This window comes from Arthrobacter sp. KBS0702 (assembly GCF_005937985.2).
In the GTDB taxonomy this organism is placed as follows: Bacteria; Actinomycetota; Actinomycetes; order Actinomycetales; family Micrococcaceae; genus Arthrobacter.
This window is the reverse complement of sequence record NZ_CP042172.1, coordinates 2,789,241-3,016,602: the sequence shown is the minus strand read 5'-3', so window position 1 is coordinate 3,016,602 and position 227,362 is coordinate 2,789,241. Positions and strand designations below refer to the sequence as shown.

At 67.3% G+C, this 227,362-nt stretch carries 216 protein-coding genes, 4 tRNA genes and 1 pseudogene (1 of these 221 running past the window's edge); 154 read left to right on the top strand and 67 right to left on the bottom strand.

The features are described from left to right. Window positions 1-578: the end of an amino acid permease gene (locus tag FFF93_RS13905; protein ID WP_138768391.1), read on the top strand. It extends 883 nt beyond the left edge of the window; only the last 578 of its 1,461 coding nucleotides appear in the window; its start codon lies beyond the left edge, outside the window; its stop codon occupies window positions 576-578. Window positions 579-738: 160 nt separating this feature from the next. Here FFF93_RS13905 and FFF93_RS13900 read toward each other — a convergent pair whose 3' ends face one another. Both FFF93_RS13900 and FFF93_RS13895 read right to left on the bottom strand, forming a co-directional pair. Further along, complete coding sequence (locus FFF93_RS13900) at window positions 739-1,509, bottom strand: dienelactone hydrolase family protein (RefSeq protein ID WP_138768392.1); 771 nt, start codon at window positions 1,507-1,509, stop codon at window positions 739-741. A 117-nt stretch (window positions 1,510-1,626) separates the two neighbouring features. Next, window positions 1,627-1,803 (bottom strand): CsbD family protein, encoded by a 177-nt coding sequence (locus tag FFF93_RS13895; protein ID WP_138768393.1) that lies wholly within the window; start codon window positions 1,801-1,803, stop codon window positions 1,627-1,629. A gap of 224 nt (window positions 1,804-2,027) precedes the next feature. Here FFF93_RS13895 and FFF93_RS13890 point away from each other — a divergent pair, with 224 nt between their 5' ends. From FFF93_RS13890 to FFF93_RS13865, 6 genes are all read left to right on the top strand, one after another. Then, the gene (locus FFF93_RS13890) at window positions 2,028-2,696 is read left to right on the top strand and encodes a pentapeptide repeat-containing protein (protein ID WP_138768394.1); all 669 of its coding nucleotides are present in this window, start codon (window positions 2,028-2,030) and stop codon (window positions 2,694-2,696) included. Between the two features lie 123 nt (window positions 2,697-2,819). Then, window positions 2,820-4,031 carry an acetyl-CoA C-acyltransferase gene (locus tag FFF93_RS13885; protein WP_138768395.1) on the top strand — a complete coding sequence of 404 codons (1,212 nt, stop codon included), beginning with the start codon at window positions 2,820-2,822 and terminating at the stop codon, window positions 4,029-4,031. Then, window positions 4,031-4,852, top strand: coding sequence for an enoyl-CoA hydratase/isomerase family protein (locus FFF93_RS13880; protein WP_138768396.1), 822 nt, complete (start codon window positions 4,031-4,033; stop codon window positions 4,850-4,852). Before FFF93_RS13885 ends, FFF93_RS13880 begins: the two co-directional genes overlap by 1 nt. 2 nt (window positions 4,853-4,854) lie before the next feature. Continuing rightward, on the top strand, window positions 4,855-5,727 hold the full coding sequence (locus FFF93_RS13875; protein WP_138768397.1) for a 3-hydroxyacyl-CoA dehydrogenase family protein: 873 nt from the start codon (window positions 4,855-4,857) through the stop codon (window positions 5,725-5,727). A gap of 100 nt (window positions 5,728-5,827) precedes the next feature. Then, a complete protein-coding gene (locus FFF93_RS13870) occupies window positions 5,828-6,448 on the top strand; it encodes a GNAT family N-acetyltransferase (protein WP_138768398.1) in 621 nt (206 codons plus the stop codon). A gap of 119 nt (window positions 6,449-6,567) precedes the next feature. Beyond that, entirely contained in the window at window positions 6,568-7,206 is a 639-nt protein-coding gene (locus FFF93_RS13865) for a tyrosine-protein phosphatase (protein ID WP_138768399.1), read from the top strand. A gap of 9 nt (window positions 7,207-7,215) precedes the next feature. Here FFF93_RS13865 and FFF93_RS13860 read toward each other — a convergent pair whose 3' ends face one another. Then, window positions 7,216-7,632 (bottom strand): PaaI family thioesterase, encoded by a 417-nt coding sequence (locus FFF93_RS13860; RefSeq protein ID WP_138768400.1) that lies wholly within the window; start codon window positions 7,630-7,632, stop codon window positions 7,216-7,218. A gap of 160 nt (window positions 7,633-7,792) precedes the next feature. Between FFF93_RS13860 and paaZ the strand changes: the two genes are divergently transcribed. Next, complete coding sequence (gene paaZ, locus FFF93_RS13855; RefSeq protein WP_138768401.1) at window positions 7,793-9,904, top strand: phenylacetic acid degradation bifunctional protein PaaZ; 2,112 nt, start codon at window positions 7,793-7,795, stop codon at window positions 9,902-9,904. 15 nt (window positions 9,905-9,919) lie between these two features. Here the strand turns inward: paaZ and FFF93_RS13850 are convergent, their stop codons facing one another. Continuing rightward, window positions 9,920-11,182 carry a heparan-alpha-glucosaminide N-acetyltransferase domain-containing protein gene (locus FFF93_RS13850; protein ID WP_138768402.1) on the bottom strand — a complete coding sequence of 421 codons (1,263 nt, stop codon included), beginning with the start codon at window positions 11,180-11,182 and terminating at the stop codon, window positions 9,920-9,922. 560 nt (window positions 11,183-11,742) lie between these two features. Here FFF93_RS13850 and FFF93_RS13845 point away from each other — a divergent pair. After that, window positions 11,743-12,150, top strand: coding sequence for a VOC family protein (locus tag FFF93_RS13845; protein ID WP_138768403.1), 408 nt, complete (start codon window positions 11,743-11,745; stop codon window positions 12,148-12,150). A 75-nt stretch (window positions 12,151-12,225) separates the two neighbouring features. Next, a complete protein-coding gene (locus FFF93_RS13840; RefSeq protein ID WP_138768404.1) occupies window positions 12,226-12,567 on the top strand; it encodes a hypothetical protein in 342 nt (113 codons plus the stop codon). Window positions 12,568-12,596: 29 nt separating this feature from the next. On the opposite strand, the gene FFF93_RS13835 is transcribed toward FFF93_RS13840, so the two are convergent. Genes FFF93_RS13835 through FFF93_RS13825 form a run of 3 tightly spaced genes read right to left on the bottom strand, consistent with a single transcriptional unit; the run spans window position 12,597 to window position 15,131 of the window. Continuing rightward, on the bottom strand, window positions 12,597-13,202 hold the full coding sequence (locus FFF93_RS13835; protein ID WP_138768405.1) for a TetR/AcrR family transcriptional regulator: 606 nt from the start codon (window positions 13,200-13,202) through the stop codon (window positions 12,597-12,599). A 32-nt stretch (window positions 13,203-13,234) separates the two neighbouring features. Continuing rightward, window positions 13,235-14,572: a phenylacetate--CoA ligase PaaK gene (paaK, locus tag FFF93_RS13830; protein WP_138768406.1), complete on the bottom strand. Its 1,338-nt coding sequence runs from the start codon at window positions 14,570-14,572 to the stop codon at window positions 13,235-13,237. 16 nt (window positions 14,573-14,588) lie between these two features. Then, entirely contained in the window at window positions 14,589-15,131 is a 543-nt protein-coding gene (locus FFF93_RS13825) for a hotdog fold thioesterase (RefSeq protein ID WP_138768407.1), read from the bottom strand. Window positions 15,132-15,222: 91 nt separating this feature from the next. Here FFF93_RS13825 and pta point away from each other — a divergent pair, with 91 nt between their 5' ends. The 3 genes from pta to FFF93_RS13810 all read left to right on the top strand — a co-directional run bounded on the left by pta (window position 15,223) and on the right by FFF93_RS13810 (window position 19,180). Further along, entirely contained in the window at window positions 15,223-17,361 is a 2,139-nt protein-coding gene (pta, locus tag FFF93_RS13820; protein WP_261375145.1) for a phosphate acetyltransferase, read from the top strand. A gap of 9 nt (window positions 17,362-17,370) precedes the next feature. Further along, on the top strand, window positions 17,371-18,540 hold the full coding sequence (locus tag FFF93_RS13815) for an acetate kinase (RefSeq protein WP_138768409.1): 1,170 nt from the start codon (window positions 17,371-17,373) through the stop codon (window positions 18,538-18,540). 67 nt (window positions 18,541-18,607) lie between these two features. After that, window positions 18,608-19,180 carry a GNAT family N-acetyltransferase gene (locus FFF93_RS13810; protein ID WP_138768410.1) on the top strand — a complete coding sequence of 191 codons (573 nt, stop codon included), beginning with the start codon at window positions 18,608-18,610 and terminating at the stop codon, window positions 19,178-19,180. 304 nt (window positions 19,181-19,484) lie between these two features. On the opposite strand, the gene FFF93_RS13805 is transcribed toward FFF93_RS13810, so the two are convergent. The 5 genes from FFF93_RS13805 to FFF93_RS13785 all read right to left on the bottom strand — a co-directional run bounded on the left by FFF93_RS13805 (window position 19,485) and on the right by FFF93_RS13785 (window position 27,275). Continuing rightward, on the bottom strand, window positions 19,485-21,875 hold the full coding sequence (locus tag FFF93_RS13805) for a hypothetical protein (protein ID WP_138768411.1): 2,391 nt from the start codon (window positions 21,873-21,875) through the stop codon (window positions 19,485-19,487). 6 nt (window positions 21,876-21,881) lie between these two features. After that, window positions 21,882-22,631 (bottom strand): peptidoglycan-binding protein, encoded by a 750-nt coding sequence (locus FFF93_RS13800; protein ID WP_138768412.1) that lies wholly within the window; start codon window positions 22,629-22,631, stop codon window positions 21,882-21,884. A gap of 143 nt (window positions 22,632-22,774) precedes the next feature. Continuing rightward, a complete protein-coding gene (locus FFF93_RS13795) occupies window positions 22,775-24,991 on the bottom strand; it encodes a S9 family peptidase (protein WP_138768413.1) in 2,217 nt (738 codons plus the stop codon). A gap of 61 nt (window positions 24,992-25,052) precedes the next feature. After that, complete coding sequence (locus FFF93_RS13790) at window positions 25,053-26,144, bottom strand: LCP family protein (protein ID WP_138768414.1); 1,092 nt, start codon at window positions 26,142-26,144, stop codon at window positions 25,053-25,055. Between the two features lie 9 nt (window positions 26,145-26,153). Continuing rightward, window positions 26,154-27,275 (bottom strand): LCP family protein, encoded by a 1,122-nt coding sequence (locus tag FFF93_RS13785; RefSeq protein ID WP_138768415.1) that lies wholly within the window; start codon window positions 27,273-27,275, stop codon window positions 26,154-26,156. Between the two features lie 204 nt (window positions 27,276-27,479). On the opposite strand from FFF93_RS13785, the gene paaA reads away from it, so the two are divergent. The 7 genes from paaA (at window position 27,480) to galU (ending at window position 33,350) form a co-directional block, all read left to right on the top strand. Beyond that, a complete protein-coding gene (gene paaA, locus FFF93_RS13780; protein ID WP_138768416.1) occupies window positions 27,480-28,511 on the top strand; it encodes a 1,2-phenylacetyl-CoA epoxidase subunit PaaA in 1,032 nt (343 codons plus the stop codon). Next, window positions 28,508-28,813 (top strand): 1,2-phenylacetyl-CoA epoxidase subunit PaaB, encoded by a 306-nt coding sequence (paaB, locus tag FFF93_RS13775; RefSeq protein WP_091251167.1) that lies wholly within the window; start codon window positions 28,508-28,510, stop codon window positions 28,811-28,813. The genes paaA and paaB overlap by 4 nt, the downstream gene beginning before the upstream one ends. Window positions 28,814-28,869: 56 nt before the next feature. After that, window positions 28,870-29,769 (top strand): 1,2-phenylacetyl-CoA epoxidase subunit PaaC, encoded by a 900-nt coding sequence (paaC, locus tag FFF93_RS13770; protein ID WP_138770369.1) that lies wholly within the window; start codon window positions 28,870-28,872, stop codon window positions 29,767-29,769. 2 nt (window positions 29,770-29,771) lie between these two features. Then, window positions 29,772-30,296, top strand: coding sequence for a 1,2-phenylacetyl-CoA epoxidase subunit PaaD (gene paaD, locus FFF93_RS13765; RefSeq protein ID WP_138768417.1), 525 nt, complete (start codon window positions 29,772-29,774; stop codon window positions 30,294-30,296). A gap of 15 nt (window positions 30,297-30,311) precedes the next feature. Beyond that, window positions 30,312-31,544 carry a 1,2-phenylacetyl-CoA epoxidase subunit PaaE gene (paaE, locus tag FFF93_RS13760; RefSeq protein ID WP_138768418.1) on the top strand — a complete coding sequence of 411 codons (1,233 nt, stop codon included), beginning with the start codon at window positions 30,312-30,314 and terminating at the stop codon, window positions 31,542-31,544. Window positions 31,545-31,582: 38 nt separating this feature from the next. Further along, window positions 31,583-32,362 (top strand): enoyl-CoA hydratase/isomerase family protein, encoded by a 780-nt coding sequence (locus FFF93_RS13755; protein WP_138768419.1) that lies wholly within the window; start codon window positions 31,583-31,585, stop codon window positions 32,360-32,362. Window positions 32,363-32,459: 97 nt separating this feature from the next. Next, window positions 32,460-33,350: a UTP--glucose-1-phosphate uridylyltransferase GalU gene (gene galU, locus FFF93_RS13750; protein WP_138768420.1), complete on the top strand. Its 891-nt coding sequence runs from the start codon at window positions 32,460-32,462 to the stop codon at window positions 33,348-33,350. On the opposite strand, the gene FFF93_RS13745 is transcribed toward galU, so the two are convergent. Together FFF93_RS13745 and FFF93_RS13740 are read right to left on the bottom strand one after the other, a co-directional pair. Further along, window positions 33,343-34,500: an acyltransferase family protein gene (locus FFF93_RS13745; RefSeq protein WP_138768421.1), complete on the bottom strand. Its 1,158-nt coding sequence runs from the start codon at window positions 34,498-34,500 to the stop codon at window positions 33,343-33,345. The genes galU and FFF93_RS13745 overlap by 8 nt on opposite strands. A gap of 128 nt (window positions 34,501-34,628) precedes the next feature. Continuing rightward, entirely contained in the window at window positions 34,629-35,090 is a 462-nt protein-coding gene (locus FFF93_RS13740; RefSeq protein ID WP_138768422.1) for an Lrp/AsnC family transcriptional regulator, read from the bottom strand. 159 nt (window positions 35,091-35,249) lie between these two features. On the opposite strand from FFF93_RS13740, the gene pdhA reads away from it, so the two are divergent. From pdhA to FFF93_RS13705, 7 genes are all read left to right on the top strand, one after another. Next, entirely contained in the window at window positions 35,250-36,467 is a 1,218-nt protein-coding gene (gene pdhA, locus FFF93_RS13735) for a pyruvate dehydrogenase (acetyl-transferring) E1 component subunit alpha (RefSeq protein WP_138768423.1), read from the top strand. Next, complete coding sequence (locus FFF93_RS13730; protein ID WP_138768424.1) at window positions 36,464-37,576, top strand: alpha-ketoacid dehydrogenase subunit beta; 1,113 nt, start codon at window positions 36,464-36,466, stop codon at window positions 37,574-37,576. Before pdhA ends, FFF93_RS13730 begins: the two co-directional genes overlap by 4 nt. A 2-nt stretch (window positions 37,577-37,578) precedes the next feature. Further along, the gene (locus FFF93_RS13725) at window positions 37,579-39,180 is read left to right on the top strand and encodes a dihydrolipoamide acetyltransferase family protein (RefSeq protein ID WP_138768425.1); all 1,602 of its coding nucleotides are present in this window, start codon (window positions 37,579-37,581) and stop codon (window positions 39,178-39,180) included. Between the two features lie 73 nt (window positions 39,181-39,253). After that, window positions 39,254-40,069, top strand: coding sequence for an MBL fold metallo-hydrolase (locus FFF93_RS13720; RefSeq protein WP_138768426.1), 816 nt, complete (start codon window positions 39,254-39,256; stop codon window positions 40,067-40,069). Window positions 40,070-40,240: 171 nt separating this feature from the next. After that, complete coding sequence (locus FFF93_RS13715) at window positions 40,241-41,629, top strand: MinD/ParA family protein (RefSeq protein WP_138768427.1); 1,389 nt, start codon at window positions 40,241-40,243, stop codon at window positions 41,627-41,629. 16 nt (window positions 41,630-41,645) lie between these two features. Continuing rightward, window positions 41,646-42,392: a GAF and ANTAR domain-containing protein gene (locus FFF93_RS13710; protein WP_138768428.1), complete on the top strand. Its 747-nt coding sequence runs from the start codon at window positions 41,646-41,648 to the stop codon at window positions 42,390-42,392. 41 nt (window positions 42,393-42,433) lie between these two features. Further along, complete coding sequence (locus tag FFF93_RS13705; protein WP_138768429.1) at window positions 42,434-43,648, top strand: MFS transporter; 1,215 nt, start codon at window positions 42,434-42,436, stop codon at window positions 43,646-43,648. 51 nt (window positions 43,649-43,699) lie between these two features. Here the strand turns inward: FFF93_RS13705 and FFF93_RS13700 are convergent, their stop codons facing one another. After that, entirely contained in the window at window positions 43,700-44,653 is a 954-nt protein-coding gene (locus FFF93_RS13700; protein ID WP_138768430.1) for a phosphatase PAP2 family protein, read from the bottom strand. A 97-nt stretch (window positions 44,654-44,750) separates the two neighbouring features. Between FFF93_RS13700 and FFF93_RS13695 the strand changes: the two genes are divergently transcribed. The 6 genes from FFF93_RS13695 (at window position 44,751) to FFF93_RS13670 (ending at window position 53,867) form a co-directional block, all read left to right on the top strand. Then, entirely contained in the window at window positions 44,751-46,145 is a 1,395-nt protein-coding gene (locus FFF93_RS13695; protein WP_138768431.1) for a glycoside hydrolase family 32 protein, read from the top strand. A 217-nt stretch (window positions 46,146-46,362) separates the two neighbouring features. Further along, window positions 46,363-47,409, top strand: a complete 1,047-nt coding sequence (locus tag FFF93_RS13690) for an o-succinylbenzoate synthase (protein ID WP_138768432.1) — start codon at window positions 46,363-46,365, stop codon at window positions 47,407-47,409. A gap of 92 nt (window positions 47,410-47,501) precedes the next feature. Then, window positions 47,502-49,592, top strand: coding sequence for a PhoX family phosphatase (locus FFF93_RS13685; protein ID WP_138768433.1), 2,091 nt, complete (start codon window positions 47,502-47,504; stop codon window positions 49,590-49,592). 138 nt (window positions 49,593-49,730) lie between these two features. After that, window positions 49,731-51,494: an arginine--tRNA ligase gene (gene argS, locus FFF93_RS13680; protein ID WP_222424623.1), complete on the top strand. Its 1,764-nt coding sequence runs from the start codon at window positions 49,731-49,733 to the stop codon at window positions 51,492-51,494. A gap of 65 nt (window positions 51,495-51,559) precedes the next feature. Further along, the gene (gene menD / locus FFF93_RS13675) at window positions 51,560-53,221 is read left to right on the top strand and encodes a 2-succinyl-5-enolpyruvyl-6-hydroxy-3-cyclohexene-1-carboxylic-acid synthase (RefSeq protein ID WP_138768435.1); all 1,662 of its coding nucleotides are present in this window, start codon (window positions 51,560-51,562) and stop codon (window positions 53,219-53,221) included. Window positions 53,222-53,261: 40 nt separating this feature from the next. After that, entirely contained in the window at window positions 53,262-53,867 is a 606-nt protein-coding gene (locus FFF93_RS13670) for a cation transporter (RefSeq protein ID WP_138768436.1), read from the top strand. 87 nt (window positions 53,868-53,954) lie between these two features. Here the strand turns inward: FFF93_RS13670 and FFF93_RS13665 are convergent, their stop codons facing one another. From FFF93_RS13665 to FFF93_RS13650, 4 genes are all read right to left on the bottom strand, one after another. Next, window positions 53,955-54,731 carry an amino acid ABC transporter ATP-binding protein gene (locus FFF93_RS13665; RefSeq protein WP_138768437.1) on the bottom strand — a complete coding sequence of 259 codons (777 nt, stop codon included), beginning with the start codon at window positions 54,729-54,731 and terminating at the stop codon, window positions 53,955-53,957. Beyond that, window positions 54,728-55,693: an amino acid ABC transporter permease gene (locus FFF93_RS13660; protein WP_138768438.1), complete on the bottom strand. Its 966-nt coding sequence runs from the start codon at window positions 55,691-55,693 to the stop codon at window positions 54,728-54,730. The genes FFF93_RS13665 and FFF93_RS13660 overlap by 4 nt, the downstream gene beginning before the upstream one ends. 35 nt (window positions 55,694-55,728) lie before the next feature. Next, the gene (locus tag FFF93_RS13655; RefSeq protein WP_138768439.1) at window positions 55,729-56,682 is read right to left on the bottom strand and encodes an ABC transporter substrate-binding protein; all 954 of its coding nucleotides are present in this window, start codon (window positions 56,680-56,682) and stop codon (window positions 55,729-55,731) included. Between the two features lie 202 nt (window positions 56,683-56,884). Beyond that, the gene (locus tag FFF93_RS13650; protein WP_138768440.1) at window positions 56,885-58,264 is read right to left on the bottom strand and encodes an isochorismate synthase MenF; all 1,380 of its coding nucleotides are present in this window, start codon (window positions 58,262-58,264) and stop codon (window positions 56,885-56,887) included. Between the two features lie 87 nt (window positions 58,265-58,351). Here FFF93_RS13650 and FFF93_RS13645 point away from each other — a divergent pair, with 87 nt between their 5' ends. The 4 genes from FFF93_RS13645 (at window position 58,352) to FFF93_RS17205 (ending at window position 62,868) form a co-directional block, all read left to right on the top strand. Further along, a complete protein-coding gene (locus FFF93_RS13645; protein ID WP_138768441.1) occupies window positions 58,352-59,143 on the top strand; it encodes a demethylmenaquinone methyltransferase in 792 nt (263 codons plus the stop codon). Window positions 59,144-59,155: 12 nt separating this feature from the next. Next, window positions 59,156-60,496, top strand: coding sequence for a geranylgeranyl reductase family protein (locus FFF93_RS13640; RefSeq protein WP_138768442.1), 1,341 nt, complete (start codon window positions 59,156-59,158; stop codon window positions 60,494-60,496). Beyond that, the gene (locus FFF93_RS13635) at window positions 60,493-61,593 is read left to right on the top strand and encodes a polyprenyl synthetase family protein (protein WP_138768443.1); all 1,101 of its coding nucleotides are present in this window, start codon (window positions 60,493-60,495) and stop codon (window positions 61,591-61,593) included. Before FFF93_RS13640 ends, FFF93_RS13635 begins: the two co-directional genes overlap by 4 nt. 843 nt (window positions 61,594-62,436) lie before the next feature. After that, entirely contained in the window at window positions 62,437-62,868 is a 432-nt protein-coding gene (locus FFF93_RS17205; protein WP_315851477.1) for a DUF559 domain-containing protein, read from the top strand. A 129-nt stretch (window positions 62,869-62,997) separates the two neighbouring features. On the opposite strand, the gene FFF93_RS13625 is transcribed toward FFF93_RS17205, so the two are convergent. Beyond that, window positions 62,998-63,426: a hypothetical protein gene (locus FFF93_RS13625; protein ID WP_138768445.1), complete on the bottom strand. Its 429-nt coding sequence runs from the start codon at window positions 63,424-63,426 to the stop codon at window positions 62,998-63,000. Window positions 63,427-63,436: 10 nt separating this feature from the next. Next, complete coding sequence (locus tag FFF93_RS13620; protein ID WP_138768446.1) at window positions 63,437-64,111, bottom strand: trimeric intracellular cation channel family protein; 675 nt, start codon at window positions 64,109-64,111, stop codon at window positions 63,437-63,439. A gap of 61 nt (window positions 64,112-64,172) precedes the next feature. On the opposite strand from FFF93_RS13620, the gene FFF93_RS13615 reads away from it, so the two are divergent. From FFF93_RS13615 to FFF93_RS13550, 14 genes are all read left to right on the top strand, one after another. Further along, window positions 64,173-64,910, top strand: a complete 738-nt coding sequence (locus tag FFF93_RS13615) for a sirohydrochlorin chelatase (protein ID WP_138768447.1) — start codon at window positions 64,173-64,175, stop codon at window positions 64,908-64,910. Between the two features lie 74 nt (window positions 64,911-64,984). After that, window positions 64,985-66,730, top strand: a complete 1,746-nt coding sequence (locus tag FFF93_RS13610) for a nitrite/sulfite reductase (protein WP_138768448.1) — start codon at window positions 64,985-64,987, stop codon at window positions 66,728-66,730. Beyond that, window positions 66,727-67,437, top strand: coding sequence for a phosphoadenylyl-sulfate reductase (locus tag FFF93_RS13605; RefSeq protein ID WP_138768449.1), 711 nt, complete (start codon window positions 66,727-66,729; stop codon window positions 67,435-67,437). The genes FFF93_RS13610 and FFF93_RS13605 overlap by 4 nt, the downstream gene beginning before the upstream one ends. Before the next feature lie 86 nt (window positions 67,438-67,523). Next, on the top strand, window positions 67,524-68,570 hold the full coding sequence (gene cysD, locus FFF93_RS13600; protein ID WP_395858439.1) for a sulfate adenylyltransferase subunit CysD: 1,047 nt from the start codon (window positions 67,524-67,526) through the stop codon (window positions 68,568-68,570). Continuing rightward, on the top strand, window positions 68,570-70,021 hold the full coding sequence (locus tag FFF93_RS13595; protein ID WP_138768450.1) for a sulfate adenylyltransferase subunit 1: 1,452 nt from the start codon (window positions 68,570-68,572) through the stop codon (window positions 70,019-70,021). The genes cysD and FFF93_RS13595 overlap by 1 nt, the downstream gene beginning before the upstream one ends. Before the next feature lie 86 nt (window positions 70,022-70,107). Then, the gene (locus tag FFF93_RS13590) at window positions 70,108-71,274 is read left to right on the top strand and encodes an RtcB family protein (RefSeq protein ID WP_138768451.1); all 1,167 of its coding nucleotides are present in this window, start codon (window positions 70,108-70,110) and stop codon (window positions 71,272-71,274) included. 225 nt (window positions 71,275-71,499) lie between these two features. Beyond that, window positions 71,500-72,666 carry an ABC transporter substrate-binding protein gene (locus FFF93_RS13585; RefSeq protein WP_138768452.1) on the top strand — a complete coding sequence of 389 codons (1,167 nt, stop codon included), beginning with the start codon at window positions 71,500-71,502 and terminating at the stop codon, window positions 72,664-72,666. A gap of 52 nt (window positions 72,667-72,718) precedes the next feature. Beyond that, a complete protein-coding gene (locus FFF93_RS13580) occupies window positions 72,719-73,444 on the top strand; it encodes an ABC transporter ATP-binding protein (RefSeq protein ID WP_138768453.1) in 726 nt (241 codons plus the stop codon). Further along, window positions 73,434-74,525, top strand: a complete 1,092-nt coding sequence (locus FFF93_RS13575; protein WP_261375143.1) for an ABC transporter permease — start codon at window positions 73,434-73,436, stop codon at window positions 74,523-74,525. Before FFF93_RS13580 ends, FFF93_RS13575 begins: the two co-directional genes overlap by 11 nt. Before the next feature lie 125 nt (window positions 74,526-74,650). Further along, on the top strand, window positions 74,651-75,130 hold the full coding sequence (locus FFF93_RS13570) for an SRPBCC family protein (protein WP_138768454.1): 480 nt from the start codon (window positions 74,651-74,653) through the stop codon (window positions 75,128-75,130). 42 nt (window positions 75,131-75,172) lie between these two features. Continuing rightward, complete coding sequence (locus tag FFF93_RS13565; protein ID WP_138768455.1) at window positions 75,173-75,469, top strand: putative quinol monooxygenase; 297 nt, start codon at window positions 75,173-75,175, stop codon at window positions 75,467-75,469. Between the two features lie 234 nt (window positions 75,470-75,703). Next, entirely contained in the window at window positions 75,704-76,972 is a 1,269-nt protein-coding gene (cobA, locus tag FFF93_RS13560; protein WP_138768456.1) for a uroporphyrinogen-III C-methyltransferase, read from the top strand. 41 nt (window positions 76,973-77,013) lie between these two features. Further along, the gene (locus FFF93_RS13555) at window positions 77,014-78,477 is read left to right on the top strand and encodes an FAD-dependent oxidoreductase (protein WP_138768457.1); all 1,464 of its coding nucleotides are present in this window, start codon (window positions 77,014-77,016) and stop codon (window positions 78,475-78,477) included. Window positions 78,478-78,648: 171 nt separating this feature from the next. After that, window positions 78,649-79,638, top strand: coding sequence for a DNA topoisomerase IB (locus FFF93_RS13550; protein WP_138768458.1), 990 nt, complete (start codon window positions 78,649-78,651; stop codon window positions 79,636-79,638). 37 nt (window positions 79,639-79,675) lie between these two features. Here the strand turns inward: FFF93_RS13550 and FFF93_RS13545 are convergent, their stop codons facing one another. Continuing rightward, window positions 79,676-80,257 carry a hypothetical protein gene (locus FFF93_RS13545; RefSeq protein ID WP_138768459.1) on the bottom strand — a complete coding sequence of 194 codons (582 nt, stop codon included), beginning with the start codon at window positions 80,255-80,257 and terminating at the stop codon, window positions 79,676-79,678. Window positions 80,258-80,371: 114 nt separating this feature from the next. Then, window positions 80,372-81,229 (bottom strand): DUF1206 domain-containing protein, encoded by an 858-nt coding sequence (locus FFF93_RS13540; RefSeq protein ID WP_261375142.1) that lies wholly within the window; start codon window positions 81,227-81,229, stop codon window positions 80,372-80,374. A gap of 163 nt (window positions 81,230-81,392) precedes the next feature. Between FFF93_RS13540 and FFF93_RS13535 the strand changes: the two genes are divergently transcribed. Next, the gene (locus FFF93_RS13535; RefSeq protein WP_138768460.1) at window positions 81,393-81,929 is read left to right on the top strand and encodes a hypothetical protein; all 537 of its coding nucleotides are present in this window, start codon (window positions 81,393-81,395) and stop codon (window positions 81,927-81,929) included. A 114-nt stretch (window positions 81,930-82,043) separates the two neighbouring features. Here the strand turns inward: FFF93_RS13535 and FFF93_RS13530 are convergent, their stop codons facing one another. Then, complete coding sequence (locus FFF93_RS13530) at window positions 82,044-83,486, bottom strand: PucR family transcriptional regulator (RefSeq protein ID WP_138768461.1); 1,443 nt, start codon at window positions 83,484-83,486, stop codon at window positions 82,044-82,046. 159 nt (window positions 83,487-83,645) lie between these two features. Between FFF93_RS13530 and FFF93_RS13525 the strand changes: the two genes are divergently transcribed. From FFF93_RS13525 to FFF93_RS13515, 3 genes are all read left to right on the top strand, one after another. Further along, window positions 83,646-85,076 carry an aminobutyraldehyde dehydrogenase gene (locus FFF93_RS13525; RefSeq protein ID WP_138768462.1) on the top strand — a complete coding sequence of 477 codons (1,431 nt, stop codon included), beginning with the start codon at window positions 83,646-83,648 and terminating at the stop codon, window positions 85,074-85,076. Window positions 85,077-85,158: 82 nt separating this feature from the next. Beyond that, window positions 85,159-86,514 carry a 4-aminobutyrate--2-oxoglutarate transaminase gene (gabT, locus tag FFF93_RS13520; protein ID WP_138768463.1) on the top strand — a complete coding sequence of 452 codons (1,356 nt, stop codon included), beginning with the start codon at window positions 85,159-85,161 and terminating at the stop codon, window positions 86,512-86,514. A 216-nt stretch (window positions 86,515-86,730) separates the two neighbouring features. Next, window positions 86,731-87,603: a universal stress protein gene (locus tag FFF93_RS13515; protein WP_138768464.1), complete on the top strand. Its 873-nt coding sequence runs from the start codon at window positions 86,731-86,733 to the stop codon at window positions 87,601-87,603. Window positions 87,604-87,712: 109 nt separating this feature from the next. Here FFF93_RS13515 and rarD read toward each other — a convergent pair whose 3' ends face one another. After that, on the bottom strand, window positions 87,713-88,750 hold the full coding sequence (gene rarD, locus FFF93_RS13510; protein WP_395858393.1) for an EamA family transporter RarD: 1,038 nt from the start codon (window positions 88,748-88,750) through the stop codon (window positions 87,713-87,715). Window positions 88,751-88,925: 175 nt separating this feature from the next. On the opposite strand from rarD, the gene FFF93_RS13505 reads away from it, so the two are divergent. The 11 genes from FFF93_RS13505 (at window position 88,926) to FFF93_RS13455 (ending at window position 101,620) form a co-directional block, all read left to right on the top strand. Then, the gene (locus tag FFF93_RS13505) at window positions 88,926-90,362 is read left to right on the top strand and encodes an FAD-dependent oxidoreductase (protein WP_138768465.1); all 1,437 of its coding nucleotides are present in this window, start codon (window positions 88,926-88,928) and stop codon (window positions 90,360-90,362) included. Between the two features lie 175 nt (window positions 90,363-90,537). Then, the gene (locus FFF93_RS13500; RefSeq protein ID WP_222424622.1) at window positions 90,538-91,998 is read left to right on the top strand and encodes an amidase; all 1,461 of its coding nucleotides are present in this window, start codon (window positions 90,538-90,540) and stop codon (window positions 91,996-91,998) included. Between the two features lie 88 nt (window positions 91,999-92,086). Continuing rightward, window positions 92,087-92,362, top strand: coding sequence for a hypothetical protein (locus FFF93_RS13495; protein ID WP_138768466.1), 276 nt, complete (start codon window positions 92,087-92,089; stop codon window positions 92,360-92,362). Between the two features lie 123 nt (window positions 92,363-92,485). Then, window positions 92,486-93,898 carry a GAF domain-containing protein gene (locus FFF93_RS13490; RefSeq protein ID WP_138768467.1) on the top strand — a complete coding sequence of 471 codons (1,413 nt, stop codon included), beginning with the start codon at window positions 92,486-92,488 and terminating at the stop codon, window positions 93,896-93,898. A gap of 177 nt (window positions 93,899-94,075) precedes the next feature. After that, window positions 94,076-95,599 (top strand): aldehyde dehydrogenase family protein, encoded by a 1,524-nt coding sequence (locus tag FFF93_RS13485; RefSeq protein ID WP_138768468.1) that lies wholly within the window; start codon window positions 94,076-94,078, stop codon window positions 95,597-95,599. Between the two features lie 97 nt (window positions 95,600-95,696). Then, window positions 95,697-96,104, top strand: coding sequence for a DUF779 domain-containing protein (locus FFF93_RS13480; RefSeq protein WP_138768469.1), 408 nt, complete (start codon window positions 95,697-95,699; stop codon window positions 96,102-96,104). A 173-nt stretch (window positions 96,105-96,277) separates the two neighbouring features. Continuing rightward, complete coding sequence (locus FFF93_RS13475; RefSeq protein ID WP_261375141.1) at window positions 96,278-97,900, top strand: amino acid permease; 1,623 nt, start codon at window positions 96,278-96,280, stop codon at window positions 97,898-97,900. A 253-nt stretch (window positions 97,901-98,153) separates the two neighbouring features. Further along, a complete protein-coding gene (locus tag FFF93_RS13470; RefSeq protein WP_138768470.1) occupies window positions 98,154-99,140 on the top strand; it encodes an ABC transporter substrate-binding protein in 987 nt (328 codons plus the stop codon). After that, a complete protein-coding gene (locus FFF93_RS13465; protein ID WP_138768471.1) occupies window positions 99,137-99,979 on the top strand; it encodes an ABC transporter permease in 843 nt (280 codons plus the stop codon). Before FFF93_RS13470 ends, FFF93_RS13465 begins: the two co-directional genes overlap by 4 nt. Next, window positions 99,976-100,749 carry an ABC transporter permease gene (locus FFF93_RS13460; protein ID WP_138768472.1) on the top strand — a complete coding sequence of 258 codons (774 nt, stop codon included), beginning with the start codon at window positions 99,976-99,978 and terminating at the stop codon, window positions 100,747-100,749. Before FFF93_RS13465 ends, FFF93_RS13460 begins: the two co-directional genes overlap by 4 nt. Continuing rightward, window positions 100,739-101,620: an ABC transporter ATP-binding protein gene (locus tag FFF93_RS13455; RefSeq protein ID WP_138768473.1), complete on the top strand. Its 882-nt coding sequence runs from the start codon at window positions 100,739-100,741 to the stop codon at window positions 101,618-101,620. The genes FFF93_RS13460 and FFF93_RS13455 overlap by 11 nt, the downstream gene beginning before the upstream one ends. Here the strand turns inward: FFF93_RS13455 and FFF93_RS13450 are convergent. The 3 genes from FFF93_RS13450 to FFF93_RS13440 form a co-directional block, all read right to left on the bottom strand. Continuing rightward, window positions 101,617-102,810 carry a polysaccharide pyruvyl transferase family protein gene (locus tag FFF93_RS13450; RefSeq protein ID WP_138768474.1) on the bottom strand — a complete coding sequence of 398 codons (1,194 nt, stop codon included), beginning with the start codon at window positions 102,808-102,810 and terminating at the stop codon, window positions 101,617-101,619. The two genes, FFF93_RS13455 and FFF93_RS13450, sit on opposite strands and share 4 nt — an antisense overlap. Window positions 102,811-102,938: 128 nt before the next feature. Further along, entirely contained in the window at window positions 102,939-104,450 is a 1,512-nt protein-coding gene (locus FFF93_RS13445; protein ID WP_138768475.1) for a catalase, read from the bottom strand. 24 nt (window positions 104,451-104,474) lie between these two features. Beyond that, complete coding sequence (locus FFF93_RS13440; RefSeq protein ID WP_138768476.1) at window positions 104,475-104,942, bottom strand: Fur family transcriptional regulator; 468 nt, start codon at window positions 104,940-104,942, stop codon at window positions 104,475-104,477. Between the two features lie 81 nt (window positions 104,943-105,023). Here FFF93_RS13440 and FFF93_RS13435 point away from each other — a divergent pair, with 81 nt between their 5' ends. Next, entirely contained in the window at window positions 105,024-106,295 is a 1,272-nt protein-coding gene (locus FFF93_RS13435) for an MFS transporter (protein WP_138768477.1), read from the top strand. A gap of 59 nt (window positions 106,296-106,354) precedes the next feature. Further along, the gene (htpX, locus tag FFF93_RS13430) at window positions 106,355-107,227 is read left to right on the top strand and encodes a zinc metalloprotease HtpX (RefSeq protein ID WP_138768478.1); all 873 of its coding nucleotides are present in this window, start codon (window positions 106,355-106,357) and stop codon (window positions 107,225-107,227) included. 39 nt (window positions 107,228-107,266) lie between these two features. Here the strand turns inward: htpX and FFF93_RS13425 are convergent, their stop codons facing one another. After that, window positions 107,267-107,758: a YajQ family cyclic di-GMP-binding protein gene (locus tag FFF93_RS13425; RefSeq protein ID WP_138768479.1), complete on the bottom strand. Its 492-nt coding sequence runs from the start codon at window positions 107,756-107,758 to the stop codon at window positions 107,267-107,269. Between the two features lie 200 nt (window positions 107,759-107,958). Here FFF93_RS13425 and FFF93_RS13420 point away from each other — a divergent pair, with 200 nt between their 5' ends. The 3 genes from FFF93_RS13420 (at window position 107,959) to FFF93_RS13410 (ending at window position 109,064) form a co-directional block, all read left to right on the top strand. Next, complete coding sequence (locus tag FFF93_RS13420; RefSeq protein WP_138768480.1) at window positions 107,959-108,213, top strand: hypothetical protein; 255 nt, start codon at window positions 107,959-107,961, stop codon at window positions 108,211-108,213. A gap of 150 nt (window positions 108,214-108,363) precedes the next feature. Further along, a tRNA-Tyr gene (locus FFF93_RS13415) sits at window positions 108,364-108,445 on the top strand. 223 nt (window positions 108,446-108,668) lie between these two features. Then, the gene (locus FFF93_RS13410; protein WP_138768481.1) at window positions 108,669-109,064 is read left to right on the top strand and encodes an STAS/SEC14 domain-containing protein; all 396 of its coding nucleotides are present in this window, start codon (window positions 108,669-108,671) and stop codon (window positions 109,062-109,064) included. A 107-nt stretch (window positions 109,065-109,171) separates the two neighbouring features. Here the strand turns inward: FFF93_RS13410 and FFF93_RS13405 are convergent, their stop codons facing one another. Further along, window positions 109,172-109,636: a hypothetical protein gene (locus FFF93_RS13405; protein ID WP_138768482.1), complete on the bottom strand. Its 465-nt coding sequence runs from the start codon at window positions 109,634-109,636 to the stop codon at window positions 109,172-109,174. 533 nt (window positions 109,637-110,169) lie between these two features. Between FFF93_RS13405 and FFF93_RS13400 the strand changes: the two genes are divergently transcribed. Beyond that, window positions 110,170-110,346, top strand: a complete 177-nt coding sequence (locus FFF93_RS13400; RefSeq protein WP_138768483.1) for a DUF1059 domain-containing protein — start codon at window positions 110,170-110,172, stop codon at window positions 110,344-110,346. 92 nt (window positions 110,347-110,438) lie between these two features. Next, window positions 110,439-111,530 carry an EAL domain-containing protein gene (locus FFF93_RS13395; RefSeq protein WP_261375138.1) on the top strand — a complete coding sequence of 364 codons (1,092 nt, stop codon included), beginning with the start codon at window positions 110,439-110,441 and terminating at the stop codon, window positions 111,528-111,530. On the opposite strand, the gene FFF93_RS13390 is transcribed toward FFF93_RS13395, so the two are convergent. Beyond that, window positions 111,527-112,345, bottom strand: coding sequence for a hypothetical protein (locus tag FFF93_RS13390; protein ID WP_138768484.1), 819 nt, complete (start codon window positions 112,343-112,345; stop codon window positions 111,527-111,529). The genes FFF93_RS13395 and FFF93_RS13390 overlap by 4 nt on opposite strands. A gap of 181 nt (window positions 112,346-112,526) precedes the next feature. On the opposite strand from FFF93_RS13390, the gene FFF93_RS13385 reads away from it, so the two are divergent. The 4 genes from FFF93_RS13385 to FFF93_RS13370 all read left to right on the top strand — a co-directional run bounded on the left by FFF93_RS13385 (window position 112,527) and on the right by FFF93_RS13370 (window position 114,791). After that, window positions 112,527-112,931, top strand: coding sequence for a VOC family protein (locus FFF93_RS13385; RefSeq protein ID WP_138768485.1), 405 nt, complete (start codon window positions 112,527-112,529; stop codon window positions 112,929-112,931). Window positions 112,932-112,963: 32 nt separating this feature from the next. Beyond that, window positions 112,964-113,692 (top strand): Type 1 glutamine amidotransferase-like domain-containing protein, encoded by a 729-nt coding sequence (locus tag FFF93_RS13380; protein WP_138768486.1) that lies wholly within the window; start codon window positions 112,964-112,966, stop codon window positions 113,690-113,692. Between the two features lie 53 nt (window positions 113,693-113,745). Next, window positions 113,746-114,291, top strand: a complete 546-nt coding sequence (locus tag FFF93_RS13375) for a thioesterase family protein (protein ID WP_138768487.1) — start codon at window positions 113,746-113,748, stop codon at window positions 114,289-114,291. Between the two features lie 95 nt (window positions 114,292-114,386). Then, window positions 114,387-114,791: a co-chaperone YbbN gene (locus FFF93_RS13370; protein WP_138768488.1), complete on the top strand. Its 405-nt coding sequence runs from the start codon at window positions 114,387-114,389 to the stop codon at window positions 114,789-114,791. Window positions 114,792-114,901: 110 nt separating this feature from the next. On the opposite strand, the gene FFF93_RS13365 is transcribed toward FFF93_RS13370, so the two are convergent. Next, window positions 114,902-115,180, bottom strand: coding sequence for a putative quinol monooxygenase (locus FFF93_RS13365; protein WP_138768489.1), 279 nt, complete (start codon window positions 115,178-115,180; stop codon window positions 114,902-114,904). Window positions 115,181-115,291: 111 nt separating this feature from the next. On the opposite strand from FFF93_RS13365, the gene FFF93_RS13360 reads away from it, so the two are divergent. Next, window positions 115,292-116,968, top strand: coding sequence for an AMP-binding protein (locus FFF93_RS13360; RefSeq protein ID WP_138768490.1), 1,677 nt, complete (start codon window positions 115,292-115,294; stop codon window positions 116,966-116,968). A 158-nt stretch (window positions 116,969-117,126) separates the two neighbouring features. On the opposite strand, the gene FFF93_RS13355 is transcribed toward FFF93_RS13360, so the two are convergent. Next, window positions 117,127-118,104, bottom strand: a complete 978-nt coding sequence (locus tag FFF93_RS13355; RefSeq protein ID WP_138768491.1) for a DNA-3-methyladenine glycosylase — start codon at window positions 118,102-118,104, stop codon at window positions 117,127-117,129. 194 nt (window positions 118,105-118,298) lie between these two features. On the opposite strand from FFF93_RS13355, the gene FFF93_RS13350 reads away from it, so the two are divergent. Further along, window positions 118,299-118,724 carry a VOC family protein gene (locus tag FFF93_RS13350; protein WP_138768492.1) on the top strand — a complete coding sequence of 142 codons (426 nt, stop codon included), beginning with the start codon at window positions 118,299-118,301 and terminating at the stop codon, window positions 118,722-118,724. Window positions 118,725-118,733: 9 nt separating this feature from the next. Here FFF93_RS13350 and FFF93_RS13345 read toward each other — a convergent pair whose 3' ends face one another. After that, window positions 118,734-119,867 (bottom strand): SLC13 family permease, encoded by a 1,134-nt coding sequence (locus FFF93_RS13345; RefSeq protein ID WP_138770376.1) that lies wholly within the window; start codon window positions 119,865-119,867, stop codon window positions 118,734-118,736. A 141-nt stretch (window positions 119,868-120,008) separates the two neighbouring features. Between FFF93_RS13345 and FFF93_RS13340 the strand changes: the two genes are divergently transcribed. From FFF93_RS13340 to FFF93_RS13310, 7 genes are all read left to right on the top strand, one after another. Next, complete coding sequence (locus FFF93_RS13340) at window positions 120,009-121,394, top strand: cystathionine beta-synthase (RefSeq protein ID WP_138768493.1); 1,386 nt, start codon at window positions 120,009-120,011, stop codon at window positions 121,392-121,394. Between the two features lie 17 nt (window positions 121,395-121,411). After that, window positions 121,412-122,626, top strand: a complete 1,215-nt coding sequence (locus FFF93_RS13335) for a cystathionine gamma-synthase (RefSeq protein WP_138768494.1) — start codon at window positions 121,412-121,414, stop codon at window positions 122,624-122,626. Between the two features lie 6 nt (window positions 122,627-122,632). After that, window positions 122,633-123,910 carry a glycosyltransferase 87 family protein gene (locus tag FFF93_RS13330; protein ID WP_138768495.1) on the top strand — a complete coding sequence of 426 codons (1,278 nt, stop codon included), beginning with the start codon at window positions 122,633-122,635 and terminating at the stop codon, window positions 123,908-123,910. A 187-nt stretch (window positions 123,911-124,097) separates the two neighbouring features. Beyond that, entirely contained in the window at window positions 124,098-124,625 is a 528-nt protein-coding gene (locus FFF93_RS13325) for a helix-turn-helix domain-containing protein (RefSeq protein ID WP_138768496.1), read from the top strand. Further along, complete coding sequence (locus tag FFF93_RS13320) at window positions 124,622-125,974, top strand: MFS transporter (protein WP_138768497.1); 1,353 nt, start codon at window positions 124,622-124,624, stop codon at window positions 125,972-125,974. The genes FFF93_RS13325 and FFF93_RS13320 overlap by 4 nt, the downstream gene beginning before the upstream one ends. Window positions 125,975-126,066: 92 nt before the next feature. Further along, window positions 126,067-127,497 (top strand): glycosyltransferase 87 family protein, encoded by a 1,431-nt coding sequence (locus tag FFF93_RS13315; protein ID WP_138768498.1) that lies wholly within the window; start codon window positions 126,067-126,069, stop codon window positions 127,495-127,497. Between the two features lie 5 nt (window positions 127,498-127,502). Next, entirely contained in the window at window positions 127,503-128,288 is a 786-nt protein-coding gene (locus FFF93_RS13310; RefSeq protein ID WP_138768499.1) for an SDR family oxidoreductase, read from the top strand. A gap of 27 nt (window positions 128,289-128,315) precedes the next feature. Here FFF93_RS13310 and FFF93_RS13305 read toward each other — a convergent pair whose 3' ends face one another. Further along, window positions 128,316-129,503: an acyl-CoA dehydrogenase family protein gene (locus FFF93_RS13305; protein WP_138768500.1), complete on the bottom strand. Its 1,188-nt coding sequence runs from the start codon at window positions 129,501-129,503 to the stop codon at window positions 128,316-128,318. A 172-nt stretch (window positions 129,504-129,675) separates the two neighbouring features. On the opposite strand from FFF93_RS13305, the gene FFF93_RS13300 reads away from it, so the two are divergent. The 4 genes from FFF93_RS13300 (at window position 129,676) to FFF93_RS13285 (ending at window position 133,229) form a co-directional block, all read left to right on the top strand. Next, window positions 129,676-130,329, top strand: coding sequence for an MOSC domain-containing protein (locus tag FFF93_RS13300; protein ID WP_138768501.1), 654 nt, complete (start codon window positions 129,676-129,678; stop codon window positions 130,327-130,329). Between the two features lie 391 nt (window positions 130,330-130,720). Then, window positions 130,721-132,754 (top strand): DEAD/DEAH box helicase, encoded by a 2,034-nt coding sequence (locus tag FFF93_RS13295; RefSeq protein ID WP_138768502.1) that lies wholly within the window; start codon window positions 130,721-130,723, stop codon window positions 132,752-132,754. A 268-nt stretch (window positions 132,755-133,022) separates the two neighbouring features. Further along, window positions 133,023-133,094, top strand: a tRNA-Thr gene (locus tag FFF93_RS13290). A gap of 61 nt (window positions 133,095-133,155) precedes the next feature. Further along, window positions 133,156-133,229: transfer RNA gene (locus FFF93_RS13285), tRNA-Met, on the top strand. Window positions 133,230-133,721: 492 nt separating this feature from the next. On the opposite strand, the gene FFF93_RS13280 is transcribed toward FFF93_RS13285, so the two are convergent. Together FFF93_RS13280 and FFF93_RS13275 are read right to left on the bottom strand one after the other, a co-directional pair. Next, window positions 133,722-134,666 (bottom strand): hypothetical protein, encoded by a 945-nt coding sequence (locus tag FFF93_RS13280; protein WP_138768503.1) that lies wholly within the window; start codon window positions 134,664-134,666, stop codon window positions 133,722-133,724. Then, on the bottom strand, window positions 134,663-135,643 hold the full coding sequence (locus FFF93_RS13275; RefSeq protein ID WP_138768504.1) for a Gfo/Idh/MocA family protein: 981 nt from the start codon (window positions 135,641-135,643) through the stop codon (window positions 134,663-134,665). The genes FFF93_RS13280 and FFF93_RS13275 overlap by 4 nt, the downstream gene beginning before the upstream one ends. A 137-nt stretch (window positions 135,644-135,780) precedes the next feature. On the opposite strand from FFF93_RS13275, the gene FFF93_RS13270 reads away from it, so the two are divergent. From FFF93_RS13270 to FFF93_RS13245, 6 genes are all read left to right on the top strand, one after another. Beyond that, window positions 135,781-136,596 (top strand): IclR family transcriptional regulator, encoded by an 816-nt coding sequence (locus tag FFF93_RS13270; protein WP_138768505.1) that lies wholly within the window; start codon window positions 135,781-135,783, stop codon window positions 136,594-136,596. Window positions 136,597-136,845: 249 nt separating this feature from the next. Then, window positions 136,846-138,480, top strand: coding sequence for an ABC transporter substrate-binding protein (locus FFF93_RS13265; RefSeq protein WP_138768506.1), 1,635 nt, complete (start codon window positions 136,846-136,848; stop codon window positions 138,478-138,480). A gap of 114 nt (window positions 138,481-138,594) precedes the next feature. Then, window positions 138,595-139,548: an ABC transporter permease gene (locus tag FFF93_RS13260; protein ID WP_138768507.1), complete on the top strand. Its 954-nt coding sequence runs from the start codon at window positions 138,595-138,597 to the stop codon at window positions 139,546-139,548. Continuing rightward, entirely contained in the window at window positions 139,545-140,477 is a 933-nt protein-coding gene (locus tag FFF93_RS13255) for an ABC transporter permease (RefSeq protein WP_138768508.1), read from the top strand. Before FFF93_RS13260 ends, FFF93_RS13255 begins: the two co-directional genes overlap by 4 nt. Then, window positions 140,474-141,496: an ABC transporter ATP-binding protein gene (locus tag FFF93_RS13250; protein ID WP_138768509.1), complete on the top strand. Its 1,023-nt coding sequence runs from the start codon at window positions 140,474-140,476 to the stop codon at window positions 141,494-141,496. The genes FFF93_RS13255 and FFF93_RS13250 overlap by 4 nt, the downstream gene beginning before the upstream one ends. Window positions 141,497-141,555: 59 nt before the next feature. After that, window positions 141,556-142,494, top strand: a complete 939-nt coding sequence (locus tag FFF93_RS13245) for an ABC transporter ATP-binding protein (protein ID WP_261375133.1) — start codon at window positions 141,556-141,558, stop codon at window positions 142,492-142,494. An 857-nt stretch (window positions 142,495-143,351) separates the two neighbouring features. On the opposite strand, the gene FFF93_RS13240 is transcribed toward FFF93_RS13245, so the two are convergent. From FFF93_RS13240 to FFF93_RS13230, 3 genes are read right to left on the bottom strand one after another with little or no spacing between them, the layout of a single operon-like run. Beyond that, window positions 143,352-144,221: a fumarylacetoacetate hydrolase family protein gene (locus FFF93_RS13240; protein WP_138768511.1), complete on the bottom strand. Its 870-nt coding sequence runs from the start codon at window positions 144,219-144,221 to the stop codon at window positions 143,352-143,354. 44 nt (window positions 144,222-144,265) lie between these two features. Beyond that, complete coding sequence (locus FFF93_RS13235; RefSeq protein WP_138768512.1) at window positions 144,266-145,588, bottom strand: aspartate aminotransferase family protein; 1,323 nt, start codon at window positions 145,586-145,588, stop codon at window positions 144,266-144,268. Continuing rightward, window positions 145,585-145,974: a RidA family protein gene (locus tag FFF93_RS13230; RefSeq protein ID WP_138768513.1), complete on the bottom strand. Its 390-nt coding sequence runs from the start codon at window positions 145,972-145,974 to the stop codon at window positions 145,585-145,587. The genes FFF93_RS13235 and FFF93_RS13230 overlap by 4 nt, the downstream gene beginning before the upstream one ends. 184 nt (window positions 145,975-146,158) lie before the next feature. Between FFF93_RS13230 and FFF93_RS13225 the strand changes: the two genes are divergently transcribed. The 4 genes and pseudogenes from FFF93_RS13225 (at window position 146,159) to FFF93_RS13215 (ending at window position 149,703) form a co-directional block, all read left to right on the top strand. Continuing rightward, window positions 146,159-146,971 carry an amidohydrolase family protein gene (locus FFF93_RS13225; protein WP_261375446.1) on the top strand — a complete coding sequence of 271 codons (813 nt, stop codon included), beginning with the start codon at window positions 146,159-146,161 and terminating at the stop codon, window positions 146,969-146,971. 14 nt (window positions 146,972-146,985) lie between these two features. Then, window positions 146,986-147,630 (top strand): annotated as a pseudogene (locus FFF93_RS17260) (alanine racemase); the annotation flags it as partial. A gap of 48 nt (window positions 147,631-147,678) precedes the next feature. Further along, complete coding sequence (locus FFF93_RS17160) at window positions 147,679-148,065, top strand: hypothetical protein (RefSeq protein ID WP_261375131.1); 387 nt, start codon at window positions 147,679-147,681, stop codon at window positions 148,063-148,065. 54 nt (window positions 148,066-148,119) lie between these two features. After that, on the top strand, window positions 148,120-149,703 hold the full coding sequence (locus FFF93_RS13215; RefSeq protein WP_138768516.1) for an amidohydrolase family protein: 1,584 nt from the start codon (window positions 148,120-148,122) through the stop codon (window positions 149,701-149,703). 161 nt (window positions 149,704-149,864) lie between these two features. Here the strand turns inward: FFF93_RS13215 and FFF93_RS17255 are convergent, their stop codons facing one another. From FFF93_RS17255 to FFF93_RS13200, 3 genes are read right to left on the bottom strand one after another with little or no spacing between them, the layout of a single operon-like run. Then, entirely contained in the window at window positions 149,865-151,082 is a 1,218-nt protein-coding gene (locus FFF93_RS17255) for an FAD-dependent oxidoreductase (RefSeq protein WP_186372164.1), read from the bottom strand. Then, window positions 151,079-151,282 (bottom strand): ferredoxin, encoded by a 204-nt coding sequence (locus FFF93_RS13205; protein WP_186372163.1) that lies wholly within the window; start codon window positions 151,280-151,282, stop codon window positions 151,079-151,081. Before FFF93_RS13205 ends, FFF93_RS17255 begins: the two co-directional genes overlap by 4 nt. A 19-nt stretch (window positions 151,283-151,301) precedes the next feature. Then, window positions 151,302-152,501 carry a cytochrome P450 gene (locus FFF93_RS13200; RefSeq protein WP_186372162.1) on the bottom strand — a complete coding sequence of 400 codons (1,200 nt, stop codon included), beginning with the start codon at window positions 152,499-152,501 and terminating at the stop codon, window positions 151,302-151,304. Between the two features lie 340 nt (window positions 152,502-152,841). On the opposite strand from FFF93_RS13200, the gene FFF93_RS13195 reads away from it, so the two are divergent. Beyond that, window positions 152,842-153,501, top strand: a complete 660-nt coding sequence (locus tag FFF93_RS13195) for an SDR family oxidoreductase (protein ID WP_138768519.1) — start codon at window positions 152,842-152,844, stop codon at window positions 153,499-153,501. A 29-nt stretch (window positions 153,502-153,530) separates the two neighbouring features. On the opposite strand, the gene FFF93_RS13190 is transcribed toward FFF93_RS13195, so the two are convergent. Beyond that, complete coding sequence (locus tag FFF93_RS13190; RefSeq protein ID WP_138770378.1) at window positions 153,531-154,742, bottom strand: ROK family protein; 1,212 nt, start codon at window positions 154,740-154,742, stop codon at window positions 153,531-153,533. Window positions 154,743-154,872: 130 nt separating this feature from the next. Here FFF93_RS13190 and FFF93_RS13185 point away from each other — a divergent pair, with 130 nt between their 5' ends. The 5 genes from FFF93_RS13185 (at window position 154,873) to FFF93_RS13165 (ending at window position 159,845) form a co-directional block, all read left to right on the top strand. After that, a complete protein-coding gene (locus FFF93_RS13185; protein WP_138768520.1) occupies window positions 154,873-156,579 on the top strand; it encodes an alpha-amylase family glycosyl hydrolase in 1,707 nt (568 codons plus the stop codon). Window positions 156,580-156,653: 74 nt separating this feature from the next. Beyond that, the gene (locus FFF93_RS13180; RefSeq protein WP_261375445.1) at window positions 156,654-157,571 is read left to right on the top strand and encodes an aldo/keto reductase family oxidoreductase; all 918 of its coding nucleotides are present in this window, start codon (window positions 156,654-156,656) and stop codon (window positions 157,569-157,571) included. A 164-nt stretch (window positions 157,572-157,735) separates the two neighbouring features. Continuing rightward, entirely contained in the window at window positions 157,736-158,599 is an 864-nt protein-coding gene (locus FFF93_RS13175; protein ID WP_138768521.1) for a CoA ester lyase, read from the top strand. A 27-nt stretch (window positions 158,600-158,626) separates the two neighbouring features. Further along, a complete protein-coding gene (locus tag FFF93_RS13170) occupies window positions 158,627-159,574 on the top strand; it encodes a DUF2797 domain-containing protein (RefSeq protein ID WP_138768522.1) in 948 nt (315 codons plus the stop codon). Window positions 159,575-159,620: 46 nt separating this feature from the next. Continuing rightward, window positions 159,621-159,845, top strand: a complete 225-nt coding sequence (locus tag FFF93_RS13165) for a DUF3188 domain-containing protein (protein ID WP_138768523.1) — start codon at window positions 159,621-159,623, stop codon at window positions 159,843-159,845. Here FFF93_RS13165 and FFF93_RS13160 read toward each other — a convergent pair. After that, complete coding sequence (locus FFF93_RS13160; protein ID WP_138768524.1) at window positions 159,835-161,514, bottom strand: SulP family inorganic anion transporter; 1,680 nt, start codon at window positions 161,512-161,514, stop codon at window positions 159,835-159,837. The genes FFF93_RS13165 and FFF93_RS13160 overlap by 11 nt on opposite strands. Then, window positions 161,511-161,888, bottom strand: coding sequence for a metalloregulator ArsR/SmtB family transcription factor (locus tag FFF93_RS13155; protein WP_138768525.1), 378 nt, complete (start codon window positions 161,886-161,888; stop codon window positions 161,511-161,513). Before FFF93_RS13155 ends, FFF93_RS13160 begins: the two co-directional genes overlap by 4 nt. 144 nt (window positions 161,889-162,032) lie before the next feature. Here FFF93_RS13155 and FFF93_RS13150 point away from each other — a divergent pair, with 144 nt between their 5' ends. From FFF93_RS13150 to FFF93_RS13135, 4 genes are read left to right on the top strand one after another with little or no spacing between them, the layout of a single operon-like run. Beyond that, on the top strand, window positions 162,033-162,515 hold the full coding sequence (locus tag FFF93_RS13150) for a MaoC family dehydratase N-terminal domain-containing protein (RefSeq protein ID WP_138768526.1): 483 nt from the start codon (window positions 162,033-162,035) through the stop codon (window positions 162,513-162,515). A 3-nt stretch (window positions 162,516-162,518) separates the two neighbouring features. Further along, window positions 162,519-162,956, top strand: a complete 438-nt coding sequence (locus FFF93_RS13145) for a MaoC family dehydratase (protein WP_138768527.1) — start codon at window positions 162,519-162,521, stop codon at window positions 162,954-162,956. An 18-nt stretch (window positions 162,957-162,974) separates the two neighbouring features. Further along, on the top strand, window positions 162,975-164,246 hold the full coding sequence (locus tag FFF93_RS13140) for a sugar MFS transporter (RefSeq protein ID WP_138768528.1): 1,272 nt from the start codon (window positions 162,975-162,977) through the stop codon (window positions 164,244-164,246). A 53-nt stretch (window positions 164,247-164,299) separates the two neighbouring features. After that, window positions 164,300-165,367, top strand: coding sequence for a UDP-N-acetylmuramate dehydrogenase (locus FFF93_RS13135; protein WP_138768529.1), 1,068 nt, complete (start codon window positions 164,300-164,302; stop codon window positions 165,365-165,367). A gap of 16 nt (window positions 165,368-165,383) precedes the next feature. On the opposite strand, the gene FFF93_RS13130 is transcribed toward FFF93_RS13135, so the two are convergent. Beyond that, window positions 165,384-165,869, bottom strand: coding sequence for a hypothetical protein (locus FFF93_RS13130; RefSeq protein ID WP_138768530.1), 486 nt, complete (start codon window positions 165,867-165,869; stop codon window positions 165,384-165,386). Between the two features lie 121 nt (window positions 165,870-165,990). Here FFF93_RS13130 and FFF93_RS13125 point away from each other — a divergent pair, with 121 nt between their 5' ends. Beyond that, window positions 165,991-167,103, top strand: a complete 1,113-nt coding sequence (locus FFF93_RS13125; protein ID WP_138768531.1) for a winged helix DNA-binding domain-containing protein — start codon at window positions 165,991-165,993, stop codon at window positions 167,101-167,103. Here the strand turns inward: FFF93_RS13125 and asd are convergent. The 11 genes from asd to FFF93_RS13070 all read right to left on the bottom strand — a co-directional run bounded on the left by asd (window position 167,100) and on the right by FFF93_RS13070 (window position 177,611). Further along, window positions 167,100-168,242, bottom strand: coding sequence for an aspartate-semialdehyde dehydrogenase (asd, locus tag FFF93_RS13120; RefSeq protein ID WP_138768532.1), 1,143 nt, complete (start codon window positions 168,240-168,242; stop codon window positions 167,100-167,102). The genes FFF93_RS13125 and asd overlap by 4 nt on opposite strands. Before the next feature lie 82 nt (window positions 168,243-168,324). Continuing rightward, complete coding sequence (locus FFF93_RS13115) at window positions 168,325-168,741, bottom strand: hypothetical protein (protein ID WP_261375129.1); 417 nt, start codon at window positions 168,739-168,741, stop codon at window positions 168,325-168,327. 5 nt (window positions 168,742-168,746) lie between these two features. Further along, complete coding sequence (locus FFF93_RS13110; protein ID WP_138768534.1) at window positions 168,747-169,403, bottom strand: hypothetical protein; 657 nt, start codon at window positions 169,401-169,403, stop codon at window positions 168,747-168,749. A gap of 19 nt (window positions 169,404-169,422) precedes the next feature. Then, a complete protein-coding gene (locus tag FFF93_RS13105; protein WP_138768535.1) occupies window positions 169,423-170,376 on the bottom strand; it encodes a WXG100 family type VII secretion target in 954 nt (317 codons plus the stop codon). Window positions 170,377-170,548: 172 nt separating this feature from the next. Beyond that, a complete protein-coding gene (locus FFF93_RS13100) occupies window positions 170,549-170,767 on the bottom strand; it encodes an NF038396 family protein (protein WP_138768536.1) in 219 nt (72 codons plus the stop codon). Then, on the bottom strand, window positions 170,767-171,360 hold the full coding sequence (locus FFF93_RS13095; RefSeq protein ID WP_138768537.1) for a dihydrofolate reductase: 594 nt from the start codon (window positions 171,358-171,360) through the stop codon (window positions 170,767-170,769). Before FFF93_RS13095 ends, FFF93_RS13100 begins: the two co-directional genes overlap by 1 nt. Further along, window positions 171,357-172,160, bottom strand: coding sequence for a thymidylate synthase (locus FFF93_RS13090; protein WP_138768538.1), 804 nt, complete (start codon window positions 172,158-172,160; stop codon window positions 171,357-171,359). The genes FFF93_RS13095 and FFF93_RS13090 overlap by 4 nt, the downstream gene beginning before the upstream one ends. A 140-nt stretch (window positions 172,161-172,300) precedes the next feature. After that, complete coding sequence (locus FFF93_RS13085) at window positions 172,301-173,269, bottom strand: NUDIX hydrolase (protein ID WP_315851453.1); 969 nt, start codon at window positions 173,267-173,269, stop codon at window positions 172,301-172,303. A gap of 8 nt (window positions 173,270-173,277) precedes the next feature. Then, window positions 173,278-175,542: an RNA degradosome polyphosphate kinase gene (locus FFF93_RS13080; protein ID WP_261375128.1), complete on the bottom strand. Its 2,265-nt coding sequence runs from the start codon at window positions 175,540-175,542 to the stop codon at window positions 173,278-173,280. Window positions 175,543-175,644: 102 nt separating this feature from the next. Then, window positions 175,645-176,640: a mycothiol synthase gene (mshD, locus tag FFF93_RS13075; RefSeq protein ID WP_138768540.1), complete on the bottom strand. Its 996-nt coding sequence runs from the start codon at window positions 176,638-176,640 to the stop codon at window positions 175,645-175,647. Between the two features lie 272 nt (window positions 176,641-176,912). After that, window positions 176,913-177,611, bottom strand: a complete 699-nt coding sequence (locus FFF93_RS13070) for a response regulator transcription factor (RefSeq protein WP_138768541.1) — start codon at window positions 177,609-177,611, stop codon at window positions 176,913-176,915. Window positions 177,612-177,906: 295 nt separating this feature from the next. Between FFF93_RS13070 and FFF93_RS13065 the strand changes: the two genes are divergently transcribed. The 6 genes from FFF93_RS13065 (at window position 177,907) to FFF93_RS13040 (ending at window position 183,407) form a co-directional block, all read left to right on the top strand. Beyond that, window positions 177,907-178,641: a permease gene (locus FFF93_RS13065; RefSeq protein ID WP_138768542.1), complete on the top strand. Its 735-nt coding sequence runs from the start codon at window positions 177,907-177,909 to the stop codon at window positions 178,639-178,641. 183 nt (window positions 178,642-178,824) lie between these two features. Then, window positions 178,825-179,439, top strand: a complete 615-nt coding sequence (locus FFF93_RS13060; protein WP_138768543.1) for an FABP family protein — start codon at window positions 178,825-178,827, stop codon at window positions 179,437-179,439. Between the two features lie 85 nt (window positions 179,440-179,524). Then, complete coding sequence (locus FFF93_RS13055) at window positions 179,525-180,247, top strand: flavodoxin family protein (RefSeq protein ID WP_395858390.1); 723 nt, start codon at window positions 179,525-179,527, stop codon at window positions 180,245-180,247. Window positions 180,248-180,269: 22 nt separating this feature from the next. Then, window positions 180,270-181,352 carry a folate-binding protein YgfZ gene (locus FFF93_RS13050; RefSeq protein WP_138768544.1) on the top strand — a complete coding sequence of 361 codons (1,083 nt, stop codon included), beginning with the start codon at window positions 180,270-180,272 and terminating at the stop codon, window positions 181,350-181,352. Continuing rightward, window positions 181,349-181,810, top strand: coding sequence for an ankyrin repeat domain-containing protein (locus FFF93_RS13045; RefSeq protein ID WP_138768545.1), 462 nt, complete (start codon window positions 181,349-181,351; stop codon window positions 181,808-181,810). The genes FFF93_RS13050 and FFF93_RS13045 overlap by 4 nt, the downstream gene beginning before the upstream one ends. A gap of 61 nt (window positions 181,811-181,871) precedes the next feature. Beyond that, window positions 181,872-183,407: a DHA2 family efflux MFS transporter permease subunit gene (locus FFF93_RS13040; RefSeq protein ID WP_138768546.1), complete on the top strand. Its 1,536-nt coding sequence runs from the start codon at window positions 181,872-181,874 to the stop codon at window positions 183,405-183,407. 37 nt (window positions 183,408-183,444) lie between these two features. On the opposite strand, the gene FFF93_RS13035 is transcribed toward FFF93_RS13040, so the two are convergent. The 5 genes from FFF93_RS13035 to FFF93_RS13015 all read right to left on the bottom strand — a co-directional run bounded on the left by FFF93_RS13035 (window position 183,445) and on the right by FFF93_RS13015 (window position 187,536). Beyond that, window positions 183,445-184,155, bottom strand: coding sequence for a GNAT family N-acetyltransferase (locus FFF93_RS13035; RefSeq protein ID WP_138768547.1), 711 nt, complete (start codon window positions 184,153-184,155; stop codon window positions 183,445-183,447). Between the two features lie 33 nt (window positions 184,156-184,188). Beyond that, the gene (locus tag FFF93_RS13030) at window positions 184,189-185,214 is read right to left on the bottom strand and encodes a 6-phosphofructokinase (protein WP_138768548.1); all 1,026 of its coding nucleotides are present in this window, start codon (window positions 185,212-185,214) and stop codon (window positions 184,189-184,191) included. A 233-nt stretch (window positions 185,215-185,447) separates the two neighbouring features. Further along, window positions 185,448-185,702, bottom strand: coding sequence for a PspC domain-containing protein (locus tag FFF93_RS13025; protein WP_138768549.1), 255 nt, complete (start codon window positions 185,700-185,702; stop codon window positions 185,448-185,450). Window positions 185,703-185,705: 3 nt separating this feature from the next. Further along, the gene (locus FFF93_RS13020; protein ID WP_138768550.1) at window positions 185,706-185,960 is read right to left on the bottom strand and encodes a hypothetical protein; all 255 of its coding nucleotides are present in this window, start codon (window positions 185,958-185,960) and stop codon (window positions 185,706-185,708) included. A 1-nt stretch (window position 185,961) separates the two neighbouring features. Then, window positions 185,962-187,536 (bottom strand): PspC domain-containing protein, encoded by a 1,575-nt coding sequence (locus FFF93_RS13015; RefSeq protein ID WP_138768551.1) that lies wholly within the window; start codon window positions 187,534-187,536, stop codon window positions 185,962-185,964. A 125-nt stretch (window positions 187,537-187,661) separates the two neighbouring features. Between FFF93_RS13015 and FFF93_RS13010 the strand changes: the two genes are divergently transcribed. Both FFF93_RS13010 and FFF93_RS13005 read left to right on the top strand, forming a co-directional pair. Further along, entirely contained in the window at window positions 187,662-189,020 is a 1,359-nt protein-coding gene (locus FFF93_RS13010; protein WP_138768552.1) for an ATP-binding protein, read from the top strand. Next, window positions 189,017-189,706, top strand: coding sequence for a response regulator transcription factor (locus FFF93_RS13005; RefSeq protein ID WP_261375127.1), 690 nt, complete (start codon window positions 189,017-189,019; stop codon window positions 189,704-189,706). Before FFF93_RS13010 ends, FFF93_RS13005 begins: the two co-directional genes overlap by 4 nt. An 82-nt stretch (window positions 189,707-189,788) precedes the next feature. On the opposite strand, the gene FFF93_RS13000 is transcribed toward FFF93_RS13005, so the two are convergent. Next, on the bottom strand, window positions 189,789-191,006 hold the full coding sequence (locus FFF93_RS13000; protein WP_138768553.1) for a pyridoxal phosphate-dependent aminotransferase: 1,218 nt from the start codon (window positions 191,004-191,006) through the stop codon (window positions 189,789-189,791). Between the two features lie 286 nt (window positions 191,007-191,292). On the opposite strand from FFF93_RS13000, the gene FFF93_RS12995 reads away from it, so the two are divergent. The 10 genes from FFF93_RS12995 (at window position 191,293) to FFF93_RS12950 (ending at window position 199,872) form a co-directional block, all read left to right on the top strand. Further along, window positions 191,293-191,365, top strand: a tRNA-Trp gene (locus FFF93_RS12995). Between the two features lie 79 nt (window positions 191,366-191,444). Then, the gene (gene secE, locus FFF93_RS12990; protein ID WP_138768554.1) at window positions 191,445-191,729 is read left to right on the top strand and encodes a preprotein translocase subunit SecE; all 285 of its coding nucleotides are present in this window, start codon (window positions 191,445-191,447) and stop codon (window positions 191,727-191,729) included. Window positions 191,730-191,840: 111 nt separating this feature from the next. Further along, entirely contained in the window at window positions 191,841-192,647 is an 807-nt protein-coding gene (gene nusG, locus FFF93_RS12985; protein ID WP_138768555.1) for a transcription termination/antitermination protein NusG, read from the top strand. 130 nt (window positions 192,648-192,777) lie between these two features. Further along, entirely contained in the window at window positions 192,778-193,209 is a 432-nt protein-coding gene (gene rplK, locus FFF93_RS12980) for a 50S ribosomal protein L11 (RefSeq protein WP_003803853.1), read from the top strand. A 140-nt stretch (window positions 193,210-193,349) separates the two neighbouring features. Then, window positions 193,350-194,057: a 50S ribosomal protein L1 gene (rplA, locus tag FFF93_RS12975; protein WP_138768556.1), complete on the top strand. Its 708-nt coding sequence runs from the start codon at window positions 193,350-193,352 to the stop codon at window positions 194,055-194,057. A gap of 95 nt (window positions 194,058-194,152) precedes the next feature. Next, complete coding sequence (locus tag FFF93_RS12970; RefSeq protein ID WP_138768557.1) at window positions 194,153-195,265, top strand: GNAT family N-acetyltransferase; 1,113 nt, start codon at window positions 194,153-194,155, stop codon at window positions 195,263-195,265. A gap of 118 nt (window positions 195,266-195,383) precedes the next feature. Beyond that, window positions 195,384-196,493: a GNAT family N-acetyltransferase gene (locus tag FFF93_RS12965; RefSeq protein ID WP_138768558.1), complete on the top strand. Its 1,110-nt coding sequence runs from the start codon at window positions 195,384-195,386 to the stop codon at window positions 196,491-196,493. 296 nt (window positions 196,494-196,789) lie between these two features. Then, window positions 196,790-197,380: a 50S ribosomal protein L10 gene (gene rplJ, locus FFF93_RS12960; protein ID WP_138768559.1), complete on the top strand. Its 591-nt coding sequence runs from the start codon at window positions 196,790-196,792 to the stop codon at window positions 197,378-197,380. A gap of 80 nt (window positions 197,381-197,460) precedes the next feature. Then, on the top strand, window positions 197,461-197,835 hold the full coding sequence (rplL, locus tag FFF93_RS12955; protein WP_138768560.1) for a 50S ribosomal protein L7/L12: 375 nt from the start codon (window positions 197,461-197,463) through the stop codon (window positions 197,833-197,835). Window positions 197,836-198,039: 204 nt separating this feature from the next. Continuing rightward, window positions 198,040-199,872, top strand: a complete 1,833-nt coding sequence (locus tag FFF93_RS12950; protein WP_138768561.1) for a bifunctional UDP-sugar hydrolase/5'-nucleotidase — start codon at window positions 198,040-198,042, stop codon at window positions 199,870-199,872. A gap of 52 nt (window positions 199,873-199,924) precedes the next feature. On the opposite strand, the gene FFF93_RS12945 is transcribed toward FFF93_RS12950, so the two are convergent. Next, a complete protein-coding gene (locus FFF93_RS12945) occupies window positions 199,925-200,458 on the bottom strand; it encodes an aminoacyl-tRNA deacylase (RefSeq protein ID WP_138768562.1) in 534 nt (177 codons plus the stop codon). After that, window positions 200,458-201,657: an acetyl-CoA C-acetyltransferase gene (locus FFF93_RS12940; RefSeq protein ID WP_138768563.1), complete on the bottom strand. Its 1,200-nt coding sequence runs from the start codon at window positions 201,655-201,657 to the stop codon at window positions 200,458-200,460. Before FFF93_RS12940 ends, FFF93_RS12945 begins: the two co-directional genes overlap by 1 nt. 367 nt (window positions 201,658-202,024) lie before the next feature. Here FFF93_RS12940 and rpoB point away from each other — a divergent pair, with 367 nt between their 5' ends. From rpoB to FFF93_RS17155, 7 genes are all read left to right on the top strand, one after another. Further along, window positions 202,025-205,540 carry a DNA-directed RNA polymerase subunit beta gene (gene rpoB, locus FFF93_RS12935; protein ID WP_138768564.1) on the top strand — a complete coding sequence of 1,172 codons (3,516 nt, stop codon included), beginning with the start codon at window positions 202,025-202,027 and terminating at the stop codon, window positions 205,538-205,540. A 104-nt stretch (window positions 205,541-205,644) separates the two neighbouring features. Beyond that, window positions 205,645-209,544 (top strand): DNA-directed RNA polymerase subunit beta', encoded by a 3,900-nt coding sequence (locus tag FFF93_RS12930; RefSeq protein WP_138768565.1) that lies wholly within the window; start codon window positions 205,645-205,647, stop codon window positions 209,542-209,544. A gap of 418 nt (window positions 209,545-209,962) precedes the next feature. Continuing rightward, the gene (gene rpsL / locus FFF93_RS12925) at window positions 209,963-210,337 is read left to right on the top strand and encodes a 30S ribosomal protein S12 (protein ID WP_011692814.1); all 375 of its coding nucleotides are present in this window, start codon (window positions 209,963-209,965) and stop codon (window positions 210,335-210,337) included. 1 nt (window position 210,338) lies between these two features. Then, the gene (rpsG, locus tag FFF93_RS12920; RefSeq protein ID WP_026531948.1) at window positions 210,339-210,809 is read left to right on the top strand and encodes a 30S ribosomal protein S7; all 471 of its coding nucleotides are present in this window, start codon (window positions 210,339-210,341) and stop codon (window positions 210,807-210,809) included. A gap of 69 nt (window positions 210,810-210,878) precedes the next feature. Continuing rightward, window positions 210,879-212,993: an elongation factor G gene (gene fusA, locus FFF93_RS12915; protein ID WP_138768566.1), complete on the top strand. Its 2,115-nt coding sequence runs from the start codon at window positions 210,879-210,881 to the stop codon at window positions 212,991-212,993. A gap of 270 nt (window positions 212,994-213,263) precedes the next feature. Next, the gene (tuf, locus tag FFF93_RS12910) at window positions 213,264-214,454 is read left to right on the top strand and encodes an elongation factor Tu (protein ID WP_138768567.1); all 1,191 of its coding nucleotides are present in this window, start codon (window positions 213,264-213,266) and stop codon (window positions 214,452-214,454) included. A 154-nt stretch (window positions 214,455-214,608) separates the two neighbouring features. Beyond that, window positions 214,609-214,734 carry a hypothetical protein gene (locus FFF93_RS17155; protein WP_261375126.1) on the top strand — a complete coding sequence of 42 codons (126 nt, stop codon included), beginning with the start codon at window positions 214,609-214,611 and terminating at the stop codon, window positions 214,732-214,734. Window positions 214,735-214,754: 20 nt separating this feature from the next. Here the strand turns inward: FFF93_RS17155 and FFF93_RS12905 are convergent, their stop codons facing one another. Beyond that, window positions 214,755-216,182, bottom strand: a complete 1,428-nt coding sequence (locus tag FFF93_RS12905) for a GH1 family beta-glucosidase (protein ID WP_138768568.1) — start codon at window positions 216,180-216,182, stop codon at window positions 214,755-214,757. A 412-nt stretch (window positions 216,183-216,594) separates the two neighbouring features. Here FFF93_RS12905 and rpsJ point away from each other — a divergent pair, with 412 nt between their 5' ends. The 18 genes from rpsJ (at window position 216,595) to rplF (ending at window position 227,360) form a co-directional block, all read left to right on the top strand. Continuing rightward, window positions 216,595-216,903, top strand: coding sequence for a 30S ribosomal protein S10 (gene rpsJ, locus FFF93_RS12900; protein WP_003803825.1), 309 nt, complete (start codon window positions 216,595-216,597; stop codon window positions 216,901-216,903). Window positions 216,904-216,920: 17 nt separating this feature from the next. Continuing rightward, window positions 216,921-217,571, top strand: a complete 651-nt coding sequence (gene rplC, locus FFF93_RS12895; RefSeq protein ID WP_003803812.1) for a 50S ribosomal protein L3 — start codon at window positions 216,921-216,923, stop codon at window positions 217,569-217,571. 4 nt (window positions 217,572-217,575) lie between these two features. Then, window positions 217,576-218,196, top strand: coding sequence for a 50S ribosomal protein L4 (gene rplD / locus FFF93_RS12890; RefSeq protein WP_138768569.1), 621 nt, complete (start codon window positions 217,576-217,578; stop codon window positions 218,194-218,196). Next, a complete protein-coding gene (rplW, locus tag FFF93_RS12885) occupies window positions 218,193-218,498 on the top strand; it encodes a 50S ribosomal protein L23 (RefSeq protein ID WP_018773664.1) in 306 nt (101 codons plus the stop codon). Before rplD ends, rplW begins: the two co-directional genes overlap by 4 nt. Before the next feature lie 29 nt (window positions 218,499-218,527). Next, complete coding sequence (gene rplB, locus FFF93_RS12880) at window positions 218,528-219,367, top strand: 50S ribosomal protein L2 (protein ID WP_024366131.1); 840 nt, start codon at window positions 218,528-218,530, stop codon at window positions 219,365-219,367. A gap of 12 nt (window positions 219,368-219,379) precedes the next feature. Beyond that, window positions 219,380-219,661 carry a 30S ribosomal protein S19 gene (rpsS, locus tag FFF93_RS12875; RefSeq protein WP_018773666.1) on the top strand — a complete coding sequence of 94 codons (282 nt, stop codon included), beginning with the start codon at window positions 219,380-219,382 and terminating at the stop codon, window positions 219,659-219,661. Window positions 219,662-219,699: 38 nt separating this feature from the next. After that, the gene (gene rplV, locus FFF93_RS12870; protein ID WP_003803798.1) at window positions 219,700-220,065 is read left to right on the top strand and encodes a 50S ribosomal protein L22; all 366 of its coding nucleotides are present in this window, start codon (window positions 219,700-219,702) and stop codon (window positions 220,063-220,065) included. Then, window positions 220,066-220,899, top strand: coding sequence for a 30S ribosomal protein S3 (rpsC, locus tag FFF93_RS12865; RefSeq protein WP_138768570.1), 834 nt, complete (start codon window positions 220,066-220,068; stop codon window positions 220,897-220,899). Further along, entirely contained in the window at window positions 220,900-221,316 is a 417-nt protein-coding gene (gene rplP / locus FFF93_RS12860) for a 50S ribosomal protein L16 (RefSeq protein WP_138768571.1), read from the top strand. A 2-nt stretch (window positions 221,317-221,318) separates the two neighbouring features. Then, a complete protein-coding gene (gene rpmC / locus FFF93_RS17200; RefSeq protein WP_138768572.1) occupies window positions 221,319-221,648 on the top strand; it encodes a 50S ribosomal protein L29 in 330 nt (109 codons plus the stop codon). After that, entirely contained in the window at window positions 221,645-221,953 is a 309-nt protein-coding gene (gene rpsQ / locus FFF93_RS12850; protein ID WP_056737811.1) for a 30S ribosomal protein S17, read from the top strand. Before rpmC ends, rpsQ begins: the two co-directional genes overlap by 4 nt. A 338-nt stretch (window positions 221,954-222,291) precedes the next feature. Next, entirely contained in the window at window positions 222,292-223,509 is a 1,218-nt protein-coding gene (istA, locus tag FFF93_RS12845; protein ID WP_138768573.1) for an IS21 family transposase, read from the top strand. After that, window positions 223,509-224,297, top strand: coding sequence for an IS21-like element helper ATPase IstB (istB, locus tag FFF93_RS12840; protein ID WP_138768574.1), 789 nt, complete (start codon window positions 223,509-223,511; stop codon window positions 224,295-224,297). Before istA ends, istB begins: the two co-directional genes overlap by 1 nt. 716 nt (window positions 224,298-225,013) lie before the next feature. Next, entirely contained in the window at window positions 225,014-225,382 is a 369-nt protein-coding gene (gene rplN, locus FFF93_RS12835) for a 50S ribosomal protein L14 (RefSeq protein WP_003803789.1), read from the top strand. Window positions 225,383-225,385: 3 nt separating this feature from the next. Next, window positions 225,386-225,745 (top strand): 50S ribosomal protein L24, encoded by a 360-nt coding sequence (gene rplX, locus FFF93_RS12830; protein ID WP_066436866.1) that lies wholly within the window; start codon window positions 225,386-225,388, stop codon window positions 225,743-225,745. Continuing rightward, window positions 225,745-226,326, top strand: coding sequence for a 50S ribosomal protein L5 (gene rplE, locus FFF93_RS12825; RefSeq protein WP_056737813.1), 582 nt, complete (start codon window positions 225,745-225,747; stop codon window positions 226,324-226,326). The genes rplX and rplE overlap by 1 nt, the downstream gene beginning before the upstream one ends. 80 nt (window positions 226,327-226,406) lie before the next feature. Continuing rightward, the gene (gene rpsH / locus FFF93_RS12820) at window positions 226,407-226,805 is read left to right on the top strand and encodes a 30S ribosomal protein S8 (RefSeq protein ID WP_056737814.1); all 399 of its coding nucleotides are present in this window, start codon (window positions 226,407-226,409) and stop codon (window positions 226,803-226,805) included. An 18-nt stretch (window positions 226,806-226,823) separates the two neighbouring features. After that, entirely contained in the window at window positions 226,824-227,360 is a 537-nt protein-coding gene (gene rplF / locus FFF93_RS12815; RefSeq protein ID WP_138768575.1) for a 50S ribosomal protein L6, read from the top strand. Window positions 227,361-227,362 lie beyond the last annotated feature (2 nt).

Sequence of the window (227,362 nt, the reverse complement as noted above, 5' to 3'; positions counted from 1 at the left end):
TCTTTGGCCAAATGGGCCTGCCGTGGATGGGCGACGTGATGAACATGATCGTTATCACCGCGGCCCTGTCCTCCAGTAACTCGGGCCTGTACTCGATCGGCCGGATCTTCCGCACCATGGCCAACAACGGCCACGCCCCGCAGTGGCTGACCCGGATGTCCAAGAGCCACGTGCCCTACGCCGCCATCCTGGCGATCGGTGCGGTGTACCTCGTGGGCATCCTGCTGAACATCTGGCTGGGCGGCTCGCACGCGTTCGACCTGGCGCTGAATACGGCCTCGATCGGCGTGATCTTCACCTGGGGCTCCATCTTCGCCAGCCAGATCGCCCTGCGGAAGACCAAGGGCAAGGCCTCGTCCCTGCCCATGCCGGGCTCCCCGTGGACCAGCTGGGCCGGCCTGGTGGCGCTGCTGGCGATCACCGTGCTGATCGGGTTCGACACCATGACCAGCAAGTCCGGCGAGGTCTTCCCGCTGGGCCTGTGGACCCTGGCGACCATTCCGTTCTTCGCGGTGGTGCTCTGGCTCGGCTGGCAGAAGGTCAAGAACAACGAGCCCAAGAGCGAGCTCTTCAGCTAGCACAACCGTCCTGAATCACCACGGTCGGCTTTCCACCCCCCTGGTGGCGCGAACGTACACTTGAGGCCCCGAATCCGCAGCGATTCGGGGCCTCAAGTGTACGTTCGCGCGGGACCTGGGCAGGGAGGTGACCGTCGCCGCCGTGGCCGGTTTGCGGGAGTCAGTCCTTCAAGTACCGGGCGAAATGGTCTTCGATCCGGCGCCAGGCCTCGGGGGCGGACTGCGGGTCGGGCCCGATGCCTAGCACCCGGAACAGCGGGCGCAGTGGCCTGGGCCCGGCCTCCGCGTCGTTGAGGAACGCGTGCCCCGCCGTTTCGAATTCCTTGATGTCGTGCTCGACGCCGAGGGACTCGAGCGCGGCGGTCAGCCGTGCCGCAGCCCCAGGAAGGGTCCGGTCCCTCGCTCCGAAGTTGGCCACGATGGGGCAGGCACCGGCGAGCTCCGTTTCCGGGTCCTTCGGCAGCCTTCCGTAATTCACCGCCGCGGCGTCGAAGCCGTCGTTGGCCATCAGCAGGGCAAAGCTGCCGCCCATGCAAAAACCGATTACCCCGATCTTTCCCGTCGTGCGGCCTGAGTCCAGCAGCCACTGCCGGGCGGTCGCCAGGTCGGTAAACGCACGCCCCTGCCCGGCCGCGAGGGAGCGCATGGTCGACACGAGGCACCGGCGCGCGCCGCCGTCACTGTACAGATCCACTGCAAGGACCAGATATCCCGCGGCTGCCAGCCGCTCAGCGTGCCGGACGGTGATGTCGTCGAGGCCGAAGGCTTCATGGACCATCAGCACGGCCGGGAATGGTCCCTCCCCTTCCGGCTCCGCCAGGTAGCCGCGGAGTTGGGGCGATCCGCCGGCCGCGCTGCTGGCCGCACTGAGATCGAGGTTGTGTAGATGCATGTCCGGCGCTTGGGGCCGGTCGGCGGGATTCCTGGCCATGTGCACTCCTGTGTCGTGCTGGAGACGGATGTTCCGTTGGGACAGTCTTGCATCCGGGCACAAAAAACGGCGCCGGACATCCCCCAAAGGAATGTCCGACGCCGTCGACTCTAAGGACTAGTCCCGCTTGACCGCGTCCTTGACGTTTTCGCCGACCTTCTTCGCGTCAGCTACGACCTGGTCCTTCTGGCCTTCGGCCTTCAGGCGGTCATTGTCCGTGGCGTTACCGGTAGCTTCCTTGGCCTTGCCGCCGAGGTGCTCCGCTTCGTTCTGAATCTTGTCTCCGATACCCATGGTGTGTTTCACCTTTCGTTTCCGGTTGAAATTCAACGCACTTTCACCATAACACGAAGCATGCTTACTAATTCAAGTGGCTTCGCCGATTCAATTCATTCGCCCTGCACCGCGGGCCTGCTATGCGGGTTTCCGGCGCCCCGGGCTAGGCTCGAACCCATGAACTTCAAGACCACCCCCGCTCCAGACGCCGCCGAGACCGCGGCCAGGGCGGAGTCCCGCTGATGGCGCGGGCTTCGGACGGGCACAGGGTGGCCGCACCGCGCCTCACGCCGGTCCAACTGGCGGACCTCGTGCGGGACCCTGCCCCCGCGTTCCGCCGCGGCGAGCGCTACGACGGCGTCCAGTACAGCCGGGCGGCTGCGGACGGGCTGGAACTCAGCGGCACGGAGTTTGCCGAATGCGAGTTCGACGGCGTCTCGTTCAACGAGACCCAGCTGCGCGGCGCCAGCTTCCGCGACTGCGTCCTGGCCGAGGTCTACGCTCCGGTGTTCATGGCCGCACGCTCGAGCCTGCGCGACGTCGAAATCCGCAATCCCCGCTGGGGGTCGGCGGAACTGTATGAAAGCGGCTGGCAGTCCGTGCGGATCGACGGCGGCAAGCTGGACTACCTCAACCTCCGCGGTTCCAAGCTCGTGGACGTCCAGATCAGTGACTGCATCATCAACGAACTGGACCTGGGCTCCTGCACGGCCACCCGGATGGCACTGAAGAACTGCACGGTCGGAAGCCTGGACTTCACTGGCGCCCAGCTCAAGGACTTCGACCTGCGCGGCACCGACTTCCGCTCGCTCAGCGGCCTCGGCAGCCTTGCGGGTCTCGTCGTCGACGACTACCAGCTGACCCTGCTGGCGCCCCTGCTGGCGGGCCACCTGGGCATCACGGTGGCCTGAGCCGCCGCGCGTCATCCGGGCGCCTCCGGTTGACCCCCTTGCCCCGCCGTGTAATCTTTATAGAACGAACGGTCGGTAATTTACCCTGCTGCCGGCCCTGCTCCCTTGGTGAAGGATGTTCTCATGGTCGAGGCTTTTCTTGTTGGCGGTGCCCGCACTCCCGTGGGACGGTACGGTGGGGCCCTCTCCGCTGTCCGTCCCGACGACCTGGCGGCGCTGGTGGTCCGTGAAGCCGTGGCCCGCGCCGGAGTCGACCCGGACGCCATCGACGAGGTCATCCTCGGCAACGCTAACGGCGCCGGCGAGGAAAACCGCAACGTCGCCCGGATGGCCACCATCCTGGCCGGCCTCCCGCTCCACATCCCCGGTATCACGGTCAACCGGCTCTGCGCCTCCGGCCTGAGCGCCATCATCATGGCCAGCCAGATGATCAAATCCGGCGCCGCGGACATCGTGATCGCCGGCGGCGTCGAATCCATGAGCCGCGCCCCCTGGGTGCAGGAAAAGCCGCAAACCGCCTTCGCCAAGCCGGGCCAGATCTTCGATACCTCCATCGGTTGGCGCTTCGCCAACCCGCTGTTCCAGAAGGGCGAACTCTCCCGCGACGGCAAAATGACCTACTCCATGCCGGAGACGGCCGAGGAAGTCGCCCGCGTGGACGGCATTTCCCGCGAGGACGCCGACGCGTTCGCCGTCCGCTCACACGAGCGTTCCCTCGCCGCGATTGCCGCCGGCCGCTTCGCCGAGGAAATCGTTCCCGTGGCCGTCAAGACCCGCAAGGGCGAGACGGTCGTGGACACCGACGAGGGCCCCCGTGCCGGCACCACCATGGACGTGCTCGCGGGCCTCCGCCCCGTAGTCGCCGGCGGCTCGGTGGTCACCGCCGGCAACTCCTCCACCCTCAACGACGGCGCTTCGGCGATCATCGTCGCCTCCGAAGCAGCCATCCAGAAGCTCGGCCTCACCCCGCGGGCCCGCATCATCGACGGTGCCTCCGCCGGGTGTGAACCCGAGATCATGGGCATTGGCCCGGTCCCCGCCACACAAAAGGTGCTCGCCCGGACCGGGCTCAACGTGGGGGATCTTGGCGCCGTCGAACTCAACGAGGCATTCGCCACCCAGTCGCTGGCCTCCATGCGCCGGCTTGGTCTCGACCCGGAGATTGTGAACCGCGACGGCGGGGCGATCTCCCTGGGGCATCCGCTCGGCTCGTCCGGATCCCGGATCGCCATCACCCTGCTGGGCCGGATGGAACGCGAAGACGCCAAGATCGGACTCGCCACGATGTGCATCGGCGTGGGCCAGGGCACGGCCATGCTGCTGGAGCGCGTCTAATGGCGGCCCCGGTCCTGGACCCGGCAGGGTTCGCGACGCTCCGGGTCGAGGAACGCGAGGACCGGGTGGTGGTACTGCTCAACCGCCCCGAGGTCCGCAACGCCATCGACCAGCAGATGGTCGACGAGCTCCACCGGGTCTGCGCGTACCTGGAGCAGACCCCCAAGCTGCTGATAATGGCGGGCACGGAGGGCGTGTTCGCCTCCGGCGCGGACATCGCCCAGCTGCGCGAACGCCGCCGCGACGACGCACTGCAGGGCATCAACTCGACCATCTTCGTCCGGGTCGCCAAACTGCCGATGCCCGTCATCGCGGCCATCGACGGCTTCTGCCTGGGCGGCGGCGCCGAGCTCGCCTACGCGGCCGACTTCCGGATCGGCACGCCCGGGGTCCGGATTGGCAACCCAGAGACGGGCCTCGGCATCCTGGCGGCCGCCGGGGCCAGCTGGCGCCTCAAGGAACTGGTAGGGGAGCCCGTCGCCAAGGAAATCCTGCTGGCCGGAGCAGTGTTCCGCGCCGACCGGGCGCTCGCGGTTGGCCTCATCACCGAGATCCACGACCCCGCGCAGCTGATGGACGCCGCCCATGCGCTGGCGGACCGGATCGCGCAGCAGGATCCGCTCGCGGTGCGGATCACCAAATCGGTGTTCCACGCCCCGGCGGAGGCGCACCCGCTGATCGACCAGCTGGCGCAGGGCATCCTGTTTGAATCGCAGGCGAAGTTCGACCGTATGCAGGCCTTCCTGGACAAGAAGGCTGCCAAAAAGTCTGCCAAAAAGGCCGCCACAGAACCAGACCACACCACGGACCGGAAGAAGTAGATATGAGCAACTCGGTACTCCCCGCGAACCTGCCTGCCACCATTGGAGTTCTCGGTGGCGGCCGCATGGGCGCGGGCATCGCCCACGCGTTCCTGATCAACGGCGCCAATGTCCTCGTCGTCGAGCGGGACGAGGAGTCCGCTGAGGCGGCCCGCGAGCGCGTGGAGTCCGCTGCAGCCAAGAGCATCGAGCGCGGCGCCATTGACGGGAACCTCGACGAAATGGTCTCCCGGCTCTCCGTGACCGTGGACTACGACGACTTCAAGGACCGGCAGCTCGTCGTCGAGGCCGTGCCCGAGGACTGGGACCTGAAGGTGGCCTCGCTGCGCGGGATCGAGGAACGGCTCGCAGCGGACGCGTACCTCGCCTCCAACACCTCCTCGCTCTCCGTCAACGGCCTGGCCCGCGAGCTGAAGCGTCCGCAGAATTTCCTGGGCCTGCACTTCTTCAACCCCGTCCCGGCGTCCACCCTGATCGAAGTGGTCCTCGGCGAGCAGACCTCGGAGACCCTCGCCCGGGCCGCCCGCGGCTGGGTGGAAGCGCTGGGGAAGACCGCCGTCGTCGTCAACGACGCCCCCGGCTTCGCGTCCTCGAGGCTGGGCGTCGCGATTGCCCTCGAAGCGATGCGCATGGTGGAAGAAGGCGTTGCCTCGGCCGAGGACATCGACAACGCCATGGTCCTGGGATACAAGCACCCCACCGGCCCGCTGCGCACCACCGACATTGTGGGCCTGGACGTCCGGCTCGGCATCGCCGAATACCTGGCCTCCACGCTGGGTGAGCGCTTCGCCCCGCCGCAGATCCTGCGGGACAAGGTGGCCCGCGGCGAACTCGGGCGCAAGACCGGCAAGGGCTTCTTCGACTGGAACGCCTGAGCCGAAGCCGGGCGGAGGTCCATTGGGGGATCCGCCCGGCTCGGTTGACACCCGTGACGGCAGGCACCTGGCCGCTTGCCGGCATGCCTAGGATGGTGCGGTGACTACCGCCCCGCGCCACATCGAACCGATCACCCTCACCGGCCGGTACGTGGCCCTAGAACCCTTGAGCCACGCTCACCATGACGGCCTGGTGGAAGCGGTCCGGGACGGCGAACTCTGGAAGCTCTGGTACACCTCGGTCCCTGCGCCCGAGGCGATGGGCGCCGAGATCGACCGACGCCTGGCATTGCAGGAGAGCGGCTCGATGCTGCCGTTCGCCACCCGGCTGCTCGACCCGGACTCCGGCGCCCCGGGCAAGGTGATCGGGATGACCACGTACATGAACATCGACGCCGCCACGCCCCGGGTGGAGATCGGTTCCACCTGGAACGCCGCCTCCGCGCACGGCAGCGGCAGCAACCCTGACTCCAAGCTGCTGCTGCTCCGGCACGCCTTCGAAACCCTGGGCTGCCCCGCCGTCGAATTCCGCACGCACTGGCTCAACCACCAGTCCCGCGAGGCGATCGCCCGGCTGGGCGCCAAACAGGACGGCGTGCTGCGCAGTCACACCCGGACAGCCGACGGCGTCCTGCGCGATACCGTGGTGTTTTCAATCCTCGAACACGAGTGGCCGATGGTCCGCAGCGGACTCGAAGCGCGGCTGGCGAAGCGGCGCTAGGGCGGAGACGGCGTGTGTGCTTGACTTTCAGGATGACGTCTTCTGCCGCGGCCCCGCCCGTCGCCATTGCCTGAGACGGAGCCGTCAACGCCTGGCACATTGCCGGCAGCGTCTACCGGATGGGGCGCCGGGAGTGGCTCACCGAGACCGGCTGGCGGCAGGCGTACGACGGCGGGATCCGTACCGTGATCGACCTCCGCAACCCGGAGGAGATCCGCCGCCGCGACACCGATCCGCGGGTCGGCGCCGCTACCCTTGCGGCGTTCGACGTCGTGCATGCCCCCACCGAGGATCCCGGCAACAGCGAGTTCCGTGCGCTGTGCGTTCCCTACTTGAACGACCCGGCGTCCTATCCCGACAACGCCAGGATCTTCCCCGGCAAGCTAGCTGCGGTGTTCAAGGCCGTGGCAGCTGCGCCAGGCGGCGTCGTGCTCCATTGCTCGGCCGGCCGGGACCGCAGCGGCATGGTCGCGGCCATGCTCCAGGACCTCGCTGGAGCCGGGGATGACGCCATTGCCGGAGCCTACGAGCGCGCCATGCGGGGCATCAATGAACACCACCGGGTGTCCGCCACCCCGCATCCGTACGAGCGGTACCTGCCCGAGGACGTCCTCGCGACGCTGATCACCCGCCGCCGGGAAAGCCTCCTGCACTTCGTGCGGCAGGTGAAAACCGAGGAGTTCCTGGGCCGCAACGGGGTGAGCGTCGCGGAGCTCGCCGCCCTCCGGGACAAGCTGGGCGCCCGGGCCGACGGGTAAGGGCCAGCGTCAGCCCTTGCGGTCCAGCAGCAGGTTCGTGATCCGCAGCGTGCACAGCCGCTCGCCGGCCTCGTTGGTGATCAACACCTCGTGCGTGGTGACCGTGCCGCCCAAGTGGATGGGGGTCGCCGTGATCGTGATCAGCCCCTCACGCGCCGATTTGTGATGCGTGGCCGAGACATCCACGCCCACCGCCGTCTTGCCCAGCGTGCTGGCGTGAATGACGGCGGCCCAGGATCCCACGGCCTCGCCTACGGCGAGCGAGGCGCCGCCGTGCAGGAGCCCGAAAGACTGCCGGTTGCCCTCCACCGGCATGGTGGCAACGACGCGGTCCACCGACTGCTCCACGATCTTGACCCCCATTTTCTCGTCAAGTTCGCCAAGCGTGATCTTCCACGGCTCAGCGGCTCGGGAATCGGTTGTCATAGCGTCTCCTCGGGGCTCGGGCCCCTCACGGGCCGGTCGGTGCTGCCGCAACTAGTGTGCCGCAGGGCTCATTCATGTACTGTAGACATATTACCGAACGGACGGTCAGTAATGCGCTGGCCGTGTTGATCTTGCCCCGCGTTGGAAGGACCCGTCAACGATGACCACCACTGCAACAGCTCCGGAACCCTCAGTCGACACCGTCGAGATTGTCCCGAGCTTCATCCGGAACTCGTGGTGGACCCCGGACGTAGCCTCCGCCGCCGGAGCCGCCTCCGTGCTGGACGCCAGCACCGGTGAACTCCTGGCCAGGGTGAGCACCGAGGGCCTGGACCTCGCCGCCGTCGTGGACTACGGCCGCACCACCGGCCAGGCGGAACTGGGCAAGCTGACCTTCCACCAGCGCGCCCTCAAGCTCAAGGAACTCGCGCAGTACCTCAACGGCCGCCGCGAGGAGTTCTACGCACTCTCCGCGCAGACCGGCGCCACCAAGGTCGACTCGATGATCGACATCGACGGCGGCATCGGCGTGCTCTTCACCTTCGGCTCCAAGGGCCGCCGCGAACTGCCCAACGCCCAGGTGGTGGTGGACGGGCCCATGGAGGTGCTGTCCAAGGACGGTTCCTTCGCCGGCGAACACATCTACACCCGGATCCCCGGCGTCGCCGTGCAGATCAACGCCTTCAACTTCCCGGTCTGGGGCATGCTCGAAAAGCTCGCCCCGGCCTTCATCGCCGGCGTCCCCACCATCGTCAAGCCCGCCACCCCTACCGGCTACGTCGCCGCGGCCGTGGTGAAGGCGATCGACGAATCCGGCATCCTGCCCAAGGGCTCGCTGCAGCTGGTCTCCGGCTCGGTCCGCACCCTGTTGGACCACCTCGACTACCGCGACCTCGTCGCCTTCACCGGCTCGGCCTCCACCGCCAACACGCTGAAGTCCCACCCCAACGTGGTCAAGGGCGGCGTCCGCTTCACCTCCGAAACCGACTCCCTCAACGCCGCCATCCTGGGCCCGGACGCCGTCAAGGGCACCCCGGAATTCGATGCCTTCATCAAGTCGCTCGTCACCGAGATGACGGCCAAGGCCGGCCAGAAATGCACCTCGATCCGCCGCGCGATCGTGCCGCAGGACCTGGTGTCCGACGTCGTGGCCGCAGTGGGGGAGCGGATCACCGAACGCGTCGTGCTGGGTGACCCGCGTGCCGAAGGTGTCACGATGGGCGCCCTCGCCTCGCTGGAGCAGCTCGCTGACGTGCGCGCAGCCGTCCAGTCCATGCTCGACGCCGGCGGCGAGCTCGCCTACGGCACCCTCGATTCGCCGAAGGTCACCAGCGCGGACGGGAGCGTCGGCGTCGTCGACGGCGGCGCGTTCATGTCGCCGGTGCTACTGAGCTGGGCCGACCCGGAAGCCGAGGAGGTCCACTCGCTGGAGGCCTTCGGCCCGGTCTCCTCGGTGATCGGCTACACAGACCTCGCCGACGCCGTCCGCCTCGCCGCCCGCGGGGGCGGCTCGCTGGTCGCCTCGGTCTGCACCAACGATCCGGAGGTGGCCCGCGAACTCGTCACCGGCATCGCAGCGCACCACGGACGCGTGCTCATGCTCAACCGGGAGGACGCCCGCAGCTCCACCGGGCACGGGTCTCCGGTCCCGCACCTGGTCCACGGCGGCCCGGGCCGCGCCGGCGGCGGCGAGGAACTGGGCGGCATCCGCTCGGTCATGCACCACATGCAGCGCACCGCCATCCAGGGCTCGCCGAACATGCTGACCGCCGTCACCGGCGTCTGGCACACCGGAGCGGACCGCAACTTCACCTTGGACACCGAGGGCCAGCACCCGTTCCGGAAGTCCCTGGCCACGCTGCACATCGGCGACGCCATCCGGTCGGAGCTGCGCGAGGTCTCGCTGGAGGAGATCACCAAGTTCGCCAATTCCACCGGCGACACCTTCTACGCCCACACCAACCAGGAGGCCGCGGAGGCCAACCCGTTCTTCCCGGGCATCGTCGCCCACGGCTACCTGCTCCTGGCCTGGGGCGCCGGCTTGTTCGTGGAGCCCGCGCCGGGCCCGGTACTGGCCAACTACGGCCTGGAGAACCTGCGCTTCATCACACCCGTTGCGGCCGGCGACTCCATCCGGGTCACCCTGACAGCCAAGAAGATCACCCCGCGTGAGACGGACGAGTACGGCGAGGTGGCCTGGGACGCCGTCCTGACCAACCAGAACGATGAAATCGTGGCCACCTACGATGTGCTCACCCTCGTCGAGAAGTAACCCTCCGACACTCCCTTAGGCGGGTTGTGGCCGCGAGGCCAAGACATGGTCGCGGGTTCTTTGGGTGGCGGCTGCAATGACGCGTTCCAGCGGTCCCCGGCCCAGTGACCTCTTCCAGAGGAAGGCGAAAACGACGGCGACCGCCACTTGGATGCCCCAGGAAACGTAGGGCAGGTCCGCGAGGAACCCGGTGGCAAGGACCAAGAGGTGGGCGGAATACAAGGTCAGGGTCATGCTGCCGGCGGCGGCCAGGGGCGTGAGGACGCCGCGGATGACGTTGGCGGCCAGCAGCGCGGCGCCGATGGCGGCCAGGGATGTTCCGATCGTGAGAAGGATGTCCAGGGGTGTGCTGGAATGCGGCGCCGCGATCGTCAGCCACCACCAGGACGTCGTCGGCAGGCTGGAATCCGGCCCCCAGATTAGCGCGTCGTTGACGGCGTCGGCGGACAGCGCGGGGGTTGCATCCTGGATCGCTTTCAGGCCGCCCAGGGGACCCAGCGCAAGGACTGAGGCCAGCCACGCGCCCACGGCCAGCGCCGCCCCTCCGGTCAGCAGCCGGAGCTGGATCCCCGCATCCGTGAGGTTCAGGCGCCCCACCGCCAGTCCGGCGCAGATATAGGCCATCCACGGCAGCGCAGGGTAGACGCCGGTGAACAGCAGCTGGCTGAAGAACACGCCCGGGTCGGCCAACGCCGTGGCGAACGTGGGGTCGTAGCCCGGCTCGGGAAGCCCGTCCCGCACGGCCTGCATGATGACGGGTCCGGCGAGTGCCAAGGCCAGGGCCGCGAACGCCACCGGGCGGACGGAGAGCCCCAGCAGGGGGATCGCCAGAATGAACATCGCCCCGTAGTAGGCCAGGATGATGTAGGCGGGCATATCGACGTACGCGATGGCCAGGCCGAGTCCCAGGATCAGCAGCCCGCGGACGGCGAGGGATGCCCGGGCCGCGGTGAGGGTGCGGCCACGCATAGGCCTCCGCCCGCCGGAATTGAAGGCCAGCGCGACGCCGGCCAGCACCGCAAACAGTGCCGCGGATTTGCCGGCGAAGAGCAGCCAGCTTGCGGTGGGTTCGAAGTTGTCCGTCCAGGCAGGAAGCAGATGCACGCCCATCATTCCGACCAGGGCGAAACCACGCACGGCGTCCAGGCCCATGAGGCGTCGCTTGGGTTGGTTTCGGCCGGGTGCCCGGGGCGCGGAGCCTGATCCCTCCGGCAGGACGGGCCGGGGACCGGGCCCGGAAAACTCTTCGCCAATGCCGGAATGATCGGTTGCATCCATAGAGCTACTCCCAAAAAGGTGTAGTCAAAACCTGCGCATCGTGTCCGCTACCCGATGCAGGGGCCAAGCTCACCAACCCCTCCTGTGCCTGCCCCCGGGTAAAGCTGTGAATCTGCTGTGAATGTGGGCCGACCCGTGCCGTGCCCGGGCCGCCCGCCGGCTCACCCGAGCTCAGCAGCGTGGCCCCGCCATCTGTCCTTGACCTGTTCAGACAGGTCTTCCCATGGAGGAGCCGGGGGCATGCAGAGGCCCGCCAGGTACCGTGACCGTTGCGCATAGAGGTCCCGCCCGGGATCGCTTTGGCCGGCCGCGGACGGGCGGACGTCCACCGCCGTCGCGGTCTCCAGCCGATCGCAGGCGACGGCGGGACGGTGTTCCAAGGTGCGCACTGTCAATCCCTCGATTCGGTCCGGCGGCATCTGATGGTCACTATCCTCCGGCGGCCGGCTGTGACGTAGCCGTTGCCTTCCTGTGGCCGGGCTGTGCAAAGCCGCGGTCTCCATGAGCCGGCTCTTTCGGTTCCGCGGCGGCGTAAAATTCTCCTCGTAGGAGGTGGCGAAATGACCCTCGTTTTAAGCAAAGCCACAACGGTCCTGCCAGTCGATGATGCAGAGCGTGCCCACCGCTTCTATGCGGACACCCTGGGCCTGCCTCACCGTGGAATGACAGACGATGGAAGCGAGCTCTTTGGCTCAGCCGGCGGCCCGATGCTGCAGCTGATGCCAGTCCGGGATGGAAAGCATTCAGAGCACACCACCCTGAGTTTCGAAGTCAGCGGGATCGAACGCACGGTCAAGGAAATGGAAGCCAAGGGCGTCATGTTCCAGGACTACGATCTGCCCGGCCTCAAGACCGAGAACCATATTTGCACCACGGATTCGGAGAAGTGCGCCTGGTTTATGGACACCGAGCACAACATTCTCTGCGTGCACGAGAACATCACCACGGCGGCCGACTACCAGCTCTGAGCGGCGGCCCGCTGGCGTCCCGCCTCAGGGTGTAGCTTGGGACCAGATTCCCGGCCGCCGGAGGGAGACGCCAGCATGAGCCATTCCCCGTCCGGACCGGCGCCCAAAGCTGGGAGCCGCGGCGTTGCCTGGTTCCCGATCACCCGAATGGGCAAGGTGGCTCTGACGATGGCCTATGTCACCGTCCTGTCGCCCGCCTGGGTGCTCCTAGTCCTGGGCCAGGCCGTATTCCAGGCAGGAGCCTCCGACGACATCGTGGTGATCCTGCTGGTGGCCACCGTGGTGATGCTGTGGGCAGCCCTGCTGTGGGCGAGGGATCGTTCCCTCCTGGTCGCGGCGTTCACCCTGATCCTGTCCGCGGCCTTGATGTATTTCCTCGGGTGGGTCATGACGGCCCAGGGCGGAACAGCGGGGTGACGACGTCCGCGGCCTAATCCCGAGGCCGGCTAGTCCGGGACGTGCAGGCCTTGGAACGCCATGGTGATGACGTCGTCGGCCAGCTTCTTCGGGGACAGCGAGCCGCCGGGTTTGTACCATTCGACGATCGAGTTGATGGTGCCGAACAGCAGCCGGGTGACCGTGCGGGGGTCGATGTCCTGGCGGAGCGAGCCCTCGTCGCGGGCCGCGGAGATCAGGGCAGCGACCTTGTGGTCGAAGGTGCGCCGCCGTGCCAGGGCGTCCCGTTCGATCTCGGTGTTGCCGCGCAGCCTGAGCAGCAGCGTGACGAACGGCAGCCGCTCCACCAGCACCGAGATGGTCTCCCGGACCACGAATTCCAGCCGGGCGTCGGCGGTGCCGGTCTGGGCTTGCGGCTGGTCCAGGATGGCTTCGAGACCGCCCAGGGCGTGGTCGAGGGCGAGCTTCAGGAGGTCGCCCTTGGACGGCACATGGTGGTAGATCGCGGACTTGGAGATGCCCAGGTTCTCGGCGAGGATGCCCATCGACGTGGCGTCATAGCCGTGGCGGTTGAAGACGTCCACGGCGATCAGCAGGACCGACTGCTGGTCATAGCCGGGGCGGCCGCGCTTGGTGCTGCTTACTGTGCTGGGCATACTCGTTAGTTTCTCATGAACGGTCGGTCGGGTCAGGCCTTGGGGCGCAGGTCGTAGATCCGGCGCAGCTTGCCGTTGGAACGTTCCAGCGAACCCGGTTCGACGACGTCGACGGTGCAGGAGGAGCCGACGTGGATCTTGATCTGCTGCTGCAGCACCTTCGCCGCCGTCGTGCTGCCCTCGACCGTGACCGACTCGCGGCGTTCGATCTTGACGGTCAGCTGGTCCATCCGCTGGCCCTCCGGGCGGGTCAGTTCCAGCTGGAAGTGCGGGCTCAGTTCCGGGATCCGCAACGCGATCTCCTCGATCTGCGAGGGGAACAGGTTCACGCCGCGCAGGATGATCATGTCGTCGCTGCGCCCGGTGATGCGGCCCATGCGGCGGTGCGCGGGGCGCGCGGTGCCGGGCAGCAGCCGGGTGAGGTCCTTGGTGCGGTAGCGAATGATCGGCAGCGCTTCCTTGGTGAGCGAGGTGAAGACCAGCTCGCCGGGTTCACCGTCGCCCAGGACCACCGAGGGATCAAAGGCGTCGATGATTTCGGGGCGGAAGTGGTCCTCCCAGATGTGGCTGCCGTCCTGGGTTTCCACGGCCTCGCCGGCAACGCCCGGGCCCATGACCTCGGAAAGCCCGTAGATATCGCAGGCCTTGATGTTCATGGTGACTTCGAGCTCGTGCCGCATTTCCTCGGTCCAGGGCTCGGCGCCGAGGACGGCGTACTTGAGCGAGGTGGAGGCCGGGTCGATGCCCTGCTTCATCATCGCGTCGGCGATGGTCAGGAGGTAGGTCGGGGTGGCCAGGATCGCGTCCGGCTTGAAGTCCTGGATCAGGGTGATCTGGCGTTCGGTCTGCCCGCCGGAGATCGGGATGACCGTGCAGCCGAGGGCCTCGGCTCCGGCGTGGGCGCCCATGCCACCGGTGAACAGGCCATAGCCGTACGCGTTGTGGACCTTCATCCCGGGCCGGACGCCGGAGGCGCGCAGCGAGCGGGCCACGAGCTTGGCCCAGTCTGCGAGGTCCTTCTTGGTGTAGCCGACCACGGTGGCGCGGCCCGTGGTGCCGGAGCTGGCATGGATCCGGGCCACCTCGTGCTGCGGCACGGCGAACATGCCGAAGGGGTACTCCAGGCGCAGGTCCTCCTTGGTGGTGAAGGGGAACTTGCCCAGGTCCGAGAGCTCGCGGAGGTCCGTGGGGTGCACGCCGGCCTCGTCGAACTTCCGCTTGTACAGGGGAACGCGGTCGTAGGCGTACGCCACGGTGTGCTGCAGGCGGCTGAGCTGCAAGGCTTCGAGCTCGTCGCGGGAGATGGTTTCTTCGCGGTCCAGGACGGCGTCACTGGCGGCGAGGGCAGATTCAGCGGTGGGGGTGGTCATCTGGGGTTCCCTGTTTCTATTTCTTGGAGATGGTGCGGCTGCGGCCGCGGAACTCGGCGACGAGTTCCCACGCTGCGGCGTTGGTGGCGACGTCGGCGGGCAGTTCACCGGGGGCCGTGGGGACGGAAGCCGAGCCGGCTGGCGCCGTCGTCGGAGTGCCTGTGCCCGGGTCCGCGGCGTAAATCTGGATGTCGTACAGGCCGCTGCGGCCGGTGCTGGCGCGGCGGTTGGCGACGGCGGTCAGGATCTGGCCGCGGAAGGCAGGCTTGATGAAGTTGATGTCGACGCCCGAAGCGACGGTGATGGTGCCTGTGTCGATCCCGGTTTCGCCGGGTCCCGGCGTCACCGGGTTGCAGGCGAGGGCGAAGGCAGTGTCGCCGAAGGCGAAGATCATTCCGCCGTGGGCCATGCCGAAGCCGTTGAGCATTTCCTGGCGGAGCGGCATCCGGATGGTGGCGTGGCCGTCGCTGAGCGCCAGGACCTCAATGCCCATCCACTCGGAGGCGTAGTCGTCTTTCAGGATGGGGTGTGTGAGCCCGGAAATCGTCAGTTCAGCCATGCGTCGTTGCCTCCAGCTTTATTTACCGAATGTTCATTAGGTAATCCCATTCGGGTGCCCGCTGTCAAGAGGGGTAAGTATGCTGGGACACATGGCCAAAGGAATCTACGTCAGTGCGACCACGCCGGGATCCGGGAAGTCGCTCATTGCCCTGGGCCTGGCGGATACCCTGCACCGGCACGCGGACCGCATCGGTTTCTTCAAGCCCGTGGTCCACGGCCGCGCCGACGCGGACCCGATGGTCGCGCTGATGAAGTCCCGCTTCGCCCTGGACGACGACCGTTGCCGCAGCGGCCTGACGTTCGCCGAGGTCCGCGGATTGCTCGCGGAGGGGAAGCGCGAGGAAATCGACTCCCGCTGCGTCGAGATCTTCGCGGAGATGGCCCGGCACTGCGACGTCGTGATCATCGAGGGCACGGACCTGACCGGCCAGGACGCCGCCGTCGAATTCGACCTGAACGCCCGGCTCGCCAACAACCTCGCGGCGCCGATGGTCGCCGTCGTCGGGGCGAAGGGCCGGACCGTGGCGGAAACCGCGGACGCCGTCGAGGTGGCCCGGAAGGAACTCCTCGCCGAGCGCTGTTCCCTGCTGGCGATCATGGTCAACCGCGCCGATCCGGGGGACCTGGAGGCCATCGCCGCGGCGGTCCGCCCGGGCGCCTCGGGACGCCCGGTGTACGTTTTCCCCGAGCTTGAGGACATTGCCCGGCCCACCACGGGCGAGGTTGCCGCCGCGCTCGGCATCGGCCAGGTGGCCGGGCTGCCTGACCTGGAACGCGACGTGCACTCGGTCAAGGTGGCCGCCATGAACGTGGCCAACTTCCTGCACGTGCTCGACGACGGGGCGTTGGTGATCGTTCCCGGTGACCGGGCGGACGTGCTGGTGGCCTGCCTGGCCTCCTCGTTCTCGCCGGAATTCCCGGTCCCGTCGGCGCTGATCCTGACCGGCGGCCTGGCCCCGGACCCCACCATCTACTCGTTGCTGGCGCAGGCCCCGTTCCCGATCTTCGCGGCCCCGGACGACACCTACGTGACCGCCAAACGGGTCTCCGAGGTCCGGAGCGAAATCTGGTCCGGCCACCGCCGCAAGGTGGCCTCCGCGCTGGGTCTGTGGGCTAAGCGGGTGGACGAGGCCGAACTGCTGGAGCGGCTGCATCTGCCGCGGCCGGAGCGGATGACGCCGCTGCGGTTCCTGCATGACCTGATCGAACGGGCCCGTTCGCAGCGCCGCCACATCGTCCTGCCGGAGGGCACTGACGTCCGGATCCTGCGGGCCGCGGAGATCCTGCACCGCCGTGACGTCTGTGAGCTCACCGTGCTGGGCCGCGAGGCCGAGGTCCGCGAGCTGGCCGCCACGCAGGGGATCGACCTCGCCGGCATCCACATCGTGGACCCGGCCACGTCCGAGCTGCGCCAGAGTTTCGCGCAGAAGTACGCGGAGCTCCGGGCGCACAAGGGCGTGGACCTGGCGAAGGCGCTCGAGGTCATGCAGGACGAGAGCTACTTCGGCACCATGATGGTCCAGCTGGGCGTGGTGGACGGCATGGTTTCCGGCGCCGCGCACACCACGGCGCACACCATCCGGCCGGCGCTGGAATTCGTGAAGACCCGCGAGGGCGTGAAAATCGTTTCCTCGGTGTTCCTGATGCTGATGCCGGACCGGGTGCTGGTCTACGGCGACTGCGCCGTCAACCCGGAGCCCAATGTCGAACAGCTCGCGGACATCGCGCTGGCCTCGGCGGAAACCGCCGCCCAGTTCGGCGTCGAGCCGCGTGTTGCCATGCTGTCGTATTCCACCGGCGGTTCCGGCGCCGGCGAGGCAGTGGAAGCGGTCCGGCAGGCCACCGAACTGGTCCGCCAGCGGCGCCCGGACCTCGCGGTGGAGGGCCCCATCCAGTACGACGCCGCGGTCGACGCCGCTATCGCCGAGTCCAAGATGCCCGGCTCGTCCGTGGCCGGCCAGGCGACGGTGTTCATCTTCCCGGACCTGAACACCGGCAACAACACCTACAAGGCGGTCCAGCAGTCCTCCGGTGCGGTCGCCGTCGGGCCCGTGCTCCAGGGGCTCCGCAAACCGGTCAACGACCTGTCCCGCGGCTGCACGGTGGATGACATCCTGAACACGGTGGCCATCACAGCGATCCAGGCCCAGTCGTTCCAGCAGTCCGCCAAACCGGCTGCCGCGCCTGCTGGGCAGGCCGCGGTGCAGCCCGTCGACTCCAAGGCTTAGGAGGCCCCCATGCTCGTGCTCGTCATCAACTCCGGCTCGTCCTCGCTCAAGTACCAGGTCCGCGACGTCGAGGCGGGCAGCGTCCTCGCCGAGGGCCTGGTCGAGAAGATCGGGATGGGCAACGGCGGGGACGGCGACGGCGAGATCGAGGGCCCGCGCGACCACGCGGAGGCGCTGGAACAGGTGGACGGGGAGATCCACGGGGCCCTCGGCGACCGCCCGCTGGACGCCGTGGGCCACCGTGTGGTGCATGGTGGCGAGCGGTTTTCCGAACCGGTGCTGGTCAACAACGAGATCACCCGCGCCATCGAACGGCTGAACCCGCTGGCGCCGCTGCATAACCCTGCCAACGTGCTCGGTATCCGCGCCATCGCGAAGAAGTGGCCGGAGCTGCCGCAGGTGGCCGTCTTCGACACCGCTTTCCACCGCACCCTCCCCGAGCACGCCTGGCGCTATGCGGTGCCGGATGAGCTGTACACCAACCACGGCATCCGGCGCTACGGCTTCCACGGCACCTCGCACGAATACGTGGCGCACCGGGCCGCGGCGCTGCTGGACCTGCCGGTGGAGGAATTCGACGCCGTGATCGCCCACCTGGGCAACGGCGCCTCCGTCACGGCCATCCGCGGTGGCAAGTCGATCGACACCTCGATGGGCTTCACCCCGCTCGAAGGCCTGGTGATGGGCACCCGCTCCGGCGACCTGGACCCCTCGATCCTGGTGTTCCTCGGCCGGGCCGGCTGGTCCGCCGAGGACATCGATTCCATGCTTAACCGCCAGTCCGGGCTCAAGGGCCTTGCGGGCAACAACGACATGCGGTCGGTCGTGGAGGCCGCCGAAGCCGGGGATGCCAGGTCCGCGATGGCCCTCGCCGTGGCCTCCTACCGGCTGTCGAAGTACATCGGCGGCTACCACGTGGCCGTCGGCGGGGCGAAGGCGCTCGTGTTCACCGCGGGGATCGGCGAGAACTCGCACCAGTTCCGCAGCCTGGTCGCGGAACGGCTGGGGGCGCTCGGCGTGGAGCTCGACGCCGGGCTGAACCGCGAACGCTCCAAGGAGCCCCGGGTCATCTCGACGCCGGACTCCGCCCTGCCGGTGTTGGTGGTGCCGACCGACGAGGAGCGCGCGATCGCGGAGGCGACGGCGGCCGTCGTCGCCCAGTCATCGGTTGCGCTGTAACAGCCCTCTTGGCGGCGCATAGCGGCACCTACGGAGTCGACGGCGGTGTGAGTCCTAGGCTGGGGACATGACCGAACTCAACCTGCCAATCCTGCTGCCCGTCCGCACGCAGCGGCTGGTGCTGCGCCGCTTCGAGGCCGCTGACCTGGATGCCTACCACGCCTACCACTCGCTGCCCGAAACCGCCCGGTTCCTGCCCGGGGAGGCGAAGAGCTACACGAAGTCCATGGAGTCCGTGGGAAAGTACGCCAACTTCGTCTTCGAAAAGGAGGGCGACTGGATCTGCCTGGCCATCGAAGCCGCGGACTCACCCGGGCTGCTCGGCGAAGTAGTGCTCAAGTGGCTGCCCGGCTGCGGCCAGGCCGAGATTGGCTGGAGCCTCGCGCCGGAAGCACGCGGCAGGGGGATCGCATCCGAGGCCGCTGCGGCGCTGCTGAAGCTGGGCTTCGAGGACCTCGGATTCCACCGGATCGACGCCAAGCTGGACGCCCTCAACACGGCCTCCGCGGCCCTGTGTGAACGTTTGGGCATGCGCCTGGAATCGACCCAGGTGGACAAGTGGCACTACAAGGGCCAGTGGGCGACCGAGGTCGTCTACGCCATGCTCGCGGAGGAATGGCGGGCCCGGCAGCCGGACTGACGCTCCCGCCCAGTTGCTCCCATCCACGCTGAGTCCGGCCTTCTGCAGCCCCTGTGATCCCGCGGCTCGTCTGGACCCGGCCAGGGTTCGGGCTTCCATGAACTGGGATGGAGCGTTGGCGTTCGGGAGGAGTTGGCTACCCGCGGTGGGCGCCACGGGGGTCACCGCTTCGCCAAGAATGGCCGCCATGGGGGTACCCGTGGCGGCCATTCTTGGCGAACCCTCGTGCTTCCGCGGCCCACGCACCTGCGCCCGGCCTGTGGTGCCGACAAGCAGTCGGCGGCCGCCAGCTCCCGACGACGACCTACGGGGCGGGCGGGGCAGTGCTCGCCGGAGGCGGCGGCGGGGCCGTCTCCCCGCCAGTACTCGGCGCGGGGGCCGGGGCTGTGGGGGCAGCAGACTGGCTGGGGTCCGGCGCCGTCGTGGGATCCGGCGCCAGGGTGGGGTTCGGCGCGGGGGCCATGGTTTCACCGGGCGACGGCGGCACCGTGGCATCCGGCGACGGGGACTGAGTGGCTCCCGGTGAGGCAGCCGGCGGCGTGGTCGGCGTCGCGGTGCCACCAGGGGACGCGCTGGGGTCGGTCCGGACGAGCTCCATGATCTGTTCCTTGAACCCCTCCAGTTTCCCCTGGATCTCCGAGAGGGGGACGTTCCGCAGGGTCCGTCCGTACTCCGCGATCTGCTGCCATAGCGCCTGGAGCTTGGTCATGCCGTCCGGGCTCAGGGGGCCATCCAGGGTGAGTACCAGCTGGCTGGCCAGGGCGTAGGTGAGGCACCTGAGGCAGTTGTAGTTGGCCGCGGCCGAGAGGTTCTCCGGCACGACCACGTCCGCCTGCCCGACAATCAGCACCACCTGGAAACCGACCGCGACGGCGGCGCAGTCCTTGCAGCTGGCGAAGGCGTAAGCCTCGTTGGTGTTGCGCACGTCGTCCCCGTCCTCTGCCCAGACCAAGGCGAAGGCGACGTCGTAGACCACCGAGCCGTCTTTGGTGTTGACAGCCAGCGACTGGTTACCGCCTTCTTCGGGTGCGGCCGGTTTGTCGAAGGGGAACACCCACGACGGCGCAGCGCTCGTGGGTGTGCCGGTTCCGGTGGCCGGGGCTGGCGCCGAACGGGGGACCAGCACCATGCTCAATTGCGGTTCCTCGCGGGTGGGCTTCTTCGTGCCGGCAGGCCAGAGCGCCACGGTCCGGCCGGCCTGCCCCTGCTTCATTCCCTTGGCCGCGGCGGCGGGGAAGATGGCGGTGGTGACGTCGGCCAGGGTGCCGCGTTCGTAGGGTTGGACCGGGCGGTAGCTCTCCGCGCCGGGCCACCAGGCCCACGCCAGTCCCGCGGTGAGGGCGGCAATCGCGGCGATCGCCGTCCCGCGCTGCAGCGCCTTGCCGCGGGTCCGCTGCCAGAGGCCGGTGACGAGCTGCCGGATCAGGCGCAGCAGGATGTAGAAGATGCCCAGGATGGGCAGGGCGATGCAGATGATGGCCAGCGCGCGCACGGCGGCGTCGGCAACGTCGCCGGCGGCCACGCTGTGCGACAGCATGGCCTGCTGCTTCCATCCGTTGTCCCAGGCGGTACCAAGAACCCGCGGCAGGGTGAGGACCATGGTGACGAGGCTGAAGACCAGCAGCGGAACTGTGACGAGTACCCAGGCGGTGACGACGGCCCGGGCCCATGGCTTGAGGAGCTGGGCTTCGGGATCGGTCTTGCGCCAGGGGATCAACGCCAGCAGGGTCGGTTTGATCCGCTGGAACAGGTCCGGCACACCGGTGGCGTCGGCGAGGATATGGTAGCCGTCGAAGCGGACCATCGGCAGCAGCTGCCGGACCATCTGAAGGATCTGGGTGACCACCACCAGCAGCAGAGCGTCGAAACCGGTGGCCCACCAGACACCCATGATGGCCACGGCGACGATCGCGTTGAAGTAGAGGCCGCCCAGGTCGGTGCGGATCCGGCCGGCGCGGCCCAGCCGGTAGGAATCGGTGACGTCGGTGTAGAACGCGGGCCACATCAGATACAGGCCGGTGCCCATGGCCCCCGGCGTGGCGCCCCCGCGCCGGGCAGCGGCGGCATGGCCGAATTCGTGGAAGCCGGCGGAAAGCACAGTGACCAGGAGGATTAGCAGCACCAGGCCCGGGTTGGCGAAGGCCTCATGGGTGGCCGAGGCCAGTCCCTTGACCATCAGCACCCACCAGCAGGTGGCGAGGAAGGCGGCTGTCACGGCGACGACAATCAGCGGGTTGAACAGCGTGGCGAACGGCGCGGTGAGTTTTCGTGTGCGCTCCGGGTCCGTGACGGAGTAGCGGAACCGCATGCCCAGGAGCGGGTTGGACTTCTTGACTTCCGGCTGCGTGCCGTCAGCCAGCCGCAGCAGACCGAGGGGGAGAAGTTGGGTGTCGATCAGGGTACGGACATTTTCTGCAGTGACCGGTTTCCCGGATTGGCTGCCCGCGTGCTGCGCTATCTCGTCAAGGCTGCGCCGCCCGTCCACGGCCTCCAACACCAGGTAGAGCAGGCGTGTTAGCTGGATCGTTTGACCGTCGGCCCGACGGACCAGCGAGGGCGCCTGCTTGTAGCCGGAGCCTTTCGTCTGGCCAAGAAGCTGGATACCGTCGGCCAAAGCCGGTGGCGGCAGGGTGCCGTGGTGGGCAGCGGCCGGCGGGCCGTCCGGTGCGGACGGCCCGCCCTGCAAGGTAGTCATCTGGTCTTACTGCTGGATGTTCGACTGCTGATCGGCCGACGCCGTCGCCTCGCCCTGGATGTTCTGGGTGATGATGGCGTCCTGCTGAGACACGGCGTACGAGGTGCTGTCGATAGAACCGATGTTGGCTGCGACGGCTGCGTCGATCGGGGCCGCAACGTTGGCATTGGCCGCCACCGCGCCGTTGATCGGCGCGGTGATGCCGGCGTTGGCGTCGAGGTTGACATTGACGTTGAGCAGGTTGCCGTTGAGGGCGCCCGCGGCGCCGGCGGTCGCCGCGCCGAGGTCCGGGGCGGTGCCGTCCGGAAGGACGCCGGTCGTGCCGTCCACAGCGCTGCCCAAGCTGCCGTCGGGAAGCACGCCGCCGGCGTCGACGGTCCCGGCAGTGCCGGCGTCGGTGGCCGTTCCCGTGGGGACCGGCTCGGCGGTGGTGCCCGCGGCGGGGTCGGTGGCCTGGTCGATGCCGCTGTCCTGGACGGATGTGGCGTTGGCATCGGCGGTGATGCCCTGGTTGATGATGACACCCTGGTCCGACAGCGCCTGCGACTCCGAGCCCAAGGACAGGATGTTCGCCGAAGCGGCGGCGTCGATCGGGGCCGCGACGTTGGCATTGGCCGCGACAGCAAGGTCGATCGGCGCTGCGGCCTCGATGCCAAGATTCAGGTCGGCATTCAGGTCCAGCACGGACGCGACTTCCTTGTCCGGCAGGGCGGTGGCGCCCTCGGCCATCAGTTCCTCGTCAGACAGGCCGCTCATTGCTCGTTCAGTACTCACCATTGACTCCTGTTTCCGGCACCGTTTCTGCTGCCCCCAGTGAGCAGTTTCTCTTCCGACGTGCCAACGTGACGCTCAATAGTAAGCATGATGATCAAATATTGACACCACCCGGCCGGTTCGGGCTATTTCAGCCCGGCGCCCGGCAGCAGCTCCGTGGCGCCGAGGGAGTCCGCGACGAAGGCGTAGTCCCAGGCGCGCTCCTTCCACTGCACGTAGCGGCCGGAAGCGCCGCCGTGGCCGCCCTCCATTTCGATCTTCATCACGATCGGCTCGCTGCCGGTGTTCACCTCGCGCAGCCGCTGCACCCACTTGGCTGGCTCCACATAGAGCACCCGGGTGTCGTTGAACGAGGTGACGGCCGCGATCTTGGGGTACGCCGCCGCACGGACGTTCTCGTACGGCGTGTAGGACTTCATGTAGGCGTACACCTCCGGGTCCGTGATCGGGTTGCCCCATTCCTCCCATTCCAGCGCGGAGAGCGGCAGGTCCGGGTCAAGGATGGTAGTCAGGGCGTCCACGAACGGCACGGCCGCGACAATCGCCGCGTACTTCTCCGGTGCCAGGTTGGCCACAGCGCCCATCAGCAGGCCGCCGGCGGAGCCGCCCATCGCGGCGATCCGGGCCGGGTCCACCCAGCCGGATCCCGCGAGCCAGTCGGTGGCCGCAATGAAGTCGGTGAAGGTGTTCTTCTTGTGCAGCTTCTTGCCGTCGTCGTACCAGTGCCGGCCGAGTTCGCCGCCGCCGCGGACGTGGGCGATCACAAACACGATGCCGCGGTCCAGCAGCGAGAGCCGCGGAATGCCGAAGCCCGGATCCATGCTCAGCTCGTAGGAGCCGTAGCCGTACACCAGGCCGGCGGCAGTCGAATCGCGCGCCACCGAGGCGTGCCGGAGCACCGAGAGCGGGATCCGGGTGCCGTCGGAAGCGACCGCCCACTCCCGGGTCGCGACATAGTCGGCGGCCGAGTAGCCGCCCAGCACCGGGCTCTCCTTGCGCAGCAGCAGCTCACCGGCGGGCTGCTCCGCCGTCGGGAGCACGAAGTCGTAGACGCGCGACGGCGTGAAGTAGGAGGTGTAGCCCATCCGGATCACGGGAGCCTCGTAATCGGAGCCGGCCACCCCGGCCGTGTACAGCTCCTCGTCGAAGGCCGGCTCCACCGGGGCGCCCTGGTCCGCGGTGCCGAGTCCGGCCAGCGGCAGGACCTGCACGCGTTCGATCGTGTCCTTGCGGATGGACAGCACCAGGTGGGTGGACGTGACCCCGGCGCCGTTGACCCGTACCTGGTCGGAGTGCGCGACGACGGTCCGCCAGTGCTGCTCGGCAGCCGGCTTGGCGAGCTCCGCAGGGTCCACGAGTGAGACCATCGAGTTGATGGCGTCCTTGTTGTGGGTCAGCAGGATGGTTTCGGCCGCGACCCCGTCCGGGCCGGCCAGCAGGAACGGTTCGGCCTCGTAGAGGATGCGCTCGTCGCGGGAAACCACAGTAGTCAGCCCGGCGTCGGGAGCGTCGAAGCGCAGCAGCCGGGTCTCGCTGAACTCGGAGCAGCCGATGCCCAGGACCAGGTGCCGCCGGTCCGCGGAGAGCTCGAAGCCCAGCCACATGGCGACGTCGTCCTCCTGGTAGATCACCTCGTCCTCGCTGACGGGGGTGCCCAGGACGTGGGCCTTCACCTGGTACGGGCGCCAGGACGCGTCCACCACGGTGTAGAAGATCCGGCCGCCGTCGGGGGAGAAGGAGATGCCGTAGAAGACATTCTCGATCACATCCGGGAGCAGCTCGCCGGTGCGGAGGTCCTTGATGCGCAGGGTGAACCGTTCGTCGCCGGCATTGTCCACCGCATAGGCATACAGGTTCCCGTCGATGGTCACCGCGGAGCCGCCGACGGCGAAGAAGGGCTTGCCCTCGGCTTCCACATTGCCGTCCAGGAGGACTTCCTCGCCGGGAATGTCGACGCCGACCTCGACGGCGGGCGGCGTCCAGTCCGCCACCCGGTCGCCGCTGTCCTGCGCGCGGACGCGGCACTGGATGCCATACTCCTTCCCCTCGACGGAGCGGGTGTAGTACCACCAGCCGTCCTTGCGGTTCGGCACGGAGAGATCAGTCTCCTGGGTGCGTCCCTTGATTTCCTGGAAGATGGCCTCGCGCAGCGGTTCCTGATGGGCGGTGACTGCCTCCTGGTAGGCGTTTTCGGCCTTCAGCAGGTCCACAACCTCGGCGGATTCCTTGTCCCGCAGCCACTCGTAGTTGTCCTCAAAGACGTCACCGTGGTGGGTCCGCGGGGCGGGGACCTTTTTGGCGACGGGGGGCTGCGGGGAGGGCTGCACGGGAGTCTGCGTCATGGACCCAATCTACCGCCGGGCAGGGGCGGAACCGGACCCGCAGGCCGGGCCGGGCGTGCCTTTAGTTTCCGTTCTGCAGGTGGTGGGATCCCACGTAGTTGCCGAGCCCGCCGGATGCCAGCGCCGCGGCCACCTCGGCGGTGGCGGCACGATCCTGCAGCACAATCGACTGGCCGTCCGCGCTGGTGCCGATGCCCGCCGTCGGAAGCGTGAAAAACACCCCGTTGCCGGCCGGCACGCTGCGCAGGCTGAAGGCGAGGCGTTCCAGGGTTTCCGGGGTCAGCCCCGGAGTCACCGAAACGTGCGGCAGCACGCCGGTGACGAACGCATGCGCGGTCGCACGGTCGACCAGGACGCCGCTGCCCACGGCCTTGGCGAGTACGGCCTTGAGGAAGGTCTGCTGGTTCCGGACCCGCTGGTAGTCGCCGTCGGAGAACGCCTTGCGCTCACGGACGAAATCCAGCGCCTGGGCGCCGTTGAGTTTGTTCACGCCCGGCGCGAAATAGTGGCCGGACTCCAGCGTGGAGGTAAACGGTACTTTGACATCGACGTCGATGCCGTTGACGGCGTCGGTCAGGCCGGCGAAACCCTCGAAGTCGAGCATGACCGCGTGCTGGATCGGCTGACCCAGCAGGGTTCCCACCGTGGTGGTCATCAGGGGTATTCCGCCAAGCTCCAGGGCGGAGTTGATTTTCCCGGCGCCGAAGCCGGGGATGTCCACCCACAGATCGCGCATGATCGAGATGCCGTAGACGCTCTGCCGGTCGGCCGGGAGATGGATGAAGATCAGGGCGTCACCGCGCTGGTCGGAGGCGTTGCCGGCGGCGGCCTCGCCCCGCGCGTTGACGCGGCTGTCACTGCCCACCAGCAGGATGTTCAGGTCCGTCGGCGCCGGTTCGGGCGTGGGCGTCGGCGTGGGCGTCGGCGTCGGGGTCGGTGTTGGCGTGGGGGCGGGGGCCGCGGGAGTCGCCGCCGGGGACGGGGCCGCAGACTCGGGCTTGGGCAGCGACAGGACGACGGCCGTGATGACGACGGCGAGGACTGCCACGGCGGCGGCCGCGGCCGTCGCCAGCTTGCGCCGCCGGGTCCACCCCGCCGCAGCCGGGAGGGGCTGTTCCTCGGGCCCCTGCGGGGCCGGCGGTACCTGAGTCATGGAGTCCCCCTAGTTGCCGTTGCCGAATTTCTTGGCGGCCGCGTAGTCGCGGAGTTTGTCCGCGGTCAGTGCGGCCTTGATCTCCTCGATGGCGCCGAGGTCCGGGACGACAATCGACTGCCCGTCCGCGGAGGTGCCGACGCCGGCCGTGGGCAGCGTGAAGAAGACGGCGTCCTCGCCCCGGACATTGCGGAGGCTGAACGCCAGGCGCGCCACCTCGACGGAGTCCAATCCGGGAGCCACGCTGAGGTACGGGGACACGGCGCTAAGCACATTGTGCAGGGTGACCGGGTTCCCGAGCGTGCCGCCGTTGAACGTCTTCGCGATAACGGCACGCAGGAACGTCTGCTGGTTGCGCACCCGCTGGTAGTCGCCGTCGGCGAAGGCGTAACGCTCGCGGACGAAGGCCAGGGCTTGGGCGCCGTTGAGCGTGTTCTTGCCCGCGGTGAAGACGTAGTTGCGGTCGCGGTCCGCGGTGAAGGGCACCTTCACGTCCACTTCGACGCCGCCGAGGGCGTCGGTGAGGCCCTTGAATCCCTCGAAATCGATGCTCACCACGTGGTCTATCCGCTGCTGGAGCAGGTCTTCGACGGTCCGGACCATCAGCGGAACCCCGCCGAAGGCCAGCGCGGCGTTGATCTTGGCCTTCCCGTGGTCCGGGATATCCACCCAGAGATCGCGCATCAGCGAGATGCTGTAGACCTGGCTGCGGTCCGAGGGGACGTGCAACAGCATCAGCGTGTCGGACCGCTGATTGGACGCCATGCCGGCGGCCGCCTTGGCCGAGGCCCCTCCCTGGGACTTATCGCGGCTGTCGCTTCCCATCAGCAGGATGTTCATCGGCCGTTCCGCGCCGGCGGGGACGGCCGGGGGAGCGACGCGGAGGGAGTCCGGGGGGAAGGCGTTTTCGATCTTGATGGTCTGGGTGTCGTATATCTGCGCCAGGGAATAGAGGTAGGCCCCGACAGCGCCGGAGCCCAGTAGCAGGAGGACCAGGACGGCGACGAGCACCTTGCGCCGGCGGCGCTTCCTGCGGGGCGCAGGCCCGGGATGTTCCGGCCGATCAGCCAGCGCCTGCCGCGTTGCGCGTGCCGGCCCCGGATCACTGTCAACTTCGAAACGATTCGGCATGCGTTTCCTTGTGGTCTGTGCAGCTTCCGGCACATACCCCCGGGGCGGTTGCGCTGCAGGCGGCGGCGTGATCCAGAGAATACCACCCGGCATCGGCGAATCGAGGGAATCCCGGGCGTTCCCGGTGCTTGACTCCTTTCCCGCCTTCCGCATATCCTGAACGAACGGTCGGTAATTATTTATCGGAAACGCATAGGAGCAACCATGGCATCGCAGACCCTGCAGTCAGTGCCCGTCGGGCCATCGTCGGCACGGCATGAAATGAGCCCCGAGGACGCGGCGCGGCGTGATGCCGAGGGCCAGGCGTATTTCGACAAGGTCATGGCGGAGGATTCGCGGATCGAACCCCGTGACTGGATGCCGCCGGCGTACCGCAAGACCCTGCTGCGCCAGATCTCGCAGCACGCCCACTCGGAGATCATCGGCATGCAGCCCGAAGCCAACTGGATCTCCCGCGCCCCGAGCCTCAAGCGCAAGGCCATCCTGATGGCCAAGGTCCAGGATGAGGCAGGCCACGGACTGTACCTGTACTCCGCCGCCGAAACCCTCGGCCAGCCGCGCGATGCGATGATGCAGGACCTGATGGACGGCAAGGCCAAGTACTCCTCCATCTTCAACTACCCCGCCCGCACCTGGGCAGACATGGGTGCCATCGGTTGGATGGTCGACGGCGCCGCGATCGCCAACCAGGTGCCGCTCTGCCGCGCCTCCTTCGGCCCCTACGGCCGCGCCATGGTCCGCGTCTGCAAAGAAGAATCCTTCCACCAGCGCCAGGGCTTCGAGATCCTGCTCGAACTCTCGCACGGCACGCCGGAGCAGAAGCAGATGGCCCAGGACGCCGTGAACCGGTGGTATGCCCCGGCCCTGATGATGTTCGGCCCACCGGATGACGATTCGCCCAACTCCAAGCAGTCCATGGCGTGGAACATCAAGCGCTTCAGCAATGACGAGCTCCGCAACCGCTTCGTCGGAATGATGATGGAGCAGGTCAAGGTCTTGGAACTGACGCTGCCGGACAAGGACATCCGCTTCAACGAGGAAACCCGCAAGTGGGAGCACGGACCGCTGGACTGGGATGAGTTTCACGAAGTCCTCGCCGGCCGCGGCCCCTGCAACGCCCAGCGCCTGGAACGGCGCCGCGAAGCCCACAACAACGGCGCCTGGGTGCGCGAAGCCGCTGCGGCCTACGCGGAAAAGCAGGCCAAAAAGCAAGCAGAGAAGGAATCCGCAGCATGACAACCCCCGAACCGCACGCAGGCAACGTCTGGCCCATCTGGGAGGTCTTTGTCCGCTCCAGCCGAGGCCTTTCCCACGTCCACGCCGGCTCCCTGCACGCGCCCGACGCGGCCATGGCCTTGCGCAACGCCCGCGACCTCTACACCCGCCGCAACGAGGGGGTGTCCATCTGGGTCGTCCCCGCGGACGCCATCGCCTCGTCCGACCCGGACGCCAAGGGTGCCTTCTTCGAGTCGCCGCAGGGCAAGGACTACCGGCACGCGACGTACTACACCAAGAGCGAGGGTGTGAAGCACCTGTGAGCGCCCCCGAAGCAGCCACCCAGACCACCGCACCCGCGGAAGAAACAGCCGGCCACGTGGAAGAAACGGGCGGCCACGGTGACATCTCCGTCGGCGTACAGGGCACGAGCGGGAGCGGCGAGGCCACGGCCAGCGCCACCCGAATCACCCCGGGCAACGCCCTCCGGCCGGAGGACATCGCCTTGGCCGTCAGCCGCGGCACCGCCAAGCCCAGCGAGGACGTCGCCGAGTTCGCGCTGCGCCTGGGCGACGACGCCCTGGTCCTCGCGCAGCGCCTTGGACACTGGATCTCCCGTGCCCCGGAGCTTGAAGAGGACATCGCCCTCGGCAACATCGCGCTGGACCAGCTGGGCCATGCCCGGTCCTTCCTCAGTTACGCCGGGGGCCTGGACGGACGCAGCGAGGATGACCTCGCCTATTTCCGCCGGGAGCACGAGTTCCGGTCCGTCGAGATCTTCGAGATCCCCAACGGCGACTTTGCGGTCACCATCGCCCGCCAGTTCGTGGTGAGCTACTACCAGTTCGAGCTGTACCGCCGGCTCACCGAATCCACGGACACCACCCTTGCCGGCATCGCCGCCAAGGCCGTCAAGGAAGTGGATTACCACCGCGACCACAGCGCGCAGTGGGTGCAGCGCCTGGCGCTCGGCACGGATGAGTCCCGCGAGAAAATGATCCACGGGCTCCAGGTCATCTGGCCCTACGTCGAGGAACTGTTCCGCGACGACGAGCTCACCGGCCGCCTCAGCGAGTCCGGCGCCGCGGTCCAGCCCTCCAGCCTGCGCGCCGATTTCGACCGGCTTACCGGCGAGGTCCTCGCCGCGGCAGAACTCGACGTTCCGCACGTCCAGCCCGCCCCGGGCGGCGGACGCCGCGGACTCCACTCGGAGCACCTTGGCTACCTGCTGGCCGAGATGCAGGTGCTGGCGCGCGAGTTCCCCGGAGCGAGCTGGTAACCATGCCGGAGATGGACACCAAAACGGCCGAGCAGATGGCCTGGGACATCGCGGCCACGGTCTGCGATCCGGAAATCCCCGTCCTCACAGTTGCGGACCTGGGGATTCTCCGGAACGTCCAGTTGTTCGACGACGGCGGCCCGGTGCCCGCCGTGCAGGTCACCATCACGCCGACCTACTCCGGCTGCCCGGCCATGGACGCCATCCGCGACGACCTCACCACGGCCTTCCATGAAGCTGGCTACCCGCACGTCCGCGTCGAACTGGTGCTGTCCCCGGCCTGGACCACGGACTGGATGAGCGAGTCCGGTAAGGCGAAGTTGCAGGAATACGGCATCGCGCCGCCCTCCGGCCATTCCAACGCGATGCGGCACGCCGGTCCGGTCCGGCTGTCCCTCGCCGTCAAGTGCCCCCAGTGTTCGTCGCTGAACACCAAGGAACTCACCCGCTTTGGTTCCACCTCCTGCAAGGCGCTCTACGTCTGCCAGGAGTGCAAGGAACCGTTCGACTACTTCAAAGTTTTGTAAGGAACAGGTGCTCCCATGACTGTTGTCCGCCAGACCGCCGCTGAAACGGCTGCAGCCACCGGCCGCCGTCGCGCGTCCTTCCACGCACTGGCGGTGGACGAGGTCCGCCGCCTCACCGACGACGCGATCGAGGTCACCTTCGGCGTCCCGGCCGAGCTGGCGGGACAGTTCGACTACCTGCCGGGCCAGTACGTCGCGCTACGCACCACCTTGCCGGATGAGTCGGGCGAGCCGAAGGAAGTCCGCCGCAGCTACTCGATCTGCGCGGAGCCGCGCAGCTTCGCCGACGGCAGCAGCGAAATCCGTGTCGCCATCAAAAAGGACCTGGGCGGCGTGTTCTCGACCTGGGCGAACGCTGAACTCAAGGCCGGCGACGTCCTGGACGTGATGAGCCCGATGGGCGCCTTCGTGTCCAAGCACGGCCGGGACGGCAAAGAGCAGAACCTGATGAACTCGATGAACCACCCGGAGGAGATGGCCAACGCAATGGCGGGGGAGCCCGGCTCCTTCGTCGCGATCGCGGCCGGCTCCGGCATCACCCCGGTCATCGCGATTGCCCGCACCCTGCTCGCGGCGCATCCGGACACCCGCTTCGACCTGATCTACGCCAACAAGGCCGCCATGGATGTCATGTTCCTCGAGGAGCTTGCCGACCTGAAGGACAAGTACCCGTCCCGGCTCGCCCTGCACCATGTGCTTTCCCGCGAACAGCGCATCGCGCCGCTGCTCAGCGGCCGGATCGACGCGGAGAAGCTGCAGTCCCTGCTGGGGACCGCCATCCACGCCGACGACGTCGACGAGTGGTTCCTGTGCGGCCCGTTCGAACTGGTCCAGCTGTGCCGTGACACCCTGGCGGCGCGCGGCGTCGATCCGGACCACATCCGCTTCGAACTGTTCACCACCGGCAAGCCGGACCGCCCCGAGGGCAACGCCGGCCGTCCGGTGGTGGTGGACGAGTCTCAGGCCACGTACAAGATCACCTTCAAGCTCGACGGCCTCCAGGGTGAGGTCGCCAGCCCCACGCACGCCCGCGAATCGATCCTGAACGCGGCGCTGCGGGTCCGCCCGGACGTTCCGTTCGCCTGTGCCGGCGGGGTCTGCGGCACCTGCCGCGCCAAGGTGGTCACCGGCTCGGTCACGATGGACGAGAACTACGCCCTGGAGCAGGATGAACTGGACAAGGGCTACGTGCTGACCTGCCAGTCCCATCCCACCACTCCCGAAGTCACCGTCGACTTCGACGTCTAAGTTTTTTCGACGCCCGCCCCACGAAGCCAAGGAGCCGCATGATTTCCCTGACCATCGCCGACGCCGTCGCCGAGATCGTCCTGGACGCACCGCAGAAGCTGAACTCGCTGGACGAACAGGCGCTGCAGGAGTTGGCGCTGGCGTATGACGACGCCGCCGAAGCCGCCACGCGCGGCGAGGTGCGGGCGCTGCTGCTCCGCGGCGAAGGCCGGGCCTTTTGCGCCGGCAGGGACATCGCAGGCGTGACTCCGGAGAGCGACGACGCGCAGGCCTACCTGGGCGGGCTGGTCCAGCCGCTGCTGAAGAAGATGAGCGCCTTCCCGGCCCCCACCTTCGCCGCCGCGCAGGGCGCCTGCCTCGGCGTGGGGCTCGGTCTGCTGCTGGCCACGGACGTGGTGTACGTCGCCGAGAATGCCAAGTTCGGCTCCCCCTTCGCCAAGCTGGGCGCCACGCTGGACTCCGGCGGGCACTGGTACTTCAACGAGCGGCTCGGCATGCACCGCACCCTGGACCTGATCTACACCGCTGAGCTCATGAGTGGCGCCGAGGCCGTGGCGCAGGGCCTGTTCAGCCGGGCCATGCCCGCGGACGAACTGCTGGAGACCACCCGCGGGATCGTCGCTAAGGTGGCTACCGGCGCTACCGGCGCGTTCAACGCCAGCAAGGAGTTGGTGGCGCACCTCCGGGACCAGCGTCTCGGCCTCTGGGAAGCCATGGAAGAGGAGAACGCCGAGCAGGCCCGTCTCTGCAAGAGCGATGACTATGCCGAGGGGTTCCGGGCCTTCCAGGAGAAGCGCACCCCGGTTTTCAAGGGCTGACCATCCTCCCGGAGGCGCCAGGACGGACCCGGCCGCCCCGGTACCTGTCTTTTTTCCAACCATTTTCATTTCCAGAACGCGCTTGTACAGTGCGGATATGACTTTGGGGAAACCGGTTCGAAAAGCTGTCATACCCGCGGCCGGTCTGGGGACACGCTTCCTGCCGGCTACGAAGGCGATGCCCAAGGAAATGCTGCCGGTGGTGGACCAGCCGGCCATCCAGTACGTCGTCGAAGAGGCGATGAGGGCCGGCCTGAGCGATTTGCTGATGATCACCGGCCGGCAGAAGCGTGCCCTGGAGGACCATTTCGACCGGGAGCCCACCCTCGAACGGACACTTGAGGAGAAGGGCGACCTGGACCGGCTCGAAGCGGTCAGGTACGCCTCCAGCCTCGGTCCGCTCCACTACCTCCGGCAGGGCGACCCGAAGGGGCTCGGGCACGCCGTCCTTTGCGCCCGCCAGCACGTGGGCGATGAGCCTTTTGCGGTACTGCTGGGCGATGACCTGATCGACGAACGCGATGAGCTGCTCACCGCCATGATGGACGTGCAGCAGAAGACCGGCGGGTCCGTGATCGCCCTGATCGAGGTGGACCCGTCGCAGATCAGCGCTTACGGCTGCGCGGATATTTCGCCGGTGCCGGGCGAGGACCACTTCAGGGTCAACCGCCTGGTCGAGAAGCCTTCCCCGGGGGAAGCGCCGTCGAACCTGGCCGTCATCGGCCGCTATGTGCTGCACCCGGCCGTTTTTGATGTCCTGGAGGACACCGGGCCCGGCCGCGGCGGGGAAATCCAGCTCACCGACGCCCTGCAGGTGCTCGCCACCTCCGACGCCGAGGGCGGCGGGGTCCACGGCGTCATCTTCCGCGGGCGCCGCTACGACACCGGCGACAAGCTCAGCTACCTCAAGGCCGTCATCTCGATCGCCTCCGAGCGCGTCGAGTTCGGCGAGGAGCTCAAGACCTGGCTCAAGGCCTTCATCAACTGACGGGCCCCGCCTGCGCCGGGCCGGCCGCCTCGGCCGCCACCGCCGTCCGGGCCGGCCTGCGTCCCAGCAGTGCCGGCGGCGCCTGGAGCAGCCACCAGAGCGGACCGGACCGGATCAGCTTCCCGAGCCACACCGTGACCACCACGATCGGGACCGTCAGCAGGGGCGGAAGCAACGCGTTCGAGAGCTGCAGGTTCGACTGCAACAGGGACAGCAGGCCGCTGACTTTGACCAGGGCGCTGATCACCGAGATCAGGAAGATGTGGAAGATGTAGACCGGCAGCGTCTGGCTGCCGAGATTCTGCAGCCAGCGGGGGACCCGCGCGTCCATCCGCACCAGGGCAACCACCTGGGCCATGCCGAACAGCGCCAGGCAGGACAGCGGCACCTTCAGTCCAAGCTTCAGGTCGAAAAGCATCATGGGGGCCACGAGCGCGGCATACGCGGCGCCGGCGAGGGCCAGCCGGCCGTACGAGGCCGACGCCATCAGCCGGTCCCAGAGGCTCCTGCCGTGCACCCCGAGGTAGAACCAGACGAAATGGGTTGCCAGCGAGGGGACCTTCAGGGCGTCCAGCGGAGCCGTGATGACCGACTGCGTCAGCGGCTCCAGCAGCGGCGAGAGGGCGCTCAGGATCGCCAAGGGGATCAGGGCGTAGGCGCTGAAGCGGCCCAGCGCCCGGGTCAGGAGCCAGGAGGCCAGGAAGAAGACCGGCAGCGCATACAGATACCAGAACGACGTCGGGAGCAGCAGGCTCAGGACCAGGTCGCCGGCGGACGGGGCCGGGGCGCCGTTGCGCGAGAGCGGCAGCCAGAGCCGCATCAGGAACAGGAACGTCCAGATGAGGTAGACGTAGTAGAGGCCGATCGTGCGCTGCCGGGACTCGCCCACCCTCTTGCCCAAGGCGCTCACACTGAGCAGACCGGAGATGAAAAAGAAGAGCGGCATCCGGATCGGGCTCAACGCTTCGCTGACCGGCCACCAGAAGCCCACCACGTCGCCGTTGACCTGTGTTTCCATGAAAAGGGCCGAGTGGAACAACACCACCAGCACCATGCAGAGACCCTTGGCGAAATCCACCCACGGCAGCTTCACCCGGCGCGTTTCATTCGTGCGCAGACCATGCTCGACGGACAGGTTAATCCCCCCCATACATGCGGCCTCTCACCCTGCTGCCGCCTGAGCCGCCAGCCTACGGGATGGCCGTTTCTCCGTCCATAGTTCGGGATGCAGCCGCCCGGCCGCCCGGCGCGGCGCGGGAGGGGCGGGTGCCCGTGCGCCTACCGGGTATCCAGATCCTCGAAGACCAGGAACGTCTGGGTGTCCAGAACGCCGGGCATGGACTGCAACTGGTCGAAAATAACCCGGCGCAGGTCAACGTTGTCCACCGCGCGGACCAGCAGGATCACGTCGAAGTCCCCGCCGACGAGGGCGATGTGGTGGACCTCGGGGATCGCCCGGAGCAGTTCCCGCAGTTCGCGCCAGGAATGCTGGCGAACCTTGAGAGTCACGTAGGCGGAGGACTTCAGGCCGGCCTTGATCGGGTCCACGAGGGCGGTGAACTTGGTCAGGACCCCTTCGCCGGTCAGCCGGGCAATCCGGGTATAAGCGTGGGCGCGGGAAATGTGGACGTTTTCGGCTACCTGGGTCACGGACATCCGCCCGTCCCGGGTCAGTTCCGCAATGATGTTCCGGTCCACGTCGTCCAGCGGTACCGCCTGCTCCGGATCCGTGCCTGCCATTTGTCTACAACCTCCGCCGGTAATCCAGCTCACACTTACATTCTGTCTTCAAGATTAGGGCAATATTCGGGACTTCTCCACGATTTTGCCCGGAGGTGGATACGAAACGGCCACCGGGACCATACTGAATGCGAATAGTGGCTACAGAAGGACGGACCAATGACGATCTCCGCAGACCACACTGCGCAGCAGCCCGCGACCGAGCCGACGCCCGCTGCCCCGGCGGAAAACGCCGCCAGCGAGGCCGTGCGCAAGTTCGGCATCACGGTCGAGGACTACATGCTCCCGGCCCGGCACCCAATCCAGATCGTTGGCCCGGACGGCGCGCTGAACGCGGACACCGAGCAGGGCGCCCAGCCCGGCCACGAGTACAGCCTCCCTGGGGACGCGGAGTTGCTGGCCGCCTACGAGCAGCTCGTCGTCGGACGCCGCGTCAACGACCAGAACTCCGCCCTGGTGCGGCAGGGCCGGATGGCTGTCTATCCCTCCAGCCACGGCCAGGAAGCATGCCAGGTTGCGGCGGCGCTGTGCCTGTCCGAAGGCGACTGGATGTTCCCCACCTACCGCGACTCGGTGGCCGTCATGGCCCGCGGCGTCGATCCGGTCCAGACCATGACGCTGTTCCGCGGCGACTGGCACGGCGGCTACGACCCGGCCAAGCACAAGGTCGGCATCCAGTGCACCCCGCTGACCACCCAGCTGCTGCACGCCGTCGGCGTCGCCCACGCGGCCAAGCTCCGCGGCGAGGACACCGTGGTCCTGGCCATGTGCGGCGACGGCGCGACCAGTGAGGGGGACTTCCACGAGGCGCTGAACTTCGCCGCGGTGTTCCACCTGCCCGTGGTCTTCTTCGTCCAGAACAACCAGTACGCCATCTCCGTGCCCCTCGCGCACCAGTCGGTGGCGCCGTCGCTGGCGCACAAGGCCGTCGGTTACGGCATGGCCGGCGAACGCGTGGACGGCAACGACGTTGTGGCCCTGCTCGCCGTGCTCGGCCGGGCCGTGAGGCTTGCCCGCGAGGGCTCCGGCCCGCTACTGGTGGAGGCCCACACCTACCGGATGCAGGCCCACACCAACGCCGACGACGCCACCCGCTACCGCCAGGACAGCGAAGTGGCCGAATGGGTGGCCAAGGACCCGCTGAGCCGGATGAAGACCTATCTCACCGACCGCGGCCTGCTCGACGACGACGGCGCAGCGCGGATCGCCGACAAGGCCGAAACGGTCGCCACCCAGCTGCGCGACGGCCTGAGCGAAGACGTCCCGGTGGAACCCCTGGACCTCTTCAAATACGTCTTCTCCACGCCCACGCCCCAGTTGAAGGAACAGTCCGCCATGCTCGCCGATGAGCTCTCCCGGGAAGAGGCAGCGAAATGAGCCCCACCGTCACCACCTCCTCCGAGGCGAACGGCAACGTCAGCGCCGCAACCGCCCGCGCCGCCGCCAAGGCCGCGGTGGAAGCCGAAAAGACCGGCCCGCAGACCATCACCCTTGCCAAGGCGCTCAACACCGCCATGGCCGACGCCATGCACGCCGACGAGTCCGTCCTGGTCTTCGGCGAGGACGTCGGCATGCTCGGCGGTGTCTTCCGCATCACCGACGGCCTCACCAAGACGTTCGGGACGAGCCGCTGCTTCGACACCCCGCTGGCCGAGTCCGGCATCGTGGGCATGGCCGTGGGCATGGCGATGAACGGCATGCGCCCGGTGATTGAGATGCAGTTCGACGCCTTCGCCTACCCGGCCTTCGAACAAATCGTCAGCCACGTAGCCAAGATGCACAACCGCACCAAGGGCACCGTCAAGCTGCCCATCGTCATCCGCGTCCCGTACGCCGGCGGCATCGGGGGAGTGGAGCACCACTGCGACTCCTCCGAGGCCTACTACGCCCACACTGCCGGGCTCAAGGTGTTCACTCCGGCCACGGTCGCGGACGGCTACCGGATGCTGCGCGAGGCCATCGACTCCGATGACCCGGTGATGTTCATGGAGCCCAAGAAGCTCTACTGGTCCAAGGACCAGGTGGAGCTGGACGCACTCCGCGCCGAGCACGCCGAGAACACCGAACGCGGGACCTCCTCCGAGGGCCGCGCCGCCGTCGCCCGTCCCGGCACCGACGCGACGCTGATCGCCTACGGGCCCTCCGTCCCGACGGCGCTCGCCGCCGCTGCCGCGGCCGCCGAGGAAGGCCGCTCGCTGGAGGTGATCGACGTTCGCTCGATCGTGCCGTTCGACGACGAGACGGTCTGCGCCTCGGTCCGCAAGACCGGCCGCGCGGTGGTCATCGCCGAGGCGCACGGCTTCGCGTCCGTGGCCTCGGAAATCGTGGCCCGGGTCCAGGAACGCTGTTTCCACCACCTGGCCGCCCCGATCCGGCGGGTCACCGGCTTCGACGTGCCGTATCCGGCGCCGAAACTTGAGCACTACTACCTGCCCGGTGTGGACCGCATCCTCGACGCCGTAGACGATCTCCAGTGGGAAGACTGACCATGAGCGAACCGAAAGTATTCCTCCTGCCTGACCTGGGCGAGGGCCTCACCGAAGCCGAACTCGTCAGCTGGCTCGTGGCCGTGGGTGACGAGATCCGCGTGGACCAGCCGATCGCCGAGGTGGAGACCGCCAAGTCCATGGTCGAGGTCCCTTCGCCGTACGCCGGGACCGTGGCCGTGCTGCACGGCGAGCCCGGGCAGACGCTCGACGTCGGGAAGCCGCTGATCTCGGTGACTCCGGTTGGGGCTTCCAATGCTTCCATTGCGGCCCGGGGGGCCGCCGCGGATGATGCCGCCCCCGCCCCTTCGCCGGACGGCATTGCTGCAAGCAGCATGCCGTCCGGCTCCGGAAGGCCCGATGCCACTCCCGGGGCGGCATCATCCGCGCCGGCCGGGAACGCTGTCGACTCACCTGCCGGTGTTGCCGGTTCGCCTGCTGCTGATTTGTCGCCTGATTCGCCTGTTGGTGCTCCCTCTCCTGCCGCCGAGGTGTATCGCGAGGAGGAGAAGGCTGGGTCCGGGAATGTCCTGATCGGGTACGGCACTCCGGGCGGGCATGGGGTTGCGCGGCGGACTCGGGCTCCGAAGCGGGGGGCGGTCCAGGTGTCGGCGGCCGAGAAGGCTGCTGACGACCTTTTGCTGATGCGGACCCGGGTTCCCGGGAAGCTGGGGGCTGTGATTTCGCCGCTGGTCCGGCGGATGGCGCGGGACCACGGGGTTGATTTGGGGGAACTGCAGGGCTCGGGCACCAGCGGGCTGATCATGCGGCGCGACGTCGAGGCCGCCATCAAGCCGGCTCCGGTGGTTGAGCGCCCGGAGGCGCCGGCCGGAACCCCCGTTGCCGCTCCGGTCCAGGCTGGCGGCACGGACGCGCGGACCGGCCTAGGCATTGCCGGCCGGACCCCGGTGCGCGGTGTGCGCAAGGCCGTCGCGGCGAACATGGCGCGCAGCCGGTCCGAGATCCCGGAGGCCACCGTCTGGGTGGACGTGGACGCCACGGCGCTCGTCGACATGCGGGCCGCGCTGAAGAAGGCCGACCCGCACAACACACCCGGGCTGCTGGCGTTCATCGCCCGGTTCGTGACCGCCGGACTCAAGAAGTTCCCGGAGCTGAACACCCGGATCGTCACCACCGAGGACACCACCGGCGGGGCATCGCAGGAGATTGTGGCCTTCGACGGCGTCAACCTCGGCTTCGCCGCCCAGACGGACCGCGGCCTGATGGTCCCCTCGGTGCGCAACGCGGACAAACTCAGCGCCCGGGAACTGGACGCGGAGATCCGGCGCCTCACCGCCGTCGTCCGCGACGGCAAGGCCACGCCCGCGGAACTGGGCAGCGGCACGTTCACGCTAAACAACTACGGCGTCTTCGGCGTCGACGGCTCGGCGGCGATCATCAACCACCCGGAGGTGGGAATCCTCGGCGTCGGGCGGATCATCGACAAGCCCTGGGTGGTCAACGGTGAGCTCGCCGTCCGGAAGGTCACCGAGCTGACGCTTACCTTCGACCACCGCGTCTGCGACGGCGGGACCGCCGGCGGCTTCCTGCGCTACGTGGCCGACGCGATCGAAAACCCGGGGTCGGTGCTGGCCGATCTCTGAGGCCCGTTGGGTAGAATCGACACCTGAACATCGCACCAACCATGCCGGCGGAGCGCCGGACTACGGAGATTTCATGTCACGATGGCTCGAGGTCGGCCAGGACAACTATGTGCTGACCACCCAAGGATCCCTGCTCAACACCGGGCTGATCGTAGGCACTGAGCGTGCCATGGTGATCGATACCGGCGGCGGGCCCCGGCAGGGCCGCGAAATCCTGGACGCCGTCCGGGAAAAGACGCAGCTGCCGCTGGTGGTGGTCAACACGCACGCCCACTACGACCACTTCTTCGGCAACGCCGTATTCGCCGACGGCGGCGTGACCGAGTTCTGGGGGCATGAAAACTGCGCCGCGGAGATCGAGGAAAACGGAGACGCCCAGCGGCACCTCGTCGAAGCCGCTGAACCGGAAATGGCTGCCGGCGAGGGTGCCTCCGTGGAACTCGTGGTTCCGAACGCGATCGTCAAGGACCAGCCCGTCCTGGTGGACCTGGGCGGCCAGACCGCAACCCTGTTCTACCTGGGACGCGGCCACACGGACGGGGACCTCCTGGTTGGCACGGGCACCACGCTGTACGCAGGCGACCTGGTGGAGCAGGGCGCGCACCCGTCCTTCGAGGATTCCTTCCCGGAGGAATGGGCCGATGCCCTCCGTCACGTGTCTGCCTTGCGGCACCGCTACGAATTCCTGATCCCGGGCCACGGCGAACCCTGCAGCGACCAGTTCGTCAAGACCATGGCGAACACCATGAGCACGGCGGTGCGGCAGGCCACCCAGGCCACCCGCGAGACGCCGAACGACGCCACCAAGGCGATCCCGATCCTGCCCTATGGCCCGGAGCAGTCCCGGTGGTTCATCAAGCGCCTTCAGGAGACCCGCGCCCACCACTGAGCCAGCCCCGGCGACGGGCTGCTTTTCCGGGCCCAGACCGGGCCGGGGATCGGTCCAGGGGCCGGAAAAAGATAAGGGTGCTCACGACTGCGCCTAGACTGGTTCTTTGAAAGAAGTCACAACAAGCGCCGCTGCGTGCTCCGCGGTGAGTCCTGGGGGAGAAACCAAGAGATGCCCGAACCGGTGGAAGACAACTCAGCTACCACTGCTGAAAACTCAGGACAGCCTGAACTCCGCCGCCGCCGCGACCTGCGTCGCGCCGACGGTGAGAACCCGGCTGCCCGGACAGGAACCATGCCGGTCGTCAATCCCCGCAGTGTCCCCGCGGAAGCCACGGAACCCCCCACCCGCCCGGCTCCACCGCGCAGCAGCTCCTGGGCCCAGGCCGCGGAGGCTGCAGATGAGCGCTTTGGCTACCCGGCCACCGGCGCCACTCCGGTGATCAGCCAGGTTCCCGCTGCACCGCGTCCTCCCGCCAGCGCGCCGACGTCGGCGGCCCCGCAGGCAGCGGACGAGCCGCACACCACCGAAACGGCCCCCGCGACCGGCTCTGCACCCGGCTCCGTGCCCCCGCAGCCCACCCGTGCCACCCGCTCCGCGAGCCGGGCCGCCGCTCTGGCCGATGCGCCGATGCCGGACTTCATCAGCTCGCCGGGCCTCTTTGTCCGGGAACAGAAGCCGCGGCCGGTCGGCGGACTGCGCGGCGCGCTCTACAACCTGACGGGCGGCAGCCTGAACCTGGGCCCGAGCGCCCGGCAGCGCGAAGAAGACGAGCTCGCGCGGCGGATTTCCCGCCAACTCCAGGGCAGCTACAACACCGCGGTGCTGAGCCTTAAGGGCGGCATCGGCAAGACCTCCACCACGGTCGGCGTCGGACTCACCCTGGCTGAATACCGCGGCGACCCGCCCTGTGCCATCGACGCCAACCCGGACTCCGGCGACCTCGTCGAACGCGCGCTCGGCGAAGGCATCTACCAGCAGCAGGCCCCGCGCACCATCAGCGACCTGCTCCGCAACGTCGAGTCGATCGATTCGCTCACGGCGCTGGCCCGGTACATGCACCATGCGGGCCGGCTGCACCTCATCGCCGGGGAACAGGACCCGGAGGTCTCCGATTCGCTCACGGCGGAGGAGTACCTGCGGATCCGCAAACTGATCTCCGGCTACTACTCCGTGGCCCTCACCGACTGCGGCACCGGTGTGACCCACAACGCCATGAGCGGGATCCTGCAGTCCGCGGACAACCTCATCATCGCGGCGGGCTACGCCGTCAGCGGCGCCAAGCGGGCCAGGAGCACCCTGCACTGGCTCGCCAGCCACGGTTACGAGGACCTGGCGCGGAACGCCGTCGTGGTCATCACGGACAAGGACGAGGTGTCCTCGCGGGTGGACAAGGACGCCATCGAGGACCACCTCTCGGGCATCTGCCGCCAGCTGATCGCGGTCCCGCATGACCGCGGCGTGGCCGACGGCGACCTCGTCACCCTCGACGCGCTCCGGCCGGAGACCCGGCGGGCGTACCGCGAGATCGCCGCGGCGATCGTCGACGGCTACGTTTAACCGCTACATTTAGGCCATGAGCAAGTACGCCGGAAACGACGCCGGGAAAGATGCGGCACTCCAGCTGCAGGACCTCATTGTGGGCACCGAAAACGTCGAGGATTTCCTGGACCGCCTCGCGGAGTTTTCCGCGTCCAACCTAAGCCACTCCGCCGGCGTGGACATCGAGTGCGGCGTGACCCTCCAGCGCCGGAAAAAAACCATGACGGTGGCCGGCAGCAGCCAGACCGCCGTCGTCCTGGACCGGATCGAGCAAAGCCTGGGCGACGGGCCCTGCATTGAGGCGCTGCGCACCCGCGGCATCGTTCTCCTCGCCAACGTCGACACCGACCCGCGCTGGCCCGAATACCAGGAGCAGCTCGCCGCCCACGGCTGCCGCAGCACCCTCGGCGTCCCGCTGGAGATCGGCGAGGACTCGGCCGCAGCGCTGAACTTCTTCGCCTCTTCCACCGGCGTCTTCACCGCGGACATCGTGGCCGAAGCGGCCGGGTTCGCGGACCTCGCCGGCCGGGCGTTGCGTCTTGCCGTCCGGATCGGTTCCGCGCAGACCCGCGCCGAGGACCTGCAGGCGGCCATGGAGCACCGCACCTCCATCGACCTGGCCTGCGGCGTTGTGATGGCGCAGAACCGGTGCTCGCAGGAGGAAGCGATGGCCATCCTGACCCGGGTCTCCAGCAACCGGAACCAGAAGCTCCGCGACGTCGCCGCCGAGGTGCTCGGGAACGTCACGGGTGAGGAAATCCACACCCATTTCGACAGCTGACCCTGCGGCCGGGTTGAACGTCCGGCCCTAGGATGAAGGGGATGACCACCACACGCCCCGCCGCCTTCAGCCTCCGCAGCATCGCCGTCCCCGCCTTTGGCCCGGCCCTGCTCTTCAGCATCGGCGAAGGCGCGATCCTGCCCGTGGTGGCTCTGTCCGCCCGCGACCTCGGCGCCTCGGTGGCCGTCGCTGCGCTGATCGTGACACTGATCGGGCTGGGCTCCTGGTTCTTCAACCTGCCTGCGTCGCTCATCACCTTGAAATTCGGCGAGCGCTGGGCGATCGTCGGCGCGGCCGCCGCGAGCGCCGTCGCCCTCGCTGCCGCCGCCCTGGCACCTATGGTGCCGGACGGGATCTGGCTGCTGGCCGCGGCGATGGTGGTGGTCGGGATGGCCGCCAGCGTGTTCAGCCTGGCCCGGCAGAAGTACCTGACCGAGGCGGTCCCCGTGATCCTCCGGGCCCGGGCGCTGTCCACCTTGGGCGGGGTCAACCGGATCGGCATCTTCATCGGGCCCTTCATCGGCGCGGCGGTGATGCAGTTCGGCGGCATCAGCGCGGCCTACTGGGCCGGCGTGGTGGCCATGGCCGCGGCGGCGGGCCTGTCCGTGACCATCCCGGACCTCGTCGCGGCGCCCGCCCCGGCCGACGGCACCCCGGTCCGGCAGCCCACGCTGCGCAGTGTCGCGGCCTCCCACGCCGGGGTGTTCCTGAGTGTGGGCATGGGGGTGCTGCTGCTCAGCGCGCTGCGGGCGTCCCGCCAGGTGGTGATCCCGCTCTGGGCCGATCATCTGGGGATGGACGCGACCCAGGCCTCGCTGATCTACGGCATCTCCGGGGCCATCGACATGCTGGTGTTCTACCCGGCCGGCAAGCTGATGGACCGCAAGGGCCGCCAGTGGGTGGCGGTGCCGTCCACGCTCATCATGGGCACGGCCATGCTGCTGATCCCGCTCAGCACCGGGTTTGTGGGCCTTCTGCTCGCGGCGCTCCTGATCGGCTTCGGCAACGGCATCAGCTCCGGGCTGAACATGACCCTCGGCGCTGACTTCTCGCCGGACAACGGCCGCGGCCAGTTCCTCGGGATCTGGCGGTTCATGGCCGACGCCGGCGCCACCGGCGGCCCCGTGCTGCTCTCCGGCGTCACGGCCGCGGCCTCGCTAGGCGCCGGCGTGGGCGCCACCGGAGTGCTTGGCTTCGCCGCTGCCACCGTCTTCGCGATCACCATTCCGCGGCTCAGGCACCGCCGCAACTACTGAGGGCTGCGGCGCCAGTTGCCGGAAAGGCACGCCCACGAAGTACAGCCTGGCTCAGACCGCGGGGGACCGCCGCTGTGCCGCATGGCCGAACAACCACACCAAGGCGACGGTGGCGAGGTAGCCGGTGATGACAATGAGCGACGTGCCCGCCCAGAAGTAGTTCGTGGTGCTGCCCTCCTGGGCCGGGCCCGGGGCTATTTTCAGCAGCGAGTACGCGGCCACCGCGGCGGAGGCGAGCCCGGCCAGCACCGGGACGGCGACCCACAGCCGGGCGGACGCCCAGTGGCCGTTGTAGCCCTCCCAGACATTCCAGCCGCGCCCGGTGCGCACGATCAGCCAGCCCGCGGGAAGCGTGAAGGCCCCCACCACAAGGAAGGCCGCCACCACGTCGGCGGGCCGGTGCCACTGGTTGATGAGCGTCGACACCCCGGTGGCGACGGCGAAGCTGCCGCCCAGGAAGCCGGCCAGCGGCCGCCAGCGCGGCGAAACCATCAGGAATACTGCCGCCGCGGCTGAGGCAGCCAGCGTGGTGTGGCCGGACGGGAGGGAATTGAACTCGAGGGTTTCGATGCCGCGGAACGGCCGGACCGGGACGAGGTCCTTGAGCAACTGGGTGGCGACGTTAGCCCCCGTGGCGGCCGCAACGGCGATGCCGGCAGCCGCCCAGCGGCGGCGGGCCACCGTCACGAACAGGACCACCACCGACGCGATCAGCACGGACAGGGCGGGCAGCCAGTCCAGGAGCTTGTTGCTGGCCTTGCCGGCGGCACCGTGGATTTCGACCGCCTCGACCAGCGCGGATTCGTCAATGAACTGGCCTGTTGTGGTCCGGACGAAGAAGTAATACGTGGCGGCGAGGGCGGCAGCGCAGCCAAGGGTGGCCAGCAGGAAGAGGAACCCGGTGGCCCGGCCCGGCGCAGGGCGCGACGGCGCACGGTCGGGGAAGCGGACCTCCCGGGTCCCGGGAGACGCCTGCCCGCTGCTGGGTTCCTGCCGAAATCTCATCGTTATACAGGTTCCCACAGAACACTAGGAGCCGCCTGACGGCCCGGCGGGAACCCGCAGGATTGACCGGCGCAGCGAACCGGACCAGAGTCATCCCATGAGCAACCTGGAGCGCGGCGCCGACTCGGCGGCCGTGGCGGCACGGCACCCGGACCCGGCCTTCCCCCGCTTCCACCCGCGGCCGGCTCACGGCTGGATCAACGACCCCAACGGCCTGTGCTACTACGGCGGCAGGTACCACGTGTTCTTCCAGTACAACCCCGACTCGGCACGACATGACCGGATCTGCTGGGGGCACCTGAGCTCCCCGGACCTGCTCCGCTGGGAGGAACACCCCGTCGCGCTCCGGCCCCAGCCCGGCGGCCCGGACGCACTGGGCTGCTGGACCGGCGTCGTCACGGACGACGGCGGCGTCCCCACCGCGGCGTACTCGGGCGTCAGCACCGCGGGCGGGCATGCCCAGGTGGTGCTGGCCCGGGGTTCCCGGGGACTGACGGAGTGGCGGCAGGACGGGCAGGTGGCGGCGCCGGTGCCGGCGGACCCCCGCATCACGGCGGTGCGCGACCCGTTTATCTTCACCTTCCACGGCCGGCGCTATGCACTTCAGGGGGCGGGCCTGGCGTCGGGGCACGCGGCCGTGCTGCTCTACCGCGCGGACGAACTGCGCGACTGGCGCTACGAAGGCATCTGGTTCAGCACCGAGAACGCACTGGCGGCCCGGCACCTTCCGGCCGAGATCTGGGAGTGCCCGCAGCTGGTCCGCGTGCCGGACTCCTCCGGGGCGGAAACCTGGCTGCTGATGGCCTCCCTCTGGCTCGCCTCGGACTACCACCACCATCCCAATGGTGTGGGCTACCTGCTGGGGTCACTCGCCGAGGACGCCGTCACCGGCCTGCCGGTCTTCACCCCGGCGAAAGGCGGCAAGGCGGACGTGGGCCCGGACTTCTATGCGCCGCAGATCCTGTCCCTGCCGGACCGCACCCTGCTGTGGGGCTGGTCCAACGAGCTGTCGGGCCTGGACGGCCGTGCCGGCCGGGGCCAGGAGCAGACGGACGCCGCCGGCTGGGCCGGACTGCTGACCTTCCCGCGGCAGCTTGCGGTGCACGGCGGGGTGCTCGCGGTCGAGCCGGCACCGGAGCTGCGAGGGTACCGGGGTGCTCGCCGTGCCAAGGGAGCCGCGGGAACCCTGAGCCTGCCGGCCCAGGCCGAAGCGGTGGTCAGCGGCGGGGAAGGCCGGATCCGGCTGGTCCTGGCGTCCGCGGCGCAGGTCCGTCCGGTTTTCGCGGACACCGTGGCCGGCGGCGACGAGCTGCGGATCTTCGTGGACGGCTCGATCGTGGAGGTCTACCGCCACGGTTCGGTGCCGGCGACGGTGCGCGCCTACCCCGCGGCCGGCGAGGAGTGGCGCCTGGAACTGCCGCACGGCGCCGCGGCCGATGTCTGGGAGCTGCGACAGCCCGGCCCACGTAGCGCCGTCTCACAAGACAGGTAGCCACTACTCGTGTCCGCCCCGAGGCCGCGTCCCTAGACTCGCAGGACCGGTGCGGCTGATCCCGCCGGTGTGCTCCTTGGGCGGGGCCGATCCAGACGAGTGTCCTAAACCAGGAGCTCACCCCCAGTCGACGTCGGCCCGCCCAAGGCCTTGCGCCCGCCTGCAACCAGACCGCCGCCCGCGGGCCCACGCTGCGTGCCGCCGGTAGAGTACATCCATGCCCACCAGTGCCGATATTCCTCCCGCTTCCGGTCTCAACCCCGGGGGAGTGGACGAACTCCTGGACGCAGCCCGGGTGGTCAGCCTGCCGATGCGGGTGAAGTTCCGCGGCATCACCCAGCGCGAGGCCCTGCTCCTGCCCGGCCCCCTCGGCTGGGGCGAGTTCTGCCCCTTCCCCGAATACGGCGACGCCGAGGCTTCCCGCTGGCTGGCCGCCGCCGTCGAGGCCGGCTGGCAAGGGTTCCCGGAACCCCGGCGGACCAGCATCCCGGTCAACGCCACCGTCCCGGCGGTCGCCGCGGAACGGGTACCGGAGATCCTTGCCCGCTTCGGCCGGGTGGACGCCGTCAAGGTCAAGGTCGCCGAGCCTGGCCAGACGCTCGACGACGATGCCGCCCGGGTGGGTGCCGTCCGCGCCGCACTGCCGGACGCCGCCATCCGGGTCGACGCGAACGGCGGTTGGGACGTGCCGGCCGCCGTCGAAGCACTGACCCGGCTGGCCGCCGTCGGGCTTGAATACGCCGAGCAGCCGGTCCCGGACATCGCGGGCCTCGCCGAAGTGCGGCGCCGGCTCCGTGCCGCCGGGGTGTCGGTGCTGATCGCCGCGGATGAAAGCGTCCGCAAGGAGGATGATCCGCTGAAGGTGGCGCGTGCCGGCGCCGCGGACCTGATAGTGGTGAAGGTGGCGCCGCTCGGGGGAGTGCGGCGGGCACTGGACATCGTGGCGCAGGCCGGCCTGCCCGCCGTCGTCAGCTCCGCCCTGGACACCTCCGTGGGGATCCGCGCGGGGCTGGCGCTCGCCGCTGCCCTGCCCGAACTGCCCTACGCCTGCGGGCTCGGGACGGTGTCGCTGCTCGCCGCCGACGTCACCAGGGATTCCCTGGTCCCCGACGACGGCGCCATCCGGCTCCGGGACGTCGCCGTCGACGACGGACTGCTGGCCGAATATGCGGCCGCGCCCGAGCGCAGGGACTGGTGGCTCGACCGGCTCCGGCGTGTGTACGCCCTTCTCGCAGCAGACGCTCCTGCAACACCAGCCCCGTGAGTTAACCGGACTTTCACCGTGAGGACCGCTCCGCGTTGTCGGACGCTGGCAGGGTGGCGGGGACGCATCCCCTGCCTTGGAAGGTTTCACCCATGACTGTCTCCTCCGGACGAAAGTTTTCCCTGCTGCCCATGCTGGGCCATACCAAGGGCAAGCGCAGCCCCGTAACCTGTGCGCTTAAGTGTGACAACGCCTGCGCCGGCGAGGTCTGCAACAGCAGTTCGAACGACTATTTCCGCGACATTGCCTCGGCCACCATGTCCCGACGCTCCGCCCTCGGCTTCGGCGCGGCCGGCGCCCTCGCCGTCGTCTTCGGCAACGCCGTGACCTCTGCGGAGCCGGCAACCGCCGGCGGCCCTGGCCTGGCCGCCGCCGCCAAGGACGGCTTTGGCAAGTCCAAGCTGCAGTTCACGGCGATCGCGCCGGTTGACGCCGCCGTCGACGCGTTCACCGTCCCGGCGGGGTTCACCTGGCAGCCGGTCATCCGCTGGGGTGACCCGCTCTTCAACGACTCGCCGGCCTTCGACGCGGACCGCCAGAGCGCCGCGGCGCAGGCCCGCCAGTTCGGCTACAACAACGACTACACGGACATCCTGCCGCTGGATGCCAAGGGCCGCCGGTCCGTGCTCTTCACCAACCACGAGTACACGAACGAGAGCATCATGGTCCCGGCCGGCTTCGACGCCGCGGAAACCCGGGCCATCGGCCGCGCCGCGCACGGCCTCACCGTCGTCGAACTCGTGCGCCAGAACAAGAACCAGCCGTGGCGTTACGTCCAGGGCGCGGCGCTGAACCGCCGCTTCCTAACCGACACCGCCTACGAACTGACCGGCCCGGTCGCCGGCTCCGCCCTGGTCAGCACCGTTGCGGACCCGGGCGGCCGGACCATCAAGGGCACGCTGGGCAACTGCTCCGGCGGCACCACCCCGTGGGGCACCATTCTCTCCGGCGAGGAGAACTTCAACGGCTACTTCGTTTCCCCGGGAACGTCCGCCTCGGACAAGCGCTACGGACTCACCGCCAAGACGACCGCCCGGCAGTGGGAGCTCGACGACCCCCGGTTCGATACCCGCAACGAGGGCTACGCCAACGAAAGCAACCGGTTCGGCTGGATCGTCGAGGTGGACCCCCTCGATCCGAACTCGACGCCCCGGAAGCATTCCGCGATGGGACGTTTCAAGCACGAGGGTGCCAACGTCATCGTGGCCGCCTCCGGGCACGTCGTCGCCTACATGGGGGACGACGAGCGGTTCGACTACCTCTACAAGTTCGTGTCCAAGGGCACGTACCAGGCCGGCGACTCCAAGGACGCCCGCGCCAGCAACCTGAACCTGCTCTCCGAAGGCGACCTTTACGTAGCAAAGTTCACCGGTGACTCCCCGGCGGCCGAGATCGACGGCTCCGGCAAGCTCCCCGCCGACGGCGCCTTCGACGGCACCGGCGAGTGGCTCCCGCTGGTGGTGGGAGGCAAGTCCATGGTGCCCGGGATGTCCGTCGAGGAAGTCCTGGTCTACACCCGCCTCGCCGCGGACAAAGTCGGCCCCACCAAGATGGACCGCTGCGAGGACGTCCAGCCCAGCCTGCACACCGGCAAGGTCTACGTGGTCTGCACCAACAACTCGGACCGCGGCAAGACCGGCAAGGAGGGTGCCACCGAGGTCAACCCGCGCACGCTGAACCGGGACGGCCACATCGTGGAAATTACCGAAGCCGGGGACCAGACGTCCACCAAGTTCGCCTGGAACCTGCTCATGGTCTGCGGCGATCCGGCCAAGAACACCTCCACATACTTCGCCGGCTTCCCGGCCGACCGGGTCTCGCCAATCTCCTGCCCGGACAACGTGGCGTTCGACTCGGTCGGCAACATGTGGATCGCCACGGACGGCGCCCCCTCGAGCATCGGTCACGCGGACGGCCTGTTCAAGGTCACGCTGGACGGGCCGGAGCGCGGACGCGTGGAGCAGTTCCTCGCCGTGCCGCGCGACGCCGAGACCTGTGGGCCGATCGTGCACGACGAGGAGCGCCATGTGTTTGTCGCCGTGCAGCACCCGGGCGAGGAAGGCACATTCGAGGCCCAGCACTCCGCCTTCCCGGACTACGTGGCTCCCGGTGTGACGCCGAAGCCGGGCCAGGCGCGGATCCCGCGCCCGTCCGTGGTCCAGGTCTTCCGCACCGACGACTAGCCTCCCGCAGCAACGCGGGGTCACTTCGCGCCCATCCGGACCCTCGACCTGGGCGCGAAGTGACCCCGCGTTGCTCTGAGCGAGCGTCCGGGGGCGGCGGGAACTGATAATTTGAACAGTGTGAATAATCCGGCCGAAATGGTTGTCCCCAGAGTCCAGGCAGCTATTGCCCATGCCTTCGGCGAGGAGTTCCGCGAGACGGATCCGGTCATCAGGCCCTCGCAGTTCGCGGACATCCAGATCAACGCCGCCATGGCGCTTGCCAAGAAAGTCGGCCTGCCGCCGCGCGACGCCGCGGCCAGGATCGTGGAGGCCTTGGACCTCGACGGCGTCTGCAGCCTGGTGGAGATTTCGGGTCCGGGCTTCATCAACCTCACGTTCGATGGCACCTGGATCGAGGAGCTGTTGAACGCACCGGCGCCCGCCGGCGAAGGTGCGCGGCCCGAGCCGCTGCACCGCGTCGTCGTCGACTATTCCTCCCCGAACGTGGCCAAGGAAATGCACGTCGGCCACCTGCGGACCACCGTAGTGGGGGACAGCATCGTGCGCGTCCTCGAGGCGCTGGGCCACACCGTGATCCGGCAAAACCACATCGGCGACTGGGGCACCCCGTTCGGCATGCTGATCGAACACTGGCTCGAGGTGGGGGAGGACTCGCCCGAGGCCGCCCTGCTGGTTGACGACCCGAGCGCCTTCTACCAGGCCGCGCGTGCGAAATTCGATGCCTCCGCCGCGGACCCCGACGGGTTCGCCACCCGTGCCCGGCTGCGCGTGGTGGCGCTGCAGGGCGGAGACCCGGAGACCTTCGCCGTCTGGCAGCGGCTCGTGGCGCAGTCCAAGCGCTACTTCAACGCCATCTACGCGATGCTCGGGATCAGCCTCACCGATGACCACATCGCCGGCGAAAGCTCCTACGACGCGCATCTGGCACAGCTGTGCCAGGAACTCGAGGAACGCGGCATCGCCCGGATCAGTGAGGGCGCGCTCTGCACCTTCCCGGCCGGCTTCACCGGGCGCGACGGCGACCCGCTGCCCCTCATCATCCGCAAGTCCGACGGCGGCTACGGGTACGGCACCACGGACCTCGCCACGATCCGCTACCGGGTCCGCGAACTCGAGGCTGACCGTGTGCTCTACGTGGTGGGCGCCCCGCAGAACGTGCACCTGCGGATGGTGATGGCCACCGCCCGCGACGCCGGCTGGCTGCCGGACACGGTGGAGGCCACCCACGTCCAGATCGGCAACGTGCTCGGCGAGGACGGCAAGATCCTCAAGTCCCGCGCCGGCAACCCGGTCAAGCTGATGGCGCTGCTGCAGGAGGCGGTGGACCGGGCCCGTGCCGTCATCGACGCCAGCCGGCCCGAGCTCAGCGAGGAGGAGCGGGCGGTCACCGCCCGTCAGGTCGGCATCGGCGCGGTCAAGTATGCGGACCTCTCCACCGGCCACGACACGGAGTACGTCTTCGATTTCGACCGGATGCTGGCGCTGACCGGCAACACCGGCCCCTATGTCCAGTACGCCGCCGCCCGGATCCGGTCGATCCTGCGAAAGGCCGGCGCGCTGGAGCAGCACCTCGGCGCAGCGGGAGCTGGGGCTGCGGGCGCAGCGGCCGCGCCCGCGGCGACCATCGCCGTCGTCGAACCGGCCGAACGCGCGCTGGCCCTGCACCTGCTCGAATACGACGCCACGCTGCAAAAAGTCGGCGAGGTGCTTGAGCCGCACCGGCTGTGCGCGTACCTGTTTGAACTGGCGCAGCTGTTCACCTCGTTCTACGACCAGTGCCCGGTACTCAAGGCCGAGGATACGGTTCGGGAATCGCGGCTTGCCTTCTGCGGACTCGTGCTGCGGCGGCTCTCCGACGGCCTGGACCTGCTCGGCATCGAGACGCCGGAGAACATGTGAGCCCGGACGTTCCTCCCGCCGACCCTCCAGCCGCAGGCGGGTTGGCGTCGGTCGAGGCCGCGCGGATGGCCGTTGCGGCCCTGATCGGCTCCGGCGTGCGGTATGTGGTGGTGGCCCCGGGATCCCGCTCCGCGCCGATGGCCTACGCGCTGGCCGAGGCCGACGCCGCGGGCCGGGTCGAGCTGCTGGTCCGGATCGACGAACGCGACGCCGGCTTCACCGCCCTGGGCCTGGCCCTGGCCACCGGTGCCCCCGCGGCCGTGCTGACCACCTCGGGCACCGCCGTCGGGAACCTGCTGCCTGCCGTGATGGAGGCCAACCACGCCGCAGTTCCGCTCGTGGTCCTCTCGGCCGACCGGCCCGAGGAACTCCGCGGCACCGGGGCCAACCAGACCACCGTGCAGCCGGACCTGTTCGGCGAGCATGTCCGCTTCGCCGCCGACGTGCCCGCCGGCGACAACCCGCTCCGGGCCGTCGAAACGGCACTGAGCGCGGCCACCGGCGCCTTTGAGGACATCCCGCCCGGCCCGGTACAGCTGAACCTCGCCTTCCGCGACCCGCTGGTCCCGGCCGCGCGCGACGGCCTGGGCGAGGCCTCCGGCCGCCGGATCCACCAGGCCGCGCGGCATCCGCTGGCGCTGGACTTCCCGGCAGCCTCCCCGGCGCTGCCCGAACGGCGCACCGTTGTCCTCGCCGGACACGACGCCGGCCCGGTCGCCGAGGCGTTCGCCCGCGCCCACGGCCTGCCGCTGCTCGCCGAACCGTCCTCGAACGCCCGCTTCGGCCCGAATGCGGTGGGTCCGTACCGGCTGCTGCTGGAGCACTTCGGTCCGGAATCCGGCCAGCCGATCGAGCGCGTTGTGCTGTTCGGCCGGCCCACGCTGTCACGGCCGGTCTCGGCGCTGCTCGCCCGCGCCGACGTCCCGTCCGCCCTCTACCAGCCCGTTCCGGTAGCCTGGTACGAGCCCGGCCGGCGCACCGAACTGCCGCTCGAGACTCTCGCTGACCTGGCCGACTTCGCCGGCCGGGGAAGCCCTGCCTGGCTCGATGCCTGGCTGCTGGCCGGGGCCGCCGCCCAGCACGCGCTGGACCTGGTGCTCGCGGGTTCGGCCGCCTCCGGGCCCGCCGTGGGCGCGCTGGTCTGGGGCCAGACGCGCGGGCAGCTGGTTCTGGGCTCCTCCAACGGGATCCGCGACGTCGACCTCGCCGGCGCCCCGCCCCAGGAACCACAGGCCACCGTCTTCGCCAACCGGGGACTGGCCGGGATCGACGGCACCCTTGCCACCGCCACCGGCATCGCCGTCGGGGGCCGACAGGAAACCACCGTGCTGCTGGGCGACGTCACCTTCCTGCACGACGCCGGCGGACTGCTGCTCGGCGCGGGCGAGGCCGTTCCGGCGTTGCGGATCGTGGTCCTCAACGACGCCGGCGGGGCCATCTTCGGCTTGCTGGAGCACGGCGCCGTCGAGCAGTTAGGCCGCTACGGTACCGCCGTCGAACGCCTCTTCGGCACCCCGCACACGGTGGATTTCGCCGCCCTCGCCGCCGCATACGGCGTCTCCCACCGCGCGGTGAGCACGACGGCGGAGCTCGCCGCGGCCCTGGCAGAGCCGCTCGAGGGCCGCAGCATCATCGAAGTGCGGACCGGGCGGCACGGGCTCCGCGAACTGCACGGGCGCATCCGCGACGCGGTGTCCGCCGCCGTGGCCGGGGTCCTCGGGCGTTAGGCCGGACCACCCACCGCATACTCCGGGAAAGGCAAGATCGATGCTGTCTGAAACGTCGAAGCGCACGGACGAGGCCCGCTTGAGACGGCGTGGTTTCCTCCTCGAAGGAATCACACTGGGCTGGAACGTCATTGGCGTTGTCGTTCTGGCCGTTGCCTCGATCGCGGCCGGCTCGGTGGCGTTGGCTGGCTTCGGCCTGGACAGCCTGATCGAAATCGGCGCCAGCACTGTGGTCATCTGGGAGCTCTCCGGCGCCGGGGAACGACGCCAGCGTATAGCGCTGACGTTGATCGCCGGGGCGTTCGTGGCACTGGCTCTGCACCTCACCATCCAGTCCGGCGTCGCCCTGGCGGCCGGGCACCACGCGCAGCCCAGCACGGCCGGGATGATCTGGACGGCGGTGACGGCTGTGGTCATGTTTGTCCTCGCCGCGGGGAAGGCGCGTACGGGCAAAGCCCTGGGCAACCCCGTCCTGATCGCAGAGGGCAGGGTGACGTTTATCGATGGGCTCCTGGCCTCCGCCGTGCTGGCCGGGATCCTGCTGGATGCCCTCGCCGGGTGGTGGTGGGCCGACCCGGTGGCCGGTTTTGTGATCGTCTACTACGCGATCCGCGAAGCCGTTGCCATCTTCCGCCACGCACACTGACCATCCGCCGGAAAGGGCTACGAAAACGGACAGCCGCTACGTGGTTCCACGTAGCGGCTGTCCGAAATCGTTGCAGAAAGTTGCTCCCTAGAGCACCCGGCTCAGGAACTCCTTGGTCCGGGCGTGCTGCGGGTTCGCGAGCACCTCTCGCGGGTCGCCGGATTCGACGACGATGCCGCCGTCCATGAAGGTCAGCCGGTCGCCGACCTCCCGGGCGAAACCAATCTCGTGCGTCACAACGATCATGGTCATGCCGGACTTGGCAAGATCCTTCATGACGTTCAGCACGTCACCCACAAGCTCCGGGTCCAGGGCGGACGTCGGCTCATCGAAGAGCATCAGTTCCGGGTCCATGGCCAGGGCCCGGGCGATGGCCACGCGCTGCTGCTGCCCGCCGGACAGCTGCGAGGGATAGTGGCCGGCCCGGTCCGCGAGTCCTACCCGGTCCAGCAGCTCCAGTGCCCGCTTCCGGGCGATGTCCTTCGGCTGGCCCTTGACCTGGACCGGAGCCTCCATGACGTTCTGCAGCGCCGTCTTGTGCGGGAACAGGTTGAAGCGCTGGAAGACCATGCCGATCTCGCGGCGCTGGGCCGCGATCTCCTTGGTCTTCAGATCATGCAGGCGGCCGTTGACCTCGCGGTAGCCAATCAGCTCACCGCCGACGGAAATCCGGCCGGCGCTGATGGTTTCGAGCAGGTTGACACAGCGCAGCATGGTGGACTTGCCGGAACCGGATGGGCCGATCACCACCGACACCTCGCCCTGGTTGACGGTCAGGTCAATGCCGCGCAGCACGTGATGCTGCCCGTAAAACTTGTGGAGGCCTTCGATTTTGACCAGCGGGTTCTCAGTGGTGATCGTCATTTCGCCTCCTCCTCGGGATCCATCTTCAGTGCCGGCTCGGCCTCGGCGCTTGGCGCCACCGCCGCGGATGCCCTGGCGGCCGCCGGGTTGATTGCGGCCGGGGCCAGGTTGTCGACGCCCTTGCCGTAGTACGCCTCGATGAAGTGCTGGCCCACCATCAGGATGCTGGTGACCAGCAGGTACCAGAAGGCGGCCACGATCAGAAGGGGAATGGGCAGGTAGATGCGGTTCGCCAGCGCGTTGGTGGCGAAGGTCAGGTCCAGGGTGAACGGCACGGCCAGGACCAGGGAAGTGGTCTTGAGCATGCCGATGGTCTCGTTGCCTGTCGGCGGAACGATGATCCGCATGGCCTGCGGCAGGATGATCCGCCACATGATCTTGCCTTTGGACATGCCGAGCGCCTCTGCTGCCTCCGTCTGGCCCTTGTCCACCGACTTCAGTCCGGCCCGGAAGATTTCGGCCAGATACGCCGACTCGTTGAGTCCCAGACCGAGAATCGCCGGGATCAGACCCTTGCTGGGGTCCGAAAGGGCATAGCTGAACAGCTCTGGCCCGAACGGGATACCGACAGTAATGGCCGGGTAGAGCACCGTTACGAGGCCCCAGAACAGCAACTGGGTGTACACGGGAGTGCCGCGGAAGAACCAGACCCACAGCCAGCTGGTGTAGCGCAGAACAGGGTTGTCCGACTGCCGCATAACGGCCAGCAAGATGGCCAGCACGATGGCCAAAAACATTGACGTGGCCGTCAGGACCAACGTCCAGCCAACACCCTGGACTACTTTGACGTCCAGGATGTAGGTTGCGACGACGTCCCAGCGGAAGTTGGGGTTCGTGAAGGCGCTCTGCACCATCAGCAGCAGGGCACCGCCAATGATCACGGCGCTGATCCAGCGGCCCGGGTGCCGCACGGGCACGGGCTTGTTCAGGACCGGTGCTGCGTGGTTGTGCTGACTTTCCATCCCTACCCCTGATGAGTGGTCGGTGGCGGGAAGACTCAAGACGCGGCCGCCGGGTTGACCTCGGACTTGGTGATGGCACCTTCAGCGTTGCCCCAGCCTTCGAGGATCTTCTTGTAGGAGCCGTCCTGGATGAGCTTGGTCATCGTCTTCTGGATGACGTCGGCGAGCGCAGTGTCCGACTTGGCAACGGCGATGCCCTGCGGGGCGGCGTCGTAGACGTCGCCGAGCTTCTCCAGCTGTCCGTTGGTCTGGGTCAGGGCGTAGCCGATGATGGGGGAGTCAGCCGCCATGGCGTCGATGCTGCCGTTGACCAGACGCGTGGTCACGTCGGTCTGGTTCTTGAGCGTGACGATATCGATCGGCTTCTTGCCTTCGGCCGTGCACTTCTTGTTCCGGCCGGACAGGTCCGGGTCCTCCTGCACGGTGCCGGTCTGGACGCCGATTGCCTTGCCGCAGACGTCATCGAGGGAGAAGTTCTTCGGGTTGCCCTTCTTCACAGCCCAGGCGGTGCCGGCGTTGAAGTAGCTGACCATGTTGACTGCGCCGAGGCGCTCCTTGTTGATGGTGAAGGAGGAAATGCCAAGGTCGTACTTCGGGCCCAGTGCGGGAAGGATCCCGGTGAATTCTGCGGTCTGCACCTGGACCTTGAGCCCCAGGGTGGCGCCGATTGCCTTCGCAATGTCGACGTCGTAACCCACCGGGGTCTGGCCGTCGGTGCCGAGGAACTCAGCCGGAGCGTAGCTCGTGTCAGCGCCAATGGTGAGGGTGCCCTTGGACTTGATGGCCGCCGGAACCATGGCCGCCAGCGCATCGTCTTTCTGGACCGTCGTGGGGTCGAAGCTTGCCTTTGCGCTGCCGGACGGCGTCGCCGCCCCGCCCGTGCCGGTCTCGGAGGCGTTGGTGCAGGCCGAGAGGGCCAGGGCGCCGATAGCAAGCACGGCTGCGGCCTTGACCTTGGAATTGGTCAGGAGCGAACGGGAGATCTGCATTTTTTACCTTTTGTTGCAGGGGCATGCGAAAACTAAGTCGGGGTATATTGTATCGCCGAAGAAGAGATGTACGTCACAGGAAACTTAGTTTCACTATTGGATAACTAAATCGAGACGGTTTTCAAGGGGCCACACCAGGCCGCTGTCTGTAATGACGGATTCGTCGCGCGCCGCAGGCCGCCGCTGCCGGAGGGGCGCCGGCTCAGCTGTCGATGCCCAGAGATTCCAGCATCGGCCTGAACTTCGCCCAGGTCTCGGCCAGCTCCGCCGCGGGGACGGAGCCCTCGACGACGCCGCAGCCGGCGTAGAGCCGAACCGTGTCCGGCCCCTCGATGACCGCGCCGCGCAGCGCGATGCCCCACTCGCCGTTGCCGGCGGCGTCGAGCCAGCCGACCGGGCCGGCATATGGGCCGCGGTCCAGGTGCTCGAGTTTCCGGATCAGCGCGCCGGCCACGGTGGTCGGGGTGCCGCAGACCGCAGCCGTGGGGTGCAGGGCGTTGATCAGGGCCAGGCAGGTGGGCACGTGGCCCTCCACCTCGGTCAGTTCGGCCTTGACGTCGGAGGCCAGATGCCAGACGTTCGGCAGTTCCAAGATGAACGGCTCGCTGTGGGCGTTCATGGCCTCGGAGAAGGGGGCCAGCTGGGTGGTGAGCGACTGGATTGCGATGTCGTGTTCATGCCGCTGCTTCTCGGAACCGGCGAGGACGCGTTCGGCGAATTCCAGCGGCGAGCCGGCCATGCCCTCGGCGTCGCGGCGGTCCAGCGTGCCGGCCAGGACGCGGGCCTGCGCCGTGCGGCCTTCCACCTGGATCAGCATTTCGGGGGTGGAACCCACAAGGCCGTCGACACCGTAGGTCCAGCATTCGCGGTAGCGGACCGCGAGCTGGCGCAGGATCTCGGCGGCGTTCACGCCGTCGGGCACGGTGGCGACAATGTCCCGCGCCAGCACGAGCTTCTCGAGCGCCCCGGTGCGGATTTCGGCGACGCCCTCGGCGACGGCGGCCATCCAGTCCGCCTCGCTGAGTGAGCCGGTGCTGAGCTTGGCCTCCCGCCCGGGCTGCGGTTCCGACGTCGCCTGCGGTTCAGCCTGCGCCCGCGGTTGCGACGGCGCCGGGTCGCCGGAAGCCTGGGAGCCGAGTGCCTCCAGCCAGCGCCGCAGGGCGGCGCGGGCGCCGGCCTCGGTGAGCTCGCCGTCGTCGAACGTGAGCTGGGTGAGCCAGGCGTTGCCGTCGCGCAGGCCCACCACGATCTCGGGAACAATCAGGCGGGACTCGTGCGCGGACACCTTGGAGAAGGCGAAGGAGCCGAAGGCCACAGGGCCGGTCCCGGGGCAGCCGACGGCGTCGGTGACATCCGCTTCGAGGACCAGGTGCCGCCACCAGATGTCCGCCTCGAGGAACCGCTCCGGGCCGGTGGCGGTGAACCGCGCCACCTCGCCGAAACCGACCAGGCCGGCCTCGCGGCGGGTCCAGCACAGCACGTCATCACGGACCAGAAACGACGGCAGCCCCCCGGGGAATGAATCGGCATCGAGGGGGACTGTCAGTGTCCTGATAATTCTGGTACGGAACGCGCTCGTCATGATGAGACAACACTACTCCCGCCGCACGCCGCGCCCCGGACCGGCCGGTGGTTAGGGGGTGCGTCGAAGATTTGAGACAATAACGGGGTGAACCGAGCATCCTTGGATAAGCGTCCGGACGAAGTAGCCACGATGTTTGACGACGTCGCCCCGAAATACGACGTCGTCAACGACGTCCTGTCGATGGGACAGACGCGCCGCTGGCGCCGGATCGTCGTCGAAGCCATGGACGTGAAGACCGGCCAGCGCGTGCTTGACCTCGCCGCCGGAACCGGCACCTCCAGTGAACCGTACGCCGACGCCGGGATCGACGTCGTCGCCTGCGATTTCTCCCTGGGCATGCTCAAGGTTGGCAAGCGGCGCCGCCCTGACATCAACTTCGTCGCCGGTGACGCAACCCGCCTGCCCTTCGCGGACAACACCTTCGACGCCAGCACCATCTCCTTCGGCCTGCGCAACGTCAACGAGCCCAAGAAGGCCCTCGCCGAGATGCTGCGGGTCACCAAACCCGGCGGACGCCTGGTCATCGCCGAGTTCTCCCAGCCGGTGGTGCCGCTCTGGCGCACCATGTACACCGAATACCTGATGCGCGCCCTGCCCGCCATCGCCGTCAAGGTCTCCTCCAACCCGGACGCCTACGTCTACCTCGCCGAATCCATCCGCGCCTGGCCGGACCAGGACCACCTCGCCGCCTGGCTGCAGGAAGCCGGCTGGGAGTCCGTCACCTACCGCAATCTCAGCGGCGGCATCGTGGCCGTCCACCGCGCCCAGAAGCCGGCCGGACCGGCATCCGGACCCGCCGCCGGCGCGGCGGCGCTGGCCAACCACACCGGCCCCGTGGCCAAGCTGCGCCGCAACATCACCCGGCCCGAGCGGTAGCTGGCAGCTGCCGTGAAAGTACTGATCGTCGGGGCGGGGCCGGCCGGATCCACCGCCGCGTTCTACCTTGCCCAGGCCGGTATCGACGTCACGGTGCTGGAAAAGACCAGCTTTCCCCGCGAGAAGGTCTGCGGCGACGGGCTCACCCCGCGCGCGGTCCGGGAAATCCAGAGACTCGGACTGCCGCACCCGGAGGCCGAGGGCTGGCGCCGGAACAAGGGCCTGCGCCTCATTGCCGGCGGCCGCACCATCGAACTGCCCTGGCCCGAGGTCTCCGACTTCCCGCAGTACGGACTGATCCGCACCCGGCTGGGCTTCGACGAGGAGCTGGCCCGGCACGCCCAGTCCGCCGGCGCCGTCGTGCTGGAACGCCACAGCGTCACCGAGGCGCTGCGCTCCGAGGACGGCCGCGTCACCGGCGTCCGCGCCGCGCTGCTCGATGAAGCCGGCCGGAAGACCGGCGAAACCCGGGACTTCACCGCCGACGTCGTGCTCGCCGCCGACGGGAACTCCACCCGCACCGCCGTCTCGCTGGGCATCCAGAAACGCGACGACCGTCCGCTGGGCGTGGCCGTGCGGACCTACTTCACCAGCCCGCGGCACGACGACGAGTGGATGGAAGGCTGGCTGGAGCTCCCCGGTAAGGACGGCAAGCTGCTGCCCGGCTACGGCTGGGTGTTCGGCGTCGGCGACGGCACCTCCAACGTGGGCCTGGGCATCCTGAACTCCTCCAAGGAATTCGGCAAGCTGGACTACAAGCAGGTCCTGCGCGAATGGACCGCCGGCATGCCCGCGGAATGGGGCTTCACCCCGGAAAACCAGGCCGGGGAGATCCGCGGCGCGGCGCTGCCGATGGGCTTCAACCGCACCCCGCACTACTCGCCCGGGCTGTTGCTGCTCGGCGACGCCGGCGGCATGGTCTCCCCGTTCAACGGCGAGGGCATCTCCTATGCCATGGAGTCCGCCCGTTTCGCGGCGGAGTTCATCATCGACGCCTCGTCCCGGGCCGCTTCGGCAGGCTGGAGCACGGCCGACGCCGACGCCCGGCTGGCGGGGTACGCGGACTATGTGCGCGGGCAGTGGGGCTCGCACTTCACCCTGGGTCGCGCGTTCGCCGCCGTCATCGGCAAGCCGGCCGTGATGAAGCTGGCACTCCGGACGGGCATGCCCATCCCGCTGCTGATGAAGTTCGTCGTCCGGTTGCTGGCCAACCTGACCGACCCCTCGGCCAAGGGCATCGAGGACCGCTTGATCCGCGTCCTCGAAGCACTCGTCCCGGCTACCTCGAACACCCGGCCCGTTCCAGACTCAACCCCGCGGATTCCGCAACAAAAAGTTAGGGTTAACCCGTGACCAACTCTGCAGACCAAAGCTGGACGCACGCCGGACACGGCCTGCCGAGCGCTGAACCGGACCTGAACACCACCGCCATTGCCACCGGGCTCCAGCTGCCGGCCGGCTTCGCGGCGATCGCGGGGGACCCCGAACTCGGCCCGGCCATCACTACCAACCTGGCCCGCGTGGAGAAGAAGCTGCGCGAGGCCATCGCCAACTCGGACCCGCTGGCCGACGCCACGTCGCGCCACCTGGTCGAAGCCGGCGGCAAGCGCATCCGGCCGCTGCTGACCCTGCTCTGCGCCCACCTCGGCGACGCGTCGCTGCCGGCGGTGGTGCAGGCCGCCGTCGTCGTCGAACTGACGCACCTGGCCACGCTGTACCACGACGACGTGATGGACTCCGCTCCGTTCCGCCGCGGCGCCCCCACCGCGCACGAGGTCTGGGGCAACTCCGTTGCCGTCCTGACCGGTGACCTCATCTTCGCCCGGGCCTCCATCCTGGTCTCCGAGCTGGGGTCCCGCGCGCTCGGCATCCAGGCCCGCACCTTCGAGCGGCTCTGCCTCGGCCAGCTGCACGAGACCGTGGGGCCGCGCCCGGACGAGGATCCGGTGGAGCACTACCTCTCCGTGATCGCGGACAAGACCGGCTCGCTCGTGGCCGCGTCCGGCCAGCTCGGCGCGATCTTCGCCAATGCCGATCCGGCCTACGAGACGCTGCTGGTCGAGTACGGCGAGAAGGTCGGCGTCGCCTTCCAGCTTGCCGACGACGTCATTGACGTCACCGGCGTCAAGGTCAAATCCGGCAAGTCGCCAGGCACCGACCTGCGCGAGGGCGTGCCCACGCTGCCCGTGCTGCTGCTGCGCAAAGCGGCGGACGACGGCGACCAGTCCGCCGTCGACCTCCTGCAGCTGATCGACGGCGACCTCAGCTCGGACGAGGCCCTCGCGGCCGCCGTCGCCGGGCTGCGCGAACACCCCGTTACCGCGGAGTCCTGGACGGTGGCCCGAGCCTGGGCCGACGAAGCCATCGCCGCCCTCGCCCCGCTCCCGGAGGGCGTGGTCAAGGATTCGCTGACCAGCTTCGCGCACGCCGTCGTGGACCGCAGCAGCTAGCGGTTCCCGGAGCCGCCGGGCGTACCGGCCGGCAACCCGGCGCCGGCGGGCCCGGGCCTGAATTTAAAGCGGAATGGCCCCGGTTCCTCACAACGTTACGAGTCGTCCGTTGTGCGGAACCGGGGCCATTTCTCCGTTCGCATCAGATTCACCGGAGGCATTTGGTGAACCCATGAATAAGCTTATGACAGTTGTGTCACGTTGTCTAGCGATTCTGTAAATTGATTGTCACGGATTTGCGGGGGCTGCGGCGCGGGGCGGCGTGATGCACCGCCGGTCGACCTCATGCCTCACGCTGGGGGCACATTGGGGAGCGGTGTTGTGGCTCCGGAGCGTCGCGACGGCGAGTCCGTGTCAAAGTGCCCCCGGTGCGGTTTCTGGATATCCACATAGGGCCGCCGGCTCACCACACAAGCCCGCCGCGCCGCGCAAGGTTAGGGAATGGATCTTCTTGGCTTCCTTGCCAGCCGCGGAGGAACGGCCGCCGCGGACGACCTTCGCGTGGCGGGATTCAGTCGCCACCGAATCACTCGGGCCGTTGCCGACGGCGCGGTGCTCAGAGTCCGCCGCGGACAGTACTCGCTGGCGGAATTCACCGCCTACAGGGCCGCCCGGGAGGCCGGCGGACTTCTCAGTTGCGTCTCAGCTGCGCCCAGCTACGGGCTGTGGACCTTGGTTCCGGCACGGAAGCTGCACCTGTGTGTCGGGCACCGCGCTGCCCCGCCGGGGGCCGTGGCACATGGCCGTCGTCGGCATCCCCGGCACCCGTGGCTCCCTGTGGCCGGGTTGGCCGATGTCCTGATCCACGCCCTTCGCTGCCTGCCAGAAACTGAGGCCTTGGTCATGGTCCAGTGTGCTGTGGGCCGCGGGGACATTTCTCTGGCCTTCCTCCGAAGCAAACTGCCGGGCAACCGCAATGCCCGCGCCCGGGCGGTGCTGGACCTGGTCATCCCGCGGGCCGATTCCCTCTTGGAAGTACTCACCAATAGGTCCTTCCGCCGGGCCGGACTTCAGGTGTCAAGGCATGTCGAGATCCCTGACGTGGGCGAAGTGGATTTTTTGGTGGAGGGCTGCCTCGTCGTGGAAACCGACGGCGCTGCGCATCTGGAGTCCCGGCAGGTCAAGAAAGACCGCAGGCGCAACAACGCGACCGTCGTCGGAGGCTATCTCGTGCTCAGGTTTGGCTACGACGACGTCGTGCATCATCCGGAGAGGATGGTGGCCGAAGTCCTCACGGTGCTGGCGCTGTGGCGCGGGGGCGCCTTCCGGCCGTGATGACCGGATCACGGCGGCGTGTCCGTGGCAAAGTGCCCCCGGACGGCCGGTGCCCCCACGTGCGGAGGAGCTGCGGCAGACCCGGCCAAAGGTGGGGAAAGTCAGCGGCCGACGTAGCCCGGAGCGGCCTTAGTCCTCGTCCTCGTCGGTGAATGCCCACTCGAACATGTCGAAGACGAACTCGGAGAAGGTGCCTTCCTCGCTCTTCCACTGGCCTCGGGCGTTGTTGCGGCGGTACACGATCGGGTCCGGGACGCTGAGGTCGCCTACACGGAAGCCCCAGGTGAACTGTTCTTCCTCGTCCTCAAGGAACATCAGGAAGCCTTCGTCGTCGACTTCGAGTTCTTCGGGGTCCCAGAAGTAGTGGTAGGCCTCCATCAGGTCCTCGCAGCCGCCGAGGGCCAGGTAGAACTCGCGCAGGACCAGCGGGACCTGGAACTGGTGCTCGGCGAGGGCCGCGTCCAGCTCGTCCTCCGGCAGCCCGTCCTCTTCCTGCCATTCGTCCTCGAGATACTTCGGAACAAGCGCGCGGAACTTCTCGAGGAACATGTCAGTCATGCTTCTTATCCTAGCTAATCCCGGGGCCCTTTTCGGCCTTGTCCAGACCCAGGCGGTGCCAGCCTCGGACGGCCAGCGGCACGTACCAGTGGCGCCGCCAGGCGGTGACGCGGAAGGCGAAGACCACGGCGGCCACGGCGCTTGCCGTCAGGGCGGTAAACACCCCGGTGACGGACAGCGTCACGGTCAGCGCGGCCCCCGCAAACGCCGGCAGGGCGTAGATGTCCTTGGGGTCGAAGAGTTGCGGGACCTCGTTCGCGGTGATGTCCCTCAGCAGCCCGCCGCCCACCGCCGTCGTGACCCCCAGGAGCACCGCTGCCACCGGGTGCATGCCCGCGGCGAGGGCTTTCAGGCTGCCCGTGATGCAGAACAAGGCCAGACCGCCGGCGTCGAACAGGATCAGCAGGGACGTGAAGCGCTGGACGCTGGAAAACAGGAAGTACACCAGGACCATGGCCAGCAGCGGGGGAGCGAGGTACGCCGGGTTGGTAAAGGCTGCCGGCGGCCCCGTGTTGATGATGATGTCGCGGATGACACCGCCGCCCAGGCTCACCACCGAGGCCAGCAGGAGGGAACCGACAATGTCGAACTGCTTGCGCGCCGCGAGCAGCGAACCGGAGACGGCGAAGAAGAAGACGCCCGCCAGGTCCAGCCAGACCATCACGAGGCTAAAGGAGAAAGTCATGGGGCGTCCCGGTTGGTAGCAGGGCGGCGGATAGGGCGGCTCCAAGGTTACGCTAACGGCTATGAATAGCCCCATCCTGATCGCCTGCGCCCACGGCACCTCCAGCCCCGACGGCGCGGCGGAGGTCAACGCCCTGCGGGCCGGGATCGCCGCGCTGCGTCCCGGGCTCGACGTCCGCGAGGCCTACGTCGACGTGCAGGACCCCGACCTGCCCGCTGTCGTGGCGGGGCTGCCGGCCGGGGAATCCGCCGTCGTCGTTCCGCTGCTGCTGAGCGTGGGCTACCACGTCAAGGTGGACATCGCCCGGGCCGTGAAGAGCCGGCCGGACACCCTTGCCGCCGCGCCGCTGGGCCCGGACCCGCGGCTCGCGGCCCTGCTGGACCAGCGGCTGCGCGAGGCCGGGGTGACCGACAACGACGCCGTCATCCTCGCCGCCGCCGGCTCCTCGGACCCCACCGCGGCGGACAACGTGGAGGAGCTCGCCGGGCAGCTGAGGGCCCTCCGCTCGAACCGGATCGTGGCCGCCTACGGCGCCTCGGCGTCGCCCTCGGTGCCCGAGGCGGTGGCCATGCTGCGTGAGGAGGCCGCCGGGGGTGCCGGCGCGGGCCTCTCGGCCGGGGCCGTGGACCTCGGCGGCCGGGTGGTGATCGCGTCCTACCTGCTGGCACCTGGCTTCTTCCACGACCAGCTCGCCAAGGCCGGTGCGGACCTGGTCACCGCGCCCCTGCTGCCTTCCCCGGTGCTTGCCGAGATCGCTTTGGCGCGCTTTGACGCGGCCGTCGCCGGCAGCGGTTCATGACGAATTGTTGCCCTAGGTGACCCCGCGTTTCTGAACCATTGTGACGCCGTTACGGGCGCTCCTACAGTCGATCCATGACTGATACAGCTCTAGCCGGAGCGTCCCCGGACCAGGCTGCCGCAGGCCGCGCCAAACGACCCGCCCGCCCCGCGGCCAAGCCGCACGGGCAGTGGAAGGTGGACGGCACCGCCCCGCTGAACGCCAACGAAACCTGGAAACAGGAAGACAACGGCCTGAACGTGCGCGAGCGTATCGAATCGGTCTACTCCAAGCACGGCTTCGACTCGATCGACGGCACCGACCTGCACGGCCGCTTCCGCTGGTGGGGCCTGTACACCCAGCGCAAGCCCGGGATCGACGGCGGCAAGACCGCCACCCTGGAGCCGCACGAGCTCGAAGACAAATACTTCATGCTCCGGGTCCGGATCGACGGCGGCGCCCTCAGCACCGAGCAGCTGCGCGTCATCGGGCAGATCTCCGTGGACTTCGCCCGCGACTCAGCCGACCTCACCGACCGGCAGAACATCCAGCTGCACTGGATCCGGGTCGAGGACGTGCCCGAAATCTGGCGCCGCCTCGAAGCCGTGGACCTGTCCACCACCGAGGCCTGCGGCGACGTGCCCCGCGTCATCCTCGGCTCCCCGGTCGCCGGCATCGCCAAGGACGAGATCATCGACCCCACACCACTGATCCATGAGCTCGCCGAACGCTTCATCGGCGACCCGGAACTGGCCAACCTGCCGCGCAAATTCAAGACCGCCATCACCGGCCACCCCAGCCAGGATGTGGTCCACGAGATCAACGACGTCGCCCTGGTGGGCCTGGTCCATCCCGAGCTCGGCGCCGGCTACGACCTCTGGGTCGGCGGCGCGCTCTCCACCAACCCGATGCTGGGCAAGCGCCTCGGCGCCTTTGTCCGTCCGGACCAGGCCGCCGACGTCTGGCTCGGCGTCACCAGCATCTTCCGCGACTACGGCTACCGGCGCATGCGCACGAAGGCCCGGCTGAAGTTCCTGCTGGCCGATTGGGGGCCGGAGAAGTTCCGCCGGGTCCTTGAGGACGAATACCTCGGCTACCAGCTCGACGACGGCCCCGCGGCGCCCAAGCCCGCCACCCCTGGCGACCACATTGGCGTGCACGAACAGAAGGACGGAAAGTTCTTCATCGGTGCCACCCCGCTGGCCGGCCGGCTCTCCGGCAGCCAGCTGGTCAAGCTCGCGGACACTCTGGAGGCCCGGGGCTCGCGGCGGCTGCGCACCACCCCGCACCAGAAGCTCGTGGTCCTCGACGTGCCCAAGGACGAGGTGGAACCGCTCGTCGCAGAACTCGACGCCCTGGGCCTGTCCGCCCGGCCGTCCGTGTTCCGCCGCGGCACCATCGCTTGCACCGGCATCGAATTCTGCAAGCTGGCGATCGTGGAAACCAAGGTCACGGCCGCCACGGCCGTCGCCGAGCTGGAACGCCGCCTCGCCGACCTGGTCGAGTCCCGCCAGCTCCCGCAGGCGCTCTCGCTGCACATCAACGGCTGCCCCAACTCCTGCGCCCGGATCCAGACCGCGGACATCGGCCTCAAGGGCATGATGCTGCCCACGCCCGACGGCGACCCCACGCCGGGTTTCCAGGTGCACCTTGGCGGCGGGCTGGCATCCGAGAGCCGCGAGGAGGCAGGCCTCGGCCGCACCGTCCGCGGCCTCAAGGTCACGGCCGAGGAGCTGCCCGACTACGTGGAGCGGGTGGTGCGGAAATACGTGGCGGACCACACCGAGGACCAGAGCTTCGCCGAATGGGCCTTCGCCGCCGATGAGGGGGACCTGCAGTGAGCGTTGCACTCCGCACCCGCGACGAGCTTCAGGCAATCGCCGAGGCCGGCGCGGCCGAGCTCGGCTGGGACGCCCCGGCGCGCGAGGTCATCGCCTGGGTGGCGCGCAACTTCGAGCTCCCCGCCGTCGCCGTGGCCTGCTCCATGGCCGACGCGGTCCTGCCCGCACTCGTCGCCGACCAACTCCCCGGCGTCGACGTGCTCTTCCTCGAAACCGGCTACCACTTCCCGGAAACCCACGCCACGCGCACCGAGGTCGCGGCCAGCCTCCGGGTCAACGTCGTCGACGTGCTGCCGGAGAATACCGTGGAACAGCAGGATCGGCTTCTGGGCAAGGACCTCTTCGCCCGCGACCCCGGGCAGTGCTGCGCCCTGCGCAAGGTCGCCCCGCTGCGCCGCACCCTCGCCGGCTACGAGCTCTGGTTCACCGGCGTCCGCCGCGACGAGGCGCCCACCCGCACCAACACGCCGCTGGTCACCTGGGACGAAGCCAACGGCCTGGTCAAGGTGAACCCGGTGGCGGCCTGGAGCTTCGACCAGCTGGTCCAGTACTCCGACGACAACCTCCTGCCCGTCAACCCGCTGCTTTCACAGGGCTACCCGTCCATAGGCTGCCAGCCCTGCACCCGCAAGGTCGCGCCCGGCGACGACCCTCGCGCCGGACGCTGGGCAGGAACCGACAAGACAGAATGCGGACTACACCTATGAGCAACTTCCTGACTTCCGTGGCAGGCTACGCCTCCACAGCAGATGCCGCCCCCGCCCCTTCGCTGGACGGCAATGCTGCAAGCAGCATGCCGTCCAGCTCCGGAAGCGGCAGCGGCCTTCCCAACGCTCGCAAGCTCGCGTCGGGTCCCTCGGCCGATGCCTTAGATGCCACTCCCGGGGCGGCATATGCTGCTCCGGCTCTGCTGTCGGGTCGCCTGAGTTCTGCGGCTCCGCGTGCGGCCCGCCTGTCGTCTTTGGACACTTTGGAATCGGAAGCGATTCATATCATCCGCGAGGTGGTTGCCGAGTTCGAGAAGCCGGCGCTGCTGTTCTCCGGCGGCAAGGACTCCGTGGTGATGCTGCATCTGGCCACGAAGGCGTTTTGGCCGGGGAAGGTCCCGTTCCCGGTGCTGCACGTGGACACCGGGCACAACTTCCCGGAGGTGATCGAGTTCCGTGACCGGACCGTGGAGCGGCTGGGCCTGAGGCTCGTCGTCGGCTCCGTGCAGGAGTTCATTGATTCAGGCGAGCTGGCCGAGCGTGCCGACGGCACCCGCAACCCGCTGCAGACCGTGCCCCTGCTGGACGCGATCCAGCGCAACAAGTTCGACGCAGTCTTTGGCGGCGGCCGCCGCGACGAGGACAAGGCCCGCGCGAAGGAACGCATCCTGAGCCTGCGCGACGAGTTCGGCCAGTGGGATCCGCGCAACCAGCGGCCCGAGCTGTGGAACCTCTACAACGGCCGCCACACCGTGGGCCAGCACGTCCGGGCGTTCCCGATCAGCAACTGGACCGAGCTGGACGTCTGGCGCTACATCGAGCGGGAGAACATCGACCTGCCGGGCCTCTACTACGCCCACGAGCGTGAGGTCTTCGCCCGCGACGGCATGTGGCGCGCGGTCGGGGAGGTCTCCCAGCCGCGCGAGGACGAGCAGGTCATCACCAAAACCGTCCGCTACCGGACCGTCGGCGACATGTCCTGCACCGGCGCCGTGGAATCGGACGCCGCGACCGTGGGCGACGTCGTGATCGAAGTTGCCGCCTCAACCATCACCGAACGTGGCGCCACCCGGGCCGATGACCGCATCTCCGAGGCCGCCATGGAAGACCGCAAAAAGGACGGCTATTTCTAATGAGCACCACCGCAACCTCGACCGAGTCCGCCCCCGGAAGCCTGCAGCTCTCGTCCGCATCACTGTTCAGATTCGCCACCGCCGGATCAGTCGACGACGGCAAATCCACCCTGGTGGGCCGACTGCTGCACGATTCCAAGGCGATCCTCGCCGACCAGCTCGACGCCGTCGCCCGCACCTCGGCGGACCGCGGCTTCGGCGGCGCGGGGGACACGGACGCCCACGGCAAACAGCGGATCGACCTGGCCCTGCTGACCGACGGCCTGCGCGCCGAGCGGGAACAGGGCATCACCATCGACGTCGCCTACCGCTACTTCGCCACGGCCCGGCGCAGCTTCATCCTCGCGGACTGCCCCGGGCACGTGCAGTACACCAAGAACACCGTCACCGGCGCGTCCACCGCGGACGCCGTCGTCGTGCTCATCGACGCCCGCAAGGGTGTCCTGGAACAGACCCGCCGGCACCTCTCGGTGCTGCAGCTGCTGCGCGTCGCGCACGTGATCGTCGCCGTGAACAAGATCGACCTCGTGGACTTCAGCGAAGACGTCTTCCGCGGGATCGAAGCCGATGTGCAGCAGGTGGGCCGCGAACTCGGGCTTGGCCGCGACGACTCACAGCCAGGCAGCGTCGCCGACCTTTTCGTGATCCCGGTGTCAGCGCTCGACGGCGACAACGTCGTCGACCGCTCCGACCGCACCCCCTGGTACCGGGGGCCGGCCCTGCTCGAAGTCCTTGAGGCACTGCCCGCCGCGGACGAACTGGAAAGCCACCTGGAGAGTTTCCGCTTCCCCGTCCAGCTCGTCGTCCGGCCGCAGGGCGCGCTGGCGCCCGACGCCGTCGCCGCCGGCCTCGACGTCGCCGGCTACCGCGACTACCGTGCCTATGCCGGGCAGATCACGGAGGGCTCGGTGAAGCTGGGGGACAGGGTCAGTATCCTCACCCCGGGCCAGGCACCCCGCACCACCACGGTGGCCGGCATCGACTTCGCCGGGCATTCGCTCACCGAGGCCGTGGCGCCGCAATCGGTGGCGCTGCGCCTCGCTGACGAGTTCGACGTCGCCCGCGGGGACACCATCGCCGCGGCCGGGACCATACCCGAAGCTTCGGCTGACCTGTACGCCGCCCTGTGCTGGCTCTCGCCCAAACCGCTCCGGGAGGGGGCCAAGGTGCTCATCAAGCACGGCACCCGGACGGTCCAGGCCCTGGTCCGGAACGTCACCGGCAAGCTGGACCTCGCTACCTTCCAGCTGGAGCCCACCACCACCCTGGAGCTCAACGACATCGGCCACGCCCAGCTCCGGCTCGCCGCCCCGCTGCCGCTGGAGAACTACCTGCACCACCGGCGGACCGGCGCGTTCCTGGTCATCGACCCCCAGGACGGGAACACCCTCGCCGCGGGCCTGGTCAAGGACCATCCCGGCGACCACGAGGACGAGCGCTACTCCATCTGAGGCGGCTCGCGCCGCCGGGACCCGCCGCTCGGCGCCCTTGCCACCGTGCCGCCGGCCCGCGATCATCGTCGTGGGAGGGCAGATCCGTGGAAGCCATCAACAGCAGGCTCATCAGCTGGGCATCCATCCTGGACGATGAGACCCGCAGGCAGGCACTGGCGACAGCGACGCTGCCGATCATCTACCCGCATCTCGCGCTGATGCCCGACGCCCACCTGGGCAAGGGGGCAACGGTGGGATCCGTCATCCCCACGGTGGGCGCCATCATCCCGGCGGCTGTGGGCGTGGACATCGGCTGCGGCATGATCGCCGTACGCACCCAGTTCCTGCGGACGGACCTGCCCAGGGACCTGTTGCGGCTGCGCGAGGGAATCGAACGTGCCATTCCCTTATCGGCCGGCCATTTCAACCGCAGGATCTCAGCCACCGCCGGGCCCCGGCTGGCCGAGCTGCGCAGGATGGCGGCCAAGGCCGGCTTCGACCCGGCCCGGTACGCGGCGAATTGGGAGCTGCAACTCGGGTCGCTCGGCTCGGGCAACCACTTTATAGAGGTCTGCGTGGATGAGGGGTCCGCCGTGTGGCTGTTCCTGCATTCGGGCTCGCGTGGGGTGGGCAACAAGATTGCGCAGCGCCACATCGCCGAGGCCCGGAGCGTGTGCCTGCGCCGGAACATCGCCCTGCCGGACCGGGACCTTGCCTACCTGCTGGAAGGCACTCCCGAATTCGAGCGCTACATCAGGGAACTCCGGTGGGCGCAGCACTTTGCCCTGCTGAACCGGGAAGAAATGATGGACCGGGTGGTCCAGCAATTCGAAGCCTGGATCGGCGGCCGGGTCCGGGAACTCGAACGGATCAACTGCCACCACAACTTCACCGCACAGGAAACGCACTATGGCAAGTCCGTCTGGGTCTCGCGGAAAGGCGCCATCAGGGCCCAGAAGGGGGACCCGGGCCTGATTCCCGGTTCCATGGGCACCGCGTCCTACGTAGTCGTCGGACTCGGGAACACCCTCGCGCTGAACTCCTCCCCGCACGGCGCCGGCCGGGAGTATTCCCGCACCGCCGCCCGGAAGGCCTTCTCGCTGGCGCAGCTGAAGACGGCCATGCAGGGCATCGAATTCCGGCCCCGGGAGGCCTTCATCGACGAGATCCCCGCGGCCTACAAGCCCATCGACACCGTGATGCGCGACTCGGCGGACCTCGTCAGGGTGCGGCACAAGCTCCGCCAGCTCGTCAACGTCAAAGGCGACTGATCCGCTGGCCGGCGCCGAAGCAGCCACCCGCATGTGACGCCGCATGAACTAGCGTGACCCCGGGTTTCTGCACCATTGAACCCGCTTCCTGACCCTCCCTAGGGTGAAGCCATGACTACGCCAGATTGGTTCGACAGCCCCTCCCGCGGGGCACCCAGGGGGCGATGTCGCCGGCGCTGACCACCCGCCCGGCCCCGCTCACCCTCCAAGAACCAGGACCCCGCCATGTCATCCACACCTGTTTACCCCACCCCCGGCACCACCCGGATCGTCGCCGGCGAATCGGCCAGGCCGAAGCGCAAGCGCACCACCGAAATCGCCGTCGCCGTCGGACTGGCGCTGCTGATCGGTGCCGGCGCCGCCGTCGCCTCCACGACGTCCCGCAACAACGACGGCGCCGCCGCGCCGGCCGCCGGGACCTCCCCGGCCACGGAACTCCGGCTCGGCTACTTCGGCAACATCACCCACGGCCCGGCCCTGGTCGGCGTCAGCAAGGGGTTCATCGCCAAGGAACTGGGCCAGACCAAGCTCAGCACCCAGGTCTTCAACGCCGGCCCCGCCGCAATCGAAGCCCTCAACGCCGGCGCCATCGACGCCACCTACATCGGCCCCAACCCGGCGATCAACTCCTTCGTCAAGAGCAAGGGCGAATCCGTCAGCATCGTCGCCGGTGCGGCATCCGGCGGCGCGCAGCTTGTGGTCCGGCCGGACATCACCTCGCCGGCCGAACTCAGGGGCAAGAAGCTCGCGACGCCCCAGCTCGGCGGCACCCAGGACGTGGCCCTCCGCGCCTGGCTGGGCAAGCAGGGCTACCGGACCTCCCCGGACGGCGGCGGCGACGTCACCATCAACCCCACCGACAATGCCCAGACCCTGAAGCTGTTCCAGGACGGCAAGCTCGACGGCGCCTGGCTTCCGGAGCCGTGGGCGTCGCGGCTGGTACTCCAGGCAGGAGCCAAGGTCCTGGTCGACGAAAAGGATCTCTGGGATGGTTCACTCTCCGGCAAGCCCGGCGAGTTCCCCACCACCGTGCTGATCGTCAACAAGAAATTCGCCGCTGAACATCCGGACACCGTCAAGTCGCTGCTGAAGGGCCACGTCGAGTCCGTGGACTGGCTGGCCAAGGCCCCGGCAGGCGAGAAGGCAGGCGTCCTCAACGCCGCGCTGAAGGAGTCCGGCGGCGCCTCGCTGGCCGCCGACGTCGTCGACCGGTCCCTGAAGAACATCGTCTTTACGGTGGACCCGCTCGCCGGGACGTACCAGAAACTGCTGCAGGACGGCGTCGACGCCGGCACCACCAAGCAGGCGGACATCAACGGCATCTTCGACCTGACCGCCCTGAACGCGGTGGTCCCGGCGAAGACGTCGGCGCACGGACTGGGCAAGGACTAACCGGTTCCGCCACCCACCGCCTCACCCCGCCACCACAACCAAGGACGTGACCATGCCAGTCGTACTGGAAAACCTGGGCAAGCGCTTCGGCGACGGCGCCCCGGTGCTGGACGGCGTCAACGCCAGCATCGGACAGGGCGAATTCGTCGCCCTGCTCGGCGCCTCCGGCTGCGGCAAGTCGACCCTGCTGAACATCATGGCGGGGCTGGAGGCCCCGACGTCGGGCGCCCTCGAGGTACCCAGCGACGGCGCCGCCTTTATGTTCCAGGACGCGGCACTGTTCCCGTGGCTCACCGCCCGGGAAAACGTGGAGCTTGCCCTCAAGCTGCGCGGTGTGGCCAAGGCCGAGCGCCGGGTGCAGGCCGGGGAACTCCTGGACCTGGTGCACCTGGGCGGGGCCGGGGACAAGCGGCCGCACGAGTTATCCGGCGGCATGCGCCAGCGCGTGGCCCTGGCCCGGTCGCTGGCCCAGGACCGGCAACTACTCCTGATGGACGAGCCGTTCGCCGCGCTGGACGCGATCACCCGAGACCTGCTCCATGACGAGCTGGAGCGGATCTGGAAGGAGACCGGCCGCACCATCGTCTTTGTCACGCACAACGTCCGGGAAGCCGTCCGGCTGGGCCAGCGGGTACTGCTGCTCTCCTCCCGGCCCGGCCGCGTGGTCCAGGAATGGAACGTCTCCGAGGACCACCGCACCGACGCCGGCCTGGCAGGCCAGCTGACCGGTATCATCACCGCCCGGCTACGCGAGGAGATCCGCCGCCATGCCCAATAAGTCTCTATGGGGCTCCACGCCCGTTGCCGCCTCCGCCCCTTCGCCGGACCGCGTTCGTCCTGCGGACGAAGCGGCCGGCTCCGGCAGCGTCACCGGCCTTCCCAACACTCGCACGCTCGCGTCGGGTCCCTCAGCGGATGCCTTAGATGCCACTCCCGGGGCGGCAACGGGCGCGAAGCCCGGAACCGCGTCAGTCCACGCCGCCCTGACCCGTTCCTCGACCGGGGCCGAGGACCTGCGGCAACTCGAAGCCGGACTCGATTCGCTTCAGTCCGATGCCGTCCGCCGGGCGCGGATCGACTGGAGCCGGGTGCTCCTGCCGGTGGCCGCGCTCGCCGTGCTCCTCGTTGCCTGGCAGGTGTACGTCTCGCTCGGCATCAAACGCCGCGACCTGGTGCCCGGCCCGCTGGATGTCATCGGCCAGCTCGGCACACTGTGGGGCGAGGCCAGGCTGCAGGAGGCCGTCTGGACCTCGCTGCAGCGCGGCATCGCCGGCTTCCTGGTCAGCGTTGCCATCGCGACGCCGGTGGGCCTGCTGCTGGCCCAGGTCGCACCGCTCCGCCGTGCCTTCGGGCCGCTGATTTCCGGGCTGCAGGTGCTGCCCTCCGTAGCGTGGGTGCCGGCCGCCATCATCTGGTTCGGCCTGAGCGACGCCACCGTGTACTTCGTCGTGCTGATGGGCGCTATCCCCTCGATCATCAACGGGCTGATCTCCGGCGTCGACCAGATCCCGCCGCAATACCGCCGCGTCGGCGCGGTCCTGGGCGCCTCCCGCCTCCAGCTTGCGCTGCAGATCGTCCTTCCGGCCGCCCTGCCGGGCTACCTGAGCGGCCTCAAACAAGGCTGGGCCTTCTCCTGGCGCTCCCTCATGGCCGCGGAAATCATCACGGTGGGCGGCAGCATGGGCTTCGGCCTCGGCTCGATGCTGAACCAGGGCCGCGATCTGGCCGACATGACCATTGTGCTGGCCGCCATCCTGCTGATCCTCGGCGTCGGCATCCTGATCGAACTGCTGGTCTTCGCGCCGATCGAGAAGCGCCTGCTGCGCCGCCGCGGCCTCCTCGCCGGCAGCACCCGCTAGGCACCGACCGCTAACCCCGGCACGCGCCCCCGAAGGCGACTACCGCCGTCGGCACCGGCCCCAAGTACCCGCCCAATTCCGGGGAGGCAGCCAGCGGGGCCCGCCGTGTCTGGCAGACTGACGGCATGACCGTGAGCTTCGTCTGCCGCACCGAATCCGTCCTGCCCGCGGAACAGCTGTTCGACCGGGCGCGCAGCATCGACGCCCATGTGGAGACGATGGCGGCCTCGGGAGAGCGTGCCGTTGCCGGGGTGACCGCAGGACTCATCGGTGCCGGCGAGGAAGTGACCTGGCGGGCACGGCACTTCGGTGTCCCCCTGACCATGACCAGCCGAGTGACCCGCCTCGACTATCCGGTCTCCTTCGTGGACGAACAAGTACAGGGCCCCTTCAAAGCGTTCCGCCATGTCCACGAGTTCGAGGCAACCGACGCTGGCTCCGTGATGACAGACAAGATTGAGTTCACGGCACCCTTTGGACCCGTGGGCTGGTTGGTCGAGCGAGTCGTCCTGCGCCGCTATCTGGAACGTCTTATTGCCGGACGAGGGGCCATCCTCGCGACGCCTTGTCCGGGCCCCGGGACGGGCCTACACTCGCGGCTATAGGCCGGTTTCCGGCCGATCCAGTCCAAATCTGAGGAGACAGCCGTGGCGCCAAAATACGGAGTGCTGGCACTGGTCGAAGCCAAACTGGGGAAGGAACAGGAGGTCTGGGACTTCCTCAACGGGGGCCGGGAGATCGTGCTTAAAGAACCCGGGACCCGGACCTGGTATGCCTTCCGGATCAACGATTACACGTTCGGCATCTTCGACACCTTTGATAGCGAGGAAGACCGCCAGACCCACCTGAACGGCGCCATCCCCGCGGCGCTCGGCGAACACGGGCCCACGTTGCTGTCCAAGGACCCCGACATCAAACTGATCGAGCTCATTGCCGTGAAGTAGGCGCGTGGCCGCCCAGCCGCCCGGCAACTCGCCCGCCGAACGGGGGCACATTGGCACACACACGCCGTCATGTGAGCGCGAATCGGCTGCTCCGGCCGTCAAAGTGCCCCTGGACCGCTGACAGGTTGGCCGGTGTGCCCCTGAAACCCCGGCTTTGTGACTCAGCGTTACCCCGCGTGAACGGGTGTTTCCGCACCGTTGTTGCCCTTTCGGCCCCCGCCCTATCGTCGATGCATGGCAATTCAGGACATTTACCCCACGGCGCTGCGCCTCCTCGGCCGTCCCGTGCTCGTGGTCGGCGGCGGCCCCGTCGCCGCACGCCGCGCCAAGGGACTGCTCGACGCCGGTGCCCGCGTCACCGTCGTCGCCCCGTACGCCTGCCCCGCCCTGAACGACCTCGCCGCCGCCGGGCTCCTCGACTGGCAGCCCCGCCCGTACCGCAGCACCGACGTCGACGGCGCCTGGTTCGTCCAGACCGCCACCGGCAATCCGGCTGTGGATGCCCAGGTTGCGGCCGACGCCGAGGCGCAGCGCATCTGGTGCGTCAACGCCTCTGACCACGAAGCCTCCGCCGCCTGGACGCCCGCCGTCGCCGTGGTGGACGACATCAAAATCGCCGTCAACGCCGGGGGAGACCCCCGCCGAGCCATGGTTCTGCGCGACGCACTCGCCACCGCCCTGGAGACGGGCGACCTGCCGCTGCGCCGTCGCCGGGCCCGGGCCGATGCAGCTGCCGGCGCCGTCGCACTCGTGGGCGGCGGCCCGGGCGACGCCGGGCTCATCACCGTGCGCGGCCGGCGGCTCCTGGGCCAGGCCGACGTCGTCGTCGCGGACCGGCTCGGCCCGCGCGAACTCCTCGCCGAACTGGCCCCCGACGTGCGTGTGATCGAGGTCGGCAAGACCCCCGGCCACCATCCCGCCCCGCAAGCCGAGATCAACCGGATCCTCGTCGACGAGGCCCTCGCCGGCCACCGGGTGGTCCGGCTCAAGGGCGGCGACCCGTACGTGCTGGGCCGCGGCGGCGAGGAGGCCGAGTTCTGCCGGCAGCGCGGCGTCGAGGTCGAAGTGGTGCCCGGCGTGACCTCGGCGATCTCCGTCCCGGCTGCGGCCGGCATCCCGGTCACGCACCGCGGCCTGGCCAAGGGCTTCAGTGTCGTCACCGGCCACGAGGAGCTCTCCGAGGTGCCCGCCCGCTCCGACCACACCGTGATTCTGCTCATGGGCGTAGCACAACTGCGCGATTCCGCGGCCTCCCTGGCCCGCGCCGGTTTGCCAGCGGCGACGCCGGTTGGCATCGTAGAGAATGGATACCTGCCCAACCAGCGGGTGACCATCGGAACGCTCGAAACCATCGCGGACCAGGCGGAGGCAGCGTCCGTCGCGAATCCCGCGGTGATCGTGATCGGCGACGTGGTCCGCGTCAGCCCGTTCGCGCCGTCGCACTTTAAGACCGCGGACTACAGCACCACCTCCCCGAACGCCCCGCGCGTCGCCGCCCGCTAGTTTCACCCGCAGCACCCGGATCGAACCAAAGGAACACAGCCGTGTCAACGAACACCCCTGTAGGAACCGCCGCCCGCCCGCTGCGCGTCGCCGTCGTCGGCTCCGGCCCCGCCGGCGTCTACGCCGCGGACATCCTGACCAAAAGCGAGGCCGTCAAGAGCGGCGAGCTCACCGTCAGCATCGACCTCTTCGACCGCTACCCGGCGCCCTACGGGCTCATCCGCTACGGCGTGGCCCCGGACCACCCGCGGATCAAGGGCATCGTCAATGCGCTGCACAAGGTCCTGGACCGCGGCGACATCCGCTTCTTCGGCAACGTGGACTACGGCACGGACCTGACCCTGGAGGACCTCCGCGCGCACTACGACGCCGTCATCTTCGCCACCGGCGCCATCAAGGACGCGGACCTGAACATCCCCGGCATCGAACTCGAGGGATCCTACGGCGGCGCCGACTTCGTCTCCTGGTACGACGGCCACCCGGACGTGCCGCGCGACTGGCCGCTGGAGGCCAAGGAAATCGCCGTGATCGGCAACGGCAACGTGGCCCTGGACGTCGCCCGGATGCTCTCCAAGCACGCCGACGACCTGCTGGTCTCCGAAATCCCGGACAACGTCCACCGAGCGCTCAAGGACTCCCCGGTCACCGACGTGCACGTCTTCGGCCGCCGCGGGCCGGCCCAGGTCAAGTTCACCCCGCTGGAGCTGCGCGAACTCTCCCACTCCAAGGACGTGGACATCATCCTCTACCCCGAGGACTTCGAGTTCGACGCCGAATCTGACCGCCAGATCCAAAGCAACAACCAGACCAAGACCATGGTGGGCACGCTCACCAACTGGATCGCCGAGCAGCCCGAGGACCTCTCCGAGCTCACGGCCTCGCGCCGCCTGCACCTGCACTTCCTGCACAGCCCGGTCGAGATCTTCGACGACGCCGCCGCCCCCGGCCGCGTCGCCGGCATCAAGTTCGAGCGCACCGAACTGGACGGCACCGGCAACGCCCGCGGCACCGGCGAGTACGTCGACTACCCGGTCCAGGCCGTCTACCGCGCCATCGGCTACTTCGGTTCCGCGCTGCCGGAGGTCGAGTTCGACCACAGCAAGGGCGTTGTCCCGAACGACGGCGGCCGCGTCCTCGATGCCGCCGGCACCCACGTGCCGGGGATCTACGCCACCGGCTGGATCAAGCGCGGCCCGGTCGGCCTGATCGGCCACACCAAGGGCGACGCCCTCGAAACCGTGACCTACCTGCTGGAGGACCGCGACAAGCTGCCCCTGGCCTCGGCACCCGCCCCGGAGGCGATCGTCGAATTGCTGGAGACCCGCGGCGTGCGGTACACCAGCTGGGAAGGCTGGCTCGCCCTGGACGCGCATGAACGTGCCCTCGGCGATCAGGCCAGCGCGGCCGGCGAGTCGCACGGCGTCGCCGTCCAGCGCGAACGCATCAAGGTGGTCCCCCGCGAGGACATGGTGGAGATCTCCCGCGGCGCCGCCGTCGAGGTCTAGAAAGCCCGCCTCAGACTGCAACGCGGGGTCACATCGCGCCCATCCCGGAGGGGATTATGGGCGCGAAGTGACCCCGCGTTGCTGCATATGGGGGCATTCCCGGCGGGTAGTCAGTAGGCTTACCGTTATGGATGAGCAGCGCAGGCAAACCCCCGGCCCGGGAAACGGCCGATGAGGCTCCGTCACAGCAACGCGTCCGGCCGCGGTTACCGCCGGGTCGCGGCAGGGACCGGCTTCAGCTACAAGGATCTGGACGGGTCAACCCTTCCGGCCGGCCCGGTGCGGGACCGGCTGGAAAGCATCGGGATCCCGCCGGCCTGGACGGATGTCTGGATCGCCCCCTACGAGAACGGCCACATCCAGGCCACCGGAGTCGACGCCGTCGGACGTCGCCAGTACATCTACCACCCCAGCTGGCGGGAGCGGAAGGACCGGCTGAAGTTCGACCGCTCGCTGCAGCTCGCCGAGACCCTGCCCTCCGCGCGCCGGCTCGTGACGCTGGACCTGCGCTCCGAGGGGCTCACCCGGGAGCGCGTGCTGGCGGCCGGATTCCGCATGCTGGACAGCGGATCGCTGCGGGTGGGCTCCGAGCGGTACACCAACGAGAACGGCAGCCACGGCCTGGCCACGCTGCTCTGTGCGCACGTTAAGGTGCGCAAGGACGAGCTCCGGCTCAGCTTCCCGGCCAAGAGCGGCAAGACGTGGGAGTCCCGGATCGACGACGCCGACCTGGCCGACGTCGTCCGTTCGCTCAAGCGCCGCGGCGGCAACGCCCGCCTGCTCGCCTACAAGAACGGCCGCAGCTGGCACCCGGTCACCAGCGCCGAGATCAACGACTACGTCAAGGAACGCACCGGCGGTGACTTCACCGCCAAGGACTTCCGCACCCTGCGCGGGACCGTCGCCGCGGCAGTGAGCCTGGCCCGGAGCGGACCGCAGGCGAAAATCTCGGCCCGGAAACGCGCCGTGAGCCGCGCCATGGTGGACGCCGCGGCGGTCCTGGGGAACACGCCGTCGATCGCCCGGAAGAGCTACGTGGATCCCCGGCTGCTGGACCACTTCGAAGCGGGGGAGACCATCGATCCGCAGCGGCTGGACTCGGCCGAGTCGGAAATCCGGGCGCTCCTCTACCAGGAGGGTTCGGTCGTTCCGCTGCGCTGACCGGAGCGGGGCGGACTGCAGTCCGGGACTGGGCCGGTCAGAACTGGGCGTTGATAAACCCGATGATGATCGCCGTCCACCAGCAGGCCTGCGAAATGACCAGGCACAGGAGCAGGTGCACGCGCTGCCCGACGGTTAGGTCCTGGAAGGCGGCGCCCGGCGCCAGGTGGGCCAGCCGCCGCATGAGCGGGATGAGCATGATGCCGTTCAGGCTGAGCACCAGGACGGCGGCCAATTTGACGTCCGTCATGGTGTTGTTCAAGTGCGGGTTCAGGAAGACCCCGGTGCCCAGCATGCCCGCGAGGCCGCCCCAGATCAGCGGGGTGGGGGCGCCGTCGAGCCGGATGATCTCGGCGAGCCGGCGGCGCCCGATGAGCCACAAGAAGCCATGCCAGTCCACCAGGATGATGGCGCCGAAGGCCACCACGAGGGAGAGCACGTGGATGACGACGGCGAGGTTGTAGGCGTAGCCGCTGACGTGGACCGCCGTGGACATCGTGACCGAGAGCAGCCAGGCCGCCGCCGCGGCGGCAGACAGGCCGATCACGAGGCGCCTGGTGGACCGCTCCGATTCACGGTGCCGCCTGATCGTGCGCCTGCTGACTGGGACGTAGCTCATGGCATTACCTCAAAGGGCCGACCGCCGGTGGGCGGCACCACCCGGAGGGGTGTGAAGCGTGGTTCCGGGACTAGCTAAAACGATAGACCGGCGCCGGTCAGGCAACAAGGGAGACTACATCCGCCCGAACCTGGCGCGGATCAGGGCGAACACGCCGTAGGCAACGAAGCCGGCGCCGATCGCCAGGAGCAGGTAGGGCCCGAACGGGTGGTGCTGCAGCGCCTTGAGGCTGCCGTCCAGCCCGGTGGACGAGCCCGGGTCGTCGGTGGCCGCGGCGATCACGAACAGCAGCCCGGTCAGGACCAGCGCCGCCCCCTTGGCGACATGGCCGGCAACGCCCAGACCGCTGACGAGGTGGCCGCGGTGGGTCCCTTCGAAGTGCCGCAACTCTTCCTTGAATTTCTTGCCCAGGCCCTTCACCACAAAGTAGACGCCGATCCCACTCACGGTCAGGCCGAGGCCGATCAGCAGCGGCGCGCCCAGTGGCCGGTTCATCAGGGCCTGGCTGAAGGCGGCGGTGGAATCGCCCGAGTCACTACGGACCCCCACGGCGAAACTCGCGAAGGTGAAGCCGACGCTGCCGTAGGCGATGGCCAGGAATCCCGAGGAAACCAGCTTGCCGAGCCGCTTGCCGCGGGGCAGGTGCCGGGCCCGCAGCGTCGCCTCGCTCAGCTGCCACAGGGCGAGCCCGGCGCAGCCGATGAAGCCGGACCACATCACCGCGGGACCCCACGGGTTGGCGGCGAGCTGCTCGATGGCGCCGGTGGGCTCGGCCTGGCCCGGTGCGCCCAGGACCAGCGCGACGGCGATCGCTCCGATCACAATGTGAAGCAGGGCCATCACGGCGAATCCCCAGCGCGCGACGACGTCGAGCACCCTGCTGTTGGACGCGGCCTCCGCGGCATCCGCGGCGTCGCCGAGGACAGCTCGGCTGTCCGGCTTCGCCGGCCAGCCCGGCAGTCTTCTGCTCAACCGTCCTCTTCCATGGCTACGAGCTTACGTGCTGCGGCCGTAGTGCCGCCGCGAAGCCGGGACTACCAACTTGTTGGTAAGTGTGCTTACTATATGCGAGGCGGGGCCTCGGCATTTGGCCGCGCCGTTTCCGGATTCGACTTCACACGATAGGACGCTCACCATGGCAGGTAATCTCGTTGCCCGATCCATCCACGATCTGACCGCCGGCGCGTGGTTCGGCGGTTCGCTGATGGGCGCCATCGGGCTGAACGGCGCAACGGCAGAGGCCAAGGATCCCGCCGAGCGCACCCGGCTGTCCAGCCTCGGCTGGAAAAAGTGGGCCCCGTACCAGACGGCCGCTTTCGGCGCGCACTTCCTCTCCGGCCTCGCCATCATGTGGGAGAACAAGGGCCGGATGGCCAAGCAGGACGGCGTGACGCGACTGAGCGTCTACAAGTCCATCGTCACCCTGGCCGGTGCCGCCGTCACCCTGTACGCCGGACTGCAGGGGGCGAAAGTGGACAAGCTCGCCGCCGAAGGTGCCAAGGGCGCCACGGAGCCCAAGGCCGGGGCTTCGGACGAACTCCGCTCCGCCCAGCAGCAGCTGAAAATCCTGCAGTGGGCCATTCCGGTCTTCGCCGGCTGGGTTATCGTCCTGGGCGCCAAGCACGGTGAAATGCAGCGGCCGAAGAACGTCTTCAAGGGCCTCGCCCGCTAGGACAAGGCAACGCTGGGGCAAAGCAAACGCGGGGTCACGTCGCGCCCATGCCGGAGCTCCGGATGGGCCGTAGGTGACCCCGCGTTTCCTGTGTCTGCAGGCGCCGACTTTGCGTCAGCGCGGGTGGCGGGCGCTGAGCCGCTGCACGGCCAACGCCAGCCACAGCTGCACCCGGTCCGCGGTCTGGGCCGGGTCGTAGCCGGTCAACTCGGTGATCTGGGCCAGCCGGTAGCGGACCGTGTTCCGGTGCAGGGTGAGCTCCTCGGCGACGGCGGCAACCGAGCCGTTGTTGGACAGGTAGCTCTCCAGCGTTGTCATCAGTTCGGCGCCATGGGCGGCGTCAAACGTCCGCAGCGGGTTGAGGGACTCATTCGCCATGTCCGCCAGCGGAACATCCTCGCTGGCCAGCAGCAATGAGGTCAGGCTCAGCCGCTCCGGTTCGTTGACCGGCAGGCCATGGCTCGCCGCGTCGCGCGCCTCGAAGAAGCTCCAGCGCAGCCCGTTGGGCTTGGTATAGGCCCCGCCGATGCCGATGGTGGCATGGATTCCCGCCTCCGCCAGGTGGTCGCTGAGGCTCCGGGCCAGTGCGCTGGCGCCGCTGCCGTCGTCGTGTACCAGCACCACCAGGTCCTTGCCGACGACGGCGGACACCGCCGCCGCCAGCGGCTGCGGCAGCGAGGAGCTCCCCAGCTGTTTGGCATGGGCGGCCGATTCGGCCAGCAGCACCACGTTCTTGCGGGTGCTGTTGACGCCGATGCCGGCCAGGCGCCGCGTGGCCTCGGTGGGATCCAGCGTCCCGTGGATGACGTCCTCCAGCACCTGCCCGGCCAGGGCGCGCTGCGACTGGCGCTGCTTGACCATGTTGTTGAGTTCGACGCTGATCAGGTTCTGCGCGTAGCCGACGATCCCCGAGTCCTCGAACGGGTGCCGCACCCACAGCGTGCAGGCATCGCGGCGTCCGGTCGGGATCGGGTAGGACGCCCAGCCGTCCGCCGTGGGGGACGGGCCGCCGGCGGCGCCGTTGTAGAGCTGCGCAGTGAACTGCGTGAGAACGATGTCGGTGCGCAGCATGGAACCCAGGTGCTTGAGTAGTTCGGCCAGGCCGCCGCCCGTCAGCAGGGCGCGGGCCAGGACCTGGTGCCCTGCGATCAAGCGCTCCAGCTTGGCGTAGTGGTCCGCGGACTGGGCATCCGCGACGAGCTTGCCGATCGCAATGAAGGGTGTTTCGTAGGGCACTTCCACCACCGGAAGGCCCCAGCGGTTGGCCTCCGCGACCAGGGCCGGCGGCACCACCTCGTGGGTGAGCCCGACGCCGAAGCCGATCCCGACCGCGCCGGCGCGCTGGACCTGGCGGACGAAACGGCGCTGCTCGGGCGCGCTCCGGAGCCGCATCCCGGTGGTGAGGACCAGCTCGCCGCCGTTGAGGAAGCGTTGCGGGTCCTCCTGCTCGGTCACTGCGACCCAGTGGATGTCCTGGTGCCAGGTGGTCTCCGCGAGGCCCGATTTGGTCAGCTTGAGGGACGGAACCCCCAGCAGGACCGCGAGCGAAATTGCCATGGAATCAGGATAGCCGGGCGCTGGTCAACCGCACTAAATCACTGCGGCTTCGGTGTGCAGCTGCCTATTCCCCGGCTTGCCCGCCTGGCATAGGCTCGGAGCAGTCGCAGATCCCTTCTCCCTGCCTTCGCCAGGCCAGCTCGAAAGAGGTTGTACACCGTGGTTCAAACCTTGCAGAACTTCATCAACGGCGAGTTCGTCACCCCCGCCGGCACCGCCCTGCTGGACATCGTCAACCCCACCAACGGCGAGGTCGTGGCCAAGTCGCCGGTTTCGGTGCAGGCCGACGTCGACGCCGCCATGGCCGCCGCGAAGGCCGCCTTCACGACCTGGAAGCATGTCACCCCGGGCCAGCGCCAGCTGATGCTGCTCAAGCTCGCCGACGCCGTCGAAGCCAACAGCGACGAACTCGTCGAGGCGCAGCACCGCAACACCGGCCAGGTGCGTTCCCTGATCGCTGCGGAGGAAGTCGCAGCGGGCGCGGACCAGTTGCGCTTCTTCGCCGGCGCCGCCCGCATCCTGGAAGGCAAGTCCGCCGGCGAGTATCTCGACGGCCACACCTCCTACGTGCGGCGCGAACCGATCGGCGTCGTCGCGCAGGTCGCCCCCTGGAACTACCCCTTCCTGATGGCGATCTGGAAGATCGGCCCCGCCCTGGCGGCCGGCAATACCGTGGTGCTCAAGCCCTCCGACACCACGCCGGAATCCACCCTGGTCCTGGCCCGCCTCGCCGGCGAGATCCTCCCGGCCGGGGTCCTCAACGTCGTCCTCGGCACCGGTGAGACCGGTTCCCTCATGGTCGAACACAAGGTACCCGGCCTTGTCTCCATTACCGGATCCGTGCGGGCCGGCATCGCCGTTGCCTCCGGAGCCGCCAAGGGACTCAAGCGCGCCCACCTGGAACTCGGCGGCAAAGCCCCCGCGATCGTGTTCAAAGACGCGGACATCAAGAAGAGCGCCGCGGCCATCGCCGAGTTCGCCTTCTTCAACGCCGGCCAGGACTGCACCGCGATTGCCCGGGTGCTCGTCGAGGACGCCGCCTACGACGACCTGCTCGCCGCCATGGTGGAGCACACCAAGACCCTGCGCACCGGTTCGCAGAACGATGAGGACAACTACTTCGGGCCGCTGAACAACGTCAACCACTTCAACACGGTCAAGGCCCTGGTGGAGTCGCTGCCGGAGAACTGCAGGATCGAGACCGGCGGCCACCAGGCAGGGGACAAGGGCTTCTTCTTTGAGCCCACGATCGTCACCGGCGCCAAGCAGAGCGACGACATTGTGCAGAAGGAAGCCTTCGGCCCGGTCATCACGGTGCAGAAGTTCAGCACCGAGGCAGAGGCGATCGAGCTGGCCAACGATGTCGACTACGCGCTGGCCTCCAGCGTCTGGACCACGGACCACGGCACCGCCATGCGGGTCAGCCGCGACCTGGATTTCGGCGCCGTCTGGATCAACACCCACATCCTGCTGACCGCCGAGATGCCGCACGGCGGCTTCAAGCAGTCCGGCTACGGCAAGGACCTCTCGATGTACGGCGTCGAGGACTACACCCGGATCAAGCACGTCATGAGTGCCTTAGATGCATAACGCCGTCGCATAATCCGCCACCCGCGCCCCGACTTAATGACCGGCTTCGCCGCCCACCCCGCACGCTTAGAAAGGCGTACCCATGACCACCACCGTCCATGACATCACCTACCGCCTGGAGCAGAAGCGCCGCGTCCAGGCCGACTTCCCGGGTCCCAAGTCCGTCGCCCTGACCGAGCGCCGCAAGGCCGTCGTCGCGTCCGGCGTCGCCTCCAGCGTCCCGGTCTACGTCGCCGACGCCGACGGCGGCATCATCCACGACGTCGACGGCAACTCCTTCATCGACCTTGGCTCCGGCATCGCCGTGACGAGCGTCGGCGCCTCGGACCCCGCCGTCGTCGGCGCCGTCAAGGAAGCCGTGGAGCACTTCACCCACACCTGCTTCATGGTCACGCCCTACGAGGGCTACGTGGCCGTCGCCGAGCAACTGAACCGCCTCACCCCGGGCGACCACGAGAAGCGCACTGTGCTCTTCAACTCCGGCGCCGAAGCCGTGGAAAACGCCGTCAAGGTGGCCCGCCTCGCCACCGGCCGGGACGCCGTCGTCGCCTTCGACCACGCCTACCACGGCCGCACCAACCTCACCATGGCGCTGACCGCCAAGGCCATGCCGTACAAAACCAACTTCGGCCCGTTCGCGCCCGAGGTCTACCGGATGCCGATGAGCTACCCGTACCGCGAGGAAAACCCGGAGATCACCGGTGCCGAGGCCGCCAAGCGCGCCATCACCATGATCGAGAAGCAGATCGGCGGCGAGCAGGTTGCCGCCATCATCATCGAACCCATCCAGGGCGAGGGCGGTTTCATCGTCCCGGCCGAGGGTTTCCTGCCGGCCCTCGCGGCCTGGGCCAAGGACAAGGGCATCGTCTTCATCGCCGACGAGGTCCAGTCCGGCTTCTGCCGCACCGGTGAGTGGTTCGCCGTGAACCACGAAGGCGTCGTCCCGGACATCATCACCATGGCCAAGGGCATCGCCGGCGGCATGCCGCTCTCCGCCATCACCGGCCGTGCGGAGCTGCTCGACGCCGTGCACCCGGGCGGCCTCGGCGGCACCTACGGCGGCAACCCGGTGGCCTGCGCCGCCGCGCTGGCCGCCATCGGCTCGATGGAGCAGTACGACCTCAACGCCCGCGCCCGCCACATCGAGGAACTGGCCCTCGGCAAGCTGCGCGAACTCGCCACCGAGCTCCCCGTGGTCGGGGACGTCCGGGGCCGCGGCGCGATGCTCGCCGTCGAACTTGTCCAGGCCGGCTCCAAGGAGCCGAACCCGGAGCTGACCAAGGCCGTCGCCGCAGCCTGCCTCAAGGAGGGCGTCATCATCCTCACCTGCGGCACCTACGGCAACGTGATCCGGCTGCTGCCGCCGCTGGTCATCAGCGACGAACTTCTGCTCGATGGCCTCGAGGTCCTGGCCGCGGCGGTCCGGGCCAACGCCTAGCAGCGCGCCTCCCAGGCACCGGCCGCACAGAGGAGCCGCGGACCCCAGGGTCCGCGGCTCCTCTGTGCCTGAGCGGCGTACCCGCAAAATCCGCACTAATCCCGGCGTCGCTGGGCTAGAGTCGTTCCTACCACTGCAGGAACGCAGACCGGCCGACGTCGCCCGGAGTCCCGGAGCCAAGCTGGATTCTGCCCCAGACCCATAAGAGGTTCTTAGATGCGATACGTAGTTGGCTACACACCCAACGACCGCGGCGCCGACGCTGTCGCGCTCGCTTCGGCCATGGCCAGGGCACAGGGCGCCCATCTGGACCTGGTTCATGTCGTGGACCGGAGCACCCCCTACGTCGCGCTGAACCCGCAGGGGAACCGCGTCAGCGCGGCGGAGCAGGCGGTCCTGACCGCCGAACGGCAGGGTCTTTCCCTGGTCCCGGAGGGCCTCGAAGCCCGCTTCCACGTACGCCAGGCGGACTCCTTCGCCGCGGGCCTGATCGACGCCGCACTGGAATACCGCGCCGGCCTGATTGTGGTGGGCGCCGCGAGCAACGGCCTGTTCAAGCGCTACAGCGTCGGCAGCGTGGCCAACGCACTGCTGCACGCCTCCCCGGTCCCGGTGGCCCTGGCGCCCCGCGGCTACCGGCGCACAGAGCCGATCACCCGGCTGACGCTCGCCGTCGGCCGGCGCACCGGGGCCGAAGCCGCTATCGACGTCGCGATCGAATCCGCCGAGCGCCGCGGCGTGCCGCTGCGGCTGGTCTCCCTCGTCGAACTGGATGCCGAGGGCGACGGCGGCGAAAACGTCAACGCCGCGCACGTCCACGCCAACACCGTGCTCAAGGCCGCGGCGGAACGCCTGCCTGCTGGTCACCACGTGAGCGTGGAGGTCGCGCATGGCCGGACGATCGAGGAGGCCATCGACGACCTCGAGTGGGACGACGCGGAAATCATGATCGTCGGATCGTCCCGGCTGGCGGAAAAGAACAAGCTGTTCATCGGGAGCACGGCCAACAAGGTGCTCCGCGCTTTGCCGGTTCCCATGGTCGTGGTGCCGCGCGACTACGTGCGCATCGACACCAGCCCCGAGGACTGACGCCACCTGGGCGCGAACGTACACTTTGGGCCCCGTTTTGCGGGGAAACGTGGGCCCAAAGTGTACGTTCGCGCTGTGGCTGGGTCCGGGTAGCTCAGAGCGGGGGGACTCAGGCGGCGGCGCGGGCCCGCCGGCGGGTCACGACGTTCTTCCGGGTGGTGCGCAGCATGTCGGCCGTCAACACCAGCAGGGCGAGCCAGACAACGCCGAAGCCGATCCAGCGGTCGGTCGTCATGGGTTCGTGGAACACGGCCAGCGCCACGATGAACTGCAGCACCGGCGCGAAGTACTGCAGCAGCCCGATCATCGTCATCGGAAGCCGCCGCGCGGAAGCACCGAAGAACAGCAGCGGGACGGCGGTGATGACACCCGAAGCGGCCAGCAGCCAGAAGTGCCCGGCACCGTTGCCGGTCAGCGTTGCGGCCCCGGTCATGGCCAGGACGATCATGGTCACCCCGGCGATCGGTGCCAGCACAATCGTCTCCACCGAGAGGCTGGTGATGGCGTCCACCCGCGGGCCAACCCGTTTCTTGACGAAACCGTAGAGGCCGAAACTGAAGGCCAGGGTCAGGGCGATCCATGGCAGTTTGCCGTAGGACACCGTGAGGACGCCAACGGCAATGAAGCCGATTCCGACGGCGGCCCACTGCAGCGGCCGCAGCTTCTCCTTCAGCACCACCACGCCCAGCAGGACCGAGACGAGCGGGTTGATGAAGTAGCCCAGGGAGGCCTCCACGGCCTGCCCGGTGGTCACACCGAAGACGTAGGTCAGCCAGTTCACGGCGATCAGGACCGCGGCGATCATCAGCGGGACGATCAGCGTGCGGTTCCGGAAGGCAGCGCCCAGAACCCGCCAGGAGCGGGTGGCGGTGATCAGCAGGACGCAGAAAATGAGCGACCAGAGGACCCGGTTGGCCACAATTTCGACGGCGCCGGCCGGTTGCAGCAGGAAGAAGTAGAGGGGCATCAACCCCCAAAGCCCGTAGGCGCCGACGCCGAAGAGGATCCCCGCCGTCGTGTCCTTGTCCACCGCCTTAAGCTCTCCCGCCTTCAGAGCAGGGGTTCCGACGGCGGCCCCTGCGGCGGGGGCCGCAGCACCCGGCGGGGTCACGGTGGCGGGGGCAGCGGGTCGGTCGGAGATAGGCACAAGACCAATAACACCACCCCGGGTGCTCCTATTCCTGCCCGAAGGCGCGGCGGAGCGCGTCCGGGGCCTGCGATTTCGGTCACGCCGGGCGCCACCAAGCCGCGGGGGACATTTAGAATGGGGGATTGTGCGCTGTATTTTGCCGGCGCACCCGCCAAGACTCAGAAGGGCTCCCGTGTCCAACTCGGCCGAATCTTCGTCCAAACGTCCCCTCCGCGTTGCGATCGTCGGCGCCGGGCCGGCCGGTGTCTACGCCGCGGATATCCTGACCAAGTCCAACGAGGTCAAGGACGGCGACTTCGAGGTCAGCATCGACCTCTTCGAGGCCTATCCGGCGCCTTACGGCCTGATCCGCTACGGCGTGGCCCCGGACCACCCGCGGATCAAGGGCATCGTCAATGCCCTGCACAAGGTCCTGGACCGCGGGGACATCCGCTTCCTCGGCAACGTCACCTACGGCCGGGACCTCACACTTCACGATTTCCGGGCGTTCTACGACGCAGTGATCTTCTCCACGGGCGCGATCAAGGACGCGGACCTGGACATTCCCGGCGTCGAACTCGAGGGCTCGTTCGGCGGCGCCGACTTCGTGTCCTGGTACGACGGCCATCCGGATGTGCCGCGCGACTGGCCGCTGGAGGCCAAGGAAATCGCGGTGATCGGCAACGGCAACGTGGCCCTGGACGTGGCCCGGATGTTGGTCAAGCACGCCGATGACCTGCTCGTTACGGAGATCCCGGACAACGTCTACCGGGCGCTCAAGGACTCCCCGGTCACGGACGTGCACGTCTTCGGCCGCCGCGGCCCGGCCCAGGTGAAATTCACCCCGCTGGAGCTTCGGGAGCTCAGCCACGCCCGGGACGTGGACATCGTGCTCTACCCCGAGGACTTCGAGTTCGACGAAGCCTCCGACGAGGCCATCCGCACGAACAACCAGATTAAGACCATGGTTAACACCCTCGGGAACTGGCTCGTCGAGGAGCATGCCGAGGCGGAGGAGCCGTCCTCCCGCCGGCTTCACCTGCACTTCCTGCACAACCCGGTCGAAATTCACGACGACGCCGCGCACCCCGGCAAGGTGGCCGGCATCAAGTTCGAGCGGATGCGGCTGGACGGTACCGGAAACGTCAAGGGCACGGGGGAGTTTGTCGACTACCCGGTCCAGGCCGTCTACCGCGCCATCGGCTACCACGGCTCACCCCTGGATGAGCTGGAATACGACGCCCGCCGCGGCGTCATCCCCAACGAAGGCGGCCGGGTGCTCGACGCCGAGGGCAACCCGGTACCGGGAATCTACGCCACCGGCTGGATCAAGCGCGGCCCGGTCGGCCTGATCGGCCACACGAAGGGCGACGCGCTGGAGACCATCGGCTTCCTGCTCGAGGACCGTCTGACCCTCCCGCCGGCACAGAACCCCGATCCACAGGCCATCATCGACCTGCTCGAAGAGCGCGGCATCGAATACACCACGTGGGAAGGCTGGAACAAGCTCGACGCCCACGAACTGGCTCTCGGCGCGGAATGGTCCGCCTCCGGCGGGGCCGACGGCGTCGTGCGTGAACGCATCAAGGTTGTGCCCCGCGAAGAGATGGTCAAGATTTCCCGCGGCTAGCCTTTCCGCGCGGCTCGCCTCTTCCGGGGCGGTCGCCTGAGGGCCGGAGGCCAGGCCCCGGTCCTCGCCCTGTCCCGGCGCCGCTTCCCGACGTAAAATTTCACGCACAGAGACTGCCGTAGCGACCGGCGCATCGCGGGGCCATCCGGTCTCTGGTCCCGTCGGGGAGACAGCCGTGGATGAACAACTCCGCTGGATGGATGCCACCGGGCAGGCCGATCTGGTCCGCTCCGGCCAGATCAGCCCTGCCGAATTGCTCGCTGAGGCGCGGGACCGCATCAGGGAAATCAATCCGGCGGTGAACGCAGTGATCGCCGAGCTGGACGGCACCTCAATGGACAACGCCTCTCCGGACAGCGACGGCGCACGCGCCGAAGAACGGCCCGGTGACGTTCCCTTTCCCGGAGTGCCGTTCCTCGTCAAGGACCTCGCGCTGGAGATTGCCGGGACTCCGTTCTCCGAGGGCTCGCGCTGGCTTGCGGGAAATATCTCGCGCCACGACCAGGAACTCGCGCGGCGCTTCCGCCGGGCCGGGCTGAAAATCCTCGGCAAGACCAACACGTGCGAGTTCGGCCTGAGTCCCCACTGTGAACCGGTGCTGCACGGTGCCACGCACAACCCGTGGGACCTGGCCCTGTCCACGAGCGGGTCCAGCGGCGGCTCGGCGGCCGCCGTGGCGGCCGGAATCATCCCGATGGCACACGGCAACGATCTCGGCGCTTCGCTGCGCTATCCGGCAGCATGGTGCGGAGTCTTCGGCCTCAAACCTACCCGGGGGCGGGTGCCGCTGGGCCCGGAATACGGTGACGTCGCGGGCGGCCTCGCTGCCGAATTCGCCCTGACCCGCACGGTGCGCGACGCCGCAACGCTGCTGGACGCCGTCGCCGGCCCGGCTCCCGGTGACCCGTACTGGGCTCCCCCGCAGCCTCGGCCCTACGCGGCCGAAGCTCTGACACCGCCGGGGCGGCTGCGCATAGCCGCCACAGCCACCCCCAACCGTGGCCAGACGGTCCACCCTGAGTACCTGCGGGCCTTCAACGCCACCGTGGACCTGCTGGGCAGACTGGGCCACGACGTCGAGGAGGGCCGTCCCGAACCACTGGACCGGGCAGGGCACCGTGCCATCCGGGCCGTGTACGCGTCCGCAGCCGCCTGGATTGAGGGGTACTGGACGCGGCGGACGGGCCGGGGGCCGGAAGCGGGGGAGCTGGAACCCTATACCGACGTCCTGTTCGGGCGCGGCCGGAAAGTCAGCGCCGGAGACTACCTGCAGGGCATGGAAGAACTCCAACGATTCAGCCGCCGGATGGCAGGGTTCTTCCAGACCTACGACCTCTGGCTGACCCCGACAGTCGGCTGGCCACCGCTGCAGTTGGGGACGCTGACGGCGACGCCGGAGGACCCCCTCCACGGGGAGCGGGAGGCCGGGACCTTCCTCATGTTCGATGCCGAATACGCAAACATCACGGGTAATCCGGCCATGTCTGTTCCCCTGTACGCCGATTCCGCAGGGCTTCCCGTCGGGATGTCCTTCCTCGCCGGGTTCGGCGCCGAAGCCACCCTCTTCCGGCTGGCGGCCCAGCTGGAACAGGCGAGCCCCTGGGCCGGGCGGCGGCCTGCCGTCGCCGAGCGGTGAACCCGATCAGTGCACAGGCCCCGTATGCCCGATCCACCGCAACCGAACACCGCAATCCACACGAAGGAGACAGCAAATGTATTTGGGAATGTACAGCTTCCGCGGTGATCCGGCAGAACTTCTCGCCGGCCACGACCGAATGCTGGCCCTCCTGCCTGCGGGGCAGCTGGAACTGCATCTGTGTGTGCAGACCGAGGACGGCATTGCCGTTCTGGACACCTGCCCAAACCGGCAAGTCTTTGACCGTTTTAGCAGCGGCCCGGAATTCCAGGAGTTGGTTGCGGCCGCAGGACTGCCCAAGCCCGAGATTCGACGTCTGGGCGAGATCACAAGCTACGTCCTGCCGCCGGGAACCACCACCTGATTCCGCGGCCGGCGCAACGAGATGCGTTTCAAAACGCCCCGCCCGGAACTAGACTTGGCCGGACGTGGCGCCTTCCAGGACGCCGACGCGCACCAACGAAGGTGCCAGCCAGGTGGGAGTTCAATGAGGAATCCGGTCCAGCAGGCCGTCCCGCGCGGCTCCGGCCTGAGCCCTGAGCTTCGCCAGCAGTCCGCCCGTGCGGGGCACGAGCAGCTTGGGTCCCTGGTCCCCGGGGCCGAGCAGCTGCCCGGGCTGCGCAGCCTGATCCGCGAGTCCTGGCAGCGTTCCGCCCAATTGCACGCGAATCCGGACAACCCCGAAGCCCCGCTGGCAATGGACCGCGAGGAGCTCGAGGAATACCGCCGACAGCACCCGTTGGCCGCGATCATGCCCGTGATCCACAAACTCCTGGTCCTGCCCAGCCACGACAGCGGCATGCTGGTGGCCGTGGGAGACGAGGTGGGCCGGCTGCTGTGGGTCGAGGGTGACCCCGCCATGCAGCGCCGCGCCGAGGGCATGATGTTCGTCCCCGGCGCCGACTGGTCCGAGGCGACCGTGGGCACCAGCGCGCCCGGCACCGCGCTCGCGCTGGGCCGCGGGATCCAGATCTCCGGCGCCGAACACTACAAGCGTTCGGTGCACCCCTGGAGCTGCACCGCCGTCCCGTTCCACGATCCGGATTCCGGCGCCTTGCTGGGTGTCGTGGACATCACCGGCACCGAATCCGCCGTCGCGCCGCATACCCTGTCCCTTGTCGAGGCGACGGTGGCCGCCGCGCAGGCGCACCTGCGGGTCGAACGGCTCCAGCTTGCCGCCGCCCGGCAGGGCCCGCCGGCCCGGCGCCGGGCAGCAGCTGCCGTGTCCGGCACTGCGTCAGCCGCCGTGACCGGCGGCCAGGCGCGGACCGCCGGAACGCGTACCTGGGCGTCCGGCAGCCTCTACCGCAACAGCCTGCAGCTGCTCGGCCGCGATCAGGCCGTGCTGAGCCTCGACGGCCGCACCGTCACGCTTTCGGCCAGGCACAGCGAAATCCTCGCCCTGCTCAGCACGCATCCGGAGGGGTTGAACGCTGAGGAACTGAGTGCGCTGCTCTACCCTCGCGGCGGCTCCACCATGACACTGCGGGCCGAAATGGTGCGCCTGCGCAAGGTCCTGCAGCAGCTCAATCCCGACGCCGTCCCTGAGTCCCGGCCCTACCGGTTGCCCGTGGACCTCCTGCCGGACTCCGGCCAGGTCCTCAGCTGCCTGCAGCGGGGCGCGCACCGGATCGCACTGGAAATCTACCGCGGCGCGGTCCTGCCCCGCTCCGAGGCGCCGGGGATCAGCGAACTCCGCAACCGCGTCTCCGCCCTGCTGCGCGAGGCCGTCCTGACCGACGGCAGCGCGGAGTCGCTGCTGAAGTACGCGGAGCTGCCGGAGGCGCAGGACGACGTCGGGGTCCGCACGGCGGCGCTGAAGCTGCTGCCGCCGCGCTCGCCAAAGCGGGCCGCCGTCGTTGCGGACCTGGAACGGCTGGAAGCGGAGTTGAGCGCCTGAGCCTGGCCGTTGCCGTGCGCCGCGTGCCCCGTCATAGGCCTGCCCTGGAGTGGGCGTGATCCGGCTCACATGGTTGCAACCTGCTTGCAACCTCCGCGCTCCTAAGCTGATGCCAGCGGCGGCCGCAGGAATCCTGGCCGCCTCCGCCCACCATCTTGCACAGCAAAGGAGCTAGCAATGACTGTCTACGCACAGCCCGGTACCGAGGGCTCGAAGGTCACCTTCAAGGACCGGTACGAGAACTGGATCGGTGGGGAGTGGGTTGCCCCGGTCAAGGGCCAGTACTTCGAGAACATCACCCCGGTGACCGGCAAGGCGTTTTGCGAGGTCGCCCGCGGCACCGCCGAGGACATTGAACTCGCCCTGGACGCCGCACACAAGGTCGCGCCGTCCTGGGGCAAGACCTCCGTCGCCGAGCGCGCCGCCATCCTGAACAAGATCGCCGACCGGATCGACGAGAACACCGAGATGCTCGCCGTCGCCGAGTCCTGGGACAACGGCAAGCCGATCCGTGAGACCCTCAACGCCGACATTCCGCTCGCCGCGGACCACTTCCGCTACTTCGCGTCGGCCGTCCGCGCCCAGGAGGGCCGGCTGTCCCAGCTCGACGACGACACCACCGCCTACCACTACCACGAGCCGCTCGGCGTCGTCGGCCAGATCATCCCCTGGAACTTCCCGATCCTGATGGCCGTCTGGAAGCTGGCCCCCGCGCTCGCCGCCGGCAACGCCGTCGTCCTCAAGCCGGCCGAGCAGACCCCGTCCTCGATCCTGGTGCTGATGGAACTGATCAGCGACCTGCTGCCGGCGGGCGTCATCAACGTCGTGAACGGCTTCGGCGTGGAGGCAGGCAAGCCGCTGGCCTCCAGCCCGCGGATCCGCAAGATCGCCTTCACCGGCGAAACCACCACCGGCCGCCTGATCAGCCAGTACGCGTCCCAGAACCTGATCCCGGTCACCCTGGAACTCGGCGGCAAGAGCCCCAACATCTTCTTCAACGACGTCGCCGACAGCAACGACGCCTTCTACGACAAGGCCCTCGAAGGCTTCACCCTCTTCGCTTTCAACCAGGGCGAAGTCTGCACCTGCCCGTCCCGCGCCCTGGTCCAGGAGGGTATTTACGACTCCTTCATGGCCGACGCGCTGGCCCGCACCCAGAAGATCATCCAGGGCAACCCGCTGGACACCGACACCCAGCTTGGCGCCCAGGCCTCCAACGACCAGCTCGAGAAGATCCTGTCCTACATCGACATCGGAAAGCAGGAGGGCGCCAAGGCACTCACCGGCGGCGCCCGCGCGGAGCTGTCCGGCGACCTCGCCGGCGGCTACTACGTCCAGCCCACCATCTTCGAGGGCCACAACAAGATGCGAATCTTCCAGGAGGAGATCTTCGGCCCGGTGGTGTCGGTGACCCGCTTCAGCGACTACAGCGACGCCATGGGCATCGCGAACGACACCCTCTACGGCCTCGGCGCCGGCGTCTGGTCCCGCAACGGCAACGTCGCCTACCGCGCCGGCCGTGAGATCCAGGCCGGCCGGGTGTGGGTCAACAACTACCACGCCTACCCGGCCGGTGCCGCGTTCGGCGGGTACAAGTCCTCCGGCATCGGCCGCGAGAACCACGCCATGATGTTGGACCACTACCAGCAGACCAAGAACCTGCTGGTCAGCTACAACGAGAACAAGCTCGGCTTCTTCTAGGCCGACGCGGCGGGGCGGACCTTACCGGTCCGCCCCCTGTTTCCGGCGCCGGGACCCACGGCGCCCCCCGACCCCACCCCTGCCAGGAGAAGCCAAGATGACCCAGACCAGGCTCGACGCCGCCGTGACGATGGCCGGCGAAGACTTCTCCCGCGTGGCCCTCACCCCCGAGGCCGTGCAGCTGCTGCGCAAACTCTGGCTCCAGCACGGGCCCCTGATGTTCCACCAGTCCGGCGGCTGCTGCGACGGGTCCTCACCCATGTGCTATCCGGCGGGGGAGTTCCTCACCGGCGACTCGGACGTGCTGCTGGGGCTGTTCGATATTTCGGACGGCCTGCAGCCGCAGCCGCTGGAGTTCTGGATGTCGCGGGAGCAGTTCAACTACTGGAGCCATACGCACCTGACGGTCGACGTCGTATCCGGCCGGGGAAGCGGCTTCTCGGTGGAAGCGCCCGAGGGGAAGCGATTCCTGATCCGCTCGACACTGATGGACTGGCCGGTCTGAGCCGCTGACTTCTGAGCGCGAACGTACACTTGGGGCCCTCGCGGGAGGGGCCCCAAGTGTACGTTCGCGCTCTTTTGCGTCTCACAATGTGGGATAAAGGCGGCCGTCCAGTGGATGGACACTACTCTTAATAGGTCCGTTTCCACCCAGCTACCGAGATTTTGGACTTTGCTATGAACCTTTTCCGGACCAAATCCATTGAGCAGTCGATTGCCGACGCCGATGAGCCCGGACGCAAGCTGAAGCGCTCGCTCAGCACCTGGGACCTGATGATCATGGGTGTCGCCGTTGCCGTCGGCGCCGGAATCTTCTCGGTCGGAGCCAAGGCTGCCGCAAACTTTGCCGGCCCCGCCGTCACCATCTCCTTCGCGATCGCCGCCGTCACCTGCGCCCTCGCCATCATGTGCTACGCCGAATTCGCCACGGCCATTCCGGTGGCAGGCTCCGCCTATGTCTTCACCTACGCCACCATGGGCGAGGTGCTCGCCTGGATTATCGGCTGGAACCTCATCCTCGAGCTGTTCACCGCGGCCGCCGTGATCGCGAAGTACTGGGGCATCTACCTCAGCAAGGTCTTCGCGCTGATGGGACTGGACATTCCGCCGTCGATCTCCGTGGCAGGCGTCGACCTCTTCTGGGGCGCCTTCCTGATTGTCGCCGTCTTCACGGTCCTGCTGGTCCTGGGGACCAAGCTCTCGGCCCGCGTCGGCAACGTCTTCACGCTGATCAAGATCGCGGTCGTGCTCTTCGTGATTGTGGTCGGCTTCAGCTACGTGAAGTTCGAGAACTACGCTCCGTTCGTCCCGGCCTCCCAGCCCACCGGCGGCACCGGCGCCACGGACGTGCTCAAGCAGTCCTTCTTCGGCTTCCTGACCGGCGCGGCCCCCGCGCAGTACGGCACGCTGGGTATCTTCGCCGGCGCCGCACTGGTCTTCTTCGCCTTCATCGGCTTCGACGTCGTCGCCACCTCCGCCGAGGAGGTCAAGAACCCGCAGAAGACGCTGCCCCGCGGCATCTTCGGCGGCCTCGCGATCGTCACCGTGCTCTACATCCTGGTCTCGCTCGCGCTGACCGGCATGGTTTCCTACACCAAGCTGGCCGAGGCAAAGAATCCCACGCTGACCACTGCCTTCGAGGCCGTCGGCAACACCGACGCCGCCAAGGTGATCGCTTTCGGCTCGCTCGTGGGCCTGACCACGGTGATTATGGTCCTGTTGATGGGCCTCTCCCGCGTGGTCATGGCGATGAGCCGCGACGGCCTGCTGCCGCGCTCGCTGTCCAAGACCGGCACCATCCGTGCGACGCCGGCCCGCCTGCAGATCATCTGCGGCACCGCCGTGGCGCTCGTGGCCGGGCTGACCAACGTGGACCTGCTGGAGGAAATGATCAACATCGGCACGCTCTCCGCGTTCGTGATGGTCAGCCTCGGCATCCTGGTACTGCGCAAGAAGCGCCCCGACCTCAAGCCGGCATTCCGCGTGCCGTTCGGGAGGGTGCTGCCGGTCGTGTCGGCCGTGCTGTGCCTGTACCTGATGACGAACCTTGCTGTGGAGACCTGGATCTTCTTCGCCATCTGGCTGGTCATCGGCATTGCGATCTACTTCGCCTACGGCCAGCGCCATTCCCGCCTCAACGAGAAGTTCGCCGAGGCCAGGGCCGCTGTCAACAGCCCCGGCGTCAAGGCCGCCGGCACGCCGGCTGCGCCCATGAACGACGGCGCCAACGCCGACGACAACGCCGACGACAACGCAGCCGCGGACCAGTCAGAAAAGGCGGAGTCGCTTACCCGCTCCTAGCCGCACCGCGGAAATCCAGCGCGGGGTCACCTGCGGCCCGTCCGGCCTGTCCGGATGGGCCGCAGGTGGCCCCGCGTTTGTCATCCGTGCGCAGCCTCTTCCGCAGTCGTCTCAGAGGTGTAACAATGCGCCCAATGTGGTTGACCTCACAGTAGCCTTGGGACAGACTTATTTTTGAACGATTGTTCGGGAAGCGAACACATGGGGCTTGGGGGCTAGTCACTCTCACGCCAATGCGCACACAGGAGTGAACATGAAACGTCGTATTATCACCGTGCTGGCTGCCGCATCGGTCCTCGCACTCTCGGCCTGCAGCAGCGGATCGCCGAGTTCGACGGGCGGCGGCACCGCGTCCGGGGGCGCCTCGGGCGGCGGCGAGTTGACCAAGATCAGCGTCGGTGTGATCCCGATTGTCGACTGCGCCCCCATCTACCTGGGCAACAAGCAGGGCTTCTTCAAGGACGAAGGACTCCAGCTGGACATCCAGACGGCCACCGGCGGCGCGGCGATCGTGCCCGGTGTGGTCAGCGGCAGTTTCGACTTCGCCTTCTCCAACCTGATCTCGGTCATGGTGGCCAAGGACAAGGGCCTTGACCTGAAGTTCGTGGCCAACGGCGCCTCGACCACGGGGGAGAAGGGCAAGGACATCGGCGGCGTCGTTGTCCCGGCCGGTTCCAGCATCAAGTCCCCGAAGGACCTCGCGGGCAAGACCGTCTCGGTGAACAACCTCTCCAACATCGGTGACACCACCATCAAGTCCGTTATCGAAAAGGACGGCGGCAGCACCGCTGAAGTGAAGTTCGTTGAGGTGGCCTTCCCGGATGCCCCCGCTGCCCTTGCCAACAAGCAGGTCGACGCGGCCTGGATCCTGGAGCCCTTCCTGTCCAAGGCGGTGGCCGACGGCGGCAAGATCATCTCCTCGAACTTCGCGGACATGAGCCCCGAGCTGGACATTGCCGGCTACTTCACGAAGTCGGACACCATCAAGGGCAAGGCTGACCTGACCCAGAAGTTCACCCGGGCCATGAACAAGTCCCTCGAATACGCCCAGGCGCACCCGCAGGAGGTCCGCGACATCGTGGGCACCTACACCAAGATTGACGAAGCCACCCGCGCCAAGATGATCCTGCCGCGCTACCGGGTGGAGTTCAACAAGGACGCCTTCAAGACCCTCGGCGACGCCGCCGCCCGGTACGGCACGCTGTCCAAGGCCCCGAGCGCCGGCGACCTGCTCCCGTGAGTCAAGCGGCTCCACTCGCCGGCGGTTCCGCCCCCATTGCGGGGCGGGACCGGCGGTCCGCGCGCAGACTTCCGGTAAAACAGCTCCTCGGCGTCGCCGGGATCGTGGGATTCCTGGCCACCTGGGAGCTCATTCCCCGGCTGGGCATCATCGACGCACGGTACCTGCCGCCGGCCAGCGAGGTCATTGCGGCGCTGCTCCGTGACTTCAGCCTGACCGCGTTCTGGGTCTCGGTCGGCGAAACGATGAAGGCCTGGTTCCTTGGCCTCATCATCGCCGTCGCCCTCGCGGTGCTGCTGGGCTTTATCATCGGCTCCAGCACCTTCCTGCGCAAAGCCACCAATTCCACCGTCGAGTTCCTGCGCCCCATCCCGTCCGTGGCGTTGATTCCGCTGGCCGTGCTGCTCTTCGGCGTGAAGATTGAGTCCTCCCTCATGCTGATCACCTACGCAGCCTTCTGGCAGGTACTGATCCAGGTCCTCTACGGAGTGGCCGACGTCGACATGGTCGCCAACAACACCGCCAAGACCTACGGGCTGGGCGCGATGGCCCGGATTCGCTACGTTGTGTTCCCCACCGCCCTGCCGTACCTGATGACCGGCGTCCGGCTCGCCGCCACGGTTGCCCTGGTGCTGGCCATCACGGCGGAGCTCGTCATCGGCTCGCCGGGCCTCGGCCGTGAAATTGCGCTCGCGCAGTCCGGCGGCGCCATCTCCGGCATGTACGCCCTAGTCCTCGCGACGGGCCTGATCGGCGTCCTGATCAACGTCCTGATGCGGTTCATCGAGAAGAAGACCCTGTCCTGGCACTCCTCCGTCCGTTCCGAGGCGATCGTATGAAAGCACTGAAAACCGCGGGCTACGTGCTGGCCCTGCCGGTCCTGCTGGTCCTGGCCTGGTGGGCGGCCACCCTGGGCTCAGTCAACTTCTTCGTCCCCACTCCCGCCGCCCTGGTCAGCAAGTTCGGCCAGGTGTGGTTCGGCCCGCGCTTCTTCTCGGACGTGCTGCCCAGCATCGGCAGGCTCCTGGTCGGCGTTGTTGCGGCGATCGCGATCGGCGTCGTCGGCGGTGTGTTGATCGGCTCGGTCAAATGGCTCCGTGCGCTGCTGGAACCCACGCTGGAATTCTTCCGCGCCATTCCGCCGCCCGTGCTGGTCCCCGTGCTGATGCTGCTGCTGGGCATCACGGATTCCATGAAGGTCGTTGTCATCATCTCCGGCTGTGTCTGGCCCGTCCTCCTGAACACGATCGAAGGCGTCCGGGCCGTGGACTCCGTCCTCTCCGACTCCAGCCACACCTATGGCATCGATGGCTGGGCCCGGGTCCGGTATCTCGTCCTGCCGTCGGCCAGCCCGCAGATCATGGCCGGCGTTCGCCAGTCGCTGTCCCTGGGGCTGATCCTGATGGTCATTTCCGAAATGTTCGCCTCGTCCTCCGGGCTGGGCTTCACCATTGTCCAGTTCCAGCGCTCGTTCGCCATCCCGGAAATGTGGTCCGGCATTGTGGTGCTCGGGCTCCTGGGTGTGGCCATGTCATTCATCTTCCAGTGGGCCGAGCGGAACATCCTGCGCTGGTACCACGGCCAGAAAGAGGTAGAAAATGCAGCCTAGTGCAGCCCCGGCGGCCCCGGAAGCGATGCTTTCGGTCCGCGGCTTGAAGAAGGTCTACCAGACCGACGGCGGCGACGTCGAGGCGGTGCGGAACCTCACCTTCGATCTCCGCGCCGGGGAACTGGCCTGCCTCGTGGGCCCCTCGGGATCCGGCAAGACCACCCTGCTCAAGTGCATCTCGGGCCTGATGGCGCCCACCGAGGGCGAAGTGCTCCTGGACGGCAAGCGGGTGTCCGGTCCGCCGAAGAAGATGGCCGTGGTGTTCCAGGAGTACGGCCGGTCGTTGTTTCCCTGGATGCGCGTCCGGGACAACGTGGAGCTGCCGCTGAAGAACCAGGGCGTGCCCAAGGCCGAACGTGACCGGCTCGTCGACGAGGCCCTCGAGGCGGTGGGCCTGGCGCACGTGCCGCGCTCCTACCCGTGGCAGCTCTCCGGCGGCATGCAGCAGCGCGTGGCGATCGCCCGCGCCATTGCGTACCAGCCCGAGGTCCTGTTGATGGACGAACCGTTCGCGGCCGTGGACGCCCAGACCCGCGCGGACCTTGAGGACCTGATCCGGGTGGTGTGGAAGAAGCTCGGCGTGACGGTGCTTTTCGTCACCCACGACATCGATGAGTCCGTGTACCTGGGCGAGCGGGTCATCATCCTCTCCAGCTCCCCGACCGTGGTGCAGGAGGACATCGTGATCGACCTTCCGGCCGAACGCGACCAGTTGGAGACCCGGTCACTGCCCCGCTTCACGGAGCTCCGCCACCACGTCTACGAGCAGATCCAGCTGGCCAAGAAGGGCCACCGGCCGGCGGCAGCCGGCGCGTCCACGCCGGGCGCGGCAGGCTCGTCAGCGGCCGGCGCGGCGGCCGGCCTGGCCTAGCCCCTGCCCCGCCGTGATACCCCGCTCCGTGCGAGGTTGAACAGCTTGGCGGCACTGGAAGCCGGCTGGGCCGGAACGCCGGGTTCCGCCGGATAGAGGGTCTCGGCTTCGGCGCGCTTGCGGGCCAGCAGCGCGGGCAGCTTCGCCGCCAGCGGCCCTGCCTGCGCCGGCATGGCCGGGCTACCCTCGTCCAGGGCGAGCGGCCAGCCGCTTCCCAGGGCGGTCACCGATTCGTGTTTGACGTCGTAGTAGCCCTTTTTCATCCCGACGGCGATGCCGCGCGCCCCGGCGGCAGCCGCCAGCAGGTGGAGGTGGAAACGGCTGGTGACCCAGGTCTGCTGGTCGGAGAGCGGGAGTCCGTGGTTCCAGACGTGGACGAACGGCACGAACCGCTCCTCGGGGATGAGATCCGCCAGCCGCTCGTAGGCTGCCCGGTCGAAGCCGGGGATGGCTTCGACGTAGTACGCAGCGATGCCCTGGCGGGCAGCCCGCTCGATTTCGGCGCGGGCGAGTTCCACGGCGGATTCGAGCCGGCCGGGATCCGCCATGTCGCTCTGGATGCAGACGTAGAGGCCGGGGGCTGCTTCGGTCCGGGAGAGTTCCTCTTCGATCCCGAGGAAGGCGTCGTCCAGGCCCATCTCCAGCCCGTGCGCGGCCGCGCTCGCCTCGTCGCGCGCACGGGCGTAGGTGAACCCGCGGAACAGCGGCGTTTCCCCGGGGGCCGGTGACAGCACCGGCATGAGCCCTTGTCCGGTGGCGAAGAGCTTGGCGCCGGTCATTTCACCGACCGCGCGCATGCCGACGACCAGCCCGGCGTGGTGCGGCCAGGTTTCATTGACGTAGCCGCCGCCGATCAGGTGGAGCGATTCGGCTTCCCGCATCTTCAGGAGGCCCAGATCGTACGCCGGGGTACCCAGGCCGGTGACGCGTTCGCGGATGTTCTTCGCGGCCTCGTCGGCGGGAAGGTCGGCGTTTTCATGCACCAGGCGCCAGAGGGTGTTGGTGACCCGGAGCCGCGGATGCAGGCCCTCGAAGAGCACCTGCGCCATCCCAGGTTGGGGGCTGTCCAGCCAGACATCGGCGTCTGGCCGGGCCACGGCGAGGTATTTGAGCCAGGCGGCGGCAATGAACTCATCGCCGAAGTTGGGGTGGCCGGACGTGCCGACAAGGTAAATAATTCCCGGATTCATTTACCCGACTATAGTCGGCGCGCCGCCGCGGGTTGGTCGGAACGGCGGGAAATTCCGGGAAGTGCCGGGGAAAGCGGAACACCCCGCCGCGGGTCTCCGCGGCGGGGTGTTCTTCGGTGCTGGGGCAGTTAGCCGACCTTGTTGGCGGCCTCGGCGTCCGAGGTTGCAGCGCCGGCAGCGGCGGCGCCGAGGTTGGCGCGCAGCTTCGCGCCGAGCTCGGCGTCGACGTTGGTCCAGTACTGGATGGCGCGTTCCTTGATGGCCGGGCTCTTCACGCCGCCCACGGCGCCGGTGATGGTGTCCAGCAGGCGGGCCTTGGCGCCGTCGTCGTACACCTCGCGGTACAGCGTGCCGGCCTGGCCGAAGTCGCCGTCCTCAGCGTGCAGGGAGTGCGCGGAGAGCGTCAGCTCGCCGTCGTTCTCCCAGCCGCCGGCCGGGCTCTGCGGTTCCACGGCAGCCGGGCCGCCGACGGAGTTCGGGGCGTACACCGGAACCGAGGGCGCGTTGAAGTGGTAGCGCCCCTGGCCGTCCTGGCTGTAGTTGTTGACCTGGCTCTTGGGCAGGTTGACCGGCAGCTGGGCGTGGTTGGTGCCCACGCGGTAACGGTGTGCGTCGGCATAGGAGAAGATGCGGGCCTGCAGCATCTTGTCCGGTGAAGCGGCGATGCCCGGCACGAAGTTCGACGGCGCGAAGGTGGCCTGCTCGATCTGCGCGAAGTAGTTCTCCGGGTTCTTGTTCAGCTCCATGGTGCCGACCTTGACCAGCGGGTAGTCGCTGTGCGGCCACACCTTGGTGAGGTCGAACGGGTTGAAGCGGTAGGTCTTGGCGTCCTCGTAGGGCATGACCTGCACGTGCAGGTCCCAGGACGGGAAGTTGCCCGCGGCAATGTTCTCCTGCAGGTCGCGGATGTAGAAGTCCGCGTCCGAGCCGGCCAGCGACTCGGCCTCATCGCCCGTCAGGGACTTGACGCCCTGGTTGGACTTGAAGTGGTACTTGACCCAGAAGCGCTCGCCCGCGGCGTTGATCCACTGGTAGGTGTGCGAGCCGTAGCCCTGCATTTCGCGCCAGGAGGCCGGCAGTCCGCGGTCGCCCATGAGCCAGGTGACCTGGTGCGCGGACTCGGGGGAGAGGGTCCAGAAGTCCCACTGCATGTCGGCGTCGCGCAGGTGGGTGCCCGGGAGGCGCTTCTGCGAGTGGATGAAGTCCGGGAACTTGATGCCGTCGCGGATGAAGAACACCGGGGTGTTGTTGCCGACCAGGTCGTAGTTGCCCTCGGTGGTGTAGAACTTCACGGCGAAGCCGCGCGGGTCACGCCAGGTGTCGGGGGAGCCGTTTTCGCCGGCGACGGAGGAGAAGCGGATGAGCATGTCCGTCTCGGTGCCCGGCTGGAACAGTGCGGCCTTGGTGTACTGGGACACGTCGCCGGTGGTCTTGAAGGTACCGAACGCGCCGCCGCCCTTGGCGTGCACGACGCGCTCCGGCACGCGTTCGCGGTTGAACTGGGCCAGCTTCTCGATCAGGTAGTGATCGGTGAGGATGATCGCGCCGTCGGCACCGACGGACTGCGAGTGGGCGTCGGACGTGACGGGGGCTCCGGACTGTGTCGTGGACACTGCGGGCGCAGAGATGTTCTGAGTCATCGTTCTCCTATTTCTGTTTCTAACTTAGTTACGGTCGGCGGGAAGTTTTTGGGTGCGCTGGCAGTCCTCGCAGATGCCCTGGTACAGGACGTCCGCGATCTGGATGGTCATGGGCTTGGAGCCCGCCTCCCAGTGCGGGGTCAGGCACGGCGCGTGGCCGACGGCGCATTCGACGTCCTCGACGCGGCCGCAGCTGATGCAGACTGCGTGGTGGTGGTTGTCGCCCACCCGGGTCTCATACAGCGCAGGGGAGTGGGGAGGTTCGAACCGGCGCAGCATCTGCATCTCGGTCAGGTCGCCGAGGACCACATAGACGGATTGTGCCGTCAGGTCCGGCAGTTCCTCGCGGGCGGCGGCAAGGATGCCCTCCGCCGGCGAATGCGGATGGCGTGCGACGGCGGCCAGCACGGCCAACCGCTGCTTGGTCACCCGGCGTCCGTGGGCGCGCAGGGCGGCAGCCCATGCCTCGCTGCTGCCCGCGGTATCCGTCATGGCCCCATTCAAACACTTATTTTTAGCAGCTCACAATAAGGTTCGGCTTATTTCGCCATTGTGTCCCACTAGAGTTGCCGGGTGGGGAAATTCCTGGCGGACATCACGCCTTTGCGCGAGAGCCCGGCGTTCCGCCGCCTGTGGCTGGGTTCCGCCGCCTCGGCGCTCGGTAGCCAACTCACCCTGGTGGCCGTCAGCCTCGAGGTCTACCGGCTCACCCAGGACAGCCTCTACGTGGGCCTGCTGAGCATTTTCGCCCTGGTCCCGCTCGTATTTGGCGGCCTGCTCGGCGGATCCATCGCGGACGCCCATGACCGCCGCCAGGTCGCGCTCCTCGCCTCCGCGGTGCTCTGGCTGACCACCGGTGCGCTGGCGCTGCAGGCCTGGCTGCAGCTGGGAAATGTCTGGCTGCTGTACCTCCTGGTCGCCGTGCAGAGCGGTGCGCAGGCCATCAACCAGCCAGCCCGCAGCGCCATCATCCCGGTGCTCGTGCGCAAGGAGCTCCTGCCGGCGGCCAACGCCCTGAGCATGATGATCTTCGGCCTGACCATGACCGCCGGGCCGTTGCTGGCCGGCGTGCTGGTCGCCACGGTCGGCTTCGCCTGGACCTACACGGTCGACGTGGCCAGCTTCGCCTTTGTGGTCTGGGCCCTGCTCAAGCTCCCGCCGATGCCGCCGGGGCAGGCCTCGCACCGGGCGGGACTGCGCTCCGTCGTCGAGGGCTTCCGTTTCCTCGGCACGCGGCCCAATCTGCGCATGACCTTCGTCATCGACCTGGTGGCCATGATCCTGGCCCAGCCGCGGGCCCTGCTGCCTGCCATCGGCGCGCTGATGATCGGCGGCGGCGAGGCCACGGTCGGTGTGCTCCTCGCCTCGACCGCCGTGGGCGCTTTCCTGGCCGGACTCTTTTCCGGGCCCCTCGGCGCGGTCCGTGCCCAAGGCGCCGCGGTGGTCTGGTCCGTCATGGGCTGGGGCGCCTCGATCGCGGGGCTGGGCCTGGTTGTCGTGCTCGCCGGCCGCGCCGGTGCCGGCGGTGTGACCCTGTGGCTGGTGCCGGCCGCCGTGTGCTGCGCGCTCGCCGGCATCGCCGACTCTGTCAGCGCAGTCTTCCGCACCACGATCCTGCAGTCGGCCGCCCCGGACCACCTGCGCGGCCGGCTGCAGGGGGTCTTCGTGGTGGTCGTCGCGGGCGGGCCCCGGGTCGGGGACATGCTGGCGGGCGGCGCGACTAAGCTGCTCAGTGAGGGCTGGGTCCTGCTCGCGGGCGGCGTGCTGTGCGCGGTGGTGGCCTGGCTCGTGGCCCGCCGGCAGTCCGGCTTCCTGGCGTACGACGCGCGGAACCCGGTCCCGTAGCGGTTCGTTTCTCAAGTGGGTGATCCTTTGGGGACACCCGGGGCATAACGGGAGGACCAGTGCACAACCATCACAACGGCCTGAAGACGGCGGCCCTGTTCGGGGTGCTCTGGGCGGTGCTGCTGGGCCTCGGCGCGCTGATCGGATCGGGCACGCGCAGCGCGGCACCGATCTGGATCATGGCGCTGATCGGCGTCGGCACCACGGCCTACGGATACTGGAACAGCGACAAGATCGCGATCCGGTCCATGCAGGCCTACCCGGTGACGGAAGCCGAGGCGCCCCAGCTGTACCAGATTGTCCGGGAGCTCTCAGCCCGCGCCAACCAGCCGATGCCCCGGATCTACGTCTCGCCGACGCTGGCGCCGAACGCCTTCGCCACCGGCCGGAATCCGCAAAACGCTGCGGTCTGCTGCACGCAGGGCATCCTGCAGCTGCTCGACGCCCGTGAACTCCGTGGCGTGCTGGGCCACGAGCTGATGCACGTCTACAACCGGGATATCCTCACGTCCTCGGTGGCTGCCGCCGTCGCCGGCGTGATCACCTCGGTGGGTCAGATGCTGCTCTTCTTCGGGGGTGGCGGCGACCGGCGCAACGGCAACCCGCTGGCGCTGCTCGCGATGGCGCTGCTGGCGCCGTTCGCCGCCTCGCTGATCCAGATGGCCATCTCCCGGACCCGCGAGTACGACGCCGACGAAGACGGCTCGTCGCTCACCGGGGACCCGCTGGCGCTGGCCTCCGCCCTGCGCAAGATCGAGCAGGGCGTGCAGCTCGCGCCGTTGCCGCAGGACCAGCGGCTGGTGAACGCCTCGCACCTGATGATCGCGAACCCGTTCCGCGGCGGCGGCATGGCGCGGATGTTCTCCACGCACCCGCCGATGAGCGAGCGGATCGGGCGGCTCGAGCGGATGGCGGGCCGGCAGCTGGGGTAGACGCGAAAAAGCCGGGCCCCGGCGTCGGTGATGGCGCTCCTAGCTGCGGAAGTTCACGAACTGCAGGTCGGCCTCGTCGAAGCCCTTCAGCAGGTTCATGGTCTCCTGCAGGTCGTCGCGGGACTTGGAGGTCACGCGGAGCTCGTCGCCCTGGATCTGCGACTTGACCGACTTGGGCCCCTCATCGCGGATCAGCTTGTTGATCTTCTTCGCCAGGTCCTGGGCAATGCCTTCCTTGATGGTGGCCTCGAGCCGGAACTCCTTGCCGGAAGGGTAGGGCTCGCCCGTGTCGAGGGACTTCAGCGAGATACCGCGGCGGATGAGCTTGGACTGCAACACGTCCAAGACGGCCAGCACCCGCTCCTCCGAGTTGGCCTTCATGAGGATCTTCTCGCCGCTGAAGTCGACCTCGGCGCCAACGCCCTTGAAGTCGTAACGCTGCGCCAGTTCCTTCTGCGCCTGGTTCAGCGCGTTGGCGACCTCCTGCTTGTCGACCTTGCTGACGACGTCGAATGTGGATTCGCCTGCCATGACTGTCCTCCTGATGGTTGTCCGGGCGCCCTGCTGAGGGCGGTGTTTTCTGCATTCCAGCCTAGTACGGATGCTCCGGTTGTGAAGGTGCCGCGGGAGGACCGGTCCTCACAGTTGGCTCAAAGCTGAACCACGGGGGGAACGAAGCCTGCCCCGGCAGAGTTGTATCCGTTGGAAGAGCCGCTTGAAAGGCAAGGCACATGAACCGCAAGGCCGTCCGTTACGTCACCAGCAGCACCGCCGCAGCCGCGAGCTCCCTCACGACGGCGGCGACCTCGATAGCGGCCGCGGCGCTCGCGGCCTCGATCATCCTCAGCCCCGCGGCCGAAGCTTCCGCCCGCCTGGACGGGGTGCAGGCAGACCTGGCCCGGGCAGTGCAGCTCAACCAGGTCACGGCGGAGCAGGCGGCGAAGTTCGAGGCCAAAATTGCCGGCCGCATCCTCGGAGAAGCCTGATATTCCGGCCTTCCCGGGGCCGCCGCGAGCCGATTCGATTCTTCGGCGGAAGTTCTGTAAAGTTGTCTTGCCCGCGGTTGCTGGAAGCGGAACGGACTGGAAACAGGCGTTCCGAACACGGAGGCCGCGAGTGATCTTCTTTTGAAGTTCGGCAGATTACCCGAGCGGCCAAAGGGGGCTGACTGTAAATCAGCTGGCAACGCCTACGGGGGTTCGAATCCCTCATCTGCCACCCTCGCGAAAGCCTCCGGAACCCATCGGTTCCGGAGGCTTTCTCTTTTGTACGTCCTCGCCGGCCGCGGCGATTGTGCTCCCTGAGCGCCCTTATGTGCCGTGAAAACGGTCGTTACGGAGCAGCCGATGCGCGCCGGATCGTCATTCTTTTGGATGTAAACGTAACCGGCGTCACATTTTGACCCGCGACACGCTAGTCTGTCGCGGGAGGGGGAATCACGATGGAAATAGTCCTGGCGGCTGGCAAGGGTACGCTCAGCCTGGATGAGGGCGGCATTCTTCAGCTGGTCTGGGCGGGCGGTTCCGCGCTCGAAACCGCGGACGCGGCCGAATCCGTGCTGGCCATATCAAAAATCAGCGCCGGCCGCATGCTGCCCCTGCTGATCGACATCAGCGACGTCAAGCTGAGCGCCGGCGCCCGCAACCACTACCTGGAAAGCCGCTTCGTCTCCTCTGTGGCCCTGGTCGGTCAAACGAACGTGGACCGAGTGGTCGCGGCCTGGATGCGCCGCGGAAACGAATGCCCGCAACGTTACTTCACCTCCACCGCGGACGCCCTTCAGTGGCTGGCCGAACTGGGCGCCAACGACGGCGCCACCCAAAACGTCCCCGGCTGATCGGGTACCCAGCCCTTCCGCGCGGGCACGGCTGTGGGGGCGCCGCCTGAACGGTGCCCCCACTGTTCCCGGCGGGCGGGAACGCTTCAGCCGGCCTCCCTTGCTAGCTAGTTTTTGCTCCACTTGTTGTGGACGTTGTGGTCCTTGTTGTCGGACTTGTGATCGGAGTGGTGGTCTCCGGAGTTGCCGTGGTCATGGCTCCGGGAACTGCGGTCGTCCCAGTTGAACCTGCCATCGTGGCTCCACCAGCCCCAACGATCGTGCTCGCAGCCGTTTCCGTCGTGCCAACGGCCATCGGTGTCGTCGTCGGAACGCCAGTTGCAGTTGTCGTCGCGCCAGCCGCTGTGGTCATCGCGGTCGTGGAAACGGCCCTTCGAATCCCACCAGCCGTGGGAGGAGTCGTGCCTGTTCATACAGGTGTCGTCCTTAAAATCCCGGTGGTCGCCCGACATCGTTGCCGTTGCCTTCAGCCCGGTGTCCGCCGACGCCGCTGCTGCGGAGAGAACGGTGCCGCCGAGGCCTAGTCCGCTGGCAAGCAGGGTGACGCCGGCCAGTCGTAGTGAGCTCTTCATGAGGTTTCCTTGCGTGAGTTCCATCCTGGTGAACCGCAGCCGCTCGGACCTGGCATTTAGCCTCCCGAGACGTCTGCGGTGATGGCCCCGAAGTGCTCCGGCGCAGGCTCGCGCGCCACATAGTGCCTGGCTGGCCGGGGCCGCCGTGGGCGGAGAACGCGCGTCGTCAGCGCATTCGGGGCTCCATGCCCGGTATAAGTGGTGCGCGCCTGTCGCGCCTGGGCACGGTCTGTTGTTCTTGGGGACCCCCCGCGCCAGCCCCAACGCCAACAGGAGGTTCGCGGAACGGTAATCCTGGACCGGCTGTGGCTGGAACGACACCCCGCCTCGTCATCGAGTCTACGGAGAGGTTCGTTCACCAACCACGATAGCCCGGCCGGGGTGGGGACAACAGGGGCGGAGCGTTAATTCCTGTGACGTCCCGGGGCCAGCGGCGTCGGCCCGTAGCACGACACCCGGGGCCGCATATCGGCCGATTCACCCCTACCGCGGAGTAGGGTTGGGCCGTTGACCATTGAGCCTGAGGAGCTGAAGTGAAGTCGTTTGCATGTGGTGACGTCGTTCCCGGTTGTGAAGCCCGCTGGGTCTGCAGCACGGAGGACGAGATCCTGGTCCAGGTGGGGGCACATGCCGCTTCCGTGCATGGCCTGACCGATCTGCCTGCCGATCTGATCGAATCGGTGCACAAAGCAATCCACCCGGTTAGTTGACACCAGCGGCAGGCGGCCCACGCCCTGAGCCCGCGCCGCCCGCGCCGCCCGACTGGGACAGCCTGCTTGCCTTGGCCTGCCGCGGCGAAGGATTGGCAACGGTCTATCAGCCCATTGTTGATACCGCCCGCGGCGCCGTGGTTGGCTATGAGGCCCTTGCGAGGTTTCCCGGCTACACCGAAAAGAACCCCGAGGTCTGGTTCTCGGCTGCCCGGGAGCGCGGAAAAGCCGCCGAGCTTGAGGCTGCCGCGCTGCGGACGGCGCTGAAGGCCCGCGCCGCGCTGCCCGCCAACTGCTTCCTCACCCTCAACGTCTCGCCGGAGCTGCTGAGCTCGGAAGAGATCCGCCGTGTCTGGCGCGAAGAGGGCGCGCTGGGCGGCCTCATCGTGGAACTGACGGAGCAAACACCCATCGATTCGTATCTGGAGCTGGAACCGGATCTCAACCAGCTGCGCGCCGCCGGAGCCTTGATTGCCGTCGACGACGCCGGAGCGGGCTATGCGGGACTGCGCCACCTGCTGGCCCTGCGGCCCTCAATGATCAAGATCGACCGGGCGCTCATCCAGGACGTCGACCGCGACGAGGCGAAACGCGCCCTTATCGGGATGCTCGGAGCCTTTGCGAGCCGCGTGGATGCGTGGATCCTGGCCGAGGGTGTGGAGCGGGTTGAGGAACTCGACGCGCTGGTCTCGCTGGGGGTCCCGCTCGTGCAGGGCTACTACCTTGCCCGGCCCGCCCCGCCGTGGGCCGGCATCGACCTTGACGTGGCGCACCGCTTGGCCAGCGCCCGTCCGGTGACCCACAAGACGGTCATCCGCGACGTCGTCGAACCGGCGACCGCGGCGACGACCGTCACGCAGGCGGCCGAAGCGTTCGCGGCCAACCCGGCGCTGGACGCCGTCGTGCTGCTGGGCGAGCGCCTGCGGCCGGTCGCGGTGCTGGGCGCCGGGGCGTCCGCGCTTGGCGTGGTGAGCCCCGGAATGCGGGTGAACCTTGATACCCCGCTCAGCCAGGCCCTGGCCCGCTCCATGACGAGGCCGCAGAGCCAGCGCTTCGACCCGCTCCTGGTGACGGACAACGCGGGCCGCTTCGCCGGCATCGCCCGGATGGAGCGGATGGTCATCGCCTTGGCCGGGGCGACGGACCAGCCCACGGACGAGCCCACGGACGAGCCCGCAGACTAGCCCTGCCCCTTCCCGGACGGCACCAGCCGGAACGAGTACTGACCGGTGCCCCCGGCGGGGGCCATGCTCAGCTCGGCGCCGTCGGAGGGCAGTTGGAGATCGGTGCTGATGACCTCCCCGCACGGGACGGTCATTTCAGCCAGGGCCGGCGCGCCGCTCCAGCTGCGGATGGACAGCCGCGTCGCTGCCGTCCCGCGGCAGGCGAAGTTCAATTCGTAACGGCCGGCGGGGGCGGCGAGCCCAAAGCTGGTCGGCGCGTCGGACGTAGCGGACCCCCGGTATTCGCCGGGCCTGGACGGGTCCAGGACGTCCCGTGCCCAGGCGCTGGCGCCGAAATTCTCGCGTAGTGATTCGTCCGAGTTGGGCTCGATCTTCACCCCGGCGACCCCGGCCTCGAGTCCGTAGAGCGCGGTGGCACGGGCCGTGAGCGTTCCGCCGGTGTGGCGGAAAAACGAGGCGCGGGCTTCACCGCAGGGGTAGTCCCTGGCTTCCGGAAGTCCCTGGGCGCGGGTCAACTTCAGGTCCAGCCGGGTGGCGCCGGAGCAGGCCGCCGTCAACAGGTAGTCCCCGGCGGCAAGCTCGGCGGTCCACTCGGCGGTCTTGCCGATGGCATACGGGAAGCTGGAACCGGCAGGCGGTCCCCCGAGCTGCCGGGTCACTGCGGCCAGGAATACCGCGGGATCGACTGAGTGCGTGGCCGTGGGCGCAGGCGCGGGCGGCTCGTCGGGACTGTATTCACATGCGGCCAGCGGCAGGAGCAACACCAGAATTACCACTTTTACGCGCAGGATCCGCGCCCCCCACAGAGCCGACATGCCCCGAGTCTAACGTGGCCGGCCGGCCGGTCGGCCGGCCGGGGCAGGCGCCCGGTGAACCGATCCCCGGCGCCCCCCGCGGGCGGCATGACGCTGAGCGGCATTGTGCGTGGCCCTTTCCGCAGCGCACCACGTCCTCTTCCAGCGCGTCCTGTACTAAGCCGCGTGCCAGACTCTGACGGTGACTGACGAATCTTTTGGTGCGCTGCACCACGTGGAACTCTGGGTGCCGGAGCTGGCCAGGGCCAAGGACCAATGGGGCTGGCTGCTCACCGGGCTCGGCTATGAGCAGTACCAGGACTGGCCCCAAGGGCGTAGCTGGCGGCGCGGACCGACGTACATCGTCGTTGAGGAATCCCCGGACCTGAGCAGCCGGACCCACCGGCGCACCGCCCCCGGGCTGAACCACCTGGCTTTCCATGCCGGGACCCGGACGCAGGTGGACACCATGGCGGCGACCGCTCCCGCCCACGGCTGGACCGAGCTGTTCCCGGAGAAATATCCCCACGCCGGCGGTCCCGCGCATTTTGCCGCCTACCTGGTGAACTTAGACGGCTTCGAGGTCGAGCTGATCGCCACGGACTGACGCACAGCTAACCCGGCAGGTACCGTGAACCCATGAGCATCATCCTCGTGGGCGGCGGCCCGGACACTGTCACAACCCCGGTGGTTTTTGACCGCTTCGTGAAGGATGTCCGGCGCCGTGCCGGCGGAAGCAGGCCTACCCGGATCGCGGTCGTGCTCTTCGACCGTGAAGGCAGTTCGGAGTACTTCCTCCCCGCCTACCTGGAGCCCCTGCAGAGCCGCATACCCTGCGATGTGGCGCCCACCCTGCTGCGCACCGGCGAACCAGCCGATCCGGCGGCATTCGACGACGTCGACGGGATCGTCGTCGGGGGCGGTCCCACCCCCGAATACCTCGCCGGGCTGCTCGGCTCGGCGGCGGCGATCCGTGCGGCCGCCGCAGCCGGCGTGCCCTACCTGGGGTTCTCCGCGGGGGCGATGATCGCGCCGCAACGGGCGCTCGTGGGCGGCTACCGGATCCGGGGTACCGAGGTGTGCTCGGTCGAGTGCTCCGAAGGCCTCGATGAACTCGACGTCCGCGATGGCCTGGGACTGGTTCCGTTCGCCGTCGACGTCCATGCCGCGCAGGCCGGCACCCTGAGCCGGGCGGTCGGGGCCGTGGCGGAGGGCCTCGTGGACCGGGCTGTGGCGGTGGACGAGAATACGGCGCTGGTGCTGCGCCATGCGGATCTGGAGGACCTAGAAGTCATCGGCAGCGGAAATTGTTGGACCATCCGGGCCTCCGGGCGGAAGGCTACGGTGGCCGTTCTTTCGGCCGACTGAGGCGGGGCACCCCCCCCTTGGCACCTTTGTTACTCGCGGGTAACATAGTGTCCATGCACCTGCTCCTCCGCACCCTCCTCCTGCTCATCACCTCCGCCCGGCGCCCCCCGCTGGGCATCTGGGATGCCTCGTCGCTGCCGCTGCGCGTCCTGCCGACGGACATCGACATCGCGCTGCATGTCAACAACGGCATGTATTTCTCCCTGATGGACCTGGGCCGGTTTGACCTGATGGCACGCAGCGGGACGTGGAAGGCCATTCGCAGGCGCGGCTGGACCCCGGTGGTGGCGGGGGAGACCATCGCGTTCCGCCGCTCCCTGCAGCTATGGCAGCAGTACACGATCGAGACCAAGGTCATCGGGCTGGACGAGAAGGCCATCTACTTTGAACAGCGGATGGTGGCCGACGGCGAAATCTACGCCCGCGCCCACATTGCCACCCGTCTGGTCAGCAAGGGCAAGCCGGTCAGCCAGGACGAGATCATCGGCGAATTCGGGGCGCCCCCGGCGGACCTGGAACTGCCGGAGTGGATCCATGACTGGCGCGAAACAAATGCGCTGCCCGGCGCCCGCCGTCCGGCCCCGCACGTCTGGGCCTGATCTGCCGGCCTGATCCCCTCAGCCTGGCCTGCCCGGGATGTGCCATCAGCGAAACGCGGGGGACATTCGCGGGCTGCTCGCGTACCGTTGAGGCCATGGCAACCGTAGACATTACAGGTGAACAGTTCGCAGCGACCGTCGAGGACAACGACATTGTCCTTGTAGACTTCTGGGCCGAATGGTGCGGCCCGTGCAAGCAGTTTGGCCCCACCTACTCCGCCGTCTCCGAGAAGCACCCGGACGTCGTCTTCTCCAAGGTGGACACCGAGGCGGAGCAGCAGCTTGCCGCCGAGGCCGGCATCACCTCGATCCCCACGCTGATGGCCTTCCGCGAAAAGGTGCTGGTCTTCTCCCAGCCCGGCGCGCTGAACGCCCAGCAGCTGGAGCAGGTGGTCGACGCCGTCAAGGCCCTGGACATGGAGGAAGTCCACGCGCACGTGGCGCGCTCGCAGGCCGAGGCCGCCGCCCCGCAGGACGGCACCCAGATCCCGGACGCCTAGGCCGGCAACAGAAACTTAAAGCAACGCGGGGTCACTTCGCGCCCATCCTTGACGGGATTATGGGCGTGATGTGACCCCGCGTTTGTGTTGTGCGCCGTGGCCCCGTGGCCCTAGAGCTTCTCCAGCTTCACGGGCTCGGCCAGCAACGCGCTCAGGGACTCGTTCAGGTCCTGGAGTGCGGTGCCTTTGGCGTGCCTGTCCAGGTCCTCCTGCGAGGCCCACTGCTCGGTCAGCACCAGCTTGTCCTCGCTCGCCTCGGTCAGCTCGTACCGGAGGCAGCCGGGTTCGTTGACCACCTCGTCGATCGCGATCTCGAGGGCAAGTTTCACACGGAAGAATTCGCCGTCGTTGGGGATGAAAGTGGCCTGCAGGTCAATAGGTGCGCTCATGGTTTCACCCTACCCGGCGGCCACCCGCGCACCGCAGCATGTGCACAAGATTTCCTAGGACTTCCACGCTTTACCCTTCTCATGCCGCCGGCCTGTTGGTAGCGTCGCATCATGCTTGCCTACACAGCCGGGGACACTGACGTCCCGTTGCTCAATGAGACTATCGGCGACAATTTCGAGCGGATCGTCGCCCGGTTCCCCTACCACGATGCCTTGATCGAGGCGGCGGCAGTTCCGGGCGGGGAAGCCCGGCGGTGGAGCTACACCAAGATGAACGACGACGTCGACCGGCTGGCCCGGGCGTTGCTCGCCGTCGGCGTCGACAAGGGCGACAGGGTGGGGATCTGGAGCCCTAACTGCGCCGAGTGGACCATCCTGCAGTACGCTACGGCGAAGGTCGGGGCCATCCTGGTCAACGTCAATCCGGCCTACCGCAGCCACGAACTCGAGTTCGTTGTCAGGCAGAACGGCATGCGGATGCTGGTGGCGGCGCCCTCGGACAAGAACAGCGACTACACCGGCATGGCGCGGCGGGCGTTGGCCGAATGTCCCGAATTGCGGGAACTCGTGTTCCTGCCGGACGCCGGCCAGCCCGGCCTCGCCGCCGGGGTTCCGGAAGGCGCGGCGGAGCAGACGTATGCCGAACTGCTGCGGCGGGCCGACGACGTCGCGCATTCCGGGCTGAAGGCGCGGATGGCCGAACTGGACCCGCACGACGCGATCAACCTGCAGTACACCTCCGGGACCACCGGCTTCCCCAAGGGCGCCACCCTGACCCACCACAATATCCTCAACAACGGCTACTCCATCGGGGAGCTGCTGGGCTACACCGAGCACGACCGCGTGGTGATCCCAGTGCCGTTCTACCACTGCTTCGGCATGGTGATCGGAAACCTGGCCGCCCTCAGCCACGGCGCCGCGACCATCATTCCGGGACGCGGGTTCTCGCCGGCCGCGGCGCTGGAGGCCGTGCAGGACTTCGGCGGGACGTCGCTCTACGGCGTGCCGACCATGTTCATCGCCGAACTTGCCCTGCCGGACTTCGCCTCCTACGACCTCGCCACGCTGCGCACCGGAGTCATGGCCGGCTCCCTGTGCCCCATCGAAGTGATGAACCGGGTGATCGCCGAGATGAACATGCGCGACGTCGCCATCTGCTACGGCATGACGGAAACCTCGCCGGTCTCCACCATGACCCGCGACGGGGACACTCTGGCGCAGCGCACGCAGACCGTGGGCCGGACCATGCCGCAGCTGGAGAGCCGGATCGTGGACCCGATGACCGGGGACGTTTTGCAGCGCGGCGAGATCGGCGAGCTGTGCACCCGCGGATACTCCGTGATGAAGGGCTACTGGAACCAGCCGGACAAGACCGCGGAGGCGATCGACGCCGAGGGCTGGATGCACACCGGCGACCTCGCCCGGATGGACGAGGACGGCTATCTGGTGATCGAGGGGCGGATCAAGGACATGGTGATCCGCGGCGGCGAAAACGTCTACCCGCGCGAAATCGAGGAGTTCCTCTACACCCACCCGGACATCCAGGACGTGCAGGTGATCGGCGTCCCGGACGCCACCTACGGCGAGGAACTGATGGCCTGCGTCATCCTCAAACCCGGCGCCGGCCCGCTCGACGCCGACGCGCTGGCGGAGTTCTGCCGCGGGAAGCTGGCGCACTACAAGATCCCGCGCTACGTGGACGTCCGGGAGAGCTTCCCGATGACCGTCTCGGGCAAAATCCGCAAGGTGGACATGCGCCAGGAAGCGGTGGCCCGGCTGCATTTGTAGGCCTTGGCCGGCGATGGCCGGCGGTAGCGCTGTTTCGCGGCCGGTGGTACCGTCCGGGGGCACTTTGGGCGCGATGTACGACGGCGGCGGCCCGCTTGGCGGCGTGTCCGCGCCAAAGTGCCCCCGAAGTGCGGCCCAACCGGCCTCAGCGGCGCCGGTCAGTGATTCCGGTGGTCCTGGATGGTCATCCGCGGGCCGAAGACCGGCTTCCGGAATCCGCTCAGGCCGATCAGGCGGACCACCCGCTGCCGATGGCCGGCCCAGGGGGCGAGCAGCCGCAGCATGCCGGCGTCGTCCGTCCTCCGGCCGGTCAGGGCGGCGCCCACATAGGCGGCCAGATGGTAGTCGCCCACCGCGATCGAGTCCGGGCAGCCGTGCGTGCGCTGCACCACCTCGGCCGCCGTCCACACCCCGATCCCGGAAAGGGTCTGCATTTTCGCGGCGGCCTCGGCTGCAGGCAGTGCGGCCAGGCGTTCCAGCGCGGCGGCGGAGCGGAGCGCCCGCATGACGGTGTCCGAGCGCTGCGGGCCCACTCCGGCCTTGTGCCATTCCCAGGACGGAATGCGCAGCCACTGCTCCGGTGTGGGCTGCACGAGAAGGTTGGCCGGGGCGAGGGTGCCGGCGCCGGGGGCCGCGGTCCCGAAGCGGTACATCAGGTAGCGGTAGCCGCGGCGCGCCTCGATCACGGTGACCTTCTGTTCGAGGACCGTGGGCACCAGCGCGTCAATCATCCGGCCGGTGGACGGCAGCCGGAGGGTCCGGTTGCGGCGCCTGGCTTCGACGACCATCCGGGGGAGCGTGGCGTGAAAGCCCGGTTCGTCGAAGGCCGTCCAGTCGTCGTCGCGGCCCAGCAGCCGCGGGACGCCCCTGACCGCTTCGGCCGCACCGGGTCCCCAGGCGCGTGCCTCGACCCAGGGCGCGGCCGCCGGGCCGGCGGTGGCCAGGTGCAGCGTGGCCGGGCCGGACGCCGTCGTGAATGCCATCCAGAAGCCGTCCGGGGCAACCCGGATGGAGGGGTCACCGTGGCCCCGTCGGAGCGTGCCGAGGGTCTGCAGGAGATCGTAGGGGCCGCCCGGGTGCCACCGGAGCGAGGCGTCCGCGGCGGCTGCGCGGGCCGGGAGCTCTGCGGTGGTCATCCGAATATGTTCCCACGAGAGGCCGGCGGCGGAGGCATCCGGGCTTCGCAGGGACGCCGCCGGGGGAACTCAGCGGCAGGGGGCAGCGGGTCCAACGGCCCTTAACCGCGGTGCCGTGCGGGGCATAGAATCCGGCTGGACGCGGGTTCCCGCGTCCGCCCGGGAGCGGATCCCATGATGGTCAGGAGAATGTGATGGCTGGTGGAGTGGTGCACTTCGAGCTTCCCGCGGACGACGAAAACCGCGCCCGGGAGTTCTACAGTTCGGTGTTCGGGTGGGGTTTCCAGGTCATGCCGGAGATGGAATACAGTCTGGCGATGACCACGCCGATGAACGAGGAAGGCCGCCCGGCGGTCTCAGGGTCCATCAACGGCGGCTTGTTCCGCCGCGGCGACCTTACCGCCCCCGTGGTGACGGTCGACGTCGACGACATCGACGCCGCCTTGGAGCAGATCGTGGCCCTGGGCGGCTCGGTCCACCGCGGCAAGATGGAGGTCCCCGGGTCCGGCTGGAACGCGTACTTCAAGGACACCGAGGGCAACGTTGTGGGGCTCTGGCAGAACGCTGCCCCGGCGCCGGAAACGGCCGGGGAGGCGGCGGGCAACGATCTAGGAGCCTGACGCCGCGCCTTAGTGCATCCCGCTTGCGAGCCACAGCGCCAAGACCGCCGCGGGAACGGTGAGGACGACGGCGGCGAGGCCGGCAAGCGCGAAGCCACCCCAGCGGATTTCGACGTTGAGCGCCCGCAGTCGTTCGTGCCAGAGCAGGGTCGCGAGAGACGCCCACGGGGTGACCAGCGGACCCAGGTTCACGCCGATAAGCAGCGCCGCGAGCCGCACCGGCGAGCCGCCCACCGGCTCCAGCGCGAGGTAGGCCGGCAGGTTGTTGACCGCATTCGCGGCGCCCACCCCGAGCCCCGCCAGCTGGAGCAGTGCGGGCAGGCTGTTCCCGGAACCTGCGACGCCGGACAGCACCCTGGCCAGGCCGTTGGCGTGCAGCGCCTCCACCACCATGAACAGCCCGATGGTGAGCATCAGCGGCCGCCAAGGGACCATCGACCAGCGCAGGCTGGACCGGCGCCGCCACAGGAACATCGCCAGCAGGACCGCGGCGGCGGCAGCGGCCGGCAGGTACACCGGGACTCCGGACACCAGGGCCGGCAGCAGGATCAGCATCACGCCGGCCGAGGCGTAGAGCAGCACCTTGTCCCGCACGCGGTGGACGGGCTGCGGCGCGTAGCCGCCCCGGAGCTCCTTGCGGAAGGCCAGCCAGAGCAGCGCCAGGGGGAGCAGGATTCCGACCAGCGCGGGGGCCCAGACCAGCGAGGCGAAGGCGGCCGGACTGAGGCCCAGCCGGGACTGGGCCAGCAGGTTGGTCAGGTTGGACACGGGCAGCAGCAGCGACGCCGTGTTCGCTAGCCAGATGGTGGTCAGGGCGAAGGGCAGCGGCGGGATGCGCGCGTGGACGGCCAGCAGCACGACGACGGGCGTTACCAGCACCGCCGTCGTATCCAGCGAAAGGAACACGGTGGACACGCAAGCCAGCGCAATCACCAGGAGCCAGAGCAGCAGCACACGGCCCCGTCCCAGGGCAGCCAGGCGGTCGGTCACCGCCCGGAACAGCCCGGCGTCGTCCACCAGTTCCGTTACCAGGGACATGGCCACCACGAACCCCAGCACCGGCACCGTGCGGCCGGTGAGCTCCTCGAAGTCCGGCCAGGGCAACAGCCCGGTGCCGAGCGTGGCGGCCCCGGCCAGCAGCATGCCGCCGGGGACGAGGTAGCTCCGCAGCGTCTTCAACCAGGTCCTTCGCTTCACCGCCCCATCGTCGCACCCGCGGGGCTGCGGCGGCCACGCGACCTGCTGAGTCCGCCTCTGCCAGCAGCAGACGGTAACTTTGTACCTATGAAGTACGCCCAGTCCGTCCTGGACCTCATCGGCAACACGCCGCTCGTCAAACTCAACCACGTCACCGACGGCATCGCCGCCACGGTCCTGGTGAAGCTCGAATACCTGAACCCCGGCGGTTCCATCAAGGACCGCATCGCGGCCAAGATGATTGAAGAGGCGGAACGCAGCGGCAAGCTCCAGCCCGGCGGGACCATCGTGGAGCCCACCTCCGGCAACACCGGGGTGGGGCTCGCCCTGGTGGCGCAGCAAAAGGGCTACCGCTGCATCTTCGTGGTCCCGGACAAGGTCGGCGAGGACAAGCGTGCCGTGCTCCAGGCCTACGGTGCCGAGGTCGTGGTGACGCCCACCGCCGTCGCCCCGGACAGCCCGCAAAGCTACTACGGCGTCTCGGACCGCCTGGTCACCGAGATCCCCGGCGCCTACAAGCCGGACCAGTTCTCCAACCCGGCCGCGCCGGCGAGCCACTACGAGTCCACCGGCCCGGAGATCTGGAAGGACACGGACGGCCTGGTCACGCACTGCGTGATCGGTGCCGGCACCGGCGGCACCATCACCGGTACCGGCCGCTACCTCAAGGAAGTCTCGGCGGACCGGCCCGAGTCCGACGGCGGCGTGGTCAAGATCATCGGGGCCGACCCCGCCGGCTCGGTCTACTCCGGCGGCACCGGCCGGCCGTACTTCGTCGAGGGCGTCGGCGAGGACATGTGGCCGGCCAACTACGACAAGGCCGTTCCCGACGCCGTCATCGCCGTCAGTGACGCCGACTCCTTCGCCATGACCCGCCGGCTGGCCCGCGAGGAGGGTCTGCTCGTGGGCGGATCCTCGGGGATGGCCGTCGTCGCAGCCCTTCAGGCCGCCAAGGACCTGCCCGCAGACGCCGTCGTTGTGGTGATCCTGCCCGACTCCGGCCGCGGCTACCTGGCCAAGATCTTCAACGACCAGTGGATGCGCTCCTACGGCTTCCTGGCCAGCGGCGACGAAGCCTCGGTGGGGGAGGTGCTCAAGGCCAAGACCGGCGAACTGCCCGACCTGGTGCACATCCACCCCAACGAAAGCGTCCGCGACGTCATCAACATCATGAACGAGTACGGCGTCTCGCACATCCCGGTACTCTCCCAGGAGCCGCCCGTGGTGATGGGCGAAGTCCTCGGCGCCGTCGACGAGCGCACCCTGACCGCCAAGCTCTTCCGCGGCGAGGCCCAGCTCACGGACAAGATCTCCGAACACATGGAGGCCCGGCTGCCGGTGATCGGTTCGCTCGAATCGATCTCCACCGCCCGCGAACTCCTCTCCGACACCGACACCCTGATGGTGACGTTCGTCGGCGCTCCGGTGGGGATCCTGACCCGCCACGACCTCCTCGCCTACCTCAGCAACTGACCAGCCCAAGGAGTCCCATGTCCCAGCCAGAAAGCTCTTCCGCGGCAACCGCCGGCTTCAACACCCGCGCCGTGCACGCCGGCCAGGCCTTCGAGCCGCGCACCGGCGCCGTGGTGCCCCCGGTGCACTTCTCCTCCACCTACGCGCAGGACGGCATCGGCGGCCTCCGGGCAGGCTATGAATACGGCCGCGGCACCAACCCCACCCGCGACGCCCTGCAGGAACAGCTCGCCGCGCTGGAGGGCGGTTCCGCCGCGTTCTCCTTCGGTTCGGGACTGGCCGCCGAGGACTCGATGATCCGCGCCCTCACCCGGCCCGGGGACCACATTGTGCTCGGCAACGACGCCTACGGCGGCACCTACCGGCTGATCAGCCGCGTCCTGGGCGAGTGGGGGATCGGCAACACCCCGGTGGACATGTCCGATCTTGGCGCCGTCGCGAAGGCGGTGGCCGCTGGAGGGTCGAACGGCGGCGCGGCCGGCGGCAAGACGCGATTGGTCTGGGTGGAGACGCCGTCGAACCCGATGATGAAGATCACCGACATCGCGGCCCTCGCCGAGGTGGCGCACGACGCCGGCGCCCTCCTCGTGGTGGACAACACCTTCGCCTCCCCGTACCTGCAGAACCCGCTAGCGCTCGGCGCCGACGTGGTGGTGCACTCCACCACCAAGTACATCGGCGGACACTCCGACGTCGTCGGCGGCGCCATCATCGTCAACGACCCGGAGCTCGCCGAGAAGATCGGCTTCGTGCAGTTCGCCGTGGGCGCAGTGTCCGGGCCGATGGATGCCTTCCTCACCACGCGCGGGCTCAAAACCCTCGGCGTGCGCATGGACCGGCACAGCGACAACGCCCAAGCTGTGGCCGAATGGCTGCTGGAGCGCCCCGAGGTGGAGGCCGTGCTGTACCCGGGCCTGCCCTCGCACCCGGGCCACGAGCTGGCCAGGAAGCAGATGAAGAAGTTCGGCGGCATGGTCTCCGTGCAGTTCAAGGGCGGCGAGGCGGCGGCACGCAAGGTGGCCGAGTCCACCTCCGTGTTCACCCTGGCGGAATCCCTGGGCGGCATCGAATCCCTGATGAACTACCCGTCGGAGATGACCCACGCCTCGGTCAAGGGCACCGAGCTGGCGGTTCCGGTGAACCTGATCCGGCTCTCCTGCGGCATCGAGGACGTCGAGGACCTGATCGCGGACCTCGAGCAGGCCTTCGCGCGCCTTGAGCCGGGCAGCTAGCCTCCGGTGACCACCCTTTCCAAGCCGGCCGCCTCCACCACCCGCGGCTGGATCGCGACGGCGGCCGGCGCTGCCGCCGTCGTCGCCGCCCTGGTGGTGCTGTACTCGGCCTACATCCCGCTGCTGAACGACTTCGAGGTCTACTTCTACGGCGGGAACCGCGTTCTGCAGGCCGGTGAGACCGGCGTGAACGAGCTGTACGCGCCCCGGGTCGGGCTGCCGTTCACCTACCCGCCGTTCGCCGCGCTGATCTTCGCCGCCATGGCGACGCTGGGCCAGGGCGCCGGCGGCATCGTCTTTATTGCCACGGCGCTGCTCGGGGCCGCCGTCGTGTCCGCCTGGCTGACCCGGCATTACTTCGGGCTGGGCCGCTGGCGGGACGCTGCCGCGGACTGGCGGTTCCGGGCCGTGGCCCTGGCCGGCACCGCGGCGATCCTGCTGCTGGGGCCGTGGCGGGACACCTTCGACTTCGGCCAGATCAACATCATCCTGATGGGCCTGATCCTGGCCGACTTCGCGCTGTACGGAAAGTCCCGCGCGGGCGAGCTCCGCTGGCCGGCGGGCCTGCTGATCGGGATCGCGGCCGGGATCAAACTGACCCCGCTCGCGTTCGGGCTGTACTTCCTGGTCCGGCGCGACTTCAAGGCCCTCGGCTGGATGGCCGCGGGGTTCTTCGGCTCGATCGCGCTGGCGTGGGCCATACTGCCGACGGCGTCGGTGACGTTCTGGACCAAGATCCTGCCGGACACCGGACGGATCGGTGGGCCGGCATACGTGGACAACCTCTCCGTCAAGGGCCTGCTGCTGCACCTGGGGCTGCCGGACTCCACCCTGACGTCCGTGGTGTGGCTGGTGCTCGCGCTCGGCCTGGCCGCCGTGGCCGCGCTGGTGATCAAGTGGGCGGTCGCGGCGGAGGAGAACTTCGTCGCCGTGTCCGCGACTGCCCTGCTGATGCTGCTGATCAGCCCGGTGTCCTGGTCCCACCACTGGGTCTGGATGGCCGTGGCGCTGCCCTGCATGGGTTTCGCGATCCACCGGGTGCCCTCCCGCAACGGTCGGATGCGGCTCGCCGGCTGGATCATCGTGGCCGCGTCCGTCATCGCCTTCTACCTGACCCCCAAGTACCTCGCGGTCATGGCCGGGGCGCAGGAGTGGGGCAAGGACCCGCAGACGCAGTGGCAGCTCATCGTGGCGAGCCTGGGCGTGGTCTGCGGGATGGCGATGCTGGTCTACTGGGCGCTGGCCTACCGACCCTCCCGGGCCGCGCTGCGCCAGCTCCCCTAACCCCGGCCCCCTGCGCGCGAACGGACACTTGGGGCCCGCCCCCTGCGCGCGAACGGACACTTGGGGCCCGGTCCCTGCGCGCGAACGGACACTTGAGGGCCCGGTTCGGCCGCAAAACAGGGCCCCAAGTGTACGTTCGGCCGTCAGAGGTGTGGCTTTCTTCAAGAGAGTCAGCTACTCTGCGGGTATGGCACTTCGATCCGACTGGTCCCAGCGCAGCTGCAGCATGGCACGCGGCCTCGATATCCTGGGCGACCCGTGGGGCATGCTGGTCCTGCGCGAGGTCTTTTTCGGCAACGGGCGCTTCGACGCCATGAAGGCCCGGCTCGGTGCGGCGGACTCCGTCCTGACCCGGCGGCTGGCCGCACTTGTCGACGCCGGCCTGCTGAGCCGCCGGCCCTACGACGACGGCGGCCGGCAACGCCAGGAATACGTGCTCACGGCGAAGGGCGAGGACGCGCTTCCGGTGCTCAACGCCGTCGTGATCTGGGCCGAAAAGCACCTGCCCGCACCGTCGGAGCAGGCGCACATGTTCGTGGTCCACAGCGGCTGCGGCCAGCGCACCACCTCCGCGGACAGCTGCACGGCCTGCGGTGAACGGCTCACGGCCGACAACACCAGCTGGCACAGCCTCACCCGGACCGACCACCCGGTACCCCTCGCCACCGCCCCCGCAGCCCAAAAGAGTGCCCAGCAGAATGGAACAGCAGCATGAGCGCGCCCCGGACCACCTCCCGCCGCCCGGTCGGGCGCCGGCTTCACCCCGCCTGGATCGTCGCCGTCGTCGCATTCCTGGCGCTGGTCGGCGCGGCCGGCTTCCGGGCCGCCCCGGGCGTGCTGATGGTGCCGCTGCAGACCGAGTTCGGCTGGTCCACCACCGTGCTCTCGGCGGCGGTCAGTATCAACCTGGTCCTGTTCGGCCTGACGGCGCCGTTCGCCGCGGCACTGATGGAGCGCTTCGGCATCCGCGCCGTGACCTCCGTGGCGCTGGTGCTGATCGGGGCCGGCAGCGCCCTGACCGTGCTGGTGAACCAGTCCTGGCAGATCCTGCTGACCTGGGGGCTGCTGATCGGTCTCGGCACCGGGTCCATGGCACTGGTATTCGCGGCCACGATTGCCAACACCTGGTTCGCCAAAAGCCGCGGCCTGGTGATCGGCATCCTCACCGCGGGCAGCGCTGCCGGGCAGCTGGTGTTCCTGCCCTTCATCGCCGCCCTGGCGCAAAACCCCGGCTGGCGGCAGGCCTCGCTGCTGATCGCCGCCGGCGCGCTGGCCGTGGTGCCGCTGGTGCTGAAGTTCCTGAAGAACTCACCGGCCGACGTCGGCGCGCTGCCCTACGGCGCTGACACCGACGCCGAAACCCCTGAGACGCCGGAAGCCCCGCCAACCGCTGGGGCGCCGGTGACGCCGGGCGGAACGGCCGAACCGCGCCGCAACGCCGCGGTCCGGGCGCTCCAGGTGCTCAAGCGCGCCAGCAAGGTCCGCACCTTCTGGGCACTCGTGGCCGGCTTCGCCATCTGCGGGGCCACCACCAACGGGCTGATCGGCACGCACTTCATCCCGTCGGCGCACGACCACGGCATGGCCGAAACCACCGCCGCCGGCCTGCTGGCTGTGGTCGGGATCTTTGACATCCTTGGAACCATCGCCTCCGGCTGGCTCACGGACCGGTTCAACCCGCGGATCCTCCTGGCGGTCTACTACCAGTTCCGCGGCATCGGGCTGCTGGTCCTGCCGCTGCTGCTCAGCGCCGAGGTCCAGCCCAGCATGATCGTCTTCGTGGTCATCTATGGCCTGGACTGGGTGGCCACCGTCCCGCCGACGGCCGCGATCTGCCGGCAGGTGTTCGGGGCGGACGGCAGCGTGGTGTTCGGCTGGGTCTTCGCCGCCCACCAGCTCGGCGCGGCCGCGGCGGCGCTGGCCGCGGGGGCCATCCGGGACGCCACCGGCCAGTACACCTACGCCTGGTTCGCCGCCGCGGCGATGTGCACTATCGCCGCCGTCATCAGTGCGACTATCCGCAAGGACGCCGGACAGAAGGCCAGGGTCCCGGTCCCGGCCTGACCACTCGGTAGGATGAACGGCGGGGACCGGCGCAGCCGCCGCCGGCGCGCTGCGCCCAGGTCCGCTGCAGCAAATATTGGGGGGATCCACACATGTCACTGCTCGACGCCGAAAGCCCGCACGCCCCGCCGTCCGCGAACCGGGGAGCCCCGCCGTCCGGGAACCGGGCCGCCCCGCCACCGGCCCCGGGCCGGAAGAGCCGCCGTCCCCTCCGCCAGTCCTTCGCCGCCGCCCTGTTTCCGCTGGGCCTGGCCGTCGTCGCCTTCGCGGTGTGGCACTGGCTGGCCGTCTGGGGTGAACAGGGGCTGGACTTCAGCGTCTATTGGTACGGCGGGAAGATCCTCAACGACGCGGGCGCAGCGGCGTCGGACCTCTACGAAGGCAACGTTGACTGGGCCGGAGGACCCGGGCTGCCGTTCACCTACCCGCCCTTCGCCGCGCTGCTCTTCAGCCTGCTGGCCCGGATGCCGGAAAAGTCCGCCCTGGACCTGTTCAATACCGCAGGCGTCCTCACGGCGGCCTGGGTCACGATCCGCGCGCTCCGCTACTGGACGGCCAAGGCGGACTGGCGCGCCGCCTTCCGTTCCCCCGGCAACCGGTGGGCCGCCGCCGGCCTGCTCCTGGCCGTGCTCAACCTCGGCCCCTGGCGCGAAACCCTGGCCTTCGGACAAATCAACATCCTGCTGATGGGCCTGATGGCCGCGGACCTGCTGGCCCGGAACCCCCGCTGGGCCCATGGCATCCCCGGCAGCGGGTTCCTGGTGGGCGTCGCCGCGGGCATCAAATTGACCCCGCTGGTGTTTGGGCTCTACTTCCTGGTCCGGAAGGACTGGCGGGGCCTGCTGAACATGGGTGCGGGATTCCTCGCCACCGTCCTGCTGGGCGCGCTGCTGCGCCCGGCCGAGTCCCTGCAGTTCTGGCTCCGGGTCCTGCCGGACACCTCGCGGATCGGCGGGGCCGGCTACGTCGACAATCTCTCCCTCAAGGGCGCACTACTGCACTTCGGCGTTCCCGAGGACGCCGTGACCGCGCCCTGGCTGGTGCTGAGCCTGCTGGTGGTCGCACTGGCGGCCGGCATCATCAAATCCGCGAGCGAGCAGGGCGCACGGGTGGTCGCCATCTCGACGACCGCCCTCACCATGCTGCTGATCAGCCCCGTCTCCTGGTCCCACCACTGGGTGTGGGTCGCTGTCATCCTTCCCGCTTTCGCCTGGACCCTGCGCGAAATGCCGTCCCGCTACCGCGGAACCCGCTGGCTGATGGGCGGTGTGCTGGGGGTCTCCGTGCTCGTGTTCCTCTTCTCACCGAAGACGATCGGCGCGGCCCTCGGCGCGCAGGACCTCAACATCCAGACGCCCGGGCTTTGGATCATGGCGTCCAGCGCCGGGGTCTGCTGCGCCCTGGCCCTCCTGCTGTGCTGGCAGCTCGCCCTGCGCCGAGGGTCCCTGGCCCAGGCCTTCGACGCGTACACAGCGCTGGCGCCGCTCCGGGAACCTGCCGCCGCACCGGCCCGGCTAGGCTGAAGCGTATGACGCAGACTCCCGGTTATCCCGCCCCGGCCACGGTCCAGCGGAGGACGGCGCTGGTCACCGGCGTCGGACGGCTCGCGGGTCTCGGCGCCGCCATTGCGCGGCGGCTGGCCGCCGACGGCTGGGACCTGGTGCTCACCTACTGGCAGGACTACGACACCCGGATGCCCTGGGGCGCCCAGCCGGACGACGTCGAGCGCCTCACCGCCGAACTGCAGGCCACCGGCGCAGCCGTGGTGGCTGTGCCCGCCGACTTCGAGGATCCGCAGGCCGTGGACCGGCTGATGGCCGCGGTCCCGGACCAGGCCGGCGCCCTGCAGGGACTGGTACTCAGCCACGCGGAATCCGTGGACTCCGGCATCCTGGACACCTCCCTGGAGAGTTTTGAGCGGCACTTCGCCGTCAACACCCGCGCTAGCTGGCAACTGATCGCGGCGTTTGCGCGGCAGGCTCCGGCCGAAGGCGGCGCGATCGTGGCGCTGACCAGCGACCACACCGCGTTCAACCTCCCGTACGGGGCGTCCAAGGGCGCCTTGGACCGGATCGTGATAGCCGCGGCGCGGGAGCTGGGTCCGCAAGGGATCAGCGCCAACGCGCTCAACCCCGGCCCGGTCGACACCGGCTGGATGGACGCGCAGCTGCGCGAAGAACTGGCCCGGCAGCAGCCCGGCGGACGGCTCGGCACCCCCGCGGACGTGGCCGGGACGGTGGCATTCCTGCTCTCGGCCGAGGGCCGCTGGGTATCCGGCCAGCTGGTCAAGGCCGACGGCGGCTTCTCCGCCTGACGCCCGAAGAACCCGCGGCCGCTCGCCCTAGCGGAAGGCGGCCAGGCCCGTGATGTGCTGGCCCAGGATCAGGGTGTGCACCTCGTCGGTGCCCTCATAGGTGCGGACCGACTCGAGGTTGGCGGCGTGCCGCAGCGGCGAGTAGTCCAGGGTGATGCCGTTCCCGCCCAGGATGGTGCGGGCCTCGCGGGCGATCGTGATCGCCTCCCGAACGTTGTTCAGCTTGCCGAGCGAGATCTGCTCCGGCCGCAGCGTCCCGGCGTCCTTGAGCCGGCCCAGCTGCAGCGCCAGCAGTGTGCCCTTCTGGATCTCTAGCAGCATGTTCACCAGCTTTTCCTGGGTGAGCTGGTATCCGGCCAGCGGCCTGCCGAACTGCAGCCGCTCCTGCGCGTACCGCAGGGCCGCCTCGTAGGAGTCCCGGGCCGCGCCCATCGCGCCCCAGGCAATCCCGTACCGCGCTTCGTTCAGGCAGCTGAAGGGTCCGCGCAGGCCGCGCGCGGCGGGCAGAAGCGCCTCGGGGCCCAGCCGGACGGCGTCGAACGTCACATCGCACTGGATCGAGGCGCGCATCGAGAGCTTCTGCCCTATAGGCGTCGCGGTGACCCCGGGAGTGTTGGCGGGGACCAGGAAGCCGCGCACGCCGTCGTCGGTCATGGCCCAGACCACCAGGACGTCCGCCACCGAGGCCAGGCCGATCCAGCGCTTCGCCCCGTCCAAGACCCAGCCGGCGTCGTCGCCGGTCCCGTCGCGGCGGGCGGAGGTCTGCATGGCGGCGGGGTCCGAGCCGGCGGTGGGTTCGGTCAGGGCGAAGCAGCCGATCAGCTCGCCGGCAGCCATCCGGGGGAGCCACTCCTGCTTCTGCTCCTCCGAGCCCCACTTGTGGATGGCCGTCATCGCCAGGGAGCCCTGCACGGAGACGAACGTGCGGATGCCGGAGTCGCCCGCTTCCAGCTCCATCGCGGCCAAGCCGTATTCGACGGCGGAGCGGCCGGGGCAGCCATAGCCGTCCAGATGCATGCCGAGCACCCCGAGCTCGCCCAGTTCCGGGGCCAGCTCCAGGGGGAAGACGCCGTCGTCATACCAGCGCGCGATGCCCGGCCGGATCCGCTGGGTGGTGAAATCCCGGACCTTCTCGCGCATGGCCAGCTCGTCTGCGCTCAGCAGGGAGTCGATCGCCAGGACATCGGACACATCTGTTGCTGCAACACTGCTCATTGGAGCATCCTACGTTCCGGCGCGGGCGGCGTCCCCGACCCTCCTGCCCGGTTAGTTCCGGTACCCGGCCCGGATCGCGGCCGACACGCCGGTGTCACGGGCAGCTCCAGGGGCACGCGGGAAAGTAACTGGGCTGGAGCGTCCGGTGTGCCCCCGGGCCTACACTGGTGCCATGGACACCGCTTCCGTGCTTGCCGTCTGCCGGGTACACCAGTTGCTCAGCGATTCCGGAAGCGTGGGCGTGACCGCGATCGACAAGCGGCCGGTGGAGGGTCCGGTGAAGGTCCACCGGCTGGGGCTCCACGGCGACATCCAGGCCAGCCGCATCCACCACGGCGGCGAGGACCAAGCACTCTACGCCTATTCGCAGGACGACGCCGACTACTGGGCTGAGGAGCTGGGCCGCGACATTCCGCCCGGCTACTTCGGGGAGAACCTCCGCGTCGCCGGCATTGACGCCACCAACGCGGTGATCGGGGAACGCTGGAAGATCGGGCTCGACGTCGAAGTCGAAGTGACGTCGCCCCGGGTGCCCTGTGCCACGTTTCAGCGGCGGGTCGGCGTGCCCAACTGGGTGGCGCGGTTCGGCGAGGCCGGCCGGGTCGGCAGCTACCTCCGGGTGGTCCGGACGGGCACCATCCAGGCGGGGGACCACATCCACCGGATCTTTGTCCCGACCCACGGCGTCACCATCAGGAAGTGGTTCAGTGATCCTGCGCTCGAGGACATGGAAGCCTTGCGGGACGCCGACGCCGATGGCGAGATCCGCCTTCAGCCCGAGTACCACGAGTATTTCGAGAACCTGAGTCGCCGGCTCGCGCGCTAGGGGCGGAAGCGGCAGTGTGCGCAAGCTCACCGCCGCCGGTGTGCCCTCCGTTAGTACCTGCGCCGCTGCATGCCTTACACTTGAAATATCCCCCACTCCGGAAATCCCTTATTCCTGCCCAATTCTTGAGGCAGGACTGGTAAGTGTTGGGGCCCGCAAAATGTGATGCGGGCATTTTCATAGGGAGAGCCGGCTAAAGAAAACGCTGTACAGACTGCTGGGATAGCAGCCAAGAGATGCAGCGGGAAGTCCTGCCACGGGATTGCGAAAGCGCCGGGCTTCTATGTGACCGGCCGGTCAAAGTATGCCCGGCACCCCGTGTCACGCGTACTGCGGCTCCGCTCACCTCGGGTTGTGCCGCCTGGCCCCTATGGATGAGGAAGATTCCCCTATGCCCGAAAATCAGGACAACTCCGTCGACACCGAGAACACCCGCACCGACGTCGAGTTCACCGAACCTGCTGCCCCCGCTGCAGCCGACACCACCAATGACACCACCGCCGAGAACTCCGGCGACGACGACGGCGGCCTCCGCTTCGTTGACCTCGGCATCGACGCCCGCGTCCTTGCCGCCCTTCAGGACGTCGGCTACGAGAAGCCGTCCCCGATCCAGGCAGCGACCATCCCGGTCCTGCTCGAGGGCCGCGACGTCGTGGGCCTGGCCCAGACCGGCACCGGTAAGACTGCAGCATTCGCAGTACCGGCGCTGTCCCGGCTGGCCGAACTCCACGACCTGAACGGCCCGTCCCGCAAGACGCAGGCCCTGGTCCTGGCTCCGACCCGCGAGCTCGCGCTCCAGGTCGCGGAGGCCTTCACCTCCTACGCCAAGCACATCGACGACTTCACCGTCCTGCCGGTCTACGGCGGCTCCGCCTACGGCCCGCAGCTGGCCGGCCTGCGCCGCGGCGCCCAGGTTGTTGTCGGTACCCCCGGCCGCGTGATCGACCACATCGCCAAGGGTTCGCTGGACCTGTCCGAACTTCAGTACCTCGTGCTGGACGAAGCTGACGAGATGCTGCGCATGGGCTTCGCCGATGACGTGGAGCAAATCTTCCAGCAGACCCCCGAAGGCCGCCAGGTTGCCCTGTTCTCGGCCACCATGCCGAGCCAGATCCGCCGGCTGTCCAAGCAGTACCTGAACAACCCGGCCGAGATCCAGGTCAAGTCCAAGACCACCACCGGCGCCAACACCCGCCAGCGGTACCTGCAGGTCATGGGCCCGCACAAGCTCGACGCGCTGACCCGCATCCTCGAGGTTGAAGAGTTCGACGGTGTCATCGCGTTCGTCCGCACCAAGATGGCCACCGAGGATCTGGCTGACAAGCTGCGCTCCCGCGGCTTCCTGGCGGCCGCCATCAACGGCGACATCCCGCAGCAGCAGCGTGAGCGCACCGTCGAGGCACTCAAGGAAGGCCGCATCGACATCCTCGTCGCCACTGACGTCGCCGCCCGCGGCCTGGACGTCGAGCGGATCAGCCACGTGATCAACTACGACATCCCGCACGACACCGAGTCCTACGTGCACCGCATCGGCCGCACCGGCCGCGCGGGCCGCTCCGGCGACGCCGTGCTGTTCATGACCCCGCGGGAGAAGTACCTGCTGCGTTCGATCGAGAAGGCAACCCGCCAGCCGGTCGAACAGATGCACCTGCCCACCGCGGAGACCGTCAACACCCTGCGCCTGGGCAAGTTCGCGGACAAGATCACCGAGACCCTCGAATCCGAGGACGTTTCGGCCTTCCGTGACCTGATCGCCTCCTACGAGGAAGAGCACAACGTTCCGGCCGCCGAGATCGCCGCCGCACTGGCCGTCATGGCCCAGGGCGGCCAGCCGCTCCTGGTCAAGGAACTGCCTGCCGCTCCGGAATTCCAGAAGCGCGAGCGCTCCAAGGACGGCTTCGGCTCCCGCGGCCCGACCCGCACCCTGACCGAGGGCAACGCCACCTACCGGATCGCCGTCGGACGCCGCCAGCGCGTCATGCCGGGTTCCATCGTCGGCGCCATCGCCAACGAGGGCGGCATCTCCTCGGCCCAGATCGGCGGCATCGACATCCGCTCGGACCACTCCCTCGTGGAGCTTCCGGCGGACCTGAGCCCGGATCAGCTGAAGGCCCTGTCCCGCACCCGGATCGGCGGCGAGCTGATCCACCTCGAGCTGGACAACGGCCGCAAGCCCTCCGGTGACCGCGGCGCCTACCAGGGCAACCGGGGCGGAGACCGTGGCGAGCGCGGCGGCTACTCCGGTGGCAGCGGCAACTTCAAGGGCAACGGCGGCTTCAAGCGCGAATTCCGCAAGAACGACGGCGAGCGTTCCTCTGCCGACCGCGGCGGCCGCTCCTTCAGCGACCGCAACGAGCGCAGCGTCGGCACCGACACCCGCAAGCCCCGCACCGAGGGCGGCTTCAAGCCCCGGAACAAGTGGTAACCACTAGTTCCTAGGCGGTGCCAGGACGGGCCGGCTCTTCTTGAGCCGGCCCGTTCTGTGCTTAAGCCGTCACGGGCGCGATTCCGATCCCGCGCCGGACCCGCGAGTCGGTTTCGTCACATCCGCGGGTCGGACCCGCCGCACTGGCCTCGCCGGACCCGGCCCCGGCCACGAGGATCCCCGGAACTACGCGGGTTTTGCTGCGATGGCCGGTGGAGGCCAGCCGATTTGTTGGGAGCGGAATCTTCCGGTAGAGTATTTACTCGTTGCCCCCCTAGCTCAGTGGTAGAGCGCGTTCTTGGTAAGAACGAGGTCACCGGATCGATTCCGGTGGGGGGCTCTGGATGAGGGCCTGCGTCAAGGCGGTTTTGACCGGCTGGACGCAGGCTTTTCTCATTCGTGGCGGTGTAGCTCAGTTGGTTAGAGCGCACGACTCATAATCGTGAGGTCGGGAGATCGAGCCTCCCCACCGCTACAGGGTAAGACCCCCGGAATCCGTGAGATTCCGGGGGTTTTGTCGTTTTCCGCGCTGGCTGGGCTTTTGAGAGTCGTCTTCGGAGGTCACCGAGAATCCTGCCGCCTTCCCTGTGAGACCGCCATGGCGGCGCCAACCGCTGCTAGTTAGGTCGCACCGCGGGCATTCTAACCCGCTATTTTGCCGTCAGGAGGCGGCGGGGGACCTGAGCCCTGGACTGCCCGAACCTCGTGCGGTCCAGGTCAGGCTGTGCCAAATCTTGCCCCGCGCAACGTGCGCATGGAAATCGAACGGCCACCGGAAGGACGCCGATCGGAGCCACCAGTTAAGACCTCGCAGTTCCCGGCGGGTGTCCGGGCTCAGCGGGGTCCTTTCGTTTCAAGGTAAGGGGCTGCCCGTCGTTCCAAGCCGGGGTCTTAACCCCGTAAGTGCTTTTACGCCCGGCAAATCGGCCACGTCGGAGGGCTCGGGCCGAGAAGCGTGATGTTTCAGCTAAAAAGCGTGTGTCTTCCCATCTTTTGCTGACGCCTCAGCAGCATCCATGAGCGCCGCGAGGCGTGCAATGTCGGCCGCGGACGCGCCGCCGCCCCCACGGGTCAAGGTCTCGAGTTCGCTTTGAACTATGCCGGGCCCATATTCATATGAGGTGGCGGTGCCGAGCAGTTGTATAGAAGGGGCTGCCAAGTCGACCAGCGCTTGGCCGTCAGCCGCCAGGAGCCTGTAGCGGTGCAGCCCGGATGGGACCCCGGGAGCGGCTCGGGAGACCAAGATCGTTACGACGACCCCGGGCCTCCACTGAATTGTGAGTGTCCACGTCTCTCCGCCCTCTGCGGCGCCGACGAAGCGCACAGCATGCACAGCTCCCCGAGGCGGCCCCAGAACGGCTGCTACAGCATCCAGGGCGAGAATGCCGACGTGGCGCAGGTCCCCTCCTGCTGCAGGGCCGTCACCGTAGGGGACGAACAGTTCAGCGTGGAGGGCGTGGGGAAGTCCGAACTCGCCGGCCTGGGCTGCCGCGGCCAAGGCCGCCACCGAAGGATGGAATCTGCTGTGGTATGCGGCCCGGACAGTGGCAGCGCGGGGGTCTCTTACTAGTTCGTGAAGCCGGGAAGTGCCGAGCAGTGCGAGCTTGTCGACGACGACCGGCTTTTGTGGTGCTGCCTCCAAGAGCGCATCCATTGAGTTGCCATCCACACACGCGACGACGGCATCGGCATCTGAGAGTGCGCCCGGCAGCTCGGTGTGCAGGGGAATTCCAAGTTGGTCGGCGAGCTCAGCGGCACGGTCAAAGCCGTCGCTTCCCCGTGTGCCTGGCCAAACACCGCAAACTTCAAGGCAATCGCTCGCGGCAATCGCCGGTACGAACATGTCCCGCTGGTGATGGCGGCCTGCCTCTGTTCCTGCTGCTCCCGCGAGGAGAATTCGGGTGGCGGTCATGATGCGATCCTCACTGTGCGGCCGGTCCGCGCTGACGCCTCGACCGCTTCGGCGATGACGGTTGCCCGCACGGCGTCGTGCGGGCTGGGTTCGCTTGGCGCGCCTCCGGCCACCGCAGCAGCGAAGACTCTCATTTGCTTCAGAAAGGGATCGTTGGTAGCTGCGGCTCTGGGGCCCGAGGCTCCTGTCGTGTAGGCGACCCAGCCTTCGGCCCCATTGCTTCTGACCAACGTTCCGCGGTCGCCGTGCACTACGAGTTCAAACATGGAGGTCCCGCGGGGACGTTCGCCGCGGCTAATCTCGCAGACGGCAGTTGCGCCCGTGCTGGTCACCAGCGTCGCGCAGAGGTAGTCGTCGATCTGGAGGGCAGCTGAGGAAAGCGGCTGACCCACTGCGTAAACGGACGTGATGGGCGAACCAAGCCACCAGGCTGCCAGATCGTAGAGGTGGACGCCGTTATGGAAAGCGTGGCCTCCGGAGCGGGCCGGGTCGAGAACCCAGGATGACCATCCGCCCCAGATCCATCCGCCGGTGATGGCAATCCTCAGAGCGCGGACTTCACCGATCGCGCCCGAATGTACGACGTCGCGGATGCGTTGCGCATAGTCCGCATGTCGGTGCGTGTGCCCGACCAGCAAGACTTTTCCTGAGCGCTCAAACGCCCGCACGACGTTGCCCGCATCTTCAGCGGAGAGGGCCATCGGTTTCTCGAGCAGGAGGCTTTTGCCCGCGGCGGCCACGGCCAGCGCGAGTTCGAAGTGGGTGTCATTCGGCGTGCAGACGACGACTGCGTCGATTGTGTCATCTGCCAGCACATCGTCAACGCTTGGAATCGATGCGACGCCCCACGTGGCTGCGAACCTAGCGGAGGCTGCCGCATAGTTGTCCGTCACCCCGGCGATTTCGACTCCGGCGGCGCGCGCGGCGGCCGCGTGCGAAGCTGCTATGAATCCGGCGCCGATGAGCGCAATCCGCATATGTTCCCCTAAGTGGTAGATGTGGAATAGAATTCCATGTCAAGAGGTGGTGTGCAAGACCCTGACCCGCTGCAACTGCAGCGAACCCGCAAGGTCCTCGTAAACAAACCCACCGGTGTATCTGAAAGGGGCACGGCGTGTCAGAGGCGGATCCCGCAGAGAAGGGCAATTACCACACGCACGCACTGGCGCGCGGACTGATAGTACTTGAGACTGTCGCCGCCCACGCGGGCCCCGTCACCCTCTCAAAAATCCACGAAGCGAGCGGACTCCCGAAAAGCACTATCGTGCGCCTAGTCAGCGTTCTCTGCGACGGCGAGTACCTCGTGCGAGTGGATGAGCGCCCGTCGTACCGGCTTGGTGACAAAGTCATGGTCTTGGCTAACAGCTACCTAGAGGCCCTCAGCGTCCCGGACTTGGCGCGGCCGCACCTCGCGGCGCTGGCGGCAGAGACCCGGCAGAGTGCGAACCTCGGGGTGCTCAGCGGCATTCACGTCGTTCATCTGGCGGTGGAACATCCGTCTCGACCGTTTCGATACGATGCCAACGTTGGCGATCGTGCCGTTCCTTACGGGACAGGACTTGGCAAGGTCCTACTTGCGGACCTGGCGCCGGACCAGTTCGCGGCTCACCTTCCTCCCGCCCCTTGGCCGGCTGTCACAGCAACAACCATCACAACGCCAGAAGCCTTGCGGACCGTCGTCAGTAAGGTGCGCGAACTCGGGTACGCGTACGACGACGAGGAATGGGATGAAGGGCTCCGCTGCTTGGCAGTTCCGGTGGTGGTCGGCGGCAAAACCATTGCCGCTGTAAGCGTTTCTGGTGCCGCTGGCGAGTTCTCCGATGAGGCACGTCCAAGGTTTCTCAAGATGCTGCGCCGGGCGGCCGACTCCCTGGCGGAGGACGCTGCCTTTGTGACGGCGATCGCCTCGGCATCTCGCCCGAGAGACTGACCTTCCAGCAAAACCACCTTGGCCGGCACGCGCTCGGCCGACGCGGCGGCAATGCTGGGGGCGGTGGAACGGCGCTCCTCTTCAAGCAATAGCGACTCGGGAAATTTCAACATGAAACGTCTTGCCATGTTGCGCGGGTGCCTCTTAGCATGACTACATCCGCGGGCCCCGCGGAGACCACGCTGAACTCGGAACGCCGTCCGCTTCACCCAACACCGAGGTTCGACTGACCTAAGAAGGAGTGCTCCTATGGCACAACGCAATCGGACCGCGCAGGGCGTTCTCGCCGCCCTGCTCGCGGGCACCGTCGCCCTGACCGCATGTTCGCCGCCAACTTCCGCCAGCGGGAGTGCCAACTCTGGTGGGAGCACCAAGGCCCTGACGGTCTGGTTGCAGCAGAAGCCGGACACGGCAAGTGCATTGTTGAGCGGAACGTATGGCAACTCGGAAATCTTGAGCGTCACGCAGGACCAGCTCGTCAGTGTCGCGGCCGATGGAACGCTGGAGCCGCGCGCAGCGACCAAATGGAACCTTTCCGCAGACGCGAAGTCACTCACCCTCAACCTCGCGGACCAGAAATGGTCCGACGGAAGTCCGTTTACGGCAGACGATGTGGTGTTCACGTTGAACCTCTACACCAATCCGGCGGTGAAATCGCCGCTGACTACCGTCCTAAAGCCCATCGCCGGATATGACGAGGTCGCCTCTGGGGCGGCGAAAGAGCTCTCCGGCGTCAAGAAGGTCGACGATCATACGGTGCGCATTGACCTCAAAAACCCCGATGTGGGCTTCATGTACACGTTGTTCGGCGCGACGATCTACGTCCTGCAAAAGGCCGCACTGAGCAAGGAAGATCCGGCAACCGTCGCATCGTCGCAAATCTGGATCACCCCCGGTAAGGTCCCAGGGTTGGGACCCTTCACGCTTAGCTCCTACGTTCCTGGGCAACGAGCTGAGTTTGCCAAGAACCCGAACTTCCGCAAACCGGTGGAGTTCGATCGGATGGTCCAGACGCTCGTCACCCAGGACGTTGCCACGCAGCAGCTTTCCTCGGGCGAAATGGATGTTGCACTGGTCGCGCCGACCGATGTGGCAACCGTCCAGGGCATGCAAAGCAAAGGCGTGGGCACAGTGTCCAACGAGGTTCCGGGGTTCGACCGTTACACGGTCAACCAGCGTAAGGAGTACCTGAAGGAACCAAAAGTTCGCCAGGGCCTGCTCACCGCCATCGACCGTGTCGGGATCATCAAATCCGTCTACGCAGGCCAAGCAAAGCCAATAAACAGCTCGTTCACGTCGTCGAAGGTTGTCAAGGATGGATTCGCCACGTACGACTACAGCCCGACCAAAGCCAAACAGCTTCTTACTGAGGCCGGTTGGGACTTTAATCGCGAGTTCGTGATCCGGGAGGTCAACAACAATGCACAGCGTCAGGCAATTGACCAAGTGGTTCTGAAGAATCTCCAAGACGTCGGAGTCAAGGCCACCATCAAGCCCGTCGACCAGGCGCAGGTGACTGACATGCTCACGAAGGGAGACTATGACATCTTCTTGTACGGCGGCGGCAACTACACTGCCGACCCGTCAACGAACATTCCGATGATCACCTGTGCCAACGCCTTCCCGAAGGGCGCCAACTTGCCGGCGTACTGCGATTCCAAAGTCGACGATCTGCTCTCGCAGGCCGCCACCAGCACCGACGAAGCCAAACGTGGGCAGCTGCTCACCCAGGCAGGCAAGCTCGAAAACGCCGACGTCTCGCACCTGTGGATTGCCCAACCCACCCGCGTTTACGCATTCAGCTCGAAAGTCACCGGTGGTGTCCGGGGCGGGGACGGCATGTTCAACATGCTCATGTCAGTCCAGGACTGGAAAGTAAAGTAGCGTCGACCCGACCAACCAGGGTCCCGGGACACGACGGCGGCGCGGGCTGCGCTGCCAGAAGTCCCGGGACTCGCCGGCGGCGTGGGCGCTGCCAGAACCGAGGAGTATTCCCCTATGGTGCGATACATTGCAGTCCGCTTCGCCACTATGGTGCTCGTTCTTGTCGTGATCTCCGTTGCGCTGTTCTCCCTGAGCCGCGCAGCTCCGGGCGGACCTCTGGCATCGCTAGTTCCTCCCGAAATGGTTGCGGACTCCGGTCCGCTCATCGCAGCAAAGATGAAGGAATACGGTCTTGACCAACCTCTGCCAGTTCAATACTGGCAATGGGTGAGCCATGTTGCCATTGGCGATCTTGGAAATTCGTTTCAGTACGGCCGTCCAGTCGTGAGCCTCATGGCTGAGCGTATGGTACCGACGCTTGAACTCATGGGGCTCGGCCTCTTCCTTGGCAATGTGGCCGCCCTGGTGCTCGGGGTTCTGCAGGCTTCGCGCAAGGGATCAGTGGTCGATTACGGCATCGGGACGCTTTCCCTGGTCCTGATGTCGACCCCTGCATTTTTCCTCGCAATGACGGCAATCTATGTTTTCTCGGCGCGCTTACAACTCCTGCCCTCGGCGCAAATGAGCACTCCGGGGGACGGCAGCACTGGCGACCTATTACGGCACCTTGTCCTCCCGGTCGCGGTCCTCGCCGTCGTGCAATGCGCGATGATGACGCGTTACGTTCGAGTGGGGCTGCTGGAGGAGATATCCCGGGATTATGTGCGCACGGCCTTGGCCCAAGGGGCCACACAGTTTCAGTCGCGCATGAAGGCTCTTCGCAACACCCTGGGGCCACTGGTAACGGTCATCATGCTATCGGCGCCCACGCTTCTAGGCGGTGCAGTTGTGCTGGAGTCGGTCTTCTCCTGGCCCGGGATGGGTTCTCTCGTGTTGGCTGCCATCGACTACCGGGACTACCCGATTATCCTGGGCTTCGGAATGGCCGTTGCCGTTCTGGTTGTTATCAGCAACTTCATCGCCGACATACTCGTGTCACTGCTAGACCCTAGAGTGAGGCTTCTATGAGTGAGATTCTGGCCCCTGGCCAAGAGGCCGCTGCTGTCACCGCGGCAGAGAATATCGCGGCGGCAACTCAGGCGGGTCCTACGCGTAGCCCCACCGCGTTGGCTGCGCGGCGTTATTGGGCCAACCGCGGCGCCTTGACATCGACGATTGTCCTCCTATTCATAGTCGCTCTGATCTTCATCGGGCCATTTTTCTTGCGCATTGACCCAGATGCGCAAGACCTGCTCGCGAGTCGCCAACCGCCGTCACCCGGCCACGTTTTGGGAACCGACCTGGTGGGGCGGGACGTGCTATCCCGCTTGTTCGCCGGCGGCCAGGTCTCTCTACTCGTGGGACTCGCAACCGGGGCGACGGCGCTTGCAGTTGGTGCGTTCGTCGGGGTGATCTCCGGGACTGTCGGCGGCCAAGTCGATTCGGTTCTGATGCGCATTACGGACATATTCATGGCCGTTCCGTCATTGCTCGTGGTGATCGTTGCGGGCGGCATTCTTGGTCCTTCGATTCCGCTCCTCGTGGGCCTCATAGCGGCCTTCGCATGGCCCACTTCGGCCCGAATCGCTCGTTCCGTTGTGCTTAGCGTGCGCGAGCTCGACTACATCAAGGCATCCGTGGCGGCAGGGACGCGAGGGCCGACGATTATGCTCCGGCATCTCCTTCCGGCCGTCATTCCGCAGGTGACGGTAAGCGGCGCCATGTTGGTATCGACCGCAATCCTCTCCGAGGCCGCACTCTCCTTTCTCGGTCTAGGGGTGGTTCCCCCCCAGGCATCGTGGGGAAATATGCTCCAGTCAGCCCAGTCATTCACAGTTATCTCTTCAATGCCGTGGCTATGGCTCTCACCCGGCATCTGTATAGCCGTCACATCTCTCGCGGTGATCTTCATCGGTGACGGCATGCGCGATGCCCTAGATCCGAAGGAAAGCCGATGACTTTACTTGAGGTCCGAAACCTGTCGGTGGAGTTCACAACAATGGACGGCCCCGTCCGTGCAGTTCGCGACTTGTCCTTCGAACTGGAACACGGCAAGTCACTTGGCATCGTCGGTGAGTCAGGGTCCGGCAAGACCGTATCGGTTCTCGCGTTGATGGGCCTGCTGTCGAACAACGCCGAGGTAGTTGGCGGTCAAATTTTGTTCGACGGTGAAGACGTCCTCCGCATGTCGGAGTCGCGAAGGCGTGCCCTTCGCGGAAGCCGAATCAGCATGATCTTCCAAGATCCCATGACGGCACTAAACCCGGTCGAGAGAGTTGGGACCCAGATAGGCCGGACCATCGAGTATCACGACCGCGCCGCTACGCGCCGCAGTGTGCGAGATAGGACGATCGAGGCCCTAGAGTCCGTCGGGGTGCCTGACGCTTCCCGCCGAAGCACTCAGTATCCACACCAGTGGTCCGGGGGGATGCGCCAGCGTGCGGTGATCGCAATGGCTCTGGTCAACCGCCCCGACCTTATAGTCGCGGACGAACCGACGACCGCGCTCGATGCCACCGTTCAAGCCCAGGTACTCGACGTCCTTCGACAGGTCCGTGCCGAACAAGGCTGCGCACTGATAATGATTTCGCATGACCTCGAGGTGGTCCGAGACATTGCAGACGACGTGATGGTCATGTACGCCGGCGCGAAGGCCGAAGTTCTCCCGGCCGAGAGGGTATTCGACTCGGCGGGTCATCCATATACACGAGCTTTGGTACGAGCCAGGCCCGGGTGGGGACCGCCTTCAGAAAGGCTATTCTCGATTCCGGGCCGACCACCGGACCTACTCACCGTTCCACCCGGCTGTCCTTTTGAGCCGCGTTGCGCGGAGTCGGAAGGTCTACCAGCCTGCCGTGATCTCGTGCCTCGCCTGCTCACAATCGGGGAGCGCCACAGGTCAGCATGCCACAGAGCCGGCCAGCTTTCGCCAATCGGTGTCGGAGCGTCAGAAACTTTAATGGAGGAACGCCTGTGAACGAGGAAACAAACTTGCGTGCCTCCAACTTTCGGAGTGCCACTCCGGCGGAAGGTGCTGTGCTTGTCGTCGACGATCTCAAAGTGCACATCCCAACGCGACGCAACATGGGCCCGCTCAGGGCAGTGGACGGCGTTAGCTTTGAGGTGGCTCGGGGTAAGACTCTCGGAATCGTGGGAGAGTCGGGCTGCGGCAAATCGACCACGGCGCGTGCGATCATGCGGCTCCAGGAGCCTACGGCTGGTTCGATCCAACTGCTCGATACCGACATCACGCACTTAAAGGGTGAGGCGCTGAGAGCCATGCGCCGACACTGTCAGATGGTTTTCCAAGACCCGTACTCGGCTCTCAATCCGCGGCTCACAGTGGGTCAGATAGTCTCCGAGCCGCTACAAGCGCAGGGGGTCAGCGCTCGAGAGATTAGAGGGCGTGTGGACGAGCTCCTTGAACTCGTTGGCCTTCATCCGCGGCACCGCAACTCTTTCGCTCACCAGTTCTCCGGAGGCCAACGACAACGGATTGGCACAGCAAGGGCGCTCTCAACTCGCCCAGAGGTGCTAATTCTGGACGAACCCGTTTCGGCCCTCGACGTGTCCGTCCAGGCCCAGGTCGTCAATCTCTTTCAGGACCTCCAGTCCCAGTTCGACATCGCGATGGTTTTCATTTCCCACGACCTGTCTGTCGTGAGGCACACCTCGGACGAAGTCGCGGTCATGTACCTCGGGCAGATTGTCGAACGGGGCAGCGCCGAATCGGTCCTTACTGCCCCAATGCACCCGTACACGGAGGCCTTACTTTCCGCAGTGCCCCGGCGGGATGGGGGGGAACGCAAACGTATCGTCCTAAGTGGCGAAGTGCCGTCGCCTATTAATCCGCCTCCAGGATGCCGCTTCAGGTCCCGCTGCTGGAAGGCAACTTCTGAATGCGGGGAGACACCGAAACTGGCTGTGCCAGTCGGTGGGGACCACCAGGTGGCGTGCTTCCACCCTTCTCTTTAACGGCACCCGCGGGGGGTAGTTACCGGAATCCGGGGCCGGGGAGGTTCGTAGATGATCCAGGCTCTGCCCGCACCATGGTGCGGGGCGGCGAGTCGCAGAGACAAGGATCAATGGCCGGAGGTTCCAGCCTTGAACAAACGTACTGAAAGGCTCGCAGGATCTTTCGCCAGAGCGTTGCCGCCAGCAATGACGGTAGCCGGGCGGCCAAAGGCCGGTCCCGGTGGTCCATGATCCAGTCCGCTTCCCACAGGGTTCGGCTTGGTTCCGGCCGCTGGCCGTGGCGGACGTTGCGTGCTTGGTCGCGGCGCTGTCCAAGGTCCGTCCGGGCCCGGGTCAAGACGGACGCGGGGATGCCGGGCATCCGGCCCGACTGGGGCAGATCACTCCGATCCGGTGCCCGGGGCGCAGGAACCGGTCGAACGCGCCATCAGGATTTCCGCCAGCTGTTCGAGTCCGCGACTTTCCCCCACGAGCGGCTAGCGCCCCTCTGGGGGACGGGCCGCCGGCATTCAACCACAGGCATTCCAGATCCCGCGACTGCCGCCCTGACGTGCTGGTCGTCCTGGACCGGCGAGTTCGTCTCCGAGGTCAAGAACGTGGTTCATCGGGCGTTCCCTCCGGCACCGGCAAGGGGAGGCGTCGGACGCTCACCCGTGCTGCGGTGACTGGAACGCCTGCCATCAGACTTACGATCCCAGGCCTTTGGTGATAAGCGGCACGACGAACGTGATGTGCATGGGCTGTGTCTGTGGACGGCGCCGTCCACTGATCTTGACCAGTCGCCGTCGCCGGCTCAAGACGCTGCAACGCTATGGTGCCGGCGACGGCGGCGACCCCAGTTTTCTTTTCGCCGTCCCCTAATCGGGGACTGTCGAACGGCGGACCAAGGTCGTCAGCCGCCCGACGGGCCCCAGGTCCGCGACCATGACATCTCCATCGTTGAGAAATGTCCCAGTGGTCGCCCCGACTCCAGCCGGGGTACCGGTCAAAATCAAGTCACCCGGCTGTAAGGTGCACAAACGCGAGGCGAAAGCGATGATCTGCGCGCACGTGTGGATCATGTCCGCAGTCGTTCCCTTCTGTTTTGGCTCTCCGTTCACGCTCAGACCGACAGGAATGTCCTGTGGATCTGGCACTTCGTCGGCTGTGACGATCCACGGTCCGATAGGTGCCGAGCCGTCCGACCATTTGCCTTCCAGCCAATCAAAAAAGCCAGCCCACGGGTTCATGTCTCTTTCGTAGCCCACGCTGAGGGACCTGAGCGAGATGTCGTTACTCGCCGCATAGCCGAACACGTAATCCAGGGCCTCAGCTTCGCTGATCCCCTTCGCGGTCTTTCCTATGACAATGCAAAGCTCGGCCTCCCAATCTGCCTCGGTGGAGATCTCCGGAATCTCGTAGGTCGCGCCATCTCCGATGATTGTCGTCGCTGGCTTCAGGAAGATCTTCGGCGAAACGCGGGCAGGATCGACCCGTTCCCCGCCCCCTTCTACGATGTGCTCCTGGTAATTTGTTGCCACGCACAGGACCTTCGGCGGTGCGAGGACCGGGGCGAGCAGGTTCAACTCCGCGAGCTCGTAGGTCGCGCGTGCAGCCGCATTAACATCTTCACCGCTCGCGACAACAGACGACAGATCTCCGTCACCGGTGTCCTCCACGAGGCTGTCGTTGACGAGGCGGCCGTGGCCAATGGTGCCGTCGGGACGGCGGAACGTGATGAGTTTCATGACCTCTCCTGAGGGTTACTTGGTAGGCTGACGAGGTGAGCCGGTTAGCGCAGCGGAAGCTGCCCTTGGGCGACAAGCTGGCTGACCACGTCGGCTGCGGCTTCCACCGTTGCGTCGATGTCGGCCTCGGTGAAAGCGCCCGAGATGTGCATGCGTTTCATCGGGATAGGCAGCATGAGGAAACCGCGCTCGACCATTCCGCGGTGGAAAGCCCGGCTCGCTGCAGCGTCGTTTGCGAGCAGATCCCTGTACCCCGTCGCCCGGGCCGGGAGGAAGTACGTCGTGAACGTTCCGCCGAACCCCTGGACACTTGCCGCGACTCCCGCGTCGTCGAAAACCCCCTGGAGCCCGGTCCGGGCGCGGCTGCCCAGCGCATGAGTCCTCGTGTAGAACTCCGGATGCGAGCGAAGGTAATCGATGGTGGCGATGCCGGCAGCACACGCCACGGGGTTGCCGTTAAATGTTCCCATTATGGCCACCTTCCCGCCGGCCGCGGGATCCACTGCGGACATTACCGCGGCACTTCCGCCGACGCCTGCGACGGCGTACCCGTTTCCAAGTGACTTCCCGAACGTGGTCAGGTCGGCAGCAACCCCAGACAGCTCTTGGTACCCGCCCAAGGCATGGCGGAACCCGGTGATCACTTCATCCAGGATCAGCATTGTGCCGTGCTCGAGCGTAAGTTTCCGAAGCTGTTCAAGGTAGCCGGGCTCAGGAAGAAGGGCGCCGACGTTGTGGGGAATCGGTTCGACGATCACCGCAGCGATCTGCTCTGGGTGCCGGACGAACAGCTCCCGCATGCTCTCGATGTCGTTCCATTCGGCAACCAAAGTCGCTTCAAGGGCCTCGGGCAGGATGCCAGCCGAGAGAGGGTCCATTTGGTAAACGCGATCCGGCGCCGATATCACGTTGCGGGCCACGGAGTCAGACCACCCATGGAAGCCGCCCTGGATTTTGATAATTAGGCGACGGTCCGTACTGGCCCGCGCGATTCGTAGAGCGTAAGCGACTGCCTCGCTCCCCGTGGTGACAGTCGTCACTTGCTCCACGCTAGGCAGAGCGGCGACCAGTGACTCGGCAAGTTGGGTTTCTAGGCGGCTGGTGCCCCAGCCGGTGAGGTCGGGTTCGTTGTGGATAGCGTCGATGACTGCACGGTCTACCTGCGGTGCTTTGTGGCCAAGAAGTATGGCGCCGAAGGCGGCGTGGTAGTCCAAGTATCGCTTCCCGTCACTGTCAGTGACGTATGCGCCGTCAACCGAAGAGATCATCAGAGGCGCCCCGTTTGAGCGGGTTGAGGAATTGACTCCGCTAGCTACAGCGGGGGGAACGGCGCTGCGGACTTGCGCGGTGTTGACTTCGGTGGTCATGGCTGGTTCCTCTCGGGAAGGTAGGCGATAGCGTCGACTTCGACCCTCACCTCGGGATGGCCAAAGCGGACGACAACTGTCGTTCGCGCAGGCCGGTGGCTCCCCAGGCGGGCGGCATACAGGGCGTTGAACTGCTCGAAAAGCTCCGGTTCGGACAGCCAGGCGCCCACCTTTACAACATCGTTGAGAGTCCCACCCGCGGCGGCGAGAATGGCCTCGACGTTGTCGATGGTCATTTCTACTTCACGGGCGAAATCTCCCCTGTAAACATTCCCTCGTGCGTCGGTTGCGACCTGGCCCGAGACAAACACGAAGTTCCCGGCCTGGATACCGGGACTCAGGGGTACCGGCGGCAATGCGACGGAATCCGGAAATATCGCGTACATGATCAACTCCAGAAGGCACTAAGTAGTGGCGGAAAACGGCTGGGAAAAATTCGAAACGGCGTTTCAGGTCAAACCATACCTTTCCGGACGGGCGAGTGGAAGGATAATGTGAAACGATGTTCCGTGTATTGCCCGTGTTCGCATTGGAGGTACCAAATTGCTGTTAGACGTCCACACGCACGCTATGAATTCGTGTCACTGGGGCCATGAGTGGGACGACCATTGGAAACCTGTATACGGCTATGACTGGACCGATGTGACCCCGGCCGCCTACGACGCTGCAATGTCGGAGGGTGGTGTCGACGTTTCCTTCGTCTTCGGAGTAACCGCCCGGTATGCAGGTATGTCCACCCCCAATGAGTTCATCGCCGACTTCGTGGCACGATGCCAAAGCAACGTCGTAGGGTTCATGGCGCTCGACCCGACGGATCCAGGCGCTCTTGAGCAGATGCAGGACGGTGTCCAGCGGGGCCTTCGCGGGATCAAGTGTTATCCGGTACTCGGGCTATATGACGCGCGCGACGAGCGGTTCGATCCCTTTTATAGTGCTGCCGCCGACGCTGGGCTTGTGCTCCTTTGGCATATGGGCGCAACCCCTTCGCCGATCGGGAAGCTTGAGCTCTCGAACCCTCTAGTCGTCGATGAAGTGGCGCGCCGCCATCCTGACCTGGTACAAATCATCGCTCACCTCGGACATCCCTGGCAGCGGGAAACAATGGCGGTGCTGAGAAAGAATCGCCGCGTGTTCTCAGACGTCTCCGCAGTGTGGGCACGACCTGCGGATGGGTATCGTGCCCTGGTGCGCGCCCAAGAGTGGGGTGTCGTCGACAAGCTTCTGTTTGGCTCGGACTTCCCGCTGTGGACACCGGCACAGGCCCAAGATGGTTTGAAAGCCGTCGCAGCAGCTCGGGTCCAGGGCATGCCCGCCATTTCCAACGAACTTCTCGACCATGTGCTGCACGGTGACCACCTTGAGATGCTTGGTCTGACGCGGTGAGCGCCGACCTCAGCATGCTACCCACACCGTCCGCTGTCGTAGACGTCCGAAAGCTCGAGGCAAACATTTCCGATCTCGCGGATTCCCTCAGCGCGGCCGGAGTGGGGCTGCGTCCGCACATCAAAACTTCCAAATGCCTCGACGTTGCGCGCCTCCAGCGCGATGCAGGCGCTGCCGGCTTCACGTGCTCGACGCCGGCAGAGGTCACGGCGCTCTCGGAAGCGGGATTCAGAAACCTCCTGTGGGCGCACCTGCCTGTGGGCGCTCACAAAGTCGACTTTGCAGTGCACGCAGCCGACGCTTGGGGGGTGCAGACGATCGTAGACTCGCTGGCAGTAGCCCGGCCTTTATCGGACGAGGCGCGACGGCGAGGCACCGAAGTAAGCGTCTTGCTTGACATCGACACAGGGCATCATCGCACTGGGATCCCTCCGTTCGAAGCCGTCGAACTAGGGACGGCCGTCGCTGCCTTGCCAGGTCTCCACATGGGCGGCATCCTTACGCACGAGGGCCATCTATCAACATACGGGTCTGACCGTGATGGACTCGTTGCCGCCGGGCACGCGGCTGCCGAGGCCATGTCTCAGACAGCACGTTCCCTGCGGAAAGCAGGGGTGCCGTGCGATATCGTTTCGGTCGGTTCCACGCCGGGCATTACTTCTGCCCCTTTGGGTAGCGGCATTACTGAGGCGCGCCCTGGAACCTACGTGTTCTTCGACGCAAATCAGCTCCGGCTCGGGAGCGGGCGCCTCGAACAGTGCGCACTCACCGTTCTCGCACGCGTCGTCTCTACTCAGCGCCCGGGAACGGCCATCATTGACGCCGGGCTGAAAGCCCTGAGCGCTGACGCTCTCACCGCGCAAAACGGCGCAGGAATCGTCTGTGACATCACCGGCACGCCCATGCCCGACGTCGCCTTCCCGACAGCGAACGAGGAACACGGCTTTCTCACCGGCACCGGAACCGCGCGTTTGCGTGTCGGGGACCTTGTTCGCATCATCCCCAACCACGCGTGCGGGACGGTCAACATGTGGAGCACACTTCACGCGGTCGACGACCAAATCACCACATGGCCCGTCGTCGCGCGTCACTAATGGCCCGTCATATCCAGCGTAGGGAATGACCCGAACGACAATTAGGACCAATCTGTGTACGACATAATCCTTCGCGGCGGATCTGTAATCGACGGCACCGGAACCTCGGCCCGCAATGCAGATGTCGCCATCGCCGATGGGCGAATCGTCAGCGTCGCGCCGTTCATTCAAGAGGCCGCAACAACCGAACTTGACGTCCGAGGCAGAATCGTCTGCCCAGGGTTTGTCGACATCCACACTCACAGCGACCTAACTCTTCTGTCGGCCCCCTCGGCTACAAGTGCGCTCACGCAGGGGACGACAACCCAGGTAGTCGGTAACTGTGGGCTCGGCCTCGTACCGCGCACGGCGTCTACCGATGCTCAAGCGGTCAGGGCGTCGGCTGCATATTTGGATCTCGACCCCGATGTGCCGACCGACTGGACCACCGTCGCCGGCTATCTGAAGGCGGTGCGCGCCGCTCGACCGGCAGTAAACGTCCTCACGCTCGTACCCCACGGACCGGTCCGAGCAGCCGCCGTCGGCTTCGAAAACCGTCCGGCAAGCCCCCGGGAGCTCCGACATATGGCAGATCTCGTGGAGCAGGCTTTTCAAGACGGAGCAGCCGGTCTGTCAACCGGCCTGGTCTACCCTCCGCAATGCTTCGCTGAGGACGAGGAACTCATCAACCTTGCGAATGTCGCCGCCGGGCATGACCGCATCTTCGCTTGGCATGTACGGGACTACGCCGACGAGCTGATTCCATCCATCGAACAGTGCCTGCGTGTCGCTCGCGCAACGGGCGTGCGGACGCAAATATCTCACCTGTCAGCGGTGGGTCAGAGAAACTGGAGCGCCGTCGGTCAGGTCCTGGGGCTCGTCGACGACGGCCGGCGGGCGGGTCTGGACATCGGGATCGACATTTATCCGTACGTCGCAGGAAGCTGCCCTTTGGCCCAGACAGTACCATCAGGTGTCCAAGCAGGCGGAGACGAGAGACTTCGGCAGCAAATGCGGGACCCGGCTGTGGTTCGAAATGTTCTTGAGGAGTGGTCGCGCCGCCCCTGGGGGTGGGAGGAAACCATCATCAGTTGGATCCCTGGGGGAGAGGATTCGGCCGATGCCGACTTGGTCGGTTGCAGCGTGGTCGAAGCCGCCCTCGGCAGGCGTTGCACGCCCGACGAGCTAGCCGTCGACTTGCTCATTCGGTATGGCTCCGCGGTGCTCATTGTGGTTTTCGGCCGCTCCGAAGAGGTATTGGAGACGGTCTTGGCCCACCCAGCGACCGTGGTTGCCTCCGATGGATTCGCCTTGGGACTCGTCGGCCCTACAGCGCAGGGGGTCCCCCATCCGCGAAGTTACGGGTGCTTCCCCCGGTACCTCTCACGGTACGGTGCAGGCGACCTGCCGGACGCTATTCGTCGGTGCACAAGCGCTCCCGCACTTCGCGTTGGGCTCAAAGACCGCGGGCGAGTCGAACCTGGATTCATTGCCGATCTTGTTGTACTCGACTTCGATAATCTGCAGGACACGGCGAGCTTTGGCCAGCCGCATCAGCCCAGCAAGGGCATCGACCACGTCATTGTGGCTGGGTGCCTTGCTCTCGAAGCGGGGCGACCGACGGGGAGGCGAGACGGCGTGGTCGTCTCGGTCGCTTAACATCCGATCGAGGCCCGGCGCGGTAAATTAGCCGCCGCTTATCAGCAGGCACCCGACTAGGAAGCCAGAATGTTCTCTTTGTGCAAGTCATATGGTCGGTTCTACCAGGGCATCTCCCGGCTCAATCTCCAATGGTGCTGGAACTTTGGTGATCATAATGGTCATGCCCTATTGACGTCTCTGGCCTGTGAAATGTGTGGTGGCCATGCGTGGCCGGAAGATACAAGTTCGCGCGCAGTGCGCGTGGCCTTTGCTGCGTTCAGCCCGACCACCCCGGTTACACGCCTTCCATCACCATAGGCGACAGCAAATGAACTCCCGGCTAGCGTTCCGGCGATAATAAACTCTTCCCTCCCGCCGCCGGTGGTGCCGTAGCCTTGCAAGCGGAGCCCGTATTGGTCCGACCACCAAAATGGGATCATCTCGTATGAGACATCGCCACCGAGAAGGTCCCAGGCGACGGCGCGGGCCTGCTCGGCCGCTGTGGTGCGGTGTTCTACCCGTCGCAACTGGCCACCAAGGTCGGGCCATGCGCAGACTTCCCCGGCTGCGTGTATCCCGGGGACGACGCGTCCTCGCCGATCGACCAGTACTCCATCGCGCCCAATGGGCAACCGAGAGGCTGCCAACCACCCCACGGAAGCGCGGGCGCCTACTGCAATCACGACGGTATCTGCTTTGGTGTGGCCCTCGCGTCTGTGGACGCGTAACTGCCTTTGAGAGCGGCCGGGAGAAGCGCTCACCGCTATCACCTTTTCCCCGAGCTCGAACCGAACCCCTTGTTCTTCGTGAGCGGCCCTGAGGCGCGCGCTCACCGCCTGCCCCAGCACGTGTTGCATGGGCTCGGAGGTCCCGAGCACAGTCACGTCGGAGACGCCGAGCGTCTTGGCGGTTGCAGCTACCTCCAGCCCGAGGACCCCGGATCCGATGATGGCTAGCTGGCGGCATTTGCCCAGTGTCTGGGAGAGTGACAAAGAGTCATGCAACGTTCTTAGGACCTGTACCCGAGGCCCGAGCGGGGCCCACGGCGGGACGACCGCGTGACTCCCGGTGGCGATGACTATCTCGTCGGCGCAGATCTCCCTGCCATCCCCCATCGTTACGGAACGGCGTCCGATGTCGAGAGAAACAGCAGGTGCCCCCAAGATTAAGTCGACGCCTAGACCTTCTAAGGTTTGCCGAGTCGCAATCGTGGACCTCGCTGGGGCCCAAGCGCGCGAAAGCACCTGCTTGGAGAGCGCTGGACGATCATAAGGATCTTCCTCTTCTTCCCCAACTAGGGTAATAATTCCCGGGAACCCCTGCCGCCTTAACTCATCGACGACGGTGAAGCCTGCAATTCCGGCTCCTACGACGAGAACGTGACCCGGAACTCTCACTCTTCTATGAGCTGGATTGCCCGAGCGGGGCAGACAAGCTCCGCCTGGCTGGCGCTGCCGATGTCGGCCGCCTCGGGCTGACGCAGAAGGATGACGGTGCCGTCCTGCTCGTCCTGATCAAAGAGTTGAGGAGCGGCGAGTACGCACTGGCCGCCGCCGACGCACTTGTCGAGGGCAAGTTCAATTCTTGGTGTTGTCACGGTTTTCCTATCAGTTTGGTTACCAGGCCACCGGCAACGCGGCGACCCCGACGAGATTGGTGTTCTTGAAAGGAATGTCAGAAGCTGCCTCTGCCAGCTTGAGTGATGGCAGCCGACGAATTAGGGATCCCAGTGCGATTGAGAGTTCCAGCCTGGCAACGGGCTGGCCCAAGCACTGGTGCGGGCCAAACCCGAAAGCAACGTGGTGCCTGCTGTCCCGGTGGATATCGAATCGATTCGGCATGTCAAACGCCCGAGGATCTTTGTTGGCTAGCGCCGGGCCGACGATGAGCCCCTCGCCGGCTTTGATCTGCTGGCCTTGAATCAGAAGATCCTGCTTCGCGGTGCGCACGAGGATAAAGAGCATGCTGATGTAGCGAAGCAACTCTTCGATGGCGCCAGTGAGGAGACTCTGGTCGGACCTAATTTCTCCGAGCTGGTCGTCATGGGTGAGGAGCACGAAAGCGCTCGTCGCGATCATCGTGGCGGTGGTCTCGTGGCCGGCAGTGAGAAGAAGTCGCAACGCTGCCACGAGGTCGGTCTGGCTGATCAGCCCCGGATCCAGCAAATCGACAATCGTCGAACTGATGATATCTGGGCCCGGTTCGGCACGCTTAATCTCAATCAAATTCGCCATGTAGGCCAGTAGCTCTTGAGTGGCCCTGGCAGCTTCCTGAGGGTCGCCCTCCATCCGGCTTCGGACGTCAGCCCGGGCTTCAAACCATTCGTGATCTTCGTAGGGCACCCCCACGAGAGCGCACATAGTCCGGGAAGCGACGGGCAGGGCAAAATCTGTGACCAAGTCCGCCCGCCTGTCAGCTCGCGACATGAGTGAATCTATTGCTTCGTCCACCACGCCCTGGATGTAACCGCGCATGCTCTCGACTCTGCGCAGAGTGAAATAGCGCGTGAAGAGGCGGCGAAGATGGGTGTGGTCCGGAGGGTCAAGGACAGTGAATGACGTTTCGGCCCTTTCCGCGGCAGAACGATTCGCGGAGCCAGCAAATTTCCAGAGCCCCGACGAGCTAAACCGCTCGTCTGACAGGACCATTCTTATGTCGTCATAGCGGCTGATCAGCCACGCTGCTTGCCCATCGTGCAGCTCCACCGGTGCGACCGGGCAGCTTTCCCGCAGGGCCGTCTGGACCGCTGGTGGATCGAATGGACATTCCCTCTGCGAGGGGAATCGAAGTGGTGCCGGGCCGGGTGCCATGCTCATCAATCCTCCGTGGTGATCGTCAACACCCTCATGGTAGGGGGAGTCTCGTTGGTCGTCAACGGATATGAAACGGTGTTCCACGACGAATTTCTCACCCGCTTGCATTCTTTACCCGGAAGGGCTTTAGCCGTGGCAGCCATCGCTGTAGCATCCCTGGGGAGGCGTTTCGTATCCGTTGAGCTTCCGCCAGCCTCGCGGGTTCGACGGCCGCGCGGGAGGTCATGAGGTCGGGAGATCGAGCCTCCCCACCGCTACAGGTAGAACCCCCGGAATCCCCGAGATTCCGGGGGTTTTTCATTCTGCGGGTGCGCGAGCGAAGCGCGTGGGTCAGAATGGGTCCATGACGCGAATCGCAATCATCGGCGGCCACGGAAAAGTGGCTTTGGAACTCTCGGGCCTGCTCTCGAAGGACGGAGCCGAGGTTACCTCCATCATCCGCAACCCCGACCACCGCGACGACGTCGCGGCCACCGGCGCCACCCCGCTGGTCCTGGACGTTGAGAAGTCGACGACGGCGGAGCTCGCAGCGGCGCTGGCGGGCCACGACGCCGTCGTCTGGTCCGCCGGAGCTGGCGGCGGCAGCCCCGAACGCACCTACGCCGTCGACCGGGACGCGGCCATCCGGTCGATGGACGCCGCAGCCCAGGCCGGCGTGCGGCGCTACGTTATGGTCTCGTATCTCGGCGCCGGGCCGGACCACGGCGTCCCCGAGGACAACGGTTTCTACGCCTACGCCGAGGCCAAGGCCGCCGCGGACGCGCACCTGCGCGGCAGCGGCCTGGAATGGACCATCCTGGGTCCCGGCGCCCTGACCGACGGCCCGGGCAACGGCCTGCTCGACGTCAACCCCCCGGACACCTCAAACGGCACCGACACCTCGCGCTCCAACGTGGCCCTCGTCGCCGCCGCGGTCCTGGGCCTGCCGCAGACCGCCGGCCGGACCATCGAGTTCCGGGACGGGACCCTGCCGCTCGCCGCTGCCCTGGAATCGGTGAAGTAGCCCCGCCGGTCCGGGCCGGGCCGCGGGCTTTACGCGGGCGCGGCCAGCTCCAGTTCCAGCGCGTTGGCTTCGACAAAGTCCAGGGCATGCCGGATGGCGCCCACGGTCACAATTCCGTCGCCAAGCGGGGAGACCGTCACGCGCGGGGGAGTGGCGGTAAACCGGGGCAGTGCTGCGGTGATGCCTGGCAGCAGCGCTCCGGCCGAGTCCGCGACGGCGCCGCCGATAACCACCTGCTCGGGATTGATCAGGCTGGCGATCGCGGCAATGACCCGGGCCATCCGCTCCGAAAGCCGGTCCAGGATCGCCACTGCGGCGGGTTCCCCGGCGGCGGCATCCTCGAAGACCCGCAGCGCGCTTGCCTCACCGCCGTCCGCGGGTCCGCCGGCCGCCGCCTGCCATTGCCGGGCCAGGCTCGCGATGCCGTCGCTTGAGCCGACGCCCCGCACCATGTCCAGGAAGCCCATTTCGCCGGCGCCCCCGGCGCGGCCGTGCAGCAGCCGACCGGACTCCAGCACGCCCGCGCCGAGACGCTCACCGGCCAACAGCACCACGAGGTCTTCCACCCCCGCGCCGGAGCCGCGCCAGCGTTCGCCAAGGGCGGCCAGGTTGGCGTCGTTCTCCAGCAGCACCGGCCAGCCGTGCAGCTCCTGCAGCGCCGAGCGGAGCCCGACGTCGAACAGGCTCCAGAAGTGTTGGGCGGCGAGGACCTTGCCTTCGCGGTCCACCGGGGCCGCGATGCCGGCGCCTACGGCCAGGACTGTTGCGGGCGCCTCGCCGGCGGCCTCCAGCGCCTCCCGGCAGGCCCGGTCGACCACGCTGATCCGCTCGCTTGCGGGGATGTCGGCAGCGCGGAAGTGCCCGCTGGCGCGGCCGAGAATCGTGCCCCGCAGGTCCGCGACCGCCGCGGTGGTGGTGGCGGCGCCGATGTCGATGCCGAGCACGACGCCGGCCCGGGAGCGAAGTTCGAAGCGCCGCGCGGGCCGGCCTTTCTGCCCGCTCCCGGCATCCTGGCGCTCTGCCGGCAGGCCGTCTTTCCGGGGCGCGTCCAGTTCGCGGATCCAGCCGCGACGGATCAGGTCCTCGCAGACGGCAATCACCGTGGCACGGGTGAGGCCGGTTTCAGCCATCAGCTCCGTGCCGGTGGCCACGTCAGTGCCGCGGATGGCAGCCAGCACCAGCCGCGCATTGACCCGGCGGAGCAGCTGGGGCGTCGCGGCGGCCTGCGGCTTCTTCGGAATCTTGACCTCCCCGTGAGTGCGGACCCATAATTGTTCCGGCAATAGATTTAGCTTCTATCTAAATTATCAGACACGACATTTATCAGCACCGCATATATCAGACACCGCCCCCAGCCCCGAAGGATTCACCTTGTCGAACACCGCCACGCTGGCAACCCTGACCGGTTCCGACCTCGCCGCCGACCCCAATTGGTGGCGCCAGGCCTCGGTGTACCAGATCTACCCGCGCAGCTTCTCCGACTCCAACGGTGACGGCCTCGGCGACATCAAGGGCATCACCGCCAAGGTGCCGTACCTGAAGGAGCTCGGGATTGACGCCGTCTGGCTCTCCCCGTTCTACCCCTCGGCCCTGGCGGACGGCGGTTACGACGTCGACGATTACCGCGACGTCGACCCCAAGCTCGGCACGCTGGAGGACTTCGATGAGATGTCCGCCGCGCTGCACGCCGCCGGCATCAAGCTGATCGCGGACATCGTCCCGAACCACTCCTCCAACCGCCACGTCTGGTTCCAGGAGGCCCTCGCCTCGCCCCGCGGCTCGGACGCGCGCGAACGCTACATCTTCCGCGACGGCAAAGGCGAAAACGGCGAGATCCCGCCCTCGGACTGGGAATCCGTCTTCGGCGGCCCGGCCTGGGAGCGCATCACCGAACCCGACGGCACCCCCGGCCAGTGGTACATGCACATTTTCGCCAAGGAACAGCCCGACCTGAACTGGTCCAACCGCGAGATCCGCGACGACTTCCTCAAGACGCTGCGCTTCTGGTCCGACCGCGGCGTGGACGGCTTCCGCGTGGACGTGGCGCACGCCCTCACCAAGGACCTCACCGAGCCGCTGCTGTCCAAGGTCGAACTCAGCGAGGCCAACTCCGGCACCGACGGCTTCGATGACGGCTCGCACCCGTTCTGGGACCGCGACGAGGTCCACGAAATCTACGTCGAATGGCGCGAGGTCTTCAACGAGTACAACCCGCCGCGCACCGCCGTCGCAGAGGCCTGGGTGCACGCCAGCCGTCGCGCCCGCTACGCCAGCCCGGAAGGCCTGGGCCAGGCCTTCAACTTCGACCTGCTCCAGGCCGACTTCGACGCCGACGAGTTCCGCGAAATCATCACCCGCAACCTCGCCGAGGCGACCGAATCCGGCGCTTCCTCCACCTGGGTCTTCTCCAACCACGACGTCGTCCGGCACGCCACCCGCTACGGCCTGCCCAAGGGCGGCGGGCGACACGCCAAGGGCCAGGACGGCAAGGGCTGGCTGCTGGCCGGCGCCCCTTCCGAGGAACTCGACGTCGAACTGGGCCTGCGGCGCGCCCGCGCCGCGACCCTGCTGATGCTGGCCCTGCCCGGGTCGGCCTACCTGTACCAGGGCGAGGAACTGGGCCTGCAGGAAGTCGCCGAGATCCCCGACGCCGAACGCCAGGACCCCACCTTCTTCCGCAACAAGGGCGTGGAGATCGGCCGCGACGGTTGCCGTGTGCCGCTGCCCTGGGCCACCGAAGGTTCCTCCTTCGGCTTCGGCGACGGCGGCGCCCACCTGCCGCAGCCCGCCTGGTTCGCCCGCTACGCCGTGGCCGCCCAGGACGGGACCGACGGGTCCACCCTGGAGTTCTACCGCAAGGCCCTGAAGCTGCGCCGCGAACTCCAGACCTCGGAGGAGCTGGAATGGCTGGAGAACGGCAACGCTGACGTGCTGCACTTCCGCCGCCACGGCGGCTGGCAGTCTGTGACCAACTTCGGGGACGACGCCGTCGAACTGCCGGCCGGTGAGGTGCTGATCAGCAGCGGACCGCTGGACGGTCAGCTGCTCCCGGGCAACACCACCGTCTGGCTTCGGTGAGTGCCCCGTCCCCTGGGCCCGCAGGGGTCCCGACCCAGGAACTGAGCCCCGTCCAGGAGCTGATTTACGGCTGCATGGGACTGGGCGGTAGCTGGTCGGCCGAGCCGTACTCGGCCACGCACGTGGACGAGGCGGCCGCAGCCGTCGACGCCGCCCTGCAGGCCGGCATCACCCTGTTCGACCATGCCGACATTTACCGCAGCGGCAAGGCCGAAGCGGTCTTCGGCGAGGTGCTGGCGCAGACGCCCGGGCTGCGGGAGCGGATCCGGCTGCAGACCAAGTGCGGCATCCGGCTGGGTGGACAAGGCCTCGAGGCGTACTACGACCTAAGCCGGGACGGCATCCTGGACCGGGTCAACGAGAGCCTGACCCGGCTCAAGACGGACTACGTCGACGTGTTGATGCTGCACCGCCCGGACCCGCTGATGGATCCGGCCGAGGTGGCCTGCGCCGTCGCCCAGCTCATGGCCGAAGGCAAGATCCGCGCGGTGGGCGTGTCCAACATGTCGGCCCCGCAGATCGAACTGCTGCAGGACCGGCTCGAGGCGCCGGTGGTGGCGAACCAGCTGGAGATGAGCCTCTCGGCCCGGGCCTGGCTGGAAAGCACCGTGCTGGTCAACCATGCCGAGGGCACCGACTACAGTTTCCCGCACGGCACCGTGGAGCACTGCGTCCGGCACGGCATCACCCTGCAGGCCTACGGGGCACTGTCCCGCGGGCTCTACACCGGGGCGCCGGCGGCGACCCCGAGCGCCGCGGAACAAGCGACCGCTGCACTCGTGGCCGCCATGGCCGCGGAGAAGGGCACCACAGGCGAGGCTGTGTTGCTGGGCTGGCTGATGAAACACCCGGCCGGCATTGCCCCCGTGATCGGCACGGCCAAACCGGACCGGATCTTGGCCTGTGCCGGCGCCGCGGAGGTGGCTGCGGCCATGACGCGGGCCGAGTGGTACCGGCTCTGGATCACGGCCCGGGGGAGCAACATCCCCTAGGCCCGGCGCTGCCCAACTGGCTCGCTGTTGTTGTCGTTTAGAGCCCTCCAAACGACACCAACCGCGGGCCAGTTTCGCGTTCCGGGGTGATTTTGGTCGTATTGGTCGCCCCGAACGGAGGCAATACTTGGCGGCGGGCCGCCCCGGGCGACTAGCGTAGAGGCATGACCTCTACCACCACCGCCGGGATTGTCCGGCCCCAACGCAACGTCCCGGCCGAAATCGCCCGCTCCTGGCTGCTGGTCAACGCCATGAAGCCGGAACTCTTCGGACAGTCGGCGGAGTCCCGCGCGGACGCCATCATCCTGGACATCGAAGACGCGGTGGATCCCTCCCAGAAGGATGCCGCCCGCGAGCACGTCGTGGACTGGCTGACCGCCGGCGGCAGCGCCTGGGTCCGGATCAACGACGCCACGAGCCCCTTCTGGGCCGACGACCTCGCCGGACTCCGCGGCACGCCCGGACTCCTCGGCGTCATGCTCGCCAAGACCGAATCCGCGGACCAGGTTACCGAAAGCTTCCACCGCATGGACGGCAAGACCCCGGTCATCCCGCTCGTAGAGTCCGCCGTGGGCATCGAGGAAGCCAACCACATCGCCAAGGCCCAGGGCGCGTTCCGGCTGGCCTTCGGCTCGGGCGACTTCCGCCGCGACACCGGCATGGCAGCCACCCCGGAGGCGATGGCCTACCCGCGCGCCAAGCTCGTCGTCGCAAGCCGCGTCGGCAACCTGCCCGGCCCCATCGACGGACCCACGGTCGGCACCAACCACCCGATCCTGCGCGAGCAGACCGGCATCACGGTGATGATGGGCATGACCGGCAAGCTTTGCCTCGCGATCGACCAGACCCACGTGATCAACGAGGTCATCAGCCCCACGCCGTCCGACGTCGCCTGGGCCACCGACTTCATGGCCGACTTCGAGGCCAGCGGCCGCGTGATCCGGGACGGCTCCGACCTGCCACGCCTGGGCCGCGCCGAGAAGATCATGAAGCTCGCGGTAGCCTTTGGGGTGGAGCCGGCCCTGTAGCGGTTCCCTGCCCAGCAAGGAGACCCCGTGACCGATACCCGCTATCTGGTCCACGGGGTCTTTTGGGATGGTCCGGCGCCGGCCGCGGGTCCCGTGCCGCCGGGCGCCGTCGGCGCTGCCCTGCGCCTTCAGGACTCCGCCGGTGCCTTCACCAACGTGGCGCTCGACGCCGGCACGCGGCTCGGCTTCCGGCTCGCCGGCCCGGGGAAGGGATGCCTGGGCCACCACAGGGTGCACGGCCCCGCGGACCGCGACCACGTCGTCTGCCCGGAACGGGCGCCGGCGGCCCGCGGCAGCCAGTGCGGGCCGTGCTTCGCCGTCGACGATTCACGGTTGATCCACGACTTCCACCGCGGCGGACGGGTCACGCCCGGCTTGCGCGCCTACCTGATGCAGCCGCACTGGCTGTACGTTGCGAGCTTCGCCAACGGCGCCACGAAGATCGGCACCGCCTCACAGCTGCGGAAATGGCACCGGCTCGCGGAGCAGGGCGCCGTCGTCGCCCGCTACGTCGCCCGCGCCGCAGACGGCCGGATCGTCAGGATCCTGGAGGACCTCGTCACGCGCGACGCCGGGCTGCCGCAGCAGGTCCGCTCGGCCGCCAAGGCCGCCGGACTCACGGCGCCGGTTCCCGCCGTCGCACTGGAGGAGCTGAACAGCCGGCTCGCTGCCGGGGTCCGAACACTGTTGGGCGGCGTCGTCCTGGAAGGTTTCGACGTCGTGGACGAACGCTGGCAGCGGCCCGGACTCGCCGATGCCGCCTGCATCCCTGCCCTCCGCCACGCCTACCCCCATGACCTTGGCTCGGATGCACACGGCTTCGTCATCTCCTCGTTGAGCGGCAGCGTCGCGCTGGCCCGGCTCGACGGCGCCGACCTGGACTTCGTCGTCAACCTCGGCGGCCTCAAGGCGCGGACCATCGAACTCGGCGACCACGGCTCCGAGGTCCCCGCCGTCCAGGAGTCCCTGTTCTGAGCCGGTGGCCACCGGCCGTGCACCCGGGCCCCGGTAGACTGGCACGGTGCTGAACGAATTCTGGGCCACCGCGCCAACTACCTACAAGGTGCTCGTTTTCAGCGCCATGGGGCTGATTGCCGCCGGCATCATCCTCAACCTGGTTGGCAACACCACCGGCAACCAGGCCCTGGCGCTGGCCTCGCTGGCCGTGATCGGGCTCGGACTCATCCTGCACATCGCCGGAATCGTGGTCCGCGGCCAGACGATCCGCAAAAACCTCAGGCGCTAGCGGCGGCGTTCCGCGCCACGTGGCTCCGTGCATGCTCCACGGCCCCGGACAGCGTGTCGAACAAATGCTTGTGGTGCCGCAGTGAGCGGATCACGCCTACGTTCGTCACCAGGTCCAGGTGCTGGGGCTGGACGCCCTTGAGCAGCACCGTGACCCCGCGGAGTTCCAGCGCCGAGATCACCTCCACCAGTGTGTGCGCCCCGGTCGCGTCGAGCATGCGGACCTGCGAGAGACGGATGATCGCGACCTGGATGTCCCTGACCTGGCTGATCTCCTGCAGGACCCGCTCCGCCGCACCGAAGAACATGGCGCCGTCCAGCCGGAAGATCGCAATGTGGCGGTCGCCGGGCGCGGGCGGCCCCGGGATCTCCTCGCGCTGCACCCCGCTGAGCGAGGCAAACTTCCGCAGCGTGAACACCGCCGCCGCGACCAATCCGATCTCGATCGCCACGATCAAGTCAAACGCCACGGTGATCAGCGCCGTCAGGACAAAAACGAAGGCATCGGCCCGGGTGGAGCGCAGCACCGCCGCCACGGTGTGCCGCGACACCATGCGGATGGCCGTCACCATCAGGATCCCGGCCAGCACCGCCAGCGGAATCCTGCCGACCAGCCCGGCCGCGAGATAGATAATGGCCAGCAGCACCAGCGCGTGCACGATCGCCGCGAGCCGCGTCCTGGCTCCGGAGCGGACGTTCACGGCCGTCCGGGCGATCGCGCCCGTGGCAGGCATGCCGCCGAAGAGACCCGCCGCCACCGACGCCAGGCCCTGGCCGGTGAGTTCGCGGTCCGGGCTGTACCGTCCCGTGGGCCGGCCGTCCGGACCCACCATGCCGGCGGCCACCCGCGCGGACAGCAGGGACTCGATGGCCGCGAGCGTGGCAATGGACACTGCCGGCATGAGGAGCCCGCCCAGGGCCGACGGGTCCATGGCCGGCAGGGACGGGGCGGAGAGCGAATGCGGCAATGCGCCGATCCGAGGGATCTGCAGATCCAGGACTTCGGCGGCCAGGGTGGCCAGCAGCACCGCTGCCAGGCTTGCCGGGATGGCCTTGGTCAGCCGTGGGAGCAGGACCATTACCGCGGCGACGCCCGCCACGATGGCCAGCGTCTGCAGCACGGCCGGAGCCGAGGCCTGGGACGCGCTCTCGACGGCGGCCAGCAGGGTGTTGTGGCCCGGCACCCCCTCGGTTCCGGTGGCCATGGGCACCTGCTGCAGGAAGATGATGGCCGCAATGCCCAGCGTGAAGCCCTCCACCACTGGCCACGGAATGAAGGCGACCGCCCGGCCCAGGCCGCTGATGCCCAGGACAATGACCAGCAGCCCGGCCAATACGGACACCAGGGCTACGCTGCCGACCCCGTGGGCAGCAACCACGGGAGCCAGAACCACCACCATGGCGCCGGTGGGCCCGGAAACCTGCACATGGGATCCGCCCATCACCGCGGCCACCAGCCCGGCGACCACCGCCGTGATAAGCCCGGCCTCGGCGCCTACGCCCGAACTCACCCCGAACGCGAGGGCCAGCGGCAGGGCCACAATGCCCACGGTGACGCCGGAGAGCAGATCCGTCCGCCAGGACCTGCGCAGCCCGTCGTAGTCGCGAAGGGACGGCAGGAACCGGACGAGGTAGCCCCGGAAACTGTGGCCCGCTGTCCGGGCGGTCACGAGGCGGAACCCGGCAGGGGAGAGGCCGGCAGTTCCTGCGCGAGCCGTAGCTGCTCGCCCGATTCTGCGAGGCTGTCCAGCAGAAAGACCCGGGCGATGGCCAGCAGTTCGGCAATCTTCGGGTGTGCCAGCCGGTAGGTCACGGCGTTGGCCGTCCGGACTGAGGTCACCACCCGGTGCCGGCGGAGCGTGGCCAGATGCTGGGACAAGTGCGAGGCCTCCAGCCCGGTCTCGGCCAGCAGGTAGCTGACCGGGGCTGCGGTATCCGGCGCGGCTGCCAGCAGTTCCAGCACCCGGATCCGGGCCGGGTGGGCGAGGGCCTTGAACAGATTGGCCTTGATCTCGTAAAGGGGGGCCTGCGCTGCGGGCATCATCGGAAGGACCTGCGCTCTCTCCGCGTGCGCCGGACGCTCCTACGGATTAATGGATTGATGTTTTCATCATACCGCGCGGATGCAAGCCCGGCCCGGAGGTGTAACGCGGACGGCCCGCCCGGGGCTGGGCGCTAGGCTGGAGCCATGACTATCAATCCGGATCTCCAGGGCCGCAGTTACCCTGCCGCAGAGGTGTATGACGTCGGCCGCGAGAAGATCCGCGAGTTCGCGCGCGCGGTCAAGGCCACCCACCCCGCCCATTTCGAGGTGGACGCCGCCCGGGCCCTGGGCCACGGCGACCTGGTCGCCCCGCCCACCTTCGCGATCATCGTCGCCCAGCGCGCCGACGCGCAGCTGATCGAGGACCCGGAATCCGGCATCGATTTCTCCCGCGTCGTCCACGCCGACCAGCGCTTCGTGCACCACCGGGCCATCGTCGCCGGTGACCGGCTCGTTGCTGAACTGCACGTCGATGGTGTCCGGGCCATGGGGGGAGGGGCGATGATCACCACCCGCTCCGAGATCTTCGCCCTCACCGGCAGCGACGCCGGCGGCGGTTCTGCCGGCGGCCGCGAAGCCGTCGCCACCACCACTTCGTCCATCCTGGTCCGCGGAGAGGGACAGTAAGCCATGCGCCCCACACTTTCAGAGCTGACCGTCGGCCAGGACCTCGGCAGCCGCAGCATCGAGGTCACCCGCACCGACCTCGTCAAATACGCCGGCGCCTCCGGCGACTTCAACCCGATCCACTGGAACGAGACCTTCGCCAGCGGCGTCGGCCTGCCCGGCGTGATCGCCCACGGGATGTTCACGATGGGTGCCGCCGTCCAGCTCGTGACCGACTGGGCGGGCGACCCGGCCGCCGTCGTCGACTTCCAGACCCGCTTCACCAAGCCGGTCCCGGTGGCCGACACCACCGGAACCCCGGAGCCCGGTGCAGTGATCGAAGTCAGCGGCGCAATCGGCGCGCTCGACGCCGACGCCGGCACCGCCCGGGTGGATCTCACCGTCGTTGCCGGCGGCCAGAAGGTCCTCATGAAGGCCCAGGCCGTCGTCAGGCTGGCCTGACCGGATGATGCTGCCGTGATGACGCGGGCCGCGCAGGCCGCCGAAGTCACCCGGTGGCGAAACGCCGTCGTCGCCGCCTATGCCTTCAGCGGCATAGCCTTCGCCAGTTGGGTGTCGCGGCTGCCGGCCATTCGTGACGGGCTCGACCTCACGCCCGGGAACGTCGGCCTGCTGCTGCTGTGCATGACGCTGGGCTCCTTTGTCTCGGTGTCCGCGTCCGGACTGATCGTGCTGCGCTTCGGCTCCAAGCAGACCATCCGGATCGGCAGCATCATGGTGGGCGTCGGCCTGGTGGTCGCAGGGTTCGGCACCTCCGTCCTGGTCAACCCGCTGGCGGTCGCAGCCGGACTCGTGGTGGTGGGCCTCGGCACGGCCAGCTGGAACACCGCCTCCAACGTGGAGGGCGCCGCCGTCGAGCGCGCGGTGCGCCGCCACATCATGCCGCGGCTGCACGGTGCCTTCAGCCTCGGCACCGTCGCCGGTGCGGGAGCGGGCGCGTGGGCGGCCGGTGCCGGAGTGCCGGTCTTCTGGCACCTGGGCGCCGTGGGCCTGCTGGTCGCCGCCTCCGTGGCCACGGCCGCCGGCTGGTTCCGTGCCGACGTCACCCCGGTGGAGGAAAAGGCCTTCACCCCGGCCCGGACCGACACCTTCGAGGATCCCTCCACGGGCCCGCTGCCGATCATCAGCCAGGCCACGCAGGGCCAGGAAGTACCGCTGGACAACAAGCGGCAGATCGCGCAGGCCTGGCGGGACCGCCGGACCCTGCTGCTGGGCGTCCTGGTACTGGGGCTGGCCCTCGCCGAGGGCGCAGCCGGGGACTGGGTGGCACTCGCCCTGGCCGACGGCCACGGCCAGTCCGACGCCGCCGGAGCTGCCGGTTACGGCCTCTTCGTCACCTTCATGACCGTGGGCCGCTTTGCCGGCACCCTGGCGCTGGACCGCTTTGGCCGGGTCCCGGTGATGCGCTGGTGCGCGGCGCTGGCCGTGGCGGGACTGGGCCTGTTCGTTTTCGCACCCGTTCCCTGGCTGGCCTACGTCGCCCTGGCCATCTGGGGTCTCGGCGCCTCGCTGGGCTTCCCGGTCGGCATGTCCGCGGCCGCCGACGACCCGGTCAAGGCCGCCGCACGCGTCTCGGTGGTGTCCACCATCGGCTACGGGGCATTCCTCTGCGGGCCGCCGCTGCTCGGCCTGCTGGCCGAGCACGTGGGCATCCTGCACTCGCTGCTGGCCGTCATGGTGATGCTGGTGGTCAGCTTCCTGCTCTCCCCGGTGGCCCGCAAGGCCTCCTAGCCCCGCGGGAGCAGCCTTTCCTGGCATTGCCCGGACCCGGCTAGGCTGGAGGGGTGACCCAGACACTGCTTTCCGCCCTGACCACGGCCGGCGTCGGCGGCCCCGCCGCCCACTACGTCGAAGCCCGCACCGAGGCGGAGACCATCGACGCCGTCCGCGACGCCGACGCCGCCGGCGAACCGCTGCTGATCATCGGCGGCGGCTCCAACCTGCTGGTCGCCGACGCCGGGTACCCCGGCACGGTCCTGAAAATCGCGTCGGAGGGCTTCACCGTCGACGCGGAGGACTCCTGCGGCGGCGTTGCCGTCGTGGTCCAGGCCGGCCACAACTGGGATGCGCTCGTGGATCACGCCGTCAAACATGCCTGGTCCGGCATAGAGGCGCTGTCCGGCATCCCCGGCTCCACCGGCGCGACCCCGGTGCAGAACGTGGGGGCCTACGGGGCCGATGTCTCGCAGACCATCGCCGCGGTCCGCACCTGGGACCGGGAACGCAACGCCGTGCAGACCTTCACCAACTCGGAACTGAAGTTCGGGTACCGCGACTCCCTGCTGAAACAGACCACCTCCAACGGGTCTCCGCGCTACGTGGTGCTCACCGTGGAGTTCCAGCTGCCGCTGGGCCGGATGAGCGCGCCGGTCCGCTACGCAGAACTGGCCAGGGCGCTCGGCGTCGAGGTGGGCCAGCGGGCCTACTCCAACGACGTTCGCCGTGAGGTGCTCCGGCTCCGGGCATCCAAGGGCATGGTCCTGGACCCGGCGGACCGGGACACATACTCCACCGGCTCCTTCTTCACGAACCCGATCGTGCCGGCCGAGGTGGCCGCAAAACTGCCGGAGGACGCCCCCCGCTACCCGGGCGGCGCCGATGGGCTAACCAAGCTCTCCGCGGCCTGGCTGATCGACCAGTCGGGCTACGGCAAGGGCTTCGGGCTGGATCCCGGGAGCGTCTCAGGCGGCCGGGCTTCGCTGTCCACCAAGCACACCCTTGCCATCACCAACCGGGGAGGGGCCAGCGCCGCGGACCTGCTGGCCATTGCCAGGGAGGTGCGCCGCGGCGTCGCCGAACGCTTCGGGATCGAGCTGCACCCCGAGCCGCTGCTGATCGGCATCGAGCTCTAAGCCAGCGCCGCCGGGCCTAGTTCCTGCCGCGCTGCGGGGCCACCTTGCTGAAGAGCATGAACGTGAAGCCGGAAGCCGCCGCGCCGAGGAGGAAGACCTGGCAGAACGCCACGGACTGTGCGCTGGGCCCGCTTCGCAGCAGGAGCCCGGCGCAGGCGAAAGCCACCGCCCCGGCCAGCAGTGCCAGCGACCCGAGCAGGAAACTGCGTACCGTCGCCGGAAACTCGCCGCCCGGATCGAGGTCGAGTTCCCGGCGATCGCCGTCCCGACGGGCAGGGGTCCGCGGCTGGAGTGACGCGGCAGTCACAAAACTGGCCACCGCGACCGCCATGCACACCGCCGACACCGCCTGGAACGTTGTCATCATGGGGGAGAGGCGGGTGCCGCTGGCAATGGCGACGGCGAGGCCGGCCCCCATTCCAGCGGCGCTGGCGGCCCAGCCGAGCAGGGCCAACCTCCTGCACAGGGGCCGCAGGCGCGGCCACACTTCACCCAGAGTCATGCCTCTACCCTAAGGAAACCGGCTGGGCGCAGGCTGGGAGGGCGCCGGGCATCGGCCCGGCAGCTGCCGGGGACGGGACGGAGTCCGCGGGAATGTCCGGCCCCCGGCCTAGGATGATGCCATGGCAGCAGTGGAGCGCACGCGTCTGAGCCCGGCCGTGATGGGCCGGCTCCGCCTGGCCTCGCAGGGGCTCGTCGGCAAGGGCTTCGGCTCCGTTCCGGACGCCGTCAGGTCTATGCCGGCCCTGCAGGCGCAGGACCTGCAGGCGTCGCTGTGGGCTGTGGGACAGCGCGTTCCGGGCTCCCGCGTGGCCGACGTTCGTGCGGCCCTGGACCGCGGCGAAATCGTCCGCTCCTGGCCGATGCGCGGCACGCTTCACCTGCTGGCACCGGAGGACCTGAAATGGATCCTGGACATCACGTCCAACCGCCTCATCAAGAGCCTCGCCGGGCGGCACCGGGACCTCGGCATCTCGGCCCCGGACGTGGACGCAGCCGCCGAAGCCGCGCTGGCGCGGGTCGCCGGCGGCGGCGCGGCAAGCCGGGCGGAGCTGTTCCAGGCCTTCGAAGAGGCCGGACAGTCCACGGCGGGCCAGCGCGGCATCCACCTGCTGGCGATGCTCTGCCAGCGGGGCTTGCTGGTGCAGGGGCCGCTGGCCGGCAACCAGCAGCTGGTGGTGGCCGTCGACGACTGGATCAAGAATTCGCGTAGCTTGGACCGGGAGGAGGGCATTGCCGAGTGGCTGCTCCGCTATTTTCGCAGCCACGGCCCCGCCACCGAGCGGGACTTCGCCTGGTGGTCCGGCATTCCGCTGACGGAGACCCGCGCCGCGCTGGCCAAGGTACGGGACCAGTTGGTGGAGCTGGACTTTGAGGGAAAGCCGTACTGGATGTCGCCGGAGACGGCGGCCCTGCTCGAGGACGGCGTCCCCGGCCAGCGGGCCGTTCTGGCGCTGCCCGGGTTCGACGAGTTCCTGCTGGGCTACACGGACCGATCGATCGCACTGCCCGCGCACCACGCGGACAAGATCGTTCCCGGCGGCAACGGGGTGTTCAAGAAGACCATCGTGGCCGGCGGCCTTGTGGTCGGCACCTGGGCGGCGCCCGGCGGCGCCGTCGTGCCGGAGCCCTTTGACGGGGTTAACGGACTGCGGCCCGCAGCTCGTAAATCCTTTGAGCTGCAGGCCGCGAAGTACCGGCGGTTCCTGGGTTTGCAGGACCTTGGCCGGCCCTAGAGTGTGCCGGTGGCGATTTTGAGCATGCGCCGCAGCGGCTCGGCCGCGCCCCAGAGGAGTTGGTCGCCCACGGTGAAGGCGCTGATGTATTCCGGGCCCATTTCGAGCTTGCGGATGCGGCCCACCGGGATGTCCAGGGTGCCGGACGCCGCCACCGGGGTGAGATCCGCCATCGAGGCTTCCTTGGTGTTGGGCACCACCGTGGCCCATTCGTTGTCCGCGTCGAGCAGCTTCTCGATCTCGGCAACGGAGAGATCCTCGCGGAGCTTGAGCGTCAGAGCCTGGGAGTGGGAACGCATGGCGCCGATCCGGACGCACAGACCGTCCATGATGATGCGGTCCGCGCCGGAGGTACCCAGGATCTTGTTGGTTTCCACCCCCGCCTTCCACTCCTCCTTGGACTGGCCGTTGCCGAGGTCCGCGTCGATCCAGGGGATCAGCGAGCCGGCCAGCGGAACACCGAACTGGGTGGCGTCAATGTCGGTGCGCTGGTGCGCCAGCACCTTGCGGTCGATCTCGAGGATGGCCGACGCCGGGTCGTCCAGTTCGCTGCTGACCTCGGCGTTGAGCGTGCCGAACTGGCTCAGCAACTCGCGCATGTGCCGGGCGCCGCCGCCGGACGCGGCCTGGTAGGTCATCGACGTGCCCCATTCGACGAGGCCGTTCTTGAACAGGCCGCCAAGGCCCATCAGCATGCAGGAAACGGTGCAGTTGCCCCCGATGTAGTCCTTGACGCCGCCGGAGAGGCCGGCGTCGATGACGTCGCGGTTGATCGGGTCCAGCACGATGATCGAGTCGTCGTTCATGCGGAGGGTGGAAGCTGCGTCGATCCAGAGGCCGTCCCAGCCGCGGCTGCGCAGTTCGCCGTGCACCCGCTTGGTGTAGTCGCCGCCCTGGGCGGTCACGATGATCGGCAGCTTCGCCAGCGTCTCGACGTCGAACGCGTCCTCAAGCTTGCCGGCGGCACCTGCCGCCGCGCCGGCGACAGCCGGGGAGGCACCTCCGGCGTTCGAGGTGGAGAAGAAGACCGGGTTGATGTTGGCGAAGTCGCCCTCGTCCTGCATGCGCTGCATCAGGACGGAGCCGACCATGCCACGCCAACCGACCAGTCCGACGGACGGGGTAGCTGCTGTAGTCATTGGGCCAGTTTAGACTTTGCGGTGGCAACGCCGCAGTCGGTTACGTCACGGCAGCGGGCAGCCGCGCACGGGACGGCCGGCATCAGTTCAGCTGGCGCGGGCTCGGTTCCGGAAGCCCGCGTTCGCGGCGGATGCGCCGGGCCTTGAATTCGGACACGGCGAGCCGGACGGCGTAGAGCACGCCGGCGGTGCCAATCCCGGTCAGCACGAGCGCGCCCCACAGCGGGCTTTCGCCCTGCGACGTCGGGGCGGCGACGAGGACGATGGAGAAGACCGTCACGGCGGCGAACACGGCTGCCAGGATGACCATGCCGAAGGCTGTGGTGACGATCGGACCGGATCCGGCGCGGGCGAAGCCGATCTCGTCCGCGGCGTAGGAGTGCAGCCGGCCGCGGTCCATGGTCCTGGTCAGGAGCCTTTTCTCTCCCGCGGCCACGGCGCGTTCGTGCAGGGCGCGGACCTCGGCGTCGTGCTGGCGGTCGGCAGCGTCGTTGGGCACGAGGTTCAGCCTTCCCGGATGGTGCGGATGTGGTCCAGTACCTCGGCATCGCCCAGGCCCGTGAGCTCGTCGATGTCCCCGGCCCCGGGGGTGCTGTAGCCGACCGTCCAGGATTCTCCGGAGCGCTTGAGCAGCAGTTGGCGCCCGGAAGCGTCATCGAGGCGGCGCAAGGTGGCGCCGCCAGCGGGGTTGTCCTCGAGGTGCTTCCGCATAATAAAGAAATTCGCCTCCTCCGGGGTGATGTCCGGATCCTGCGCCATGGCAAACCAGCTGAAGAAGGCGCGCGGCTGCAGCAGGATGCGGTAGTCCTCGGACTCGACGGCCAGGACACTGTCCGCGGAGTCTGCCGTGAGCAGGTTGATCTGCATGCGGCGAGTGGCGGTGGTCAGTGCCCGGGTTACCGCGGCCACCGGCCCGCTGACGGACAGCGTGCCGTCGGGCTCCACGGTCGCCGCGCCCCGTGCCACCAGCGAGGAAGCTCCAGCGGACACGACCGTGGGGTCCTCGAGCTCCTTGGCCACGCGCAGCGCCTCGGCGCTCGCGGTGGCGGCCGGCCCGTGCGCCAGGTTCAGCAGCGCGACGAGCTCGGCGAAGCCGAACCCGATGGAATCCGGGTAGACAGGCTGTCCGGCTCCCGGACGAACTGTTGTTGTCTCAGTCACGATCTAGATCTCCTCGTTATTAGAAGCCAAAGAAGTCGCCAACAGCTTCCGCGCCGTCGGAAATGGAATCCCCGACGGCGCTCGCTCCGTCAGCGATCTTGCCGCCCACCCAGTTCACCGAGTCGTGGACGACGGGGACGTTGTCGTAAAGGGCCAGGCCCGCGCTGGCGACCATGCAGGCCGTTCCGGCGGGCGGCGGCAGGAAAGAGCCGGCTCCAATGAGCGCCTTGGCCGACGAATAAGCGGCATCGCCGTACTCGTGGTCCGCCAGGGAGTTAATGGCGTCCATACCGTCCAAGCCGACCCCCACAACGCCAAGCCCCTTGCCCAGGCCGTCGAAGGCAGCGAAGGCCTTGGTTCCTTCTGTGAGGTTGAAGGCTTCATGCCATTTGCCCTCAAACAACTGGTTGGAGACGTTGAAAAACTTGCTGAACTCGTTGGAGTTTTGAAAGGCCTTCCATGCCGCCGGATCGAAGAAATCGCCGATCCGGGATTTCTGCAGCATGCCGGCGATGTCGAAGAGGCCGGAGCGAAGGTTGGGGAACGCCTTGACGACGTTGTAAAAGTCCCAGCCGCCGCGGAACGGGGACGAGGGGTCAGAAAACCAGTCCGGGCCCCAGGGATCGTTGGAGCCGGGCCTTCCTTGGCCGCCGGTGCTGCCGGCGGTTCCGGTCCCCGGTCCTCCGCCGGAGCCGGGAGCGGCGTTGCTGGCCTTCTCCTGCTCGTCGGCCTGGCTCATTAGCCGCTTGGACTGTTCCTTCAGGGCGCGCGCGGTCTGCTGGATCAGCGCGCGGTGGCTGCCGTTCCAGTCGGACTTGAACCGGGCACTGTCGGCGCCCTTCCACGAGGTGTTGTTGTTGATCGTGGAGGTAAGGACCGACGACTGTTGCAGCAGCGTCTCCGACGTCTTGCCAAAGTGCTGCGCGAGCGTCCGCAGCTGGGCGACGTCGGCGCCCCACACGTTTCCTGCCATGCTGGCAACCCCCTTTACGGGCAACAGCCTAAGGGGCCGCCGCCAAACCAAATGCATTCTGGCCAAAGAATCTGACCGGCACCAATCTAGCGGGGCGTCCCGGATGCCGCGATGGGGTGATCTCCCCATGGCAGCGTCCCGGCCCGGCCGCCGCCCGGCCGTGCGGGTGCCGCTAGTCGGCGTCGGGCTCTGCCAGCAGGGCGCTCTTGCGCCGTCGCAGGGCGAACACCGCACCGAAGGCGAATACCTGGGTGACGATGACGAGGACAATCGCGCCGGCAATCTTGTTGCCGCCGAGGATCATGGTCAGCCCCACGATCGCGGACAGCAACGCCAGCAGGGGCAGCAGCATGTAGCCGAGGACGAAGAGGGTCTCAGGTTTGCGCAGCACTATTTGGCCTCGGTCCGGCGCCACAGCGTGATGCGGTAGCGGGTGCCGTTCGCGGCGGTCAGCCAGCCGTCAGCGGGGAGGCTGGCTTCCGCGGCCCAGTCGTAGCCGAGTTCCGGGGCGAAGGTGTCGCCCTCCGTGGCGGCGTCGATCGTGGTGACCACGGCGACGTCGGCCAGGTCTAGGGACTGCGTGAAGACCTCGCCGCCGCCGATGATCCAGACCATCTGCTGCCCCGGCGCGAACTGGGACTCCAGCAGCGCGTCATCGAGCGACTTGACCGCCAGCGCGCCTTCCGCTTCCGGCGTCCCGCCCCAGCCTTCCTGCCGGGTGATGACGATGTTCGTCCGTCCGGGCAGGGGGCGGTACTTGTCCGGGAAGGAGTCCCAGGTCTTGCGGCCCATGATGACGGGGTGGCCGGTGGTGAGCCGGCTGAAGTGCGCCATGTCCTCGGGCAGGTGCCACGGCATGGATCCGGCCTGGCCGATCACTCCCGTGTTGGTCTGTGCCCACACCAGCCCGAGCCCGGTGACGGTGCCGCGGAGCTGTTCGGTGAAATCGACGGGTTCCATGTGTTTGCTCGTCTCGTTGCTCATACGGCGATCGGGGCCTTGATCGTCGGGTGGTGCTGGTAGCCGACCACCTCGAAGTCCTCAAGGGTGTAGTCGAAGATGGATTCCGGTTTGCGGGTGATCTTCAGTTGCGGATATTCGTAGGGTTCCCGGCGCAGCTGGGTGAGGACCTGGTCCAGGTGGTTCTCGTAGATGTGGACATCGCCGCCGGTCCAGACGAACTCGCCCGGTTCCAGTCCGGTCTGCTGGGCCAGCATGCAGGTCAGCAGGGCGTAGGAGGCAATGTTGAACGGCACCCCCAGGAAGGTGTCCGCCGAGCGCTGGTACAGCTGGCAGGAGAGCTTGCCGTCGGCGACGTAGAACTGGAAGAACGCGTGGCACGGCGGCAGAGCCATGTCCTTGAGTTCGGCGACGTTCCAGGCCGAGACAATGTGCCGGCGCGAATCGGGGTTGGACTTGAGGTTCTCCACAAGCTCGGCGATCTGGTCGATGTGGCCGCCGTCGGGTGTCGGCCAGGAGCGCCACTGCACGCCGTAGACCGGGCCAAGTTCGCCGTCGGCGTCGGCCCATTCATTCCAGATGGTGACGCCCTGGTCCTGCATCCACTTCACGTTGCTGTCCCCGCGCAGGAACCACAGCAGCTCCACGGCCACGGACTTGAAGTGCACCCGCTTGGTGGTGATGAGCGGGAAGCTCTTGCCCAGGTCGAAGCGGAGTTGCCGGCCGAACACGCTGCGGGTGCCCGTCCCGGTGCGGTCCGATTTGTGCGTGCCGTGCTCCAGCACGTCGCGCAGCAGGTCTTCATAGGGCGTAGGGATGCTCACGCCCCCAGTCTACTGAGAACTGGCGTCCGGGACTTTATTCGCCGTCCCGGCCGAGCCGGGTCTCTACGACCGCCCTCCGCAATAGGACGGTCGACGGCGTCGATCACCGCGTCGATCCGCGGCGCGCCGGGGTCAGGGACCTAGTCGTCGAAGGGCCGGAACTGCTCCACAGCAACAACCTTGCCCTTGGTGCGCGAGACATGGCAGACGATGATTTCCCCGGGGGAGAGGTAAGGGTCGTTGGCCGGCAGCAGCGCACGCAGCCGGGAGTTCATGTGCTTGCCGAGCTGCGCGAAGACCGTGGGCAGGGCCGGGCGATGCGTGCAGAGGGCCACGGCGCGCTCCTTGTCGAAGAGGGACTCGACGACGTTGGCGGTCTTGTGCGGGCTCCGGCCGTGCAGATGTTCGGTCAGGGACTCGTGCAGTTTCACCTTCGCGTCCACGGCCTTGGCGTAGGGGGCGACCGTGGCCACGCAGCGAAGCCACGGGCTGGTCACCACCCGCGAGGGGCTCCAGGCCTGCAGCAGCCGCCCGACTGCCTGGGCCTGGCGGGCACCGGTGGCGGCCAGCGGGCGGTCACCCTCGGCCTTGGACCAGGAGGAGCGCGGCTTGGCCTTCGCGTGGCGGACCACCAGCAGCGGCCAGGTTTCCAGCTCATTGCGGGCATGGGCGGCGGCGAGGTGCTCCAGTGGCGCGCGGTCGCTCGGGTTGCTCAGCAGGCCCGCCGCCTTCTCCGGCGAGCACCACATGACGCTGTCAACCTCTTTGCCGTCCGGGTGCAGCGGGGCGCCGTCGACGTCGACAGCCCAGTAGTGCACAACCTTCAGCCCGGCCGCCACATGATAGTGAATGGGCGGCAGCGGGATTCCCAGGGGTGCCTTGAGGCCAATCTCCTCTTCCACCTCACGGGCGGCGCACTCGGGAACGGTCTCGCCCGGGTCCAGCTTGCCCTTGGGCCAGGACCAGTCGTCATACCGGGGCCGGTGGATCAGGAGGACCTCGAGCTTGTCCTTGTTGAGGCGCCACGGCAGGGCGCCGGCCGCGACGACGGCGATCGCCTCGCCGGGATGGTCAGTCTGGTCCGCTACCAGCGAATCGCTATTAGCCACCGGCGGCCCTAGCGCAGGCTCGCCGAGCGCTGCCGCGAACGGGAGGCGAGCAGCCAAGACTGGACGTCCTGCAGCGCCGTGCCGTCCTCGGCGAGGTGGTGGCGGATCCATTCGCCGTCGCGGTCCAGGTGCCAACTGGCGGTGCCCGGATCCATGTAGCGGCGGAGCATATCGAGGACGTACGAGGTGTCGTCCCCGCTGCTGAGCTGCACGAGGGCCTCCACCCGGCGGTCCAGATTGCGGTGCATCATGTCGGCCGAGCCGATGTAAACCACCGGGTTGCCGGCATTGGCGAACGCAAAGACGCGGGAGTGTTCCAGGAAGCGGCCCAGGATGGAGCGGACCGTGATGTTTTCGCTCAGTCCCGGCACGCCGGGACGCAGCGAGCAGATGCCGCGGACAATAACGTCGACCTGCACGCCGGCCTGCGAAGCCCGGTAGAGCGAGTCGATGATGGCTTCGTCCACCATCGAGTTGACTTTGATCTGGACGCGGGCGGCAATCCCGGCCCGGGCGTTGCGGATTTCCGTCTCGATCCGGTCGATCAGCCCCGAACGCACCGAGCGCGGGGCGACCAGCAGCCGCTTGAACGTGGACTTCGGGGCGTAGCCCGAGAGCTGGTTGAAAAGCTTGGACAGGTCCTCGCCCACCTGCTCGTTGGCCGTCAGCAGGCCAAGGTCCTCGTAGTAGCGGGCCGTGCGCGGGTGGTAGTTTCCGGTGCCGATGTGGCAGTACCGGCGCAGCCCGTCCACTTCCTGGCGGACTACGAGGGAGAGCTTGCAGTGGGTCTTCAGGCCCACGATCCCGTACACCACGTGCACACCGGCCTGCTCCAGTTTCCGGGCCCAGGAGATGTTGGCCTGCTCGTCGAAGCGGGCCTTGATCTCCACCAGGGCGAGCACCTGTTTGCCGGCCTCGGCGGCGTCGATCAGTGCATCGACGATCGGCGAGTCGCCGGAGGTGCGGTACAGGGTCTGCTTGATGGCTTGGACCTTGGGGTCCGCGGCGGCCTGTTCGAGGAAGGCCTGCACGGAGGTGGAGAACGAATCGTAGGGGTGGTGCAGGAGGATGTCCCGCCGCCGCATGGCCGCGAAGACATTCGCCGCCTTGGACGTTTCCGACTCGTTGAGGTACCGGGACGTGTGGGGCACGTGCTTGGGATAGTGCAGGTCCGCGCGGTCGATGCCGGCGATGACCGAGAGCCCGCGCAGGTCCAGTGGGGCCGGGACGGAGTAGACCTCGGATTCCTCCACACCAAGCTCGCGGATCAGCAGCGCCCGGATGTTGGGGTTGATGTCATTGGTGACTTCGAGCCGGACCGGCGGACCGAAGCGGCGGCGCAGGAGTTCCTTTTCCAGCGCCTGCAGCAGGTTCTCGGCGTCGTCCTCTTCGACCTCGACGTCCTCGTTGCGGGTGACGCGGAAGGTGTGGTGCTCCAACACCTCCATCCCGGCGAAGAGCTGGTCCAGGTGGACGGCGATGACTTCCTCGAGCGCGATGAACCGTGCCACCCGGCCGGGGACCGAGCCGGCGCGCGGGCCGTCGATGGAGATCAGCCGCGGCAGCTGGTCCGGGACCTTGACGCGGGCGAAGAGTTCCTTATCGCTGACCGGGTTGCGGACCACCACGGCCAGGTTCAGCGAGAGCCCGGAGATGTACGGGAACGGGTGGGCCGGATCCACGGCCAGCGGCGTCAGGATCGGGAAGACCTTTTCGGCGAACATGGCGCTGAGCTGGTCCTTCGCCTGGTCGTCCAGCTCTTCCCAGTGCATCAGGTGGATGTGCTCGTAGGCCAGGGCAGGCCGGATCTGCTCGGCGTACACGCGGGCGTGGCGCTGCTGGAGTCGGTGGGCGGCCTCGCCGATCTGTTCCAGCACCTGCATGGGACTCAGCCCGGCGGGGGAGGGCACGGCGAGGCCGGTGGCGATGCGGCGCTTGAGCCCGGCTACGCGGACCATAAAGAACTCGTCCAGGTTGGAGGCAAAGATGGAGAGGAAAGCCACGCGCTCCAGCAGGTAGAGGTTGGGATCTTCGGCCAGTTCCAGCACGCGCGAGTTAAACGCGAGCCAGCTCAGCTCCCGGTCGAGGAAACGGTCGGGGCTGATATCGCCTTCCGGTTCCAGGTTGGGGGCGAACTCGGGAATGTCGATCCGGTCCTGGGTGGCACGCGACGCGGGCACTTCGGAGGAGCCGAAACGCGCACGCACTGGACGCGCTGCCTTGTCCGGCGTGGCGGTTCCAGACGTGGCTGTCCGGGCAGAATCCCGTTGCATGGTCTCTCCTAATGCTGGCGCGAGTTAGCTTCAACCTTACAAGGAATCAGCTCCGGATGAGCCCAGGTTTCGACCGTCCCGGGGGCCCGGCCGCCGGTACCGTTACTGCCCGTCCCGCGGCGCGTACATCACGTCCATGTCCCAGCGCGAAAACCCGAGCCGGCGGTAGAGTTCGACGGCGGGAATGTTGTCGCCGTCGACGTACAGCATGACGGCGTGCAGCCCCTGCTGCTGCAGGTGCCTGATGCCGGCGACTGTGAGTGCCTTGCCCAGCCCGGTGCCCTGCGCCTCGGGGGCGACGCCGACGACGTACACCTCGCCGATCGCCGGGTGCTCGCCGTGCCGGGGGTGGACCTTGGTCCAGTGGAAGCCGAGGATCCGGCCGGCGACGTCGACCGCGAGCAGGAATCCTGCGGGGTCGAACCACGGCTCGGCCATCCGGGCGTCCAGGTCGGCGCGGCTCATGTTCCCCTGTTCCGGGTGGTGGGCGAACGCGGCCCGGTTGACCGCGAGCCAGGCCTCCTCGTCCTGGCCCGGCACGAAGCCGCGCAGCGAGACGCCGTCGGGCAGGGCGACGTCGGGCAGTGCAGAGGCGGCCGTGGCGAGCCGCATCTTCCAGAGCTCCCGGACCGGGGCATAGCCGTAGCGGGCGGCCAGGTCCGCCGCGGCCTCGTGATTGCCGTGCGACCAGGCCTTGAGGCCGGCGAAGCCGCGCACCGTCTGCAGTTCGCCGACCAGCCGGTCCGCGACGCCCTGGTTGCGGTAGCTCGGGTGCACGGCCACTTCCAGCACCCCGGTCCCGTCGGGTTCCCCGATCACCACGGCGAACCCGGCCAGGTCGTTGCCGCGGCCCGCGCCGGCGCGGTGCCGGGCCGGGGAGTCGCCGGAATAGTCGGGGGAGTAGAGGGCCAGGGCCAGCACGGTGTGCGGACCGGCGTCGCGGGCGCGGAGCGTGACGAGGGTCTGCTCGGATAGCGGCGGGTTGCCGTCCGACTCTTCGGCGGCGGCCACGAGCGTCGTGACGTCCCGCAGGAGCTGTTCGTCGACAGCTCCCTGAAGGGTGAGTACGGGCCAGTTCTCCGGATGCGCGGGACTCATGGTGCAAGGCTATACGTCCGCCGCCTGCCGACGCGCGGAATCCCTCGGATTTGATGCATCCGCCCCGGGGACGTATAGTCGATATCTCATCCGGCTGAACGGTGCGAAACCGTTGACTGGATGTGAGGGGGATCCACCACTGGGGTGGCCTCGATACGTTCGACCCGTATGTCCTCCACCGAAACGCCAACCGGCGAAACGAAAGCCCCGGACCTTCAAGGTCCGGGGCTTTTTCGTGTCCGGCTCGTGTCCCGCTGCGGCGGTGCGTCCGTTCAGGCCTCGGAGAGTTCCTCGTCCGGCTGGCGGACCAGAGTCAGGCGGTAGCCGACGTTGCGCACCGTGCTGATCAGGTTTTCGTGGTCGGCGCCGAGCTTGGCCCGCAGCCGGCGGACGTGGACGTCCACGGTGCGCGTGCCGCCGTAGTAGTCGTAGCCCCACACCTCGGTGAGGAGCTGCTGGCGGGTGAAGACGCGGCCGGGGTGCTGCGCCAGGTACTTGAGCAGTTCAAATTCCTTGAAGGTCAGGTTCAGCGCGGCCCCGTTGACCCGGGCCGTGTAGCTGGCCTCATCGATGACGACGCCGGCCGCCCTGATCTCCGTAGGGGTGTCGTCCGCATCGGGCAGGGCGCGGGCGACGCCGAGCCGGATGCGGGCTTCGACTTCTGCGGGGCCGGCGGATTCGAGCAGGATGTCGTCCACGGCCCAGGCCGAGGACACGGCCGCCATGCCGCCTTCGGTCAGGATCAGCATGAGCGGGGCGCTCAGGCCGGTCGCCTTGAGGAGCTGGGTAAGGGAGCGGGCCCCCACGAGGTCCTTGCGCGCGTCGAGCAGGACGATGTCGCACGGGTCGGTTTCCAGCAGGGCCGTCGGCTCGGCGGGAAGAATATGGACGCGGTGGTTGAGCAGTTCCAGCGCAGGCAGGACATCCACCGATGAGCCGGTGCTGTTCGTCAGTAGCAGGATGTGCGACATGGTTCCTCCAAGGGGTGTCCGCGCATCTTTGGGCGTCTGAGCCGGGCTTTCACCGGCCGGTACTGAGCTTCCTGTCGGTGCCCTGCCTGCGGCTGCCGGGGGAAGCTAGCTGATTCTTGAGTATACCCAACCGCCCTTTCGCAGACACTGTTTCGCCGCTCCAGCGGCGTTCTTTTGCGACACAAAACGTCCAGATAGGGCAGGATTGATCCGGAGAACCGCATTGGGAAGATCCGCAGGTGACGATCCGCAGGGGGAAAACAGCGTTGGGAACAGCAGCATTGAGAAGAGCCGCGTGAAGTCCTGGAGCGTCGGGGTCATCGGCCTGGCCGGGCTCGCCGCGATCATCGCCGGCGCCTACTCCACGCCGGAGGCGCTGCTGGCCGTCGCCGCGCTCACCGCCGCCTGCGTCGGCATCGGCTGGCCGCACTTCCTGGGCATCCCCGCCAAGAAAACCCTCGCCGCCCTGATCGGCCTGCCCGGAATAGGGTCGGCTATTGCAGCAACCTACCTTCCTGCGCCGGGTTTCCTGGACTGGACGCCTGCGTTTGTGGCGGCCGGGGTGATGGCCGTCTTCGTGATGCAGCTGATCCGCGGCACCGGCCAGGCTCAGCGGCTCGAGTCCACCCTGGGCTCGTGCGCGGGCGTGCTGCTCTCCTGCCTCGGGGCCGGCTGGATCGCCTGCTCGCGCTTCAACGGCGTGCGCGAAATGCTGCTCATCGCCGCCATCAGCGCGGCGATCGCCCTGATGGCGGGCCTGATCCGCTGGCCGGACCGGATCGTCGCGCCGCTGGGAATCATCGGGGCGGGCCTCGCCGGTCCGCTGGCCGGCCTGGTGTTCTCCGATATCGCCGTCGTGCCGGCCGCCCTCGTCGGGATCGTCGTCGGGGCCGTCCTGGTCAGCTTCCGCCGGCTCGTGATCCTGCGCGGTGAAACGCTGAACCTGCCGGCCGTGCTGGGCATGGGCCTGGGGCCCGTCTCCGCGGTCGGTTCCCTGGCCTACTTCATAGACAAACTACTCCTTCACTAAAGCGTTAGGATGGCATCATGTCCGTACTTGCATTTGAGATTTTCTTCCTTGTCCTGCTTGGCGTTGCCAGCCTGGCCATGGCCTGGTTCGCCGGCTTTGTGGTGTACCGGCTCTTCAAAGGCCAGAAGTAAGCGGCCGGAACCGCCACCTATCCAGAACCCGTAGTTTCCAGAGGTAGCTGCTGTGCCGATTGAAATTCCTACCGACCTGACACCTGAAATCGTTCCGCTGTCCTGGCTCATTGGTGAGTGGGAGGGCAGGGGCAGGCTGGGCGCCGGGGACGAAGATTCCGAGCACTTCCTTCAGCACGTCTCCTTCACCCACAACGGCCTGCCGTACCTGCAGTACCGGGCCGAGTCGTGGTTGACCGATGACGAGGGAACCAAGCTCCGTCCGCTGACCGTGGAGACGGGTTTTTGGGCTCTGGAGCGCAAACAGCGCGAGGAGGACGGCGGTCCCGGCCTGATCCCGGCAGACATCGTGCCCGTGCTCAAGAGTGCCGACGAAGTCGAGGAACTGCGCAACAGTGACGGAGGCTTCGACATCTCCGTCTCGATCGCGCATCCGGGCGGAATCTCGGAGCTGTACTACGGCCAGATCAAGGGCCCGCAAATCCAGCTCAGCACTGACATGGTGATGCGCGGCAGCCATTCCAAGGAGTACACGGCGGCCACGCGGATCTTCGGCCTGGTCGACGGGAACCTGCTCTGGCGGTGGGATGTCGCCACCGGCAAGGGTTCGACCCCCGGCGGCGGCCTGGAAGCCCATGCCTCCGCCATTCTCAGCAAAGTCGGCTGAACCGCACGGCTGAATCGCACGTCCGGCCGGCGGCCGGGGTCTCACTGAATTTCCGTTCTCCGCAGCGAACACAGGGAGCACCACAGTGAATGGCATCACCAAACCGGCCCAGTACAGCGACCTCAAGGCGGTCTTCTTCAACGGCACCCTGAAGAGGTCGCCGGAGAAGTCCCATACCCAAGGCCTGATCGAGATCAGCCGCGGGATCATGGAGAAGCAGGGCGTCGCCACCCGCGTCATCCGCACGGTAGACCACGATATCGCCAGCGGCGTCTACCCGGATATGCGCGAGCATGGCTGGGCCACAGACGAATGGCCGGAACTCTACCCCGCCGTGCAGGAGGCGGACATCGTCGTCGTCGCCGGTCCGATCTGGCTGGGCGACAACTCGTCCCTGACCAAGAAGCTGATCGAACGGCTGTACGCGCACTCCGGCCAGTTGAACTCCAAAGGCCAGTGGGCGTTCTACCCGAAGGTGGGCGGCTGCCTCATCACCGGCAACGAGGACGGCATCAAGCACTGCGCCATGAACGTGCTCTACAGCCTCCAGCACATCGGCTTCACCATCCCGCCGCAGGCCGACGCCGGCTGGATCGGGGCGGTCGGCCCGGGACCGAGCTACCTGGACGAAGGCTCCGGGGGACCGGAAAGCGACTTCACCAACCGCAACACCACCTTCATGACGTGGAACCTGCTGCACCTGGCCCGGATCCTCAAGGACGCAGGCGGAATTCCCGCCTACGGTAATCTGCCGGACGAATGGAAAGCCGGCACACGATTCGACTTCGAAAATCCGGAATACCGCTGAGGGCTGGGGACTTCTACTTCATATGACTACCAAGAGCCCCCTGCTGTCGCGCCCGGGCGCGGTCGAAGCGGCCGGCGCTGATGCCGGCGTCGCCGCCCACTACGGCGAGCCGCTGCGCGAACAGCGCGCGCTGGCCGACGGCACCGCCGTCGTCGATCTCTCCCAGCGCGGCGTGGTCACGGTGAGCGGGCCGGATCGTTTGAGCTGGCTCAACACCCTGTCCTCCCAGCAGCTCACCGCCCTGGCACCCGGACAATCCACTGAACTGCTGCTGCTGAGCGTGCAGGGCCGGATCGAGTTCGATGCGCGCGTGGTGGACGACGGCGCCACCACGTGGCTGATCGTGGAGGCGGCCGAGGCCGCGCCGCTGGCCGAATGGCTCACCCGGATGAAGTTCATGCTCCGGGTCGAGGTTGCCGATGTGTCGGCGGACTGGGCCGTGGTGGGAGCTACCCGCCCCGTTCCGGAGTGGTCCGGACGGCTGGTCTGGGAGGACCCCTGGCCGCACGTCGGAGCTGGCGGATATTCCTACGCGGTGGTCGGCGAGGAATCGCACCCGGGCCTGGAGCGGCCGTGGTTCGAATACCTCGTGCCGGCGGCCGAGCTTGAGGCGGCCGTGGACGGACGCCCGCTGGCCGGCGTCCTGGCGGCCGAGGCGCTGCGCATCGCGGCGTGGCGGCCGCGCTGGGGAGCCGAGACCGACGACAAGACCATCCCGCACGAGCTGGACCTGCTGCGCACCGCGGTGCACCTCGCGAAGGGCTGCTACAAGGGCCAGGAAACCATTGCGCGGGTACACAATCTGGGCCATCCGCCGCGGCGGCTGGTGTTCCTCCAGCTGGACGGTTCGCAGCACACCATGCCCGCCGTCGGCAGCGAAGTCCGGGCCGGCGAACGCAAGGTCGGCACCGTCACCTCCGTGGCGCAGCACTATGAAATGGGTCCGGTGGCACTGGCCGTCATCAAGCGTTCCGTCGCGCCGGACGAGGTCCTGACCGTGATGGACGGCGAGGAAGCCTACACGGCGGCACAGGAACTCATTGTCGCGCCCGACGCGGGGCAAGTAGTCGGGCGCCAGACGGGGTTCCTCCGGGGGACCCGATGAACGCCAGGCCGGAGCACAGCGTGCCGGCCGCGGTTCCGGAGTCGGCCGCGGTTCCGGAGTCGGCCGCGGCCGCAGTTCCGAGGCCCGACGACGAGACCCTCGCCCTGGCCCATGCCCTGTTCGACGCCGCCCGCGAGGGGGACTCCACCATGCTCGGCGGCTACCTCGCTGCGGGCGCTCCGGCCACACTGACGAACGCGGCGGGTGATTCGCTGCTGATGCTCGCGGCCTACCACGGCCACGCCGACACCGTCCGGCTGATCCTGGCCCACGGCGGCGATGCCAATACGGCCAACGACCGCGGCCAGACGCCGCTGGCGGGGGCCGTGTTCAAGAACTACCCGGACGTCGTGCGGGTGCTGGTGGACGCCGGCGCCGACCCCGACGCCGGCAACCCCACTGCCCGGGCGGCCGCCCAGATGTTCGCCCGAAACGATATTCTGGCTCTTCTTGGCTGAAGAGCCGCACACCAGACCTTCCCAAAACTTCAGCCGGCACCACGCACCGTAAGGAACCCCGATGGAAAACGTAACCAGGCCGTGGGCCGCACTTTGGTCCCTGGTCATCGGATTCTTCATGATCCTGATCGACACCACCATCGTCTCGGTAGCCAACCCCAGGATCATGGAAGGCCTGAACGCCGACATCAACTCGGTGATCTGGGTGACCAGCGCCTACCTGCTGGCCTACGCAGTCCCGCTGCTGATCACGGGCCGGCTCGGCGACCGTTTCGGTCCGAAGCGGCTCTACCTGACCGGCCTGGTGGTGTTCACCCTGGCGTCGCTCTGGTGCGGGCTCTCGGGCGACGTCCACACCCTGATTGAGGCGCGGGTGCTGCAGGGCCTCGGTGCGGCGATGATGACGCCGCAGACCATGGCCGTCATCACCCGGATCTTCCCGCCGGACCGCCGCGGCGCGGCCATGGGCATCTGGGGCGCCACTGCCGGCGTCGCCACGCTGGTGGGCCCGATCCTGGGCGGCGTCCTGGTGGACGGCCTGGGCTGGGAGTGGATCTTCTTCATCAACATCCCGGTCGGCATCGCCGGCTTTGTCCTTGCCTTGCGCTTCGTCCCCTCCCTGAGCACGCACCCGCACAAGTTCGACATCCCCGGTGTGCTGCTCAGCGCCATCGGCCTGTTCCTCCTGGTGTTCGGTATCCAGGAGGGCGAGACCTACAACTGGGGCACCATCACCGGCCCCGTTACGGTGTGGGGCCTCATCATCGGCGGCATCGTGGTCCTGGTTGCGTTTGTAGCCTGGCAGCGGGTTAACAAGGGCGAACCGCTGCTGCCGCTGGGTCTGTTCAAGGACCGAAACTTCTCGCTCGCGAACCTTGGCATCACCACCGTCGGCTTCACGGTGACCGCCTTCAGCCTCCCGCTGATCTTCTATTACCAGGTGGTCCGCGGCCTCACCCCGACGCAGTCCGCGCTCATGATGGTCCCGATGGCGGTGATCTCCGGCGGACTGGCCCCGGTGGTGGGCCGGATCATCGACAGGGTCAACCCGAAATTCATCACGGCCGGCGGGCTGACCCTGATGTCCGTGGCGCTGTTCTGGAATGCCTCGCTGATGCATCCGGACACCCCCATTTGGCTCTTCCTGCTCCCCAGCGCCGTGCTGGGCTTCGCGAACGCCGGGATCTGGGCTCCGCTGAGCTCTACGGCCACCCGGAACCTGCCGCCGCGCCAGGCAGGGGCAGGGTCCGGCGTCTACAACACCACCCGCCAGATCGGCGCCGTACTCGGCAGCGCGGCCATCGCCGTGCTGATCCAGGCCCGGCTCGCGGCCGAGCTCCCCGCAGCCCCGGGCGCATCAGGAGGCCCGGCCCCGATGGCCTTCGGCGGCTCACTGCCGGAGGCGCTGCACGAGGGATTCTCGACGGCGATGGGCCAGTCCATCCTGCTGCCGGCGGCGGTGATCCTGCTCGGCGCGGCCGTGGCGCTGTTCTTCGCCAAGCCCCAGCCACAGCAGGGCTGGGACACTCCGGGCGCGGTACCGGCGGCCGGCAGCGAACACTCCGTGGCGGACAGCACCGAGGCCAGGCGGGGCTAAGCCCGGATGCCTCCTGGGCCGGGCTTCCGCGGGGAGCCTAGCCCAGGAGCACGCTGGTCTGGATGCCGCCGGCGGTGAAGCCCAAGCTCCGGGCCAAGGCCAGCGAGCCCTTGTTGCTGACGTCGGCGCGCCACTGCAACGTCAGACCCGAGGCGAGGGCCTCATGGGCAGCAATTGACGCGGCGAGCGTCCCGACGCCGCGGCGCCGCCACTCCGGTGCCACCAGCACCCCGAGCTGCGCCAGGATGCCTTCCCACTCGGTATAGGCGCCACACGCCACGGGCGTCCGGCGGCCGTCTTCCACGTGCATGATCGTGAAGCGGTGCTCCAGGTCCGCCAGGCCAACCTCATTGACGTCGTCCGGCGGGCACAGCGCTTCGAGCTCGATCGCTTCCGGGTTCCCGCGGGAGACGGTCAGTTCCTCGGAGGGCTGCTGCAGGGGCAGGTCGTCGGCGAAGAACAGTGCGGCGGCGCCCAGCCCGTGGCCGCCGTGCCCGCGGGTGATGGTCAGCAGCGTGACATGTTGGGCCAGTTCCTCGTCCGTGTAGCCGCCGGCGGCGTTGAGCGCCCAATGCGGTCCGACCAACGCCGAGCTGCCGAACAGGCGGACGAACTGCAGGGAACGGGCAGCGTCGTCGGCCCGGGTGAGGCGGCGGCCCGCGGCGCCCGCGAAAGCGCCGTCGTCGAATCCCAGCCTGCGGTCCCACGCGAGCTGGACGATTTCGGCGGATCCGGGCTCAAGAGTCATGACCCAACCCTACCCACCGGCCGCCCTGAAGCCTCAGCCGAAGAGAACCGCGGCCTCCTCGTAGCGGTCCTTCGGCACGCTCTTGAGGTTGCCGAGGGCGGCGTCGAAGCCGACATGGACGATGTCGGTGCCGTGCAGCGACACCATGGTGCCCCAGCGCTGTTCGACCACGGAATCGATCGCGGCCATACCGAGACGGGTCGCGAGGACCCGGTCGAACGCCGTGGGGACGCCGCCGCGCTGGATGTGTCCCAGCACGGTGGCCCGGGTCTCGATGCCGGTCCGTGCCTCCAGCTCGGGTGCCAGCAGTTCGGCGATGCCGCCGAGGCGCGGGCGGCCGAAGGTGTCCAGTCCTCGCTCGGAATGCGGCGATTCCTGGCCCTCCGGGACGAAACCCTCGGCGACGACGACCAGCGGGGCGCGGCCGCGGTCGCGGGCCGAAAGGACCCATTCGGTGATCTGCTCCATCGAGGCCTTTTGCTCGGGGATCAGGATGGCGTGGGCGCCGGAGGCCATCCCGGCGTGCAGCGCAATCCACCCGACATGGCGGCCCATCACTTCCGCGATCATGGTCCGGTGGTGGGATTCCCCGGTGGTGCGCAGCCGGTCGATTGCCTCGGTGGCGATCTCGACGGCGGTATCGAAGCCGAAGGTGTAGTCGGTGGCGTCGAGGTCGTTGTCGACGGTCTTGGGCACGCCCACGATCCTTAGGCCGGCGTCGGTCAGGCGCTTTGCGGCGGCCAGGGTTCCTTCGCCGCCGATGGCGATGATGGCGTCGATGCCGAGCCGCTCCATGTTGGCCTTGATGACCTCGGGGCCGCCGTTATTCTCGAACGGGTTGGTCCGGGACGTTCCGAGGATGGTCCCGCCCTGCTTGGCGATGCCGCGGACCAGGGCGCGGGGAATGTCGATGACGTCGCCCTCGACCACGCCGCGCCACCCGTCGAGGAATCCCACGAATTCGTGGCCATGCACGGCGATGCCCTTCAGGACGGCGCCGCGGATGACGGCGTTCAGTCCGGGGCAGTCTCCGCCGCTGGTGAGGATTCCAATTTTCATGTCTCGGCTCAAATCCTGGTTCGAAGGGGTACAGGCAGAGCGCCACGCTGAGCTCACCTAGAAGTCTACCGGCGCATGTGGGGCAGGACACAAACCGTGACCAACGACCAGTGCCCCCGCCGGCGGGGGCGGGGGCACTGGAACCGGGTGCCGTAACATGCGGCGCGCGGCCCGGGGGACCGGGAGCCCGGGGGACCTGCCTCGGGCGGCCGGCCCGGCCCGGCTAGGGCAGGCTAGGGCTGGCCGGCGCGGCGCTCGAGGAAGGATTCGAGGACGATCACATTCCGTTGGTCCGGCAGCACCAGCCAGGCGGCCAGGTAGAACACGAAGGCGGGGCCGGGGAGGAGGGCGAAAAGCAGGAACGCGATGCGGACGTACGCGACGTCGACGTTCAGCTTGGCGGCGATCCCGCCGCAGACGCCGCCCAGCCAGCGCTGCGGACCGCGTTTCAGGCCGAAGCCCCGGACGATGCTGAAGAACTTATCCATGGTTCAAGCCTTCCCTGTCGTGGTGTCTTTGTCACGTCCGCGGGCGGACAGCAGCCCGCCGATCACGAGCGCGGCTCCGGCGCCGATCATCAGTCCGATCAGGACGTAGGTCCCGTTCAGGGTGACGATGCCGAGCCGGGAGATGATGGTCAGTGCGGCCAGGGCCAGGACAATCAGCCCCCAGACCACGGTGCCCACGCGGGCCCGCGGGCTGCCGGGGGTTTCCGGCGGGTTCGCTGCGGGGTCATAGCTGTTCATGTCAGTTCCCTTCCTTCACGGTGATGTTGCTCAGCGTCCCCGAGATTTTGACGATCAGGCGCCCGCCGGCCTTGTCCGTGTTGTAGTCGCTCTGTTGGGTGGTCATGCCGCCGTGGTTGCCGCGGCCGTCGTTGAGGTTGCCCATGGTCAGGTCCGTCTGCACCTGGACCGGGACGGTGGCCGGGATGGCCACCGTGACGTTGCTCGCGGTTGCGTCCAGCCGGACCACGACGTCGGAGCCCAGCGGCGGGTTCAGGTTCAGCTTGGTCAGGTCAACCGTGCCTGTCCCGCCGGTGATGTCGAAGCCGCCCGTCGCCTGCTCAATGCTCAGCGGGCTCCAGTCGACGTTCTGGAAGCGGGCCCGGTCGGCGTTGGGCACCAGATTGAAGATTCCGCCGATGATCAGTGCGACGACGGCGAAGAAGCCCAGAATGCCGGCCGTGCGGCCGCGGAGCCCGGAAATGAGGATGCCGAGCCCCAGCACCGCCGCGCCGCTGGCCCACACCACGGCGTTGCCCGCTGTTCCCAGGCTGATCGCATGGACGGCGTCGAGGGCCTTGATACCGCCGCCGACCAGCAGGGCGAGGCCGACGGTGACGGCAACGGCCGGGGCACCGGGGCCCAGGTTGCGGGTCTTCGGGGCGGGCGCCGGGGGCGGCACCGGACCGTAGGCGCCGTACCCGCCGCCGTTGCCTCCGCCATAGGGCGGCGTGGGACCGGGCGCGGAGTGGTCCTGCCAGCCGCGGCCCGGGACGCCCTCCAACGGCAGCGTCTGGTTGGGCACGGTCTGGTTGGTCACAGTCGCGTTCGGCACGGTCGGGTTCGGCACAGTCGGGTTGGGGAAGCCCTGGCCCGTAAGGTCCGGGGCCTGCCCGGCCGGGCTGTAGGTGGGGCTGCCAGGGGCGCCCGGGTGGCGGGCTTTGTTGCGCTGGGTCAGGTAGTAGATGACGTAGATGGCCCCGCCCACCCAGAACACGGTCCAGACGAAGGCGCCGAATCCGTAGCGGTCCCAGCCCCAGGCGCCGCTGCCCAGGCTGGGGAAGCCGATAATGGTTGTCACCAGGGCGCCGGTCATGCCCGAACTCCAGCGGCCCGCCGCCGCCTCCTGGACGTGGATCCGTCCGTCGGGCTCGGGGAGCAGGGCCCACGCCAGGCCGTAGAGCAGGACGCCGACGCCGGCGAACACCGTCAGCACGATCAGGATGCCCCGCACAATCAGCGGGTCGACGCCGAGGCGCTGCGCGATGCCGCTGGCGACGCCGCCGATCCAGCGTTCGCGGCCCCGGTAAATGCCGTGGCCGCGGATCCAGTCAAAGAAGTTCTGCGGCTGCGCTCCGGGGGCGCCAGGGTAGGGCGGCGGCGTGGCGCCTGCGTGGGAGGGGTACGGCCCGCCTGGCGGGTAGAGGGGAGGCGCTTCCTGGCCGGGTCCGCCGTCGGGCGCCGGCTGCTCGGCGGAACCGGAACCGGAACCGGCGGCAGGGGCGTCCGACGTGCCGTTTGGGGCGTTGTCCGGTGTGCTTTCCGGACGGCCCGGGAGGCTCGGGTCTTCATCTGGGTGCGGAGTGTGCGGGTTCATACTTCGATCCTCCTGCCCACGGGGGCCTCCGCTCTACTGGGGAACACCCTGAACTGTCCCTGAGCGGCCCCCGGTTCGGCCCGAAAACGGCTCCGGGAAACCCCGGTCCGTGCTTGGATTGAGCCATGACAACAGCCGTTTCCCGCCCGCCGCTGGCCCGCAGCAGCGACCGCATGATCGCCGGAGTCTGCGCGGGCCTCGCCAACCACCTCGGCTGGCCGGTGCAGATGGTGCGGATCGGCATGGTTGTGGCGGCGCTCGCGGGCGGGGCCGGCGTCGCGTTCTATGCCTGGCTCTGGATCATGGTGCCTACGGCGGACGAGAGAGCCAAGCGCAGCGCCCGGCAGCCGGCGTCGCCGATCGCCCCGGCGGTCAGTGACCGGGCCGGGGACGGCCTTTCCCCCGGCGCGGCCGCCGCCCCTCCCGGTGCGCCGGCCGGCTCCTGGCGGACCCGGCTCCCGGGCATGCCGTACGGCAAGGAGATCCTCCTCGGCGCCGGGCTGCTCCTCGCCGGCGGCATCCTGACCGCGCGGCTCTTCGGCCTGGACGTCCCGCTGGGCACCCTGATCCCGGTGGCCGCGATCCTGGGCGGCGCCGCGATCGCCTGGATGCAGCTGGATGAGACCCGGCGCGCTGGCATTGTGGACAAGACCAAAGCCGACCAGGCCGGCGGCTGGGCACGTCTCGCGGCCGGCCTCGGCCTGGTGGTGGCCGGGGTGCTGCTGATGGTCTCCGGCTCCGGCTCCTGGGAGCAGACCTGGCTTGCGTTGCTGGCGTCCGTCGCCGTCCTCGGCGGGGTGGCGCTGGTGCTGCTGCCCTGGGGGCTGAAGTTTTGGCGGGACCTGGAAGCCGAGCGCGCCGGCCGGGTGCGGGCCACCGAACGGGCCGAGATAGCTGCCCACCTGCATGACTCGGTGCTTCAGACCCTGGCCCTGATCCAGCGGCGGGCCGGCAACGAGCACGACGTCGTCCGCTTGGCCCGCGCCCAGGAACGCGAGCTGCGGGGCTGGCTCTATCGTGACCCGGGACGGGAAACGGGCCAGCTCTCCGACGCGCTCCAGGCCGCCGCAGCCGAGGTGGAAGATTCCCTCGGGCACGCGGTGGACGTCGTGACCGTAGGCGACTGCGCCCTCACCGAACGCCTTGAGGCGATGGTCCAGGCAGCGCGCGAGGCCATGCTCAACGCCGCCCGCCACGGCGGCGGCGCCGTCTCGGTCTATCTGGAAGTCACCGACGACGCCGCCGAAGTCTTCGTCAAGGACCGCGGTCCAGGCTTCGATCCGGGGTCCATCCCCGCAGACCGGCTGGGCGTGCGTGAATCCATGATCGGACGGATGCGGCGCCACGGCGGCACCGCCACCATCGCCAGCAGCCCCGACGGCACCGAGGTCCGGCTGAGACTGCCGCTCGCTGCCGCCGCGCCACCCAACGGCACCGCGGCAACCAACGGCACTGCCGGAACGAACGGAGAGGACACACAGTGAGCAACCAGCCAGTGGCCGGCAGCGGGGCAGGGACCCCTCCCGGTGCCACGCGCGTCGTGATCGTCGATGACCACGCCATCTTCCGTTCCGGGCTGAAGGCCGACCTGGACCCGGATATCGTCGTGGTCGGTGAGGCCGGAACGGTGGAGGAAGCGGTCGCCGTGATCGCCGCCGCACGGCCCGACGTCGTCCTGCTGGACGTGCACCTCCCCGGGGGACTGGGCGGCGGCGGCCGCGACGTGCTGGCCGGCTCCGGGCCGTTGCTGGGGAGCACCAGGTTCCTCGCGCTGAGCGTTTCGGATGCCGCCGAGGACGTCGTCTCGGTGATCCGCGCCGGGGCGCGGGGCTACGTCACCAAAACGATCTCCGGGGCAGAGATCAGCGATGCGGTGCGGCGGGTAGCGGGCGGCGACGCCGTGTTCTCGCCCCGGCTGGCGGGCTTTGTCCTGGACGCCTTCGGCACCGCCCCCGCGGACATCGCCGACAACGAGCTGGACCGCCTGTCGGCCCGCGAACTCGAAGTGATGCGGCTGATCGCCCGCGGCTACAGCTACAAGGAAGTTGCCAAGGAGCTGTTCATCTCGATCAAGACGGTCGAGACCCACGTTTCCGCGGTGCTGCGCAAACTCCAGCTCTCCAGCCGGCACGAGCTGACCCGCTGGGCCGCGGAGCGCCGCCTCCTCTGACACAAAGATGCTCTATCACTTAGGGTCCCTATGCCCCCGGCTTAAGGACCCTAAGTGATAGAGCATCAGAGGTTCGGGGCTGCTATTTGGCCTTGCCGAGGAAATCCTGGAGACGGCCGACGCCGGTAGCGAGGTCGTCGTCGCCCAGGGCGTAGGAGAGCCGCAAGTAGCCGGAGGGGCCGAAGGCCTCACCGGGGACCACCGCCACCTCCACCTCGTCCAGGATCAGCGCGGCGAGTTCGGCCGACGTCGAGGGCCGGACGGGGCCGTTCGCGGTGGGGAACTCCTTGCCCAGCAGCGCCCGTACGTCCGCGTAGACATAGAACGCGCCCTTGGGGGTGGGGCAGTCCACGCCCTCGATCGCGTTGAGCCCGGCCACGATGGCCTTACGCCGGCGGTCGAACGCCACCTTCATCTCATCCACTGCGGCGAGCGGACCTGACACGGCCGCGAGGGCCGCGATCTGCATGATGTTGGAGACATTGGACGTCGCGTGCGACTGCAGGTTCGTGGCGGCCTTGATGACGTCGGCCGGGCCGATCATCCATCCGACCCGCCAGCCGGTCATGGCGTAGGTCTTGGCGACGCCGTTGAGGATGACCACCTTGTCGCCAAGTTCGGGGGCCGCGGTGGCGATCGAAGTAAACGGCACGCCGTCGTAGGTCAGGTGCTCGTAGATCTCGTCGGTGACCACCCAGAGGCCCTTGGCGGCGGCCCACTGGCCGATCTCCTTGACCTGCTCCGGTGAGTAGACGGCGCCGGTGGGGTTGGACGGGGAGACGAAGAGCAGGATCTTGGTCCGGTCCGTGACGGCCGCTTCCAACTGCTCCACGGTGACCAGGTAGCCCTGCTCGGGGCCGGCGAAGACCTCCACCGGAACGCCGCCGGCCAGCCGGATGGCTTCGGGGTAGGTGGTCCAGAACGGCGTCGGGACAATCACCTCGTCGCCCGGGTCCAGCAGCGTGGCGAAAGTGTTGTAGACGGCCTGCTTGCCGCCGTTGGTGACCAGCACCTGGGAGGCTTCGGCCTTGTAGCCGGAGTCCCGGAAAGTCTTGTCCGCGATGGCCTGCTTCAGCTCCGGCAGCCCGCCGGCAGGGGAATACCGGTGGTACTTGGGCTGGCCCGCTGCCTCGATGGCGGCGTCGACGATGTACCCCGGAGTGGGAAAGTCGGGTTCGCCGGCGCCGAAACCAATAACCGGCCGGCCGGCCGCCTTCAACGCCTTCGCCTTGGCATCAACAGCCAGTGTGGCGGATTCGGCTATGGCGGAAATGCGCTGGGAGATGCGGGCGGCAGGCATTGGGGTCCGTTCTTCGCGTTCAGCTCGTGGCTGGATGTGGGATTCGACGAAATCTACTCTATGCTGTTCAGCGGATCCTCCGGGGTGCCGGGTGTGAATGTGACCCATAGCGGGAATGAGACCTCAGGGTCCGCCGATTTCCGCAGGCCGCGGGGTCCGGAGGGAGCCGGTTCGACGTGGACGCAGTTGTTGCGTAGACTGGTTCTCCGGTGTTGAAAACACGATGATGGCGTGCGCCTCAGGGAAACCTGCGGAAAATGCGCAGTCTGACCGGTTTTCGATCCATAGGGTAGTGGCGCAATTGGTAGCGCAGCGGTCTCCAAAACCGCAGGTTGCAGGTTCGAGTCCTGTCTGCCCTGCGCAAGCTGTTCCGGGGTTTATCGGAACCAGCGCAGCAACCATGGTTCAGTCCAGAGCCGGGTATCCGACATCGCGAGGATGAGTGAGGATCAGGTGACCGAAACAGCTGCCAGCAGCTCCCAAGGCCGCCCCGCCAAGAATGCCCCCAAGGCAGGATTCTTCGCTCGGATTGCACTCTTCGTCCGCCAGGTCATCGGCGAACTGAAGAAGGTCGTTGCACCCACCCGCAAGGAACTGATCAACTACACGCTCGTGGTGCTGGTGTTCGTGGTCATCATGATGGTGATCGTCACCCTGCTGGACCTGGCCTTCGGGACCGGAGTGAGCTGGGTATTCGGCAAAACAGGCGCCACGGACCGCTAAGGCGACCGGTCCGCAGACTGCGTGGACTCCGGGAAACCGGAGCTTCCGCGGGGTGTGCGGAATTGAGTCATTTAAATAGGCATGTTAGGCAATGAGGAAGCAGGAGACCAAGTGTCTGAGCAGGAGCTCGAGGTAAACGAGACTGAGCTGGATAAGAGCCAGGACGCCGCGGTGGAAACCACGGAAGAGTCCGAGGCTGAGTCTGCTGCGCCCGCATCTGACGACGCCGAGGAGTCTGCCGACGAAGCCGTAGCCGCCGAGGAAACCGAAGCCGGCGAGGAAGGCGACGCTCTGGCCGTAGCCGCCGCCGCTGCCGAGGTCGACCCGGCCGACGAATTCAAGGCCAAGCTGCGCCGCCAGGAGGGTGACTGGTACGTCATCCACTCCTACGCAGGCTACGAAAACCGCGTCAAGGCCAACCTTGAAACCCGCATCCAGACCCTGGACATGGAAGATTACATCTTCGAGATCCAGGTGCCGATGGAGGAAGTCGTTGAGATCAAGAACGCTCAGCGCAAGGTCATCAACCGCGTCCGCATCCCCGGCTACGTCCTGGTCCGCATGGACCTGACGGACGCCTCGTGGGGCGCCGTCCGCCACACCCCGGGCGTCACCGGCTTCGTGGGCAACGCCCACAACCCCGTGCCGCTGCGCCTCGACGAGGTCTTCTCCATGCTCGCGCCGGTCTTCGAAGAAGAGCAGGCCGAGAAGGGCAAGCCGGTCAAGCACGCTGCCGCCGCGGTCGACGTCGACTTCGAGGTCGGCGAATCGGTTATCGTCAAGGAGGGTCCCTTCGAGACCCTGCCCGCCACGATCTCCGAGATCAAGGTCGATTCGCAGACCCTTGTGGTGCTGGTCTCCATCTTCGAGCGCGAGACCCCGGTCACCCTGGCGTTCAACCAGGTCAGCAAGATCTAGCTTCATCCACAGAATTCGCCCCGGGCTGCCCGCTTAGCAGCCCCGGAGCGGCCGGCCGCCTCGCCATGGCGGCCACCAACCTGAGGCACGCTCCTGTGTCCCAGGACGTAATTGAGAGAAGGACCCTACATTGGCTCCCAAGAAGAAGGTCACCGGCCTCATCAAGCTGCAGATCCAGGCAGGTGCCGCCAACCCGGCCCCGCCGATCGGTCCTGCGCTTGGCCAGCACGGTGTCAACATCATGGAATTCTGCAAGGCGTACAACGCTGCGACGGAAGCCCAGCGCGGCAACGTTATTCCGGTGGAAATCACGGTCTACGAGGACCGCTCGTTCACGTTCATCACCAAGACCCCGCCGGCTGCAGAGCTCATCAAGAAGGCTGCAGGCGTCGCCAAGGGTTCGGCTACCCCGCACACCGTCAAGGTTGCCAAGCTGACCCAGGCCCAGGTCAACGAGATCGCCTCCACCAAGATGGAAGACCTCAACGCCACCAGCCTGGAAGGCGCCGCGAAGATCATCGCCGGCACCGCCCGCTCCATGGGTATCACCGTCGAAGGCTAATTGCCTTCCCCGCCGGGCGACCGGCACCACCTAAACATTGAGATGTCGGACCCCCGGAACGGATCAACCGTTCAGGAATCCGACTGTGGCAGGGCCCAGCGCGGTCCGCAGACCACAACTGCACAAGGAGAATAAGCAGCATGGCAAAGCGCAGCAAAGCATATGAGGCAGCCGCCGCCAAGATCGACGCGGAGAAGTTCTACGCGCCGTTCGAGGCAGTGACCCTCGCCAAGGACACCAACCCGTCCAAGTTCGACGCCACCGTTGAGGTCGCGTTCCGTCTCGGCGTCGACCCCCGCAAGGCCGACCAGATGGTCCGCGGTACCGTCAACCTGCCGCACGGCACCGGCAAGGTCGCCCGCGTCCTCGTCTTCGCCACGGGCGACAAGGCTGAGGCCGCCATCGCCGCCGGCGCCGACTTCGTTGGTTCCGACGACCTGATCGAAAAGATCGCCGGCGGCTGGACCGACTTCGACGCCGCCGTCGCCACCCCTGACCTCATGGGCAAGGTTGGCCGCCTCGGTAAGGTCCTCGGCCCGCGCAACCTGATGCCGAACCCGAAGACCGGCACCGTTACCGCTGACGTCACCAAGGCCGTCAACGACATCAAGGGCGGCAAAATCGACTTCCGCGTCGACAAGCACTCGAACCTGCACTTCATCATCGGCAAGGTATCCTTCGACGCCATCAAGCTGGCCGAGAACTACGCGGCCGCACTGGAAGAGGTTCTTCGCCTCAAGCCGTCCGCTTCCAAGGGCCGCTACATCCAGAAGGCCACCGTCGCCACCACGTTCGGCCCGGGCATCTCGGTTGACCCCAACGTCACCAAGGTCCTGACCGAGGTCTAATCCTCAACAGGCCTGCCGTCACAAGCAGCGAAAAGACCGTCCCGCATCCGCGGGGCGGTCTTTTCTGCATTCCGGGAGCCCGTTAGGCTGACCCGGTGAACGCCGCCACGTACCGCATAGAAGCCCTGGCCCTCCCGGAATCGCTCGACGCGCCGGACGCCGCCGAGTTCCTCGAAGTCGGCCGACTCTGTGACGCCCTGACGCTGGAAACCTGGGGCGGCCTGGACCGCGCGACGACGGCGCAGGCGCGGCTGCGCTATTGGCGGGACAACGCCTATACCCGGATGCGGATCTTCTTCGTGCGCGTCGACGGACAGATGGCGGCGAGGTCCTGGGTCCGATTCGGGCAGCAGGAAAACCTGGGCAGTGCGCTCCTGCACGTTGCCGTGCTGAAGGCATACGCCGGACGGGGGATCGGCCGCGCGCTGCTCGAGCACGCGGAAGCACTGGCCGCCGCCGACGGCCGCACCGTCCTGAAGAGCTTCACCGAACACCCGGCAGACTTCGACGCCGGCGGTCCGGACGTGCTCGCGCCGCTGACCGGCGCCGGTGCGGTGCCGGCGGCTGCGCGCGGTGTCCGCTTCGCCACGAGGGCGGGCTACCGGCTCGAACAGGTGGAACGGTACAGCAGCCTGGACGTCACCGCCGCCGCCCCTGAACTTGACCGCCTGGAAAACGAAGCCCGGACCAGGGCAACAGCGTACGAACTGTTGAGCTGGACGGACCACTGCCCGGAGGAGCACGTGGCGCAACTTGCCGTCCTGATGTCACGGATGAGCACCGACGCGCCGACCGGAGGCCTCAGCTACGAGGAGGAATCCTGGGACGCCGCCCGCGTCCGCCACGTCGAGGACACGTGGAAGCGGGCCGGCAACACCTCGCTCGTGACGGCCGCACGGCACCGTGGCAGCGGCGAGCTGGCGGCCTACTCCGTACTCGAACTGGCGCCCGGCAAGCCCTGGCTGGCAGAGCAGGACGACACCCTCGTCGCCGCCGCCCACCGAGGCCACCACCTCGGGATGCTCGTCAAGATCGCCAATCTCCGGCGCCTCGCGGACTACCCTGACGTCCGGCGGGTCACCACTTTCAACGCCGCCGAAAACGGCCACATGCTGGCGATCAACGTCGCCCTCGGATTCCGGCCGGCAGGCTGGGACGGGGAGTGGCAGAAGTCCGCCGATGCGGGGAGCGCCGTCGCGCTGGACTGAGTTCCGCCAGGGGAGCCCGGAGGGCCGAAAACTGAGCCCGCCGGGCCATGGAATGCGGGCCCGAACGGGCATATGCTGACGCTTGAAAGGCGGCAGAATGGCTGGGAACATGCCCGCTATGGCAAACGAGGTACAGGTCGAGCAACTCTGGATCCCGGATTCGCTGGACGGACCGGATGCGGCGGACTTCCTTGCCGCCGTCGAAGTGGGCCGTAAGGTCCGGATGCAGACCTGGGGCAGCGACGACCTCGCCTACGCCCCGCTCGAGAAGCTGCTCGAAATGGCCGACCCCTATGAACGTCAGGTGATCCTGGTGGCCAGGGTCGACGGCGAGATCGTGGGGACCGTGGACATCGCGCTGCCGCTCTCGGACAACCTGGACCTCGCCGAATTCACCCTGGACATCCTGCCCGAGTTCCAAGGCCGGGGCGTCGGCCGGCGGCTGCTGGAGGCGGCGGAGCGCTTCGCCCGGGACGAGGGCCGCCACACCATCCTGATCGACACAAACCATCCCGGTGCCACGCTGGCGGACAGCAAGGCAGGGCAGCTGATCCCCGGCTCCGGCCTCGGGTTCGTTCCGCTGAACAGCCGGGAGGTGGAGTTCGCCCAGCACACCGGCTACACCTTGCAGCACATCGAACAGTTCAGCTCCTGCGCCCTGCCCCTGGACAGCAAGCTCGTCGCCGACCTGCAGGCGGAAGCGGAGGAGGCCAACGCTGGGCGGTACCGGCTGCACCACTGGACGGACCGCTGCCCCGAGCAGTGGCTTGAGGCCGTGGCGGCACTGGAGAACCAGGCCGGGGAAGACGGGATCCCCGGGACTGAAAACGCGGACCTGGTGTTCGACGGCGGGATCCTCCGCGAGGCGGAAGACGTCGCCATCGCGCAGGGCCGCCGGACCGTGGTCACCGCCGTCGAACACATCGCCAGCGGGGCACTGGTGGGGCTGACGACTATCAGTGTCCTGGCGCTGCGCCCCGACGTCGTCTTCCAGGACGACACCGTCGTCCTGCGGGAGCACCGCGGCAATAAGCTGGGGCTGCTGATCAAGGTGGTCAACATGGAACGGCTCACCGAGCAGTTCCCGGACGCTCGGGTCCTTTACACCTGGAACGCCCCGGAAAACCGGTATCTCCTCACCGTGAACAAACAGCTCGGCTTCACTACGGCCGGCGTGACAGGAATCTGGCAGAAGGAACTGCCCGACTTCGGACCCAGCGTCAGCTGAGCCGATTTGGAACGCGCGGGCCTCGTCCCGTAAGCTGGGAAGACCAAAGACCGTCGGTTGTTGGAAATCCACTCTCCCAAGCAAGGCTCACTTCTGCAGCCGCGCCGGGGAGGCGCAGTGAATCTCCAGACGAAGGACCCTGAACATAGGGCGGCCGGCGCAGGTGAACGAAGCAAAGCTCCGCAGTCATTGACCGCGTCGAGACAAGCCCCGTGCATCTGCGCGGGGCGTTTTTAGTTTTTAGCTCATCCGAGCGGGGACCCGGACATACCGGCACTATCCCCGGAAGGAGGGTTATGGCAACGCCTACCAAGGTTTCAGCAGTAGCTGAGATCACTAACGATTTCAAGGAATCGAACGCCGCTGTCCTGACCGAATACCGTGGGCTCACCGTTGCACAGCTCAAGCAGCTGCGTGTTTCTCTCGGCCAGGACACCAAGTTCGCGGTCGTCAAGAACACCCTGACCGCCATTGCAGCCAAGGAAGCCGGCGTCGAAGCATTCGACGGCCAGCTTGCCGGCCCCACTGCAATCGCGTTCATCAAGGGTGACGCAGTTGCAGCTGCCAAGAGCCTGACGGATTTTGCCAAGGCCAACAAGCAGCTGGTCATCAAGACCGGTTACTTCGAGGGCAAGGCACTGAACGCCAGCGAAGTTGCTGCCCTGGCAGCACTCGAGTCCCGCGAGCTGCAGCTCGCCAAGGTTGCAGGCATCCTCAAGGCTCCTGCTGCCGCTGCTGCACGCATCATCGACGCCCTGCGCCTGAAGCTTGAAGAAGAGAACGGTGCACCGGCAGCTGCCGAAGCGCCCGCCGCTGAAGAAGCCCCGGCCGCAGAAGCAGCAGAGACCGAAGCTCCGGCCGAAGCCGCAGCCACCGAAGAGAACTAACTCTCTCTTTCAAACCAGACTCCGGTGCGAAGGCAACGGCCCCGGCCGCCAAGCACCACCTATAGGAAGGACGCCACACCATGGCGAAGCTCAGCAACGAAGAGCTCATTGAAGCTTTCAAGGAACTGACCATCATCGAGCTCTCCGAGTTCGTCAAGCTCTTCGAAGAGACCTTCGAAGTTACCGCTGCCGCTGTTGCAGTTGCCGGCCCCGCCGGTGGCGCTGCTGAAGAGGTTGAAGAGAAGACTGACTTCGACGTCATCCTCGAGGCTGCTGGCGAAAAGAAGATCGCAGTGATCAAGGAAGTTCGCGCCATCACCTCCCTCGGCCTCAAGGAAGCCAAGGACCTGGTTGACAGCGCACCGAAGGCCGTCCTCGAAGGCGCCACCAAGGAAGCTGCCGAGAAGGCAAAGGAGCAGCTCGAGGCTGCCGGCGCCACCGTTACCCTCAAGTAACACGCGCAGCTCCGGAAGGCTCGCAGCCTTCCAGCTCCGGGAAACCCCGTCCACTTCGGTGGGCGGGGTTTCCTGCATTCCGGCGCCGACGCAGGCACGTGAACGTTGAGTAAATGATTGCGGGCTCTCCTTTTCAGGACGGGGCGTGACCCCTAGACTTTGGCTTTGTGCCGACCGGCCGCCAAACCCTGAGGAGCTCACACAATGACAGATCCGAACCCGTCGTTCTCCCGCCGCGCCATGCTGGCGGCGGCCTTCGTCGGCGGCAGCGCCGCCGCCGCAGCGCTCTCCGGCGCACCCGCAGCCCAGGCTGCGCCCGGCAACGCGAAAAAGCAGTTCAACCTGACCGTGCTCGGCACCACCGACCTGCACAACAACGTCTTCAACTGGGACTACTTCAAGGATGTCCCCTACGCGGACAGCGCGGGCAACCGGATCGGCATCGCGCAGGCGTCAAGCCTGATCAAGGCCGTCCGGGCCGAGCGCGGCGCCGCCAACACGCTCACCATCGACTCGGGCGACACCATCCAGGGCACACCGCTGGCCTACTACTTCGCCAAGGTCAACCCCATCTCCGACACCGTCAAGCACCCCATGGCGCTGGCCATGAACGCCGTCGGCTACGACGCCGTCGCGCTCGGCAACCACGAATTCAACTACGGCATCCCGATGCTGCGGACCTGGGAGAAGCAGCTGGACTTCCCGCTGCTCGGCGCCAACGTGCACGACGCCGTCACCGGCCAGCGCGCCTTCACCCCGTACGTCCTGAAGCGGGTCAAGACCGAGAACGGCTGGCTGACCGTCGGCCTCGTCGGTTTCGTGACACCCGGCTGCGCCCTCTGGGACCGCGACAATGTCCAGGGCAAGCTCGACTTCAACGGCATTGTGGAGGAGGCCAAGACGGTCATCCCGCAGATGAAGGCTGCCGGAGCCGACGTCATCATCGTCTCCAGCCACTCGGGCGCGACGCCGGGCTCCTCCTACGGCGACGCGCTGCCGTTCGCTGAGAACGCGTCCACCCAGCTCGCCGAGGAAGTCCCGGGGATCGACGCGATCCTGGTCGGGCACGCGCACCTGGAGATCCCGGAGCGGTTTGTCACCAACAAGGAAACGAAACGGCCGGTGCTCCTGACCGAACCGCTGAAGTGGGGCATGCGTGTTGCGGTCATCGACCTGCAGCTCAGCAAGGACGAGGGCCGGTGGACCGTCACCTCGGCGCACTCCCACCTCCTGAACGCCAACACCGCCGATCCGGACCCCGCCGTCGTCAGCGCCGTGCAGGCCGGCCACGAGGCGACGGTGAAGTACGTGAACCAGGTGATCGGCACCTCTACCGCGCCGCTGACCACAGCGACGGCCTGCTGGAGCGACTCGGCCGCGATCGACGCGATCAACTACGTCCAGGCCAGCACCATCAAGGCGGAGCTGGCCAACGGCCCGGCCGCCGGGCTGCCGGTGCTTTCCATCGCCGCGGCCTTCTCCCGCTCCGTGGACGTCAAGGCCGGTCCGCTGACCATCCGCGACGTGGCCGGGCTGTACATCTTCGACAACACCCTGCTGTCCATCAAGGTCACAGGGGCCCAGGTCAAGGCCTACCTCAAGTGGTCGGCGCAGTACTTCAAGCCGGTGGCCACGACGACGGCCCGGGCCCAGGAAGTCACGAATGCCGCCACCGCCATGGCGCCGAACGGCACCCCGGACTACAACTACGACGTCGTCTACGGCCTGGATGCGCCGCTGAACTACGAGATCGACCTGGCCCGGCCGGTGGGGGACCGGATCATGAACCTGAGCTACGGCGGCTCGCCCGTGAGGGCGGACCAGGAATTCGCGATGGCAATCAACAACTACCGCCAGAGCGGCGGCGGGAACTTCCCGGCCGTGAAGACGGCGCCGGTACTCTCGAACAGCCAGCAGGAAATCCGCCAGCGCATCATCGACTATGTTGTGGCGCGCGGCACCCTCGACGCCGCCGTGTTCAGCCAGAGCAACTGGCGGCTCACGGTCAACGGTGAACCCCTGACGGTCACCGCCTGAACACCTGGCCGACCCTTCCGCCGAAAACAGCGTTGGTTTAAACCCGGGTGTCTTAGGTGCCCTGCACCGGATCGGTGATATCCGCGACGACGGCCCCGAGGGCCGCAGTGAGCGCATCGGCGTCGACGAAGGCGCTGTACCCGTGTTCACCGGCCCCCATCGAGATCCGACGGCCGGTGATGGTGCTGTCGGCGTAGACCGGCCAGGCGGAGGTGCTCCCGAGCGGGGTGATGGTGCCGCGCTCGTAGCCGGTTGCCGCCAGCGCGACATCGGCGCTGGGCAACGAGAGCTTGTTGACGCCGACCAGCTGGCGGAGCTTGGGCCAGCTGATCTGCCGGTCGCCGGGAACCAGGGCGAACAGGAAGCTGCCGTCCTTGTGCTTGACCACCAGGGACTTGACGATGTCGGCCGGGCGGATGCCGAGGATCGCTGCGGCCTCCTCGAGGCTGTGCGCGGCGAGGCGTTCCACCAGCTCCACCTCAAGGCCGCGCGCGGCGGCGTCGGCCAGGAACCGCTTCCTGCCGTCGCTGCCGCCCCGCTCCCGGCCGGACGTCAGCCCGGCCGGTCGCGCTGCCGGATCGGTCATCAGTCGCGGTACAGCAGCAGGGCCTCCCCCTGGCCGCCTCCGCCGCAGAGCGACACGGCGGCCTTGCCGGCACCACGGCGTTTGAGCTCGTGGGCCGCATGCAGGGCCAGCCGTGCTCCGGAGGCGCCGATCGGGTGGCCCAGCGCGATGGCACCGCCGTGGATATTGCACTGCTCCAGCGGGTAGTCCAGGTCCTTGAGGGACTGCACGGCCACCGAGCCGAAGGCCTCGTTGATCTCGATGAAATCCAGGTCCGCGGCGGTCCAGCCGGCCTTGTCCAGCGCGCTCTTGATCGCGTTGGAGGGCTGGGAGTGCAGCGAGTTGTCCGGTCCGGCCACCTGCCCGGGCTTGCCGACCACGGCCAGGTATTCCAGGCCGTGCTCCTCGGCGAACTTCCGCGAGGTGAGGACCAGGGCGGCGGCGCCGTCCGAGAGCGGGGAAGAGTTGCCGGCGGTGATGGTGCCGTCCGTGGCGAAGGCCGCGCGCAGGCCGGCCAGGGAGGAGACGGAGGTATCCGGCCGGACACCTTCGTCGGTGCCGACCTGGATCGGGTCGCCCTTGCGCTGCTTGACGCTGATCGGCGCGATTTCGCCGTCGAAGACCCCGTCCTTGGCGGCGCGGGCGGCGCGCTGGTGCGAGGCCGCCGCCACTTCGTCCTGGGAGGTCCGGTCGATGCCGAGCGTGACGTTCTTGCTCTCGGTGGACAGGCCCATCGACTGTCCGTCGAAGGCATCGGTGAGGCCGTCGTGGGCGGCGGCGTCAAGCGCCTGGACCGAGCCGTAGGTCCAGCCCTGCCGGGAGCCGGGGAGCAGGTGCGGGGCCCGGCTCATGGATTCCTGGCCGCCGGCGACGACGACGGTGGCGTCGCCGCTGCGGATCATCCGGGCCGCGTCGATCACGGCGGTGAGGCCGGAGAGGCAGACCTTGTTGATGGTGACCGTGGGGACGTTCCAGCCGATGCCGGCGCCGATGGCGCTCTGGCGGGCCGGGTTCTGGCCCGCCCCGGCCTGCAGGACCTGGCCCATGATGACCGAGTCGACCTGGTCCGGCTTCACTCCGCTGGCGGCCAGCGCCGCACGGATCGCGTGGGCGCCGAGCTCGACGGCGGTGAAGCCGGCCAGCTGCCCGTTAAGCCGGCCCTGCGGGGTGCGGGCAGCGGCGAGGATGACAACATCATTGTTGTCCGCGGAGTTGTTCATGGTTATCTCTTCCGATCTCTAATGATGTACTCCAAGGTTATCGTGAGCCCCATCACGGAGCCATTCGGCCGAACCGGCGGGGAGCGGGGGCCGTGCTTGCAATCACGGCGCAAGTGGGGTAGACAAGTAGGTTGCTTTGCCGTATCGTAGATATTTGCGTCTTCCCTGTTTACCTTCAGCCTTCATATAGCGGTGGGCTTAGCCTGACAGCTGCTCCATCAATGTGCCGTCTACAACGTGCACCAGCATGGTCAGCCAGGTCCCGGGTCATATAGCGGAACCGGACTGGTAGCACTGCGAAGTCACTTCGCAGGGTGCATAACGGGGGAGATCTGAAAACGCCTGAAGGTCTGTGGAAGGATCCCTCTTGGTCGCCTCGAGCACCTCTAATGTAAACAACGCTACCGCTATCAATGCCGACAGCACCGACGGTGCAACCCGCCGGCTCTCCTTCGCAAAGATTCACGAACCGCTTGACGTTCCGAATCTGCTTGCCCTGCAAACCGACAGCTTCGACTGGCTGGTCGGAAACGAACGCTGGCAGGCACGCGTCGCGAAGGCCGTCGAAGAAGGCGACCTCAGTGTCGCCACCACGTCGGGCCTGTCTGACATCTTCGAAGAGATCTCCCCGATCGAAGACTTCCAGGGCACCATGTCCCTGAGCTTCTCCGAGCCGGAGTTCGCTGATCCGAAGTACACCATGGCCGAGTGCAAGGACCGGGACGCTACGTACTCCGCTCCGCTGTACGTCAAGGCCGAATTCATGAACAACAACACGGGCGAAATCAAGCAGCAGACCGTGTTCATGGGTGACTTCCCGCTGATGACCGAGAAGGGCACCTTCGTCGTTAACGGCACCGAGCGTGTCGTCGTGTCCCAGCTGGTCCGTTCCCCGGGCGCCTACTTCGAGCGCACCGCGGACAAGACCAGCGACAAGGACATCTTCACTGCGAAGATCATCCCGTCCCGTGGCGCCTGGTTCGAACTCGAAATCGACAAGCGCGACCAGGTCGGCGTTCGCCTCGACCGCAAGCGCAAGCAGTCCGTCACCGTGCTGCTGAAGGCCCTCGGCTGGACCGAAGGCCAGATCCTCGAAGAGTTCGGCCAGTACGACTCCATGCGCGCGACGCTGGAGAAGGACGCCACCGAAACCCGCGAAGACGCCTTGCTGGACATCTACCGGAAGCTGCGACCGGGCGAGCCGCCCACCGTCGAGGCTGCCCAGTCCCTGCTGGACAACCTGTACTTCAACTCCAAGCGCTACGATCTGGCCAAGGTCGGCCGCTACAAGATCAACCGCAAGCTCGGCATCGACCGCTCCCTTGGCGACAAGGAAGCATCCGTGCTGCACGTTGAAGACATCGTTGCCATGATCAAGTTCCTGGTAGCCCTGCACGCCGGTGAGAAGACCCTCATGGGCAAGCGCGACGGCCAGGACCACGAGCTGCGCGTCGAGATCGACGACATCGACCACTTCGGCAACCGCCGTATCCGCGCCGTCGGCGAGCTCATCGAGAACCAGGTCCGCACGGGCCTGTCCCGTATGGAGCGCGTTGTCCGCGAGCGTATGACGACCCAGGACGTCGAGGCCATCACGCCGCAGACCCTGATCAACATCCGCCCCGTCGTGGCAGCCATCAAGGAGTTCTTCGGAACGTCCCAGCTGTCCCAGTTCATGGACCAGAACAACCCGCTCTCGGGCCTGACCCACAAGCGCCGCCTGTCCGCGCTGGGCCCGGGCGGTCTGTCCCGTGACCGCGCCGGCATGGAAGTCCGTGACGTGCACCCGTCCCACTACGGACGTATGTGCCCGATTGAAACTCCTGAAGGCCCGAACATCGGCCTGATCGGTTCGCTGGCTTCCTACGGACGCATCAACCCGTTCGGTTTCATCGAGACCCCGTACCGCCTTGTGTCCGAGGGTGTCGTTTCCGATGAGGTCCAGTACCTCACCGCCGACGACGAGGCCGAGGTCCTGATCGCACAGGCCAATGCCCCGCTCGACGAGAACAAGCGTTTCGCCGAAGAGACCGTGCTGGTCCGTGCCCGTGGTGGTGGAGGCGAGCCCGTGCTGGTTCCCGCCGCCGACGTCGAGTTCATGGACGTTTCCCCGCGCCAGATGGTGTCCGTGGCTACCGCCCTGATCCCGTTCCTCGAGCACGACGACGCCAACCGTGCACTCATGGGTGCCAACATGCAGCGCCAGGCCGTGCCGCTGGTCCGCTCCGAGGCGCCGTTCGTCGGTACCGGCATGGAGCGCGCCGCCGCCGTCGACGCCGGTGACGTTGTCATCGCGAAGAAGGCCGGTGTGGTCACCGAGGTTTCCGCCGAGCTCGTCATCATGCTCAACGACGACGGCACGGAAACCAACTACCGGATCAACAAGTTCGCACGCTCCAACCAGGGCAACTGCTACAACCACCGCGTCCTGGTGAACGAAGGCCAGCGCCTGGAAGTCGGCGGCATCATCGCTGACGGCCCGGCAACGGACCAGGGCGAACTCGCCCTCGGTAAGAACCTGCTTGTGGCATTCATGTCATGGGAAGGCCACAACTTCGAGGATGCCATCATCCTGTCCCAGCGGATCGTGGCCGAGGACGTCCTGTCCTCGATCCACATCGAGGAGCACGAGATCGATGCCCGCGACACCAAGCTTGGTGCCGAGGAAATCACCCGTGACATCCCGAACGTGTCCGAGGAAGTCCTGGCAGGCCTGGACGAGCGCGGCATCATCCACATCGGTGCCGAGGTTGAAGCCGGCGACATCCTGGTCGGCAAGGTCACTCCCAAGGGCGAGACCGAACTGACCCCGGAAGAGCGCCTGCTGCGCGCCATCTTCGGTGAGAAGTCCCGCGAAGTGCGCGACACCTCCCTGAAGGTGCCGCACGGCGAGTCCGGCACCGTGATCGGTGTCCGCGTCTTCGACCGCGACAACGACGACGAGCTGCCCCCGGGCGTCAACCAGCTGGTCCGCGTCTACGTGGCCGCCAAGCGCAAGATCACCGACGGCGACAAGCTCGCCGGCCGTCACGGCAACAAGGGTGTTATCTCCAAGATCCTTCCGATCGAGGACATGCCCTTCCTTGCCGACGGCACCCCCGTTGATATCGTCCTGAACCCGCTGGGTGTTCCGGGCCGTATGAACGTCGGCCAGGTGCTCGAAACGCACCTCGGCTGGGTTGCCAAGACCGGCTGGAAGATCGAGGGCGAGCCCGAGTGGGTCAAGCAGCTGCCGAACCTGCCGCGCGAGAGTGGGCAGACCACTGTCGCAACGCCGGTCTTCGACGGTGCGCGTGAAGAGGAAATCACGGGCCTGCTGGACTCCACCAACGTCACCCGCGACGGCGACCGCCTGATCAACTCTTCGGGCAAGACCCGCCTGTTTGACGGCCGCTCGGGCGAGCCGTTCCCGGATCCGATCTCGGTCGGCTACATGTACATCCTGAAGCTCCACCACCTGGTGGACGACAAGATCCACGCGCGCTCCACCGGCCCGTACTCCATGATCACGCAGCAGCCGCTGGGTGGTAAGGCACAGTTCGGCGGCCAGCGCTTCGGCGAAATGGAAGTGTGGGCGCTCGAAGCCTATGGCGCCGCCTACACGCTCCAGGAGCTCCTCACGATCAAGTCGGATGACATCCACGGTCGTGTGAAGGTCTACGAAGCCATCGTCAAGGGCGAGAACATCCCGGAGCCGGGCGTTCCTGAGTCCTTCAAGGTCTTGATCAAGGAAATGCAGTCGCTGTGCCTGAACGTGGAAGTACTTTCCACGGACGGAACCACAATTGAAATGCGTGACTCTGATGACGCAGTCTTCACGGCTGCGGAAGAACTGGGCATCGATCTGTCTCGTGCAGAGCCCAGTTCCGTAGAAGAGGTCTAGCAGGCGGGTTCGACGGCGGGCCACCACCCGCCGTCGAACACCACCTCCCTCTTCCCGTAACCCAAGACTTCAGAATTTAGAGAACAAGAGAGAACAGGGACCATATGTCCAGCGAATCCTCCTTCGGCCTCATGCAGATCGGCCTCGCCACCGCGGAAGACATCCGTGGCTGGTCTTACGGCGAGGTTAAGAAGCCGGAAACCATCAACTACCGCACGCTCAAGCCCGAGAAGGACGGCCTCTTCTGCGAGAAGATCTTCGGCCCGTCCCGCGACTGGGAATGCTACTGCGGCAAGTACAAGCGCGTGCGCTTCAAGGGCATCATCTGCGAGCGGTGTGGCGTTGAGGTCACCCGCGCCAAGGTCCGCCGTGAGCGCATGGGCCACATCGAGCTGGCCGCCCCGGTCACGCACATCTGGTACTTCAAGGGTGTTCCGTCCCGCCTGGGCTACCTCCTTGACCTGGCACCGAAGGACCTCGAAAAGGTCATCTACTTCGCCGCCTACATGATCACCAGCGTCGACGCCGATGCCCGCCACGAGGAACTGCCCAACCTGCAGGTTGAGCACGACATCGAGAAGAAGCAGCTGATCGACAACCGCGACTCCGACATCGCCACGATTGCCCGTGACCTCGAGAACGAGATCGCGCGCCTCGAGGGCGAAGGGGCCAAGGCTGCCGACAAGAAGAAGGCCCGCGACTCCGCCGACCGCCAGATGGCCAACGTCCGCAAGCGCGCGGACGCTGAGATCGAGCGCCTCGAGCAGGTCTGGGACCGCTTCAAGAACCTCAAGGTCGCCGACCTCGAGGGCGACGAGGGCCTGTACCGCGAGCTGCGTGACCGCTACGGCATGTACTTCGAAGGCTCCATGGGTGCCGAGGCCATCAAGAAGCGTCTTGAGGGCTTTGACATGCAGGCCGAGTCGGACCTGCTGCGCGACATCATCGCCAACGGCAAGGGCCAGCGCAAGACCCGCGCCCTGAAGCGGCTCAAGGTGGTCAACGCGTTCCTGACGACCAACAACAGCCCGCTCGGCATGGTGCTGGACGCCGTCCCGGTGATCCCGCCGGAACTGCGCCCGATGGTCCAGCTGGACGGTGGCCGCTTCGCGACCTCCGACCTCAACGACCTGTACCGCCGCGTGATCAACCGCAACAACCGCCTCAAGCGCCTGCTTGACCTCGGTGCCCCGGAGATCATTGTCAACAACGAGAAGCGCATGCTTCAGGAAGCCGTTGACAGCCTGTTCGACAACGGCCGCCGCGGCCGTCCGGTCACCGGACCGGGCAACCGCCCGCTGAAGTCCCTGAGCGACATGCTCAAGGGCAAGCAGGGTCGTTTCCGCCAGAACCTTCTGGGTAAGCGCGTTGACTACTCCGGCCGTTCGGTCATCGTCGTCGGCCCGCAGCTGAAGCTGCACCAGTGCGGTCTGCCGAAGCAGATGGCCCTGGAGCTCTTCAAGCCGTTCGTGATGAAGCGCCTGGTTGACCTCAACCACGCACAGAACATCAAGTCGGCCAAGCGCATGGTCGAGCGTTACCGCCCGCAGGTCTGGGACGTGCTCGAAGAGATCATCACTGAGCACCCCGTGCTGCTGAACCGTGCACCTACCCTGCACCGTCTCGGCATCCAGGCGTTCGAACCGCAGCTGGTCGAAGGCAAGGCAATCCAGCTTCACCCGCTGGTTTGTGGCGCCTTCAACGCTGACTTCGACGGCGACCAGATGGCAGTGCACCTGCCGCTGAGCCCCGAAGCCCAGGCCGAGGCCCGGATCCTGATGCTGTCCTCGAACAACATCCTGAAGCCGTCCGACGGCCGCCCGGTGACGCTGCCTTCGCAGGATATGATCATCGGCCTCTACCACCTGACCACCAAGCGTGTCGGTTCAGCTGGCGAAGGCCGGATCTTCTCCTCCGTTTCGGAAGCCATCATGGCGTTCGACCTGCACGAGCTGCACCTGAACTCCAAGGTCAAGATCCGGCTCGAGGACTTCGTCCCCTACGCCGGCTGGGAAGCGCCCGAGGGCTGGGAGCCGGGTCAGACCGCACTGGTCGAGACCTCCCTGGGCCAGGTCATCTTCAACCAGACGCTGCCTGCGGACTACCCGTGGGTCGAGGCTGTTGCCGACAAGGGCGAGCTGTCCCGGATCGTCAACGACCTCGCCGAGCGCTACCCGAAGGTCGTCACGGCGGCAACGCTGGACAACCTGAAGGATGCCGGTTTCTACTGGGCAACCCGCTCGGGCGTCACGGTCGCCATCTCGGACATCGAGGTGCCCACGGACAAGCCGCAGATCCTCGCCGGTTACGAGACCATGGCCGCGAAGATCCAGGGCCAGTACGACAAGGGCCTGATCGACGACGACGAGCGTCGCCAGGAACTGATCGAGATCTGGAACAAGGCAACCAACGAGATCGCCCAGGCGATGCGTGACAGCCTGTCGCCGATGAACACCATCAACCGCATGGTGTCCTCCGGTGCCCGTGGTAACTGGATGCAGGTCCGCCAGATCGCGGGTATCCGTGGCCTGGTGGCCAACCCGAAGGGCGAGATCATCCCGCGCCCGATCAAGTCCTCCTACCGCGAGGGCCTGTCGGTGCTGGAATACTTCATCGCCACGCACGGTGCCCGTAAGGGTCTGGCCGATACCGCCCTGCGTACCGCCAACTCGGGTTACCTGACCCGTCGTCTGGTGGACGTCTCGCAGGACGTCATCGTCCGTGAAGAGGACTGCGGCACCGAACGCGGCCTCGTCACCCCGATCGCTGTGGCTGACGCCAACGGCGAGCTGGTCCTGGACGAGAACGTCGAGAACAGCGCCTACGCCCGCACCCTGGCCGTGGACGTCGTCGACGCCAAGGGCAAGGTCCTGGCAGCGGCCGGCACTGACTGCGGCGACGTCGTCATTGCCGAGCTGTTCGCGGCCGGCATCACCGAGGTCAAGGTCCGCTCCGTACTCACCTGTGAGTCCAGCGTCGGCACCTGCGCCCTGTGCTACGGCCGTTCGCTGGCCACCGGCAAGACGGTGGACATCGGCGAGGCCGTCGGCATCATCGCCGCACAGTCCATCGGTGAGCCCGGTACCCAGCTGACCATGCGTACCTTCCACACCGGTGGTGCTGTCTCCGCCGGTGGTGGCGACGACATCACCCAGGGTCTGCCCCGTATCCAGGAGCTTTTCGAAGCCCGTACTCCGAAGGGTGTCGCGCCGATTGCGGAAGCAGCCGGCCGCATCGCCATCGAAGAGTCCGAGCGCCAGATGCGCCTGGTCATCACCCCGGATGACGGATCCGAAGAGATCGCCTACCCGGTGCTGCGCCGCTCACGTCTTCTCATCGAAGACGGCGAGCACGTCAGCGTCGGACAGAAGCTCATCAACGGTCCGGTCGACCCCAAGCAGGTGCTGCGCATCATGGGCCCCCGTGCCGCGCAGAAGTTCCTGGTGGACGAAGTCCAGGGCGTCTACCGCAGCCAGGGCATCGGTATCCACGACAAGCACGTCGAGGTTATCGTCCGCCAGATGCTGCGCCGCGTCACGGTCATCGAGTCCGGTGAATCGGATCTGCTGCCCGGCGAGCTCGCCGAGCGCAGCCGCTTCGAGGACGCCAACCGCCGCGTTGTATCCGAGGGCAAGACGCCGGCCTCCGGCCGTCCCGAGCTCATGGGTATCACCAAGGCATCCTTGGCGACCGAGTCCTGGCTGTCCGCGGCTTCCTTCCAGGAGACCACCCGCGTCCTGACGCAGGCGGCCATGGAAGGCAAGAGCGACCCGCTGCTGGGCCTCAAGGAGAACGTCATCATCGGTAAGCTCATCCCGGCCGGCACGGGTCTCCCGCGCTACACCGAGGTCACGGTGGAACCGACTGAAGAAGCGAAGGCCAACCTGTTCACCGGCCCGAGCGCGTTCAGCGACTTCTCCTACGATTCACTGGGCGGCGACGGAGCTCCTGAGTTCCACGCCATCCCGCTGGATGACTACGACCTGGGCAGCGACTTCCGCTAACGGATAGCCTTTCCCAAGGATGGTCCCGCACCGCAAGGTGCGGGACCATCCCCGTTTAACAGGGGGCGTCTCAAAGGGCGCGGAGGGCCGCAGTTTCTCCCGCCGATTAAGGGCTGGGAGCCGTCCGTGTTAGACTGGAGACTAATTGTTATTGTGGCAGTGGATGAGTGCGCCGGTTGCAGCCGAGAGGCTGGACTAGGACGACGTTTCCGGTTTGCAGGGTTCTTGTGCAACGTATGCCACATTTTCGCATGCCTAGGGGCCGTTCAGGATGGAAGTCCGGAGCCCCGGTGTGCGGTCCGACTATTAAGGCTTCGCCTCAGCTGCTCTGGAGAGAACTTCAAAGCTCGAGCGGCGAGGCGCAGCGACAAGAGAGCGGCTGCCAACGGCCGCTCCGGATAAAACGGAGAACACGAGAGTGCCTACGATTAACCAGCTGGTCCGCAAGGGCCGCACGCCTAAGGTCAAGAAGACCAAGGCTCCCGCGCTTAACGGCAGCCCGATGCGCCGCGGTGTTTGCACCCGCGTGTACACCACGACCCCGAAGAAGCCGAACTCGGCTCTGCGTAAGGTTGCACGTGTGCGCCTCAACGGCGGCGTTGAAGTTACCGCCTACATCCCCGGTGTTGGCCACAACCTGCAGGAGCACTCCATTGTGCTCGTCCGTGGCGGCCGTGTTAAGGACCTCCCGGGTGTCCGTTACAAGATCGTCCGTGGCGCCCTCGATACCCAGGGTGTGAAGAACCGTAAGCAGGCACGCAGCCGCTACGGCGCAAAGATGGAGAAGAAGTAATATGCCTCGCAAGGGTCCGGCCCCCAAGCGGCCGCTAGTACTAGATCCCGTTTACGGCTCCCCGCTGGTCACGCAGCTGATCAACAAGGTGCTGGTTGACGGCAAGAAGTCCACCGCAGAGCGCATCGTCTACGGTGCACTCGAAGGCGCACGCGCCAAGTCCGGCGGCGACCCGGTTGCAGCCCTCAAGAAGGCCATGGACAACGTCAAGCCTTCCCTCGAGGTCCGCTCCCGCCGCGTCGGTGGCGCCACCTACCAGGTTCCCGTCGAGGTCAAGCCGGGCCGTTCCACGGCCCTCGCCCTCCGCTGGCTGGTCGGCTACTCCAAGGCCCGCCGCGAAAAGACGATGACCGAGCGCCTCCAGAACGAAATCCTGGATGCCTCGAACGGTCTCGGAGCCGCTGTGAAGCGTCGCGAAGACACCCACAAGATGGCCGAGTCCAACAAGGCCTTCGCACACTACCGCTGGTAATACTTCCCGGACGCCGCCGGCTCAACCGAGTCGGCGGCGAACGTGCAGTCCATCCGAAAGGGAGACACCGTGGCACAGGACGTGCTTACCGACCTTAGCAAGGTCCGCAATATCGGCATCATGGCCCACATTGATGCCGGCAAGACCACCACTACCGAGCGCATCCTGTTCTACACGGGTGTGAACCACAAGATCGGCGAAACGCACGACGGCGCGTCGACCACCGACTGGATGGAACAGGAAAAGGAACGCGGCATCACCATCACGTCTGCCGCCGTGACCTGCTTCTGGGAAAACAACCAGATCAACATCATTGACACCCCCGGCCACGTGGACTTCACGGTTGAGGTCGAGCGTTCTCTGCGCGTCCTCGACGGTGCAGTCGCCGTGTTCGACGGCAAGGAAGGCGTGGAGCCGCAGTCTGAGACTGTTTGGCGCCAGGCCGACAAGTACAACGTGCCGCGCATCTGCTTCGTCAACAAGATGGACAAGCTCGGCGCTGACTTCTACTTCACCGTCGACACCATCGTCAGCCGCCTCGGTGCCAAGCCGCTCGTCATGCAGCTGCCGATCGGCGCCGAGAACGACTTCATCGGCGTCGTCGACCTGCTCTACATGCGTGCACTGGTCTGGCCCGGCGACTCCAAGGGTGACGTCACCATGGGTGCCAAGTACGAGATCCAGGAGATCCCGGCTGACCTCAAGGAAAAGGCCGAAGAGTACCGCGCAACGCTCGTTGAGACTGTTGCAGAGTCCTCCGAAGAGCTCATGGAGAAGTACCTCGAGGGCGAAGAGATTTCGATCGACGAGCTCAAGGCCGGCATCCGCAAGATGACGATCAACTCCGAGCTCTACCCGGTGTTCTGTGGCTCCGCGTTCAAGAACCGCGGCGTCCAGCCGATGCTCGACGCCGTCGTGGACTACCTGCCGAACCCGCTCGACGTCCCCCCGATGATCGGTCACGATCCTCGCGACGAAGAGAAGGAACTGACCCGTAAGCCTTCCGCTGACGAGCCGTTCTCCGCACTGGCGTTCAAGATTGCCGCGCACCCCTTCTTCGGCCAGCTCACCTTCATCCGCGTGTACTCCGGTCACGTGGAAGCAGGCGCACAGGTGGTCAACTCCACCAAGGGCAAGAAGGAACGCATCGGCAAGCTGTTCCAGATGCACGCCAACAAGGAAATGCCGGTCGACGGCGCTACCGCGGGCCACATCTACGCAGCGATCGGTCTGAAGGACACCACCACGGGCGACACCCTGTGCGATTCGTCCAACCAGATCGTCCTCGAGTCCATGAGCTTCCCGGAGCCCGTGATCTCGGTTGCGATCGAGCCGAACACCAAGGGTGACCAGGAGAAGCTCTCCACGGCCATCCAGAAGCTCTCCGCTGAGGACCCGACCTTCCAGGTCTCCCTCAACGAAGACACCGGCCAGACCATCATCGCCGGCATGGGCGAGCTCCACCTGGACATCCTGGTGGACCGCATGCGCCGCGAATTCAAGGTCGAGGCAAACGTGGGCAAGCCCCAGGTTGCCTACCGCGAAACCATCAAGCGTGCTGTAGAGCGTCACGACTACACGCACAAGAAGCAGACCGGTGGTTCGGGCCAGTTCGCCAAGATCCAGATCGCCATCGAGCCGCTGGACACGTCCGAGGGCGAGATGTACCAGTTCGAGAACAAGGTCACCGGTGGCCGCGTTCCGCGCGAATACATCCCGTCTGTTGACGCCGGTATCCAGGATGCGCTGAACGACGGCGTCCTGGCTGGTTACCCGGTTGTCGGCATCAAGGCAACGCTGATTGACGGCGCGTACCACGATGTTGACTCCTCGGAAATGGCGTTCAAGATCGCCGGCCGTATGGCTTTCAAGGAAGCCGCACGCAAGGCGAACCCTGTCCTGCTTGAACCGCTGATGGATGTCGAGGTCCGCACCCCTGAGGAATACATGGGTGAAGTTATCGGTGACCTCAACTCCCGCCGTGGCCAGATGCAGTCGATGGAAGATGCCCAGGGCGTCAAGGTCATCCGCGCGCACGTTCCGCTGTCCGGCATGTTCGGCTACATCGGTGACCTGCGTTCGAAGACCCAGGGCCGCGCTGTGTACTCCATGACGTTCAACAGCTACGCGGAGGTCCCGAAGGCAGTCGCCGACGAGATCATCCAGAAGAGCCGCGGCGAGTAGTCCTCCGGGACGACACGCAGCAGCGACAAAAACTCGGGTGCGTTTCCTCAACAGGGGATTCACCTGGTGCTGGCGGCCGGTTCCCGGTCGGATGCAATCCGGTCAGGCCGGGGCATCGGCCGCCAGCACGAACAGGCACTAGGCACTAGTATTAGTTCCTGAATCTGCAATTTCACCAATCCAAAGCCCCCCAAGTAGACTTGCTGGAGTTTCGGCCGCGACAAGCGCGGACGAAGGGTAAGTCATTTGAAAACGTTCTAGGAGGAACCTGTGGCAAAGGCAAAGTTCGAGCGGACTAAGCCGCACGTTAACATCGGTACCATTGGTCACGTTGACCACGGTAAGACGACGCTGACGGCCGCCATTTCCAAGGTGCTGTACGACAAGTACCCGACTCTCAACGAGAAGCGTGACTTCGCGTCGATTGACTCTGCTCCCGAAGAGCGTCAGCGCGGCATTACCATCAACATCTCCCACGTTGAGTACCAGACCGAAAAGCGCCACTACGCACACGTAGACGCCCCCGGTCACGCTGACTACATCAAGAACATGATCACCGGTGCTGCTCAGATGGACGGCGCAATCCTCGTGGTTGCCGCTACTGACGGCCCGATGGCTCAGACCCGTGAGCACGTTCTGCTCGCCCGCCAGGTTGGCGTTCCCTACCTGCTGGTCGCGCTGAACAAGGCTGACATGGTTGAGGACGAGGAACTCCTCGACCTCGTCGAAATGGAAGTTCGCGAACTGCTCAGCTCGCAGGGCTTCGATGGCGACAACGCCCCGGTCATCCGCGTTTCGGGCCTGAAGGCCCTGGAAGGCGACCCGGAGTGGGTCAAGTCCATCGAGGACCTCATGGAAGCCGTCGACGAGTCCGTTCCGGACCCCGTACGTGACCGTGACAAGCCCTTCCTGATGCCGATCGAAGACGTCTTCACGATCACCGGCCGTGGCACCGTTGTTACGGGCCGCGCCGAGCGTGGAACCCTCGCCATCAACTCCGAGGTCGAGATCGTCGGCATCCGCCCGGTCCAGAAGACCACGGTTACCGGTATCGAGATGTTCCACAAGCAGCTCGACGAAGCATGGGCCGGCGAGAACTGTGGCCTGCTGCTTCGCGGTCTGAAGCGCGACGATGTCGAGCGTGGCCAGGTTGTCGTCAAGCCGGGTTCCATCACCCCGCACACCGACTTCGAGGCCAACGTCTACATCCTCTCCAAGGACGAAGGCGGACGTCACAACCCGTTCTACTCCAACTACCGCCCGCAGTTCTACTTCCGCACCACGGACGTAACCGGCGTTATCACCCTGCCGGAAGGCACGGAAATGGTTATGCCCGGCGACAACACTGAGATGACCGTTGCGCTCATCCAGCCGATCGCTATGGAAGAGGGCCTCGGCTTCGCAATCCGCGAAGGCGGCCGCACCGTTGGTTCGGGACGCGTCACCAAGATCATCAAGTAACTACTTGCCGATCCGAGCTTGATACCGACCGGCCACGCCGTCTGACGGCCGCCGGAAGGTAGGAACAGCCCCGCTGCACTGCAGCGGGGCTGTTCTGTTTAACTCCCTGCTACGGTTGCCGAAGAGGAGTTGGAGGGACAGAAGGGAGTCCGACATGGAGTGGATCATTTTCCTCGCGGTGGTCGTTGCCGTCGCCGCGGGAGGCCTGTGGGCCAAGAAATACTTCCGGCACGAAATCGAGCGCGCCAAGCGCATCGACCGCGCCAACAAGAACCGGTAGAGCCGGGGGCCGGTACCTGCTTAGGGCCGCCTGGCCCGGCTGAGCGCCTGGTACCAGTAGAACGACTCCTTGGGGGTCCGCTCCTGGGTCTCGAAATCGACATGGACCAGGCCGAAGCGCTGGGAGTAGCCGGCCGCCCATTCGAAGTTGTCCATCAGGGTCCAGACGTAGTAGCCGAGGAGTTCGACGTCGTCGGCAATGCCGCCTGGGGCGGTCGCGGCCAGGGCATGGCCCAGATGGTCGGCGAGGTAGTTGATCCGGCCCGTGTCCGGAATCGGCCCGTCCACATGGTCCGGTTCGGGGAAGCTGGCACCGCTCTCCGTGATGTAGAGCGGGGGCAGCGCTGCGCCGTAGCGGTCCTTCATCTCCCGCAGCAGCGGCCCCAGGTGATCGGGCGCGACCGGCCAGCCAAAGCCGGTGGTCCCGTACTCCGGGAAGGCCGCCATATGGAACGGCAGGCGCATCATCGCCTCCGCCGGGCCCACCGGGCTGTCCGCGGGCCCGCGGCCGGTGGCGACCTTCACCGGGTAGTAGTAGTTCAGCCCGTAGAAGTCCAGCGGCTGGTGGATGTCGCGCAGGTCCGCGTCCGGGATTTTGCCGAGGGACCGGAACCACGGGCGGGCCAGCAGCGGCGGCTTCGGGTAGCTCCCGAGCAGGATCGGGTCGGCGTAAATACGGTTCAGCGCCAGATCGAACACCTTGGCCAGCAGCCGGTCCGTGGGTGCTCCCGAGGCGGGGCGGACGGGGGAGTGCAGGTTGGTGACGCCGACGGCGCCGCTGACCCCGGCGGCACGCAGCGCCTGCACGGCCAGTCCGTGGGCGAGGAGCTGGTGGTGCACCGAGGGAAGAGCATCGAAGAGCAGGTCATGCCCGGGGGCGTGCACGCCCAGGGCGTAGCCGTTCAGGGTGACGGAGGCGGGCTCGTTCAGCGTCACCCACTGCGTCACCCGGTCGCCGAAGCGGGCGCCGGCGGCGGCGGCGTACTCGGCGAAACGCTCCGCCGTCGTGCGGTTCATCCAGCCGCCCCGGTGTTCGAGCGGAAGCGGTGTGTCCCAGTGGTACAACGTGGCCATCGGGGAGATCCCCGCCTCCAGGAGCCGGTCGATCAGCCGGTCGTAAAAATCGAGGCCCTCGGCATTAAGCGGGCCCGTACCGTCGGGCTGGATCCGCGGCCAGGAGATGGAGAAGCGGTAGGAATCGATGCCGAGGTCGCGCATGAGCCGGACGTCTTCGTCCGAGCGGTTGTAGTGGTCGCAGGCGACGGCGGGGGAGTGGCCGTCCTGGATGCTGCCGGGCTTTTCGGAAAAGGCGTCCCAGCCTGAGGGCCCGCGGCCGCCGGCCGACAGGGCGCCCTCGATTTGGAAGGCGGCCGAGGCCACCCCGAGCATAAAGCCGGGCCGCAGCCGGGCGGCGAGGTCCTGGATTGCTGGGGAATCCTGCACGGTCATGCCCCCTATCTTCGTATCGACCGTTGCTGAAGGCAATGACCGGGGGCTGCCCCGGGTGCCCGGCCAGCATCCGGGAGGGTGCCGGCAGCCGCTGATTCGCTTCTGCCGATTAATTCCGGCATACTAGATGAGTTGTTCAAGCGCTCTTTCGCGTCCCGATCCGGATAATGCCGGGTGCCAGGGTCCAAGTAAGAGCCCAAACATAACCCACTTCCCAAGGAACTGCGGACGAGTACGCGTGCAAACCGCGACACGCCCGACCGCGGGGGTCGGTTGCGCCGGCAGGTTGAGGAACCCGGATCCATCCGGATTCAGCTTGTGCGGCGGGTGGTAGTTACGACTTCAAATGCTTCGGCAGCCGCACAACAGGTAAGTAAACAGAGCAGCATTTACTGAAAGAGAGTCAGGCGACATGGCGGGACAAAAAATCCGCATCCGGCTGAAGTCATACGACCACGAGGTCATTGACGTTTCAGCACGGAAGATCGTTGAGACGGTCACGCGCGCAGGCGCAACTGTAGTCGGCCCCGTGCCGCTGCCGACGGAGAAGAACGTTTACTGCGTAATCCGCTCTCCGCACAAGTACAAGGACAGCCGCGAGCACTTTGAAATGCGCACGCACAAGCGTCTTATCGACATCATCGATCCCACGCCCAAGGCTGTTGATTCGCTCATGCGTCTCGACCTGCCGGCCGACGTGAACATCGAAATCAAGCTGTAGGGAGGTGCTGAGAGACTATGACCGCAACCCGTAACGTAAAGGGCCTGCTGGGCACGAAGCTCGGCATGACCCAGGTCTGGGACGAGAACAACAAGCTCATCCCCGTCACTGTGGTCCAGGCTGACTCGAACGTCATCACGCAGCTGCGCAACGCAGAGACTGATGGCTACGTCGCCGTTCAGATCGGCTACGGCCAGATCGATCCCCGCAAGGTCACCAAGCCGCTGGCTGGTCACTTTGAAAAGGCAGGCGTCACGCCTCGCCGTCACGTCGTAGAACTGCGCACTGCAGATGCTGACTCTTACGAGCTGGGCCAGGAGCTCTCCGTTGAGCTCTTCGAAGCCGGCCAGAAGATCGACGTCGTTGGCACCACCAAGGGTAAGGGCTTCGCCGGTGTTATGAAGCGCCACGGCTTCCACGGCGTTGGAGCTTCCCACGGTGCCCACAAGAACCACCGTAAGCCCGGTTCCATCGGTGGCGCATCCACCCCGAGCCGCGTCTTCAAGGGCATGAAAATGGCCGGCCGCATGGGCGCCGTTCGTCACACCACGCTGAACCTCACGGTCCACGCGGTTGACGTCGAGAAGTCGCTGCTCCTGATCAAGGGTGCCGTCCCCGGCGCCCGCGGCCAGGTCGTACTCGTACGCACCGCCGTGAAGGGAGCCTAGTTCAATGACTAGCACTGTCAAGGTTGACCTGCCCGCAGAGATCTTCGACGTACAGACCAACGTGCCGCTGCTGCACCAGGTCGTCGTTGCACAGCTCGCTGCTGCTCGCCAGGGTACCCACAAGACCAAGACCCGCGCCGAGGTTTCCGGTGCAGGTCGCAAGCCGTTCAAGCAGAAGGGCACCGGCCGCGCCCGTCAGGGTTCCATCCGTGCTCCTCACATGACCGGTGGTGGCATCGTCCACGGCCCGACGCCGCGTGACTACAGCCAGCGCACCCCCAAGAAGATGATTGCTGCTGCACTGCGCGGCGCTCTCTCTGACCGCGCCCGTAACGGCCGCATCCACGTCGTTGCTGAACTGGTCGCCGGCACCAAGCCGTCTTCCCGTGAAGCACTGGCAACGCTGCGTGGCGTCTCCGAGCGCAAGAACCTGCTCGTTGTCATCGACCGCGCCAACGATGTTGCTGCACTCTCCGTGCGCAACCTCCAGGATGTTCACGTTCTGTACGCAGACCAGCTGAACACCTACGACGTGCTCGTTTCTGACGACGTAGTCTTCACCAAGGCTGCCTACGAAGCATTCGTTGCTGACAAGGCTGCAAAGAACGAGGAGGATGCCAAGTGAGCGCAGCCACCATCAAAGACCCGCGCGACGTCGTGCTTGCACCCGTCGTCTCGGAAAAGAGCTACGGCCTGATCGACGAGGGCAAGTACACCTTCCTGGTGGACCCCCGCTCGAACAAGACCGAGATCAAGCTGGCCGTGGAGAAGATTTTCTCCGTCAAGGTCGAATCGATCAACACCATCAACCGTGCCGGTAAGCGCAAGCGCACCAAATTCGGATGGGGTACCCGCAAGAACACCAAGCGTGCCATTGTGAGCCTCAAAGAAGGCACTATCGACATCTTCGGCGGTCCGCTCTCGTAGCGGAGACCACTTTAACGAGGAAATAAATTATGGGAATCCGTAAATACAAGCCGACTACCCCGGGCCGTCGTGGCTCGAGCGTAGCGGACTTCACCGAAATCACGCGGTCGACGCCGGAAAAGTCGTTGGTACGTCCCCTCCCGAAAAAGGGTGGCCGTAACAACACCGGTAAGATCACGACCCGTCACAAGGGTGGTGGCCACAAGCGCCAGTACCGTCTGATCGACTTCCGTCGCCACGACAAGGACGGCGTCAACGCCCGCGTTGCCGAAATCGAGTACGATCCGAACCGCACGGCTCGCATCGCCCTCCTGCACTACGTTGATGGCACCAAGCGTTACATCATCGCCCCGAACAAGCTGGCCCAGGGTGACACCGTGGAAGCAGGTGCCGACGCTGACATCAAGCCCGGCAACAACCTGCCGCTGCGCAACATCCCGGTCGGTACCGTAATCCACGCAGTTGAACTGCGTCCGGGTGGCGGCGCCAAGATGGGCCGCTCCGCCGGCGCATCGATCCAGCTCGTTGCAAAGGAAGGCCGTTTCGCCCAGCTGCGTCTGCCTTCCGGCGAAATCCGCAACGTTGACGTGCGCTGCCGCGCAACCGTCGGCGAGGTCGGCAACGCCGAGCAGTCGAACATCAACTGGGGCAAGGCCGGCCGTATGCGCTGGAAGGGCGTCCGCCCGACCGTCCGTGGTGTCGCGATGAACCCGGTCGACCACCCGCATGGTGGTGGCGAGGGTAAGACGTCCGGTGGACGTCACCCCGTCAACCCGAACGGTAAGCGCGAAGGCCGCACCCGCCGTCCCAACAAAGAGAGCGACAAGCTTATTGTTCGTCGCCGTCGTACTGGCAAGAACAAGCGATAGGAGCCTGGACACATGCCACGCAGCCTGAAAAAAGGTCCTTTCGTTGACCAGCACCTCTTTGTGAAGGTAGCCAGGGAAAACGAAAAGGGCACCAAGAACGTCATCAAGACCTGGTCCCGCCGTTCGATGATCGTCCCCGACATGCTCGGCCACACGATCGCCGTGCACGACGGACGCAAGCACATCCCGGTGTTTGTCACTGAGTCGATGGTCGGGCACAAGCTCGGCGAATTCGCTCCCACGCGGACATTCCGCGGCCATGTCAAGGACGACCGTAAGGGCAAGCGCCGCTAGGCGCCTGCACTTACGTCAAAGACGAGAGAAGGAAAGCAATGGAAGCCAAGGCAATTGCGCGTCACATCCGCGTAACGCCTATGAAGGCCCGGCGCGTCGTCAACCTTGTTCGTGGTAAGCAAGCGAACGAGGCTCTGGCAATTCTGAAGTTTGCCCCGCAGGCAGCTTCTGAGCCGGTATTCAAGGTAGTTCAGTCGGCAATCTCCAACGCCCGGGTCCTCGCGGACCGCGACGGCGTGGCGTTTGACGAAGGTGACCTCATCATCAGCGAAGCGTTTGTTGATGAAGGCCCGACCATGAAGCGGTTCCAGCCGCGTGCCCAGGGTCGTGCATTTCAGATCAAGAAGCGCACGAGCCACATCACCGTGGTAGTCGCTACCCCGGAGAAAGAGGAGGCTCGCTAAGTGGGACAGAAAGTTAACCCGCACGGGTTCCGACTCGGTATCACCACCGATCACGTATCGCACTGGTTCGCCGACAGCACCAAGGCCGGCCAGCGGTACAAGGACTTCGTTCGCGAAGACATCCGCATCCGCCAGCTCATGTCCACGGGCATGGAGCGCGCCGGCATCGCCAAGGTTGAGATCGAGCGCACCCGCGACCGTGTCCGCGTGGATATCCACACGGCACGTCCGGGCATCGTGATCGGCCGCCGCGGCGCCGAGGCAGACCGCATCCGCGGCGAGCTCGAAAAGCTCACCGGCAAGCAGGTCCAGCTGAACATCCTCGAGGTCAAGAACCCCGAGATGGAAGCCCAGCTTGTTGCCCAGGGCGTTGCAGAGCAGCTGACTTCCCGCGTGGCTTTCCGCCGCGCGATGAAGAAGGCAATGCAGTCCGCACAGCGCGCCGGTGCCAAGGGCATCCGGATCGCTTGCTCGGGTCGACTGGGTGGCGCAGAAATGTCCCGCTCGGAGTTCTACCGCGAAGGCCGTGTGCCCCTGCACACCCTCCGCGCGAACATCGACTACGGCTTCTACGAGGCCAAGACCACCTTCGGCCGCATCGGCGTGAAGGTCTGGATCTACAAGGGTGACGTCACCGCCAAGGAACTGGCTCAGCAGGCAGCTGCTGCTCCGTCCCGCGGCCGCGGTGCCGGCGATCGTCCGGGCCGCCCGGGTGGCGCTGACCGTGGTGACCGCCGTCGTCGTAACGACCGCCCGGCCGAGGCTGCACCTGCTGCTGCCGAAGCTCCGGCTGTTGAAGCAGCTGCACCGGCAGTAGAAGGAGGACAGGCTTAAATGCTTATCCCGCGTCGAGTAAAGCACCGTAAGCAGCACCACCCGGGTCGTTCCGGCGCTGCCACGGGCGGCACCGAGGTCTCGTTCGGCGAGTGGGGTATCCAGGCTCTGAGCCCGGCATACGTCACCAACCGTCAGATCGAATCTGCCCGTATCGCGATGACCCGCCACATCAAGCGTGGCGGAAAGGTCTGGATCAACATCTACCCGGACCGTCCGCTGACGAAGAAGCCGGCCGAAACCCGCATGGGTTCCGGTAAGGGTTCTCCGGAATGGTGGGTTTCAAACGTCAAGCCGGGCCGGGTTCTCTTCGAACTCTCCGGTGTTAGTGAAGAGGTAGCTCGCGAGGCCCTGCGCCTGGCAATCCACAAGCTGCCGTTGAAGGCACGCATTGTGCGTCGCGAAGGTGGTGAGTAGAAATGGCAGTAGGATCCAAGGAACTTGCATCCGCACAGCTGGACGGTTTCGACAACGAGCGTCTCGTTGAAGAACTCCGCAAGGCCAAGGAAGAGCTGTTCAACCTGCGTTTCCAGTCCGCCACCGGCCAGCTGGAGAACCACGGTCGTCTGCGCGCGGTAAAGAAGGACATCGCACGCATCTACACCGTTCTCCGTGAGCGCGAGCTGGGCATTCGTGCCGAGGTCGCCGCACCGGTTGTGGAAGCCAAGGAAGAGAAGAAGTCCAAGAAGGCTTCGACCAAGAAGGCTGACACGGCTGAAACGGTTGAGACCGAGGAGGATGCCAAGTGAGTGAAAAGGACGAGAACGTGACGGAAACTGTTTCCGACGCAGCCAAGGCTGACGAGCGCGGTTACCGTAAGACGAAGCGCGGCTACGTGGTCTCGGACAAGATGGAGAAGACCATCGTTGTCCAGGTCGAGGACCGCGTGAAGCACGCCCTCTACGGCAAGGTTATGCGCCGCAACACGAAGATCAAGGCACACGACGAAGAGAACAGCGCCGGCATCGGCGACCTGGTTCTCCTCGCCGAGACCCGCCCGCTTTCCGCTACCAAGCGGTGGCGCCTGGTGGAGATCCTCGAGAAGGCCAAGTAACACCTGCAGCACCCCGCAAGGGAAGCTGTGCCGAAACCCCCGTTCTCTTCTGGGAGCGGGGGTTTCCTCGTTCCCGGACGGAGACGCCCACACCTCCGCGCGAACGTACACTTCGCGCCCCGGCGAGGCGCGAACGTACACTTCGCGCCCCGGCGAGGCGCGTTTCGCGGGCCTCAAGTGTCCGTTCGCGCCTTGGGTGGAGTACTTGTGGTCGTTGGTGGCCCCTGGTGGAGATCCTCGAAAAGGCCACGCCCAGCTGCCCTGCTGTCGGTGACGGTCGAAAACTGAGCCATTGTGACGGTTGAAAACTGAGCCACCTGTTCCAAACGATTGGGTGGGTGATCACAGTGGAGGATTGGGCGCTTATTCGGCGGTTGCATCTTGCCGAGGGTGAGTCGATGAGGTCGATAGCGGCGCGGCTGGGTATTTCCCGTAACACCGTGGCGAAGGCGGTCAGCGCTGACGGTCCGCCGACGTATGTGCGGGCGCCGCAGGACTCCGGAATCAAGGCCGTGGAACCGGCGGTCCGGGCCCTGCTGAAGGAGAACCCGCGGATGCCGGCGACGGTGCTGGCTGAGCGTGTGGGTTGGTCGGGGTCCCCGGCGTGGTTCCGTGAGAACGTGGCCAGGATCCGGCCGGAGTATGCCCCGGCGGATCCTGCGGACCGGATCAGTTACGAACCCGGGGACCAGGCGCAGTGCGACCTGTGGTTCCCGGAGGTGCGGATACCTGTCGGTGCTGGCAAGCCCCGGGTCCTGCCGGTGCTGGTGATGGTGTCCTCGCATTCGCGGTTCATCATGGCCCGGATGATCCCGTCCCGGATGACCGGGGATCTGCTGGCCGGGATGTGGGAGCTGATCGGGTCCCTGGGTGCGGTTCCGCGGCGGCTTATCTGGGACAACGAGACCGGCATCGGACGGCGGAACAGCTACGCCGCAGGGGTCGCGGCGTTCGCGGGAGTCCTCGCCACCAGGATCGTGCAGGTCAAGCCCTACGATCCGGAGAGCAAGGGCGTGGTGGAGCGGGCCAACCAGTTCCTGGAAACCTCGTTCCTGCCGGGACGGGCCTTCGAATCGCCGGAGGATTTCAATGCCCAGCTCGGTCAGTGGCTGCCCCGGGCGAATGCTCGGCTGGTCCGGCGCACCGGTGCCCGGCCGACCGAGCTGCTCGAGCAGGACAAGGCGGCCATGCTGGCGCTCCCGCCGGTTCCGCCCGTGACCGGGTTCGCCGCGCGGGTCCGGCTCCCGCGGGACTACTACGTCCGGATGGGATCCAACGATTACTCCGTGCACCCGCTGGCGATCGGCAGGTTCGTTGACGTCACTGCAGAGCTGGAGACCGTCACGATCAGCCTGGACGGCCGGTGCGTCGGAAGCCACCCCCGGTCCTGGGGAACGGGCCAGACGATCACCGATCCTGACCATGTCGAGGCGGCACGGACGTTGCGGAAAGTGTTCCAGAACCCGGAACCGGTCGGGGATGCGGCCGGGCTGCGGGATTTGGCTGACTACGACCGGGCGTTCGGTGTCGTTCTCGATGACGGGCAGGTCGCCTGATGACCGAGGCGAAGGAAACCGCCGGCCAGATCGAGTACTACTCCCGGGCGATGAAAGCGCCCCGGATCCGCGAAGCCGCGGCCAGGCTCGCGGACCAGGCCCGCGAGGCCGGCTGGACCCATGAGGAATACCTCGCAGCGGTCCTGTCCCGGGAAGTCGCCGCCCGGGAGGCCTCCGGAGCCGAATCCCGAGCCAGGGCAGCAGGGTTTCCTGCCCGTAAATCGCTCGAGGAGTTCAGCTTCGACCACCAGCCCGGCCTCAAACGCGACACGATCGCGCACCTGGCCACCGGGGCGTTTCTCAGCGAAGCTTCCAACATCGTCCTGCTCGGCCCGCCCGGAACCGGGAAGACACACCTCGCGACCGGTCTGGGTCTGCGGGCCACCCAGCTGGGCCACCGGGTCCTGTTCGCGACCGCGATTGACTGGGTCGCCCGGCTTCAAGCCGCCCACCAGAGCGGGCGCCTGCCCCAGGAACTGGTCCGGCTGCGCCGCTACGGTCTGATCATCGTTGACGAGGTCGGCTATATCCCGTTCGAACAGGACGCCGCGAACTTGTTCTTCCAGCTCGTCTCCTCACGCTACGAGCACGCCTCGCTGATCCTGACCTCGAACCTGCCCTTCGCCCGCTGGGGAGACGTATTCGGAGACCAGGTTGTCGCGTCCGCCATGATCGACCGAATCGTCCACCATGCCGAAGTCATCACCCTCAAAGGCTCCAGCTACCGACTCAAACATGCCCAGACAGACGCGCTGCCCTCGACAAGACCGGAAAATCAGGCAGAATAACCAACGTCAACGTGGCTCACTTTTCCACCCACGAAATGGCTCACTTTTCGACCATCGCTGACACCTGCGAAGGAATCTCCGCCGAACCCCCGTTCCCGACTCTCCCCGCCCTGCAGCATCCCTTGCGCGTCACGCCGTGCAGGGTCTTGGCATTGGCACAACGCCGGCAGGCCGGGTTTGTGCGGGAGAGCGGCGGAAGATGGGACAAAGGCTGTCGTCAGTGACGACGTCGGGCGTTCCCCGCCGACGAGTTCCTAGACCCCCCCCGCGCGAACGCACACTTCGCGCCTAAACGCGGGCGCGAACGTACACTTCGCGCCCCGGCGGGGCGCTTTCGCGGGCCTCAAGTGTCCGTTCGCGCTTTGGGCGGGGTGGGGGAGCGGAGCCGGCGGGCGGGCCTCAAGTGTCCGTTCGCGCTTTTTGGGTGGGGCGGGGGCGGGAAGCTGTGATATGGGGATGTGGCGGAAACGTGCTAAGATTTTGAGTTTGTATGGCGCCTTTCGTGCGTCATCGTCAACCTCGTAAACAATCGTGCCACGGCATAGTGCCCCCTCGCGCCTCGCGTGCCCGGGAAGCAACTGTTTTTGGCACGGGCGTTTAGGCCTGGTCTGGCAAAATCCAGGCAGGTCAAGAGACACCCCGATCAACCGTTCCGCAAGGCTCATTCCGTAGGACGATTTTCGGTCTGAGAACCGGCGCGACGCAAGGAGTAAATAGTGATTCAGCAGGAGTCGCGACTCAAGGTCGCCGACAACACGGGTGCTAAGGAAATCCTTACCATTCGCGTTCTCGGTGGATCTGGCCGTCGCTACGCAGGCATTGGCGACGTGATCGTCGCTACCGTCAAGGACGCAATTCCGGGCGGCAACGTAAAGAAGGGCGACGTCGTCAAGGCTGTCATCGTCCGTACCAAGAAGGAACGCCGCCGTGCGGATGGTTCCTACATCAAGTTTGACGAGAACGCAGCTGTGATCCTGAAGAACGACGGTGACCCCCGTGGTACCCGTATCTTCGGACCGGTTGGTCGTGAACTTCGCGACAAGAAGTTCATGAAGATCGTTTCTCTGGCTCCGGAGGTGCTCTAGTCCATGGCTAAGATCAAAAAGGGTGACCTCGTTCAGGTCATCACTGGCGCCAAGGCTGAGCGCGGCGGCGACCGTGGCAAGCAGGGCAAGGTTCTGCGCGTATTCCCGGAGACCAACCGCGTGTTGGTTGAAGGCATTAACCGCGTAACCAAGCACACCAAGGTCGGTCAGTCGCAGCGCGGCACCAAGACCGGTGGCATCGAGGTCGTTGAGGCTTCAATCCACATCTCCAACGTGGCCCTGGTTGACCCCTCCACCAAGAAGCCCACCCGCGTCGGTTTCCGCACCGAGACCGTTGAGCGCGATGGCGTGAAGCGTGAAGTGCGCGTCCGCGTGGCCAAGAGCTCAGGGAAGGACATCTAATGACTGAGACTCTCGAGACTCCGGCAAGCAAGATCGTTCCTCGTCTGAAGACCAAGTACGCGGATTCCATCAAGAGCGCGCTCGTTGAGGAATTCAAGTACGAGAACGTCAACCAGGTTCCCCGTCTGGTGAAGGTCGTTGTGAACATGGGTGTTGGAGATGCCGCCAAGGACTCCAAGCTGATCGACGGCGCTGTCCGCGATCTGACCCTGATCACCGGCCAGAAGCCGCAGGTAACCAAGGCCCGCAAGTCGATCGCACAGTTCAAGCTGCGCGAAGGCATGCCGATCGGTGCGCACGCAACTCTGCGTGGCGACCGTATGTGGGAATTCCTGGACCGTCTGGTCACGCTGGCACTGCCGCGTATCCGCGACTTCCGGGGTCTCAGCGGCAAGCAGTTCGACGGCAACGGCAACTACACCTTCGGTCTGACCGAGCAGGTTATGTTCCACGAGATCGACCAGGATTCCATTGACCGCGTTCGCGGCATGGACATCACCGTCGTGACCACTGCCAAGACCGACGACGAAGGCCGCGCGCTGCTCAAGGCGCTTGGCTTCCCGTTCAAGACCGAAGATTAATCTAGCTACATAGAAGGTCCGGCTGGCTGGCTCTGACGCCAGGGCAGCGGAAACCGTTATGAGGAAGGGCAAGAGCCCACATGACTATGACAGATCCTGTCGCAGATATGCTTACGCGTCTGCGCAATGCAAACTCGGCATACCACGATTCCGTGTCTATGCCTTACAGCAAGCTCAAGGCACGCGTTGCTGACATCCTGAAGGCAGAGGGCTTCATCGCCTCCTGGAAGGAAGAAGACGCGGAGGTTGGCAAGAAGCTGACCCTCGAGCTCAAGTTCGGTCCGAACCGCGAGCGTTCCATCGCTGGCGTTCGTCGTATTTCCAAGCCGGGGCTGCGCGTTTACGCAAAGTCCACCAACCTGCCGCACGTGCTCGGTGGCCTGGGTATCGCAATCCTGTCCACCTCTTCCGGCCTCCTGACTGACAAGCAGGCCGGCAAGAAGGGCGTGGGCGGCGAAGTCCTCGCTTACGTCTGGTAACGGGAAAGGAAGAGAATAATGTCACGTATTGGACGTCTCCCCATCACCGTTCCTGCCGGCGTTGAGGTCAAGGTTGACGGCTCTGTCGTCAGCGTCAAGGGATCCAAGGGCGAGCTGAGCCACACTGTGGCCAGCCCGATCGAGGTCACCCTGGAAGATGGCACCCTGACTGTCGCCCGCCCGAACGACGAGCGCGCCTCCCGTTCGCTGCACGGCCTGACCCGCACCCTGATCGCCAACATGATCCAGGGCGTTACCGAAGGCTACGAGAAGAAGCTTGAGATCGTCGGTACCGGTTACCGCGTTCAGGCCAAGGGTTCTGACCTGGAGTTCGCTCTGGGCTACAGCCACCCGGTCAACGTCTCGGCTCCGAACGGCATCACCTTTGCAGTTGAGACCCCGACCAAGCTCTCTGTTTCAGGTATCTCCAAGCAGCAGGTCGGCGAAGTTGCTGCCAACATTCGCAAGCTGCGGAAGCCGGACCCCTACAAGGGCAAGGGCATCCGCTACGCCGGCGAAGTCATCCGCCGCAAGGTCGGAAAGGCTGGTAAGTAACC

Coding starts and splice junctions, on each gene's coding strand:
- rpsS (WP_018773666.1), top strand. CDS start 219,380: ATGCCACGCAGCCTGAAAAAAGGTCCTTTCGTTGACCAGCACCTCTTT.
- FFF93_RS13570 (WP_138768454.1), top strand. CDS start 74,651: ATGACCGTGAGCTTCGTCTGCCGCACCGAATCCGTCCTGCCCGCGGAA.
- FFF93_RS13720 (WP_138768426.1), top strand. CDS start 39,254: ATGTCACGATGGCTCGAGGTCGGCCAGGACAACTATGTGCTGACCACC.
- FFF93_RS13690 (WP_138768432.1), top strand. CDS start 46,363: ATGCCCACCAGTGCCGATATTCCTCCCGCTTCCGGTCTCAACCCCGGG.
- rplC (WP_003803812.1), top strand. CDS start 216,921: ATGACCGCAACCCGTAACGTAAAGGGCCTGCTGGGCACGAAGCTCGGC.
- FFF93_RS13610 (WP_138768448.1), top strand. CDS start 64,985: ATGACTGATACAGCTCTAGCCGGAGCGTCCCCGGACCAGGCTGCCGCA.
- FFF93_RS13425 (WP_138768479.1), bottom strand. CDS start 107,758: ATGGCAGGCGAATCCACATTCGACGTCGTCAGCAAGGTCGACAAGCAG.
- FFF93_RS13880 (WP_138768396.1), top strand. CDS start 4,031: ATGGCGGCCCCGGTCCTGGACCCGGCAGGGTTCGCGACGCTCCGGGTC.
- FFF93_RS13240 (WP_138768511.1), bottom strand. CDS start 144,221: ATGAAACTCATCACGTTCCGCCGTCCCGACGGCACCATTGGCCACGGC.
- FFF93_RS13080 (WP_261375128.1), bottom strand. CDS start 175,542: ATGCAACGGGATTCTGCCCGGACAGCCACGTCTGGAACCGCCACGCCG.
- pta (WP_261375145.1), top strand. CDS start 15,223: ATGGCCAAAGGAATCTACGTCAGTGCGACCACGCCGGGATCCGGGAAG.
- FFF93_RS17155 (WP_261375126.1), top strand. CDS start 214,609: ATGGAGTGGATCATTTTCCTCGCGGTGGTCGTTGCCGTCGCCGCGGGA.
- FFF93_RS13350 (WP_138768492.1), top strand. CDS start 118,299: ATGGCTGGTGGAGTGGTGCACTTCGAGCTTCCCGCGGACGACGAAAAC.
- FFF93_RS13620 (WP_138768446.1), bottom strand. CDS start 64,111: ATGACTTTCTCCTTTAGCCTCGTGATGGTCTGGCTGGACCTGGCGGGC.
- FFF93_RS13740 (WP_138768422.1), bottom strand. CDS start 35,090: ATGGCAGGCACGGATCCGGAGCAGGCGGTACCGCTGGACGACGTGGAC.
- paaB (WP_091251167.1), top strand. CDS start 28,508: ATGACAACCCCCGAACCGCACGCAGGCAACGTCTGGCCCATCTGGGAG.
- FFF93_RS13800 (WP_138768412.1), bottom strand. CDS start 22,631: ATGAGCGGCCTGTCTGACGAGGAACTGATGGCCGAGGGCGCCACCGCC.
- pdhA (WP_138768423.1), top strand. CDS start 35,250: ATGACGATCTCCGCAGACCACACTGCGCAGCAGCCCGCGACCGAGCCG.
- FFF93_RS12940 (WP_138768563.1), bottom strand. CDS start 201,657: ATGAACAACTCCGCGGACAACAATGATGTTGTCATCCTCGCCGCTGCC.
- FFF93_RS13225 (WP_261375446.1), top strand. CDS start 146,159: ATGAATTCGTGTCACTGGGGCCATGAGTGGGACGACCATTGGAAACCT.
- galU (WP_138768420.1), top strand. CDS start 32,460: ATGACTTTGGGGAAACCGGTTCGAAAAGCTGTCATACCCGCGGCCGGT.
- FFF93_RS13755 (WP_138768419.1), top strand. CDS start 31,583: ATGATTTCCCTGACCATCGCCGACGCCGTCGCCGAGATCGTCCTGGAC.
- FFF93_RS13875 (WP_138768397.1), top strand. CDS start 4,855: ATGAGCAACTCGGTACTCCCCGCGAACCTGCCTGCCACCATTGGAGTT.
- FFF93_RS13195 (WP_138768519.1), top strand. CDS start 152,842: ATGACGCGAATCGCAATCATCGGCGGCCACGGAAAAGTGGCTTTGGAA.
- FFF93_RS13105 (WP_138768535.1), bottom strand. CDS start 170,376: ATGGCAGGAAACGTGTGGGGCGCCGACGTCGCCCAGCTGCGGACGCTC.
- FFF93_RS12930 (WP_138768565.1), top strand. CDS start 205,645: ATGTCCAGCGAATCCTCCTTCGGCCTCATGCAGATCGGCCTCGCCACC.
- FFF93_RS13130 (WP_138768530.1), bottom strand. CDS start 165,869: ATGACTCTGGGTGAAGTGTGGCCGCGCCTGCGGCCCCTGTGCAGGAGG.
- rplF (WP_138768575.1), top strand. CDS start 226,824: ATGTCACGTATTGGACGTCTCCCCATCACCGTTCCTGCCGGCGTTGAG.
- FFF93_RS13655 (WP_138768439.1), bottom strand. CDS start 56,682: ATGCAGATCTCCCGTTCGCTCCTGACCAATTCCAAGGTCAAGGCCGCA.
- FFF93_RS13045 (WP_138768545.1), top strand. CDS start 181,349: ATGAACGCCAGGCCGGAGCACAGCGTGCCGGCCGCGGTTCCGGAGTCG.
- FFF93_RS12950 (WP_138768561.1), top strand. CDS start 198,040: ATGACAGATCCGAACCCGTCGTTCTCCCGCCGCGCCATGCTGGCGGCG.
- FFF93_RS13020 (WP_138768550.1), bottom strand. CDS start 185,960: ATGAACAGCTATGACCCCGCAGCGAACCCGCCGGAAACCCCCGGCAGC.
- FFF93_RS13825 (WP_138768407.1), bottom strand. CDS start 15,131: ATGGCTGAACTGACGATTTCCGGGCTCACACACCCCATCCTGAAAGAC.
- FFF93_RS13805 (WP_138768411.1), bottom strand. CDS start 21,875: ATGACTACCTTGCAGGGCGGGCCGTCCGCACCGGACGGCCCGCCGGCC.
- FFF93_RS13030 (WP_138768548.1), bottom strand. CDS start 185,214: ATGAAAATTGGAATCCTCACCAGCGGCGGAGACTGCCCCGGACTGAAC.
- FFF93_RS13490 (WP_138768467.1), top strand. CDS start 92,486: ATGAGGAATCCGGTCCAGCAGGCCGTCCCGCGCGGCTCCGGCCTGAGC.
- FFF93_RS13890 (WP_138768394.1), top strand. CDS start 2,028: ATGGCGCGGGCTTCGGACGGGCACAGGGTGGCCGCACCGCGCCTCACG.
- rpmC (WP_138768572.1), top strand. CDS start 221,319: ATGGCAGTAGGATCCAAGGAACTTGCATCCGCACAGCTGGACGGTTTC.
- FFF93_RS13375 (WP_138768487.1), top strand. CDS start 113,746: ATGCACCTGCTCCTCCGCACCCTCCTCCTGCTCATCACCTCCGCCCGG.
- FFF93_RS13615 (WP_138768447.1), top strand. CDS start 64,173: ATGAATAGCCCCATCCTGATCGCCTGCGCCCACGGCACCTCCAGCCCC.
- FFF93_RS13840 (WP_138768404.1), top strand. CDS start 12,226: ATGAGCCATTCCCCGTCCGGACCGGCGCCCAAAGCTGGGAGCCGCGGC.
- FFF93_RS13145 (WP_138768527.1), top strand. CDS start 162,519: ATGCGCCCCACACTTTCAGAGCTGACCGTCGGCCAGGACCTCGGCAGC.
- FFF93_RS13515 (WP_138768464.1), top strand. CDS start 86,731: ATGCGATACGTAGTTGGCTACACACCCAACGACCGCGGCGCCGACGCT.
- FFF93_RS13390 (WP_138768484.1), bottom strand. CDS start 112,345: ATGTCGGCTCTGTGGGGGGCGCGGATCCTGCGCGTAAAAGTGGTAATT.
- FFF93_RS12905 (WP_138768568.1), bottom strand. CDS start 216,182: ATGACCGTGCAGGATTCCCCAGCAATCCAGGACCTCGCCGCCCGGCTG.
- paaA (WP_138768416.1), top strand. CDS start 27,480: ATGGCATCGCAGACCCTGCAGTCAGTGCCCGTCGGGCCATCGTCGGCA.
- FFF93_RS13335 (WP_138768494.1), top strand. CDS start 121,412: ATGTCCCAGCCAGAAAGCTCTTCCGCGGCAACCGCCGGCTTCAACACC.
- FFF93_RS13150 (WP_138768526.1), top strand. CDS start 162,033: ATGACTATCAATCCGGATCTCCAGGGCCGCAGTTACCCTGCCGCAGAG.
- FFF93_RS13790 (WP_138768414.1), bottom strand. CDS start 26,144: ATGACTCAGGTACCGCCGGCCCCGCAGGGGCCCGAGGAACAGCCCCTC.
- FFF93_RS13010 (WP_138768552.1), top strand. CDS start 187,662: ATGACAACAGCCGTTTCCCGCCCGCCGCTGGCCCGCAGCAGCGACCGC.
- FFF93_RS13380 (WP_138768486.1), top strand. CDS start 112,964: ATGAGCATCATCCTCGTGGGCGGCGGCCCGGACACTGTCACAACCCCG.
- FFF93_RS13670 (WP_138768436.1), top strand. CDS start 53,262: ATGCTGTCTGAAACGTCGAAGCGCACGGACGAGGCCCGCTTGAGACGG.
- FFF93_RS13810 (WP_138768410.1), top strand. CDS start 18,608: ATGACCGAACTCAACCTGCCAATCCTGCTGCCCGTCCGCACGCAGCGG.
- paaK (WP_138768406.1), bottom strand. CDS start 14,572: ATGACCACCCCCACCGCTGAATCTGCCCTCGCCGCCAGTGACGCCGTC.
- FFF93_RS13250 (WP_138768509.1), top strand. CDS start 140,474: ATGACTTTACTTGAGGTCCGAAACCTGTCGGTGGAGTTCACAACAATG.
- cobA (WP_138768456.1), top strand. CDS start 75,704: ATGGCAATTCAGGACATTTACCCCACGGCGCTGCGCCTCCTCGGCCGT.
- FFF93_RS13280 (WP_138768503.1), bottom strand. CDS start 134,666: ATGACCGCCACCCGAATTCTCCTCGCGGGAGCAGCAGGAACAGAGGCA.
- FFF93_RS13845 (WP_138768403.1), top strand. CDS start 11,743: ATGACCCTCGTTTTAAGCAAAGCCACAACGGTCCTGCCAGTCGATGAT.
- FFF93_RS13650 (WP_138768440.1), bottom strand. CDS start 58,264: ATGACGAGCGCGTTCCGTACCAGAATTATCAGGACACTGACAGTCCCC.
- FFF93_RS13440 (WP_138768476.1), bottom strand. CDS start 104,942: ATGACGGATACCGCGGGCAGCAGCGAGGCATGGGCTGCCGCCCTGCGC.
- FFF93_RS13530 (WP_138768461.1), bottom strand. CDS start 83,486: ATGGCAATTTCGCTCGCGGTCCTGCTGGGGGTTCCGTCCCTCAAGCTG.
- FFF93_RS13140 (WP_138768528.1), top strand. CDS start 162,975: ATGACGCGGGCCGCGCAGGCCGCCGAAGTCACCCGGTGGCGAAACGCC.
- FFF93_RS13255 (WP_138768508.1), top strand. CDS start 139,545: ATGAGTGAGATTCTGGCCCCTGGCCAAGAGGCCGCTGCTGTCACCGCG.
- FFF93_RS13450 (WP_138768474.1), bottom strand. CDS start 102,810: ATGAATCCGGGAATTATTTACCTTGTCGGCACGTCCGGCCACCCCAAC.
- FFF93_RS13420 (WP_138768480.1), top strand. CDS start 107,959: ATGAACCGCAAGGCCGTCCGTTACGTCACCAGCAGCACCGCCGCAGCC.
- rpsH (WP_056737814.1), top strand. CDS start 226,407: ATGACTATGACAGATCCTGTCGCAGATATGCTTACGCGTCTGCGCAAT.
- FFF93_RS13295 (WP_138768502.1), top strand. CDS start 130,721: ATGCCCGAAAATCAGGACAACTCCGTCGACACCGAGAACACCCGCACC.
- FFF93_RS13710 (WP_138768428.1), top strand. CDS start 41,646: ATGAGCAAGTACGCCGGAAACGACGCCGGGAAAGATGCGGCACTCCAG.
- FFF93_RS13725 (WP_138768425.1), top strand. CDS start 37,579: ATGAGCGAACCGAAAGTATTCCTCCTGCCTGACCTGGGCGAGGGCCTC.
- FFF93_RS13745 (WP_138768421.1), bottom strand. CDS start 34,500: ATGGGGGGGATTAACCTGTCCGTCGAGCATGGTCTGCGCACGAATGAA.
- FFF93_RS13360 (WP_138768490.1), top strand. CDS start 115,292: ATGCTTGCCTACACAGCCGGGGACACTGACGTCCCGTTGCTCAATGAG.
- FFF93_RS13580 (WP_138768453.1), top strand. CDS start 72,719: ATGCCAGTCGTACTGGAAAACCTGGGCAAGCGCTTCGGCGACGGCGCC.
- FFF93_RS13035 (WP_138768547.1), bottom strand. CDS start 184,155: ATGACTCTTGAGCCCGGATCCGCCGAAATCGTCCAGCTCGCGTGGGAC.
- FFF93_RS13125 (WP_138768531.1), top strand. CDS start 165,991: ATGGCAGCAGTGGAGCGCACGCGTCTGAGCCCGGCCGTGATGGGCCGG.
- FFF93_RS13685 (WP_138768433.1), top strand. CDS start 47,502: ATGACTGTCTCCTCCGGACGAAAGTTTTCCCTGCTGCCCATGCTGGGC.
- FFF93_RS12945 (WP_138768562.1), bottom strand. CDS start 200,458: ATGACCGATCCGGCAGCGCGACCGGCCGGGCTGACGTCCGGCCGGGAG.
- FFF93_RS13015 (WP_138768551.1), bottom strand. CDS start 187,536: ATGAACCCGCACACTCCGCACCCAGATGAAGACCCGAGCCTCCCGGGC.
- FFF93_RS13475 (WP_261375141.1), top strand. CDS start 96,278: ATGAACCTTTTCCGGACCAAATCCATTGAGCAGTCGATTGCCGACGCC.
- secE (WP_138768554.1), top strand. CDS start 191,445: ATGAGTGAGGATCAGGTGACCGAAACAGCTGCCAGCAGCTCCCAAGGC.
- FFF93_RS13595 (WP_138768450.1), top strand. CDS start 68,570: ATGAGCACCACCGCAACCTCGACCGAGTCCGCCCCCGGAAGCCTGCAG.
- FFF93_RS13320 (WP_138768497.1), top strand. CDS start 124,622: ATGAGCGCGCCCCGGACCACCTCCCGCCGCCCGGTCGGGCGCCGGCTT.
- FFF93_RS13265 (WP_138768506.1), top strand. CDS start 136,846: ATGGCACAACGCAATCGGACCGCGCAGGGCGTTCTCGCCGCCCTGCTC.
- FFF93_RS13345 (WP_138770376.1), bottom strand. CDS start 119,867: ATGCTGCTGGCCGGGGCCGCCACGCTCGGCACCGGGCTGTTGCCCTGG.
- istB (WP_138768574.1), top strand. CDS start 223,509: ATGACCGAGGCGAAGGAAACCGCCGGCCAGATCGAGTACTACTCCCGG.
- gabT (WP_138768463.1), top strand. CDS start 85,159: ATGACCACCACCGTCCATGACATCACCTACCGCCTGGAGCAGAAGCGC.
- FFF93_RS13445 (WP_138768475.1), bottom strand. CDS start 104,450: ATGACTCAGAACATCTCTGCGCCCGCAGTGTCCACGACACAGTCCGGA.
- FFF93_RS13535 (WP_138768460.1), top strand. CDS start 81,393: ATGGCAGGTAATCTCGTTGCCCGATCCATCCACGATCTGACCGCCGGC.
- FFF93_RS13545 (WP_138768459.1), bottom strand. CDS start 80,257: ATGAGCTACGTCCCAGTCAGCAGGCGCACGATCAGGCGGCACCGTGAA.
- FFF93_RS13885 (WP_138768395.1), top strand. CDS start 2,820: ATGGTCGAGGCTTTTCTTGTTGGCGGTGCCCGCACTCCCGTGGGACGG.
- FFF93_RS13485 (WP_138768468.1), top strand. CDS start 94,076: ATGACTGTCTACGCACAGCCCGGTACCGAGGGCTCGAAGGTCACCTTC.
- FFF93_RS17205 (WP_315851477.1), top strand. CDS start 62,437: ATGGTCCAGTGTGCTGTGGGCCGCGGGGACATTTCTCTGGCCTTCCTC.
- asd (WP_138768532.1), bottom strand. CDS start 168,242: ATGACTACAGCAGCTACCCCGTCCGTCGGACTGGTCGGTTGGCGTGGC.
- cysD (WP_395858439.1), top strand. CDS start 67,524: ATGCCGTCCAGCTCCGGAAGCGGCAGCGGCCTTCCCAACGCTCGCAAG.
- paaE (WP_138768418.1), top strand. CDS start 30,312: ATGACTGTTGTCCGCCAGACCGCCGCTGAAACGGCTGCAGCCACCGGC.
- FFF93_RS13040 (WP_138768546.1), top strand. CDS start 181,872: ATGGAAAACGTAACCAGGCCGTGGGCCGCACTTTGGTCCCTGGTCATC.
- FFF93_RS13495 (WP_138768466.1), top strand. CDS start 92,087: ATGTACAGCTTCCGCGGTGATCCGGCAGAACTTCTCGCCGGCCACGAC.
- FFF93_RS13700 (WP_138768430.1), bottom strand. CDS start 44,653: ATGAGATTTCGGCAGGAACCCAGCAGCGGGCAGGCGTCTCCCGGGACC.
- FFF93_RS13730 (WP_138768424.1), top strand. CDS start 36,464: ATGAGCCCCACCGTCACCACCTCCTCCGAGGCGAACGGCAACGTCAGC.
- FFF93_RS13550 (WP_138768458.1), top strand. CDS start 78,649: ATGAGGCTCCGTCACAGCAACGCGTCCGGCCGCGGTTACCGCCGGGTC.
- FFF93_RS13025 (WP_138768549.1), bottom strand. CDS start 185,702: ATGGATAAGTTCTTCAGCATCGTCCGGGGCTTCGGCCTGAAACGCGGT.
- FFF93_RS13315 (WP_138768498.1), top strand. CDS start 126,067: ATGTCACTGCTCGACGCCGAAAGCCCGCACGCCCCGCCGTCCGCGAAC.
- FFF93_RS13575 (WP_261375143.1), top strand. CDS start 73,434: ATGCCCAATAAGTCTCTATGGGGCTCCACGCCCGTTGCCGCCTCCGCC.
- FFF93_RS13370 (WP_138768488.1), top strand. CDS start 114,387: ATGGCAACCGTAGACATTACAGGTGAACAGTTCGCAGCGACCGTCGAG.
- rplL (WP_138768560.1), top strand. CDS start 197,461: ATGGCGAAGCTCAGCAACGAAGAGCTCATTGAAGCTTTCAAGGAACTG.
- rplB (WP_024366131.1), top strand. CDS start 218,528: ATGGGAATCCGTAAATACAAGCCGACTACCCCGGGCCGTCGTGGCTCG.
- FFF93_RS13095 (WP_138768537.1), bottom strand. CDS start 171,360: ATGAGCAACGAGACGAGCAAACACATGGAACCCGTCGATTTCACCGAA.
- FFF93_RS13305 (WP_138768500.1), bottom strand. CDS start 129,503: ATGAGCAGTGTTGCAGCAACAGATGTGTCCGATGTCCTGGCGATCGAC.
- FFF93_RS13200 (WP_186372162.1), bottom strand. CDS start 152,501: ATGAGCATGGCACCCGGCCCGGCACCACTTCGATTCCCCTCGCAGAGG.
- FFF93_RS13050 (WP_138768544.1), top strand. CDS start 180,270: ATGACTACCAAGAGCCCCCTGCTGTCGCGCCCGGGCGCGGTCGAAGCG.
- paaD (WP_138768417.1), top strand. CDS start 29,772: ATGCCGGAGATGGACACCAAAACGGCCGAGCAGATGGCCTGGGACATC.
- FFF93_RS13900 (WP_138768392.1), bottom strand. CDS start 1,509: ATGGCCAGGAATCCCGCCGACCGGCCCCAAGCGCCGGACATGCATCTA.
- FFF93_RS13865 (WP_138768399.1), top strand. CDS start 6,568: ATGGGGCGCCGGGAGTGGCTCACCGAGACCGGCTGGCGGCAGGCGTAC.
- FFF93_RS13455 (WP_138768473.1), top strand. CDS start 100,739: ATGCAGCCTAGTGCAGCCCCGGCGGCCCCGGAAGCGATGCTTTCGGTC.
- FFF93_RS13850 (WP_138768402.1), bottom strand. CDS start 11,182: ATGGATGCAACCGATCATTCCGGCATTGGCGAAGAGTTTTCCGGGCCC.
- rplJ (WP_138768559.1), top strand. CDS start 196,790: ATGGCAACGCCTACCAAGGTTTCAGCAGTAGCTGAGATCACTAACGAT.
- FFF93_RS13175 (WP_138768521.1), top strand. CDS start 157,736: ATGACCTCTACCACCACCGCCGGGATTGTCCGGCCCCAACGCAACGTC.
- FFF93_RS13480 (WP_138768469.1), top strand. CDS start 95,697: ATGACCCAGACCAGGCTCGACGCCGCCGTGACGATGGCCGGCGAAGAC.
- FFF93_RS13300 (WP_138768501.1), top strand. CDS start 129,676: ATGGACACCGCTTCCGTGCTTGCCGTCTGCCGGGTACACCAGTTGCTC.
- FFF93_RS13660 (WP_138768438.1), bottom strand. CDS start 55,693: ATGGAAAGTCAGCACAACCACGCAGCACCGGTCCTGAACAAGCCCGTG.
- FFF93_RS13705 (WP_138768429.1), top strand. CDS start 42,434: ATGACCACCACACGCCCCGCCGCCTTCAGCCTCCGCAGCATCGCCGTC.
- FFF93_RS13275 (WP_138768504.1), bottom strand. CDS start 135,643: ATGCGGATTGCGCTCATCGGCGCCGGATTCATAGCAGCTTCGCACGCG.
- FFF93_RS13585 (WP_138768452.1), top strand. CDS start 71,500: ATGTCATCCACACCTGTTTACCCCACCCCCGGCACCACCCGGATCGTC.
- FFF93_RS13355 (WP_138768491.1), bottom strand. CDS start 118,104: ATGACCACCGCAGAGCTCCCGGCCCGCGCAGCCGCCGCGGACGCCTCG.
- rpsJ (WP_003803825.1), top strand. CDS start 216,595: ATGGCGGGACAAAAAATCCGCATCCGGCTGAAGTCATACGACCACGAG.
- FFF93_RS13235 (WP_138768512.1), bottom strand. CDS start 145,588: ATGACCACCGAAGTCAACACCGCGCAAGTCCGCAGCGCCGTTCCCCCC.
- paaZ (WP_138768401.1), top strand. CDS start 7,793: ATGACCACCACTGCAACAGCTCCGGAACCCTCAGTCGACACCGTCGAG.
- FFF93_RS13860 (WP_138768400.1), bottom strand. CDS start 7,632: ATGACAACCGATTCCCGAGCCGCTGAGCCGTGGAAGATCACGCTTGGC.
- FFF93_RS13665 (WP_138768437.1), bottom strand. CDS start 54,731: ATGACGATCACCACTGAGAACCCGCTGGTCAAAATCGAAGGCCTCCAC.
- FFF93_RS13310 (WP_138768499.1), top strand. CDS start 127,503: ATGACGCAGACTCCCGGTTATCCCGCCCCGGCCACGGTCCAGCGGAGG.
- FFF93_RS13155 (WP_138768525.1), bottom strand. CDS start 161,888: ATGATGCCCGCAGCGCAGGCCCCCCTTTACGAGATCAAGGCCAATCTG.
- FFF93_RS13715 (WP_138768427.1), top strand. CDS start 40,241: ATGCCCGAACCGGTGGAAGACAACTCAGCTACCACTGCTGAAAACTCA.
- FFF93_RS13835 (WP_138768405.1), bottom strand. CDS start 13,202: ATGCCCAGCACAGTAAGCAGCACCAAGCGCGGCCGCCCCGGCTATGAC.
- rplV (WP_003803798.1), top strand. CDS start 219,700: ATGGAAGCCAAGGCAATTGCGCGTCACATCCGCGTAACGCCTATGAAG.
- FFF93_RS13070 (WP_138768541.1), bottom strand. CDS start 177,611: ATGTCGCACATCCTGCTACTGACGAACAGCACCGGCTCATCGGTGGAT.
- FFF93_RS13795 (WP_138768413.1), bottom strand. CDS start 24,991: ATGACGCAGACTCCCGTGCAGCCCTCCCCGCAGCCCCCCGTCGCCAAA.
- rpsG (WP_026531948.1), top strand. CDS start 210,339: ATGCCTCGCAAGGGTCCGGCCCCCAAGCGGCCGCTAGTACTAGATCCC.
- FFF93_RS12965 (WP_138768558.1), top strand. CDS start 195,384: ATGGCAAACGAGGTACAGGTCGAGCAACTCTGGATCCCGGATTCGCTG.
- FFF93_RS13785 (WP_138768415.1), bottom strand. CDS start 27,275: ATGCCGAATCGTTTCGAAGTTGACAGTGATCCGGGGCCGGCACGCGCA.
- FFF93_RS13405 (WP_138768482.1), bottom strand. CDS start 109,636: ATGAAGAGCTCACTACGACTGGCCGGCGTCACCCTGCTTGCCAGCGGA.
- mshD (WP_138768540.1), bottom strand. CDS start 176,640: ATGAGTCCCGCGCATCCGGAGAACTGGCCCGTACTCACCCTTCAGGGA.
- rplD (WP_138768569.1), top strand. CDS start 217,576: ATGACTAGCACTGTCAAGGTTGACCTGCCCGCAGAGATCTTCGACGTA.
- rplP (WP_138768571.1), top strand. CDS start 220,900: ATGCTTATCCCGCGTCGAGTAAAGCACCGTAAGCAGCACCACCCGGGT.
- FFF93_RS13460 (WP_138768472.1), top strand. CDS start 99,976: ATGAAAGCACTGAAAACCGCGGGCTACGTGCTGGCCCTGCCGGTCCTG.
- rplA (WP_138768556.1), top strand. CDS start 193,350: ATGGCAAAGCGCAGCAAAGCATATGAGGCAGCCGCCGCCAAGATCGAC.
- FFF93_RS13815 (WP_138768409.1), top strand. CDS start 17,371: ATGCTCGTGCTCGTCATCAACTCCGGCTCGTCCTCGCTCAAGTACCAG.
- FFF93_RS13230 (WP_138768513.1), bottom strand. CDS start 145,974: ATGTACGCGATATTTCCGGATTCCGTCGCATTGCCGCCGGTACCCCTG.
- FFF93_RS13470 (WP_138768470.1), top strand. CDS start 98,154: ATGAAACGTCGTATTATCACCGTGCTGGCTGCCGCATCGGTCCTCGCA.
- FFF93_RS13695 (WP_138768431.1), top strand. CDS start 44,751: ATGAGCAACCTGGAGCGCGGCGCCGACTCGGCGGCCGTGGCGGCACGG.
- menD (WP_138768435.1), top strand. CDS start 51,560: ATGGCCGTTGCGGCCCTGATCGGCTCCGGCGTGCGGTATGTGGTGGTG.
- rplX (WP_066436866.1), top strand. CDS start 225,386: ATGGCTAAGATCAAAAAGGGTGACCTCGTTCAGGTCATCACTGGCGCC.
- argS (WP_222424623.1), top strand. CDS start 49,731: ATGGTTGTCCCCAGAGTCCAGGCAGCTATTGCCCATGCCTTCGGCGAG.
- FFF93_RS13625 (WP_138768445.1), bottom strand. CDS start 63,426: ATGACTGACATGTTCCTCGAGAAGTTCCGCGCGCTTGTTCCGAAGTAT.
- FFF93_RS13000 (WP_138768553.1), bottom strand. CDS start 191,006: ATGCCTGCCGCCCGCATCTCCCAGCGCATTTCCGCCATAGCCGAATCC.
- FFF93_RS13365 (WP_138768489.1), bottom strand. CDS start 115,180: ATGAGCGCACCTATTGACCTGCAGGCCACTTTCATCCCCAACGACGGC.
- FFF93_RS13180 (WP_261375445.1), top strand. CDS start 156,654: ATGGGACTGGGCGGTAGCTGGTCGGCCGAGCCGTACTCGGCCACGCAC.
- FFF93_RS13325 (WP_138768496.1), top strand. CDS start 124,098: ATGGCACTTCGATCCGACTGGTCCCAGCGCAGCTGCAGCATGGCACGC.
- FFF93_RS13340 (WP_138768493.1), top strand. CDS start 120,009: ATGAAGTACGCCCAGTCCGTCCTGGACCTCATCGGCAACACGCCGCTC.
- FFF93_RS13260 (WP_138768507.1), top strand. CDS start 138,595: ATGGTGCGATACATTGCAGTCCGCTTCGCCACTATGGTGCTCGTTCTT.
- FFF93_RS13410 (WP_138768481.1), top strand. CDS start 108,669: ATGGAAATAGTCCTGGCGGCTGGCAAGGGTACGCTCAGCCTGGATGAG.
- rplE (WP_056737813.1), top strand. CDS start 225,745: ATGACTGAGACTCTCGAGACTCCGGCAAGCAAGATCGTTCCTCGTCTG.
- FFF93_RS13895 (WP_138768393.1), bottom strand. CDS start 1,803: ATGGGTATCGGAGACAAGATTCAGAACGAAGCGGAGCACCTCGGCGGC.